Source organism: Mucilaginibacter sp. A5337, from assembly GCF_059690695.1.
Genome location: NZ_JCAWEC010000001.1, coordinates 518,821 through 749,506 on the forward strand (window position 1 = coordinate 518,821; position 230,686 = coordinate 749,506).

Here is a 230,686-nt window from a genome sequence, read left to right on the forward strand (position 1 = left end):
TCCGTTTAAACATGAAAGGTGCTTCAAAAAAATCTTTGGCGATGGTATTGGGGATCTTTGCCGTTTTGGCGAAAGTGTGCATATCCGGATTTAACAAACCTACACCGCAACCGTGGTCTGGATAGATGCCCCAGGTGCCCCAAAACATATAGATTTTGCCATCGTCATCTTTAAAAGTTTGCCCATCCAGCGTAATCACTCCGGGAATAAAATAATTGGGGATTATTGATTTGCCATCAGGCAGCAAGGGTGTCCACGGCCCTGTAGGGCTTGTTGATGACGCCCCATAAATATCAACCGGCTGGCAGTAGTACATGTAATACCTGCCGTCGTTACCGTTGATGACATCGGGAGCCCAGTAGTAATTGGAGGTAGGCCAGTTCATATCATGCATGGTCCAGTTCACAAAATCTTTGGATGTCCACACTTGCGAAGGGCCATGTCCGCCGCCGTTACCATCAGTAGTTGCGTAAATGTAATAGGTATCGCCAAATTTCCTCACGGTTGGGTCGGCAAAGTAACCGGGGATGATGGGATTGCCATTGCCCGGAGCTGTGGCCGACTGTTGCTGCGAATAGCCGGTTAGTGCTGCCATGCAGAAACACCATGAAAGAAATACTGTTAGCTGAAATTTACGCATTTTACTACTCTGCCTAATATGATTTAATTATGCGCCAGTTCATCTGTATTCCTTGCAGGCGGCTCGGCGTTAAGCAGGTGCTTTACAAAAAAGTCGCGTTTCTTTTTACGGCCGTATGGGCCGCCATCACTATGGCCCATACCGGGTACCACCAGCAAATCGAACATTTTATTGCTTTTGATCAGCGCATCCGCAAAACGGAAAGTCGATTCGGGCGGAACATTGTTATCGGCCTCGCCAACAATCAGCATCAGGTCGCCCTGCAATTTAGCGGCATTGGTAATGTTTGATTGCTGTTCATAATGCGGCCCAACGGGGTAGCCCATCCATTGTTCGTTCCACCACTGTTTATCTATCCGGTTATCATGACAGCCACAGGCAGATACCGCAGCCTTATAAAATTCAGGGTGGAACAGCAATGCACCTGCAGAGTTTTGCCCACCGGCCGATGTGCCATAAACGCCTATCCTGCTGATATCAACTTGTGGATATTTGGCCGCAAGCGCCTGCATCCATAAGATACGGTCGGCAAAACCGGCATCGGCAAGGTTATGCCAGCATACATCATGAAATGCTTTGGAGCGGTTGGCTGTTCCCATGCCGTCCATCTGTACCACAATAAAACCTAATTGGGCAATGCTTTGCATCTCGTTTACAGCCGAAAAACTTTTAGGCACAAATGAATCCTGCGGACCAGCATAAATATTTTCAATTACGGGATATCTTTTGTTAGGATCCATATTGGCAGGGCGGTAAACCACACCCCAGATATCTGTTTTACCGTCCCTCGCTTTCGCAACAAATACCTCAGGGAGTTTTACTCCGGTAGCTAAAAGACCTGTCAAATCAGTGTGCTCCAGTTCCATAATTATTTTCAGATCGGCAGTGTTTTTAATCACTATTTTGGGAGCGATGTTTACTTCCGAATAAGTATCGATATAATATTTTCTATCAGGTGAGAATGTTACGCTATGGTTACCTTTTTCCGGCGTAAGGTCGGTAAGGTTTTTACCATCAAAACCTATCCGGTAGTAGTGCATAAAGTAAGGGTCCTCACCTTCATTTTTACCGCTGCCTTTAAACCAGATCTGCCTTTTCTTAACATCAACGCTGTCAACATCGCGCACCACCCAATCACCTTTGGTTACCAGTTTTTCTTTACCGGTAAGTTCATCAACAAGGTAAATATGACGCCATCCGTCTTTTTCGGTAACCCAGACTATCTCATGTGTTTTAGCGCTGTAATAAGTGAAGATCCGTTGTTCGTAAATGAAAGTATTGGTTTTTTCGTCAATGATGTTACGGGTTTTGCCGTTGGTAATATCTACCTCAATAACCCTGAAACGCTGATGCCCGCGATCGGCCTTTTCATAGGTAAAGTAGCGGCTGTTGCCATCGCGCCAATGTAGTTGCGGTGCACCAAAAAAATCGATCTTTTCGGCATCGGTTTTTATAGCGCTTTTATCGGCGATGTTGAATATATATTGCTGGTACGAGGTAAACTCATCGCCCGGCTGATCGTACTCATGCGATTTCAGCACTGCACGCGTAGTCCCCGGTACCGAGCTTAGCAGGTAATAAACCTCTTTTGTTTTTTGGGGATCGATGCGATACCCTACCAGGTGCTTACTATCCGGCGACCAGCTAAGTTCGCCGTAAGGCTTATCTAAATTGCCATCCGTAGTTAATTTGATCTCGGTTGAACCTTTAAGCGATTTAACAATGATATTACCACCTTTTACAAAAGCCGACCATTGTTTATCCGGCGATACGGAATCGGCGGTCATACCTTCCCAGCGGTAATGGCGTACCTGCAAAGGTTTATCGTTATCATAACTTTGGTGTACGGTATCGGTAGTTTTACTGCATTGAAGCGAGGCCAGATCACACTTAAGCCAGGTATTGCTTGTTTTAAAAGTGGCCTGCTTTTTATCGGCACTTAAAAACATATCGTCAATTTTAAAGCTGCCGTCTTTTATGGTTTTGCCTGTTATTTTGCTTACCTCCGGGCTTAGCTGTCCGCTTTCAACAAACGTTTTCTTAGTCCCTTTTACGGGTTCAACAACAATGTAAGCTGTTTGGTTATTGGCAATTCTTTTACTGTACCAGAATTGATTGCCACCGGTCTGCCAGTTAGGTCGCACGTTGGTAACATACGGTACCTTTTTTAATGCAGAGTCAAGTGCATCGGCTGCTTTATAGTTTTGCAGCACTTCAGCATGGGTGGGATAATAAGGTGTAGTTTTTGTTTGTTGTGCATCCGCTGATTTGCCCGCAGCTGCTAACAAAACAGTTAACAGTAAATATTGGTGGTACCTTGCCATAAGTTATAGTGTTGCGTAAAAGTACCCAACATTGGCTAAATGATGTTTCCATAAATTAACACATCATAGCAGGCATTTAGCAAAATCGGCCCGCATCTTTGCAGATGCGGGCCGATTTGTTTCGTTATTAAAGGAGCAAGTAATCACCGTAAAACAGTAAGCACCTGTAAGTCTATCTTGTACCCAAATCTTTTTATTAAAAGAAAATGTCATTTCGATAGAGCAGAGGTGGCTATAGCGCCTGAGGGCGAAAGAGAAATCTTATACGCCCTGTATAACCGTCGTACATGGTTTAGAGCTGGATGTATTAGGATTTCTCCTCACCGCGCCCGCACATTCCCAAACTGGTTCGTTCGAAATGACATCTTCTTTTATTCGTCATAATATTTAAAAGATATGGGTAGACTATGCACTACTAAACTATCCTCTTAACGCCTCAATTTCCTGCCTTGTTTTAGGTAGATATTTACCCAATAACTGGCTGCCGGTATCGGTTATTAAAAAGTTATCCTCAATACGGATGCCGCCGAAATCGCGGTAGGTATTCAGCACATCGTAATTAATAAACTCGCTGAATTTCTTTTCGGCCTGCCAGCGGTCTATCAGCTCAGGGATAATATAGATACCCGGCTCAACAGTAAGTACATAACCGGCTTCCAGCTCACGGCCAAGCCTTAATGATTTTAAGCCAAAGACGGTTTCCTTTTTCAAAGTATCTGTATAGCCAACATATTGCTCGCCCAGGTCTTCCATATCATGGGTATCCATGCCCAGCATGTGGCCTAAGCCGCATTGAAAAAACATGGCGTGAGCGCCGGCCGCAACGGCCTCGACCGGGTCGCCTTTCATCAGGTTTACCTGTTTAAGGCCTTCTGCCAGTTTCTGGCAGGCCTGGATATGTACATCTTTGTAGCGGACGCCTGGCTTAAGCATACCGATGGCATGATCCATGGAATTTAACACCACATCATACAACTCCCTTTGGCGGGTGCTGAACTGCTTACCTACCGGGAATGTACGGGTAAGGTCGCCGCCATAGTGCATAGCATTCTCGGCGCCGATATCGCTTAGTACCATATCACCTTCTTCCAGGATATTACCGTAATAATGCGTATGCAAAGTTTGGCCATGTTTGGTGATGATAGCCGGATATCCCAAACGTGAATCATTAGCAATCGCCACTTCATGTGCTTTGGCAACCAACTCGTATTCCCTGATACCGGGGCGGGCATATTTCATTACGGCAAGTTCCATATCAACGCTGATGGATACAGCCTTTTCTATTTCGGCAACCTCCAGCGGGGTTTTGATCACTCTTTGAGCTATCACAGCTTTTACCAACTGTAATGAAACGCGACCGGCAACATCTTCCAGACTGGTGTTTAACCAATCGGCCAGCTTGATCTTATTTTCGGGGCGATAAGGCGGCAGGATATGAACCGGGCGACCACCGGTAACTGCTTTATGAATGTAATGTTTGATTTCGGCATAAGGCCTGGTTTGTGAAACGCCAACCAGCGTGGCCATTTCCCCAACCGAGGGAAGTGTTCCTGTCCAGATAATATCATCAATGGTGAGATCGTTACCGAAGATCACTTCTTCGCCGGTATCGGTATCAATAATAGCCGCCAGGCCGACTACATCAAGCCCAAAGTAATATAGAAAGCTGCTATCCTGCCTGAACAGATAAGTATTGTCTTTATAGTTCATGCTGCTCTCCTCGTTCCCTAACAAAACGATGATGCCATTACTGCCCATGCTTTGTTTTAAAACATTGCGGCGCTGTACGTAAACCTGCTGATCAAAAAATTGAAGTTTCATAATGCAAAATTAAACATGCCGGCTCTGTTGAGGAACCGGCATGTGCAAGTATAATTGAAATTTGATTATCTGATGATGTTTAACGGCTCACTATTTTTTCCATTCGCCATCAAATAAGCGCCAGATGTTTGTTGGATTGGCTTGTTGTAATGCCAATGGCAACAGCGCGTCCGGGCAGTTTTGGTAGCAAACCGGGCGTACCCAACGCTTAGCTGCATTGATACCTACCGCGGTAAAACGGCTATCGGTAGTGGCCGGGAACGGTCCGCCATGTACCATGCTGGCGCAAACCTCAACACCGGTTGGTACGCCGTTAAACAGTACCCTACCTGCAATTGAAGGCAGTAATTGAAGCAGGTTTGAATGCCCTGCAAAATCCTCATCGGTACCCATTACTGTAGTAGTAAGCTGGCCTGATACTGATTTTAATACTTTGATCAGTTCCTGTTCGTCTTTACAAGCTACCATTAATGAATAAGGGCCAAACACCTCCTCGTGCAATAAGTGATTTTCAAGGAAAGTTTCGGCGCTTACCAGTGCTATGGTTGGTTGAGCTTCGATGTCGATGGCTTCAGTAGCTGATTTCACAACGCTGGTAACACCGCTCTGCTCCAAAGCCGCATGGCTCTTTTTCTCATAAGCCGAATGAATGCCGGCATGCAGCATTTTGGCAGGTTTAACACCTTCAATACCATTACCCAATAGCTTATAGAAATTATCCAGGCCTTCGCCCTCAACAGCCAGCATTAAGCCGGGATTGGTACAAAACTGACCAACGCCTAAAGTAATGGAACCTGCATATTGCGCAGCCAGGTCGGCGGCGTTTTTGTTTAAAGTATCCGGTAAAAATATAACAGGGTTGATGCTGCCCATTTCTGAAAATACAGGGATAGGCTTTTTACGCTCTGACGAATATTGCAGCAGCGCTAAACCACCAACAGTTGAGCCTGTAAAGCCAACTGCAGCGGTATCATCTGCCTGAACCAGTGCTTTACCACTTTCAAACGAAGTACCGTGTACATGCTGGAAAACATGTTCAGGCATATTACTGCTCACTATTGCTTTTTTGATAGCCTGATAAACCATTTCAGAAGTTTCGGCATGAGCGGGGTGAGCTTTTACCACTACCGAACAACCTGCACCCAGCGCACTTGCCGTATCGCCACCTGCGGTTGAATAGGCAAACGGAAAGTTACTCGCACCAAAAACAACTACCGGTCCCAGCGGAACAAGCATCTTGCGGAGATCCGGACGGGGCAACGGTGTTCTGTTTGGCAAGGCAGTATCAATACTCGCTTCAACCCAGCTTCCTTCGCGCAGCATGCCTGCAAACATGCGCAGCTGGCCGGTTGTACGGGCGCGCTCGCCGGTTAAACGGGGTAATGGAAGGTTAGTTTCTTCAGCTGCTTTTTGAAGCAGGGCATCGCCTATTGCTTCTATTTCATCAGCAATAGCTTCTAAAAACAGGGCCTTTTGTTCGGCACTTGTTTTTTGATAAGCCTCAAACGCGCTTTGCGATTGCTGCATGATGATATTTATTTCTTCGGTGCTTTCTTCTTTGAAGTTGTTAGCCATGGCAGATATTTTATTAAAAAATGAACGGCTTACGCCATTAATATGCGAGAGCAAATATATTTAACCTTTTATGATGTGTACTGAAGATTCCTAACCAGTTATAGCAGGATTTTATCTTATTTCTAAAGCGCAACTTCAAAACAGATTAAAAAACGGTCAAGCGATTAAGTACTCAACACATAGGCAAACGTCTTGTTTACATCAATTTATAAAACCTTACCCCATGCGGCGGGATGTTACAAGACACAGCAGCAATATTTTTGGCGATATCTTTTTGCTGCCAGAGATCCCGCACTATTTTAACCTTGCCTATATGGATATTCTTAAAATCAAGCGTATACTTCGAATATTTTTCACCAAGATTGAAAATACCTATAGCTTTGCTGCCATCTGCCAGTTGCTTAACCCAAACCTGGATCTGTTTATTATTAATTACCCGCAAGGCCTGCTTGCCAGCCACATCCTGATCAATAGCTATAACCTCACGGTTTTTTAACAGGTTAAGGGTAAAATCATCAAGCTTATCCATATCGCAGCCAATAAGCAGCGGTGCCGATAACAGGCTCCATAAGCTCATGTGGGTATACTGCTCATAAGGCGTCAAATTGGTTTGGTGCAGGTTTTCGCCCCAGCCTACCCTGCCTAAAATGAGCATATCAGGATCGTTCCATCCTCCGGGCCCGGCATAGGCCGCATTATTGGTTTGACTGAAGCCAATCCCATACAAACTTTCCCAGGTATCGGTAATATCCTCAGTAGTGCGCCACAGGTTGCCGTTCATTTGCGCACCCCATTTCCAAACTTCTTTTATGCCGTACTGGCAAATGCTGTAAACGATGTCACGCTGTTGTTTCGCCAGTTCATCGCGCATTACCATGTACGGTTTTTGCTGTGCGAACAATGTGGTATCACCAGCCGTTTGATCCGAATAACTGCACAGGTCGTATTTTAAATAATCAACACCCCAGTTAAAATAAGTGGCGGCATCCTGTCCCTCGTGCCCTAACGAACCCAGGTATCCTCCACAGGTTTTAGCTCCCGGCGATGAATAAATACCAAATTTTAAGCCTTGCTGATGCAGATGAGCTCCCAACGCTTTCATATCCGGAAACTTTTCATTAGGCGCTATTTCTCCGTTTGGTTGTCTTGCCGGTGCCTGCCAGCCATCATCCACATTGATGTAGTTCCAGCCATATTCGGTGAGCCCTTTATCTACCATAGCCCTGGCCGAAAGCCTTACCTTTTCATCGCTTACGTTTAGTCCCCAGCAGTTCCAACTGTTCCAGCCCATGGGCGGGGTAAGCGCCAACAGTTTGCCCGATTTAATGGTCAATACGCGTTCGCTTCTTCCTAAATTATTGCTTACCGAAACAGATACTTTGTAATCTCCCGCTTCAGGTGCTACACCGGTTATAATACCTGTTTTATTATCAAGCACTAAGCCCTGCGGAAGATTTTTAACTGTATAGTTTAAGGGCTTTTGTCCGCTTGCCGCAATTTTATAAAGTACCGGAGAACCGGGATGCACGCCTAAAACCGAAGCCCCATTAATCATTGGTTTTAACGATGCTTTAGGAGTAAGCAAATAAGGTGCTATCTCAGCAAAAGTTTTGGTCTTGCCTGATGCCGCTTCGGTAAATTCATAAAACAGTTTAATGCCCTCACGATGCGGAAAAATAAGCGTATAAGTTTCCTTGCCCAGGGGCTGCAGGTTCGCGCTTACTGTTTTTTCGGCAATTGTTTTTTCAGTTACCTCGTCTGTGATCCGGTAGTGAAACTTCCCTGTTATATTGGTTTTAAAGCTATTGCTAACCGTTAATTTACGTATCGATTGCGCGTTGGGCAAAAAGCTGATATCGGTTTGAGTAAAGACAATGCCATCAAATTTCTCCAGCATATCAATATAAGGGCTTGCCATAAAAATACCACCAGATCCGCCACCGTCATACACTTTTATGGCGATGATATTTTCCGCGTCCCATTTAATTGCCGGATCATCTGCCGCTACGCAATAATTACGCACAGCAGGCCACTTGCTTACATATCCACCCTTATCTTCGGGGAACGCCCCGGTTTTACCGATCAGTTTGCCATTAAAATAAGTTTCATCCACATCATTAACATGCGCGAGGAATATCCGCAAACTATCGGCCCAAACCGCCTGCTTTTTTAACGATGATGGGATTGTCACATGAATCCGGTACCAGGCAAAGCCATGATAATCGGGATAGCCCTGCTCCTGCCAAACATCACCAACTTTGATGTTTTTCCATTGAGTATCGTTGAAACCGACTTCTTTCCAGGCTGTATCATTTCCGGTGGAGAACTTTGCAGTGCTCAGCTTGATAAAATTTCCGTTTTGAGCGGAAACTGCTATGGCAATAGTTAAAAGCCATAGCAGTGATAAGATCTTTTTCATGAATTGAGATAATAGAACGTTCCCGGCCTATAAACTTTCAATCGGGAGTTCGGCAACTTTATGTTTTTTGCTGCCACCTATCAAGTAATAAACCGGGATGCCTGTCAGGGTTATGATTAGGCCCGGGTATGTATAAGCGGGTTTGTATTTGATGAGCAACAGGCAAAAAGCGATACCCATAATGATATAAACTATTGGCAATACCGGGTAGCCAAAAGCTTTGTAAGGCCGCTCGGCGTTGGGCATTTTTTTGCGGAGGATAAAAATCCCGATGATGGTAAGCACGTAAAAAACTACAACAACAAAAGAGATCATATCCAGCAGATCTCCGTATTTACCACTCAGGCTCCACAGGCAGGCAAAAACACATTGTAACCACAAACCAAAGCCCGGTACCGAGTTTTTATTTAACATTCCTACTTTTTTAAAGAAAAGCCCGTCCTTAGCCATGGAGTAGTAAACCCTCGCGCCCGACATGATCAGGCCGTTGTTACAGCCAAAGGTTGATACCATGATCAGCAATGCAATGATCACCGTACCCGAACTGCCAAAGATGTGTTGCGAAGCCACCACACCTACCCTGTCCTTATCCGCGCTGGCAATATCATGCAGGGAAAGCACTCCCGTATACATCACATTGGTTAAAATATAAATCACGGTTACGATCAGCGTACCCAAAGCCAGGCTTAAACCAATATTTCTTTTCGGATTTTTGATCTCTCCTGCAATAAAGGTTACGTTGTTCCATGAATCGCTGCTGAATATGGAACCAACCATGGCCGATGCTATTGCCCCAAGGGCAGCAATGGTGGTGTATGAAGCAATGGAACCATTAGCGCTGAGGCTATGCATGCTCCAGGCATTTTTCCAGTTTTCATTCCATACCGAAGCTTTTAAAGCAAACAAGCCAAACACAATTAAACCCAACAAGCTCAGTAGCTTGGCCATGGTAAAAATGGTTTGCACAATTTTGCCGCTGTTAACACCGCGGGTGTTGATATAAGTTAAAAAAACGATCACCAAAATTGAAAGCAGCTGAGCCGGGGATACCGTTACGAAGCCCAGATCTATAGCAACAAGGCTTTCACTTAATTGCGGGATGAGGTATGCAGTGAACTTGGCAAAAGCCACGCCCACCGCGGCTATGGTAGCCGTTTGGATCACTGTAAAGAAACTCCATCCGTACAAAAAGCCAACCAAAGGACTATAAGCTTCCTTCAGGTATACATATTGCCCGCCCGCCCTCGGGAACATGGCACTCAGTTCGCCGTAACTCAGGGCGGCGGTAAGGGTCATAAAACCGGTGATGAGCCAAACAAATAGCAGCCAGCCTGCACTACCCACATTGCGGGTAATATCGGCGCTCACAATAAAAATACCGGAGCCTATCATACTGCCCGCCACCAGCATGGTGGCATCCATTAATCGCAACGAAGGCTTAAAAGAAGTGCTGTTCTCCATAATTTTTTTTAGCTAAAAGCTGAAAGCATAAAGCTTGCCATTAATGCTGTTTTATTAACTATTTGTCTCCGAAGTCGTAGAACTTCCAGCTTGTTGTAAAATCTTTAGTTAAAGCCTGGTTAGTCAGTGTGGCACGAAGCATCTCAACCGGGATCAGGTTTTCTTTAATGGCAGCATCGTGAAACTGCTTATAGGTCATTTTTCCGCTATCAACCAGTTCTTTCCTCAATTCTGTTAGTTGTAAACCACCCAGCAGATAAGCTACCTGGTAAAGCGGACTGTAGCCACCTTCAAACGAACGCCTTACTTCTCCTTCTGCATTGGCTCGTTCATGGCCCACACGGTCAACCAAAAAGTCGATACATTGCTGTGGTGTCCAGTTGCCTAAATGATAATTGAGCGAGAATATGATCCTGGCGCAACGGTGCATGCGCCAAAACAGCATACCTACCCGCTCTTCAGGAGTTTTGGCAAAGCCTTTATCGTACAACAGCAGTTCCCAGTATAAAGCCCAGCCTTCAATGGCAAACGGTGTCCCGAAATCCTGGCGATAAGCTTTGTAGCGACTGTTCATAAAATATTGCAGGTTATGACCGGGGATCAGCTCATGCTGCACAGTGCCCCTCGAAAAGTAAGGGTTGTTGCCGCGCATGCTCATCAGCCTGTCGTCATACTGCATGGTATTGGTTGGGTACGAGATACTGATCTCCTTGCCACCGGTAAAAAACGGGTTAACCAACTGCCTTTGCGGCGACATCATCACCATTCCCCAGGTTTCTTCGGCAAGCGGCGGTATCGTGATCAGGTCGCGCTCTTTGATAAAGCTAAGGGCATCATTGTATAGTTTAACAATTAGTTCGGGTTGATGACCTACCGGCACATAACTGTTTTTTACTTTTTCGAGGGCCTTTTTCCAATCGCTGCCAAAACCCATTTCCTGCGATGCTTTCAGCATTTCCTTATCGCACCAGGCAAACTCCTTATTGGCAAGCTTGATAAGCTCTTCGGGCGTGTAAGGGATCATCTCGGCCTGTAATTGGCTTATCAACTCTTCCCTGCCAATAGGCACACCTTTGATTCCGCTGCTATCGCTTTTTTGACTGGTATTCAGCTTTCCTTTGCTTATGGCCAGCTCGCTGTACCTTTCCAACGCATTATCAACGGCTTTATAAGGTTCAGGCACCCACCAGGTAAACGAAGGGTCGTATTTATTATAGAAACCAAAAAAGTCCTTTAAACGGCCTTTTAAACCCAATAAAGCAGCTTTGGTTACTTTAGCCACCGGCATATCCACCGATGGAAGTTTGTGATACGCTGTTGTATCGGCTTTAAGTTCTTTCAGGATCTTGTTCAAATCGCCTGCAATCTTTTCACCATCCACAAATGTTCCGCGACGACGTTTTTGTTCAAGCGCGTATATCTCATCGGCAAATGAAATATATTTGGCGGCCTGGCTGTACAGGCCTTCTTCCTTCTTCAGGTCTTTCAGATCAAAGTTAATACGCTTTTTCAGCAAGATATAATCAACCTTGCCGTATATGCTCAGGGCATTAAAGTCTGTTTGCTCCAGTTGCTTCAGGTAATCATTATCAACCTCAATTAACCTTTTACGCTGTTCGGGCGAGTTAAGCACATCCTGTTTGTACTGATCTTCGCCGCGCTCGTTAACGTTATAGGGCGAATAAAAGTCGCGGATGGCATTCATATCCTGCCCGTACCTGATGATGGTACCGGCTACTTCGCTGCTTTGCTCATACAAATTGCCGGCCGGAGCAGTTTGCGCATTTGCAGTAAGGGCACCAAAAGTAAGGGCATAAAGGGCCAAACCTTTTATGGTTGTTTTAGTATTAATAAGCACGATATATTGGGTTTGAGGTAAAAAGATTAAAGCCGTTGTATTAGCTGGCAGCCCTGTTCAGGCTGATAAGATTGTTGTTATATGAGTCGAGATAGCCCCGTGGCGAATTACCAATTACGCATTTGAACACCCGGTTAAAGTTGGTAATGCTTTTAAAACCGCACTTGTAAGCTACCGTATTAATACTTTCAAACTTATGAGCGATAAGCTTTTTACAGGCCTCATTGATCCTGATCTCGTTCAGAAATGAAATAAAAGTATGACCGGTATGCTTTTTGAAATATCTGCAAAACGACTCGGGAGTCATATAAGCAACTTTAGCCACATCCTCAAGTGTAATGGGTTCGCTATAGTGCTGCATAATATAGTTATAAATATTACCAATCCTGATCCCTTCATTTTCGGTAATGCCCGGCAGGTTGCCGTAAGTTGATAAAGGGTCAAGTTTACCCTTGATATTGGTAAGCCCTTTAAGCAAATGAAAAAACTGGATCAACTGATCAGGCCCTGATGCTTTTTGCAAAGCGATCATGATCTGCGATACTTTATCAACAACAGAATGCGGCAATTTAAAGCCTTGCTGGTGCTGCTGCATAAATATGAGGCTTGGCTTTAACTCGGGCAAATTAAACAACGGAGCCAGTGCGCCCTCAGGATTAAAAAATATGGTAAGCGCTTCGATTTGTTTGTTGGCATTAGGAGCAAAATATTCGGGGTTGCTTTTAAACACATGCGGCAGGTTTGCGCCGATTAAAAACAAATCGCCTGCAGAGTAATCATGCATGTTATTTCCTGCAATCAAAGTCCCCTCTCCCTGCTGGATCCAGGTGAGCTGAATTTCCTTATGACGGTGCAGGTAGGGGTAATGGTAAGGCAAACAGACCTTTTCTGCTATCACACTTTTATCGTGCGGAACCGGGATAGTAAATTGTAAAACTTTCATCTGCTACTTGATTATCACTTGTTGAATTTACAATTACTTAACTTAATTTGCTAACAAATGAAGTTAAAAGGATAAAATACGGGCAATATTTGATAATTTATGGTTGATACAGGTACCAAAATTGACCGAAAAACCCATCTTTATCCAATAAATAGAAAGTAAATTAAATGTTATATAAACAATTAAAATCAAAATTATAGTCACCACAGCTAATATTTGGCCGAATAAAATATTTTTAATTGTATACAATACAACTATTGTACATTTTACACTAACTATGCATTTTACGCAGAAAACCCGTTTTTTAACCTGTTTTTTATGATACAGGTAATAAAACGTGCTCCTGTTAGCGCAAAAAACCGCTCATCAGGGGTGAATGAGCGGTTCCGTTTTCCGGCAAGCCGGAAGGGTAATCAATTGTTTAAATTAAGATCTTTCAGGAGCAAATTCTTTAATATCAATAGAGGTTGGTTTGCCCGAAATAATTTCGTTTGCCAGCAAACCAGTTGCCGCGCCAAGGCTCAAGCCCATCATACCATGTCCGGTTGCTACAGTAAGGTTGCTATATTGTTTACTCCTGCCAATATAAGGCAATCCATCTGCAGATGAAGGCCGGAAACCGAACCAGATATCTTTTTGTTCAGGAACAGCAGGTTTTAAACCCGGGAAGTATTTCGGCACTGATTCTACAATGCCTTTTACACGGTTCATGTTGATACGGTCGTTGATCTTGTCAAGCTCCATAGTACCGCCGTAACGCAAGCCGCCATTCATTGGGGTAATAGCAACACGGGCTTCGGCTAATAAAGCCGGAATGTGCATGGTTTCGCTGTTATCCTTTACATTAAATGAATAGCCTTTACCCGGCATCAACAGGATCTTTAAACCCAACAGCCTGCCAATAGCCGGCGACCATGAGCCGCCAGCGATAATATATTCATCGGCTGTAAACTCTTCATTGCCTGCCAATACCTTACTCACTTTACCATCTTTGGTTTCAATTTTAGTTACCTCTTTATTGGTAAGCAACTTTACACCAGCGGCTTTCAGATGTTTGATCAATGCGGCCATCAGTTTATTGGGCGAAAGGTGCGCATCACAGCGGTAATGTACCGCACCCAACACATCAAGCTCAAGCTTTGGCTGCAGCTTTTTGCAATCATCAACACTAAGCACGGCCATATCCAAACCTAATTCCCTGCCCTTTTCGGCCATGTGCGCTTCTTCCTCGCCAGCCTTTTCGGTTTTATAAAACATCAGGATGCCTTTTTCAACCAGGTCGAAATCAAAACCAGGTTCCTTGCTCAAATCTTCATAAAGCTTTTTGCTGAGCAGGGAAAGCTCCGTTAACGGAACCGCCGATTTTTCAACATGCACAGCATTGGCTTTCTTTAAAAACTTCAATCCCCAGGAAATCAGTTCGGGATTTAAGGACGGCTTTACATAGAACGGGCTTTTGCTGTTGAACATCCATTTGATACCCTGCGAAACCATACCCGGCGTTGCCAGCGGGATAAAATGGCTTGGCACTATCATACCGGCGTTTCCGTATGAGCAGCTATCGGTCATATCGCCTTTATCAAGCACAGTAACCTCATGTCCCGCCTTTTGTAAATAATAAGCCGAACTAAGCCCTACTATCCCACCTCCTATTATCAGCAGCTTTGCCATTTTTTATTTTAAGCTAAAAGCCTAAGGCTGAACGCCGAAAGCTTGTTAATAATTCTTTTTTAAACGTCCCATCAGGGTCTCTCAAAGAGGACCCTGATGTATACGCCATACAGATTCGCTGTTCTGAATACTTGTTAGATGTTTAGAAAGCGGTGACCCTCAGGGTCCTCTGCGAGAGACCCTGAGGGAACATGAAAGTCCTGAGTCGTAAGTTAAAAGTTGCTTTTCAGACTTACGACTCAAGACTTAAGACTATTCCAGTTATATCACCTGAAAGCCGTGAGCATAAGGATCGTCATCATCTATCTTGATGGTGTTGTATCCGTAAACTTTAGCCCAGCCTTCTACACTTGGTATAATGGCGTCGATATCATTGATCTTCACCACATCCTCAACCTTGCCAATAAACTTACTGCCGATGATACTTTCATGTATAAAAGGCTCACCTACTTTCAGTTTACCTTTGGCAAACCATTGCGCCATACGGGCTGAGGTACCGGTTCCGCAAGGAGATCTGTCGATAGCTTTATCGCCATAAAATACTGCATTACGGGCAGTTGCATCTGCCGATAAGGTTGCTCCTGCCCAAAGGATATGCGTACAGGTATTGATAGTAGGATCCTGCGGATGTACAAACTGGTATTTTTCGTTAATGCGCTTACGCAGCACCTGGCTCCAGGCTATCAGCTGACCGGCTGTATAATGTTCGATACCTTTAAAATTAGGCTGAGGATCAACAATGGCATAGTAGTTACCACCATACGAAACGTCGATAGTAAGCGTGCCAAGGTCAGGACATTCCACTTCTAAATCAGTCGCGGCAAGATATGCGGCCACGTTCCTGAGTTTTACTGAAGTTACCTTTTTGCCCTCCTGCTTGTACTCGATCAATACCAGACCTGCAGGAGCTTCCATCCGCACAATACCCGGAGTTTTAGGCTGGATCAGTCCTTCCTCAATAGCTATAGTGATGGTGCCGATAGTTCCGTGACCGCACATTGGTAAACAACCGCTGGTTTCAATGAACAAAACAGCAACATCGTTTTCCGGGTCGTGAGGCGGATACAGGATACTTCCCGACATCATATCATGTCCGCGGGGCTCAAACATCAGGCCTGTCCTGATCCAGTCGTACTCCTTTAAAAAGTGTTGACGTTTCTGGCTCATGTTGTCGCCTTTTAGTGTGGGACCGCCGCCGGCCACCAGCCTTACGGGATTACCGCAAGTATGAGCATCAACACAAAAGAAAGTTTTACTTGCCATATGATATTATAACGCTACCTCTGTCAATTTACCCCAGCTTCCAACAGGCAATTCGGGCCTTGCAGCAAGTGCGTCGTTGATGATTTTTTGAACTTTTTCGCGCTCTGCACCAATTAACGGCAAGCGCGGCGCACGTACATTTTCGGTACCAATACCGGTTGCAACCTCGGCCAGTTTAATGTATTGTACCAGTTTAGGATGGATATCCAGCTCAAGCACCGGTAAAAACCAACGGTAAATAGCCAGGGCCTCATCATACCTTTTAGCTTTTATCAAACGGTAAATGGCAACGGTTTCTTTAGGGAAGGCATCAACCAAACCGGCAACCCAGCCGTCAGCACCCATCACAAGGCTTTCCATAGCCAGCGGATCAACACCGGTAAAAATCTTGAACCTTTCGCCAAAGCGGTTGATCATACGTGTAACGTTTGATATATCGCGGGTTGATTCTTTTACCGCCTGGATATTATCATAAGCAGCAAGTTCAGCGAACATATCTAAGGTAACTTCAACCTTATAATCAACAGGGTTGTTGTAGATCATGATTGGCAGTTCGGTACTTTTTGCAATAGTTGTAAGGTAAGCAACTGTTTCACGGGCTTCGCTGTTGTAACGCATAGGTGGTAACAACATCAAACCATCAGCACCTTTATCAAATGCTTTTTGAGCATAAGCAACAGCTGCCTTGGTAGTTTGCTCAGCAATGTTCAGTATAACAGGAACTTTTCCATTAACAAACTCAACAGTGTGGGCAAGCAAAGCAAATTTTTCGTCGTCGCTTAAAACGCTTGCTTCGCCTAATGAGCCTCCTAATATAAAACCGTCAACACCAGCTTCGAGCTGGGCGTTCAGGTTTATATCAAAAGCGTCAAAATCAAGTTCGTCATTATCTGTAAATTTAGTAGTTACTGCAGGGAGTACGCCTTTCCAATCAAAAGTTATCATTGTATATTATTTTTCACAAAGTTAAAATAGTACTTATTATCGTTTATTTAACAATTTAGCAGACACTAACCATATTTTAACCAATAACGTCAAATACATGCCTATTGCCTGCTAAATAATGCCTATTGAGCATCCCACCAAACCCTGTCGGTAAGCTTGGCGTTTTGCTGCGGCTGAGGGTTTGAGGTCATTTCTGACTGTGGGTACAGTACCCTGCGCGGAATATCCGACAAGGCATTTTTTACTTTGGTTAAAGCCGGATAACCTGTACGCCTCCAATCAGTGTAGTTCTCCATCGACAGGAAGTTGGCCACAACTTTTTCTTCAATAATGAGTTGCATAGCATTAGCACTGGTCAATGTTCCTCTTGAAGCCAGGTACGTAGCCACGTCTGCATCAGCAATACCCAATTTTGACATGTGCGATTTAACGGCCAGCAAATAAACCGGCTGCGCCGCCGTTGCCCCCGATATTACAAATGTAGCTTCGGCCTTTAAAAATAGCGCTTCCGAATAAGTAACAATATAGTTATTTGAGCTTGTACTTGCATAGAAAGAGCCCCCTAATGAGTACGATTCCAAACTACCAATATCGTCCGAGCCGATTATCCTTCCGGTATATAGGCCGGTTTCAATTGCAGGCGCCACCATTTTGGATACGCGTGGATCTTTCCTGGCTGCAAAACCATCAACAAACGTTGAAGCTAATACCAGCGTTGAACCCGGCAGAAAGTTTTGCTGCCATGGGTTTTCGGCACCGGCACCGCCAGCAAAAGGCATCTTCATATCATCATCATTACTTGCCATGCCGTTTTCAAGAGCGGTAAGGGCAAGTTGTGCCTGGGCCGCGGCAGTATGTCCCGGGGCTTTGGTGAGGTGCATGTAATAGCGCGCTTTCAATGTATATGCTGCCTTTTTCCATTTACTCATATCGCCGGCGTAGTAAAAATCATCGCCAGATGGTACCGTGGTGCTGTTTTTGGCAATGTCGGCAATGGCATTTTCAAGCAGGGTTTGGATTTGCGCATACACAGATTCCTGGCTGTCGTAAGTTGGTGTAACGTTGGCTATACCCTGAAAACCTTTTGAAAACGGAACATCGCCCCAAACATCAGTAGCTGCGCCAAGTGTATAAGCCAGTAAAATCTTCGATATGGCTGCGTAATTTGCGTTTCCATCTGCCTCTGCTTTTTTATTTAGCAGAACAAGGTTGTTCATTACCTGCGTATAAAAGTTATACCAGTCGGTATCCATATCCTGATGGTACATGAGGTAAGTACCAAAATTCGGTGGTACCTGGTTTAAAGCAATTACCTGCAGGTATTGTTGTAATACTATCGGAAGGTTACCGCCAGCGGTGATATTTTGTGATATGGCAGCTTCTACAGGGGCCAGGATCAGTGATTCTTTAACATCTGTCGGCCTGTTGGGATCGTGGTTTACATCAATGTATTTTTTACAGCCCGTAAAGCTTACCAACGCGCATGTTATTAACGTGATATATTTATTTTTCATGACAATTTCTCTTATTAGTGATTTAAAATTATAGGGTAACTCTCAGGCTAAAATCAACTGATTTTGAAGTTGGGGTTGAGAATGAATAAATACCCTGCGAACCGTTTGATGAGCCAAACGAGCTAACCTCCGGGTCGCCGCCGGTAAAGTGCGGTGCATGGATCCAGAGGTTGCGGCCGGTTACACTAAATGTTGCCGATTTGAAAGGACTTTTGCTTAACCATGATGGTTTTAACGTATAGCCCAAACTAACATTACGCAGTTTAACATAGCTGCCATCCTGGATAACAGATTCCAACACGCCGTTTGCGCGCTGATAATAAGCCTGGCCATTGACGGCTATGGTATTTGGCTGACCTGTAGTGGCATTTACACCATCGACTACTCTTAAACCACGGTTTTCGGTAACTTTTGGCGTGCCGTAGAAATAGCCGTAGCCGTCAACATTGTTCTGGATGTCGCCGCCGCGTTTGATATCAAAGAAGAAACTGAAGTTGAATTGTTTATATCTGAAGTTGTTGCTGATACCGCCAAGCCAGTTGGGATTAATATTGCCAACTATACCCTGGGTATCATCGGCATATGGTAAACCAGAATCATCAATCAATAATTTACCGGCCGCGTTACGGGCGTAACGGGTTCCGTATATCACCCCATATGGCTGCCCTTTAACAATGTTGGTAAAACCATTAGGTATAATCTCTTGATCGCCAAAAATAGACAGCACCTTATTTCTGTTACGTGTAAAATTCAAAGTAAGGTCCCAGTTAAAATCGCGGCTTTTTATTGGGTTTACATTTAACAATACTTCAATACCCCTGTTACGCATCACCGCCGAGTTTACGCTTGTTGCAGAATAACCTGTTGACGGGGGGAGTGCTACGCTGGGTATGATACCACCATTTGTTTTTTTACTGTAGAATGAAGCCTCAAGACTAATCCTGTTATTAAAGAAACCAGCTTCAAAACCGGCTTCAAACTCGTTAATACGCTCATTTTTAAGATTAGGATTCCCAAGCACATCGCTGATTAAAAAACCGGCCTGCTGGTTATATGGGAAAGCAAGGTTCCGAATGGTAGCTTTATTATATGGGGTTAGCAAGCTATACGCATCAATCCCCCCGTCATTACCTACCGTACCGTATGAAACCCTTATCTTACCCAGGTTCATGACCTTTGAAAATTCGGGGCTAAAAAATTCCGAGAATATAAAGCTGCCTGCAGCAGAACCATAAGGGTAAAAATTGTGCGCTGTTGAAAGCACTGAGTTGCCATCATATCTTCCGGTTAATGATAATAACAGAAAACGCTTATATTCAACGTTGGATTGGAAGTAAAAGCCAACTTTTCTTTTCAGTTTCGATCCTTCGTCATAGCTCACGGTTGAAGCGGATGACATGTTATATAAGCCAGGTACAGTTAACCCAACGCCATTGGCATATGTATATTCGCCATAGGTTGAGATGAGGTTATTACCCAACACAACATCTACATTAAAATCGCCAAACTGCTTATTAGCGCTGATCAATAAATCATTATTGTACTGGCGATAAGTGAGGTTTTGGTCAACCAGCCTACCATTAGGGTTCGACACCGACTGGGTTGATTCATGGTACCTGTCCATTTCCGCATAAACATCGGCACCAAACCTTTCGGTAATGGTTAACCATGGCAGGGGTTTATAATCGGCAGTAAAAGTTGGTAAAAACCTGTTAACGCCCGAATGGTTTTTGATGTTATCCAACACCCAATACGGGTTATTGCGCGAGAAACGATATAAACGCTGCGTACCATCTGCATTTAAATAGGGCTGCAGATTGTATGATACCGGTGCCGTAAAAATTGTCCAAACCGGGCTTTCCAGGGCATAGCCTTCAGGCAGCCTGTCATTTTGCGAGTTGGAATAATTCAGTTGAAACGTTGTATTCAGGTTTTTGAGTATCTGAGCGCTATACTTGGCAAAAAATGTATTACGTAAAAATTTAGTTGTTGGTACGGTTCCCTGCTGGTTGAAATTAGAATATGAAACCAAGTAAGTAGAACTGTTACTACCGCCGCCAATGTTTACAGTGTTATTGTAAGTATGCCCGGTTTTAAAAAACAGATCAGACTGGTTATAAACTTTTGCAGGTTGGCCGTTTATCTTCAGGGTGTCCATTTCGGCTCCCCATGATGTACTTGTTTTTTTAGTTACACCATCATAATAAATACCATTTGTACCTTGCGAGTACTTGTTTTGGATTTGCGGTAACAACGGGTTTTCAAAAGAAAAATCAGAAGAAAAAGTTATCAGCGGCTTTTGATTTAAAGCGCCATTTTTTGTGGTTATAATAACTACACCATTGGCACCCTTTGAACCATATAAAGCTGTTGCTGCCGCTCCTTTCAAAACGTTCATACTGGCAATAATAGATGGATCAATGTCGGCTAACCTGTTCGTACCGGGCCCTGAGTTAAGGTTCCCGGTTTCAGCGTTATCAACAGGAACGCCATCAATAACCATCAGAGGCCCGTTTTCGCCATAAAATGAAGTTGCCCCCCTGATTACTATCCTTGCCGAACTCCCCGGCGTACCCGATGAGCTTGTAACCTGCACACCTGCTACCTTGCCGGCGAGAGCATTTACCAGGTTGGGTTCTTTTGACTGCGCAATCGATTCGGCTTTTACCTCCTGAGAACTATAGGTTAAGATCCTTTTGTCGCGTTTTATGCCCAATGCGGTTACTACAACCTCGTTCAGCACTTTGTTATCCTCGGCAAGAGCCACGTTAATTTGTGCCTGACCGGTTAATTTAACTTCCTGCGTGGTAAAACCAATAGCGGTTACAATAAGTGTACCCTGCCCGGTATAGTTAAGGCTAAACATACCGCTGCCATTGGTAACAGAACCCGCGCTTGTACCTTTTATTTTAACGGAAGCGCCAATTATAGGCCCGCCTTTCTCGTCGGTTACCTTTCCTTTTAATGTTACTGTTTGCGCGTATGTGCTGTAACAAAACACAAACACACTCAGTAAAGGCAAAATGAACCTCTTTAGTAATTGTTTAAACTTCATAAATTAAATTTTGGGGTTAAAAACTATATATTACATGCTGTATTCCAGACACGTAAAACTATCGGCGAGCCGCCCCCTGTTTTTTTATGAAATTTGCCAATACTGCCCGTATCTTAACATTACTGTTACAATAGCATTAATTTGATATTATATTTATATAAAAACCCATTAAAACGTTAATATATTGATAATTAATACCGGGCCTTACTAAGAAACTTACTATAAATAATCTGTGTATTAAAAAACCAGATAAAATCCTGCTATCAACTGCAAAATATCATTCAAAATAATTGTGCAAAGCACACTAATTTAGTTAAAAGTTATTATTACCGTTACACAAACATATCATGTTAATAAAAAAGTGGTTTAAATTGAACTTATGCCTCGCAGCCTGCTTAGCAGGGGCACAAACTATCCAGGCACAATCCTACGTACCCGAGTTGAACGATACCCGGGTAAAGATAAAGCCGGTGGTACCGGTTAAAGCTTATTCATTTAATTTAAAGGATGTTCAATTACTGGAGAGCCCTTTTAAAAAAGCAATGGATGCCGATGTTACCTATTTATTATCTATAGAACCCAACAGGTTGCTTTCGGCCTTCCGCTCGCACTCGGGCCTTACACCTAAAGGCAAAATGTACGAAGGCTGGGAATCATCAGGTTTGGCCGGCCACACGCTGGGGCATTACCTGTCGGCTATTTCCATGCACTACGCATCAACCCGCGATCCTGAATTTTTAAAGCGCGTAAATTATATAGTTAAAGAGCTTGATGAATGCCAGGTAGCCCGTAAAACCGGGTATGTGGGCGCTATTCCTAAAGAAGACACCATTTGGGCCGAGGTTGCCAAAGGCGAGATCCGTTCACGCGGCTTCGATTTAAATGGTGGCTGGTCGCCATGGTATACCGTGCATAAGATCATGGCAGGCTTGCTTGATGCTTATTTATATTGCAACAATGCTGAAGCCTTGAAAGTATGCAAAGGAATGGCCGATTGGACTGGCGAAACCATCAAAAACCTTGATGACGAAAAGCTTCAAAAAATGCTGCTATGCGAATATGGCGGCATGGCCGAAACGCTTGCTAACTTATATTCAATTACTGCTGATAAAAAATACCTGGAGCTATCATATAAATTCTACGATAAAAAGATCCTCGATCCTTTATCTCAAAAACAGGATATACTGCCGGGCAAGCATTCAAACACCCAGATCCCTAAGATAATAGCCAGCGCACGCAGGTATGAGCTTACCGGCGATAAAAAAGACAAAGCCATAGCCGATTTCTTTTGGGAAACCATTGTTAACCATCACTCATACGCTACAGGAGGCAACAGCAATTATGAATACCTGAGCGATGCTGACAAGCTGAACGATAAACTTACTGAAAACACAACCGAAACCTGCAACACATACAACATGTTGAAACTAACCCGGCATTTGTTTACAGTAGCACCTTCGGCAATGCTGATGGATTATTATGAGACGGCCTTGTATAACCACATCCTGGCCTCGCAAAATCACACTGACGGGATGATGTGCTACTTTGTACCATTGCGTATGGGCGGCACCAAGCATTACAGTACCCCGTTTGATGATTTTACCTGCTGCGTTGGTTCGGGCATGGAAAACCATGTTAAATACAACGAAAGCATTTATTTTAAAGGCGCCGATGGCAGTTTATACGTAAACCTGTTTATCCCATCGGTGCTTAACTGGTCGGCAAAAGGCCTGTCTGTAAAACAGCAAAGCAGTTTCCCTAATGATGATCATATCTCGTTTACGGTAAACACTAAGAAGCCGCTTATGATGGCTATCCACATCCGTAAACCAAGGTGGACCAGCAATGCAACCATCAGCATTAACGGTAAAGCGCAAACCGCTACTACTGATGACCAGGGTTATATTGTTTTAAACCGTAAATGGAGCAATAACGATAAAATTGAGTTCACTACCCCTGAAAAGCTTTATACCGAAGCCATGCCGGATAATGCCAACAGGCGTGCGGTATTTTACGGTCCAGTATTACTTGCCGGTGATTTGGGCAATACAGAGCCCGATCCGCTGAAAGGTGTACCGGTTTTTGTAACCAGCGAAACAGATCCTAACCAATGGCTGCAAATGGTTGATAAAAAACAGCTAAGCTTCCGTACAGTGAATGTTTCAAAACCGGAGGAAGTTACGCTGATCCCGTTCAATCAAACTCAAAATCAATACTATTCGGTTTACTGGGACGTATTTACACCTCAAGCTTGGGTTGTACAGCAAAAAGCCTATGACGAGCAAAGGAAAAAACAACAGGAACTGGAAGCCCGCACCATGGACATTTTACGTGTAGGCGAAATGCAACCCGAGCGCGATCACAACTTCACAAGTGAAAACGCCACCACCGGCGAAGATCACCAAAAGAAATGGCGGTCGACAGAGAACGGGGGCTTTCTACAATATGAAATGAAGGTTGACGCCAATGCGCAAAATACCCTCATCAATAGCTACTGGGGCATGGATAATCGCGGCAGAAAATTTGATGTCCTGATTGATGGTGTAAAACTGGCTACCGAAGACCTTAACCAATACAAGGAAAGCCGTTTTTACGATATCAGCTACACCCTGCCTATCGAACTAACAAAAGGCAAGCAAAAGGTTACTGTAAAGCTGTTGCCGCAAAAAGAGAACAGTGCAGGGCCGATTTATGGTACCCGCATGGTAAAAAACTAATTTGAAATTAAACGAACTTGAATATCATGATCAATAAACAAAAAGTTGCCGGCGCGCTTGCCCTGTCATTAGCGGCGCTTACAGGCCCGTTGTTGGCACAGCAAAAAGATTATCCTATCCAGCCGGTCGCCTTCACCAGCGTGCATGTAAATGACAACTTCTGGCAGCCAAAAATGGAAGTAAACGCTACCGTAACCATCCCGTATGTATTGGCACAATGCAAAGCCAATGGCCGTATAGACAACTTTTTACGTGCAGCAAAAAAACTGGATGGTGACAAGTTAAGTGAGTTTCCGTTTGATGATACCGATGTTTACAAGGCCATTGAGGGCGCCTCTTATTCCATGCAGAATAAGAAAAATCCTGAGCTTGATAAATCAATAGACAGCCTTATCTCTATTATTGGCGCCGCTCAGGAGCCGGATGGCTACCTGTATACCTTCAGAACGGTTAATGCTAAAAAACCACATGAATGGATTGGCGATAAACGCTGGGTGAATGAGGAAATATTAAGCCATGAGTTGTACAACGCCGGCCACCTTTATGAGGCTGCCGTTGCACATTACCAGGCTACAGGCAAGCGCACGCTGCTAAACATCGCCATAAAAAATGCCGACTTATTGGTTAAAACCTTCGGGCCAGGGAAAATCGAGGAATATCCTGGCCATCAGATAGTGGAGATCGGCCTTTCAAAAATGTACCGTGTTACCGGCAACAAGCAATATCTTGACCTGGCTAAATTCTTTTTAGATGTTCGCGGCCCAAAAGGCGATGCCTACAACCAGGCGGATAAAAAAGTAGTTGATCAGCACGAAGCCGAAGGCCATGCGGTAAGGGCTGCTTATATGTACACCGGTATGGCCGATATTGCCGCGCTGACAGGTAATACCCAATACCTGGCAGCTATTGATGATATCTGGAGCGATGTGGTAACTAAAAAACTGTACATAACCGGCGGTATCGGCGCAACAGGTGCCGGCGAAGCTTTTGGCGATGCTTACCAACTGCCTAACATGTCGGCCTATGCCGAAACCTGTGCGGCCATTGGTAACGTTTACTGGAACAACAGGATGTTTTTGCTGCATGGCGATTCAAAATATATCGACGTACTGGAACGTACGCTGTATAACGGTCTGTTATCAGGGGTATCGCTGAGCGGTAACAGGTTCTTTTACCCCAACCCGCTGGCTTCTATGTTCCAGCATCAGCGCAGCGCCTGGATCAGCTGCGCCTGTTGTATCAGCAACATGACCCGCTTTCTGCCTTCATTACCGGGCTATGTTTATGCCAAAAACAAAAACGACCTGTATATTAACCTGTTCATGAGTAACTCGAGTAATATCAAACTTACCGAGGGTAATGTAAACATTGTACAGCAAACAGATTATCCCTGGAAAGGCAGGGTTGATATCACCGTTAATCCTGATAAAACCGGCGAATTTACGTTAAGGGTGCGCATCCCGGGTTGGGCAAAACAACAACCTGTGCCGGGCGACCTATATACCTTTATGGATAAAAAGTCCTTTCCGCTTACATTGATGATTAACGGGCAGGCAAAATCATTTGAAACTGAAAAAGGTTATGCGGTATTAAAACGCACCTGGAAAAAAGGCGATAAAGTGTCACTTTTATTACCAATGGAAACTGAAAAGGTATTGGCCAACCCACAGGTTAAAGACGACCGCGGCAGGTTTGCCTTTGAGCGCGGCCCTATTGTTTATTGCCTGGAAGGTCCGGATAACAAGGACAGCCTGGTTCAAAACATCCTAATCAATAAAAACGCTATTGCTGATGCCAATTACCATGCCGACCTGCTTAATGGCGTTGATGTGATCAGTACTGAAGGAAAAAGCGCCAAACGTCAGCTTAAAACCGACAGTATTTTACAAACCGATCAAATGGTAAAGGCTATCCCCTACTATGCCTGGGCCAACCGCGGGCCAAGCGAAATGACGGTTTGGATCCCATACGAAGCTTCGGCAGTACGCCCTAAACCGGCGCCAACCATCGCCAGCACCAGCAAAGTAAGTGCTTCATTAAAAAATGTAAGAATGTTTGCTGCCATAAAAGATCAGTATGAGCCTGCCGACTCAAAAGATACCAATTACCCATACCTGCACTGGTGGCCGGCTAAAAACACCAACGAATTTGTGCAGTATGATTTTGATGCCGAACACACTGTAAGTGAGTCAAAAGTTTATTGGTATGATGATGGCCCCTGGGGTGGCTGCCGGATCCCGGTATCATACAAAATCCTTTATAAAAAAGACGGTCAATGGGTTCCGGTAAAAAACACCACACCGTATACCGTAAGTAAAGATAGTTTTAACGTGGTTACATTTGAACCTGTTGCTACAACAGCTTTACGCATGGAAATTCAGTTGCCTGTCGACAATTCAACCGGAATTCATGAATGGGCGGTTAAATAAGTTGGAAGTATTAAGTCTTAAGCAGGAAGTCAGCGTTCATTTTTTCAATCAATACTTAGAACTTCCGACTAAAGGCTAAATAGTCAATTTACAGAAGAGGAAGTATTATCATTTGCGTGTAAACTTATAATCCCTACATTTGAGGCCTTAAAAAATAAAAAGATGATCAATTTCGAAAAAGTTAAAGAAGTAATCGCAGCAGCAGAAGCTGATGCGGCAAGCTTTTATGAAAAAGGCAACAAAGCAGCCGGCACAAGGTTGCGTAATGCTATGCAACAATTAAAAGTAATTGCTACGGATATCCGTAAAGAAGTTACTGAAAAGAAAAACGCTGCTAAGTAACAGTTAAAATCTTTTAATAAAGCGGGGCCGGTTTTCCGGGCACCCGCTTTTTTTATTTATAACAAAAATCCCGGCTACTTTTGTAACCGGGAAATCGTTAAATCTGTCAACCTATTTCGGGTCGACTCATACAAATGCAAAGAAGCTTACTTCCCTAAAACATCCAGAATAGGATGATCAATTGCATTTAACGTATTTTCTGATGTCTTCAGCAATTCAAGTACAGTAATTTCATTATTACCTGTCTTTAGCCATTCAGCCGGCACATACAGGGTTTGCTGCGGACCATAATACCAGTACCGGCCTAAGTTATGCCCGTTGATCCAAACGATGCCTTTACCCCATTTGCTCATATCCAAATAGGTATCAGCTAACTTATCAAGCTTAAAGATTGCTTTTTTCAGTTGAGGCACATTATTGGCTACAACCTTTTTAGCCGCCGGATTCGCTTTTACCTTGTTGATATCATCAAAAGGGAGCGAATACATTTTCCAGTTTTTAATCTCGGTGCCGGCAAACAGCACGCTCTCTGTAATCCCTTTTTTGTTTTTAAGCAGGTAAGGGCCAAAATTGATACGGCCAAGGTTTTCAACCACAATATCCAGTGTTACTTTTCCTTTAGGTAAAGTGATCATCAGACTATCCTGGTATTTGCGCCTGTCTACAATGCCCACACGTTTGCCGTTTACATAAACGATACCGTAATCGCGCAGGTCTTTCAATTTAAGCAGGCCCGATTTGCCACCGTTAATAGTTGTACGGTACAAGGCAAAACCATAAGCCTGGTTCATATCTTCAAAGGCAAGCGGTGTACTGTTGATCATCGCGGCCGGCAACACATCAAACAAACTGGTTGATTTGGTGAACTTGATTGCAGGAAGGCTCATGGCAGGCTTAGCAGCCGGAACCTCGGGCAGGGTTACACCCGCCGGCAGGTGCTTGCTGATCACCGCCCTAAACTTCATGAATTTATCTGTAGCATTACCGGCCTCATCAAGCGGTGCGTCGTAATCATAACTGCTGATCTGTGGTTCGTAAGGATTTTGATCGTTATAGTTTGAGCCGTTCATGAAACCGCGGGTTGTACCGCCATGAAACATATACATGTTGATAGAAATACCCGCTGCCAGCACCGAATCAAGTTTCGGAACGTATTTATCTGCAGGGATGGTATGATGTGCAGTTCCCCACCAATCAAACCAGGCCGGGTACCATTCGGCAATAAAGTAAGGGCCTTTGCCGTCATGGTTTTCACCAATAAGCCTTTTAACCTTGGCTACATCGTCAACACCGTTTATAGCGGGCAGCAAACCTGGTAAATGACCATCTTTAATGGCAGGTTCCGGATCGCAGGTATAAAGCTGGCAATCAAAACCGGCATCAATAAACATTTTGCGGTTAAGGGCCAGGTAATCTTTATCATTACCATATGAGCCATATTCGTTCTCAATCTGTACCATCAAAATGTTACCGCCATGGTTCACCAATAGTGGAGATAGTTGTTTACCTACTTCGGTAAGGTATTTTTTATACGCCTCCAGGTATTTAGGCTCCTTGCTGCGCACAACTAAGCCCCGCTCATTTTGGAGCCAGTAAGGGTAGCCGCCAAACTCCCACTCGGCACATACATAAGGGCTGGGGCGTAATATTACCCAAAGACCTTCCTCTTTAGCAATCTTCACAAATTCGGCTATGTCATGATTACCAGTAAAATCATAGTGCCCTCTTTGGGGCTCATGCACGTTCCAGAAAACGTAGGTACCAATGGTGTTTAAACCCATTGCTTTAGCCATTTTCATGCGCTGGCGCCAGGCTTCGCGCGGGACACGGGTATAGTGCATTTCGCCGGAGATGATCTGCAGGGGCTTGCCATCGAGCAGAAAGGCAGTATCACCAAGGGCAAAAGTATGACTGGTACTTTGTGCTTGCAGCTTTGCAGATGCAAACAGGATAACAAAAAGGAACAATAGTTTTATAAGCTTCATAAAATTGAAAAAATGCAGGATTTATTTTGTAAATATTTCGGGGTGACTATTTTACAGTTAATATTACGGTTGATGATTTAAGACTGCCGGCACTAAATTGCACCTGCACCTTACCCGGCTTACCGGTAGTTTGCACATAAGCTAATAAGCGGCCGTGTAACGTCTTATGTTGATTAGCCTGATAGTCTTCATGACTGCTGGTGCTACCACTTTCCAGGCCCAATAATTTAGCCGGACCAGTTACGGATACAGTTACCGCGTCGGTTGCATTAAACACAGGATTGCCATCCTTATCGGTAATGTAAACCTCAATCTGGCTTAACCCTTTTACATTGCCTTTAAATGAGGTATTGTCAGCTAAGGTTTTAAGCTGCCAGGCATCTCCTGCCGTTTTGATACTGTTGGAACAAACTTCAATGCCGTTGTTATAACCTTTAACAACAAGTTCACCTGCCTCATAATCAACCTGCCATGACGGAACTTGTCCCCTTGCGGTGTTGCGTGATTGTTTACCGAGCGATTTGCCATTCAGCAATAATTCGGCTTCCTGGCAATTGGTAAAGCAATCAACTTTTATTTTGCTGCCCGGCTGCCAGTTCCAAACCGGTTCGGCAGTGCGATGGCTCCAGATGCCCCTGTCTTCAGTGCTGGTTATAGCACGTGCGCCAACATAAACCATTGGTTTATCCGACCATAAGCTTTGCCTGTAGAAGTACTCCGGCTTTTTAAACCCGGCCAAATCAACCAAACCGGCACCGTTGCTGCGTTGCGGCCATTTGCCGGCCTCGCCCAGGTAATCGATACCCGTCCATAAGTATTGGGCCGGGATGTATTCGTTACTGTCAACAGCATTCCAGGCTTGTTGTGCCATGCCGTTCTCGCTGCCGTAAATAATACGATTAGGATATTTTTTGTGATCTTCAGGGTAGCGATATTCCTGGTAATTATAACCAACAACGTCAAGCGCTTCGGGGTAACCAACCTCATTTGACATTACTACACCCGCCAACGCGGCTGTTACCGGACGGGTAGTGTCAACAGCTTTTACAGCTTTAACCAGTTGTTTGGCAATTGGTGTTAATTCGCTTGCCGGTGGATGATCGGGCAGATAACCTTTACCATAGATCTGCGGGTTGCGGCCGGTGTTTAACACCTCATGCGTGTAAGGGTCATTAGGATAATCTATCTCATTACCGATACTCCACATAATGATTGAAGGATGATTTCGTGAGCGTAATACCATATCTGCGATATCCCGATCTGCCCATTCCTTAAAATATTCGTGGTAGCCATTTTTTGAGGGAGTACCTACATTCCAGCCGGCTACCCATTTGTTTTTGCCTACCTCCCACTCATCAAAAGCTTCGTCCATTACCAGGAAGCCCATTTTGTCGCATAAGTCGTACAAATAATCGGCATGCGGGTTATGGCTTAACCTAAGCGAGTTTACGCCTGCATCTTTCAATATTTTTAACCTGCGTACCCAAACTTCCTCAGGCACGGCTACGCCCAGCGCCCCGGCATCGTCATGGATACAAACGCCTTTAAGCTTGGTGCTTTTTTCATTTAAAAAGAAGCCTTTATCCTTATCAAAACGGATACTGCGGATCCCTACAGATTGCGTTACCTCGTCAAATGCTTTACCATTGCGGTTAAGCGATACCTGAAGTTTATAAAGGTTTGCTTTTTCGGTATCCCATAACTGAGGCGATGAAAGCCGTTGTTCAAACTCAACCTCATGAACACCTGGTTTTACTTTTACTTGTTTTTGCAGAGCGATAGCTAACTTACCTTGTGCATCAAGCAGGTTTGCCTTAACCAATACATTAGCATCCGCAGCGTTATTGTTAGTTACACTCACCTTAACTTTTACAGTAGCTTTGCCGGCCGAAACATCAGGCGTAGTAAATGCTACATCCCACGGTGCAATATGTACGAGGTCTTTAACAACCACGTACACATTACGGTAGATGCCCGAACCGGTGTACCAGCGTGAATCGGCAAATTCGCTGTGATCTACCTTTACAGCGATAGTGTTTTTACCATTTAAGTTTAAATACTTGCTCAGCTCATATTGGAACGGGATAAAACCATTCGGGCGCTTGCCTAACGAATGCCCGTTGATCCATACCTCACTGTTTTTGTATACCCCATCAAAATAAATATATACCTGCTTCCCTTTCCAGGCGGCATTACCATTGAATGTCTTTTTATACCAGCCTATTCCACCGGGTAAATAACCGGTAGCGCTTGCCCACTCATTACTAAAAGGCCCTTCAATGCTCCAGTCATGCGGAAGATCGACAGTTTTCCATTGCTTTTCAGCAGCAATCCCGCTGATTCCCTTGCTAATATCTCCTTTGTGGAAACCCCAGGCCGAATTAAACAAAACCGGTTTGCCGTTACCCTGCGCTCTTACCAGGCCGGGCAGTAATAACATGCCGATTAAAAGAAACAGATAGTGGTTATTTTTCATTTATGATAGAAATAAAATGCTACTTAATGACACCCGTTAAGGTGACGATGGAGCGAGCCGGGATAACATTTTTATCACCGGTTATTTTACCCGGTTTAAGCTCATTTGTCTGTGATGTCAGATATGAGGTTGTAAACTGAACTTTAGCACTATTAGCGTTAAGCACTGTTGCTACATCAGTAGTACCGGGATTGATCACAACTACAATTACGTTTTTCCCATTTTTAAAGGCCGAAACCAATAACGATTTGTCTCCGGCAGATGATGCAACCGTGGCATCAACCCTTACAGCACCCGGAGTAACAAACCTGCTGTAGTTACCCATAGCCCAAAGCATTTTGCTGGTATAAAAATTACCATCGGTTTTATTTTTATCGATATAGATGAGGCCATCTTTATAATCATAGGCAGAAATGGACGTCCACCATTGCCAGGCCGATGCATTGGCTACTGTAAGATCGGTATGGATCACTGATGCCAAATACAGCCCTGCGTCGATACCCAAATCACGCTTGTTGCCGTCCATCTCACCTGCATTATCGCCCAAAATGCAGTATTCAGATTGCCAGAAATTAAGTCCGTTAACAGTTGCCACACTATCTGCGAGTACAGTACGGGCTTTTACTGATGACGCCATTGGCGAAGTAGTAAAATAGCTGTGTGCCGAAATGGTTTTAGCTACCGATGGCAAATCGCCTATATAATTAACAGACCCCGGTTTAAAAAAATCAGCGATCTGATTACCCTTACCCGCTTTATCGCCTTTAGTAAATAAATAGTTGATGCTTCCAGCTTCACCAACCAAAATCTTTGAGCTAATCTTATTATTTGTAAATTCTTTATTGATAGCTTTTATCACACCCGCTATCTCGGTGTTATTATATGGCGCTCCCTCCTGTCCGCCATCACTCCAATCCCATTGCGGTTCATTTATGGGGCTTATATAATCAAATTTAACTTTGCTTACCTGCTCAACGCCTTTCACCACTTTAGCTAAGAAGGTTGCATAGGCATCATATTTATCAGGAGCGATATTTACCTTACCGCCATTGGCATAAGCTTTACCATTAACGGTAAACTGCACCGGCGGACTATTATTAAAACCTAAAAACTGTTTAACCCCGCGTTGTTTGGCGGCCTTCAAAAACCAAACCTGCCCTGCCTGGTTTTGCCAATTATAGCTGCCATCACTATTTAAAAATGATTCGGCACGACGCCATTCGTCTTTAATCCCACTCTCGTTCCCTTGCTGTGTACTGCCTGCACCAATATTAAACCTCCACAACGATAAACCTATCCCCTTTGGCGAGCCATCGGCGTTATTATCCCGGCTAAAAAGCAGGTCGGCAATTTTATTACGTTTATCATCCGGCCAGTTACCCACAAACTGGCATGACCACGCATCCGATGCACCAAAATTGCTGATGGTTTGATACGTTTTTGAAAGGTTTATATCAATGGTAACCTCTTTGGTCTGGCCGCTTGCCAAAGGGATATTAAGCCCTAAAACCGAAGCTGCCAGCAGTACTTTTTTTATGGTAGTTTTTATTATCATCGTATTTAAATCAACAAATAAAACAGCACTAAATAGTGCTGTTTTATTGCAATATTATTGTTGCACTATTTGCCATTGCTGGTTAGTAGCGCCGCTATAAGGCCACTGAATGATGCCTGCACCATTTGTGGTTGAAGCTCCGTTAACATCAAGCGCAAGGCTGCTGTTACGGTTAATTACTTTATAAATACCATCGCTGGTAGCGGTAAGCTGCCATTGCTGGTTGTTGCCTCCGTTCCACGGCCATTGTATAATGCCCGCGCCGTTGGCTGTTGAGCTCATGTTAACATCAAGGGCCTGCGTACTGTTACGGTTAGTTATCTTGTAGTAACCACCGCCATTGGCAGCAATAACCCATTGCTGGTTATTCCCTCCATTTTGAGGCCATTGTATGATGCCCGCACCATTGGTTGTTGAGCCACCGTTAACATCAAGCGCCTGGCCGCTGTTAACATTTAAAAACCTGTAATATGCGCCTGTATAAAATGTATCGGTACCACCGGCACCTACGCCCCATGCATACTTAATGCGGCTTAAGCCCGATGCATTTGTGGTTGATACTGTAAGACTTGTACCTGTACCGCTTAGTTGTTGAATAGCATAGCTATCGCCTGTACGTACGCCCGGCCAGTAAACCGCACCCATACCAAAGGCACGCGCCTGATTGGTTAAACCCTGCAGGTAGGCTATCTCCTGATCGCCGCCTATGGCACCGGTATAGTTTTTCCCGCCGGTCATCGGGATACCAAACTCGGTAAGCACCGCACGGCTGCTATAAGCGCCGATATTGCCTTTTAAGCGATTTTCCCATTGCAGCGCTGTTGTCAATGTGCCGTTGCTGAAAAAGGTGTAATCATGTATCGACAATAAACAGCCCGAAAAACGGCTGTCGGCACCAACTCCGGTAATATCCTGCGAATAAGATGTACCACTGATCAGGATCCTCCCTTGCGGAACAGAAGGATAATTACTTAACCACTGGGCACAAATGGTTGTCCAGTCGGTTAATGAATAGCCGTGTGGCTCGTTAAATATTTCAAAGTACACATGTGCATTACTGCCGTATTTGGTAACAATAGTTTGCCACATCGACCAAAACTCGGTAGTGTTATCTATCTTCCCGTCTTCAGATGATTTGGCTTCCCAGTAACCTAATATCACGTTCATCCCTTTGCTCAGGGCTTTATCAATAACACCTGTATATGAGTTCCACCAGGTTTGTGATACGGTTGAGTAGTTTATAGGTAATCTCACCGTATTGGCACCTGTATTGGTTTGGATGCCGGTTAATACGGCATCGGCTTTGGCAGATACCGTGGCATAACTATCGGCAGATGTTAAGCCGCTTAATACCAGTATCCCGTCACTGAAATTATCACCATCGGCAGCCCAGTTAACGCCTTTCAGCGCACTTGCCGGTGTTGAATCTGTAGTTACTGTTTTATCTCCTGTTTTTACTTCATCCGGAGCTGATGTTTTTTTTACTGATACGATATCCTTTTTACACCCGGCCACCAAACAACACATCGCTATTAATGCAATACTTAAGTTCTTCATAATTTGCTATAGGTTATAATTGGGAGAAAAAAAGGGGGAAGAAAGAAACTCTTCCCCCGGAATATTTGGTTATTAGTAACCAGGGTTCTGTTGTAACTGGCCACCAGATGCCTGAATTTCGGCCCTTGGTATTGGTAACCAGTAGTGCTTAGTAGCAAAGCTGCGGCCATCCAAGGCCACTTTTGGTGTATAAGCAAAGCTGCCATCTGCATTTTTAGTGATGATCACGCCACCTGCCGGTTTGTTTTCAGTAACGTCGGCAATTTTCCAGCGGCGCACATCGTAAAAACGGTGCTCTTCAAATGCAAGTTCTACACGGCGTTCGTAACGTACGGCATCACGCATCTGCGATTGCGACATACCAACAGCCAGAGCCGGCATATTAACACTTGGACGGGCCCTTACCAAATTAATAGCAGTACGAGCAGATAAGGTTGAACCTGAAGGGATCACATCCGGCCCGTAAGCTTCGTTAGCCGCCTCAGCAAAATTTAACAGGATCTCGGCGTAGCGGAAATAGATCCAGGGCTGGAAGCCCGCGTTGCCCCATGGGTTTTGCAACGGATACGCGTCGTTCATGTATTTTTTCAGATAGTAACCTGTTTTGGTAGTATTCCAGTTATCAGGTCCATCCTTGCTATCCTTACCACCCGGAATATAAGAATCAACTGTTTGACCACGGTAAAGAGAGCCATTGTATAACACAGTGGCAGCAAACCTTGGATCGCGGTGATCATACGGATGTGTCGGATCATAACCAGACGTTGGATCGGTAATAGCTTTACCGTTATCCATTTCATAATCATCAACCAAATTTTGCAGCGGAGTGTTACCGGCCCATCCACCGTAACCGTTAGGCCCGTTAGCTATTTCAAGGTGGGTGTGGTTAGCATTTTTGGTGTATAAACGCTCAAAAATGGTTTCGTTGGTTTCATTAATTAAAAACAGGTTATTGTAACCGCCTGTGTAGATACCATATTTGTTAAGACTGATAACGGCCTGGGCGGCAGTAACAGCATCGGCCCAGGTACCTGCAGCATATAACGGGCTTGCAGCATATAATTTTAGCCTTGATTTTAAAGCTAACGCTGCGCCTTTAGTAGCGCGCCCTAAAAGCCAGCTACCATCATTATTCAGCGGCAGTTTTGCAGCGGCGTCATCAAGCTGAGCAGTTGCATAATCGATGCTTTCTTTTATAGATGCGCGCTTGAACAGTGATGGGTCCTGCAAATTATCGGTAAGCTGGGTAACCTTATCGCCTACTAAAACAACGCCGCCATAGTTACGGATCAAATCCTGGTAACGGAAAGCTCTGATAAATTTCAACTCACCTTCAATAAGTGTTTTATGTCCGGCGCTCATTGTTATTTTTGGCAATATGCTCAAAGCATAGTTACATTCCCTGATACTGCGGTAGCTGCGGGCCCAAAGTACACCTGCACCACCTAAGTTTTCGGGAGCAAGCTGACCTCTTTGAATAAGCCAGGTAGCATCATCATTATTATAGATCGATTCGTCGGTTAAAGAGCTCCACATGCTGTATTCAAAGCCACGGCCAAAACCTGGGTTTGATCCGTCGCCTTCCTTGTCCTGAAGTTTAGCACCGATGTAACGGTTAGTTACATAGGCCTCAAACACGGCTGTATCTGATTCAATGGCCGATGTAGCAATCCTATCTGTTGGTTGCACATCTAAAAGGCTCTTTTTACAAGCCGTAAAGCCCATCATACCGCATATCATTAAATATAGCGGGGTTTTATATTGTAGTTTCATTGTCGTCTCTGATTAAAATTTCACGTTAACACCTAAGTTCAAAATTCTCTGCTGCGGATAGAATTGTCCGCTGCCACTGGTTCCTTCCGGATCGTAATCCTTCACTTTGGTAATGGTGAACAGGTTGAACGCACTTGCATAAACCCTTAAACCGCCAATTTTAAGTTTTGACAGGAACGGTGCGTTGAAATTGTAGCCTAACTGCACATTCTTTAACCTCAGGAACGAGGCATCATTAAGCCAGAAGGTATTGTTATATAAACCACCGCTGATGGCGTTTGATGCACGGTCGGTTACACGCGGATAGGTTCCGTTGGTGTTTGTAGCGCTAAACCTGTTATCGGCCCAGCTGCTGTAAAAGTTACCTACGCTACCTGCCTCAGGCAAAACATATTGGCTAACCTGTGCCTGGCCTGCAAGCAGAACAGATAGATCAAACCCTTTATATGCAGCGTTTAGGGTAAAGCCATAAGTAATTTGCGGGATGTTACCGTATTTGGTACGGGTTTGGTCATCTGCAGTGATCTTACCATCGTTGTTATAGTCAAGGTATTTCAGGTCACCTACTTTAGCTCCGGTTACGTGAGGATAAGCATCAAGCTCGGCCTGGGTACGGAAGATACCGATGGCATCATAAAGTAGTGAAGTACCCAACGGGCGACCGGTTTGGCGCTGATAACTTAAAGTACCGCTGGCTTCGTCAATAAAAATGATCTTACTTTTAGCATAAGTGATATTGCCGCTTACACCCCAGGTAAATTCATGGCCGGTATGGTTATAACCCAATGTGGCTTCAAAACCATTACTGTTTACTTTACCGATGTTTTCAGACGGCACCAGCGGATCCGAACCGTAAGGGTTTACGATACCTGATGTACCTGGCAATGACGCGTTTCTGGCAGCAAGGATATCAGATCTTTTTTGCTGGAAGTAGATAGCCTCAATTGTAAAATTATGTAAAAATGTGGCGTTGATACCGATATCCAGTTTTTTTGCAACTTCCCATGTAATGTTAGGATTGGCAAGTTTTACCAGGTTTACGTTTGGCTGAATTGTATTTGAGCCGCTGCCCGGTGCACTGGCTACAAAGCCATTGTTAACCAGCACGTAGTTATCAAAGTACTGGAAACCGTTCACGTTATCATTACCCAGCGAACCGTAAGAGGCCCTCAGTTTCAAATCGTCGATAAAGGTAACGCTGCTTTTGAAAAAGTCTTCCTTAGAGATTCTCCAGCCCACTGAAGCTGACGGGAAGTAGCCCCATTGTTTTCCTGATGGGAATATCGAGCTACCGTCTGCACGTAACTGGCCTTCAAATAAATACTTTTCGTCATAAGCATAAGCTAAACGGCTAATCACACTACGACGGTTATAGTTTGAGCTGTAACCCGAGTTAAGGTAATCGGTAGCAGCACTACCACCCTGTGATAACTCAGGCAATTGTGATGAAAGATAATTGTAACGCGTAGCATCAAAATACTCAAGGTGGTTTTTGCTTTGCTCATAACCTACAAAGGCATTGATATCGTGCAAACCAAACTTCCTCACATAATTCAACTTAATGTTAGAGGTGATAAGCGATTGATTGTTTTGCGATTCGAACAATGTCGGCTTGCTGTTATTACCACCAACAACTACCGGAGTATATACTTTTGTAGTTGAGTTGTAACTGTAAAGGTTATATGGTTTGCTGAAGTTTTTATCAAAGGCATTAGACTTATCTACTGAAAAGAAACCATCTAATGAAAGGCCTTCGATACCCGGAATAGAGTAACTACCTCTTAAAATACCGTTGAAAACCTGTGTTGGGTTATTGTTGGTACCGCCAATATCGGTTACCTGTACAGCAGGGTTATTGTTTTCGATACCTGTTGTTGGTAATCCGTTAGGGTAATATGCTGCAACAATAGGTTTAGCCCTGTACACAGAACGGAAAAGATCACCGGCACCTGTTACCGGGAACTGCCTGTCTTCCTGACGGCCAGACAATGATAAACCTACTTTTAAGCGCTTGGTAACATTTGCATCAATGTTTGAACGGAAGTTATACTGATGATATTTAGTAACACCACTTTTGTAAATACCATCCTGGTAAAGAGTACCCAACGAAACAAAGTATTTTACATCTTCAGAACCACCGCTAACTGATAGACTATGCTGATTTTGCAGGGCAGTACCTTTAAGGGTTTGTTTTTCCCAATCAGTATTTGGGTAGTTTAACGGGTCCGATCCATCTTTGAATTTCTGGATCTGATCAGCAGTGTATGCCTGGTTCGGGCCACCGTTAGGATTTGAATCCAGGTTGATCTCGTTCATGATTTGGGCATAAGTTGCTGCATCGGCCATTTTTGGCAGGCGGGTTGGTGAAGCAAAGCCCTGGTTAAAGCTGTAGTTAATAGTTGGCTTACCTGTTTTACCACGTTTGGTGGTGATCAGGATAACACCGTTTGCTGCACGGTTACCGTAAATAGCTGCCGATGCATCCTTTAATACCGACATGCTTTCGATATCGTTAGGGTCGAGCCTTTCCAAACCACCTATCTGGCCTGGGATACCATCAACTACGATAAGCACGTTGTTGCTGCCGGTGGTAGCCAAACCACGTACGGTAATGTTTGAGCCGTCATAACCAGGCTCGCCACTGCGGTTGTTAACAATAACGCCCGAAAAACGACCGGCGATTGAGTTAGATAAGTTGGGCTGAGGGCTTTTTACCAGCTCGGCGCCCTTTACCTGCGAAATGGAGCCTGTTAAGGTTGCCTTTTTCTGCGTACCGTAACCTACAACTACTACCTCGTTCAATGATTTTGAATCGGCAGTTAATTGTACGTTGATGGTGGTTTGTCCGTTAAGAGCCACTTCTTGTGAGGTGTAGCCGATGTAGCTAAATACAAGCGTACCTGAAGACGCATTTGGAACGTTAAGGCTAAACTTACCGTTAATATCGGTAACAACGCCTGTTGATGTTCCTTTTAAAGACACGCTTACACCTGGTAACGTTTCACCTTTTTCGTCGGTTACTTTACCGCTAATCCTGGCGTCGGGCAGGCGTTGCTCATTAACAGTACCCGCAAAAGCCATTACAGGCATTTGGACTGTAGCGAAACAAGCAACGGCCATGCTGGCCGCAACTACGAAAAAGCGGGGTGATCTTTTCCGATGGGGAGAATCCTTTTCGAGTAAATTTGGTTTCATATGGTTTTAAAAAATTGGTTTTTTAATCGGTAAAAACCTTGCAAAGCGAGGTGCATAAAACCCGAAAACAGATTGGCTTTTGATTAATTACCGCCTCCTTTTTCCAGGTAACTTTCATGCACAGTACAAAAGTTTGGTTTAAACCTTGGTTATTGGTAGGGCTAAATTGCGTTTTAAAGCAAAAATGAGTGAGGGGTAAATTCTGATTAAGACAGGGGGTAAATCATAAAAAAGCGCTTAAAAACAGCATTTTGAGCACTTTTTAAACAGGGGGTAAATCAATACTGTCAGGGGGACAAAAATAAATTGCGGTATTTACTGCTCCGGGTATTGCTGCGCTCGTCCTACCCTCCTGGCTTCATAAAGAGGGCACCCGAAAAACTTATAAATTTCCTACCTATTAGCAGACAAAGAGAAGTCGGCCCGACGAGACGTGGACCAGGTAAATAAAAATAATCAGCGTAAACGCTATCAATTCTCCTTAATCACATCGCGGTTCACGTTGTAATTGTTGTGAAATGGCTTACGATATTTCTTAATGTAATCAGACGGGTTTATCCCAAACAGCTTATTGAATTGTTCCCTGAAATATTTGAGATCATTTAAGCCCACCTTGTAGGCAGTTTCATAAACTGTGCTATCGGTTGTTAACAAGATCTCGGCAGCCTTACGCAGGCGGATAAAACGGATAAAACTATTTGCCGATTGCCCTGAGATTGATTTGATACGCTTGTACAAGTTAGAATGGCTCATACCAATTTCGGCAGCAAGTGTTTTAATGCTGAAATCGGGATCAGTTAAGTGCTGCTCAACTATCAGGAGGCATTTTTCCAGGAATTCCTTGTACTCCTGCGAAATCTTCAGGTCGTTTGACTTATTAAGTGTTATCTCGTTATAAAAATACTTTTGCAGGTTGTTCCTGCTCTTCAGGATACCGTTTACACGGGCTACCAGGATCTCCTTTTCAAAAGGCTTGCTGATATAGTCATCAGCCCCTCCCTCAATCCCTTTCAGCTTTATCTCAGGCGAAGAACTGGCGGTAAGCAATATCACTGGTATGTGGTTCAGTACAGGGTCTTCCTTAATACGGCTGCATACCTCAATACCGCTTAAGCCCTGCATCATTACGTCACTTATCACAATATCGGGCACAAGATGATAAACAAGGTCAAGGCCATCTGTACCGTTATCGGCCTCAAAAATCTCAAATTCGCCGGTAAAGATCTGTTTAAGGTAAGTACGGATCTGCTGGTTATCGTCAATCAGCAGCATGGTTTTAGTATCGGAGCTTAATGCTTCAGAACTTTTAGCTGCTGTAGTATTTTCAACCTCAACAGCAGCTAATTCGCCCTTATTCTCCATCAGCTCATCCAGGAATACCGAAGTTTCGGCAACATCTTCAAAAACAAATTGCTGTCCAAAATGCTCCCTCCCTTTTAACAGCGATACATGAAATACCGTCCCCTGCCCCTGCTCGCTTGTATAACTGATGCTGCCTTTGTGGTTTTCGATAAATGCTTTAACCAGGTAAAGCCCAATACCGAAGCCGCCTGCCAGGGGCACCGAATTTTGCAACTGGTAAAACTTGCCGAATAATTGATCGCCGGTACCCTCGGCTATGCCGCAACCGCTATCTTTTATTTCGATTGTGATCTTATCGTTAAAATCGGTTATCGTACAGCTTACTATGCCAAATTCCGGCGTAAACTTCAACGCGTTGGAGATGAGGTTAAACAACGCAATTTCCATTTTCTCCCTGTCGGCGTAAATCTCTATGGTATCTTTTTCGCTAATAAAATCAAACTGGATATGTTTGGTGCGTGCCTGGTGATTAAAACACAAAAACACCTCATGGCAAAGCGAAACGATATTAAGCTTTACTATTTTAAGCTTATCAGTATCGCTTTCAGCCTTTCTGAAAAGCAGCAACTGATCAACCAAACTCAGCAGGCGGCGTGCGTTACGGTAAATAATATGCAAATTGCCGGCATCATCGGTATCTTCATTTTTTCCGAACAGCATATCCTTTACCGGGTTGATGATCAGTGTTAGCGGTGTACGGAACTCATGCGAGATATTGGTAAAAAACGAAAGTTTACGCTCATTAAGCTCTTTATCTTTTTCGGCCGAAAGCTGCGCCACCTTAACTTCATATTTAAGCCTGGTTTGGCGTGCCCTGTATAGCATGTAGTAATAGGTAACAAGGCCCGCGGCAGCTATGTAAATTAAATAAGCCCACCATGTTTTATACCAGGGCGGCAGGATCTTAACCTGTAATATAGTATAATTATCAAACCATAAACCGTCCTGGTTGGATGCTTTTACCCTGAAAGTATAATCGCCGGGTTCAAGATAACGGTAGGTAGCCAATCGCTGGTTACCAACATAGTTCCAGGTTTTATCAAGCCCGTCAAGTTTATAAGCAAAGCCGCCCTTATCCGGGTAAGTATAGTTCAACGAAGCATACTGGATAGAAAATACCGACTGATCGGGCTGCAATGTAATTTGCCGTGCTTCACTAATGGCCTCGGGTAATACTGTATGATTTTTATCAAGCTCGCCAACTTCAACCTGTTTACCAAAAATCTGCAGGCCTGTTATAATAACTTTGGGCTTATAACTGCTTTGGTTTACTTTTCCGGGATCAAAAAAATTCAGTCCTTCAGTCCCACCAAAATACATCAAACTATTTGCCGCGTCAAACAAAACAGAGCCCGCATTAAATTGTCCCGCCTGCAGCCCGTCAGACTGATCATAGTTCAAAATTTTACCCGTTGCCGGATTAAGGTTTGAAAGCCCCTTGTTGGTACTCAGCCACAATGTGCCATCGGCTACTTCCTTAAAAGCAGAAACTGTATTGTTGGCAAGGCCGTTGGTTTCATTGAACTTTTTAAACGTACCATTTTTAAGATCATACGCTATCAAGCCATCCCCTTCTGTAGCTATCCAAAGCCGCCGGTGTTTATCGGCATTGAGATAAAATATTACCTGGCCCGGCAGGTTATTCTTTTCGTCGGCCGGTTTAAAATACCTGCTGAATTTCTTTTGCTTTGCATCATAAAAATCCAGACCGCCGCCATAAGTACCAATCCAAAGATTGCCTTTATCATCTTCAGTAATTGCACGTACATCATAAGCTGTAATGCCGCTGTTTGCAGGTGTGTAATTGCTGAACGTTTTGGTTACCGGATCAAACAAGCTTAAACCGCCACCATTTGTGCCAACCCAAAGGTTTTTATGGCTGTCCTGGTAAATTACACGTACATCATTTCCTCCAAGACTTTTACTATCTGCTGCATTGTGGGCAAATGATGTAAACGAGTCTGATTTTTTGTTATAAAGCAGCAATCCCTTAGCGTAAGTACCAAACCAGGTATTGCCGTCACGATCGGTATACCCGTACAGGATGGCGTTATCAGTAATACTACCCGGCCTGCCATCGGCCTTATATTGTTTGATGAGCGTACCATTCCGGCTGGTTTTAAAAAGCCCTTCACCATCGGTTCCGAGCCATAAAAAGCCTTCCTTATCCTGGCTCATGCCGTAAAACCTTACCGGGCTCTCGCCACTGGTTTCATACTTTTTTTTAGTGATCAGCGAAAATTTCTCTTTAATACTGCTGATCATGTAAATGCCATCACCATAGGTACCTACCCAAACGTTTTTATCCTTATCAGTAAACAGGGTTTGTACCGAACGCTGGGTGAGATAAAAACCGTCATCGCCGGTTACAGGCTGTAAAAAGTAATTGGCGGTGTTGTAGTTTGGATCTGAACCTATGTTGAGCTTAAAAAGCCCTCCATCCTGCAGGCCAACAAGTAATTGCCTGTCATTATCTTCACTCAGTGATATATACCTTTTACTTTTAACACCAGGTTGATTGGCTTGTAACAAGGTAAATTTATTGGCCTGCCGGTTATAATAAACGAGGCCGCTGCCGGTAGCAATCCAAATGTTATGGAAATGATCTTCAAAAATATCGTTGATCCTGGTAGCAGGCAAATTAGGGATTTGCGGTGCCCAGCCTTCACTTTTATTGATCAGTCCGCCGTTATGCCTGAATATGTTAATGCCCCCCTCCTGCGTACCTAACCACAACAGGCCTTTTGAATCTTCAAACAAACAAATTACACGGTTACTTGCCAAACGGGGCAGATTGATTTGGGTATAGTTGTTGAAACTGGCAGTTTTAATATCAAAATATGAGAAGCCCAGGTTGTAAGATGTGATCCACAGGTTACCGTCACGGCTTTGGATGATATTACCGATGTCACTTTTTACCGACTTGTTTAGCTTGAGTTTATAGTGTATAAACTTTTCGGTGCGGGTATCCAGCTTGCTTAAGCCATTGCGCGATGATACCCAGATATTACCACGCACATCGCATAAAACCTTTTGTACATAATTACTGGCCAATGCGGTAGAATCGCCCGCGCGCGATTTAAAAACTTTAAAGGTTGTACCATCAAAACGATTAAGTCCATCGTTGGTGGCAAACCACATAAATCCCTTGTCATCCTGGGTAATACTATTAACAATACCAAAAGAAAGACCATTTTTTAACGAATAGTTGAGGATCTTGTTTTTGATTGGCGACTGGGCACGGGCCGAGGAAAAGATCAAAAAAAGAACAAAACAGACAAAGGATCCCTTTTTCATTAACACGTTGCAGGCTGTGAATTACACAAATAATTGGAAGATTAAAGCTACCTAATTAATTGTCGAAAGTACAACAATATTACAAAAAATGTAAAATACCCGTTACAGAAAAAACTCATTCAGCCTGATTATTAGAAAATTGCAACCCGGATTATAGCTAAAGCTATGGCAAAACAGGCATAATTAATTGCCGGTAATGCGCCATCACTTCATCAAAACAGATAGCCAGCCAGGCGGTATAATTGCCAGGGTTACTTTTCAATTCGGCGGCCAATTGTGGCATGGTTATGTATTTAAATGCAGATACTTCATACGGATCGGGAACGGGTAATTCATCAGTAATACCAAAGAACACATGGTCAAACTCATTTTCAATAATATCATCCTGAATTGCCGCACAGTAGATAAAAGAAAAAGCAAAGTTAAGTTCGGCGGCCATGCCCATTTCTTCCTGTAACCTGCGATTTGCTGCGTCGATATTGGTTTCGCCGGGCCTTGGGTGACTGCAGCAGGTGTTTGTCCATTTACCGCCCGAGTGGTATTTACCATCGGCACGTTGTTGCAATAACAGCTCGCCTTTTTTGTTAAATATAAAAACGGAAAATGCACGATGCAGTTTACCCTGCAAATGCGCCTCCATTTTTTCCATAGTACCTGTTTCCTGATCATCGCGATCAACCAAAATCACAGTTTCTTCTATTTTCACTCGCTATTAATTGATGTTACCTTACTTACGAGAAACGCTCGTCTCTGGCTTTTTGTTATTTTATTTTTGTTATGCGGGATAAGGCAGTGTTAATCGATGATCCGCGTTTCAGATTCTTTAAAATCGGGCAGCGGCCGTCCGGCAATTTCAAGTAATGTTCTTTCTATCATCCGGCACATGGCGTTTAAAGCCAAGTCATTATCTTCTGTTCCGAAAGGCTCCTCAATTTCATCGGCAATGGCTTCAAACGCAACAAAGGTATAAGCAATAAATACCACAATAAATGGTGTGAGCCAGCCCAGGCTGTCAACCAAACCAAAAGGCAGCATAAAACAATACAAATAAACTGTTCGGTGCAATAATACCCGGTAACTGTACGGAATAGGCGTTGAGGCTATCCTTTCGCAACCACCAACAATGTCTGATAGTTTATTAAAGTTTTCCTCAAATGCAACTTGTATGATGGAATCAATTTTACCCTGCTGCTTAGCTGTATGCACCCAACCACTCATTTCGCTCAAAAGCATGATGGGTTTATATTTAGCTGCTCCTATCCGCGATGCTAATTCAGCCGGTAACCTCTGCTCAAGATCGGCACGGGCATCGGTGCCGCGTAGCTGGTGTTTAAGACTATAAGTTAAGGTAATGAGCATTTGAACAAAATCTTTCGGTTCCTGATCATCAGGTTGATAACCTGCAGCAAAAAAAGACTGTCGCGCAAGTGAACGGGTATCATTCAGCAATGCTCCCCACAATTTCCGGCCTTCCCAAAAACGGTCATAGCTGGCATTGTTCCGGAAGCCTAAAAACAAGGCAAGCGCTAAACCAAATAAAGTAAATGGTGCTGGATTTAAAGGCACCTTGAACGAAAACAGGGAGCCATGAAGGTATACTATAATTACCGATAACACTAACAACAAACCCAGGCGGGGCAATAGTCGCGGCAGTACGGAGCCGTGCCAGATAAACAGCATCCTGAACCAATGCTCTTTCTTCCTGATAATCATGCCGCAAATTTCAACTTTATTTTCCATAAAAAAACGGATTTCCTGCTGAGGAAACCCGTTTTTCAAATTATTTAATAAAATAATGTTTTGCTTAGTTTACATCAAACCAAAGCTTTGTGGTAAGCGCATCGGCTCCCTGTGCTGCCACCGCCGACTGATAATTAGTTTTGTTTAACGATTGCTCTGTACCCGGATAAATAAACCTTACAGGTATTTTACCATTCAGGGTACCGGCAACTGCGGGTTGCAGTTGCGGATAATCAAGCCTGCGCCATTCTGTCCAACCTTCTAATCCCTGACCAAACAGGGCTAACCATTTTTGCTCGCCAATTGATTTTTTGTAGTTAGATGCGTCGTATTTAACAGCCGGCTGTGCTATATAAGTTGCAATATCTGCCGAAGCGATGCTGTATTGGGCCAACGCAGCAGTAACGGCCTGTCCGTATAATGAAGCAGCATCTTCGGTAGTAAAACCACGTGCAGCAGCCTCTGCCCTGTCAAACAAGCTTTCGGCATAGCTTAATATCACAGCCGGGGCATGCGGAGCCCTGAAATAAGTGCCCGGTTTTGAAGTTTTGGTAAAACCGTAGTTGCTGGCATCGCCCACCAACAAACCGTTTGGCAAACCAACATAGGTTTGAGGTGTGGCATCCTGTGTTTTGGCTGCATATATAGATAAACGTGGATCGTTAAGTGCAAACAGCTTATCAACTATAGTTTTGCTGATACGGTAGTCATCGCGCGTATCAAACAGATTGCTCACCGGGTTTTGATTGGGCGAATCTAAATAAACCAGCTGCGCGGTTTCAGCGTTCGAGCTGATATACGAGCCGCCTTCGGCCTGGATATCAGCCAGTACCTGCTTGGCCTTGGCCGGTTCCCTGTCCGCAATACGTAAGGCAATGCGAAGCCTTAATGAGTTCGCAAACTTTTTCCATGACGCAATATTGTTGCTATAGATCACATCGCCCGCTATGGCTTTGCCCGACGGATCAAGCGCTGTTTGAGCGGCTTTCAAATCATCTAACAGCGCAAAATAAACATCTTTTTGGGAGTCATAAGCCGGGGTAAGGTATTGATCGATATTGGTTGCTTGTTTATAAGGGATATTACCATAAGCTTCGGTCAATAAACTAAATGTCCATGAGCGCAGTACTAAGGCAACCCCTTTATAGTTGGCATTACCCTGGGCATCGGCAAGTTTGATGATCTGGTTAAGGTTTACAATACTTTTTGAATAGCCTGTACCCCAGAGTTCCTCAAACGCGCTACTGGCATAAATATACCTGTCGGGGTCGGTATATTGAATTTTAGACCAGTATTGCACGAACAGCAAACTGGCATCCATGTTATTGGCTACGCCCCAGTAGGTATCTGAAGTTGCTTTGGTAGCTGCAGTCAACAAATAATCGGGTTGCGCCGTTTGCGAGCCGTTAGGGTTTTGGTTGATCTTTAACAGATCTTTTTTGCACGATGTTACCGATAATAAAACCGCTGCGGATAATATGCTGATATATTTAATTTTCATGATGTTTTAGAATTTAAGGTTTACGTTAAAACCGATGTTGCGTACAGTAGGCAGGGTAAGGTCTTCCAGGCCCTGGCCATTGCCTGCGTTAAAGGCTGTTTCCGGATCAATGTTCGGCGCGTTTTTATGAATGATCCACAGGTTACGGCCAACTACCGAGAATGTGGCGCCCTGGAAACCTATTTTATTCACCCATTTAGCAGGTAAAGAATAACCCAGTTTCACTTCGCGAAGCTTGATGTATGAGGCATCGTATACAAATGCTTCGTCGATATTGGTGAAGCCTTTATAGTATGATTGTGCGGGGATGATGGTGGTGTTTGGCGAACCATCGGCCTTAACGCCTTTAAATATCATACCATCATTATAAACTGTTACTCCTGCAGGAGCCGCGCCGGTAACTTGTACCGCTGCTGCCGAAGTGTTGTTGCCCGGATAGTAATAGCTTAAACCACCGTTAGCTGCACCACGGCCCGGTAAAGTTGAGGCCAATACGCCGGTATAAGTACCGGTACGGTTGGTGTTTGAATAAATTGACCCGCCGAAACGCGCATCAACCAAAAAGCTCAGGTTAATGCCTTTGTAGGTAAAGCTATTGTTGATGCTTCCCAGCCAATTTGGAGTGAATTTACCCAAATAACGTTTGGTAGTGTTGAATACCGGTGTGCCGTTAGCATCAATAATGATCTGACCTGAAGCATCGCGTGTATAAGCAGTACCGTAAAGCGCACCATAAGGCTGGCCGACAGCTGCTAAGACCTGTACTGTACGATCTGTTCCGAGAACTACGTTTTGCAGACGGCCGTCAGCATCAAGCGATGCCACCTTACCCCGGTTTAACGAATAGTTGGTAGTTATATCCCAGGTAAAGCTATTCGATTTAATTGGTGTGATACCCAACTGAACTTCAACACCCTTATTGTTGATGCGGCCCCCGTTTATCACCTTATAGCCGTAACCCGTTGATGAACTTACCTGTACCGTAAGAATCTGATTAACACTATTAGTGTTATAACCGCTTACGTCTAAGTGTACCCTATCATGGAAAAAGCCCAATTCAAAACCGGCCTCCGCTGACCTCGTGGTTTCAGGTTTAAGACGATAATTCAGATAAGTAGACCCCGAACTTTGCTGCGGATTTGAGCCAAAAAGGTTTGAAGATGTGAAAACATTAATCAACTGGTAAGGATCAGCAGGTTTGCCCACTTTAGACCAACCACCTCTTATCTTCGCATAAGTAAGTACATCGCTTTTAATGTCCAATGCTTCTGACAGCACTAAACTTCCGTTAATTGAAGGGTAAAAATATGACAGCGCATCTGCCGGCAAAGTTGATGACCAATCATTACGGGTTGTGAAGTTAACGAACGCGTAATTCCGGAAACCAAGCTGGGCCGAGCCAAAATAACTGTAGGTTTTTGATTTATAATACTCATTGGTTGAAACCAACGGATCGCGGGAATTGCTCAAGGTATATAAACCTGCAACTGCAAGTTTAGGTGCCAGCTGATCATTACGCTCATTTGTTCTAACCGCTATGTTGCCGCCACCAAATACATCAAGCGAAAAATCGTTATTCAGCTTTTTGGTGTATTGTAACCTGGCTTCGGTGTTGTTTTCGTTTACACTGTAAGCATCCTCTTCGTATGAGCCAAACGGCGTCCCGTTGGTGCCGTAAGCCACTTTAATCTTACGACGATCATTATAATAATCTGTACCGGTACGGAAGTTGGCCGATAAGCCGTCGATGATCTTATAATTCAATTCGATGCTACCTATCAGGTGGTTTTTATGCTGACCAACCGTGTTTTCATAAGCCAGCCAGTATGGGTTGCTATAGTAACTGTTGTTCCAGTTAAAGGTATTACCGTTAGCATCTTTATAATTTTTAAGCCTGTTGATATCAACCTGGCGGCCAAACCATGTAAATTGCAGCATGGTACTGGTTGCGCGTTTGCCATATGCACCGGGCAGGTTATCAGCATCATCTTTACTATAATCAACAATGGTATTTACTGTCAATTTGTTATTGATACGATAGCTTGAGTTTAAAGCAAAAGAGTTACGCCCTTGTGAAGTATTAGGTACAATACCGGTTTGGTGCAGGTTATTATATGACAACCTGAAATCGCTTTTATCGCTGCTGCTTGCTATCGCGATGCCGTTATTAAGCGTTACGCCGGTTTTAAAAAAGTCTCTTACGTTATTGGGATGCGCCACGAAAGGCACAGCCTGGCCATTTGAATAAAACTGCGGGATCAGCGAACCATCCAAAGCAGGGCCCCAGCTTTCGTCAACACCATCGTTAACGCCGCCACCTTTACCATCTACATAGCTGAATTTACCATTTGAGCCCTGACCGTATTGGTTTTGATAATCGGGCAACACCTGCACATTTGAAAAACTGGTATTAGAGTTTATGGTAACACCTAATCCTTTTGCGCCTTTGCCGGTTTTAGTACGAATGAGGATAACGCCCGCCGCCGCACGTGAACCATAAAGCGCTGCCGCGTTGGGTCCTTTCAATACGCTTACCGATTCAATGTCTTCAGAATTCAGATCTGAAATGGCATTGGAGAAATCCCTTGAACCATTGGTGCCCAAAAACTGGCTGTTATCAACAATAACCCCATCAACTACAAATAAAGGTTGGTTTTCCCGTGAGATAGACGTTTCTCCACGGATGATGATACGGGATGAGCCCATATCGCCCTGGCTGTTGGTTACCTGCACACCGGCAATTTTACCAGTCAGCGCATTTACAAAGTTGGTTTCTTTAGCTTCAGAAATATCTTTCGATTTTAAACCCTGCACCGCGTAGCCCAGCGATTTTTTATCCTTTGAGATATTGAGGGCCGTTATCACTACCTCATTCAGCGAATTTGGTGCTTCAACCAAAACCACATTTAAGGTAGATGTATTTTGCGTAACAGGGATTTCCTGGGTTGTAAAGCCGATGTAACTAACCCTGAGCACATCGTTAACATTGGCATTGATGATAAACTTACCATCAACATTAGTTTGTGCACCCGTAGTTTTACCCTTAACAGATACGCTGACACCTGGCAACGGCAACCCATCTGACTTGGCGGTTACCACTCCGCTTATTTTAACGGATTGCCCCGCAACCGTTTGGACGAGAATAAAAGGCAATATAATTGCCAGTAATAGTTTGTAAATTTTTAACATGATAATTAATAATTGAGATTAATTTTTGACGCCTTACGGTACAAAAAGCATGGCTATCGCCTTAGCAGGCATAATTTGCCCGCGTTATGAATCTTTTGTAACCGTAAAGAATTGATTAGGGGATGGTAATTATTAAGCTAAGGCAAACTGCAGCAAGCCTGCACTTAAACACACCATGCATGCTGTAAAGAATTAACAGCAACAACGCATGCCTTGCATACTTGAGATGAAGAATTTGCAGGTTGACCGGCTTACCGAAAAGAAATGTTTCTTGTGTAAGGAAGTAGTTTTTGTTTTCATAAAAACGGGTATTAAATAAGTACAGATAGATTTTTCTTGATTGATAGCAGAAACAGGTTGCTATCAGTATTCTCAGTTGACAGATGCTGTTTTTTCGTTCACCAATGCGTCGACGGCTTTTAGCATTGATGCAAACTCCTGTTTATCATATAAACGGGTAAGGTAAACGATCTTTCCATCGCGGTCGATAACCACATTGCGGGTAACGCCGCTTTTTTTGTTGGCAAACCGCCCGAATATGTCAGCCCCCGGATCAAGCGCCAGCGGATAGCTGATATTCATAACCTGATGAAAACCTTTCACTTTTTCAAGCGGCTCGTCACGGTCAACGCCTATTAATACGAGGCCTTTATCTTTATAAGCCTGCCAGATCTCTTTTTCAAGATGAGGCATTTCTTCGCGGCAAACACTGCACCAGCTTGCAGTAAACTGTAGGATAACTACTTTGCCACGTAGCTGCTTCAATGAGGTTTTAGTACCATCGGTAAGCACAAGCTCAAAATCGGCCGGAGCGATATCGCCTGTTTTCACGATGTAACCGCGATCAGTATTCGGGTCGGCAGCTGCGTTTGTTTGCGCAGCAGCAAAAAGTGTTGTTATTGAAAGCAGGCAGGTAATAAGTAAATGTTTAATCTTCATTGCTACACACATTAAATTGTGATATCAACTCAATAATATTTTTTAGCAGGAAAAGTGAAAGGAGAAAAAGAATTGTGCTTATAGCCTGAACTATGCAAGGCAATAGCTTATTACATTATCTTTTCCGCCCCTATTTGGGCAGACAGGAATTAGCACCTTTATAACAGTGGGCTTACAGGTTGCTAAGACATCACAGGGCCTTTCCCTCAGTCTTTCTTGATAATAAAATATTCAAAGAACCGATTTGATGATGCAAATATATATAAATTCTACTAAAACCATAGACTTTATATAATTATTGCAATAAAATGAATTAAGCCTTCAAATTGTGCAGGCTTACCAACAGAAGTTTGTTCACTGATCAAACCAGCTGAAACCTTTTTAAACTACTTCCGTAAAAATAAAAAGTCCCTAACGCTCGCCGCCGGGACTTTTAACCTAAACTTATTTGTAGATCATTACATCTACATTGCAATAACTTAAAACAGGGTAGTATAGTTTTCCATTGTTTACAACTTACAGTTAAAAAAACACCCCGCATTTATTTAAACAGGCTCGCAAAGCTATTTTCGGTGGTTATTTTTTCAATTAAATTTTCCAGCGATTGGTAGATGTTCATGTTTAAAAATGGACCGGCACTGATCCTTTTAACACCTGCACTTTGTAAGGCTTTAAAATCCGGAAGCCCGGGCATACACATTACACTAACCGGGAGGCGTGATAAGGCTGTTATTTTTTCAATATCAGTTATTTGAGTAATACAGGGGAAAAACAAACCATGCACACCTGTATCCTGGTAAAGTTTAGTCCGGCTTAAAGCATCTTCCAGTGCATTAGGTAAACCGAGCAGGAAGGAATCGGCCCTCACATTTATAAATACCTGTACATCTGCCTTAGCCAGCAGCCCGGTGATCTGTTTAAGTTTAATCGCTAACTCATTTGCGTCAACAATACTTCGCTGGCCATCCCTTACTATCGAATCCTCTATATTGATACCGACAACGCCGATATTATATAATTTTATGATGTTATTGCAGATTGCCTCCGGTGTGTCACCATAACCTCCCTCCAGATCGACAGTTAACATCGCTGATGATGTTGCTATTATCCGTTTAATAATAAAAAGATAATCCTCAAAACTCATCTCCTCGCCATCTGCAAAGCCTAAAGAGCTGGCAACAGCCGCGCTTGAGGTACCAATTGCCTCAAAATTCAACTTATCATAAATCTGCGCGCTTTGCGCGTTCCATACATTGCCAATCTGCAAAGGTTCGGTTTTATGATGCAGGGCTAAAAATTCATTAAATCTATTTTTCATGATCTTGTTTTATTTTATGCTCAAAATTAGCCCGGGCGATATTCTAAAAATTGTATAAAACGGAACAGATTAAGGCGAAACAAGGAAGATTGTATCATAAATCAAATTGATGCCATACTGTTGCGTTACCTTTAAATTGAAATTTAGCCGATAATATTTATACAAAAGGGGGGTTAACACATTTTCGGCCTAAAAAACACTTAAATATCTGATTATAAATATTTTAAGTTAAAATTAACACTAAATTATGTTAACCCTGTTAACCCCCATTTTATTAATAAAGTTAATTAAACAGAAATTATATATCGCTTAAGTATCTAAAAACAAAAAGAAGCTGATCATTATGATACAGCCTCTTTTTGTTTAAGATGGAGAAAATCATGCTACAAGATTAGCTTCGGCTCCGAAAGCATGATCGATGATAATTTTCCAGCTACCATCAGGTTGCTGTTTCATCAACTCGATACCCTTTGCGGCCACTTGCGTTTTGCCATTGTCTGTAACGCTCCACTCCGACCGGCCCACGGCTACATCGCCCGATTGCAGGCAGTATACGGTTTTAATTTCCATTACCCCCGGAACCGCGCAGATGCTTTTAACGGCTTCTTCAAACTGGGCCCTTCCGGATACTTCTTTTCCGGGTTCTGGGAAAATAATGCCGTTGGCATCATACACATTCATAACTACATTTACATCTTTGGTGTTAAAAGCTGCCGCAAGTACTGCGTGCACTTCCTGTGGTGTTTTTGCTGATTTCATTTTATTGTTTTTTTATTATCAGCAAAGCTATGCGGCTTGAACAGGCAAAAATTGTATAAAACGGAAGTGCATTAACTACCGGCCAATACCTGGTTTATAGGCGATGCCTGAGCAGCAAATGAGTTAGGGGTAAAACCTGTAAAAAGTTTAAATTCCTTTATAAAATGCGCCTGGTCAAAATACCCTGCGCTGTAGGCTACGTTGGTGAGTTTTTCTTCGTTAGCGCTAACCAGGCCAAGGCTATGCTGAAAGCGGTTTATTTTATAAAACAACTTTGGCGGCAAACCGGTATACTGCGAAAAAAGGGTATTTAAATGCCGGGCGGAGATATTATGACGGCTTGAAATCGACAGGATATTATCGTCGCTGTAGTTCTTTTTAAGATTGCTTACAATATCTCCGATGAATTTGATCTTGGAATGTTTTTTTTCAGATGCCGATAAACGGCTCCACAAATAATCTTCAATCAGGGCGACTTTCGCATTCAGATCGGCGGTTTCCAGCAGCTTTAAATAAAGTGTTTTTAATTTAGGGCCGAATACCTGTGTGGCATCAACAATTTCGTTATTAAATTCTGAAACGTTTTCATCAAAAAAATAAGCTGCCGAGTGCGGGTAGAAACGAAAACCCAGCATAATATTTCGCCCTACCGATTGTATGGCTAATGGTTTGGTGATCTGTCCCCAAAGCTCCACAGGAGGAGTGGTGAAAAATGTGTCACCTTTCTTTGATTTCCAGTTTCCGGCACCAAGGTTAAAGATCACTTCCATGGTACCGCTCGGAAACACGATATCATCATAGCTCCTGTCCGAATCGGATTCGTACATGTAGAAGCACTTGATATAAGGCTGCAGCCTCGGTTCCGGAAGCATCTCTTTGAAAACCATTATTACAAATATAGGATACTATCGTGGCTCCTGAATTGTAAAAAACGGAACAAAAAATAAGTTATCGGCTTGTGAACTGCTACGGAACGGTTTTAAAATAGATAATGGTTTATGACTATGGATAAATTCATTGCCGTTGACTTTAGTCGACGGAATAATGATTATAAAACAAACGGCTTCAGCCAAAATACCGCGCGGACATTGGGGCTAAAGCCGTTTGTTAGTTTCTTTAACCGTTGACTAAAGTCAACGGCAATGAATAGAAGTTTAATTTAAAAATAGTCTCTAAGCAGATCGTGCGATAGTTTAAAGCAACTTACCGCTATCCCATAACAGGGTTTATTTTTTTACGTGTACCGGTTTTATACCTTCATGTGTTGGCTCCACCTGTTTAATCAACCCATTACTATCAAATTCCATTTTATCAATACATACTTCACGGTTATATCCTGCAGCATCGCCCATAGTAATTCCTTTGGGATAATTGAAGCGGTGGTAAACAATATACCACTCATCCGTGCCCGGAATCTGGATCACCGAATTATGGCCGGTGCCGTAAATACCTTTAGCTGCATCTTTAGCAATAACCGTGTTTTGTTGAGGAATCTCAATTGGCCCCAAAGGAGATTTAGAAGTACCATAATGCACGCTATAATTAGGGCTACGGGTATCATTTTCCGACCACATGAAGTAGTAGGTGCCATTACGGTAAAACACGTAGGTACCCTCATTATAGTGGGCATACGGGGTTAGGATTTTAGTGGTGCCCGGTTTTAACGAAACCATGTCATCATTTAATTCCGCCACGGCCATATAGCCATTGCCCCAGTACAGATAGTTCTTACCCGTTTGCGGATCGGCAAAAACATCTGCATCGATCTGCTGTCCGCCTTTAACACCTTCAGGTAATTGTGCCACCAAAGGCTTACCCGAATCGGTAAATGGCCCCGCAGGATCATTTGCGGTTGCAACCCCTATTTTTTGAGCAGCAGCGAAATAGTAAAAATACTTATACTCTCCGCCAATCTTTTTTTCGATGATGCAAGGCGCCCAGGCATTCTTTTTTGCCCAGCTCACATCCTGCGGCAAATCAAGGATCTTGCCCTCATCCTTCCAGTTAACCATATCATCAGAAGAAAAAGCCTTAAAATACTTGCCCGACCAGCCGTCAAAACCATCACTGGTTGGATAGATATAAAACTTGCCTGTTTTTTCGGCATACAAGATCTCCGGATCGGCATAATATCCTGCTATAGCCGGGTTATGGGTTTCCTGGGCAGTAACCTCAAAAACCTGCGCTTTTTTATCAGTTATAGTTACCGAATATTTAACCGGGCCTTTTGTAAAATCCTGAGGTTTTACAGGGCTGACAGTAACACCTGGAAACAAGGTAAACTGCGGATCAAATGATTTTAAACGCGTACCCGGTTTTACAGGCAGGTAAACTTTATGGCCTGCTGTATCCAAAACAATATTGATAGTTTTAATCTGCTTGTTAACCGGTGAAAGTACTACGTCTTCCGGTGTTTCCCATTTGGCTGTTAACGCAGCCGCTTCTTTTGAAGTTATTGGCATCACGGTACCATGGCGCGGATGAAAGTTCATGGACACCTCGTCATCAATCAGTTTAAAATTTTCGAGGTCGGTTGTCCTGGTAAACTGGTATTTACCTTGCGTATACATATCGTACATCAAAATATACCCGCTGCCATCGTTTAATTTAAAGGTACCTGCCCCCTCTACCGGGTCTTTGGTTTGCTGTACGTATTTATCCCGTAATACATATCCGGAAGTTAGTTTATCCGATACGGCTATTTTTATCCCCGCACCCGATCCTTCCGTTTTAAAGAACAGGTAATATTTATTGTTCTTATAAACAATATCGCCATCGATACAAGCTCCCCCATCGGGCTTAAAGAAAAGTTGTTTAGGTTCTGTTTCCAGCCCCGTAAAATCCTTATTGGCATAAGCATAATAGATCTTGTCGGCCTCTTCGCCAAAGCGCATCGACCAGTAGATCATATATTTTTTTTCCTGCGGATCGTAAATAGTTTGTGGTGCCCAAACCCTGTTTACACCGGCAAATTTTTCATAAAGTTTGGTAATATCAATTGTTTTCGAGGTCCAGTGTACCAGGTCGGTTGATTTTAACAATACCATCGAATAATCCGGCCCCCAACCATATTTTTCGGTATTCATATCAGTTGCTACCATGTAGAAAGTTTTACCATCGGCAGCGCGCATAATATGAGGGTCACGTACGCCACCGGTAGCACTGATATCCGCCGAGTTTAAAACAGGGCGATTGTTGTTCAGCGCACGGAAATGATACCCATCATTACTCAAAGCAAAACGAATTTCTTCACCACCTTTACTGCCTGTAAAATAAGTAAAGAGGTAGGCACTGAACTGATTGTTTTGTACAGATTTTTTGTTCGTTTGTCTTTGCTTCTTTACCGCCTTATCATTACTTGATTGCGCAATGGATACGGAATAAAAACCGATCAAAATGCCCAGTAAAACTATTCTTCTCATGTATATATTTGTTATTGGTTCAAGTTGTTAATTGAATTTCTGTACTCCTTTGGTGCTCACCTTTTTGATATTGCCATCCGCGTCAAAATTTAAACTGTCCAAACACAGCTGCCTCAACACAAATGATTCCTTTTGAGGAAAAATGCGGTGATATAAAATATAACGTTGTCCCTTTTCAACAAATGTGGTATGGTGACCGGGCCCTATCACGGTACTATCGGCTGAGGTATTTAATATAACCCGGTGCTCATCTTCCTGAAAAGGGCCAAGCGGACTGCTTCCCCTTGCATAACCTACCTGGTAAGTTGCATCAATGGCTTTTCCCTCCGAAAACATGAGATAATAGGTTTGGTTACGTTTCACCATATGTGTACCTTCAAAAAAGTGAGGCGTGGTGATATCTTTGGGCGTTCCGTCAAACGAAACCATATCATCCTTTAGCTTTACAGCCATACAGTGCCCGTTGATCCATTTATAGCCGGATCCCCAATAAAGATATACGCTGCCATCGGTATCAATAAAGCAATCCGGATCAATATTATGCACGTTGGGGTAATCGGTAGATTTAACCATGGGCGTATTGTCGCTTTTTAAGTTTTTCCAGGGACCAAGCGGTGTATTGCTCACGCCTCCCCAAACCTCGCCCCCTACGGCTACATACATGTAAAACTTATTGTCTTTGCCCTTTACTACCGATGGCGCCCAAACCATTTCGTTAAGAGCCGTTGGACTGGTACAGGCTTGTTTGGTAGGCCAGTTGATGTGATGCCTGGTAAACTTGATGAAGTCGGTAGTTTCCAGCACAGCCAGTTCCTTATCGCCCCAGGGATCAATTGTGGCATAAATGAAAAAATGGCCCTTATCTTTTACAATAGTTGGATCAGCAAAATATCCACCGGTTATTGGATTAGGGATCATTTGCTTTTGCGCACGCGAAGCCGTACCAGCCAAAACAAGGATAAAAAGGAGAAACAGGCGCTTGGTCATATTGGTAAAATAAAAACATTTCAATATTAAGTGTTATTTTAACAATTAACTAATTTTTCATGATTTTATCTCAATTATTTTCCTTGTTTTTCTCTCAGAGGCTGTTTAAAAACGATTGTTTTTAGATGTAGAGACGCATCACATGCGTCTCCTGCGTGCAATTTCCGACGGAATTAGAAGATTTGAATCGCCTGTCCACCGGGAGACGCATGTGATGCGTCTCTACAAAAAACTTCTTTTACTGGTCGAAGTTTAGCGATAGCGTAACTTCGTCCTGAAATGTGTTAAGCTTTCAGCTTAACTGCACTTCAACTTACTTTTCTATCGCGCAAGCAGGATGCTTGCCGTGTTTTAGGACGAAGTTACGCTATCGCTAAACTTCGACCAGAGAAAGAGCCTGAGGAGACACAAGAAATATTTTTACGTAGAGACGCATAATTGCGTCTCCCAAAGGACAAGCCGCTTTGCAAGAGATTTAACTGACTTAACCGGCATACGGGAGACGCAATTATGCGTCTCTACATTCAAAATCCTCAAACTTAAACAGCATTCAAGCTTATATCTTCAGAAATATCTTATTGCGATATAAAAAATACAACAAGGCAAGCTGCACAAATACGATGGATATAGCCGCCCACACAGGTTGCCAGCTTTGAGCGAGATGACTGATAATTCCTCCGAAGAAAAAATTGGCGGTATGCTGAAAATCAACCATCCCTTCAGATGCCAGGTAGATCAGGATAGAGTTTACCCCAATAAGCACAAAGGGAAAAGCCCATTTTTTGTACCCGGCAACATCTATCACCAGGTAAAATACCGAAAGGAAAACCAAACTCCATCCGCCTACAAACAAGACAAATGAACTTGTCCATAAACGTTTATTTATTGGGAAAGTAAGGTTCCAAAGCATCCCCAAGCCGATAAATAAAATGCCGGCTGCTAATAAGCAAACGCCCTTTTTCCACATTGGCCATTTTGCGGATTCAAGCTTCAGGAACTGGCCTGTAAAAATCCCAAGCATGGCTGTACCGATAGCCGGAATGGTGGATAATATGCCTTCCGGGTCATGTACTTTATCGTGCAGGCGACCAGGAAGCAATAAACGATCAATATAGGATTCCAGGCTACCGTTCATGGTTAAAACCCCTGCCCCGTAACCGGGCACCGGGATCAGTTCCATGGCTGCCCAATAGCCCAGTAGTAAAACGCCAAACCATAAAAGTTGGCCGCGCGTGTTAAAATTCAGGTAAATAATGCCTGCAAAAAACCAGGCCAAACCGATACGCCCAAGCACACTCGCAAACCGGGTATTTTCCAAACCATTAAACTTAAACAAACCGTTAACAACCACCCCTAAAAACAGCAGGATAATGGTACGCCTGATCATGGAACGATAGATTTCGCCTTTGGCGGCAGATGGTAACAAATATGGATAAGCCACCCCGTACTTAGCTGCTTTACCGCCCATTGAATAAGGCATAGAAACCCCTGCAATAAACAAAAACAAGGGAAAGATCATATCATAAAAAGTAATACCATTCCATTCGGTATGGTGCAGTTGCCCCGACATCCATACCATAATCGGCCAGCCGGTGGCTTTGGCAAGGGCATGCACTACCCCTTCCCCACTCATAATCCAAAACATATCAAATCCACGAAGGGCATCCAACGATAACAACCTCGCAGGCTTCGCTACAATATTTCCAGTTTTAGTTGTTGATGTATCCATTACTTAAGATCGTTACCCATGTTTGTTCTGTATTTTTTATATAACTGTTGTGCAATAGCTGTGCTGCTGCCGACAGGAGCAACAGGATACGTTTTGGATGTATTAACCCATTGCCATTCCCAGTTACTTATTGATTTATCAAATAGCTTAAAATCAGGCTCCTTACCTGTTTCCATTGATCCTTTCAGTAACTCAAAGAATTTTTGCCAGCGTACCTTGTAAAAATCATTGAGCAAACCACTCCATTGCCTGCATGAGTATTCATGCAGCGGACTATCCGCATCTCCCCAAAGTGTTATCAGGTTGCGGGCATTTTTTTCGTAAAGTGCTTTTTCACCGGATGTTGTTCCCCAATTACGGGCATCGGCTATCCAGGGGCCAAGCATAAAATCTTTGCGGGTAGCCAGCAGCTTATCCATATCGGCTATCAGGCTAAGGTATTCGGTAGTATACCTGCCAAAAGCTTTATCATCTTTATCATGGTAAGCTTTTATCCATTTTAACTGGAGCGGCCGGCCATAGTTAGCCAGCACCTGTCGGGTTACATCAACCAGGTCATAATTAAAACCACTACTTTGTTTACATGCAGGTATGGCAGCAATCATTTTGTCCCAGGCAGGCAGCAGGTCTTTCCGGTTATAGTTTAAGCGGGTACGGGTCCATATTGCCGCCGAATCAAGCGTGGGCCTTCCGGTGATGATCGACTCAGCCCCATCACGGATATCCTTACCGTTGAAAACAGTGGTCCTGAGCGTTTGCCAGGCATCCTGCGCGTCCTGGCTTTTCACCCCATAACGGTTAAATAAGTATCCCGGAAGCCATTGATCAAGATCAATAGGTTTCTTTTGCCAGGTATTTTGCGTCATTAACTCATAAAGCACAGGGGTTTGCTCAATAGCCTCCATGGTTAAGCCAATGCCCACCATACGACCCGATTTTGGATCGTTAAGAGCCCCGGCAGGCTGTGCTGCTACCGCCTCTATCCTGCCAAATAAACTGTTATTACCTCCGTAGTTATGCAGCATATTCCAGATCCAGGGCTTACCGTAAAACGCCTCAGTTCGCTTCCATATCGGTTCATAGTCGGTATTGAGGTCAAGTACTATCATGTGGTCATCAGGCACTGCATTCAGTAATGCCTTGATCTGTTCGTTTTGCCAAAATTTACGGTCGCTGAAAAACAGCCAGCCCTGCATTACCCAAACAGCTTTCGGATCTGCCCCTTTCATACCGTCATAAACCCTGGCGCTTAGCTCCGACAAAAATTTCGGATCATTTGAAGGCGGCTCATTCTCATTAAAAGTATCGGCAGAATACAAATGATCGGTACCATAAACTTTAGTTTGTTCCTGTATAAATTTCTTGCCGATCTCTGCAAACAACGGATCTTCCGAATCAAGGATATAAGTATCGGCAAAGCCGTTATTCCAGTTGGTTTGTTTCAGTTTGGCATTCGGGAAATGTGTTTTAAACGACGCCGGCACGTGCCCTGTAAATGCAGGAAGCACCGGTTTTATTCCCAGCTCACGCTCGCGCCGCAATATTTTAACCTGTAAATCCTTATGACCGGTTATCCAGCTTGTGGGCAGTGGCCCATCCCATTTATCTATGTTCCCCATATAAAACCAGCCAAAATAGGCGGGGCCGGTAAAAAAGTCCTGCATATCTTTATTACTAAAGCCCATGCTTTTATAAACTTTATCCCATATGTACTCCTGCCCGGTTATGGCCAGTGGCATATTGATTCCGTGAAGGGCCATCCAGTCAATTTCTTTTTCCCATCGTTTCCAGTCCCACCAGCTCATACTATAGCTATAGGTGCAATAGTTAAGGTAGTACCGGTATTGGTAAGGGGTAGTTTTATGGATCTTTTTGGCCGGTACAGGCAAATGCACAGGAAGGTTCAGATTTGTACCATTCCATGTGATCTGGCAATGCGCATATTCGGTGAGGTAATAATATAAGGCTGATGCCACCGCGACACCGTTATTGCCCCGTAATATGATCTTTCCTTTATTTCCTTCCACTTCAAAAACGTCTCTGGCTTCACTTTCAGCGAGCGGCTGAACAATAAAATTTTGAGCATAACCGGGCACCACCCGTTTAATTAAAGCATAAGAAGATGGTACATGCAACTGTGCCTGAGTACTGATTATTCCGCCGAATATACTGCACAGCAGCATGCAAATGAAAACCTTTGATTTACCTGTCATTTACTTTGAATATTTTATAAGATCACTGAGTTTTTAGAACATCGACCGATGATTTTTGATTTTTTTTATCGCGAACTCACATGATGTACAATATCAGGGCAATAAAAGCAAAAAAAGGCATATTTCATTGCAAATACTTCAAATAATCAAAAAGGAAAAATCGCTTTAAAACTGATGTTTCGCCCAATGTTATAAATTCCAAGGTGCCCGTTTGGTGACGACTGGTAGTATTCAAAATATTTTAAACGGTTGAGGTTGGATTGATAGGCTTTATCAAACAAATTATCTACCTGCAAAAAAAGCTCACAAATGGTTTTGTCCGATTTATTTTTTACAGACGCACCCGCTCCGATATTAAACATGGCATAGCCGGGAGTTGCTGTCTCCGTATTATCCAAAGCATAAAAGCGGTTTTGTGTAGTGTAGGCATCCATTTCAGCCTTAAAGTAAATCTTCGAAAAAGCGCCATAGGCTTTCTGCAGGTTCGCCTTAAACTCTGACCGGATATGTAATGGAGGGATAAATGGCAGATATTTAGCTGCACCGTTAGATTCATCAATGAGTTGTTTGTTTCCGTTGATCCCTGTTACATAAGCCAGACTATTATTAAAAGCGAGCCATTTAACATTTTGCGGATGTACATTCACTGTAAACTCTGCACCATACAAACGGGCACTGCTTTGCTGATACTGATAGGTGCTGTTACCCGGCACAATTACTACGGGGTTGCCATTGGCGTCGGTTAGTTTAGCCTGGTAAATGTAATTGTTGATATGGTTATTGAACAGCTCGGCAATCAGGTCAACATCCTTCAGGTAAGCAATGAAACCCAGGTCCTCCTGCAAGCTAAACTCGGGGTTAAAGCTGCGGTTGCCTAAATATACAATGTGCGCACCGGGGTCAAGCCCGTTGGAGCCAATTTCGGTAATATTGGGGGCACGGTATCCCCGCGCTATGTTAGCCTTGAACAGTAAGCGTTCGCTGATATTGTAGGTTATCCCCAAACTCCCCGAAACACCCTGATAAACATGCCTGAAGGCCGGAAATTGCAAATGCGCACCTGATGTATCCGGTAGTTTCACATGCTGCTCAAACCCGTTTTTAGGGTTCGGCCCAACATAAAAATCATTCCAACGGATGTGCCGGTTATCATACCTCAGGCCGCCCGAGATATCAACTTTTCCAATAGTCTTTTTGGCGAACAGGAAAGTCCCGGCGTCAAACAGGTTATAATCCGGGATTGGAAAATCTGTTGCCGCCTTACTGCGGTTGGTCTGATACATACCATTTACGCCGAGGGTACTTTCTATACCTGCTATGGTTGGCAAATTATATTTCAGATCGTAATTAAGGGTGTTAAGCACCACATACAATCCCGGCTGATCCGCCAATGTAGGGTGGTTATATTCCCTGCGGATGCTTTGCTGCAAGCCGAGCGAAGCATTGATGCTACTGCCTTCGCCCAGTTTAAACTCATTGTGCGAATAGATCCGGTAATGCTGAATGCGCTGATGCAACGGGGTTATACCGTACGATCTTAACTCATCATCACTTACAATTGGCCGGTGCCTGATATTATCAGTGCTACTTTCCGCTATCTGTTTGGTAAACTGCCTTGTAAGCGAATCCCTGCTCCCATCAGGAATTTCCTGCCGGTTGTCATAAACAGTTGCCGCAATTTGCGAGTACCCCCAGTTTCTATCAACCCTGGCCATGCCCGATAGGTTGTATTCGCGGAAACCGGTGTTGTATACATAGCCGTCAATGCTGTTGTGGTAGTCATGTGCAGCTTTCGCCGTTGCCCTGAAGGCATACCGCCAATCGTTTTTTTTGTATGATAAGCCCAGGGAGGTACCTATCATGCCGTTATTGGTATGGTAATCGATAATATAATCTCCCCGTAAAACACTGTTTTCGCCGACCGGCAGGTATGGGATCATGTTGATCACTCCCGCCAGCGCATCCGAGCCATAGGTTAAACTTGCCGGTCCTTTTACCACTTCGGCGCGACCAATGCCGTATTGATCTATCTCAATACCATGTTCATCGCCCCATTGCTGCCCTTCCTGGCGCACGCCATCATATAACGTTAAAACCCGGTTGTAGCCTAATCCCCTGATAAACGGTTTAGAGATATTAGGCCCGGTAGTAACCGCGTTAACACCCGGTACTCCCTTTACAATGGCATCAATAATGTTGTTGTTGACATTCTGATCCATTTCCTTCCGGGTCATCACCGCAATGGGTATTGGATTACTGCGCAGCTCGGTTTTACGCGATACCCCGGTCACCGTTACCTCATTCAATTTGGAGCTGCTTTCTTTAAGATTCCCGTTCAATAAAGTTGCCTCATCGGGTTTCACACTCACATTGTAACGCTCGGTAACATACCCAATATTTGAAAATACTATAATATACGTACCTGCCGGCACATTTTTTAAATGGTAGTATCCCTTATCATTTGTAGTGCCTCCAATTGAGGTACCTGTAAGGACAACGGTAGCAAAAGAGAGCGGTTCACTGCCGGCTGTCAACTTCCCCTTAAGGGAACCTTGTTGTGCCGAAATAGTTATTGAGATCAGTAAAAAGTATAGTAAAGGTAATAATTTCATTTTATTCGTTTTAACGCATTATAAATAATACACAAAGCAAATAAAAAAAATTAGTCTTACCTAATTTTAATATTAAAGTTTATAAAATTCTTATCAATGTCATTCCAAATAACACCGAAACTATAAATTGATAACTATCTGCTAATTAAACAATCTTTTTATGCTGGGCTATAGATGGCTGCTGAGGAGAAAAAGCCAGCATAAAATCTTCTGCCCGCTTAACCATATGTTCTGAGCCGATAAAAATGGCCGAACGCTGGTGAAGTTCATTAACCTCCAAATCGAGGATCCGCTCATAACCTGTAGACGCTAAACCGCCTGCCTGTTCAACAATAAAGGCCATTGGGTTACATTCATAAACCAATCTTAGTTTGCCGTTTGGATACTGCGCAGTAGTTGGATACAGGAATATGCCGCCCTTAATCAGGTTACGATGGATATCGGCGATCATCGATCCGGTATAACGCGAGGTATAAGGCCGGTTAGTAGCCTCGTCCTCAACCTGGCAATATTTGATATATTTTTTTACGCCTAAAGGAAAGTGCGTATAGTAACCTTCATTGATCGAATATAAATTACCCTCCTTAGGCATTTTAATATTGGGGAGCGACAGGCAAAACTCCCCTATTGATGGATCAAGTGTAAAACCGTTAACTCCCTTGCCAGTTGTATAAACCAACATCGTCGATGAACCATAAATTACATAACCCGCTGCAACCTGCTCTGTGCCTTTCTGTAGCACATCTTCCAGGGTAGCTTTTCCTTCGGCAGATTTACGGCGATAGATAGAAAATATGGTACCCACACTTACATTCACATCAATATTTGATGAACCATCCAGCGGGTCAATAGCTACAATATATTTAGCATGCTTAGAGATTTCTGATTCTATAAGGATGGGTTCATCATTCTCTTCAGAAGCCACAACACAGCACTCACCTCCACTGCGTAAGGCCGAAATAAATTGCTCATTAGCGTAAACATCCATCTTTTTCTGCCGCTCGCCATGAGAGTTCACAGAGTCGGTTTCGCCGATAATATCAATAAGCCCTGCTTTGCTGATCTCACGGTTTACAATTTTCGCGGCAATGCCTATATCCCGCAAAAGCCTTGACAGTTCGCCTTTAGCAAAAGGGAAATCCGCTTGTTTCTCTATAATAAATTGTCCTAACGTTTTTACTACTTTCATGCGCGTGTGTATTTGTTGGTTAACAGAAATATTAAAAAAATCCCCGTATCTGGCCGGGTGGTTTATAATTACAATGTAGCGATCTGGTCAATCATGGATCAGGGCGTTAGTAGCTATTCAGGCGGCTAAAACTTTGCCCTATTCTCTCATAATCACCTTTTTTGCTAAGTTACCGGCCTTTTGTTACCGAACTGTCATGCCCCGTCTCCCCGCATTTTGGTGATCATTTACCATCATTGCTATCCATAAAAGCCAATTACAGGCAGATCATATCACAATAACTCACCAACAGATACCTTTTGATAATATCGTACAATAACTTGATAACGGTTGGATGAAAACGGGAGATGGCATTATCCATCTTTGTTTTATATCAAAACCAATTAAAAAGGCCTGTTATTATCATTTATAAGTATATGCCGCAAATTGAACATCCTTATCGCGACATCACTATCCGGTTTCCGGGCCAGGTAATTGTTGGCAAAAACTCGCTTTTGAAATTAACTGACGAGGTTATTAATAGCAGGTATAAATCTGCTTTGATCATTACCATCAGTCCACTGTTAAGTAAGCTCGAACTACTTTTAACTCAGCTTAAAGAAGCCGGCGTTGCAGTTTATGTTGATACCTCTATAATAAAGGAGCCTTCGTTTGGAGACTTTGAAGATCTGCTTGCATCTGTAAAGCATACTGAAGCCGACGTGATCGTAGGCATTGGCGGTGGCAGCGTACTTGATATAGCCAAACTCATAGCTGCGCAGATAGACAACGACCAAACCCTGGCAGATATAACAGGAATTGGCCTGCTTAAAAATCGTACTAAAAAACTGATCTGCGTGCCTACAACAGCAGGTACAGGCAGCGAAGCATCGCCCAATGCCATATTGATAGACGATGCCGATAATCAGAAAAAGGGGATCATAAGCCCATACCTGGTTCCGGATGTAGTGATCATTGATCCGGCATTGATGATTAGTCTCCCGCCGGAAGTTACTGCTGCTACCGGTCTTGACGCGTTAACCCATTGCCTTGAGGCTTATACCAACTTATATGCGCATCCACTTATCGATATGTATGCGCTTGAGGGGATCAGGCTTATCGCCGCAAATTTGGTTAAAGCAGTAAATGATGGTACTGATGAGGACGCCCGCACACAATTGGCCATTGGCAGTTTAATGGGTGGATTTTGTTTAGGTCCGGTTAATACAGCCGGCGTGCATGCGCTCTCCTACCCATTGGGCAGCCTGTATCATATTGCACATGGCTTGTCAAATGCGTTATTACTTCCTTTTGTAATGGAATATAACATTCCGGCGGCTCCGGAACGATATGCCGCCGTTGCCCGTGCATTGGGTTGTAATAGCAGTATCAATGATTTTGAAACGGCGCAGGCCGGAGTTGAAAAGATCAGGCAGCTGATCAATGAATGCAGAATCCCGGCAAGTTTAAAAGAGATAAACATAGATAAAAATACCATACCGCAAATGGCCGCCGATGCCATGAAAATTACGCGCTTGCTTAAAAACAATCCGCGACCAATAAACATAGATGACGCTGTTAACATTTACGAGGCTGCTTATTAAAACATACTAATGAAACAAAAAAAGAAATATAATGGCCTGGTGGTGCCATCAATTACACCACTTACCGACAATTACAAACTTGACCATGAAGCTGTTGAAAAAATATTCGATAATATTTTCAATTACGGCGGTGTACCTTTTATCCTGGGCACCACCGGCGAATCTGCTTCATTACCAAACGATGTTAAGCTTGACTTTGTTAAACTGGCAACATCAGTGAGGCAGCCGGGCAGGTTGCTTTACGCAGGCATTTCATCAAACTGCCTGGCCGATTCTATTGAGCTGGCCAAACGTTGTGCAGATGAAGGTATTGATGTTGCAGTTGCCCATTTGCCTGCCTATTTCACTTTAACCGAATACGAAATTAAAACATACTTTGAAACCCTGGCCAATGAAGTACCTATCCCGCTGATAGTTTACAATATCCCGGCCACTACCAATGTATCTATAAACCTGAACCTTCTCGATGAATTAAGTTATCATGATAATATTGTGGGTACTAAAGATTCTGAACGAAACCATGACCGTTTAAAGGATTCACTCAGGCTATGGGCTGGCAGGGCCGATTTCAGTCATTTTTTGGGCTGGGGAGCACAATCAGCCCACGCGCTGTTTACAGGAAGCGACGGACTGGTGCCAAGCACCGGAAACCTGTTCCCGGATATTTATTATAAAATGATTGTCGCGGCCGATAACAACGACGAAGCTGCTGCCCTGCAATTGCAGAGACACTCCAATTTAGCTGGAGATATTTACCAGGGCAAACGCCTGCTGGGCGAATCGTTGGCAGCATTAAAATCCTTAATGCAAAGCGCCGGATTATGTCGTTCGTACATGATGCCCCCGCTGTTGAAAGTTAGCGATACTGAGGCAGCCGATCTGCAAAAGAAACTGCAAAGTATGCTCAATGTTGAAAACCTTAGCCTGCCGATATACCAATGACAGCCGAAAAACCGATCATAGCAATAACAATGGGCGACCCGGCCAGTATTGGCCCTGAAATAGCCGTTAAAGCTCTGCTTACTGAAAGATTGTATGATATCTGCCGTCCGGTGATCATTGGCGATACCGGCGTATTTTTTGATATTGTAAAAAGACTGGGCTTAGATGCACGCATCAACTCGATAAAAGATATCCGCAAGGCAAACTTTGAGTTTAGCAAACCAGATGTTTACGATCTGCAAAATGTAGATATGGAACAACTCAGGTTTGGCGAGATCTCGGCAATGGCGGGCAATGCTTCTTTTGAAGCCGTTAAAAAAGCTATTGAACTGGCAATTGACGGCGAGGTTGATGCTACCGTAACCGGCCCTATCAACAAAAAATCAATTAATGAAGCCGGGCACCACTTTGCCGGGCACACCGAAATCTACGCACATTATACCGGAACAAAAAAATACGCCATGCTGCTGGTTGAGCATAACATGAAGGTGATCCACGTATCCACCCATGTTTCCTTAAGGCGGGCATGTGATCTGGTTAAAAAAGACCGCATCATTGAAGTAATTGAATTGCTGCAGGACGGCCTCATCTCTCTGGGCGAGAAAAACCTAAAGATTGGCGTAGCCGGGCTTAACCCACATGCCGGTGACTCAGGTTTGTTTGGTACCGAAGATGATTTGGAGATTCTGCCTGCTGTACAGGAAGCTTTAAAGTTAGGCTATGATGTTGAGGGCCCTGTGCCTGCCGACACCTTGTTTTCTAAGGCATCAACCGGGTATTATGGCGGCGTAGTTGCTATGTACCACGACCAGGGGCACATCCCCTTTAAGCTTAGCGGCTTTAAATGGAATGCCGAAAAACAGCAAATGGACAGTGTAAAAGGTGTTAACATCACTATGGGGCTGCCTATCATCCGTACATCGGTTGATCATGGAACAGCTTTTGAAATTGCAGGTAAAGGCGTTGCCAGCAGCGATGCAATGATACTGGCTATTGAGTCGGCGGTGCAGTTGAGCAAAAACAGGATAAAAGCATAAGCTATGATTGCTGTAATTGCAGATGATTTAACAGGAGCTGCTGAACTGGCGGGTATAGGCCTCAACCATGGGTTAAGAACCGAAGTGAGTACTACTGTTGATGAACACTGCGACGCAGATTTGCTCATTATCGCCACCGACACGCGTTCCCTTTCCGTAATTCAGGCAAAGGAAACTGTGTATAAACTTACTGTTCAGTTGCAACAGCTAAAACCCCGGTTTATTTTCAAAAAGATAGATTCTGTTTTACGCGGACACATTATTGAGGAATTGCAAAGCCAGTTAACCGCTTCGGGTTTAAAAAGGGCATTTATTGTTCCAGGCAACCCCCATCACTCTAAAAAGCTTATAGGTGATACGTTTCACTATAATGGCGCCCCTATCCATCTTAGTAATTTCGTTAATGATCCAACCTTCCCTGCCTTAAGCTCAAATATTATTGAATTGTTGAGGGCTGATGGAAGTATCTCATTGATAAAAAAAGCGGACAGGCTACCGTCGACAGGAATTATTATAGGAGCGGCCGAAAATGAGGATGATCTTAAATATTGGATCGGCAAAACAGATAGCGAAACTCTTTTAGCGGGCTCGGCAAATCTGTTTACCACGCTGCTTGAATCATTAACAACTCCGCAAAAGGTTAAAACCCTCGACCCGGAAACTACGGGCAGGCGGTTGTTTGTATTTGGCAGCACATTTTACCAGGGCAAGCTAAACCTTAACGATGGAAGGCACAACAACATCCCGGTGCATTATGTGCCCGCGGCAACCATCTGCGCCGAAACCAGCGGCGATAATGTGCATGCTCTTTTTGCCAGCCATGTCGCATCCAGCATTATAGCGGGAAACAATGCCATCATCGCCATAAACCCCGATTTTATTAAGGACATTAAAGTAGACCCAATATTACTGAGCCACAAAATGGCGGATATTGTAAAACAGGTTATTGACCACACCTCCCTTCACGAATTGCTGATTGAGGGCGGGGCAACCGCCTGGGCCATACTTGAGCGTTTAAACATCAAAAAACTATATCCCTCAAAACTAATAGCTCCCGGAGTTATTCATATGCGCATAGCGGGCAATAACCAATTATGTTTAACTTTAAAACCCGGCAGCTACCCCTGGCCAGCCCAAGTTTGGGAAACCAATAACTATACCTGCATATGAAACATGAAACCCTGCACCTGGCAGATTATATCATCATAGCACTGGCACTGGCCATTTCGTTAACTATTGGTCTCAGGTTTTCAAAAGGACAAAACTCCACTAAAAAATATTTTGTATCACGCGGTTCTATCCCCGCATGGGCTATAGGCATGTCATTAATGGCAACGCTTATCAGCAGTGTAACCTTCCTGGCCTATCCCGGCGAAGGTTTTGCCTCCAACTGGATCCTGCTGGTGCAGGGGTTGATGGTACCGATAGTTTTACTCCTGATGGTATGGTTTATTGTGCCGCTTTATCGCGAAGTTATCGGGGTAAGCACCTACGAATACTTTGAAAAACGCTTTGGTCTGTTTGCCCGGTTTTATAGCTCTATCAGTTTTGTATTAACCCATTTTTCAAAAATGGGCACGGTGTTTTTCCTGCTGGCGCTGGCGCTCTCTAACATGACCAACACCAATACTTTTTTGATCATCTGGATAATTGGCGTGGTGATCATCGTCATCACCCTCATTGGCGGTATTGAAGCTGTGATCTGGGCCGATGTGGTACAGGGCTTTTTGCTGATTGCTGGCGGGATTGCTTCGTTCATCATCTTGATCTGTTCTATCAAAGGCGGCTTCCCTGAACTTTGGCATATTGCCAGCGTGAACCATAAAAACAATTTCGGGCCCTACTCCTGGAATTTCAAAAAGCTCACTTTTATTGTTATGGCTATTAACGGTGTTTTTTATGCCATCCAGAAATACGGTACCGATCAAACCATGGTACAGCGTTACCTCACCGCCAAAACAGATAAGGCTGCCATCAGGGCATCGATATTGGGTGTAGCCCTTACGGTACCGCTTTGGGCATTGTTCATGTTTATTGGCACCGCTTTGTTTGCTTTCTACCAGCAAAACCCATTGCCTGCAGGTATTAAAGCAGATGCGGTATTTCCGTACTTTATTATGAGCAAACTGCCCACAGGAGTTGTAGGGTTGATACTGGCGGCACTGATCTCAGCAGCCATCTCCAGCTTGGGTGCCGACCTCAATTGCCTTTCGGCCATTGGCGTGGAGGACTATTACAAAAAATTCAGGCCAAACAGGTCTGATAAGGAGTATTTGAAAGCCGGGAGATGGATAGTGGTATTGGCGGGACTTGGGGCGATGGGCATAGCTACTTTATACCTGCTGGCTGGTGATGAGGGTGCATTGGGCATTGTTTTTACTTTGTACGCTATTTTCTCCGGCGGTATAGCGGGCATCTTTTTGCTGGGCTTGTTCAGCAGTAGGGCTAACCGGCAGGGTTTGAATATCGGCATCATAGCCTGTATTCTTTTTACGGGTTATGCCTTTTTAACTTCAGCCAAAATTGGCCTGGGTGCTGATAAACATATTCTGCTTGATCTGGGTAAATACAATTTCAATCAGCATAAATACATGTTAGGTGTGTACAGCCATTTAGTGGTGATCACAGTGGGCTTCACGGCCAGCCTGTTTTTCCCCAAACCTGAATTGAATAAAAACCTCCTTTTCAGCGGTTGGCTTGAGGCCAAACGCGCAGGAAAGCTTACCAAATAATCTACAGCAATGAAAAAGTTACTGGCATCAGGCCTTGGTTTGTTCCTGTTTATATCCTCGCAGGCACAGGTAAAGCTGGCATCCATTTTTACCGATAACATGGTGCTGCAGCAGCAAAGCGAAGCCCCCATCTGGGGTTGGGATAAAGCAGGCTCAACGGTTACCATCAACACTTCATGGAACAAAAAGGCTTACAAAGCCAAGGTAAATGAAAACGGCAAGTGGCTCGTTAAGGTAAGCACCCCGGTTTACGGCGGACCTTATATCGTAACCATCAGCGATGGCAATACCATCAAGCTAAACAATGTGCTTATTGGCGAAGTGTGGCTTTGCACCGGTCAATCAAACATGGAGATCCCGATGAAGGGCTATAAAAGCCAGCCGATAATAGGTTCTGTTGATGCAATACTAAAATCAGCCAATAGCAATATCCATATTTATACCGTGCCACACTCATCAGTAACCGAGGTTCAGGAAAACAGCAAACCATCCGAGTGGCATGTGGCCTCGCCTGAGTTTGTTTCCAACTTTAGTGCTACCGGCTATTACTTTGGCAGGTTGTTGAACGAAATGTTGCATGTGCCTATCGGCCTCATTAGTGATTGTTATGCCGGATCAAACGCCGAGGCCTGGATGGATGCTGATGGCCTCAAAGATTTTCCGGAGATTAAAATTCCGGCTAAAACCGATTCTATAAAAGCGGTATCCCGCACACCCACTACCCTGTTCAATGGCATGCTGAACCCGGTGATTGGTTACGGCATCAAAGGCTGTATCTGGTACCAGGGCGAATCAAATTATGACCGGCCCAATCAATACGAAAAACTTTTCCCGGCCCTGGTAAAACGCTGGCGCGGACTTTGGCAGCAGGGCGATTTTCCGTTTTACTATACGCAGATTGCCCCTTATGATTATGCCCAGTTACCACCATACAATACAGGCGGCAAATACAATTCGGCCTACCTGCGAGATGCTCAGCGTAAATCGTTAAAGGTTATACCCAACAGCGGCATGGCTGTATTGCTCGATGTTGGGGAACAAGCATTTATCCACCCTCCAAGGAAAGAACCTGTAGGTACCCGCCTGGCTTACCTTGCTTTGGCGCAAACTTATGGCATTAAAGGGTTCGACTATGCAAGTCCGCTGTATAAAGAAATGACTATTGACGGAGACCGGGCTACCATCAGGTTTGAACATGCCGAAAACGGGCTTACTTCCTTCAACAAACCCATCCAAAACTTTGAGGTTGCCGGTAAAGACAAACTGTTTTACCCGGCGCAGGCCATGATATCGGGCAGTGTAATTATTGTATCTTCATCTTTGGTAAAAGAGCCTGTGGCCGTGCGTTACGCCTTTAAGGATTTTGTGGTGGGCGATCTGTTTGGCACCAATGGGCTCCCCGTTTCCTCATTCAGAACCGACGATTGGTAATTATGAAAAAACTCCTGCTGCTCTGCTTCCTGTACTGCAATATCGCGTTAGCCCAAAACAAAGGCATTGAACAATACAATGAAGTGTGGATTGGCCAGAGTCAAAACTCAGGCCAATCCATGCCCTGCGGCGGCGGAGATATTGGGTTGAATGTTTGGATTGAAAAGGGTGAACTGCTTTTTTACATAGCCCGGAGCGGCACTTTTGATGAAAATAATGCCATGCTCAAACCCGGCCGGGTAAGGGTTAAACTCTCCCCTAATCCTTTTGAGGGCAATGATTTTAAACAGGAACTAAAACTTCAAAACGGCTCGGTACTCATCAGCGGAAAAAACGGCGATTTGAAAGCCGAAGTAAAGCTTTGGGTTGATGTTTACCGCCCGGTGATCCACGTTAACATCAACAGTAATAAAGCCATTAAAGCCGAAGCCATTTTTGAAAGTTGGCGCTACCGCGACAGGGATGTAAAAGGCCTCGAAAAAAATGAAGGCTCATGGAAATTTGCCCCGCGCAATGATGTAAAAACGATGAAGGATAATATCGCATTTAAAGGCAACGCCATCCAGTTTTATCACCACAACCTCGACTCTACCATATTTGATGTTACCGTAAAGCAGCAAGGCATGGATGCGGTGAAGGATCAGATGTACAACCCGCTTAAAAACCTAACCTTCGGCGGGCTGATGCAGGGTAAAAACCTGAAACCAGCAGGTACTACAAAAGGCCAATATCTTAATACAGATTTTGAAGGCTGGAGGCTGGAGAGCATCAAACCGGCTACCAAGCAGGATATAGAGATCACCCTCAATACACAACAAACTCCATCTGTTGATGAATGGCAGCAAGGTCTTGACAAAGTTGTTAAAGAAGCTGACAGCAACACCGAAACCTCATGGCAAAAAACAGCTGACTGGTGGAAACAATATTGGGACAGGAGTTTTATCTACATTAACACCGATAAGCCTAATAATGACACAACGGCCTGGCAAACCGGTAAAAACTACCAGCTTTTCAGGTATATGCTGGGCTGTAATGCCTACGGGCAAGCACCCACTAAATTTAACGGAGGTTTGTTCACCTATGATCCTGTTTTCGTAAATCAGCAATATGCCTTTACACCCGATTTCCGTAATTGGGGCGGCGGCTTGATGACTGCCCAAAACCAGCGGTTGGTTTACTTCCCAATGCTCAAAAGCGGCGATATTGACATGATGAAACCGGAGTTCGATTTCTATCTCCGTTCCCTGAAAAACGCGGAGCTGCGCAGTAAGGTTTACTGGGGACATAACGGCGCCTGTTTTACCGAGCAGGTGGAGAATTTCGGTCTGCCAAATAGTGCCGAGTATACCTGGAAACGCCCTGCTGATTTTGACAAGGGACTGGAATATAATGCCTGGCTGGAATACACCTGGGATACCGTTTTCGAGTTTTGCCTCATGATGCTGGAAACGGAGCGGTACAAAGGCGATGACATCCATCAATACATTCCCTTTATTGAAAGCTGTCTTACTTTTTTTGACGAGCATTACCAATACCTTTCCCGCAAGCGAAGCGCTAAAGCACTTGACGGTAACGGGCACCTTGTTTTGTATCCCGGCTCATCTGCCGAGACATTCAAAATGGCTTATAACTCCAACTCAACTATAGCTGCCCTGCAAACCATCACCAAACGAATGCTCGCCTTGCCGGATAGCTATTTAAAGGGCGACGAGCGCTTGAAATTGACCGGCTTACTGAAACGCATCCCCCCATTAACTTTTGCAGAAATTGATGGTCACAAAACCCTTACTCCTGCCAAATCATGGGAGCGGGTGAATAACGAAGAGAACACCCAGTTTTACCCGGTATTTCCATGGGGCATATTTGGCTTGGGCAAACCGGGCTTAGATACCGCTTTAAACACATGGAAACTGGATACCCTCGTAGCCAAATTTAGGAGCGGCATTGGCTGGAAACAGGATAACATTTTTGCCGCCCGTTTAGGTCTTACCAGTGAAGCGGCCAAACTAACCACCTTCAAACTCAAAAACTCCGGCAGGCGCTTCCCTGCTTTCTGGGGACCCGGTTTCGACTGGACGCCCGATCATAACTGGGGCGGCTCGGGCATGATCGGTTTGCAGGAAATGCTGATGCAGGTTGATGATAAAAAGATCTTGCTGTTCCCCGCCTGGCCTAAGGATTGGGATGTTCATTTTAAACTTCATGCACCTTATAACACTACCGTTGAGGCTACGTCGAAAGATGGAAAAGTAGTTGATATGAAAGTTTTTCCGGAGGAGAGGAAGAAAGATATTGTGGTGATGTTGGGGCAATAAAACACTCTTTCAATTGTAACAAATCGGGTATCCCAATTTTTTGATTCCGAAGAAAAATTAGAAAAAGTCCCGGCGTTCTTTTTTGTAAAAAGAGCACTGTTCTATTTTTTGAGAGTGAAAACGCGGAACACCTTAAGAATGAAACACGTTGATTATCAAATATATAATATTTTACGCGAAGCACTATTAAATACCTGACTATCAACAATTAAACCTTTTCAGGGTAAATATCCCCTATTTCAACGGTGAGCTAAACACCTTTTTTATTTCGCCCTTTTTTAAGCTTTTTTGGACTTTTTTGAAATTGATCGCATGGGTTATAAATGGTACTGACAACATAATGCCACCAAAATTGTGGGTGTAAATGCCGATCTTCCGTGCCACCCGGCTTCAGCCGGGTGGCCGCCCTCCTTACTACGCTGCGCTGTTATTGGTGACGTGTCCGTTACTGGTCGAAGTTTAGCGATAGCGTAACTTCGTCCTAAAATGTGTTAAGCTTTCAGCTTAAGTGTATAAAAGTAATAGTACAATCGGTTGAATTTATTTAGCCAATAATTCCGAGTACGGAAGCAGAATGCTTCCATTGTTTTAGGACGAAGTTACGCTATCGCTAAACTTCGACCAGCGTAGGGTTAAGATTCTATCCCCGGCGGCCAGAGGCCGCCATGATAATAGCCACTCGGCTGGAGCCGAGCGGCGGCGGAGCTTTTTAATTCCGACCTTTAGCCTTTCACCTTAAAAATCACCTATCCAATGGCATCCAGGTCTCCATATCCACATGCCCACGGTTTCCCCAGGCGTAATAAGGGATCAGCCTGATCTCAACAGCATTTGGTTTTGGTGCCGATACTTCTTTATAAAGTCGGTTACTCCAATTGTTTTCATCGCGCAGATCAGCTTTACCTGTAAGGCTCATGATGTCACTGTTATCTATTTTGATCATTTCGGGTTTGAGTTCACTGCCAGCCGACAGGGCAATATTGAAGATCTTTTGTCCCTTAGCCAAATCGGTCGATTCAAGACAATACACCACCGGACCACGTTTAACCGCTACCTGGTTGCGTGTTTCCTCAACCAGCGGGTTAGCTTCCATCAGGGCAACCGGCATAGGCAGGTCAAGATCAATAGTCATTCCCCTTTCCCAAACGGCATTCAATTGGGTGTAGGCTCCGGGAGTAGTATCTAACTGGGGCACCGGCTGACCAGCAAGTTTAATACTCGCTCCCTTGCACCAGCCCGGGATCCTTAAAAACACGGAGAATGCTTTATTACCCGGCACTTCATCAAACCTGATATGGATCTTTCCATCCCATGGGTAATTGGTAGTTTGGGTTAGTTTTATTGGTGTTCCATCTTTCAAATTAGCAGTTATGGTATTGCTGCCATACAGGTTAAACCACAATCCTTTATCCGATACGCTATACGCATAATCGCTCACCTCGGCAATGGTACGCACCACATTTGGCGGACAGCAGTTGGATAATTTAATGTACCCAACCCTATCCTTTGACCAGCGCTGTTTAAAAGGCAAACTATCCGAATAAGCCAGCGGATTGGTATACAAAAAATCGCGACCACTCAAACTGATGCCCGAAAGCACACTATTGTAAAGCGCCAATTCCATCACATCGGCATATTTGGCGTCGCCGGTTATTTGCAGCATACGCCAGTTCCATAAAACGTTGCCAATATTGGCGCAGGTTTCATTGTGGGCTGTAAAGCTCGGTAATTGATAATCGCGCCCGTATGCCTGGTGTACCTTTTGTACTTCGTTAGGGTTATAAGAAGTGCCGTCCGGCGAAACGCCGTCATACAACGATCCGCAGCCGCCGGTGATATACATTTTTCGATTCACCACATCGTTCCACATTAAATTTAAAGTGTGTATCAGGGTTGTATCACCCGTTTCGGCATACACATCGGCAGCACCGGCGAAAAGGTAATTGGCCCTCACTGCGTGACCCATAGCCTGGGTTTGCTGGCGGAAAGGCACCCTGTCCTGGTTATCATCGGTACCATCTTTCATGAGGCCACGAATATCGATCAGGTTTTTAGCCAGTTCGAGGTATTTGGGATCGCGGGTGGTGCGGTACATCTCTACCACGCCCATATAATGCGATGGGCAAATGGCATTGCGCGCCAGTTCGGGCGAAGCTGTTTTATAAAACTTATAGAGATAGTCGGTAGCCTTGATAGCTACTTTCAGCAAAGTTGTTTTGCCTGTTACGCGGTAATGCACACAGGCGGCGGTCATGAGGTGACCGAGGTTATAAGTTTCAAAGTTGAGACGGTCGTTAAATGCCTTTTCCTTGCCGCTGTTTTTACGTTCCTCGATAATGGTTGGCGTGTGGATATAGCCATCAGCCCGTTGCGCTTTGGCGATAACGGCTATGGTTTTATCCATCAAAGCATCCAATTTAGGATCGTGCGTAGCGGCGTACATGCTGGCTACGGCTTCAAACAGCTTATAAAAATCGCCATCATGGAAAGGTGGCCCTTCGTGCGAACCGGTATCCAGTCCGGCAGCTATTTCAAAATTGCGGTAAGCGTGACTGATCTTTGGGTCGGTATAAACACGCCACAGGTTCGGGATCATAGTATCACGGCAAACTTTGAACCTGTCGGCCCAAAAGCCACCTGTCCATTGTACCGCGCCCATATCTGGGCTGCTGAGTTTGGCGTAGTTACTTTTGCTGGTGTTGACCAGGGCTCTGTTTTGGGCGTTAAGTCTGCCGCCGACAATTACCAGTACTGTGATGATAATATATTTATACGATGTTTTCATTTTACTATTTTTGAGAGGAGGTGAAGGCCTCAGGGTCCTCTGCGAGAGACCCTGAGGGACACGAAGATATTTATATGATGTTTTCATTTTAGCATTTTGGAAAGATGCAAAGACCTTAGGGCACTCTGCGACTTTAAGTTAACCCTCAAAATTGTTTTATCGTTTAATCAGCAAGGCGTCTTGTTTTGCCCCTCTGGGGCAAAGGATCTTTCTATAATTTTTATGCTACAAACCTTCTGCACCTCTGGTGCACCTGTCTTAAGCATATCTCAATTAATACCTGTTTATTTATAAAAATCCCCCAGAGGGGGTAAAGGTTTGTAGAAATATCCCACCCCTTATCCGAACCCCAGAGGGGTTCAACTCACGCTGATTACTCAATTAGCAATGACCATTTAACTATTAATTTATGGATTGACCTAAACTCACAGACAGCCCCTGAGGGAATCCGAATAATGAGATATTTATATGTTGTTTTCATACTATTAAGGGATATAAGTGAGCAGGCTAACCGGGCTCAGTAAACCGGCCGGCAAAAGCTGGCGGCTCTCCAAACGGTAAGGCGCGTTTGTCCATGTAATTCGTTTTGTTTCGGGCAGGGCATGATCGCCCATCAGGCGGTTAGCCCAGGTATTGGTTACTTTAATCATCAGTTTGTTTTCGCCGGGTTTAATGGCTTTGCTGATATCTACCCGGTATGGATATGTCCAGGCTGTGCCACAGTTAATACCGTTCAGATACACTTCGGCCAGGTTGGCAACCTTACCCAAATCAAGATATAACTTGCTCCCTGTTTTTCCGGTAAACTGAAATGTGTGGTTATAAACCGCTGCGCCGGAATAGTACTTCACGCTGTCATTATTATTAAGCGACCAGTCCTCAGGTTTATCAAACGTAACCGGTTTTACAGGGCCTCCTGATTTAGGATCAAACTGCACCTGCCAGTTTGTAAAAGTCTGTACTGTTTTAAAATGTGCCGCTTTATCCAACTCAGGCTTTGCTCCCGGATTACCGTTTCTGAAAACGATAAAAGCCGAACCGTTGGCAGCAAGATTAATAATCAGGTTTGTACGTGCCGATTTACTGCTGCTCCGCAAACGTGTTATTTCCCCCGTTAAAGGATCCCACAACTCGGGAACACGACCGGATATCCTTAGTGATAGATTAACGGTCCGGTTTAAAGCTTGTTGGTTGGAGATGAAATAGAGATCAAGATTATCAGCGCTGCGATGTGTCCACGCGAGGTCTTTTGCGAGTTGATTAACCGAATCCGTAGCGATCAAATCGCGGGAAATACCCAGTTCATCAAAGGTGTCTTTTTGGTAAGGGCCGATAAGCAGTTTACCTGTCAAAGCAGCCTTCATTCGCTGATCGCCCAATAAAACTGTAGCGCCCTCATTCACCAATTGCTGAAGTTTTTTAACAACCTCTGCCGATAACTGCCATGGCTGTGGAGACATTTGGCTCACGCCCGGCACAACCAGCATAGCATAGCTGGCACCTCCGGGTAAAACTATCCTGCCATTTTTCACGGTGGCTAAACGCAGCAACGCGTCTTTATTAAAAGAATCGTAGGCATAACCGCGCAGCGGATCGATCCAGTTTTCAGGCAAGGCTATATTGGCCGAGTGGCTTGCATCTTCAACCGAATTAATGACCGGCACATCTTTATTGGCCAAACGTTCAGCTTCCTGCTTTACCCGTTCGGCACCGAAGATCCCCGGCAGGGTGCTTACTAATCTATCAGGTAGAATGGCACGGCGCGGGGTTTCCTCGCCGGTAAAAACAGCAATATCGGCAACGGGATGTCCCTGTTGCAGCATAGCCTGGCAACGACTGATATAATCAAACCAGGCTTTACCCGGCTGCCACCAGGTTTGATCGCGCTGGAAAAACAGGCCGATGCCGTCCAGCGTCATTCCGGGTTTACGGTCGAGCCAGGGGTTGTGTACATTTACGTGGAAAACATAACGATTAATGCCGAGGGCAAAATTGCGGTCGGCGGTGGTTTTGAGCATACCGGGGTGTTCATCCCATAATAACCTTAATTCGGTAAAAGCCTCGGCCTGGATAACATTTTTGCCGTAAATGTGCCCACCCGATATGGCATCCAGCATATCATTGGGCTTATCATGTGTTGGGCTCCTGAACCAAAACTCCCCCATCGGGATATCGGCCTTTTGGTAATGCAGCATGCCGTCGCTCATCATGGTTGGGGCGACGCTTTCGGCAGTAAATGTGCAGCCTTTTTCGTGCGCCAGCTTAGCCATGGTACCGTAAAAGTTATCTACCAGTAATTCGGCTATGGTTTGCCGCACGTCGGCCAAAACCTTTTCGGATTTTTCGGCGCTGTCCATCGGCACACCGGCCATCAGCGGAAGATATGGCAACAGATCGTACCCGCGTCGCTTTCTAAACTCAGCAGCAAAAACCGGCGACCAGTTTTGGCTCCCACACTCCCAGCTATCCACGTGAAAGATCTTTAAAACCCGTTTAGCCAGATCCGGCCCAACCTGTTTTACAGCTTCGCCAAACCAGTTCTCAAACTGTATTTTGGCAGCCTCGGGGTTAAACTTATCACACTCCAAACCGATGCCACCACCGCCTGTAGCGTTGGTATGCCCGGTGGAAGTATGACCAATGCGGATGATAGTCCAATTGCCAGCGGGTACTTGCCAGTTCAATTTACTATCAGCTCCTAATTTATCAGTAAGGTTGATGACCTTACTTCTATCTATACAGAGGTTTTTAGATAATTGGGCATTTGTGGTTTGCTTGCTTAAACGCCATACCTCTCCGTTTTTACTTTCATACTGATGTATATGCGGCTCGCTCAATAACTCAATCCCCGATAATTTTAAAGTAGGCTTCCATTTGGCAAAATCAAGATCTTCGGCTCCCGGCTCTGATCCCGTTTTATCGTAAGTAAACCTGAAATATCTGGCCGTAGTTGATTCAATGGCATTGGTAATTTCCGCATCACCATCTTGCCAGCCGTGACGTGGTGGCTCCAACCTGCTCAGCGAGCGAAAGTTTTTACCATCATCGCTCGCTTCAAGCAGCAGGCGCTGCGACTGGTAATTGCTTGCCGAAGTATGGATCATAAGCGAGCGGCAGGTAAATGGCTTTTTAAATTCCAGTTGCAGCCAGCAGGGCTCATTACTGGTAAAGCTTTTAGTATTACCTTTTCCGGCAAGGTATTGAACATCGGTATTCGACAGACTGGTAGTTACCTTCGGATGCTCGTCGTAACTGCTCTGCCCCTCGCCGGGCAACGACGGATAGGCCAATATTTCGATGTCTTTATAATAGTTTTTATAATGCTTAGGAACAGGCAAGGTATCGTTATAGGCTTTCCCCCCTTCAACCTCAAGTTTTGACCATACCACTTTCTGCATAGAAAGTTCAGGCGTTATCCAGGGCCCACCAGCCAGGGCAAGACCATCGCTGTCGTGCATAGCCAGTTTTACACCTATCCTATCCGCTTCCTGCATCGTAAATTTCACCATTGCCCACCATTCGGGGCTTAACTGGTTAATTGACGGCGTAATAAAAGGCGGATTAGCTGGTCCTTTAATAGGCATTAAATAAGCGCCCGCAATCCCGGCCTGTTTCATCGCCTGCAGATCGGCCGTAATGGCCTCCCGGCTTACTGCACCCTGCATCCAATACCAGAACACCCATGGCTTTGCCGATTCGGGCGGATGCAGAAAAGCCTGCTCCAAATCCTTTTTTGGGATCGAGAGTTTGTGCTGCTGGGCTAATCCCGGTAAAAACAGGCAGCAAAGGCAAATTATAAAAACGTACTTTCTCATGGCTTTCCGTTAAATTTTATCTGATATGCCGCGTTGCCTGCACTCTCAGGTTTACCCTCATAAGGTTTCAGGTAAAAACTGTATTGATACTTTTTGGCAGGAATGCGGTATTGCTCTAACGGTTCCGCCACTTCCGACCAGCTATCATTACCGCCTACGCCCATTTGTAGCAGGTCGATATTCAGGGTTATAAAACCTGCATCCTTCAGCTTATTGGTATGTTTTGCCTTTTGGATATTATCTTCAGTATAAGGCCAGGCGCTCATGCTGAGCAGGCTATCGGCAGTTACCAACAAGCCGCCGGTTTTATGGTGCAGCAGCATCCAGCGTACATCGGTACGGTTACCGTTTTCCTGCGGTACCACATAGAGCTCCATAAACTGGCTGATGGTTTGCGAATAGATCCCTGCCTCCGAGCCCGTACGCCTGTCGATATAGTTTTCGTAAGGCCCCCGGCCATAGTAGCTGATATTGCTGTCGGCCTGTGCTATCCCCATCTGCATCCCAATTTTGGGCAGGTTTGGCAAACCGGGTTTAACATCAAGGGAATAAGAAACCTTCAGCAGCCCATCACCGCGAATGGTGTAATCTATGTCAACCGTTGCGCTATCATTAAGCATCGAATAAACGCTTGTGATTACTACCGAACCATCTCCGGCTTTTTGACTTGAGATCTTTTTCAGAACAGGCACTGCCTTGATCCATGCTGCCAGTTTCTTTTCCATCTTCCATCCTCTGTGATCGTTATCGGTAACCGGGCGGGTAAAATGCGGCAATAAAGGGCCAAATATTTGTTGCTGCCCTTTGCTGATATAGGAATTTAAAGCCCCATTATCTTTACTGATGCCAATCTCAAAATCTTTCCCATTGATATGATATGCCTTATCATCTTCAGATAATTTTGCTTCAGGATAATGCTTATCACCAGCGTTTGCAACTGATGTTTCAGGCTTGGTTAGCTGAAACTGATTGCTTGCTATTTCATAACCTTTAGCTGCCCAGAGCTTATCTTCGGCAAGGGTAAAATGGATATCGGCCAGGTATTCATGATTACGCTTTAAATTGTGCAGGTATTGCTTGATGCTGATGATGGTATCATGCCCGGCTGCAAGATTGATGCGGGGAATTTGTTTTTTCAGGATAACATTGCCGTCTTCCCTAACCTGCAGGGTAACCTCATAATCGGCCAGTGAAGCTACGCTATGCCAGTTTTTGATGTGAATATTGGCTTTACCGGCATCAACCAACTCACAAACCGCGGGCTGAAAAACGTGCTTACATTCATAAATGGCGGGCTTTGGTCGCCCGTCGGATGCTACGATTCCCTTGATGGTGAAATTATCAAAATAGCGTTCGCCATAATCACCACCGTAGGCGTAGTAAGCCTTGCCTGTCGAATCATGTTTCAATAATCCCTGGTCTTTAAACTCCCAGATAGCCCCGCCGATAATCCGTTTGGTTGAGCGCCACTGATCCCAAAACTCTTTCAGGTTGCCGTTGGAGTTACCCATCGCATGCGAATACTCCACAAAAAATATCGGGCGGCTATCGCCATTTTGCTGATTGGCCAGCAAAGGCGCAGTATAAATACCGGGATACATCCGGCTCACGATATCCACATAAGGCTGATCGATAGGATTTTGCAACCTGTGCGAATGATCATTAGTTTTTGGATAACGCGGATCGGTCGGATCGATATAGCCTTCAGCCTGCGGTGTGCCCTGGGCGGGCTCATAATGAACCGGCCGGGTAATATCAAAATCATGGATCCAACCGGCCATTGCCGCATGGTTTGGCCCGCGACCGGCCTCGTTGCCTAAACTCCAGATGATCACACTTGGATGGTTTTTATCACGCATCACCATGCGGGTAGCCCTGTCGAGATAAGCGCCGGTCCACATGGGGTCGTTGCTTAATTTTGAGCCGAGGCCGTGAGTTTCGAGATTTGCTTCGTCAATCACCAGTATACCATACTCATCGCACAGATCATATAGGTATGGATCCATTGGGTAATGACTGGTGCGGATGCAGTTAAAATTAAAACTTTTAATGGTGCGCACATCGTTCAGGATATCCTCGCGGGACAACGCCTTGCCTTTTACCGGATCGTGATCGGGACGGTTTACACCGTACAGGTAAGTCACTTTTCCGTTGATGAGCAGCTTGCTATCTTCCTTGCCAAATTCAATGCTCCTGATGCCAACCTTGCAGCTTTTCACCTCCAATGTTTGACCGGTGCTGTCAACTAATGATAAAGTAAGCGTATACAGGTTAGGCTTTTCATCGCTCCATTTATCCGGGTTTTTAAGCGTGGTTTCCAGCAGACCAAATTTTACATTATCCAACCTTGGGTAGATCTCGTTGATGATGCTTTCAACACTTCGTTCCATAGGCTTTTGCAGCACTTCTTTATTGTTCCTGTCGAAAAGCCTTGCCTCAATTTTATACCCGGGCACAGCTTTGCCCGTGAGGTTTTCTATCCTCGGACGGATACTGAAAACTGCATCTTTATATTGTTTATCCAGTTTGGCCTGCCATTGAAAATCGGCTATCCGCAGTTTAGGCTCAGCCATCAACATTACCTCCCGGTGGATGCCGCTCATCCGCCATTGATCCTGGTCTTCCAGAAAATAGCCATCGCTCCAGCGGATCACCTGTACCGATACCACGTTTTCACCCGCTTGCAGGTATGGGGTAATGTTGAACTCCGAAGGCAAAAAGCTATCCTCGCCATAACCTAAAAACTTACCATTGAGCCAAACCTTAAAGCCGGAACTTACACCACCAAAATGCAGAGTAATGTTCATGTCCTTCCAGTTTGTAGGTAAGGTAAATGTGCGCTGATAGCTGCCAACGCCATTATAATCCTGTGGGACGTGCGGCGGGTTAACAGGGCGAAACGGATAAACGGCACTTTTATAAATGGGCTTATCATAACCCTGCATCTCTATGCTTGAGGGCACGATGATCTTTTTCCAGCCGCTTACCTTGTTTTTATAAAAATCCTTTGGTGCATCGGCCGGTTTGGCGGCATAACTAAAATCCCAGTAACCATTCAGGGATAACATCCTGCCCGATTTTTCCCGGTTGCCTGCCAGCGCATCTTTAATGTTGCTGTACGAATACCCGGTGGCGCGTGCGGGGTCGCGGTTGATCCCATCAACCAAAGGGTTTTCCCATGGCTCTGCATCATAAACCGTAGGTACATTGGGGATAGGCGCAGGTGTTTTATCAACCAGCTGCGCATAAAGCCCGGTTGATGAAAATGCCGTTAAAAGCAGGATAGATAATAGCTTCTTCATCATTTCTTCACGCTGTAGTTTATGGTGTACTGTTTTTGTTTTTGGATGGTAAGTTCGTAGGTTCCGTTTCCTTTAGCGGTTATTTCACCCTCCTTACAAACCGGTTTGGAGGTACTGGTAAACCGCAGCAGGCCGGTTCCGGTACTGCTGCTTGCTTTGATCTGTTTGGTACTGCATGACACTTTGATATCGCCATTGGCAGTTGGTACGCTGCCTTCCATCCATTGCAAGCCGCCCAATTGGGGCTCGATCACATATTGCTGATAACCCGGCGCTGTTGGTTTTACGCCGAGATAATATTTACCCAACAGGTATATCGGACTGGCTCCCCAGGCATGGCACAGGCTTTTTCCAAACGGCCGCCCGTACATGGCGTAATGATCGGCACCTGTTTTGGTTGGGTTATATTCCTCCCAAAATGAAGTTGCTCCCAAATTGAGCATCCCGCCCCAGTAATCCTTCATTTCTTTGAGCACATAGCTTTGTTCGCCCATAGCGCAAAGGGCTTCCAGCTCGTAAAAGCGCATGTAGGGGGTGGTTATCTTTTGGATCTTATCGTTCAGCAGCACATATTTTTTTACTTCCTGCTGTTGGCTTGCATTTAGGTAATTGAAAAATATCGAGAACATATTGGTGTAGCGGGTCACATTGTCGCTTTGCTTCCCATCAACCAGGCTGTGCACAAAGGCGTGTTTGTCTTTGTTCCAATACAGGTCGAATATCTTTGATTTCAATCCGGTTGATAGCTGCTCATACTGTGTTTTGCCTGTGTCATCCTGCATAATACCGGCGCAAAGAGCCATGGTTTCCAGGCTGCGGCATAATAGCAATTGCTCAAAGCTTACTTCGCCTTTTTTGCTGAGTTTGTCGGCCCAATCGATGAATACCCAGTCGCCGGGCAGGCCTTCCATGAGGCCGTTTTTGTCCCGGCGCTGCAGGCAGTAGCTCATCAGGCTTTGCATGCGCGGGTACATTTGTTTGATGAAACTTTTATCGCTGGTATACTGATAGTAATCGTAAATGCCCATGAACCAGTAAAAGGTATAATCCATAATGGTATTGATGTGGCTGGTTACCGGATCTTTACCGCGCAGGGCATACAGCGTGCGGGTCACCGTGGGCGAATCAAAATACAGGTAATAATTCATCAGGTAACTCTGGTAAGCATCGCCCGACCAGATCCACCTGTCCCTCTTGATGCCATCGATAAAAAACTCGCGGGTGTTGAGGTGCAGGGTATAGGCGGATACATCCCAGATTTTATTGACCTGCTCATCCGAACATCTGAAACTCCCCCGCTGCTCAACCGGCGAATATTCATATAGCATGGAAACATCATCGGCACTTACATCATCATCATCAAACAATACATTGATGTAGCGGAAAGCACGCGAACCTTCCATAGTATAATCAGCTTTTTGAGGCTGATCTATGGAGATACTATCCAGCAGTTCGCAGGTTGCGGTGGCTAAAGCTTCTTCTTTGGATTCGCCATAACAAAGTTTAACATTGCCTTTACCTTTTAAGCCGATCAATTTTGCATAGCCAAAGGTTTCTTTACCAAAATCAACCAAAATGGAATGTTCTTTTCGTTCGGTTTTTGCGGGTTTGTGCTCTTCCGTGAGCAAACGGAACGCAGACGGGATTTTATCTGCCGAATTAAAATTCCAGTTGCCTGCGTTTACGTATTTGGTGGCCGACACATCGGAGGTTTTACCCGATTCATCAATCCATTCCTTATCCTCATAAGTTACCAGCCATGAGGTATCTGACACCAGTTGCTGCCCCTTCACAAATATGGCGGGAGCAGCAGCCTGGTTATAGACTTTGAGACTAAGCCTGTGCCTGCCAGCCGGCACATGGATATTTTTAGGGTAACCTGCTAAGGCCTTCCCGTCAAGCTTTACATTGTATTGGCCCTCAACGGCCAGTTCAACTGTTTCGGGATTGGTAAGCGTAAAATCCTTATGAAAATCAACCAGTACATAATGACTGTCCAGTTTCCAGAATGGCGGGAAGAAAGCCCCGCGCTCGGTGCGCCGATTTTGCATCCGGTTGCTAAGCCATACCTCATAATCGCCGGGATACCAGATCCAGGTGGCCTTTTGCGCTTTGGCGACATCGGCAAAAAACATCAGGCCGAGCAGCATAATCAATATGTAATGCTTGTGGAGTTTTATATGGGTAGATATTTTATACATTTTTAATGTCCGTTGAAAATGAGGTATAAAGCGATCATGACTATCGAGAGCAGCAACCAGGCTATTTTTACACGTCGGGTAGGTTTAGCGGTATTATGTATTTCCGATAGGGTTGCCTGGTAAACCGTAGGCGCGTTGGCAAACAGCGAGATCAGAACAGCCGAAACTGCCAGGAAAACAAATATGAAAAACGACAGCATCAGGTAATGCGGCCAAAAGCTGTACTTAGCGGATGGCAGCACCCATAAATACACCACGCCCGTACCCAAACTAAAGGCCGAGCCAGCTGATAAGATGACATTTACCGCTTTGCGGGTGGTGCGTTTCCAGTAAACCGTAAGCAGGAAAACCACAGCCAGCGGCGGCGCGATGAAGCCCAATACCGATTGAAATACATCAAACAGGTTAAGGCCTTTAATGCTGTCGATAGCCAGCGCCATGCCTATCGCAAACAGGCAGCCGGCAATTACGGTATAACGCCCAACCCTGATGAGGTCTTTATTAGTGGCCTTGGGGTTGATCTTTTCGGCATAGATATCCATGGTAAATACTGTGCTCAGCGAGTTGAGCGATGAGCCTATGGTGCCTACCAAAACTGCGATCAGCACTACGATAACCAGCCCGTTCATGCCGGGCGGGAAAAGGTTGGTGACCATAGTCATATAAGCCAATGCAGGATCGCTCAGATGCGGATAGAGGATAAAACACAGAATACCGGTGAGTATAAACAAAGGCAGCGACAATATTTTGAGCCAGCCAATAAAGTTAACGCCAAGCTGCCCCTGCTCCAGGTTTTTAGCCCCGAGCACCGATTGTACCATGGCCTGATCTGTACAGAAAAAAGCCACAGCCGATACCGGGTAACCTAACAAAATGGCATACCATGGATATTTAACATCACTTGCAGGATGAATGAGGTTCCAGTAATTTGCGGGCGTCTGATGAAATACCGCTGATAACCCGCCTGCTTTGTTTACGCCTAAAACAGTCAGTGTTAGTGACACGCCAATAAGCAGCAGCATTTGGAATACATTTACTTTGGCTATAGCTTTTAAACCGCCTGTAAAGGCAAAAAGCCCGGCGAATGATACCAGTACAATAACCGATTGCCACATTGGGATGCCCAGGATCTGCCTTACCAGAAATCCACCGGCAAACAGGCCAAGCGATAGCCACGAGATGAGCATTTTGATGAGCGCATACCATGCCAGGATATTACGGGTAGAATCACCGTAGCGGTTGCCCATAAACTCGGGCATGGTTGATACCTTGGCCGCGATGTATTTCGGCGCAAAAACCAACGCCAGCAGCATCAGGAACACAAAGGCATACCAATCGAAATTAACAGCCACGACGCCTGTGCTATAACCGATGCTTGCAAAAGCCAGCAGCATGGACGGCCCCACATTAGTTCCCCACATGTTAAAACCGATGCTTGCCCAGCCCAATGATTTATTGGCGAGGAAAAGCGTTTCGTCCGTTTTGTTTTTATTACCGAAACTGGCGCGATAACCGATCACCATTAAAACAACCAGGTACACGGCCACTACCGAATAATCCAGCAGTGTAAGTCGTGATACGATATTGCTCATGCCCAATATCATGCGCTTAACTCATTTACGGTTAAATTAAATTCGGTGAGGATGTCGTCAACCTTTACGGGTTTACCGCTTTGTAATGAACGATCCATAGCTTGCAGCAAGGCGATAGTGCCGATACCTTCTTTGATCTCCGGATAGGCTGTATAGCCCTTAGTGATGCTATCCGTAAAGTATTCGAGATAATTTTGATACTCACCGGCGTGGTGGCTTTTGCCCTCAAACCTGAAGTAATGTTTAAGCTTATGTTCCCAGGTAATGATGCGCTCTTCGCCGGTATTATCGGTGATGGCATAGCGCAGGTCCATATAATCACCCTGGCTGCAGCCTTCGGTTCCGCGTAAAATGCAGCTCATTTCACTGTCGCGGGTAACGGGCTGCACCGGGCCTGTATAACAGCCACTCACACGTGCAATGCGGCCATCCTTCGCTTTAAAAATAAAATGCATGGTATCCGGGTTCTTCAAGCCACCTTTAGCTCCGTTAGAACTTAGCATGCCGTAGCCCATCACCTCTTCAATATCGGGCAGGTACCAGCGGATAAAATCAACCGGGTGGCTTAAGCCCCCGTACAACCACTTAAAAGCCTGCTGTAACGACCAGGGCTTCTCTAAAAACCAACGGTGGTCTGCATGATAATAGGCCTCTACGGTGATCAAATCTCCTATCAAACCGGCCTCATAGTCTTTTCGCTGTTTCTTCATCGGCTCAAAGAAGCGGGAGCTTTGGCCTACAAATACTTTTTTGCCGCTTTGCTCAACCAATTCGAGCATCTCGGCAGCTTTGCTCAAATCGTCGATAAAAGGCTTGGTACAAACTACGTGTTTGCCGTGCAATAAAGCCTGTTTAATGTGTTCGGCATGGAGGTGATCGGGGGTGTAAATGGCTATGATATCTATTTCAGCATCATTGAGCAGGTCCTCATAATTGGTTGTATAACTATGAAAGTTGAACTCCTCGGCGCGGTGTTTGCACAATTCGATATTCCTGTCGCACACCATTTTCAATTCAAGCTTATCGCTTTTCAATACCGCCGACATGGTGCTGCGCCCTTCGCCTAATCCTAATATTCCTATTTTCATTTTTATAATGATCGTTTAGTGTCGCTGTTGTCTGTTACTTGTTTAAAAAATACCCATACCTCGCCCTTTCGGGTGCCGGGCACCCCTTCCTGGTATTTTTTCATCAACCTGTTCCAATCGTTTATCCGCGGATTATTTTCGATGGTTTTAGGATTGAGGTCGTCAAGCTTTTTCCCTTTCGGGATACTGATCACCAGCATCAGCCGGCGCCCGTTCCTGAACACCAGTAACTGCTGAAAGCCGGCATTACAAAAACCTTTAGAAACCTCGGGCCAGTTTTTAAACTGGCCGGCGTGATAATCGATATATTCCTGCTGCAGGCGCTCGTTGGCAACCAGGTTTGCAGTTAGTATGATGTTATCCCATTGCTTAGCAATACCATTTCCGCCGCAACGCAGAGCCCGGTTAAAATCATAAAAGGGGCTGCTATAAACCGTAACCTGGCATGAGGGATATGCTGCGCGAGCACTTTTTTGGATGGATGCTGCGTTTAAATGCTTACCATAAACAATGAGATGGTTATCCCAACGGTAAACAGCCGAAGCCGGTAGCCCCTGCTTACGGGCGATATTCAATAACGCGGTATAATTGAGCGAATTACCTTGCAGGCCCGTCACTTCAACAATAGCATAGGGGTTTGTAGCTGCTTTTACATAAAATGCAGGCAACAATAAAACCACCGTGAGCCAAACTATATATGTTTTTAATATTTTCATTCTGTTTTATGATTGATGGGTAGGTTATCCGGGGTTACCTTGCGATATTGAAATAGATAGCTATAAGGCCGTTCTATACCTGCTGATAGCTTTACACCATTATCAACCTGCGGACCGTTATTTTCCCAAACATTGCCGGGCCCGTTGGCGTTTTTCAGGAACTTATCGGCCGGGCACCAGTTGTTTTTAATGGTGATGTATGACGACCCCTCGTCGGTATACAGATAAAACCAATGCTGCGGATCATGCGCGTAGGGTGCTTTATAAATACTATCGACATAGTTATTACTGATCACCGAGCCAGGCTGTGCCGACAGTGTATAGATGCCGGCCACATCATACATATTGCGGGCGTAGTGATGAATTTTGTTGGCCGTGATGCGGTTATCGCCCATGGCGTTGGTGGTCTTTGTCCAGCCCCAGCCCATGCTGATGCCGGTGTAATTCACGTCGCAAACCTCGTTATGCGTTATGCTGATGCCTTTAACGTAACCTGCGCCAATACCAACGCATCCCCAATCTTCGTTGGTGGCATCGGTGATCAGATTATTGGCGATGGTATCATTGGTGCAGATCTCCCGTTTATCAGTAGGGTTATAAGGCAGGTGAACTTCCTGTGCTTCGTCAGAATATACACCGTCGAGAATTGCTGTACCGCCGATATCTTTGAATAGGCTACCTTTAACCACATTATCATGCGTGCCCCGCTGAAAATCCAGCCCGGTTGAGGCCATGTGTTCAAAACCACAGCCATCAAATGCGATGTGCGACGCATAAGCTACTTCAACCGCAGCTTTCGGTCTGCCCACCCATGCCTGGTTTTCCAGTCCTTTTTTATCCGGCGTGCCGGGAATTTTCAACTTGTAAGCATCCAGCATGTACATCCCGGCCTGGTGCGGAACCAAACCCGCTTTTGACGGACGAAGCCAGCTGCTATGCTCAAAACTGATATTTTTAAAACTGACGTAGCTAACCGGGAGGTCAATAGTGCCCTCCATTTTTACCAGTGTTTCCAGTTGAGGGACGGTAACAATGGCTGTTAGCAGATCCTCTCCTTTGTGCGGGATATAATAGATTTTATTAGCGATGCGCTCATGAAACCACTCGCCAGGATGATTTAAAAAACTGATCGCATTGCTGAGATAGAACGCTGAATTACCTGTTTTTTTGGAGATCCAGGGCGCCGGCCAGGGATGCTCGGACTGGATGCGACTTTCGGGCTGATAAAAAGATAAGCGGGTGCTATCCCCCATTACCTTAACAGCTTTAACCCGTAAAATAGCTATCGCCCACCATTGGTGAATAAACATTTCCATACCCTTAAGGTGGGAGGTATCAATAGAGGCCGACCATGGGATTACACATGTTTCGGTTTTGTGATCCCAGGACAGGATACGGTTCATGAGTGGAGCATCGGTATCGCGGGCACGAACTGCCTTTTCATTATTCACCCACAGCTGCCTGAATTGTAAGGGCTCATCGCCAATTATTGGCGCATCTGCTTCCCAAACTTTGCCTTTAGCCTCCGCAGGCAAACCGGGAATCACTGAAGTTGCTTTATGCCATCCTGTTACGGTAACACCGCCGCTTAAAATAGCTTTGCCTATGCCTTCACCTTCAATAAGGGTCGGGCTCTCGGCTGTACCTGAATCTTCGGGGCGGATAAATAATGGCTCTGCTAACTGGTAAACTCCCGCTAATACTTTGATATGGATGCCGCCTTTTATCGATGCATCATTTAACCGCCTCAGTTCACGGGCTTTTCTGATTGCCATGGCTACAGTTGCCAGCGGTTGCTGCTGAGTGCCGATATTTTTATCAGAGCCCTTTGGCGATACCCAAATTTCGGCCGCAAAAACGCCGCCTGTCAAAATAACATTTAACAGGAATATCAAAACAACTATGCGGCGGATGTTCATTTACGTTTTATTAGTTAGCCTGAAAAATTGATTTTACGTATGTGGTATTAGCGCTGAAATTCCACTTTACATTGCGTGGGTCTTTGGCATCGCGCGAGCGTTCAATGACCAGCCAACCCGTCCAGCCCATTTTATCCAAAGTGGCCTTTACCTGCTTCATGTTTATTTTGGGGTCATTTTGCAGCCAAACACCGTCATCATTGGTACAGTGGATCTGCACGATATAATTTTTGCCCAAGGTTTTAAGTTCGCCATCCAAATCCCGCCCGTTCCTGATGGCGTTTTCAAAATTGAAATAGCTTTTAATGGCCGGTGAGCCTATATCCTTCAATAACTGCAACTCGCCTTTGGCATCCAATGCGGTTTCAATGCCTATTACCACCCCGGCCTTTTCAGCAATTTTACCAACCTCCTTTAAGCGGGAAACAATAGCGGGCCGCAATTCAGGGTATTTTATCAGGTCGCCTTTTACGCCCATCGGCAAAAAGCCAACTTTAACACCCATTTGCTTCATGGTGTTGATACAATCGGTAACCGCCTTAACCGCTGTCGGCCGTTCGGCAAAAGATTGGGCGAAGAATCCGGTCATGCCCATGGATGGAATTTCGAGGTTCAGCTCTTTCGCCTTGTTCAGGAATACATTCCTTATCGAATCATTGGCCAGCTGGTTATCAAAAGTCTCCCGGTCGCCAAGGCCGCCCATATCTACTTCAACGCCGTCTGCACCGATTTCTTTAGCCAGTTGAAATGCACCTAACTTTTGCCGTTTGAGGATCATCAGATCAACAACCGCTACTTTATAGCGCTGCTTTGATGCGGTTTGGGCAACCGACGATGCGCCAAAAGCACACATCATCAACCCCATCCATAACCCCGAGATCAACCTGTATTTCATAACTTATTTTTTGTTGCCTGCGCAAATACTTTCTCTAACTGATCAAAACCTTTTATGGCATTGGCCGGGAGCTTTTCGCCCTTGTCACCAAACACATACATAGCAGGTTCTTTTTCGATAGTGACCTTTTGGTCATCAAAATTGCCGCTGCTGTCTTTAATTTTATTTAGATCTAACCGAAAATTCTTCGCCACGAAAGCGTACAATGCCGCCCGTTTTGAAGGGCCGAAATCGTGACCTTCATTGGGCAAATGCACATTCTCTACCTTATCCGTGGCACCGTAATAACCATACATTTTTTGGAGATAAGGAAAATCATGTTCGGGCATATTGGCTGTCCAGTCCTGCCCGTCGGAAATGAGCAGCTGAGGACGAGGTGCAGCCATAGCAGCTAATTCTACATTATCTGTTCCGTTGCCGCATTGATGGATAGGCATCCCGCTTTCGCAAGGGCATCCCCCATAAAAATAAGATGACACCGACACCACCGGGGCACTGAGTTTGATCCTGTCGTCCATGGCAGTCATCAAAACGGTATGGCTTCCACCGCCCGAGCCACCGCTGATGCCCACCCGTTCAGGGTCGGTTTCTTTAAGCGAAAGCACATAATCCAGGATCCGGATAGCACCAAGCGCCTGGATAGTTTGTGCCAGGCTACGGCGATGATCTTCATCCTTAAATTGCAACAAGGACTCGCCCCAGGCAAAAAGGTCATAGCTATAAGCCATTGCCCCCATCCGTGCCAGCGAGGCACAACGGATCTGGCAATCGGTACGGTACCGCTGGTGTTCCCAATGCCCGTCGGGACTTAAGATCACCGGGATCTTCCCTTTAATTTTGGACGGCTTATATAGTGAACCGTTAATGTACAAACCAGGCAGAATTTCAATGGCGATATTCTCAACCGTGTAACCGTCATAAGTCCGTTTAGGGGTGATGATTGGTTTTGAAGCCGGTTTGGCAGGCAGCGGCGATAGCTCCAAAGCTTTGTAAAGCTCGGGTTTCAGTATTGCCTTTCGTTGCTCCCAGGTATCACGGTCGTGGTATTGGGCGGCTATCCGGTCAAGCTCCTTCCAGCCATCGCTTACCGACCAGCGGAAGTATTCATATTCTTTGAGTTTGTACCTGCCGGGGGCTTCTTTGTTCACCTTCAGATCGAGCGGGGTAAGGATGTTGGCCAGTGTGCTATCTACATTTGGCCTGAACCGCCATTGTGCGTAGTTGACCCATTTACCCTCAACCTGCGCAGCGGTGTACTTGATCTTTACGTGGTATTTGTCCTGCACCTCATCAAGTACCTCCTTCAGCGTTTTCCTGTACATGGCATCCGTAGTTTGCTGCGCATGGGCGGCAAAACTCATCGCTGTGAGACAGGTTATCAGTATACAGATCAGTTTTTTCATCACTTTATTTTTTTGTAGAGACGCATCACATGCGTCTCCCGTGAGCAAGTTCATTGTAAAGCCGCCTGTCCTAAGGGAGACGCATGTGATGCGTCTCTACATTTAAACAAAAAGAAAGCGTCATTGCGAGGTACCTCGCAATGACGGTTGGATATAAGTTTAATTACAAATCCTTAGTTTCCCCCGTAGCCACCGGAGGCGTATAACCCTCCACCTTGGGCCAAACACCATCCTTTATTTCTTTTAACTCTAACTTTGAAGGATCAATAACCACATGCTTTATTTTTTGCCTGCGCCAGGTATACACCACATGCACCAAACCATCTGCTGATTGAATAACCGATGGATAAGAATACTGGCTGATAGGCGAATCCTCCAAAATCAAAGCCGCATACCAAGTAATACCATCTTTAGAAACAGCTACGTTCAATGGTGTACGCGCGCCCTTGGCTAAATTTCCCGGAGGCAAAACATGGTTATAAACCAGCAACTGGCGACCATCTTTTAAAGTCACCGCATCGGTACCAGAGTTATTATTGGGCAATGAAGTTTTCTCCAAAGCAGACCATGTTTGCCCTCCATCCTTCGACCATGTGCTTAATATCGCCCTATTCTGGCTGCGGCAAAGCGCCTGCAGCCTGCCATCTTTATAAGTTAAAATACTTGGCTGTATCGCTTTCATGTCCTTACCATCGCTGATGGGGCCTATCATTATCCAGTTTTTGCCAAAATCCTTGGTGGCCTCAAAATGCACCTGCCAGGCTTTGCCTTCGGTACTCACCGGACTCAACAACGTACCATTTTTCAATAACACCGGCTTGTTTTTGATAGGTCCTAAAAACCCCTCAGGCAAGGCCTTTTGCTCCGACCAGCTAATGCCGCCGTCTTTAGATGTTTTTACAAAACCCTTCCATTTCGCCGGACTCGGGCCTATTTTATAATAAAGCTGCAATTCTCCTTTAGGCACCTGGTATAGTACCGGGTTCCAGCAGGCATAGCGCAACGTATCATTCTGGATGCCGTTGGCAACGTTAACCCCTTCTGTCCATTTACCACCAACAAAACGGCTTACCCAGATACATACATCGGGGTTGCGCTCTTTGGTACCGCCAAACCATGAGGCTACAAGGCCGGTTGGTGTTTCAGCGATGGTTGCTGCATGACACTCGGGGTACGGCGCTTTATCATATATAAATTCGTCTTTCACAATGCCTTTACGCCATGGATTTTGGGCAAATACATTAGCTGTAAATAAGCAAGCCGCAGCACAGGTAAACAAGATCTTTTTTAACATCGTAGTATTATTTTTGAGTAGCAACCTTGTCCTTTGCAGCTTTATCAGCAGCCTTTTTTGCGATGATGGCTTTGGTATAATCGCCGTAGAGCTTGTGCCAGTTGCGGCCGTTGCTGTTGAGGTATTGCTCGTTCCTGGTTTTGTAGATTTCGAAAATGGCCGATACCTGCTTGATATTTTTAAAATCGATAGCCTGTTCTCGAGCCAGTTTCAGGTTAGCGAGGATTGCTTCTTCTTCAACTGGGGTAAGATTAGGGATGATAGATTTATAACCGGCCAGTGTAAAGGCCACTTTGCCGATGGTATATTTATCCAATACGGTTTCAACCTGTTCTTCAGTCAGATCATTACGTAAACCGGTCATCAGGTTTTCATGTACCGATTTTGGCAGTGATGAGTTGATGATGATCTGCCTGTCCATGGTGCTCAATGCCTTCCCGGTAGCAGGATCGATACCTGCCGGAACTGATTCGTATGAATGGTTGTTGTTCCAATCGCGGATGGCTTTGAGATGGGTTGCTATCACATTTTTTACGCGGGTAGCTTTTGCGGTATCAGTAAGGGATAATGAGGTTACCCAATCAATAGCTTTTTTATCCACTTCCGCATCGGCTTTGGCCTGCGCCTCCGGAGATGGAGCCGATTTAGTTACCTGTTGTTCCTGGGCTTTTAACGTGCCCGACAGCGATAGTAAGGCTATCAGCATTGCACCCGCCATGTTTATTTTTTTCATATCAATGTTGCTTTAATATTTTACTTCAAAATCATAATCACCCGAACCAATGCTGAGCACCGCCTTCCCATTGTCCATTTTCACCGGTTTAATATCTTTTATGGCTGATATTTTCTTCCCGCCCTCAGTCACATCATTCATATTCTTTGCGGGCACATAAACCAGGGCTGCACTGTTTGGCGGTACAGTAACATGCCAGTTAAAACTGCCCTTAGTATTAGTGTAACTGCTTTTTACAATGCCATAGGCTGTTTGGTACGAAGCGTTGACACTATCCAGCCCTTTGATAATCGCAGGTTGCATAACCGTTTCCTTAAAGCCTGCATTAACCGTTTTTATCCCGGCTATGTCCTGGTAAAACCAGGCAATCAGATCGCCCAATAGCATGATGTGGTTGCGGGAATTCATGGCAGGGTTGGCGGTATCGCCGTTCCATAATTCCCAGATGGTGGTAGCGCCCCGGTTAGCCATATAACCCCAGCTTGGGTAAGTTGTATTGGAAGCTATTTTCCAGGCCAGATCGGGGCAGCCAAATTCGGTAAGGCCGCGCATCAACCATTGGGTACCGATTACGCCAGTACTGATATGGTCATGGGCTTCGTTGATCTTAGCCACGATATTTTTAAATACAGTTTGTTTGTGGGCAGTTGGGGTGATCCCGAAATAAAATGGCAGCAGATTGGCCGTAACTGTATTGTTACTGTATCTTGATGTGGTTTTATCAAAATACCTATCATTAAATGCTTTACCAATATTCTGCCTTGTCGTAGCGAAAAATTGCGCATCAGCAGGTTTGTGCAACATGATAGCGAACTTTTGCATCAAGCCGGATAAATGATAGTAATAGGCTGTCGCGATCAGTTGCCCGTCGGTATTCAATGAAGAGTCTTTAGCGTGGATCAGTTCCGGTGATTCGGGGGGCACACACCAGTCGCCATATTTATCTTTGGTGACGATGTTGTTTTTCATGTATTTGACACGCATGTAATCCATCCATTTTTTCATGGAAGCATAATGCTTTTCGATGGGTGCTTTATCTGCAAACTGACGGTAAAGCATATCGGCCACCAGGATATAAGTGCCGGGCCAGGTCATGTTATCGCTGTAGTAATTCCAATAAGCGGGGGCAACATCGGGGATAGAGCCGTCGGCTTTTTGCGATTGCGCGATATCATCCAGCCATTTGGCGTAGAAATTACCGTTGGCAAACACAAAACTTTCACCCAGCGAGCCTACTGCCCTATCGCCAAGCCAGGGCATCCGCTCGTTTCGTTGAGGGCAGTCGACCGGCATGCCTTTGTAGTTGCTCAAAATCCCCCAATAAGCATTATGATAGATCTTGTTGACGATATCGTTAGATGTTTCAAAATGGCCAATGGTTGGCAAAGCATCATAAACCACCTGTCCCTCAAAATCTGCTAATTCGGGCTTACCGGGGTAACCACTGATCTCCACATATCTGAATCCATGATACACAAATACCGGATGCCATACTTCTTCCGCCCCGCCTTTAAGCGTATACACATCGGTTACTTTGGCATCGCGAAGGTTGGCCACATAAAGTTCATTATTGGGCTGTAAGGTTTCGGCATAACGAAGGGTCACCTTATCACCCCGGCTACCTTTCACCCGCATCTGCACCCAGCCAGCTATATTTTGCCCCAGATCCAATATCCATACGTTGGGCTTTAGTTGTTTTATGCTGACAGGTTTGATAGTATCCATCACCCTGATAGGTTCATTCATCTGCGCATCGAGCTTGCCTCCGGGGGCTTGTACCAGTTCGGCCTTAGACCATAGGCTGTCATTAAAACCTGGACTGTTCCATCCCGAAAACTCTTTGGTTGCGTCATATTCCTCGCCATCATATTCGTTATTGGTGCGGATAGAGCCATCGGCTGTAAAATGCCAGTTGTTATCACTTAGGATGGTTTGCTTTGTCCCATCGGTATATTCAACCTCCAGTTGCAGCAGCATTTTGGGGAAACCAAATTCCTTGATCTTTTTGGGTTTGTACTTTGGCCGCATAGTAAAATACCTGCCGTTGCCCAGCACCGTTCCGATGGCGTTACCTCCTTGCTTGAGGTAACCGGTAACATCAAAAGTGTTGTATTTAACTGATTGGGTATAATCGGTAGGCGGACCGGCCAAAACCTGGTCGCCAATAGGTTGGCCATTTACATATAACTCGTAGTGCCCAAGGCCAACGATGTAGACCGTAGCTTTTTTTATACCCGGCTTTAAATCAAATTGATGACGATAGTAACGTGCCGAAAGCCGGGAAAATTTAGAAACGCTATCCCAGGCAAATCCACGATCGCAACCTATCCATTTAGCTTTCCAATCTGTGGGATTTAAAGGACCGATAGTCCATGTTGCGGGTTTACTCCAGGTTGTTGCACCGTGGTTAGTCCACACCCTAACTTTCCAGTAACATGCTGCACGGCTGCCCAGTGGCTTACCCGCGTAGTTGATCATAATGGATTCAGCAGAACTTACTTTGTGCGAATCCCACAGGTCACCCTGCCCTGCTGTTAACTTTTCGGGAGACGAGGCTACAAGGATTTGATAGGCTACCTGGTTTGTATTCCGGGCATCGCTGGTGATTTGCCAGCTTAACCGGGGCTTTATGGTGCCGATGCCTGAAGGATTGCTCAGCATTTCGCATTTCAGGTTTTGTAAACCGATGCGGGCATCTGCATAGCAGTTGGCAGTCCTTAAAATTAAGCACGCCAACAAAATGAGATATGTGAACAGCCTCTTCATCCTTTATTTACCCGAAAAATCGAAATACAGGTTTAGCGACAGCGCATCTTCTATATTCCTGTCGTAATTAAAATATTGGTTCTTTTGCCCGCCGGGCCCCAGTTTTTCAGGCTTTTGCGATTTGGTGCCTATCGGGGTTATACCATGCATAAACGAGATATCGCCCGAAGGAAAGAGCGGAGCGGTATTGTATACGTTTTTAGGATTAGCCGGGGTAAACAGGCGCATAAACACATCCCGGCTATTACAAACAATGGTTACCGGCTGCCCGGTGGTTTGCAGCTTCATCCAATACAGATTGGAGTAATAGCCCTTAAACTCGGGATAAACGACCTTACCCTGCCCGGTTATTGTATTGTTGTAAGTTTTGTCCCACACACCCAGCGAAGTACCCTTCATCCGGTTTTTCCATACCCGGTAAGGACCATCGCCCATATAAGTAACGCCTTTGATCTCTTTTTCAGGGAAGGAAAAATTAACCCCCATCAGGGTGGCTTCTTCGCCAATAGGCCAGTATTTAACATCAAGCTGTACCCAACCCGATGGATAGACCGTCCACTTCAATAAAGGCTCGGATTTTTTGGGTGGGAATACCGCTTCCACAACCAGGTTATTGCCCTCATAACGGTAAGTAAGCTTTTGAAAGCCTGTTTGATCCTGCCCTTCTATTAATATTGGCCCGTTGTTAAAAGGAATATTCCCTTTTGCATTCTTAACACTAACCAAGATGCCTGAATTACGGTTAAAAGCAAGCTCAATGCCGTTACCTGTTTTAACATTGTACAATGAATCGGTTTCGGTAATTACAGCTTTGCTTCCTCCTGTTTTGGCGATGATCCGGTTAGTGATTTGATCGTGATTGCTTACCGGGAAGCTCCAGGTAAACAGCTCATGCTTATTCACATCAAATGCCGACACATACAATACATCGAAATTTTGCCAGTCTTTTGGTAGCTGCAACTGCAGGTTTCCATACTGTCCCGGCGCAACATCCGGCGAAGCAATGGTACCGGTTTTAGTTTTTGAACCGGCACCATTGAGCGTAGCCAGTTTATAGCTGAAAGTGCACTGTTTGAGATTAGTGTATGAGAACCTGTTCTCTAAACGCAGTGTACCGTTAAACGCCGGCGTGATTTCGCGGGGTTCAAGATATACCGGGCTCCAAATTTCTTTGATGGCGTAGTAGCTGCCTTCTTTTTCGTGATAAGGGCCGACAATGCCGTCGGGGCCGTGATCGCCATCACTGTCCAGTTCTCCGTTTTTATCGGTACGAACTACTGCTTCATCAGCAAAATCCCAGATAAAACCACCCGCCGAGATCGGAGTATGCCACATCTGTTTCCAGAAATCATCCAGTCCGGCACCGCCGCCGCCATCATATAAGCCATGCAAAAACTCGGTAGGGAAAAATATATCGTGGCCGTTGATACCAGTATTGGTGCCGTAATCATAATTGATATAATGCTGCGTATTTGTTCCGCGGAAGATGCCCCATGGGTGGATGAGCGGGCGTTTTTGAATGTCGAGCTCATCAAACCAATGATCGAGGTTAAAATTAAAACCACCCTCGTTACCATTATCCCAGATCACAATGGAGGGATGATTGATATCTTTTTCGATGAGTTCCTTAGTTAATTTTGAACCTACCACATCATCATAAGCATGATGCCAGCCGGTGAGTTCGTCCAATACAAAAAGGCCTAAGGAATCACATACGTCCAGGAAATGATCATCGGGCGGGTAATGCGACATACGCACCGCGTTCATGTTCATATCCTTCATCAGTTGCACATCTTCAATACTGATCTTTTTGCTAAGCGCCCTGCCTGTGGTTGGCCAAAACGAATGACGGTTTACGCCTTTAAATTTGATTTTTGCGTTGTTTACATAAATGCCGTCATGCTCCCTCAACTCAACCGTACGGAATCCGATGCGTTGTTTTACGGTATGAACAGGTTTGCCATTTTCATTCAGCGTAAACACCACATTATACAGATTAGGGAACTCCGGCGACCATAATTTGGGCGAAGTAATATGCGTACTGATATTAGCAACGCTATCCCCGGCATTAATCTTCACAGAAAACGCGGTGCCAAATTTTTGCCCGGCCAGCGTATAAACCTGCCCTGTTATGGTGCCGCTTTTTACAGATGCCAACTTTAGTTGGGCCTTTAAACTACCATTGGCCTTGGCATCAACCGCATAATAACTGATATGAGATTTAGGCGATGCCTCCAAAAATACCGGTCTGAAAATCCCGCCGAAGACCCAGAAATCCCCTTTGCGTTCGGCTGCGTTTACGGATGCATTGGCAGAGTGTTTGGATACTGTTACCTCCAACAGGTTCACTTTTCCGTAGTTGAGTAAAGCGCTAACATCATACTTAAAACGGTAAAATGAACCCTGGTGAATTGGCCCGGCCGATTTGCCGTTCAGCTTCACCTCGGTATCGGTCATGGAGCCATCAAAAACAATGTTGATAGCCTCGCCCTTCCATGACGCTGGCACCTTAAACTCATATTTATAAAGTCCTTGTTCCTTGCCTCTTAAGCTATCTTTTGCAAGGCCGTAATTGTATTTACCAAAGCCCTGAAACTCCCAGTTTGATGGCACCGGGATGGTTGTCCATTTGCCTGAATTATTGCCCGCAGTACAGAAGAATTGCCAGTTTACAGTATGGTCGCTCCCTGTACCCGACAGGAACAGCTTTTGTGTTTCCTGGGCACGGCTTACCGACCAGTTGATAACAAACAGCAAAACAATCCATATTTTAAAACAGGCAGATCTCATTAGTATATTCAGTTAGCAGTTAAGATAAATTTCAGAGGGTTATCCGTGCGGAAGGGCGCAGCGGGCAAGCCATCCTTGTTATAAAAATTGGGCTGTGCGGTTTCCGACCAGGCAAAGCGCGCGGCTACAGGTTTGGTGACCGATGCGGCAGATACTTCAACGGTATTGCCTTTGATAGTGGCATCGGCTGTAACAAAGTTTCCATCAGTACCGGCAATGGTGAAATCAGTAAGCGGTTTACCGTCATGGCTTGCCAATCCGGCACCTACGTGATCAAACTCAAGGATGATCTTATTGCCGCTTATTTTCATGCTTTTATACACCGGGCCCGAAAAAACTACCGGTTGCTTGTAGGTATTTGCCAGGGCCTGTAGTTCTAAACGCCGGCCTATCTCCCATTTAAATGGCGGATGGATATTTTTAAGATCATCGTTCAGATCAGTAGTGATGATCATGCCCGTATGCGGGATTTGCAAGGCGGCAGCTTGCGCCTCGCGCAATTCAGGTTCGGTAAATGGCGTATAGGTTACGGGGCCTTTTCCCTGGGTATAGTAATAGGGTGCTATCTGCACATAATAAAATGGCAGCGTTTTATCGCCCCAAAGCTTACGCCAGTTGTTGATCAGCGCTTCCATTTTGTAGGTGTAAGTGATGGTTTCACCTAAAAAGCAGGCACTTTCGCCCTGGTACCATAAAAAACCTTTCAACGCAAACGGAGCCACCGGTTCAATCATTTTGGCATAAAACTTACCGGGATCCCCATCTATCTTAACGTTGTTCGCCTTAAAGTATAGGATTGCATCAAAGCCCTCCTGTGATACCCAGGGCTCAATCCGGCTTCCGCTTACTGCCGATGAAATAATACCTACGGGCACTTTCAGGTCATGCTGCAGATTTTTAGCAAAGAAATACCCCGCTGCCGAAAATGCCCGCAAAGCCGAATCTTCAGCTACACTCCATCCCGAATGCGTTGAATCGGGCTTTAACAGATTTTTCTGAGAAGCCAGAAAAATCCTGATCTGCGGGTTGTGCGCGCGGTCCAGTTCATCAACAGGCGAATTGGCGGTGCTGGTATCCGGCTTTTTCACCTTACTATTTTTGCGCATTTCGTATTGCATGTTTGATTGACCCGAACAGAGCCATATCTCACCCACCAGTATATTTTGCAGTTGAATAGTGTTTTTACCTGATATGGTCAGTGTTGCGGGTTTAGCGGAGGCCGGCATCGCGTCAAGCTTTACCATCCATTTGCCCGCTGCATCAGTTATAGTTGTTTTGGTTTGTTTAGCAAACTTCACCGTCACCTTTTCGCCCGGCGAGGCTGTGCCCCAAACAGGTACGGGTGCATTACGCTGCAGCACCATATTGTTGCCCAATACTTTGGGCAAAACCACCTGCGCGCCGGCAATCCCGGAACTCAGCAGGCAGATCGTCAACCAACAATATTTTATAAGGCGCAGCATTATTAGTAGTTACTTGTTTTAAATGATTTGATATAAAAGACGGCTTGCTTTACAGCTTCCCCGGCGTTTGGACGGTCGAAATCCTGATCGGTAGGAGTATCAGCATCCGGGAACCTCCTGATATCCCCGGTACGGAACACGACCCGGTTTATGCTCAACACCGGGGCAAAAAACAGCCCGGTAAGCACATCCTTGCCGTTTACTATCACGGTGTAAAAGCGGGTATCGGTATTCAGCTTGATCACTATATGATATTGTGTACCGGCCTCATATTTCATAAAGTTTTTGTTGCGGTACCCGGCCTTGGTCCTGAATTGCCCTGCCGAATCAAGCGTCAGCCTGATAGCGGCAGTACCTTTTTCGTCCTGAAATTCGATATCCAGCATACCGGTGTTGTTTTGTCCGGCCGTGATAGTAAAATCGGTCATCAATTTTTTGGAAACCGGTACAACCCGCTCGGCTTTGGCAAAATCAAATGGGTCGCTGTCTTTTAGGGTTAACGCGCGTTCTCCATCAGGCGACTTGTTGATAGCCGCGGGAGCCCATTGCGGGCTGTAGGTATTCCATTTCTCCAGTTCTTTACCGGCAGGTAGCTGATTAAAAACCTCGTTAGCATGCGCATCCGCTTTTTCGGTGACCGGTACCGGGATCGATGACACCCAGATATCCTCCTTGTTCATGCTGTAGGTTACCCAAAGTTTTCCATCGGGCGGGATACCGTTCCCTTCTTCGATACCGCGCGTATATTGCGGACCGTATGATTTATAAGCACCGCCGTAACGCATGGTGGTGATCTCGCCGTTAACCAGCAACAAATTGGTGTAATCCAATCCGTCTTTACTCACAGACAAAGCCAGCGGCCAGCGAAACTCCGAAGGGTTGTAAACGGTAGCATATTTACCGTCGGATGTGCGCTGCCCCCAGATTTTGGCGTTGGCAGTCACAAAACGCGGTGCACGGGCCGCATTTGCAGGCCATGTTTTGCCGTTATCAGTACTGATTGCGGTAAGCGCGTATTTCCACAAGCCAACCACGCGGCCATCTGGCAGGTGATAAAAGTTGAAGGCTTTATAATCCTTATGCAGCGGGATCAAGGGATCTTTCCTGTCGGTTTCCTCAACCCACTGCATCATCATCAGCGGGTTAGCCATCAGCTCATCGCAAGCCTGTACAAAACCTTTGTCCTTACTGGTTTTGTAAAAAGGATATGAGGTATTCTTTTCGTTCCATTTTGGGTTGTAATGAATAAAATAGACCGGCCCGAATTTGCCGTTCGGTAAAACCTCACGTACCACGCGACCAATGCCTAAGCCATCATTCGGATCATCATGACCATCTAAACAAATTCCATAAAAACCAAGCACCAGCAAACGTTTTGATTTAGAAGTATAAAAACCCATCCGCTGGTGCATCACCGAATACAGGTCTTTTGCGACACCGGGGTGCCCCTCTTTAGTAGTACCATCGGGTATTTTATATTGGGGAAAAACCACTGTTGGTTTCGACCATGCTTCACCATCTTTCGAGGTCATAAGCAGGGTTTGTCCCGGCGGCACGCTTTCGCCTACCTTATCGCTCAGGTATTCTACATAAAATGTATTGTTCCAATAAGCCAGCATGGGCGCATGGTTGTAGGTAAAACCAAAGCCATCGGCCAGTTCCGGGTGTTCACGGTTGGCCCGGAAAATCTGCTTGCTGTGCACACCAATTACCGGGGTTAACTGCCCGTGATGATAATCGACGTTCGCAACCGTATTGCCGCTGTAATGCACGGTATCCTGTGCATTGGCGCTACAGGCCATCGAAATAAAAAACAATATGATGATGAACTTATTCATGTTTAACTCCTTTGCTTTGCCCGGCTGCCTGCAAAAGCTGCGCAAGCTGTTTTTTGGTGACTTTAAATATGGTGCCATGCTTATGCCCTACCGGCACGCTTACGCTATCGGCCAGGTCTGTAAAAGTTTTAAAGTCGGTTGTGCGCACAGCGCCATATCTTTTTAAGCGGTACGAGTCATAATAGATGAGCCAGTTATCGCCTGCTTTGGTCATACTGGGGCCTTCGCTGTAGGGTTCGGTAAACCTCGGCGTATAGTTACTATAAGGGCCTAAAGGATTATTACTGAACGCCACCAGGATATTGCGGTTTGGCCGGGTGTTGTCTTTCATCACCAGCGCGTAATCATTTTTGGCCCGCTTTACGATCTCTGCATCAATCACACTAAAGCCAGGATCAAGGAAAAGCTTTGATGGGCTGAAGGTTTTAAAATCTTTAGTAGTAGTGTAGTACAGGCGATGATTATTGTTCTCATATTCCTGCCCCTTCGGAAAACGAAAAGGTACAGTAGAAGCCCAAACGATAATGAAATAGTTATTATCCTCATCATAAAACAATTCCGGTGCCCAGGCATTCACTGCGGTAGGCTCGTTAGCCATTACCTCAATATGCTCTTCTGCCGACCAATGAATTAGGTCTTTTGAACTGGCATAACCGATACCTTTATCGTTTTTCCAACCGGTTGTCCACACCAGGTGATAAACCCCGTCAGGTCCCTGGGCTATGGATGGATCGCGCATGATTTTAGCGTCGCCGACTTCCGGTTTAATGAAAATATGATCAATAGCATTCCAGTGATAAGCATCGTAACTGTACAAGAAGCGCAACCCTTCATTGGCGGGCTCATGAAACGAGGTAAAAAGGTACACGCTTTTACTGGCCCTGCATGAAAACATCAACGCAATAGCTAATAATAGGGTGATATGTTTAATAGTCCTGTTCACTTATATCGCATCAATAATGAGCACCCAGTCGTTACCGTTTGATACCTTGCCGGGTGGTTTAAATTTGATTGTTTTAGCTTTTGCGAAGGTCCCGATAGCGGTAGTTTGCCCGTTGCGCGGGTTATACCATGATGCTTTTAATTTGGTGCCTTCCAGTTTATCGGCATTGATATTGATCTGCACACCAGTATAGGTATATACAAACGCGTAGTTTTTGCCTCGGGTGGCGATCAACCTCTTGTATTTTTCGCCATTGTTACCTGCTATCAAAGATTGATCGGGTACGCGATCCAGATACGGGCGCGACAGCATTAGTCTTTTCAAATAAATCATCTGCTTAGCACCGGGATCATTAACCGAATTGTACCAGTAGCCTTTTGAGCCATAAGCGCTGCCTTTATCTGTTGGCTTGTGCATCTGCATTACGTCGTTATCGCCATAAGTATATCCGCAGGCCCCGGCAAAAACCGACCAGTATCCATATCGCCTTACGTCGGCGGCAGTCCAGCGGGGTAATTTGATATTATGTAATCCGTAAGGAATTTTTTCGTACGATGGTTCGGCATCAAGCGTTGGTTTTGCGGGCGATAGGTTATAATCCGTTTCTACATAACGCCAGTTGTCTTCGCCATACTTCAGGTCTTTCTTTGAGGTATCCTGCGCGTAATTGCGATGGCCGGACTGAAAGCAATTAAAATCTAACCAGCTTTCATTATGAAACCATTTTGATGATTGTGTACGGCCGCGTGGATGATAGGTAATCAGGTGTGTTCCATCCACGTCGTGCAGCGTGTTACCAATAGCATTCCAGGTTTGTAATGAATCTGAACCTGCAATGTCACCGCCATTCATCCAGATCACATTTGGACGGTCACGATATCTTTTCGCTAAAAATTCGGCGTATGCTTTCGCTTTTTCAGCACCGATATGGCTTTCTTTTACAACCGATCCCCAAACAGGTACCAGTGCCACGTACAAACCTTTTTCAGCAGCTTTGGCAATGATCCAGTCGATATGATCCCAATAATCATATTCGTTGCCTTTGCCAAAGGTATTGCCGGGAGTTGTTTTTGGTTGAGCGATATTTTTGTTGCTCAGGGCAGAATCGCCATAAGCGTTGGTCTCTTTAATGCTATGCACCACCATCACCTGGATCACATTAAAACCCTGCTTGCTCCGGACGTCGAGATATTGCTCAGCTTCTTCCCTTTTCAATTTGGAGAACAGCAGCCAACCGGTATCACCAAGCCAAAAAAATGGCTTATCGCCGGCCATAAAATAGCGGTGGTTGGTGGATATGCTTAAATGGGGCATTACATCCTCGCTTTTGAATGAAAAAAGCAATAATGCAATAGCAATTAGTATGGTAGATTTTTTAAGCATAAAATAGTAACAATTAAAAATCAATTGTCATTTCGACGAACAACTAGGAATGTGCGGCTGCGTGAGGAGAAATCTTATACGTCCTGCCTTACACCATCCATTACAAATTTGCGTGGCGTATAAGATTTCTCTTTCGCCCCCTGCACTCTGCCCCCTCTGCTCTATCGAAATGACATTTTCTTATATATCTCGCAAGTTCAAGCGTCCTTCGCTTGAACTATACCCAAAGTAAGCGTCCACGCTTTACATTCCACATATTTTACAGGAGCGTGGACGCTTGACCGTGCGCAGCATCAATTACGGCTTAACCACAAAATGGCAACGCCGTTCCCTTGTGCTTTAATTTCCGTATTAGCAGTCCCCTTTATCGTTTCTTCACCGGGTAAAAGCTCACCGGTTTTCGGGTCGATCCATTGTGCTTTGTAGCTGATACCAGTTGATAGATCAAGGTGGATCCCACCGCCGTTGCTGTAAACTATGTATCCTTTTGATGAAGCCAAACCCCATTGATCTTTAGGCGAACCGGGCAAATCAACCGGTTTCATGCCGCTTGCATCAGTCAGGAAAGCTTTATTGGTTGTGGCAGGCAGCACAGGTAATGATCCCCCGGCTATGAATACCGCCCAGCCAAAATGGTCGTAATCATCGGCAGAAAACAACACCGCTTTATCCGGGTATTTGGTGCGATATTCGTGTACCGCACGGTAAACCTGTTCAAACGATGCCGCCTTTGGTTTAAAGATTCGGGCTTGCTGACGTGGTGCCAGGCTTTGACCGCCGATGGGTTCATAAGCCGTTCCGTTGGCCTGGTAGTACCAATAACGGATATCGATGACGTTAATAACCGAAGCCGTTACAGGATCAGCAAGAATAGCATCCTGCACATCCTTGGTGGCACTCAAACCTATGATCTGTTTCTTTTTATGGGTGGTTTCCCACTGTTTAATAGTTTCAACCCAAAACTTCATAAAGTGCAGCGGACCGGTAAATTCTGCCCCTATCTGCTGGATCACCCCGGTATTACCGGCGAAGTTGTCCATACATTTATTGATGTAGGCAATATGCAGCTTGCGCCTTGCCGGGTCGGTTTCGTCATAAAACTGCTCGGCCATAAACTGGCGTTTGTCGCCTGCATAAGGTACAGGCTCGGGGAAACCCGTGCCGTTGATATTGTTTGCCGTGCGCCACGGAAAATCGGTGTAATGCGCACCTGCTTCAATAATGTTATGTTGAAAATAGTTTTGGTGGACCAGCACCAAACCTTTCTGATCGGCCAGATCGGCAAACTGTTTCAGGCGGTTCCAGTACCAGGTATTGTATTTGGTCAAATCATATTTGCTTAAACCATCGTAAGCCAGCTCTTTACCGCTGCGGGCGAATGGCAGCTCATAAAATGGGGCCCAAACATCGCCATCCATCCTGCGGATGCGCTCGTGATCGTCGCGGCGGCGATCATACCATAAACCGTAATTATGCTCAAATACCACTATATTATCTTTTCGCATCCAATCGGTAACTGAATTTAAATCGTCAGTTAAACCGGTACCTATTTGGCCGGGTACCCAGCGGGAGATGGCCGGTTTGGCTTCCTTTTCGGTATAATCGGGATGTACGGTGCCGCTCCACCACGGGGTTTCAAAATGCCTGCCTGTTAATACCACATTGCCACGGGTTAACCAGCCGTTGGTAACGGACATCTTTGGAGCTAATGCCGCAGTTGCAGTATTTTTATATCCTATTTCGTCAATAGTTTTAGCGTTTGCAGATGATACGCTGATCGAATTTCTTTTTGGCGATTGATCTATCCAGTTGCTGATAGTTACTGCAGGTTTACGTGCAGCGGCCATCAACTCGGCAGCTTGTTCAACAGTTGGGCTGCTCGATGGCTCGGTAGCCGGATAAAGGATATCGGCCTGCTTAGTTACATCTTTATTTAAACGGCTAGCCAGCTGCGCATAGTAAAAACTTCTTGGGCTTATGGTACTGTTTGGTATACTCCAATAACCATCACCGGCAAATTGCGCCCATGTACCGAAGGCCCAGTTTTGAGCGGTTGGCGGTTGATAGCAATCAACACGGGCTGCGGTACAATTCCAGAACAGGCTGTTGGCTGCGCTCCATCCGGCACCCTGTCCGTCCTGTCCGCGGTTCATATAGCTTAGTGGCTGACCATCAATATTGGCGATATCAAATAAAACACCTGAGGCCCAGCTATCAATACCGCCACTAAAACCCAGCGAACCTACCGACATACATTGCACAAAAGCATTTGGCCCCGGTGCGCAATAGCCGGTTGCAAAATCATGAAAACCCTGCTCAGAATATAAACGCTGAAAAAGATTTTGTCCGCCCATAGTCAAGAATGTATTACGGCGCTGTCCCCCTATTTCCGAAACCGGCGCAAGTGATTTACAATCCTCCACTGTAACGCGGTTACCGGTAGTACCAACAAATACTGCCGAGCCAGCAAAATGCTCAAAAGTTACCTGGCGTACCCAGGCGTCACTCACATTTTCCATGGTGATTGCCATCCAACGGTGTGCTTCGTCCTTGGCGTTAGCGTTGTTATATGCAGATTGGAGTTTTAAGTTTTCGATACCTACCTGCGCAATTCTGCCGGGCCATTGGTAGGCTGCGATTAAACCACCTCCATAAGTCGTATCTAAAGCCGTTGTTAACGGCGCATCAAGGGTTATCTTATTACCATCTACCGATGTCACCTTGCGATCCCAGTAAATATCACGTTCGCCTGGTTTCCAGGCTAAGGCGGTTAGGTCGCCGCCAAAATGATCGGTTTTGATGGTACCGATCCATGCCTGTGTGCTTGGGCGGTGAATTAAAACCAGATCGCTGGTTTTAATATTTGCGCCATCTGCAATATGCAGCGTATTGGCATTTACCGGTACATAAGCATCGGTAATTTTAATTTCTTTGGATGTTTGCCTGTCATTTTTTCCGGTTACATGTATAAAAGTTTCCCTATCCGTTCCGGCAGCGAATAATACGGTACCGTTAGGGCCCATCCCCCTTCCGCGTAAAACCACGCCGGATGCGTTTATTTTGAGGCTTCCATTAACCTGGTAAGTGCCTTTATTCAGCAATACCGCTCCGCGAAAACCGTCTTTATCAGCGGGTAATCCGGCTACATAATCTAAAGCGGCCTGGATCCTCAGTGTAGCGTCACCTGCTTTTACAGGCACTACAACTTTTACAGGCACAAAAGGGATCGGCTTTTCAGAAGCCATATATCCGCAATACGAATAATCAGGAATACGGTCGCCATTTGGGGCGGCCACATAATTTAATTTGCCGTTTTTATCAGCAGCAACAGGCGGCTGTGGTTTAGGGGCTTTTTTCTTATCCTGCGCAAATAAGGGGGTATGCAAAAGCATCCCCCCAGTCATTAAACCAACCCAAATATAAATCCTTGTAAACCTCAATCCCCGCATTATAGTGTCTTTATTATTTTAACGAAGCCAATTTCTTTTCGCCTTTAGCGGCTACTGTATTTAAATATACTTCGATATTGGTATAACCGCCGCCATTTTTTGCAGGCAGGGCCGAGTCTTTGCCATCTTTAGGGTTCAGGCCGTGAGCCAGCTCCCAAGAGTCAGGTAAACCGTCGTTATCCGAATCTTTGTAAGGCGTACCTTTATATTCAGGATAGCCACCAACCTGCCATGGAGCAGTGATGATACCCAGTTTGTATGAGTCTTTAGGTAATTTACGCACTTTAAACTGGTAAGCAGTATCGGTTTCCATGTCTTTGTACGTGATTTTACCGGTACGTACCTGCTCTGTAATGCGTACATCAACCGGGTCGCGTTTTGGCAAGGTTGCGCCGGCATTTGCCACAACAAATTTAAAGGCATCTTTTGCCGATAAGATCGTCATCGAAGGCATCGGGAACGGAACATCTGATTTCATATAATCCTTGTACTGGCCGGCATCAGGTAATTCTTTACCACCCGGACCTTCAACCTGGATACCACCGTTCCATGCATCTTTGGTTACCTCAGGATAGCCCTCCATGATGTTACCTGAGGCGTAAACACGACCGAATACTTTTTCTTTAAGCTTGCTCCTGCCCGATTCCGGTTTCAGGATGCGGTGACCAACCGGTTCATCTTTTGGTGTAACCGGACCTGGTTTAAAATAGTTATTGATCACATTGTAATTGGTAGTATAATCGCCGCCATCCATTGAACGGTGGTGCCAGTTAAATACTACGTTATTTACAAAGTTGTATACACCGTTCCAACCAACTGATGGGTTACGGCCTGTATTATCTGCCCAAAGGTTACGCATCAATGAGCTGTTTTCGCCGCCGGTAGTTGAACCGAAAGCGTGGTTCCAGTAATCCAATGATTCGGAATAGATACAATTCTGGATAGTGATATTTACAGTACCCAATTTCTCTTCTTTCGATCCATCTCCCGGATCAAACATGTGGCGGTACATCGAAAAGTTTTCGTCCAGGCCCCAGCTTGCGGAAACGTGGTCGGCAATGATATTACCAACAGGGTTACCACCCAATGCGTCATCACGGCGACCAACATTGGTTTCGCCACGGCGGAAACGCATATAGCGGATCACAACGTCATGTGTATTTACCCAAAATGATTCGCCTGCAATACAAACACCATCGCCCGGAGCAGTTTGCCCTTCAATGGTGATATATGGAGCCCTAACAATAATTGGCGTTTTGATACGGATGATACCGGCAACGTTAAATACAACGATACGGGCACCGCCTTTTTCACAGGCCTCACGCAGGGTACCGGGGCCATTATCAGCCAAACTGGTAACTACATATACCTTACCGCCACGACCGCCAAAGGTAAATTTGCCACCGCCTTCGGCACCAGGAAATGCCGGGATCTTAGCCTGCGGCAGATCGGTTGGGCGGGCAGCCCATGGTACGTATACTTTGCCACGGCGCTGATCGGCCTGGATAATAGGCAGTGCAACCGCCCATGCTGAATCTGAACGACGGGTAGCCTCTTTCATCAAAGCTTCACTCTCTGCTTTAACCTTCTCCGGCACTTCAGGGTATTGGGCAAAAGCCGGTTTAGCTAAACCCAATGCCGCTGCTACTAAAAATAAAGCTGTGTGTTTTTTCATATTCTATATTGGTAATATTCTTTCTGTTGATTGGTTAGCAGGCACCCATCGTTCAATTAATTTGTTATTGAAGCGGATCAAACGGCCCACCCCAAGTGTTGTTTTGTTGTAAATTAATATTGTTCAATAATGCCGCAGAAGGGATGCCGAAAAAGTAATCACCTGCCTGCACCGCAATGTTGTATGAATCCAATGTTTTGGTTTTAACAGTAAACGATGAAGTATACAACGCATCCAATGACGCGGCTGCCGAAGCATCACGTGTGCCGGTGATATAATCCTTAGCGCTTGCATTATTGTTAAGGGTAACTGTAAGACCTGTTCTTTTTGAGCCATTTAATGTACTTTCCAACAATTTACGGCGGCGAAGGTCCCAGTAGCGTTTACCTTCAAAAGCAAACTCAATTTTACGTTCGTTCATGATAGCAGTGATCATCTGGTCAGGGCTCATGCCTGCATTTAAACCATACTGGTTATCAGCACCGGCTTCAATGCCGGCACGTTTCCTTATTGCCGCAATATTGGTATAGCCTGTAGTTACATTACCCAATGCAGCAGCACATTCGGCCTGATTTAATAAAACTTCGGCATAACGGATCTCCATCCAATCGGTACCTACATATTGCGCATTAGATACGCTGATATTAGGATCGATAGCTTTGCGCAGATAAAACCCGGAATTGGTTGCTGATGCAGGTTCGGTAGTTTTAACACCTGAACCATCTGCCTTGTTGTAATAAAAGTAAGTCCACAGGCGATATGAAGTATTACCGTTTATGGGCCAGTTACAACCATTGTATGCAATAGTTTTGTTAAACCTCGGATCGCGGTTGTCAAAAAACTTCGAATCGTCATAAGTATATTTGGTTGATGTGCCAGGTGCTTTACCGTCAAGCATCGGGTATGATTTTACAATATCCCAGGTAGGCTGGTTTGAACCGCCTTTGGTACCCAAATAAGCCGGGCGGGTTGCATTATCATACGTGTTGTTATTTTGGTTTTGATCGGTTGATGAAGTATTATAACCAGTAACCAAAATAGCCTCCGGGTTGCTGCTGCTTTCGGTAAACCACATATTATCGTAAGATGGGTTTAAGCCGTAGTTGTTGGCTGTCAAGATCTGCATTGCCTTATCATTGGCATCGGCAGCTGTTTGCCAGCGGGCGGCATCATTGCTGGGATTAAACTGGGGACTTGCATAGGTTAACAATACCCTACCTTTAAACGCTGCTGCAGCGGCCGATGAAATGCGGCCATAATCGCTTCCACTCCATTTGGCAGGCAGATATTTGATGCAGCTATCCAAATCGCTCACAATTTGTTTAAAGCACTCTGAAGTTTTGTTACGGGGCAGTAAAGCTGCGTTTTTAGCATCCTGTCCAATGGCGTCCAACGGCTTTAATACCAGCGGAACGCCGCCATATAACCTTACCAGATCAAAATACCTGAAAGCCCTCCAAAAATAAGCCTGAGCCTTATACCTGTTTTTGGTTGATGCCGGTAAAGTGCTGGCATCAAGGTCTTGCAGTGTTTGGTTGATATTACGGATGCGGCCGTAGTTATTGCTGATGTTTACTGAGGTACCGATATCACCGACGGTTTCGGTGGTAACTGTACCTTTTACGTACGCGTTATCGCTGTAAAATTCGTCGCACTTATCGCCGCCGCCGCCAATGGCGCCGCCGGTGTCGCCAAACCAGCCGGGCTGATTAGCTGTATAAAGATAATTAATGTTTAATATGGCTACTGTTGAGTCATTAAACACCTGACCGGGGGTACTATGGGTAAGATCCTCTTTATCAAGCACCTTTTTACAGTTTGTAAACAGGGCTGATACGATCAAAGCTGCAAATATGGTTTTAAATAATTTCATGTCTTTCAAAGTTTAGAAGCCTAAGTTTAAACCAAAAGATACTGTACGTAAGTTGGGATACACCCCAAATGGCGATGAAATATCACGGTAATGATCAGGGAACGGGTTTACAAAGTTGATAGGGTTTGTAGCCACCACGTATGCCCTTATGCTTGACATACCAAGCCTTTTGGTTAAACCGGCAGGCAGGGTATAGCTTAAATTAGCACTTGAGATGTTCCAGGTAAACGGGCTGACAAACCAGAAATCACTTGTAACACTTACGTCATCTGAGTAATACGGATCGGGATATCTAGCATTTGTATTGGTTGGCGTCCAGTGGTCGGCCCAAAATACAGGCCGGTTTTGGTTTGCGGTAGCTTGTTTAATAGCGGCACTTTCTATTGATTGCGTACCACCCCAACTCATGCCCATAACCACGTTTAAACTCAACGTTTTATATGCGCCACCGAAGTTTAAACCAAGATTGTAATGGTTTGAAGCTTTATGACCTAAATAGAACTGATCGCCGAGATCGTTTTGCTTGATGATACCGTCGCCGTTTTTATCAACATAGTTGATCATGCCTGGGGCAGGTGTATATCCAAAGATCTTAACGTTTTGTGCGCCACCGGCAGCGGCAGCCCGTTGTGCTATAATAGCATCAGCATCGGCCTGTGTACGGATAATACCAAGCGATTTGTAACCCAGTGTGCCCGGGTCGCCTGATTTACCTGTCAAATCCTGAATAGTGCCAACCTGGGCTGCAGCTATATCATATTTGATGTATTTATTATCGCTCCATGAAAAGAACGGGCTGAAACTATAGCTAAAATTTGATCCTATCTTATCTTTCCAGCTTGCAGAGATCTCGTAACCGAAAGTATTGATGATACCATAGTTTTCGGCAGATGGTGCTGCGCCGATAGTTACCGGAACAGAAGTATTTAACGATGCAAGCATGTCATAACGGTGCTCCCAGAAGTAATCCGCAGAAATTGATAAGCGGTTGCCCATGAAAGCAGCATCCAAACCATAGTTTGTTTTTAAGTCGTGGTCCCAGGTTAGGTTAGCATTCGGAATGGCGATGTTTAACAACGCACCCAATCCCCTGTCGCCATTGCCGCCAAAAACTGCACCGCCTTTGTTGCCGGTACCAAACTGGTAATTAACAGCATATAAGAACGAAGGCGTATTATCCGAGCCTAACAAACCTACCGAACCCCTGAATTTCAACAAATCAACAAAGCTTATTGATTTAAAAAAGTTCTCTTTTGAAATTACCCAACCTGCCGAAGCCGAAGGAAAATATCCCCATTGATGGCCCGGTGCAAAGTTGGTATTGGCATCAGCCCTCATAGCCAATTCAACCAGGTATTTATCAGCATAAGCATAATTTACCCTGCCGGCTACAGCTTTACGACCGTATTCTTTTACCATCGTAGCCTGATTTGATGATTGATCGCCAATGGTGAATGTTTGGTTGTCTTTTCCGCCTACAATTACACCATCGGCTTCCGCTGCTACGCCTTCGCTGTATGATTCATATTGCTCATACAAAGCCAGTGCAGTAATTTCATGCGCCCCAAAACGCTTATGGTAAGTAAGATTGGCGTTGAACTGGTAGTTATCGGCCATTGTAGGGGTAAGGCGAACCCTATCACCATTTTTTATAGCTTTTACACCTACCACAGTTCCTCCCGGAATATGGTTATTGTCGCCTTCGCCCGAATATTGGTTATAGTAAAATGTTGAGCCATATTGCTTGTTAAAAGCATTATTAAGATTGCGGTTATAGCTTACATTAGCAGTTAACCCACTAATGCCCGGAATTTCGTAACTCAAATTGGCTAAACCATTAAATACAGTATTATTGTTACTTGTGTAGTTATTGGAATTTTGAACAGCAAAGAAGTTAAGGTTATCGTTATTGCTGGTGCCTAAATATACCGGGTGCCCATCGATAAAATATTTTTGCCATGGTGGTGCCTGGTTAAGCGACAGAAAGTCGTTGTCCGGGCTTTCGGTGGTGCTTGAAAGCTTGTACCAGTAAATTTTGCTTTTGGCAAGGTCTTCGCTCAATGACAATGACAATTTTAAACCTTTTGCCACCTTGGCATCAACACTGGCCCTAAACCCGAAGCGGTTGGTGTTTACCCCTTTAAAGTTGGAGTTTTGGTTTACGTAGTTTGCGCCTGCAAAATAAGTAACCTTATCATTACCGCCACTTATGCTAAGCGCATTCCTGCTGGTTACTGCCGGTTTAAATGCCTGCTCCAGGAAATTTTGATTATTGTTTTTAAAGTACTCAAGTTCATCAGGCGTATAATATTTTAAGTCTTTGTTGCTTAAATCGCCGTTAATGTAACCTTCGGGAGTAATAGTGTGGTTATATCGTGTTTGCTCAATATCATTCAAATAGGTAGCCATCTGAACGCCCGACATCATTTTAGGCAATTGAATTGCATCGGCAACACCAACGGATGAACTGAAGCTCACCTTTGGACCACCTGCCTGGCCGCGTTTTGTTGTAACAACGATAACGCCGTTTGCACCCAAAATACCATAAATGGCAGCGGCAGCATCCTTCAGAATGGAAATATTCTCTACCTCGCTTTGGTCGAGCAGGTTGAAGTCAGCTTCGGTACGTTGTACACCGTCAATAATGTATAACGGTGTTGTACTACCGCCATTCTTTGCCAGGAAAACGGGGTTACGGATGGTGATTGTTCCGCTTTGTCCCGGCCTTGCAATACCACCGGTAACACTTACTGCAGCATTAGTACCGCGAAGTGCAGCGGCAAGGTTAGTGGTAGGGATATCCTGGATGGTTTTCATATCCACCGCGGCAACCGCACCTGTTAAGTGAACTTTTTTCTGGGTACCATAACCTACTACCACAACCTCATCGAGGGCATTTTGTGATGGTAGCATTTTAAAGTCGGCGTTCATTTCGCCAATCTTCAATGTTTTTTCCTGGTAGTTGTATCCAAGAAATTTAGCACCAACTACAATGGATTGCAGGTTAGTAGCTTTAATAGAGTATTTACCATCGGCATTGGTAATAGTACCTGTGTTGCTGCCTTTTACCTGTATGGCAACTCCCGGCAAAGGAGCACCTTTTTCGTCCACAACGGAACCCGTTATGTTACGATCCTGGGCTTTTAGCGCACTGCCCAAACACAGCAACACCGAAAGTAAGAGGAAAAGTTTTCTCATAAACTTGATAATTTAATTTTCATGATCAGGTTAATTAATTGGTATAATTGGTTTGCCCGGCTAAAGCTTATATCATGATACCGGGAATATTAGGTTAGTTCAAATTATTGCTTTGTGGCCTGCCGCTCCTTGATCCGTTTCTGCCATTCTTCTCCCTCCTTTTTCATATCGTAGCCTTGCGCAGACAGATAATTATTAATGCGGCCTTTAAATTTGCCAAACCAGGCATGTTTTTTCTCTGATGATTCGGCGTCTATCGCGTTCTCCCTTGCCTCCAGCAGCCAGCCTTTTATTTTGTCTTTTTGTTCGTCGGTAAGGTCGGGGATCTCGTCCTGATAGGCGGTGTAGGTGATTGGATAGATGCGGTAGGTCATGCCGTCTTTTATCTTATCAATTTCATCGGCACTTAATTCTTTGTTCAGCTTTTTGATATATAATGTGTGTAATTCTTTAACCTGCTTTACCACGTCGCTATCCACAAGGGCAATTTTGGCATTGGCCCCCGCCTTGTCATCGGCCATTTGCGTTTTGATATCGTTTACTTTTGTTTTACGCGTATCGTAAACAGTGTTCAGATCGTTGTACTGGGCAACCACAATATCACGTACTTTCTTAAATTTTACAGAGTCGGTAATGCCTGCTCCAGTAACAATTTTGTTCGAGCGTTCGGTGATCACCTTTATATAGTTGTTATCGGCTGTGGTTTGCGCAAAAGCGGCATTCCCTGCTACTGATAATAACAATATGGCTATGTATTTAAAGTGCTTCATGAGTGTTTTAATTGGTTAAATTCTTTATACAGCTTATACAAAAGCCCTCAAAAAGTTTATAGTATCCTGCCATTTTTTTAAGCAATTAATTGTTTATATCACAATTAATTAAGTATTAAAATCTTGTCAGTTCTAAAAGCCTGCTAAAAAGTATAATTAATTTTATTGGTTTATATTTCCTGGTATCCTACAGCCTGATTTACAAGTTGCTTTAACAAATATCACGTGTTAGCCTTTGCGTTTCCTGTTTGTATTTATCTATTTATTATACAATCTTACCATAACGCATTTTTCGTGCAAAGCTAAATTTTTGTCAAAAGAAAATTACATTGCTGCAAATTGGGTTTGATTAAAAATTGCTACTTTTAAAAATATAAACCAACGCGGCGCATACTTCATTGTGGGCCGACCTGCTAACCTTTATTGATTTTTACAAAATGAAGCCCCATTTTCTCAAGGTTGCGGTAAAACCGCAAAATTCATTCAGTATACGGCATGATATTTTGCCCACCTTCCGCGGCATCTGGCATTACCATCCTGAGCTTGAATTACACTACGTAATAAAGGGCGAAGGGGTTAGGTTTATTGGTGATAATATCAGCAATTTTTCGCCGGGCGAAATTACATTGCTTGGAGAAGCGCTTCCGCACTGCTGGCGGTGCAAGGACGAATACTTTTTACCCGATTCTGGATTGAATGTTGAAGTGATCGTGATCCACTTTTTACCTGATTGTCTTGGCCGTTACTTGTTAAATTTACCCGAAGCTTTCATGTTGCCCAAGCTTTTTGAAAAAGCTAAAAGTGGCATGGTCATCAAAGGAGAAGCAAAGACCGAGCTGGCCAAACTGATGCGGCAAGCAGCTGAAGCTACCAATCTCGACAGGATCATTATCCTGCTTTCGATATTGAAAGTGTTAGCCGAAAATGAGGACTTTGAGCCGATAACTTTATCGCACAGCGACTTTCACCAGTCAAATGAATCGGATACCATCCGCCTTAATAAAGTATGTTCCTATACATTGGCCAACTATAAACAGGAGATCAGCCTGGAAAAGATAGCGGCCATCGGCAACCTGAGTGTTACCTCTTTTTGCAGGTATTTTAAGCTGATGACCAAGAAAACATATTTTGATTTTTTAACCGAGATCAGGATCAGTCATGCCTGCCGGTTTTTGATAGAGGATAAACTACCTACCGAGGTTTTGTGCTTCGAATGCGGTTACAATAATATTTCAAATTTTTATCGCCACTTTAAAAGGGTAACCGGCATGACCCCGCTTGAGTATAAACGCCGTTATATCAAAGGGCAAAAACAGGCAATTTCTGCTTGATTTTGTTAAGTCTTAAGTTATAAGAAGTTGTTTAGATTTGACGATTTTTAAATGTAGAGACGCATCACATGCGTCTCCCGCATGCAAATCTTAGACTTAATTACTTATAAAGCGGCTTGTCCCATTGGAGACGCATGTGATGCGTCTCTACATAAAATCTTCTCAAACAAAATTCAAACAGCTTCTAAGTAAAAAAGCATGACTTCTTACTTTAGACTTTCGACTTAAGACTAATTAAATACCTATCTCGCTTTGAAGTGTGGTATAGTTCGTGTACAGATCTTCTATTTTATTACGAATAGCCGGCGAAAAATAGCCAACATCCCGGCGGGTGGTGGTAGTGATTTTCAAACCGCGTTTGGTAAGATAATATTTAGCAATAACCGGGTAAACATTATGCATCACATCCATGTTTTCGGTTAAGAACTCCTGTACCATTACCACCTCATGCTGACGCGACGCATCAGCATAATGATCACATAACCAAACAATAAGTTCCGGGAAAAAATTACCCTGAATACATGACAATCCTGCCGAACCCGTTTTCAGTGATTCAACCGCGTGAACCATGTAAGCATCATACAAACCAAAAGCCGGATTAATTTTACTCGCCTCCAGTTTCTGTTTTACCACATTCAGGTTAAGGCATGTATCTTTATGATATATTACCCTGCCGGTCGCTACAAAATGCTGAAGCTGTTCGGCCGATAATAGCCTTTTGTAAGGCACCGGGCATTCGTAAAAACCTAAAGGGATATTTTCAGTTTGATCAAAAAGGTCAAATACGCGATCATTAAGTGCAATGTCCGGTTCATTGGCATCGGCCAGTAAACTTGTAATGGCTATTACCGCCGAAGTGCCTGTATCATACACCCTTTTTATAAAATCGGCTTGCTTTTCAATCGGCCCGCCAAAGGTACCGGTAGCTACAACAGGGACAGCGCCGTCAACAGTTTCAACAACGTGTTTAATTATGGCCAGGCGCTCTTCTCCACTCAGTTCAAACATTTCGCTCGAGAGGCAATTGGCAAACACTCCTGCGGCACCTGCATGCAGGTACATCTCGGTTAAACGGGTTAGCGCTACATAATCAACTGCACCGTTATCTTTAAAAGGCGTTAACATTACCGGGATAAAACCCTTTTTTGATTGTTCCATTGATGATTAAATTAAACTGTTAACTCCCTTGTTTTGGTTAAAAAGATTCCTGTTAAAAATATGGCGAGGGTACCCGCAACAATGATCATATTGGTATTTAACGTACTGCGAAGAGCTGCATATTGCTCCGGGATGAGGGCCGGAAAAGTAAGCCAAAGGATCACCAAAACACCTATGATGCTGGCGATAATAGCCTCGTGGTTACGGGTTTGCCTGCTGATGATACCCAGCAAAAATAAGCCGAGCATACCGGCAGCAAAGATGCCCGAAAGCTGCCACCATAAATCGAGGATGCTTTTTACGCCTATCATGGCTATCCCGGCTGCCATACCTGCGAACCCGAAAAGCACAGTGCCGATATGCAATGCATTCAGCGTGTTTTTTTCGTTGAGTTTTGGTTTAAAATATCTTTTGTAGATATCGATAGTAAAAACGGTAGCCGATGAATTCATGCCCGAACTAATGGTGCTCATGGCTGCCGATAAAATGGCTGCTACGATAATACCAACCAGACCCGCAGGGATTTTGGTAACCATAAAATGCGGCATGATCTTATCACCGTAATCGGCAGGTGTAAGTTTACCCATGAATGCTGCAACCTCATTTGCCGAAGCCGTTGCAGGCAAACGTTCAATAGCTACCTGATGTTTAAGGCTTAATATCAGATCGGGGTGCTCGCTGTAGTAAGCATATAAGCATGAGCCTATTACAAAAAACAGGAAAGATGCCGGCACATAAATACCAACGCAAAGCCATACCGATTTGGCAGCCTGTTTGGTAGATGTAGCCGCATGATAACGCTGAATATAGTTCTGATCCATCCCAAAGTTGTTGAGATTGATGAAGAACCCGTAGAACAGGATCACCCAAAATGTTGGTTCGGTTAAGTTAAGTGAGAAACTGCCCAGGCTAAATTTATGATCGGCTTTGCCAATTTCTACGATCTTATCAAAGCCTCCAGGGATGTTATTTACCACCAAATAAATGATGAGCAAGGCTCCTAAAGTTTTGATAATGGCCTGTACCACCTCTGTCCAGATCACGGCTTTAATTCCGCCGGATACGGTATACAGGATAATGGAGATGCCCATTACGATCATGATCATCTTCATAGAGAGACCGGTAAGTGCCTGCAGACTCAACGCGATGCCGAAAAACACGGAACCCATACGGGCAATCTGCGTAAGCAAAAAACAAATAACCGCATAAACCCTTGCCCAGGGACCAAAGCGTTTTTCAAAGTGCGTATAAGCGGATATGTTGCCGGTATTACGATAAAATGGTATAAAATATTTAACCGCTATCCAGGCTGCAAATGGCATGGATAAGCTAAATACAAAAGCGTTCCAGTTGCCGCCGTAGGCTTTACCCGGAACGCCCAAAAAGGTGTTACTGCTTAAAAAAGTGGCATAAATGGATAAACCGATGGCCCAGCCCGGTATTAAACCAGATGCAACGGTGAACTGCTCGGCATTTTTATTTTTACGCGAAAAATAAAAACCAACCAGCACCATCGCTATAAGGTAAATACCTATAATGGTAAAATCTAACACGGGCAACACTCTCATGCTTTAATCGGGTGGTACAGTAAATTTAGTATTATGGTTTAAAATTGCATAACAAATGTAATGTACCGGGGTTAGCCTTTACTGTAATATTTTCGCCGGCTATTGTAGGATATTATCACAGAGCTAAGTGGCGGCGGGGTTAATTAAACAAGAGATTTTAAAAACTCCCCTCTTGAGAAGGGGCGCGGAGGAACGAGCGGTAGCAGGGGTGTGTTTCTGCGATCGACAAGCAAAACGCAGAAACACACCCCTCCGCCCCTCTCAAGAGGGGAATCGCGCAATCCCGTGCTTTTTTTCGTAAGTTAATGGCTCATCAACGCGCGCTTTCTATAATCAAGCTACCCGCCTGTAACCCATCGGCAGTAGCACTAACAGTAATTTCCCCGGCAACAGCTTTGGATTGGATAATAGCCAACCCCAAACCGTTAAACAAATGGTGCTGATCGGATACAAAAGGATCAAGATCCGTTTGCGAACCATTGTCTACAGCTTTCAGCACACCATGCCCGGTTACTTTAAACTTTACGAGTTGGTTAGCATCGGGCACCGGCACATTGTTTTTATCCAGAACAGATACGGTGATATACGACAGGTCTTTACCATCAGCTTTAATTTTACGCCGATCGGCCTTGAGCTGTATTTTGTAAGGTTCGCCGGCTGTAACTACCTGTGTGGTCATAACCACTTTGCCATTACGACGGGACACCGCTTTTAACACTCCCGGTTCATATTTAACACGCCACATGACATGCAGATCATCGCCGTTCTTTTTCTTAACCCCTATCGATTTACCGTTTAAAAAAGCTTCTACCTCATCGGCATTATTGTAATAGGCCCAAACATCAATCATCTGACCGGGTTTCCAGTTCCAGTGCGGTAAAAGGTGCAAAACGGGTTTGTTTGTCCACTCACTTTGGTACATGTAATAAACATCCTTGGGGAACCCGGCCAAATCAACAATGCCAAAGTATGAGCTTCGGGCCGGCCACAGGTACGGGGTAGGTTCACCAATGTAATCGAAGCCTGTCCAAACAAAAAGTCCGGAGAGGAAATCATGCTTTTTGATGATCTTCCAGGTTTCCTCGTGCGTTGAGCCCCAATAGGCCGATACGTTATCGTAGGCCGATACCGTAAAATCGGCATTGCCATCCTTCAAAGGCGTTTTACCATCCTTCGGCCAGCGCCTGATGCTGTCTGACGGCATATCATAATGTCCCCTTGTTGCCAATGCCGACATATTTTCGGTGCCGATAAACTTTTGACCGGGGTAGTTTTTCTGAAAATCGGCGTATACTTCCTGGTGATAATTTAAGCCCACCAGATCAAGCGCGCCCGATTGGTAAATGAAGTTCTTTTTAGGGTCGGCATCGCTCAGGGCCGATGTAACTGGCCGTGTGTTGTCCAGTTGCTTTACAATTCTTACCAATTCGCGACCAATGCTTACACCTGTACTATCAAACTGTTCCCTGATCTCGTTGCCAATGCTCCAGGCAAAAACGGATGGATGGTTCCGGTCGCGTAAAACCTGGTCTTGCAGGTCCTTTACGTGCCATTCGCCCCAGTCCTCGTGATAATCATGTTTGCTTTTTTTCTTCTTCCACATATCAAAAGCTTCATCCATCACCAGGAAACCCATTTTATCGCACAGATCAAGCAGTCCGGGTGCCGGCGGATTGTGTGATGTACGGATGGCATTGCAGCCCATATCTTTTAAGATCTGCAATTGGCGCTCAATAGCACGTGTATTAACAGCCGTGCCCAAAGCTCCCTGATCATTGTGCAGACATACGCCGAGAATTTTCATCGGTTTGCCATTCAGACTGAATCCTTTATCTGCGTCAAAATTGAAATAACGGATACCTGTGTTGGTGGTATAATCATCTATAACTTTATTACCAGCGATTAACTGCAGCTTTACTTTGTACAGGTAAGGATGGTTTATTGACCATAGCTTAGGGTTCATAACCCTAAGGTTCTGCTGAATTACAGTATCAATTACTGAAGATGTAATTGTACCCACAACCTTACCCTTGTCATCCAAAACTGAAGCTTTGAGCCTGAGTTTTGAGCCAACCAAACCCGGTAATACCGTACGAATATTGAGCTCCGCTTTTTGACGATCAACCTGCGGCGTGGTTATAAATGACGACCATTGCGGCAGATGGATTTTATTGGCAATGGTTAACCAAACATTGCGGTAAATGCCCGACCCGGTGTACCAACGTGAATTAGGCTGATCGCTGTTATCAACCCTCACGGCCATAACATTTTGTTGTGTACCGAATTTGAGGTAAGGTGTTAAATCATACCCGAACGAAATATAGCCGTTGGGCCTTTTGCCTAAATAATGTCCGTTGATCCAAACTTCGCTGTTGTGAAAAACGCCGTCAAAATCAATCAAAATAGTTTTAGTTTTTGACGATGCAGGGATTATAAAACTTTTACGATACCAGCCGATACCGGCAGGCAGCCCACCCTCAGCCTGTGTGGTGAGATTTTTACTGTCGAATTTCCCTTCGATACTCCAATCATGCGGAAGATCAAGTTTTCGCCAACGATTGTCATCAAATTTCACCTGGCTCGCAGCCGCATCATCGCCTAAAAAAAACTTCCAGCCGGTGTTAAAACTTTCTGTTTTGCGCACGTTTTGAGCAGATGCAAATCCAGCCGTAAAAAGCACTAAACACAGCGTATATAAATAACGGAACCTCATTTTGATTTGCTTTTCTTGACAGGCGGCGCAACAAAGTTAAGCTCGCTTTTACCCAGATCTTTTGAAGTAGCCACAGCTATGCCACGCTGATCGGCTTTGTTTACGGCGCAATAAAAGTGATAAACTATGCCTTTATACTTCACCACGCATGATTTGTGGGCGAACATATTATCGTAAGGCTCAGATGATTGGATGAGCTTCTCTCCTGTCCAATCCGTCCAGTGTACTAAGTCATAAGAACAGGCAAAACGGTTAAACACACCAGAATCGCCGGTTTTCCAAAAGGCCCCGAAATAGAACATGACGTACACGTTTCCTATCTGCTGAATGTATGGATCGCCTGTAATGCCGTCGCCATGATTCAATACAGGGTCTTTGCCGAAACGTTTCCAATGCAGCATATCGTCAGATACGGCCATACCAATCCGCTCGGCACCGCGCTTTTTGTTAACACTATCGCCATTGGCGTTGTAATACATGATGAAAGGGTGACCGGTCAGCTTCTTTTTATCCCAGATAATCGTTTGCTTGTATTGCGTATGGTTATCCCACCAGCTTACATCTTTGTCGATGCTTGACAGTACAGGATGATCTAATCCCTGCCATTCATGCGCGGTACCCGGATCCTGATCGGTAGAAGCTACGCTTATCGACAGCAAACCTTTCTCATAGCCCTTGCTTTGTCCACCGAAATATGACAGCCAATACTTGCCATCATATTGCTGTAATTTGTACGAGCCTTCCCATTTATAATCCTGCAAGCCAACATAACCGGCCTTTTGGTTATTATCCCAGCGTGTGGTATCATCAGAAAATGAGAGGATACGGCCGCGGGTTTTCCAGTGCAACAGGTCTTTACTATCGGCCAGCCAGGTTTCATAACCACGACCGTTAAAAATAATATAGCTCATACACCAGCTATCCCCCTGGCGAAAAACCATAGGACAATCGGCCTTCTGGCTATTATCTTTGGGCGATATCACCAAGCCATATTTATGAGGGGTTTTTACCTGTTCATAAATGTTTTTCATCACCTTTTCGGGTACCTCTTGGGCGCGTACCTTCAGCATTAAAAAAACGCAAAAGAGGGTTATGGACGATTTGAAGATGCTTTTCATTTTTGTTTTAATATTATTTGGCGATGAATGTATAGTTACCCGATCCTACTTTTATTTCGGCCTTTCCATCGTGATAACCGATGAACTTAAGATCACGACGCGTTTTGATATTTTGCCCATCTACAGTAATTGTGGCATTACTATTTACAGGCAAATAGATACTTGCCGTAGTATTAGCAGGGATATCCACTTCCAATTTAAAGTGCCCATTATCCTTTTTCCAACTGCTTAAAATATTGCCATACGGCGATTTGTAGTTAGCTTTTGCCCAGGTAACATCACCCACCGTTTCGGGCCTGATCTCTATTTTATTAAAGGCAATGGCATCATCTGCAGGGCGGATGCCAGCCAAACCGCTGTAAAACCACTCCATCAAATGCCCTAACATAAAATGGTTATTGGATACCGATGTAAGTGCCGCCCATGATTCGGTTAAGGCCGTGGCGCCATGGGCAAGCTGGTAACCATAGCCGGGCACATCGGCACGGCTGTTCATATCATAGATCACATCCGAGCGGCCTTCATCATCCAGCACACGAAGCAGGTAACGGTAACCAATATCACCGGCGGTAAGGGCATTACCATGGTCGCGGATGTCTTTTACAATATTGTTCACTAGCGCCGCTTTGTATTGCGGCTCAACCAATCCGGCATAAACAGACATGGCATTAGCGGCCTGGCTGCCGGTACCGTATTGTTTGGTTTCGGCATTAAAAAACTTTTGATTGTAAGCCTGTTTAACTTTGGCAGCGAGCTTTTTGTATGATGCGGCATCATCGCTTTTGCCGAGCAGGGTTGCTATTTTTCCTGCTATATCAAGGTCATAATAGTAAAGCGAAGTAGCCGTAATACCCTGCGGTGTTAATTGCGAAACACCCGGTGGATTTGGGCCGAGGTCATACCAATCGCCCAGGCCCTGGTACAATAAATGGTTTTGAGATTTTTTATCGAGGTAGGCCAAATATCGTTTGATCATCTCATAGTTTTGAGCAAGCACCTCTTTATCGCCATACCATTGGTATACATACCAGGGCAGGATCACTGCATTGCTTCCCCATTCGGGCGAATCGCGGAAAGGCTCATCAAACTTTACATATTCGGGCGAGATCTCTGGGATCAGCCCGTCTTCGGTTTGGGAGATGCGCATATCATTGATGCATTTACGCGCCAGGCCCACGATATCATAATTATAATGCAGAGAACTGCCAACCAGGTGTGCTTCTTCCAGCCAGCCAAGCTTTTCGCGGTGAGGGCAATCGGTAAACACGCTGGCCATATTGCTTTTCATGGCCCAGTCTATTAGTTTAAAAGTTCTATTGAACAGCTCGTTGGAGCAAGCGAAACTCCCAACTGTTGCTGCTGAGTTACGTGTGTGCAAACCTTTAATATCAACAATTACCGGCAGTTTCTGAGTATTACTCTCGTTTGCAGAAACCGCGCCCTGTACCTGCAAATACCTGAAACCGTAATAAGTAAACAAGGGGTGCCAGGTTTCAACACCGTTACCCTTCAACACGTAACTGTAATAATGAGGACTGCCGGATGCTTTCTGATTAGCGCTGCCATCCTCATTCACCAATTCGGCGGGAATAATCCGCACGGTATCTCCTTTTTTGCCCTGAACGCTAATTTGCGGGATTCCTGAAAAATTTTGGCCGAGATCATACACCCATGCCCCATTATTGAGCTGTTTTTTGCTTTTTGGAGCAAGCTCCTGCATGATCTTTAAAGGCTCGGCCATTTGCGCGTTAAGCTGTGGTACATCATCTACTTTAATCACGCTGCGCCAGTTTGAATCATCAAAACTGTTGGTATTCCAACCCGGTTGCTCAAGGTTGGCATTATAATCCTCGCCCCCATAAATGCTACTGAATGTAACCGGCGAAGAAGCTGTTTTCCATGAACCATCACTTACCACATTGTCCACCCGGCCGTTATCATACTCCAACAATAAACGACAGATCATTTTAGGATAACCAAAAGCGCCGGTAAGCTTGCGGTAACGCCTGTCGCGTGGGATATAGTAGAATCCATTGCCCAGCATTACGCCAATGGTATTTTTACCGGCGATCAGTTGACTCGTCACATCAAAAGACACATATAAGGCCTGTTGATCATATTTTGTCCATCCCGGATCAAGGAAATGATCGCCTACTTTTTTACCATTCAAACTCAATTCAAAATGACCTAATCCGCATAAATAAAGTGTGGCTTTCTTCAGCTTACCTTCCACATTAAATGCCTTACGCATCAAAGGCAAAACATCATTAGCAGCACCCAGCTTTTTAGGCCCCTTGCCATGGTAAAACGGCGCAATGGCCGATGAATCGGGCAATTTATCGTAGGCTATCCAGTCAGCACCGTGCCAGTCGTTTTTTGTTAACAAGCCCATTTGCCAGCTGGCAATACTGCTCCATGCAGATGCTTTGCCATGATTGTCCCAAACCATTACCTTCCAATAATACGTTTCGGCGGCTTGCATCGCCTTGCCATTGCAAGCTATTTGTAATGATCTGTTTGAGGGTACCTTTCCCGAATCCCAGATATCGGCATTGTTATTTGTGAGCTTAGCTGCGTCATCGGCAACCAAAACCCGGTAAGCCGTTTGCATTGTATTACGGGCATCGCTTTGCATTTGCCAGCTCAGCTTCGGCTTAGCCGATTCAATACCTAACGGGTTTGTTTTGTACTCGCATTGCAGATTAAGCACCTTCAGCTTTTGAGCAAAAGCGCCGAAAGGCAGCAGTAGAAATAACAGGCAGATTTTTCTTTTCATTTTAATATTTTATTGCATTTCAATGCCCGAAACAGCCAAACCATCAGCTTTAATGCCCGTGATCACCAGTTTATAATTACCCGCGTTGATACTCGTGCCCGTATTGGTTGCAACCGTACCCGATTTATTTTTGGCAACCGGTTTAAAACTCAATTCTTCCTCCTTCATCACCGTACCATCGGCAGCCAGTAGCTGCATTTTTGCTGTAAAAGTTTGATTGCTTTGGTTATAATATTTGATGCGCAGGGCATACAGATCGGCAACACCCGGTGTTAACGCGAATGCCACACTACCGACCGCACCGCTGCTAAATTTAACTACTTTTTTGCCGTTCAAGGTATCGCCGCTTGCGCCACTTCCTTTTAATTCGGCAGTCTCGGCTTTATAGCTCACGGTTTTACGAAGATCAGTTGCGGGTTGCAGCGAAGTAACGGGCAGTACCACCACGGTGTACATGAACTTCCCTTTATTTTCGCCTACAGCGACTACATCCGCTTTCTTGAAGCGCTTTCTGTAAACAGGTAATTGACGCCCGCCATCAGCATCGGTTTTTACAAATAAGCCGGTATTTTCATAACCCGAGAGCCAGGCTGGCCTTTGCGATGCCGATACATCCGTAGCTACATAAACATCGGCATCAGCATTTAAAGTAAATGAGCCTGTTTGTACTTGGGCTGAATTGCTCGTACTTATCCAATCGGCACCATAAAATACCGGCGGAAGATCGTTAAAAGTTACCCCGGCATCGGTGTATTGTTTTTGGCCGATATCCAACCAGCTTTTTATTGCCCATTTGTCATTGCTCTGCAGTTGGCCGATTATTCCCGAAGCCGCCAATTGCGGCTTGATTGTTTTGTTTAAAGTACTGATTGCTATCGCAGATATGATAGCTTCACCTGCTGCAGCATTTGAAAAAGAAATCGTTAGCATCCCACCGGTAACATGCGCGGTAATACTTTTTTTAAGCGCTTTTGCATATCCTGCTTCTTTCCAAATATCAAGATCGTGGATCATGGTTTTACTATTCACGGCTATATCAAACAAACGCCAGCCAGTGCAATCCATTCCACCGCCGGTACCATACCAGGGTTCGGTAAAATATAGTTCGATACGGTAATCACCATCGAGTACCGGGAAATTGAATTTTAATTTATCTAAGCCATACCTGAATGTTTGGAACAGTTCTCCATCAGCAGTTCCGCTAATCCTGTCAAAAGTGCGTTGCTGGCTGGCGAAAAAGGATGGCATACCGGGGCAATCATCCGTCCACGATGTGGAGCCGGGTTGTTGTTTATTATCCTGATGCCTGTCGGCCATCCAGATGCTGCCGTAGGTATCGGTATAATCCGGGCCGCCGCAATTGAGCCTGTATAAATAATTGTAACCAGCTTGTGGTTGCAGTATAGTGGAATTTTCTTTTGATAAATGAGGGGCAGATGGCAAGTGATTCAGCATGATCTCATCGTGAGTTACCTGCTTACCATTAACATATCCCACTGCGTATAATACATTGTATTTAATATCCGCGCCATCCCATTGAAAATGCGTGCCGATACCCTGTCGTTTTCTCCGGCCTAATGACTCATGGTCGATATCATTAAATAACTCCACCTCATCACAATTGGAATAAACAATGATGCTATCCTTTTTACCCGGAGTAAGCCAGCGATTTGGCCAGGTGTGCGATACGATGTAAACCACCGGCTCTTTACGTTTTGGCGCATAGTTGGCCCTGTACATGTAAAAAGCATCGGTAGGTTGGCCCCATGGCGTAAACAACCCTTTGTAATTGACGGGGCCTACCCTGTCGAGCTCGCGCTGCCCCTCGCCGCCTTGTGTCCTGCCGGGGTTTTCATGCGAGTACAGCAGCCATTGAAAATGCCCCGCAACCTTGTCTTTTACAGATTCGGCCATGCGGATTTTGGTTTCCATAAGCTGCGTCATCCGGTCTTCACTTAGCGGACCGTTTGCATTAAAAGGGCCTTCGGTATGTAAGCCGAGACTTCGCCACGCGCCGTACTCGCCCACCAATATTTGTTTTTTCAGGTCATCGCCATAAGTAAGCGGGTTGCCCCCGTAGGTGCCTGTCCAGTTTTGGGGCACATCCCAATCGGCACCTTCGCCGCCATTACAGGTTGTTATTTTGCGTTGCGATGAAGCCGTAGGGTCAAGCTTGCGGATGATCTCGCTGCATTCACGGGCAAAATCGGCAGGCAGTTTGCTTTCATTCTGTAAACCCCATAATATAACCGACGGGCTGTTGCGCCGCTCCTTTACCCAATCAACCAGTAAAGCCTTATAACTGGCCCTGAACTCCGGCGAATCGTACCAGATATGAGCCGAATATTGCGGCCACCATAAAATGCCCAGCTTATCCCAATACTGCTGATAAGCCAGGTTATGCGGCTGATGTGCATCCCTGAACGCATTAAAACCGGCAGCTTTTACCTGCATCACCCGTGCTTTAATTTCCTGGTCGCTAAAAGCATGGCTTTTCCCCATCAGGTGTTCATACTCGGCAATGCCATTGATAAAAACAGGCTTTCCGTTGAGATAAAAACGATTGTCGTTATTGTTCCTGCCAATGGGCCAGCTGATCCAACGGATACCATACGGCGTTTGCGTTCTGTCGATCAGTTTTCCAGCGGCCCAAACTTCTGTTAATACATAATACAGGTAAGGTTTTTCTAACGACCATAGCTGCACGTTTCTAACATCGGCAAATTGTTGACTTATTACGTTAGTCTCCCCCGCACTTAGTGTTTTATTTGTTTTTGCTTGGGCGATGGTTTTGCCGTTAACATCAATCAAGCTATTGGTGATGGTTATTTTAGATGGCTTGCCGCTGTAGTTTTTAACTTCAGTTTCGAGATTAAGGGTAGCCGATTTTTCGCGAACGGTAGTATCATTCCAGATGTGGACGCCAAAAGGTTCAATCCTGATGGCATTGGTAACTATCAAATGAACCGGCCTGAAGATCCCCATGGGTTGCGAACCCTCCGAAAAACCCGGATCATCCGAACAAGCGCCACAAACCCAGGGCAGATCTTTGATGAACGAAGGATGATCTGCTTTGACACATAACAGGTTTTTCTTACCTGCTTTGATAGCATCCGTTATATCAATGGTAAAAGATGTGCGTCCACCGGCATGATAGCCAACCTGTTTGCCATTGAGCCAAACCGTGGCATAAGAACCAACTCCTTCGAACCAAAGGAAATATCGTTTATCGTTTTGCTTGTTTTCAAGCGGGAATATTTTGCGGTACCAAGCCGTACCGTGCCTGTTTCCATGTTTCAGGCGGCGATAGCCTTCGTAGGTGTCCCAATTATGAGGTACGTTTAGCGTTTGCCATTTAGTGTCATTAAATCTCGCTTGTTCAAAACCGGTATTTGCCTTTGGGTTATTATCATCGGCAATACTTTTCCAATTGGTGTTTAATGAGATTTCACTACGCTGTGCAAAAAGGTAACTACTGGAAAAAAAGAGCAAAAGCAGTAGTGAAGTTATCAGTTTAAAAAAAGGGAAACACACCCCTCTACTCCTCTCACGAACTACTGTACATACACATCTTTTCAAGAAAAATAAAATGTCATTTCGATAGAGCTGGGGCGGGCTGAGAGGAGGCGCGAAAGAAAAATCTTCTGCATCTCGCTGTACAACCATACCTGTAAAAGCAGGGCGTAGAAGATTTCTCCTCACCTCCGACACATAAATCCCACCCTGGTTCGTTCGAAATGACATTTTTTTTTAATGATAAAATTTAAGAGTTGTGTAGTACACACAGCAGCTCTCAAGAAGGGAATCACACAGTCCCAAAAAACTTTGTTCTTTTCCCACTATCTCGCTGCGATATTCCTGCGTTTCGCCCATCTTTTACAATTGTTTCAGATCAGCGTCAAAGCGATAGCTTTTACCTTTTTGAGTTTCGAGATTGATCGTTTTTCCTGCATAATTTAACCGACAGGTTTTGCCCAATTTGGAAAATACCTGTAAGCTTGTTAGCCAGCCATCTTGCCATTCAAAATCCAGTACGAAACCGCCTCTTGCGCAAATGCCTTTTATGCTTCCCCGAGGCAACGCTGTTGGTAAGGCTGGCAGTAATTCAATATCATCGCCCTGGCTTTGGAGCAGCATTTCGGCCAAACCGGCCGCACCACCAAAGTTGCCATCGATCTGGAACGGCGGATGTGCATCAAATAAATTATGGTAAACCCCACCCTTTTCCTTGCCGGAACTTACATCGGCAGGTGAAAGCAGTTTGCTTAACATGAGATAAGCATGATCGCCCTGGTGCATCCGCGCCCAGATATTTACCTTCCAGGCAATGCTCCAGCCGGTACCCTCGTCGCCCCGGTATTTCATGGATTGTTCGGCAGCTTTCAGCAGTTCAGGAGTTTTGAAGGTGATATCCGTTCCTGGATAAACGCCCCACATGTGCGAAACATGGCGGTGGGTATCCGTAGTATCGTCTTTATCTTCCAGCCACTCTTGTAACTGACCGTATTTTCCTATTTTATTTGGTGCTATCTGGCTGTATTTGAGTTTCAGCGTATCGGCAAAAGCCCGATCAATATTCAGTACTTTGGCGGCTTCAATACAGTTTTTAAACAGATCGCGGATGATCTGGTGATCCATTGTTGGCCCTGCAACCAAACCGCCATGTTCGGGCGAGTTGGATGGCGTGCTGATCAGATAGCCGGTTTTAGGATCTTTTACTAAAAAATGTACAAAAAATTCGGCAGCACCCTTCATTTCGGGATATGCCCGTTTTTGCAGAAAATCCTTATCGCCGCTATACAAATAGTGTTCCCACAACTGATGGCAAAGCCAGGCTGCCCCGCTTACCCAAATGCCGTGATTGGAAGCATTAACAGGCGCAGTGCCGCGCCATAGGTCTGTGTTATGGTGTAGCACCCAACCCGGCGCGCCGTAATGCTCAACAGCGGTTTCATGCCCGGTTTTGGCGAGGTCATCGACTATGCTAAAAAACGGCTCGCTGCAAGCTGATAAGTTAAGCAGCTCGGCAGGCCAGTAATTCATTTCGAGATTGATATTGGTGGTGAACTTGCTGCCCCATGGCGGTGTAAGCAGGTTATTCCACAAACCCTGCAAGTTTGCAGGCCCGTTGCCCGGTCTTGACGACGAAATCAGCAAATACCTGCCGTATTGCATATACAGGCTGATAAACGAAGGATCGGGCGAGTGGCCAAATTTCAGGATCCGTTCATCTGTAGGCAGATCAGCATTTTCACCCTTGCCTAAATCGATAGAAAACGTATTGAAATACTTTTGATAGTCTTTGATATGGGCAGCCTTGACAGCTGCATAACTCTTATGCGCTATAGCTGCAATTTGAGTTTTGCAGATGGCCTCCGGGTTGCCCGATACATCATGATAGTTTTTAAAATTGGTTGCTGCCGTAAGATAAAAAGTTGCTTCATTAGCTCCCGCAACCGAAATATTTTTCGACGTAACCATAACCTTACCACCTATGGCCTGTACATGCAGATAACTCACGCCACGTAAAACACCGTCCTTTACTTTTAATGACAGCGCCAGCGTGTGATCATCAACTTCACGGATGACATAGTTTTTATGCAGACTGCTCAATAAGGCTTTCACCGTAATTTTGCCCGGCTTATCAGCGGTGAGATGTACTGCCATCACCTGATCGGGAGCACTGCTGAAATATTCGCGGGTGTAGTTAACGCCATCTGCCTGATAGCTTACATGAGCAGTAGCATTTGTAAGGTCAAGGTCTCGTTTATAATCTGTTATTTCCTGCTTAGGAAATTGAAGGTACAAATCGGCAAAAGGCTGGTAATCGGCATTGTAGCGGGGATATGCAGGTGGGTTATCATCCTGTATAAAATATTTCCATTGACCGGCAAGACTAATCGCATCGCTTTCACGTCCTTCAGGATAAACTGATAAAGTTTTGGCGTTACTTGTAAAGCCACCCTTATCGTAAAAGTTGATTACCTGCATTGCAAGTTTATTATCTCCAACAAATAATTTATTAGCAGGGATGACGTATTTTCTATAACCATTACCCGAAGTAGTGCCAATGTAATCTCCGTTAAACCAGGTTCGGTCTATGTCACGTATCCTGCCTAAGCTAATTACTAAATTTTTCCCCTTCCACCCGGCAGGAATATTAAAATGCTTAATGAACCAAACTGCACCATCTATACCCTCAAATCCGGGTTGAGCTTCCCAACCCTGTTCTGTAGGTAGTGTGACGGTTTTCCAGCTATCATCACGCATCATCTCATCCTGTGGACCATACATAGCAAACATCATACTAACCCACTTTGCCGAATCAGCAGCATAGCCCAACTCATTGCTTTTCATCCCCATAAAATGCTGCTGGGCCATTGCTTCCGCTTCGGCTTGTTTACCTTCGGAAAGCAGCTTGCGGATAGGCTCCAGATATTTCACGGCTCCTTTACGGTTATAGTCGCGGGGGCCGCCTGTCCATAGGGTTTGTTCGTTGTATTGGATATGGTCTTCGGCAACACCACCGTAGATCACGCCCCCTATACGGCCGTTACCAATAGGTAAAGCATCAGTCCATTTTTGGGCGGGTTGTTTATACCAAAGCTTTAGTGGTTGCGATTGGGCAAAGGCCTGCAGAACCCCAAACACGAATATCGCAATAAATAAACTCTTCCTGCTTTTCATTAGTCTCAATTAAAAAGCCAGCGTAAATCTTTGATATTACCTTCATTACTCAGGCCCGCATCGTAAACCGGCACATTGGCATCTGCATCAACAATACCCAAAACCAAGGCGGCTCCTTTACCTAAGGTAAGGGTATTTGACCCGGCTTTAAAGGTGTACGTATGAATATTTACAGGCGGCAGGCCATCAATTTGAATAGCATTGGCAATCTTAATATCGGCCTGGCCGTAGTCGTTGGCACTGGCATCTGTTTCCAGTTGCGGCTCGGGCAAGTATTGCGGCAGCTTGCTATTGAAAAAACCGACCAGCACTTTTACCGGCTTATCATTTTTAAAACTGATCGTAGTTCCGTTCTTTTGCTGATCTGCTTTGGATAGCTTGATCCCTTTTAAACCTGCCAATTCTTTGGCGGTATTTTTTATCGGGGCGATTGTATCGGCGTAAACCGCTTCGCCCGCATTTAGCTGATAACTGCTACTATTTTCAAATTTTACAGGTGCATCCTTCAAAACTGCCACCTCTTTTTGTTTTTGCTGCGTTTGCGGCGATTTCAGCGAATCGATATTCCGTTTAAAATTGTCCAGTTCCTTTTGGTAAACAGGCAAAAGCTCGACCCAGGTTTTCATTTTGGCATCATTACCACCAACCGGGATTTTGCGCTGTTTAGTCTGCATGCTGTTGGCATACAGGTAAGTATTTTCGGTTAGTTTTACCAGTTGTTTATAATACTCCAAACTGGTTTGCAACTCGGGCAAAGCCTTTTCCAGGTCGGCAACGTTATCCGAATATTTATAACGCAGTACCCATAAAGCGGCCTTTGCCTTATAGGCATAACTATTGGCCATAGCGTTATAGCAATACATATCATTTTTCAAACGGGCAAACTCGGCATTGTCTTTTTTTATCCCCGCCGACGCTTTGTCGATAGCTTCAACAGCTCTTTTGCCTTGAAGTATCACACTGTCAATAACCTTAACCGGAGTTTCGCCGGTGTGCGGTTGGTGCTTCCATTCCTTTTCGGCGTACACACTCATCATTTCGCCAACAGGCCCTTCCGAATTATACAACAAAGAGAACAGACCGTATTTTTCGGGATTAACCAATTGGCTCATCAACATCCCCAGGGTCATGGTTTGGCGGTTACCATCAGTGATGCCGAAACGGCGCAATAGTTCGGGCGAAATATTCCCCGACTCTTCGTAAGCTTTTAAAATTGCCTCGCCGTTAGCCTGATCACATCCATATTTATCGGCCAGTTGCTTTGCCCAATAGCTTATTTCACCAGCCCTGTCCCGTTTGTTATCCCAGGCGTAACGGGCCCATGCTTTGTACCAGATCCAATCCCTGTCCAACTGTAACAAGCGCTTTCTGCCTGTGTTGTCAGCGGTGTAAGGCCAATCCCAATATGATGCCTGCGGGTATAAATGCAATGCATTTGCCCCATAAATAGTATGCATAGCCTGCACGCATTTCTGGATAAAATCCGCCGAACCATAGCGGAAAGGCTCCAGGTTGGCCATTATATGCACATTTTCTATTTGTACGGTACCAATACTGCTCAGCGTGCGGTGCAGGTCGGCCCAGGGGCCATGCGGTTCATAAGTGGTTAAGGCCTCGCCATTATATTTTGCCTCGGTATATAGATTTGAATAAAGCGGTTTGGCATATTTCATTACATTGGGCGCGTCGGTATCATGTGCACGAAGCACGATCGGCGGTTCATCTTTACGCCCCAAGGCCTTCAAACCATCCTTTACTCCGGGAATTATCGTTTGGGTAAACCAGTCGACATCATCCTGCCCAACACCCTCCATGGCTTCTCCCAACGTAACCAGCAGACCTACATTAGGGTATTTCTGCACAAAGGCAGCGATAGATTTACGGGTATAATCGGCAATAATGGGTACGATGTGCCGGTTCCTGTCCTGCGTTTTCAGGTTATTTTTTTCGGCGAAGGGTTTGGATACGATGATGTTGTAAAATCCCTGGATAAGCCAGATGCCACGTTTATCAGCTTCATCGGCCAAAAAGCTGTAAATCTCTTCGTTTTTCTTAAAGATGGCATCATCAACCTCAACGGCATAAGGATATTCCTTTACCCGCACCAGCGAGGCGAAGGGGTGCCCATTCCATAAATACAAAGAGTTCATGCGGTTATGAGCCAACGAATCCAGGTAACGGATCCATAAAGCCTTGTCATAAAACCACGGGAAGTTTTGCGGTGTGTAAGGGTACTCATAAGTACCGCGACCAGGAAGTAAGGCAGGCTTTTGCACACCGATACAGGTACCCCGCAAAACCATTTCGGGCTGGTCGTGCAGGTTAATATTTACCGGGAGTTTTTTATTGATGTCGATCCTATCTGCCAATTCAAGACAGCCATAAAGTGCGCCGGAATTATCGGCACCTGCTATCAGCAGTTTATTTTTGAGGCCGTTATCACAGATGATAAAACCCTCTTTTCCCGGGCGATTATTTGCAGCGCCAACCAGTTTCTTAACCGGGGCATCCGCGAGCAAACCAACAACTATGGCATTACCTGAAGGCATTACGCCTTTATAAGATTGTTCGGTAACGGAATATCCGACGTGTTGCAGGGCCAGCGTTAACTTTTGTACACCGTAACTTATCCTCGCGTGATGCTGAGGCAAGGTAACAATGGTAATTTTTTTTGATTGGTTTTGAGCTTGTACGTTTGAATAAAAACAAAAGATGAGCGTAAATAACAGCAACAGGAAACGATTAGATATCTTCATTTTCATTCGTATTAAACAGGCTTACCAAAGCCCGTTTCGTTGATTTGAATGAAGGCTTCAGCATCTTAAATGATACCTTTGGTTGTGAACTTAATTGGTTGTATAGTATTCAAAAATATCAGTACGCTGCTGCAATTTCATCTGATATTTTCTCTATCTACTATACGATATTATCATCATTAAAGCCACCAAGCCAATAAAAGAGAGAAAATGAGTCAGGATTAAGCCGGAAGTTTTACCAGTACATGTTTTAGCTGAGTGCTTCGGGAAATCACCTTACCATCGGCATAAATGATGAACCCTTTGCCTTTGTGATATTTTGTGCCGGTTTTATCCCAAACCACACTGATAGTATGCCCATGATAAAGTACATTATCCAGTGCAAACCATTTCCATTGGTTGTGAGGGATAAGTGGGAAGATTTCCAGTACATTATCTTCACGAGGTTTTAAACCCACAAGATCGTTAATGACCAGATCACAAAAACCCGAATGATTGTAGTAGCTACTCCTTGGGTTATCGCCTTTAAGCCAGTAGCCAGTTTTTTCATCTTGGTATTCACCTAAATAAGGTTGCCCCCTTTTGATGTGCGAAAGGGCGTATTTATGCAGTTCATTATAAAAAACACCCGATGTCATGGTGCCTTTATTTTGATAAGCAGTAAGCAGGTTGGCCAGTCCCTTTAAAGTTTGGGTGGTAGCAAAAGGCCATACCGCGCCGTCCCACTCGCAACCATGCCCGGTACCATGGGTGCGGAACAAGGGGTGCCTGCGCTCGGCTGTGGTAATGCCCCATGGCGCGTTGAAACCTTTAGTGTCGGTTAGCTGATCCCATTGTTTGGCGTATGCCGGCTTATCATCGGGCAGGCTGAAATACCAGGGGATAAATCCTAACTCCTCGCGTGCACCGGCAAAATGCCCGTCGGGTTTACGCACTTCAAAAAAGCAAGCGCTATCGCTCCAAAGGCTATCCTGCACCAGTTTTTTCAGGTCGATAGCTTTTTGCGTGTATTTTGTTTTTAGCGAATCATTGCCGGTTAAAGCTGCTATTTTTGATAGTGCAACCGCATTACTGTACATATAGCTGTTAATGGTAGGCCGGATGTTTTTGACCTTACGCCCCCCGCTGATACTTTCCTCCATCGCATCGCGCACATCAAACTGCCAGAATAATTTGGAAGGCAGTTGCTTTTCCGATTCCCATACATGATAGTCGGTGTTGAGCAAGGGCAGCGCCTGTTCAACAAACTTTTCATTAAGGTTTACGAGGTAATAATTATACACCGCGTCATCAATCCAACTGCTGAAAGCATGCAGGTGCGGCTTCTTCTGTTTAGGGTCAACATAAAGCCAAAAATTGATATACTGGTTGATGTATTGCGGGTCATGCAGCCAGCGCCCCTCATATACCTGGTGACCGAGGGCACTGCTTGAACTGTTATATACACCGGTGAAACTAACCGGGGTTATAAATTCGGTAAAAATGAAGCCATCGGGTGTTAGTTTCAGGTGTTTCCTGAAGGTCCACCAACGGTAATAATAGATCTTTTGAATGGCCGAATCCGGGCACTCAAACAAAGGGACATTTTTGGCAAGCCATTCATAGGCATGGTCATTAGTGATGTAATTTTTAACCGTTTCGGTATCGGCTTTATTAAAGCTTTCAACATAAGTTTTCAGCTTTTCAAAACCCAATATATGCTTTTGCTGGGCGAAAACACTGCCTGCTACACAAAAAAACAAACTGATCAAAAATGCCCTTTTTATCATCATTCAAAATATTTTGTAGAAACGTATAATTGCGTCTCCCGGAGGACAAGCCGATTTCACAAGCGTCTCAGCTACCGTAAATTGCAAGCGTGAGACGCAATTATGCGTCTCTACACTCATTAAACAGCCTCCTATACCTCCACAATTGCTTTTATAACTCCATTGGCCGGGTTAAGCCAGCTTTCAAACTGATCTTTTACTTCGTCAAAAGTTACCCGGTGGGTGATATACGTTTGCGGGTTTACCAGTCCGCTTTTCATGGAGCGGATCACATGCTCAAAATCCTCACGGGTAGCATTGCGACTGCTCATTAAGGTAGATTCGCGTTTATGAAATTCGGGGTGACTTACAATGATCTCATCCCGCTGCAAGCCAACCAGCACATACCTGCCGCCATGCGCCAAATACAGGAACGCCCCGTTGATGGCTTTTTGATTGCCGGTAGCATCGATAATCACAGTTGGCATGTCGCTATTGGTGATCTCTTTCAAGCGTTCAGTTACGTCTTCATTTTTTACGTTGATGGTGTGATCAACCTTCAGGTTTTCGCGGCAAAAATTAAGGCGTTGCTCGTTTACGTCGGCAGCTATAACTTTTGCTCCGGCAATGCAGGCAAATTCCATAATGCCTAAACCGATAGGTCCCGCGCCGATGACCAGCACAAATTCGTCCGGCTTTACGTCGGCTCGCCGCACGCCATGGGCACCGATAGCCAGGGGCTCAACCAATGCCAGCTCATCAAAACTTAGTCCCTCACCATGAACCAGTAAGTGTGACGGAACCTGCAGGTATTCGGCCATGCCGCCATCCGTATGCACGCCGCAAACCTGGATATTTACACAGCAATTTGGTTTTCCGGAGCGACAGGCGATACAATGCCCGCAATTGAAATACGGGATAAAGGTAACGGCTTCACCCTTTTGAAAACCTTCGGCATCGCCGGCTTCAACCAGTTCGGCTGCAAGCTCATGGCCTAAAATTCTTGGATAGCTAAAAAAGGGCTGGGTACCTTCAAAGGCATGCAGATCGGTACCGCAAATGCCTATGCGTTTTATTTTGAGCAGCGAATAACCCGGTTTTAATTGAGGAATATCGGCAGTGCCGTATTCCAATTGACCGGGTGTGGTACAGGTTAGTATTTTCATTAGTTTTTCGTCATGTTTTCCCCGTTTCCGTGTCCTCACGGAAACATGTTGTCTTTTTACAATTCCCCATTAATGTTCATTCTTTTCATTCTACCTGTCTACGGGTGTTCGTGGGGACACGAACACGGGGAATGTATGATTAAAGCGAAACCCCTCTTTTCCACGGAATAAAATCATCCTGTCCGTGGCGTACCGCGTGGACTTCAATCTCTCCGCTTGCAACTTTTACCACATAGTCCAGGATGCGTTCGCCAGCCTGTTCAATGGTTTCATCGCCTTCCACAATAGTGCCTGTATTGATATCGATAATATCGTTCATGCGGTTGTATAACGCGGTATTGGTAGCAATTTTTACAACGGGGGCTATCGGGTTACCGGTAGGTGTACCTAAACCGGTGGTAAACAATACAATATTGGCACCCGAACCTACTTCGGCCGTGGTTGATTCCACATCGTTACCAGGTGTACACAACAGGTTGAGACCTGGTTGTGTTACCTTTTCAGGATAATCCAACACATCGGCCACCGGCGATGTACCACCTTTTTTGGCAGCACCTGCAGATTTGATAGCATCGGTGATCAAACCATCTTTAATATTACCCGGCGAGGGGTTCATGTAAAAACCGGAACCTGCTTCTTCAGCGCGTTGGCTGTAAGTGCGTACCAGGTCGGCAAAGCGATCTGCTTTAGATTTGTCTACACAACGGTCTATCAGGTTTTGCTCCACACCGCAAAGCTCCGGGAACTCGGCCAAAATAACCGAACCACCCATAGCAACGAGCAGATCTGAAGTGTAACCGATAGCCGGATTTGCAGAGATGCCCGAGAAGCCATCAGAGCCGCCACATTCCAACCCAATAGTCAATTTGCTTAAAGGGGCCGGTTTACGGGTGTATTGGTTAGCTTGCATTAAACCTGCCAGCGTTTGCCTGATGCCCTGCTCCATCAAATCGGCTTCTTTACCTGTTTTTTGCTGATCTAAAATATACAAAGGTTTGTTAAACTGGGGCGAGCGTTTGTTGATCTCCTCCTGTAAAGTTTTAACTTCGGCGTTCTGACAACCTAAACTTAAAACTGTTGCCCCCGCAACGTTAGGATGCGTAATATACCCGGCCAGCAAACCGCAAAGCGCAGTTGAATCCTGGCGGGTACCACCACAGCCGCCTGTATGGGTTAAAAACTTAATGCCATCAACGTTTGGAAAAAGTTTGCTGCCGGCATTTTGAGCAGTATCGCTGCCTATTTCGGTATATAAAACCTCATCTATTTGGGCACCTGCTTTTATTTTGCCAATCAGTTCCTGTGCCTTGATCTCGTATGTTTTTTTGCGGCCGTAACCCAAAGGTTTTACCAATGCTTCCTGCAATACCTCAATGTTGCGGTTTTCACAAAACACCATGGGCACAACCAGCCAGTAATTAGCAGTGCCTACGCTACCATCTTCGCGGTGATAGCCGTTGAAGGTTTTATCTTCCCATTTACTGATATCAGGCTTGTGCCAATCTGTATGGCTTTGGCCTGTTAAAAAACTGTTAGCAGCGTGCTTTACGTTGGCTGTGCTTATCAAACCACCCACCGGTATCGGGCTTTGCGCTTTGCCTACCAGTACACCATACATGATGATCTCGCCGCCCTCGGGGATATCCGCTATAACAAATTTGTGTTTGGCCGGGATCAGTTCTTTTACTATATAAGTATCACCTTTATAAGTAACCTGCTCATTGGCCTGCAAATCTGTAAGGGCTACAAGCACGTTATCGGCAGGGTGTACTTTTAATATATTCTGTTTCATCTTTCTTCCTGTTTAAATAGCGCTTATTTCCAGTTTTCCCTGTTCGTTTATAAACTTAAACTGTTCTGTTACTGCTTCAGTAAAGCCGGGTAAAGTTGTTAAATCAACATCCCAAAGGCTTTTATTTTTAAGGATAGCTACAATAGCCGCTTCTGCATCAGCTCCGTTCCATGCTTTGCCCAAAGCAGGCGCCTGGTCATCAGTTATCGAATAACTATCCGAATGTGCTGTTCCGGTATACTTGCCTTCAGCTGTTTCCGTGATTTGCATAAAGCGGATAAATGCCGCAAAACCAAGGGCCATCATCTGCGGTGCCTTATTGTTTTGTTTATAGTAGTTTAATAATAACGGAATAACCCGCATTTTAATTTTAGTAGCGTACTGTACCGAAATGCTCAACCACTCGTGCCTGATGTTTGGGTTACGGAACCTGTCGAGTACCTTATTGCCAAAGTCGCGGGCTACATCTTCATCAATTTGATAAGGGATGGATGGCATGATCTCGGTAAACATCAGTTGGGTAATGAACTTTGTAAAATGTACATCATCCATGGCTTCCTTAACCGTTTTAAAACCTGAAAGATAGGCTACCGCGCAGCTCAACGTGTGCGTACCATTAAGCAACCTTAGTTTCAGCTCCCTGAATAGTTCAATATCCGGCGTGATCACCACGCCATTATCTGACTGGGCAAAAGATAATACTTCGGCTATTTTTTCGTCGCCCTGGATAGCCCAGAGACTATAAGTTTCAGACATGATGCTGAGGTTATCGGTATAACCACGTTCGGCTTCCATGGCATCGCTTAACTGTTGATCTGGCCTGCCGGGCACAATCCTGTCCACCAGCGAATTGCAGAAGCTATTGCTGCTTTCCAGCCAGTCCATAAAGGCAGGTTCCAGTTTATTCAGATGAGCAAGTTCCAATACAATGGATTCCAGTTTTTTACCGTTATCGATGATCAGCTCGGTTGGGATGATCACCAGCCCGGTATCTGGTCTGCCGTTAAAGGCCTTGTAACGCTCATATAAAATAGCCAGCAATTTGCCGGGGAATGATGCCGGCGGATGTTTACGCACATCTTCCTTAACCAGTTGAATGCCGACTTCGGTTGTATTGGAGATCACTACCTGTAAATCCTTGCTCCGGGCTATCTCCAAAATCTCTTCCCACTCACTTGATGCGGAAAGCACGCGACTGATCGCTGAACAGATCACCTGTTCGTTAACTTCCATGCCATCTTCAATTCCTTTTGAATAAATGGTATACAAACCATCCTGCATATCAAAATCAGTAGTTGAACCTCTGTCGGTAGATTTAACAACAGCTACCCTGCCATTGAAAATGCCGGCGCGGTTAGCCTTATCAATAAAGTAATCGGGCAGGCCGCGCAATAACACGCCGGTGCCAAATTGCAGCACCTTCTCAGGCAAGTCAAATACATTAGCAGGAGGCAATTCATTTGCCGGTACAGTTGTTTTGTTGAGGTTATATCTTGATAATATCATGTTCTTTTTATTTGTAATAGGTTATTATTTTTTTGTTTGAGGAATTTGTTTTACCAGCCAGCTCACAAGGTCGTTGGCTGCTTTAAAATTATCATAATCAGGAGGCAGTTTGCGGCCATCTGTATATTCATTATAAAACCAGGGATCGCCAACGGCAAACACGGTGCCTTTACCATATTTGGCTGTAGCTACAATGACGTCCTTACCGTTAACTAATTGCGCAACCGCCGGATTTGTTAGCTGTAGGGTACTCAACTCTTTGATGTAAACTTTGCGAGCCGTTTTAAAGATGGCATTATCCTGCGGGATATTAATTGTACCCTGCTCAAAGTTGCGCCCAACCACCCGGTTAACACTATTCAGGTTAAAGCTGATCCCAAATTTCGCCATCAGTTTGTTCAGGTGCACAAACTCGGCGTTGCCCGTATCGTTATTTAAAACAACCAGTACACCACCATTTTTTACCCAGTTACTGATGGCCGTGATATGTGGCTCTTCAATATATTTAGCATCAGGATTTTCCTTCGGGATATCGGGATCAACAATAACATAAGCTGCTGCCTTTTTGAGGTTCTCTGCATCCGGCGCTTCATTTAAAGTTTTGGTGTGCAAACCGTAATTGTTAAAGATCTGCCCTAAAAATGAAAAACCGTTGTTATCCTGCTCCTCCCATTTGTAATGGAACGGGATACTTTTACCCGTAACATCATCATGATGCTCGTTATTAAAATAGCTGTCTAAAAGTACAATTTTGCCTTTGCCTAAATTCTGATTGGCTAAACGCTCCATCTCTACGCTGGCCAGCATAAATGAACCAACACCTTTGGTTTCGTTAACGACAGTTTTCACACCGGTGTAGTACTCGTAACTGCCATCGCGATATGGTTCGCCGCCAACACCTACAGCTCCTGCAGTGCCTTTAATGTTTACCTGTCCATCAGCATCAGTTTCGATGAAATTTTTGATAATGCCATCATAAGCTTTTTGCGCTACCGGCAAATATTTTTGAGGCAGATAGCCTTCCCTTACTCCCTTGGCCAGCGTATAAACAAACATACACGATGCCGATGCTTCCAGGTAATTACCTTTCTTGCCGCCCTTATCAAGTACCTGGTACCATAAACCCGAACCCGAATCCTGGCTGCCTTGTATCGCTTCAGCAAGGCGGTTTAAAATGGCCAATAGCGCGGCGCGCTTAGGATGGTTAGCAGGAAAATATGGCAATACATCAATCAATGCCATAGCATACCAGCCATCGGCACGGGCCCATAAACTTGCCGACAGACCAGTTTGAGGGCTAGCCCAGCGTTCCTTTTTGCTTTGATCCCAGGCATGGTACAGCAAACCCGTTTTGCTATCGCGTGCATGTTGCTCCATCCGGATAAACTGATCTGCTATCTGGTCAAAGTCTGCATCTTCATGGTAAACGGAAGCATATTCGGCATAAAAAGGCTCGGCCATGTACAGGCCATCCAGCCACATTTGATTAGCATATCTTTTTTTATGCCAGAAACCGCCTTCAGGCGTTTTGGGTTGTTCGTCCAATTGTTTGCGCAGTAAGGAAGCCGCTTTATAATATTTTCCGGCACCTAATACCTGGTTCAGAAATAACAGACTTCGCCCTGAAAGGATATTATCCAGCGTGTAATCTTTGGCTTTGTAGGTTCGAATGCTTCCATCTGCCCCCACATACCTGTCCATTGATTTTTGGATATAATTAAAATATTCGCTCTTGGCCGATTGCAGCCAAACGCTTTGCAAGCCCTGTAAAACAATGCCCTGATCGTACGACCAGTTAGTACCCGGCAGCGAATCCTTCCAGATATGAATAGCAGTATTAGCCATTCGCTGCGACCAGGGCAGCGTTTGCGCCTTAAGCCCCCAACCCGCAAACAGGAATACGCTCAACAATAATATTTTCTTCATACAGCTCATTTTATCAACGTTACATCCCAGTGATCATTCCCGGCAAGGATGTTATTAAAAGTATATTTCTTCACTTCGGCTTCAGTCAGCTGGTGCGACCATGGCGCACGTTTACTTATATCAACACCTTGGCTTTTGTATTCGGCAAAAAAGGCGGTCTTTTCGTTTTCGGGGTTACGCCAGTTGTCCCATCCAATGGCATAAATGTGCTTATCCATTGTGGTATTGATAAAAACTGATCTGGCATACGGTCGCCATGGCCTGCCCAGGAAAACTTTGTTAACAGAAGTATCTGCGGGTATCAGTTTACAATCCAAAAAAACAAAGCCAAACTGTTGCCGGAGCGTGGTAGCCGGAGCAGTTATAAATGAGTTTTTGAGGCTTTTGATGACACAGTTCTGGAAAACCGCTGTAGCTTCGCCGAAGATAAAATCTGTAGTTCCTTCAATGTAGCAATCCTTATAAAACTGGCGACTGTTTTCGGTACCGGCATACAGCGTATCCTGGTTGCCCAGCAAACGGCAATTGATCACGGCGCACCTGTCGCCCTCTGCATGTAAAGCTACTGCCTGCCCTACCGGGCCTGCTGCGTTTGCTATAGTTAAGTTACGGGCAGTAAAATCATTTCCCTGCACCAAAACCGTATAGGAAGTGTAAGTTGTAAACTCGCCTTTTCCGAAGGCATCCTTTCCCTGAGGGTTGGGTTTGCCCGAAAAATCGCTGTTGGTTATAATGGTTTTATTTTGATCCTCTCCAATGAGCTCGATATTACATTTCCAGGATGGGATCACCAGTTTTTCCTGGTAAACACCTGCTTTTATGTAGATGCTAACCTTCTGTTGAGACAGATCGCGAACGGCATTTACAGCCTGCTGAATAGTTTTAAAATCACCGCTGCCATCCTGAGCCACGGTAAAACGCTTTGGGTATACAACCGCCTGCGCCAGCAGTAGTGCCGGTACAAAAACGATCCATATCAACACCGCGATTTTCTTCATTATTTTAAACCGGTTAATGCATTTTCTGCAGCACCTGAACCAAACTCAACTTTGTTTTTCGCCTTTGAGGGATCTGTATTCAGCAATTTTATTTGCTGCGATTTTTTACCGCTGATCTTAAACAACAGCTGCGTATCGCCATAGGTAATATGATCGAACGTAATGTTGTTGCTGTTTTGAACATTGATAAGCGGGCTGGTTTCTTTACTTTCGAGGTGAATATTCTTTAAGAAAACACCCTGCGCCTCTATTACATCCGCGCCTTTAACAGTTTTGAAAGTGCTGTTTTCAATATGGATATCTTTAATCCCCATCTCGGGCAGTCCTCTGATCATGAGCGCTTTTTCGGCACCGTTACATACCACGTTATCAACATAGAATTTGCGGAATGAAGGCGTAGCTTCGGTCACGGGCACAACAGCCTGATCATTTACATTATCATCTTCGCCGGGCGATTTGCCGCCATAGTACATATCAAAAAGAATGGCCTCATGGGCAATATCCCTCATACTGATGTTTTTGATGAAGATATTTTCAACAACACCGCCCCTGCCCCGTGTGGTTTTAAAACGCAGACCGATATCCGTACCGATGAACGTACAGTTAGACACGAAAATATTACGCGCCCCGCCCGACATTTCACTACCGATCACAAAACCACCATGGGCACGGTAAACCACGTTATCCCTCACGATAACATTTTCGGTTGGCTTGCCACGTTTACGACCCTCCTCGTCCCTGCCCGATTTAATGCAGATGCCATCATCGCCGGCATCAAAAGTACTGCCCTCTATTAACACATTCCTGCACGACTCCACATCGATACCGTCGCCATTCTGCGCATTCCAGGGGTTTCTAACCCTTGCATTCTGTACCGTAAGGTCTTCGCATAATAAAGTATGGATATCCCAGGCAGGCGAATTTTGCAGCGCAACACCCTGCAGCAATACCTTTTTACAATTGGTAAGCACCAACATATTCGGCCGGAAAAAATCTTTGAAAGGTTCATTATCCTTGAGGGTTTTGCCATTGCCTATCACACCGGCTCCCGGAGTTTTTAGTCCGCTGACATAACTTTCAGACGGGTACCAGGACTTGCCGTTTTCGCTCACTACACCGCCCGATGCTACCAGTTTTTTCCATTCGGCTTCGGTAAGCCTTTCTTTGCTTATCGCCCGCCAAACTTCACCATGGCCATCAATGATCCCTTCGCCGGTAATGGCTATATTGGTAAGATCGGTACCTGATATTGGCGATTGGTTACGTACCGCGGCGTGCCCCTCATAATTACCTTCAACCAGTTTATACTGATTTTTATCATCAGTAAACTGCAACAATGCTGCGCGACTTACATGCAGGTTTACATTGCTTTTCATCACCAGCGGCCCCGTCAGCCATAAACCTTGCGGAATAAGTACTACCCCTCCACCTTTAGCACTGCAAGCAGCTATCGCTTTATTAATGCTTGTAGTGTTTAATGTAAGCCCATCGGCTTTGGCACCGTATTTTAAAATGTTAATAGTATCTTTTTTGAACGAGGGCTTGCTTACCTGCGGCAAATGCTGCCAGGAATACTGCCGAACCTGCGCCCGCGATGTAAAACAACCCGCCAAAAGCAAAACCGCTACTCCAAACTTTGTTTTTATTACCGACATGTTTTTATTTTAAAACAGCTATTTATCGCCTTATAATTGGTGAAGGACCCTTAAATCCTAAACAAGATTAAAGGCTGACAGCAATAAAAAAAAGGATTTGCCCAACTAAAACCGCGCAAACGTTCCCAGAAACGTTTGCGTAAATTTCTAAACAACTTAAAAGCCGCACTCGGGTTCTATTTTAAATCAGTATCAAAATGAAGTCCTCCCCACATCATTGCCTTCAAAAGCAGTCCAATACTGGCAGGTAACGATCTTTGCTCTATGAACTTACATCGTCGCGCTCTTGGCCGCGCGGGGGCCAGTTACTTTTTTAGCCAAAAAAGTAACCAAAAAGGCTTGCAGCAGAAAGGCTTCTTTGCGCTCAAGGCCTTTGCCCTGCAAACCGGGCAGAACCACGGGCTGCAATTATTTTGCCCCGCTTCGCACCCACTTTTCCTACCCTTCTGCAAAAACTTGCTATGCCCCTTCCATCACACATGCCCACCATCGTTCTGCCCACTTTCACCCGAAGCTGATCTGCTGCGAAAAAGCATTCTCTTTGAACTTGGTATAGTTAGCATCGACACCTTCTTTTGCTTACCCCCTTATTAAATTATTCGCCTTTTGATTTTGGTAATTTATCAAACTCAACAACGCCTGCACGGGCTGCCCAGGCATTATACATTGCTTCAAGCTCGGCTACTTTTTGAGGGTATTGGGCACTCAGGTCATTTAATTCGGAGCGGTCGGTGCTGATATTGTAAAGCTCCCATTTATTTTCTGGGCGTTGCGATACCAGTTTCCAGTCGCCTTGCCTTACAGCACGGTTACCTTCGTGCTCAAAAAACAATCCGTTATGTCCTTTCCAGCTTTGCCCCTTAAATACCGGAACAAGGCTTATACCTTCCGTTGGCGGAATGCTATTGCCATGATAAACTTTAGGATAAGTTGCCCCGGCAAGGTCAAGGCAGGTGGCCATCAGGTCAATAATATGAGCGGGCTTACTGACAATAGAACCCGGCTTAATAACATCCGGGTAATAAGCTATAAAAGGTGTGGCTGTGCCTCCCTCATATTCCCAGTGCTTAAATAAGCGAAAAGGGGTATCGCTTACATTAGCCCCTAATGACCCGTATGATGTAAAAGATGTTGGATCGCTTGCAGGCTTCCCGTTTGCAGCCAATACTTCGGGGGTAAAGCCCGGCCCGGTAATGGTTTCATTACTGGCACCATTATCTGACAGAAACATGATCACTGTATTTTTATCCTCACCCAGTTCCTGAAGCTTTTTCCTGATCCGGCCTATATTCTGATCCATCCGGTCAACCATCGCGGCGTATACGGCCATTTTGGTATCAAACTGTTCCTTTTCTTCCGGGCTAAGGCTATCCCATTCAGGCACGCTCTTATCCCTGGGCGAAAGTTTTTCATCTTTGCTGATGATCCCCAACTGTTTTTGGCGTTCCAGCCGTTGCTGTCTGAGCTTATCCCATCCTGCCAGGTACTTGCCTTTGTATTTGGCAATATCTTCGGGCAGGGCCTGGATTGGCCAGTGCGGACTGGTAAAGGCCATATACAAAAAGAATGGCTTATTGGTACTTTTATTACCCTCAATAAATTTAATGCCATAATCGGCATAAGCGTTGGTTGAATACCAGTTTGGCCCTGGTGTATACTCCTTATCATCTAAAGCAATGGTAAGCTTTTGGTTAGGGCGATAGGGCATAGTTGGATTAAAATAACTGCTTGCACCATCTATCAAACCAAAATAATGATCAAACCCGCGTTTAACCGGCCAGTGCGAGGGATCTGTACCCACATGCCATTTGCCAGCCATTAACGTATTATAACCACCTTGTTTAAGCGCCTCGGCTATGGTTACGCAATTTTGGTTCAGGTAGCCCTGGTAAGCGGGCACATCACGGTGGTTTACCATATCGCCGACGCCCGCCTGGTGCTGATAAAGCCCGGTGAGCAATGACGCCCGGGTTGGGCAACAGCGCGATGCATTATAAAACTGGGTCATCCGTAAACCGCCTTTGGCCATGGCGTCGAGATTTGGCGTTTGGGTTTCGGATCCGAAACAGCCAATATCTGAATAGCCCATATCGTCGGCCAGGATGATAATAATGTTTGGCCGTTTTGCTGTAGCCTTATGCTGAGCAAATACTGGACTATTTACTATAGCAAAAACAAAAATTATACTGAGTAACTTTTTCATAGGAAAGTTATAAACGTGATCTATTTAACACTAAGCGTAATATCCTCACTGTTGTTATGCGATGTTTTTATCCAAAGCAAATGAGTTGTTTTATCATAATACCAGCCAGCCGTTGTAGCTAATGCATCAGCACTGTCAGCTGCTTTCAATGCTTGATTATTTTCGGTGATCAAAGATGGTTCCTGATCATGAGGCCAGTGTATTTTTGCCAAATAGGTATGTGGTGCCGGGATAAAGTTACCCGCAGGCTTTTTGATCTGCAACTCCCATCCACCGGCAACATTTGCCATCATAATTTGAGTGATCGCCTTATCCCCCTTTTGATATTTTAAGCTGACACCATCGTCTTCATACAATTTAAATTCGGATGCCTGACCCGGAAATACATCCAGCGTGATCACATCGACCGGTTTTTCATCCATATATTTCATGGCGGGCTGCATCGGGATGATACTGCCTGCTTTTACAAAAATGGGCAAATGATCGGCCGGAGTTAATATATGTATGTACTGCTTCCCGGTATATTTTTCACCGGTCCAGTAATCAAACCAGGTTCCGCGGGGCAAGTATATCGTACGTGTTTGTGCGCCTTTTACAGCTACCGGGCAAACCATCATGTTATCGCCAAACAGGTATTGGTCGGCGATGTTATAAGTATTAGGGTCATCCTGGTATTCCAATACTAAGGCGCGCATAAGCGGCATGCCTGTTTGATATTGCGTATATGCGTTGCTATAAATGTAGGGGATCAATCTGTAACGGAGGTCGTCATATTTTTTAAAGTTGGCTAAAGCCTCGGCCCCATAGTTCCAGGGTTCTTTATAGCCTGGGTGATCCATACCAAATACCATGGCAACCGGGCTGAACATCCCAAACTGTACCCAGCGCATATATAATTCAGGATCAGCAGCATGTTCAAAACCACCCATACAATGCGCCCAATAGCCAACACCTGATAAACCGATATTTAACCCGGCTTTTATAACAGGTGCAAAATATTGCCATTCACTTGGCCAGTCACCCGCAAAAATGAAGGGATACCGCTGGATACCGGAATAACCCTCACGGGTTTGATTTAAGCCGCGAATGCCATTATATTCCTGAAATTTCAAATATGGCGCTTTAGCATACGCAATAGGGAATACATTATGCAGTTGGGTTATTTCCTTACCTGTAGGCCCAACTTTTTCACTTTCATTGGCTAATGAGCCAAATGCACTACCCTCGTCCGTTTTCAGGAATTTAGCACCGATGGAGGCAACTTTCATAACGCCATTATCCCACCACCAGTTTGCAGCCTGCTGATCAAAAAAGTTTACAAACTCACCCGGTTTGCCGTTTTCTGGGTACGTAAAACCTTTGGCCTGTGCCTGGTCAAGCAGGTTCAGGTTTTTGGCGTTATCAAACCGTGGACGGATATGCAGCCCAACCATTTTAAAGTTCATGGCATACAAGCTATCAAACATCGCTTTGGGGTCCTTAAATGTTTCGCGCCATTCAAAGGTTGTTGCTCCTTTGCCCCCGTTTTTACCAAACAGCCGCCAGGTAGAATCAAGGAAGAGAATATCAACAGGGATCCCCATTTCACGCATTTTACGGGCAAGTTCAATTACGTACCTATCCGAGGTAAGTTCCTCATGTCCCCAGGTACCGCCGCTATAAGTACCCATATGTAAGCCAAAAGCGAACCCTGGCAACAAAGGCGATTTGCCGGTAATAGTTAAGTAACTGTTTAAAATAGCCGGAAATGTTGGGCCATAAATAAAGTAGTAATCCAATTCGCCATCATTTGCTTTAAAACTGTATTCATCATCGGTTTTACTGCCCATATCCCATTCGGTAGCCGATGAATTATGCAGGTAGATGCCGTACCCCTTAGTGCTCATAAAAAATGGCACCGGGCAATAATTAGCCTCATTGATATTATAGGCGCCAAGCAAATTGTTTTTGCTTTTCCCCCTGCCTACATTGAGTTTTACCAGCTTATTGCGCTGATCGGTAAAATCCATGCGCTCACCAAAGCCAAAGAAATGCTCATCGGGCAAGAGATCTTTAGTGCACATTACCGTATCACCCATATGATGCAAGCCGCCGTTCTGCTTGCTGTTCGGTACATATTCTGATGATAACATCACGCCCTTACTATCAGCTACATTGATAATAAATGGTGATTTAAGGACCGTAATGAACAATGCAGAGGTTTGAATAATGTATGCCGACTGTCCGTCACTCACCTTATAATCAACGGCAGGCCAGTTATAATTCTCCTGCATTAAATGCTCATCGGGTGCAAATTTACGGCTCCAGCTGGCCCTTACGCGGAACATGGAAGGTGAACAAAATTCAATTTTAACATCGCCATTGGCATTGTTAAAATACAATGTATTGCCTTGTTTTTTATAGCCGGACTTATTGCTGCCGATACCCGTCTGGGCGAAGGCATTCACCACAACTAATAAAATAAAGGCCAGAAACAGAGATATCTTCTTCATTACTTACTCAGTTTATAAACTTCGCTACCGGCCAACAGGAAACAGCCCAAACCATAATCTTCAAAATCGGGTACATTGTTATAACCAACAGGTTGGCCATCTTTGGGCTCCTTACCGGTTCCCTGTACAAAGCCAAGCATACCATCCGGGTGCAGGCATTCTTTTGACATGGCGTTCCACGCTTTGATAACTATGGGCAAATAGGTTTTCTTTTTCAGGATGCCATGATTAATACCCCAGGCAATGCCATAAGTAAACAGGGCCGTACCCGACAGTTCCTTCCCGCCGAAATTGGTTGAATCTTTCAGGCTCACGTTCCAATAGCCATCCGTACGCTGCAAAGGCACCAGTGCCTCAATCATTTCTTTATACACCGATAAATACTCATTGCGATGAGGCGCATTTTTAGGCATCACTTCCAATACACGCAGCATAGCGGCCACTACCCAACCATTACCGCGCGACCAGTAGCAATCTGCGCCGTTAGGTTCCTTGTAAGGAGGAACAAAATCTTTATCACGCCACCAAAGATGGTCGGAGGTATTATACAACCCTTTGCCGCCGTGTACGGTTTTTGAGTAATTGTAGATCTCGAACATCTTTTCATAATACTTATTGTCATTGTATATTTCACCAAGCCTTGCATATACCGGCATGGCCATTTGCAGCGCATCTATCCAGTTCCAGTCATCCTTTTTCTCACTGTTCACCATCAGGTCGATACTCTGCTTAATTTTTTCAATACGCTCGGGCTTTTTATCTATGAGGTAAAGATCGATATAGGTTTGTCCGCAGCATTGGTTATCCGCATTGCGGGTATCAACAGCACCACGAGGGCTCCATTGGTGTTTTTCGCCCCAGTCAACCGCGTAGTCATAGTACTTTTTCTGCGGGTCGATCTTGTACATCGCCATCAGCCCTTCGTAATAAACAGCCCTCGTCCATAAATTACTGGTACGGGTTGTTCCCTTTACAGTAACAGAAGCTCCCGGATCAGGCCATTTCTGCATAAAATAATTGTTGGCGAGGGCCATATCGGCCAATACCTTACTTTTTACCGGTTGTTGCGCATTAACACTACCCGCCATTGCTATGATGGCACCGGCGCACAATACCGTTTTTATCCTTATAAATAATTGATTCATATTGTAGATTTTTATCAGATCGCGTTCACAAAATATATACTCATTATTATGGCATTTTTTTAAGCCCCTCCCATCTTACCTTCCATTTTCCATTTTTAGGAAAACCAGGATTGGTAATGGTCGAGCCATCCCAGCCGGCACACATCATAGCCACAGCGGCCAGTAAGCCACCATTGCCCGGCAGGTACATCCGCAATCGCCCGTCCTGGTAGTTGTGTCCGTTAGCTAAGTAAGTATTGGTTTTTATGGTCATAAATAAAGCATCAACAGCTTTTTCGGGCATATTTAAACGGGCCGCGGTCATGGCGGTCATCGGGAAATCCCAGCCCCAGGTATCCTTCCAGTCCCATACATCCCAAACCAGGTTAAAGGTTTTCTTCATTACCGCAGTGTCCAGTTGAGCATTGTAGGGCAGCATACCATAAGCCGCTAATACCGCCGGATGATCCGTTTTTAATTTAGGATTGGTATATGCATCGGGCGAGCTTTCCGCAGCCAGATAAACGCCATCTTTTTGAGGTAAGGCAGCAAGCTTTTTCAGGATGATGGCATATTTATTATCCGGCTGCAAGCCCAGGCGTTTGCGCCACAAGTGGGCGGTATTTAAAGCCCAGCGCCAGTATTGCAGCTCGTAAGTTGGGTTGTATGTTTCTTCGGGTTTATAACGTTCCTGTGCCAGGATAATACCCTTGCCTAAATTATAGCGGTCATGCTCTTTATCATAAGTTGGGAATGAGGCCATAAAATCCGCGTCGGCCAGTACAAGGTCTTTATACTTATCCAGGGTTTGCTTGTTTGGATGGGCGCGATAATCCAGTTCGGCAAAATAAATAAAGTGCGGTTGCTGCCAGATCAGGAATGCCCCTACCGATGACGGACTTTCGTTACCATCAGGGTCGGTCATTTTTTGCCAGCGGACGCCATCATATCCTTGTCTTTTAGCAATAGCCCTTGCATTGGCTTTTACATGCCCGTACCAGCCCAAACTATTTTCGAGCAGCTGCTCCCGGCCCCAAAGCGCAAAATGAATCCCGTGCCACCAGTGCATTTCCAGGTGCGGCTTACCATACCAGCTATTATAAGTTAAACCTGTTTCCTGTGGAGGCTGGTGACCAGAGCATTGTATTTTGGTAAGGTATTGCGAGAGCACCACTCTGCGTTCCAGTTCCTTTGCCCGCGGGTCGGTACAGCCGCTGAAATCAACCGCACCTCCGCTTTGCCAAAAGGCTTTCCATTGTTGTATGCTGTTGGCTTGCGTTTGAGCAAAACCAGGTAAAGGCGCCGCGGTTTTCTGCGAAGCAAACAAACAGGTAAATGTCAGTTCATCAGTTTTACCTTGAGGCGATAGCACAAACTGATGGGCTCCTGTATTCTTAACCGATGCAGCGCCATTCCAGGCAAGGCGTACAAAATATTGATTGGTATCTAAACGATGGATGATGGTAGCCTGGCCGGTACCCGAGCTAACAACAGCCGAATAATGCTTCTGCGGCTCTTTCCAATTGTCTCCATAATCGGCAAACTGATTGGTGGGGAAAGGGAAACGTAACCTCACTTTAAGCCTGCCCTGAGCTAACAACGGCGACTGTACTTTCACCGCTATCAAATCCTTACCCTGGTGCGCATAAGTTTGAACTTTTACCGGCTCGCCATCAAAAGTGAACGAGCTGGCGATAGCGCCTGTCCACAAATTAAGCTCCTGCCGGATATTTTGAATATCGGTTATTTGCGCTTCGCTCCCATCTTTATGCAACAACAGGAAACCGAGGTTGCCCAATTGCAGGCGATGTACATTTTCCCGGAACCAGTTAGCAGCATTCCGGTTACGCCCGGGCTGGTTCCATTGCACCGAATAGCTTACATCACGGCCATTGAGCCTATAGGTTTTTAATGTTTCATCAAACTTATAGCCTGCGGTATCTTTAAAGCTGTGCCAGCCCCATTCAGACTGTGTGCCCAGCGGAATGCCTTTATCATAATGCTCTGGAAAGGTTTGCAAACCCGTAGCATCAACCGTAAAAGCAAAACGACCATTGCCAACAGACAGGGAAGACAGCGTGTCGGTACCTTTATTGATTACATTGTGCCTTTGCACCAAAGCCTTACGGTCTATCTTATTTTGCGCCCTTACTACAACAGGCCAAACAACAGTAAAAAATGCAAAATATACAGGCAGTATTTTTTTCATGTTGAGGGCGTTATGATTCTATTTTAAATATAAATGGCGATGCCGTCACGTATTTACCACCCTGCGAGGTAGTGAACATGTAGGTTGGCTTTCCATTTTGAAATAAGAGCTGAGGCCTTTCAAACCGGCCGTATTTGTTCAGGTATTTTGGGGGTGGCGGTTGATCAATATGATAATATTCGGCGTTAAAATAACCTATCTCCGGTTCGCTCCATTTTTTGCCGGTCTTTGATTCCATGTACAAACCATATTGGTGATTAAAAACCCCCATATCCCGGGCCAGCATTTTAAAGCGGCCTTTATCCAACCAAACAAAAGCGTCTTCCAGTTGGGCGTTGTTTCCCCGCCCAGAAAAATCTATCACCGGGTTGCCGTCATATTTGATATAAGGCCCTTCCAGTTTGTTGGAAATGGCTAAACCGTATTTACGGTTACCTTTTACCAGCGGGTCGGTTGAGGTTTCATACTCTTTGGTGTTCCATGATTTATAAAACAGCCAGTATTGCCCGTTGGGATGTTTAATAAATGCGGGGTTGGTGGTGCAATGATCATCCCATGCCCCTTCGGGACCCGGTAAAAGCAACGGGGCATCCGGGCGTGTCCAGGGGCCATCCAAAGAATCGGAGGTTGCCAAGCCTATCCGTTTGGTATTGGTTTTACCGTTAGAATTGCCCATAAAGAACAGGCAATATTTACCATCCACCTTTTTTATGGATGGATTATGGCAGGTAGTAGCATCCCAATAACCAGGACCGCGCGGAGCAAGGATAGTTTCTAAAAACTTAAACTCACTTTCCGGCGTATCGGCCACAGCATGGCATATTTCGGATCCATTGATCCACCCGCCCATTTTTTTTGAAGCAATCCATCTTGAAAAAAACACGTGGATCCGGCCATCCGGGCCCTCAATCGGACTGTTACACCATACATAATAACCTTCCATTTCCAACGCACGGCCAACAGGCTTAAGTTTTTTGGCAAAAGCAGAAACGTGGTCCTTTGAATTACCAAAAGCCAAAGCAGGCAATAACGCTATCGCCGAAGCAATGCTTAACCGTTCAATAAAATCCCTTCTTTTCATCATTTGAGTACTTATTGAACTATTACTTTAGATATTTATTGAGCCCCAGCTGATTGAATGACCGGATGCCCTGGATAACAAATTTGGCATTTAGCTGTGCACCCGGCTTAAGGGTATGTGTAGCATCCGTGCCGAAGTAGGTTGATTTTACTTTTGCCTCGCCCTCCTGGTCGTAGTCGTCGGCAATCAGTTTGTTTAAGTCGATAAAAAAGGCTCCGGTTTGCTCGCTGATCTCGCGGGCCCACTGCCCGTAATTGTTTTCATTGTTTCGCCCTGCAGATTTGCCATCTTTCCAGGTATTACGGGGTATTGGCGAGCAGATGATCGGAGTTGCGCCCTTTACCTTAATATCCGCAACAAACTTGCGCATATACCAACCGTAGGTATGTACCACCTCTTTTATTTTCCGTATCGGGTTGTATATTTCCTGTTGCTCATCGCCAATGCCTTTAATAGTTCCGCGGGAACGGGCCGTATCATCCAGCGCACCGGCGTCGTTATGCCCAAACTGCATGATCACAAAATCGCCGGGTTTGATTTTCACCAACACTTTATCCCACAAACCCATAGTTTGGAAGGTGCGGCTGCTGGTACCGCCAAGCGCATCATTTTCAACCGCGATCTTTGTGGTATCAAAATAAGGGGCGATATAATTTCCCCATCCCCATAAACCGCCATCGCCCTTGCCTTTGCCATTTTTTACAGTTGAATCGCCTATCAGGTAAAAAGTTGGTTTATCTGCCGGTTTCATCAGCATAAAAGAAGATAACAATATAACCAGCATCAACAATAAGCCTAAACCTGCATGTGTACGCATCATTTTTTTCATAGCAACCTAAAAATTAGTTTTTGAGATATTTATTCAGAGGATTTGCAGGATCAGCTTTAATGCCGTCAACTACCGATTCGGCGTTCACTGTAGCCCCCATTTTATTAGTATGGGTATGATCTCCGGGGAAAAACTTTTTAACCGAATCAGCCCCCCATTTATCATATTTATCGGCTGTGATGCGGTTCATATCGATAAAGGTAACGCCTTCCTGCAATGCTATTTCCTGCGCCCATTTGCCGTAATCATCATTGGCACGGATAACTTTAGCATCACGAAATTCATTCCGGGGAATCATGGAAAGTACGATAGGGGTCGCCCCTTTAGCTTTGGTATCCCTGATAAATTTGCGGAAATACCAACCATAGGTATGCACGGTTTCTTTAGTGCCGTTAGGCCAGGTAAGCTCCACAGTTTCGTTACTAGTACCCTTTAATACCCCACGGTACCCTGCTTTGGTGGTATCAGGTTTACTGCCTTCATTATGACCAAATACCATCATTACGTAATCCCCCGGCTTTAAAAGCGAATCAACCTTGTTCCACCGGCCTTCCTTTATAAACGTGCGGGTGCTGCGACCGGCCATGGCATGGTTTTCAATATTGATCTTTGAGAGGTCAAAATAGTAGGGGATAATGCTTCCCCAGCCCCATGTTTCCATATCGCTGTTATGCGTAGTTGAGTCGCCTATCAAATAAATGGTTGGCTTTTGCTGATTTATAAAAGCCAGGCCTGCAAAGGCTATTATTAATAAAGCTAAAACCGGTTTTAATGCTTTCATATTATTTTTTGATGTTTTTGGGCTTCAGTTCATCCGGCGCGCCATTAGTATATGACACAAACACCTCCTTTGAAGCCGTTTTAAAAAGATCTTCAATAGCCTCCATCGCTATCACGTCAGCAGGTTTAAACTGCGGTGAGGACATATATTTTAAAATGCTGTAATATAATTGCTTCGCCGCCGGCCTGTCATCGCCGGTTGTTGGCGAAAGATCGGCGCTGCTTACCATCAGGCTCCCCTTACCTACCCTCGCTTCAAATAATAATGCTAAACGGCGGTTCATGAACCAGGTATCAATAGGCTGGATAATAGGCCTGAATGTTGCCGGAAAATCTTCCAGGTGCATTACCTGCGCGTTCGACAGGATATCCCACCATTGTATCTCACTGTATGATGATGTAGGAAAATCATTAAATGCGGGATGTTTAGGATCGCACACAAAACCCAGCGTATGCGGTGGACGCATTTTAAACCAGGAAGTATTCCAGAAAACCGGCGTGAACGACTGTATAATTTCCTTTCCCTTAACTACTTTACCCGACGCATTCAGAAATACTTTGCCGCCATTATTAAGTACCTCTTTGGCCTTATCATCCAGCACTGTGGTATAGTACACGTCGGTTTTTACCGCAGACAAGGTAGCCGGGTATACCCAAAAATCCCAGTCGTTTATGTATTGTGTATTGGGCACTGCAATTTCCAGGTTCAGTTTTTCGGGTGATTTTATTTTTGACAGTGGCACACTGATAGCACCTGCCTTCTGGCAGTTACCCATCACATAGCTTCTTTTGTCCAAAACACCCTGACTGATCACCTTATGCCGTGCATCGGTTAATTTCCAGCTCAATGCAGCGGTTATGGGTTTGCTGTAGTTAAACAGCTCAACCTGAGCTTTGAGAGTTTCATTATTTTGATATACAAACTTTTCGGTACGGATAAGCGGCACGGTAGCATTACAAAACCGGGTAAATTGTTTTGCTGTGATGTACCCCTTGCTATCCCAAAAGGCATTCAGTACCCCAACCAGGGCCGTTCCCTGACCCGGATAATCATTTAGTGAAAGCAACTGGAATCCCGAATATCCGGGCGTACGCATGGCTTTTTCAATTTCATGTTTATAACATAAAGCCTGTAATTTCCCGGAAGCCATCAGGAATTTTTCGGCTTCATCGGCCATGCCGTGATCTTTAAGGTCCTCTTGAAAAAGTTCAAAGTTTTTGGCCTTATAGATCCCGGTATATTTTTCAATTTCCTTAAAATCGGGGAAGGCGCAATACTGCCCCATTTCGTGTGCTACAAAGGGCACATTAAACTGTGCTATCTGTTTGCTGTAATCTGAGTAGCTCTCAGGCCGTTGGTTCCAGGCCAGGCCTCTTGCTCCTGCACGGGCCATATATTCATTATTAGGGATCACCGGCCAGCTGCCACCTACTGCCGCCCCTGTGTATAGCCTGCGCGGGTCTTTAGCTTTCCAATAGTCAACAAATTTGGTGAGGTATTCAACTTGTTTGCCGCTGGGCTCATTGCCATAAGCCATCATGCAAAATGAAGGATGATTGCCATACCATTTAACCATACGGTTGGTTTCGTCATAAATATATTGGTCTATTGGTCGCCCCAAGCCCAAACCGCTTCCATGGTTTGCCCATGAAGGCCCTTCTACATGAAGGTAGAAACCGGCTTTATCAGCTGCATCGAAAGCAGCCTCGGGTGGGCACCAGGAGTGAAACCGCATGTGGTTAAGCCCGTGTTCCCTGCAAATTTTAAAGATCCTGTCCCACTCCGCTTCTGTAGTGGGTGGATAACCTGTAAGCGGGAACTCGCAGTTGTTCACCGTACCCCGCAGAAAAACGGGCTTGCCGTTTATGGTAAATGTCTTTCCATCAGCCTTAAACTCATGCATACCGAAGCTCAGTTTCCTGGTATCTGTCGTTCCATCGGCAGTGCGTAGCGTAGCAGTAAGCTGATATAGAACCGGCATGAACTCATCCCATGTTTGCATTTTGGCCCCCATCGGCAAATCGATGCTGAACTCGGCCACAGTATCTTTGATATTAACAGTTTTGCTAACAGCCGGTATAAGCTGTGAAATTGTGGTATTAAATGCTTTGGCCGAAAGCGTGATATTGCCGGTAACAGATTCCCGCTCAGTTTTTATGCGCACTTTGATATGAGCTGTCTTCTGCTTCAGATCAGGATAAACCTGGATATCATCAAGCCAGGTCTGGCCGCCTGCTCTTAGCTCCATTTTGCCGATCACGCCATTCCAGTTACCCTGTGTATGATCGGTAATACTATGAGAATCGGGCCCTACATTGATGGCTTTAACGCGGTTATCAATACACAATGTAATTTGATGTTTTCCGGGTGATAGTTTATCTCCCAGATCAAACTGATGCGGGGTCACCAGGCTGTTTTGCATCCCTATTTCAGTATCATCAACCCATAGCCTGGTTTCGGTATGGGCCCGCTCCAGGAAAAGTACCAGGTGTTTATTTTTCCAATCCGCCGGAATAATTACTTCCTTTTTATACCATGCCGCTCCTGTATAGTGCTTGGGCGGTGTAAGCCAGAAAGGTATTTTGAGGTTGCCGGCCACCCGGTACTTTGCCAAACGCGGGTTGTAAAACCACGAGCTATCGTAAATACTGCCTGTCCATTTTGTTTTAAGGGTTATATCATCCCCCTTTAAGTTTTGGGTCATAGAGCCCGGTAAATGAATAGTATCCGTCAGCGATTTTGAGAACCATTTTTCTGCTATCCCTTGATCAGCCGGATCCATCTGAAACTGCCATTGCCCTGCCAGTGAAATAACGTTGCTACTCTTTTGCACCGGGGGAACTGACCAGGCACAAAAAAGCATTCCCAAACCCGCAATTATGCTAAGCAGGAACCTTTTTAAAGTCTTGTATTTATTATTGACCAGCACCGGCATCAGTTAAATTAAGTTTAGTATTATCCTGGGTAACGATCTGTGATTTTTTCCACTCCCAGGCCTGTGCAAACTGCACATCGCCCGCGGTGCCCGACTCAATATTGACCCCATCAAAATGAAAATTTTGCATGGTTGATTCTTTGAGACCTATGGCATTGACGGCTTTTTTTGCGCCAGTTACTTTAATATTTGAAATGTAAACATCTTTAAAATGCGGGAGCCCTTTTTCGGCAGGCTCCACTTTATGCAGGATCTTTTTCCAATGATCGGGCAGCGTAGCCTCATTATAGCCGTCGGGTAATTTGGAATAGCTATAAGTTGGGTTCCAGTTCATGGTGATTTGAAAAGCTGTACCCACACCATTCATAGTTATATTGCTGAAGTGGATATCCTCCACAGTGCCGCCCCTCGTTATGGCTGATTTAATGTTCAGTCCATTACTGGTTCCGTTACCTATGAGGTCGGTAGCAAGCACGTGCCTGATCCCTCCCGATGTTTCACTGCCGCAAGTAAGCAAGCCCGCGCCAGCCCTTGAGATACATTTCCGGATCACCACATACTCGGTTGGCCTGTTTACCCTCAACCCATCCCAATCGCGACCGGCTTTAAGGCAAAAATCATCATCATTGCAATCAATATCGCAGTTTTGCACCAGGATCCAGCTGGACGAATCTATATCTATACCATCTGTTGAGGGCCCATGGCCGTCAACGTTGTTGCGGATGGTAATACCATCAACAGTAACATAACCGGAGTAAAGCAGTTGCACTGTCCAAAACCCGGCCTGTTGCAGCGTAATATTTTTGATGGTAACGTCCTGGGAGTTGGAAACCAGCAGTGTACGGGGACGTTTGGCGTCATAATCAACTATCCAGCGTAACCCTTTAGGATCATATTCCGAACGCATTTTCCGGTAAATATCCCAAAATGGCTTACCCTGCGCATTTACCAATCCTTTTCCGGTAATTGCCACGTTGGTTTGCCCGGCTATGTTGATCAACGCGGCAGGCCATTTCATTTCAATACCGGCAACACGGGTATCAATTTCGGGGTAATCTTTTATATCCTGGCTGCCCAATAACTCCACGCCCTGATCAATATTCAGGCAAACGTTTTTCTTCAAAAAAATGGAACCCGTTAAATATTTACCGGGTTTAAATGTAACTATGCCACCACCTTTTGCCGAGCATTGGTCGATAGTTTTTTGTATGGCGGTTGTGTTTATGGTGTTGCCATCATTAGCCGCACCATTATCATTTACATACCACACCGTTGTTTTTTGAGGAGATTGCCTGGCACCGACCTTTTTGGCCCAATCCAGGTTAGTTTGCCCGTTTACAGCATTGGCGGTAATAACTATCAGGAAAACAGAATAACGTAATAATTTCATAGGTGGCGTTAAGTTAATAGTACTAAGTCTTAAGTAAAAAGTTAAGTTCATACTTTTCCGACTTGGAACTTAAGGCTTTCGACTAATGACTAACATAACAGTGTTTTATTCTTTAAAAGGCCTACCCCTCCCGAAGCACAGAGGGGCAAGCCTTTTTTATGATGACCTGAATAATTCTTTCATCATTCCCCAGGAATCAATACCCGGGATTTTGTGTATATAATCCCGGTGCAGCATCAAGTTGTGTTTGCGGCACAGGGTAAATAACGTAATTAGCTATAACCGGTTTGATGGCTTTCTGGGCATCTTCCTTGGCAATCCAGCTATTCATAATGGTTAGCAGGTTACCGCTCCTTTGCAGGTCGAACCAGCGTGAGCCCTCATCTGCAAACTCCCTGCGGCGTTCATCAAACAATTGGGCAAGCGTTACCCCCGATACAGATGGCAACCCAGCCCTTGTACGTACCTGGTTAACAATAGCATCAACATCGGACTGTGAGCCTCCTGTTGCGCCGTTCAAGATACACTCCGCTTTAAGCATCAAAACATCGGTATACCTGATGGCGATGAAGTTAATTCCCCAGTCAAAACGGCTGGCAGTTGGGATTTTAGTTATATCGAGCCACTTTTTAAAGAACGGGCGATTTTCTGTACTGCCCGCGTTGGTGTAACCTGCGGTATATACGTTAAATGCCTTCCGCACATCGGCTGCGTCATAACTGTTTGCCAAATCGTTTGATACGGGGATAATTTCCAGGCTTCCGTTTGATTTGGTATCCTTAATAGATAAAAAATAAGCGCTTGGTGCAAGCGTCCACGGGTATGAAGCTCCGTAAAGATCACTCGTACCGCTGATGCCGCTGGTATACATTACATCAAAAACAGCCTCTTTATTAACAGCAGGACTTTGGTTGGTATATGAAAAAATGTTGCTGTAAGTAGGCTCAAAAGCAAATTTGCCGCTGCTGATAATATCCTGTAGTAATGGCAAAGCCAAATTCCATTCGTTTGATCCGGTTCCGGGACCTTCTATGCCATAATTTGGCGCCGACTTAGCCATATAAACCTGTGCCAGCAAGGCTTCTGCCGCATATTTGGTGGCACGGCCTACATCTACCCCGGTATAAGTGGTGGGTAAATTAGCTATGGCCGATTGCAGATCGGCTATGATCAGTTTGTAAACATCGGCTACCGAACTACGGCCTATTGCATTGGCCTCCGGTGCAGTAACCGGGTGGTCAATAACAGGAAGCTTACCGTAATACCTCACCAGGTCGAAATAATAAAATGCCCGCAAAAATTTGGCTTCGGCCTGTAACCTTGTTGCTAATGACGCGGAACCTATGTAACTGCCATTTTTAGCAACCTGGTCAAGCAGGGTATTAGCCCTGAAAATGCCATTAAAGTCTGTGCCCCAGGTTTCGGTAACATATGCATTTGCTGCTAACGAGGGCGAGAAATCGTTCACCGGGTCCCAGTCACGCACGGTAACCGAAACGCCATAAATATTATCCGAACGGATCTCGGACATATTAGCCAATCGTACCGGGTAATTGTGCAAATCGGCATAAATAGCGTTTGTAGCCTGCAAAAAATCACTCGGCGACCTGTAAAAAGTTGCTGTTGTTGAGCTGGATATAGGCACCTGGTTTAAATCCTTATTACAGGAGGCCATTAAAAAAACAGCTGATATGGTTGATAGAAAAAATATCTTTTTCATTTTGATAATGTTGAAGTAATTAAAAAGTAACATTTAGCCCGAAAATCAATGATTTAGCTAATGGCAAGCCTCCGTAATCACCTGCCTCGGGGTAGTTACTGTCAGAGCTGATGGCTGTATTTTGCGCCTCGGGGTTTAAGCCTCCATAATATTTATCATGCCCAAAAAAGTTTTCGGCAGTAACATAAAGGCGTGCTGCTCCTAAAACTTTGGTTTTAAATATATTTTTAAGATCGTAACCCAATGTAATATTTCTAACCCTCACATAATCTGAAGAATACAACCAGTCGGTATTGGCTACGAAACCAAATGTAGAGTAGGCTTTGCTAACCCGGCCGGCCCCCTGGTTTTCAGGAGATCTCCAGCGGTTGTCATAGAATGCAGGGGCATTATCCGTAAAGCCCTGGCCAGTACGGGTGATGGCCCTGCCCAATAAAGAGTAAATTGATCCGCCGTTCTGGCCCTGAACTAAAACAGTAAGGTCGAAACCTTTCCAGCGTACTGTATTGGTGATACCCCAGGTATAAGTAGGGTTTGGATGACCAACTATTTGCTTGTCTGCCTCGGTTATTACACCATCGCCGTTCAGGTCCTGATATTTCGGATCACCAACGGTTTCACCTGTGCCATAGGTTGCCACATGGTTATCAATGTCTGCCTGTGTTAGGAAACCAATTTGTTTAACAACATAAATACTGTTTAAAGGCTGTCCTACCCGCAAAATGGCATCAGAAACATCAAATGAGTTTGGAATAATAATCTGTTTCTGGTTACCATAAAGGCTTACAATTTTGTTTTTATAATGACTGATATTAATTGATGTGCTCCATTGAACCTTACCAACTAAATTACGGCTGGTTAACTCTAGTTCCTGACCCACGTTACGTACCGAACCGGCATTACGCAGCTGGCTGCTAAAGCCAGTAGACTGAAGGATGGGTACATTCAGCAATAAGTCGGTATTCAATTTATTGTAGTAATCAAATGAGCCGGTTAAACGGTTGCTGAAAAACCCGAAGTCGAGACCTACATCATAAGTTTGTGATTTTTCCCATTTGATATCCGGATTCGGCAAGTTGCTTGGGGCCTGCCCTATAGCTAACGCCTGCGGCGAACCCAAAACATATCCGTATGAACCTATTTGTGAAATACTTCCGTAATCGGCAATACTGTTGTTACCATTTACGCCATAACTAAAGCGCAGTTTCAGATCGCTCATTACAGGCAGCCTTTTCATAAAGTCCTCCTGGATGATGCGCCAGCCTACCGATGCTGAAGGGAAAACGCCATATTTGGTATTGCCGCCAAATCTCGACGAGCCGTCCTCGCGCAAGCTTGCAGATAAAAGATACTTGTTCTTATATGCATACTGCGCGCGGCTAAAGTATGATACCAACACACTTTTAGTTCCGGTTGTGTTGCCGGTTACGTTGGCAGCAGCATTTAGGGTTTGAATAACACTACTGGTATAGCCGCCAACGGATGACAGCGTAGATTGATCTAAGCGATCTGTGTTGTATGACTGGCCTAATAATATACTCAGGCTATGGTTTGCGTGAATGGTGGTATTATAGGTAAGCGTATTTTCATTAACAAATGTTTGTCGTTTAAAAGTACTGTACGAACCTGAAGTATTAGCGGTAAGATTGGCGTTTGTAGATGCATTAAACGTTCGGGAAGCCAAAGTACCTGCAATTGTGTACGGCGTGTAACTGTTAGATGCATTATCAACATTATCAAGGTTAAGTGAACTTCTTAATGTTAAGCCTTTTATAATTTCGTATTCGGCAAATATGCTGCCCAGTGTACGGTATTTTTTGGTTTGCCCAACCTTGTTCTCCAATTTAGCTATAGGGCTGTTTGCCGAGTTACCCCAGGTGTATTGCCCGTTTTTAAACGCATTAGGGTATAAACCAACCGTATCTTCCTGTATGGGGCTATAGCTTAGCGCCTGGTGAAAAATATTATCTTTCCCCTCCACACCCGGATCCTGCGAAATTGAATAAGTAGGCGCTATGTTTAAACCTAATTTCAGGTTTTTGGCGATGCGCGCTTCCACATTGGCCCTGGCCGAGTAGGCTTTATAACCCAACCCTTTCACAAAACCATCCTGATTGGCATAGTTGCCCGAAATAAAATAATTTACAAATTCATTGCCCCCGCTTGCGCTTAAAGCCTGGTTTTGCATAGCTCCTTTTTGCTCAATGGCTTTCTGCCAATCTACATATTCTAAGCCCGGATGACCTGGCGTAGCCCATCTCGGATCAAGCATATAGGCCGAGCTAAAGGCACCGCCATTCAGCGCCTGGCGTTTTGCATTATCATCGCCGGCAGTTGCTCCCTGCGCGCCAAATTTGAGTACATAAGCAGCGTTGATCATTTCGGTAGCCCTGTCAATCCATTGGTCGCCATTGAGCATGGGCAGATATTTGGCTGCCGCGTTGTAACCGTAGTAAGCACTATAGCTAATTTTGGCCTTACCCGATTTTCCTTTTTTGGTGGTGATCAACACAACGCCATTTGAAGCTCTTGAACCGTAAATAGCCGCCGCCGCTGCATCCTTTAAAACCTGAATATCTTCAATGTCATTTGGGTTGATATTATCAAGCGGGTTTCCTGTGCTGAAACTACCACCGCTGCCTATTGCTGATACAGACAAAGGAAAGCCATCTATTACATACAACGGCTCATTACCGGCACTTATAGAGCCGCTTCCCCGTACATTAACGCTAAATGCTTTACCCGGTACACCCGTTGTTTGTTTAACGGTTACACCTGCCATCTGCCCAACAAGCGCCTGATCAACGCGCGTTACAGCCCGTTCGTTCAGGTTATCGGCTTTGAAAGTAGCCTGAGAACCGGTAACATTAGCGCGTTTTTGAGCACCATAACCGATAACCACTACTTCGTTCAGTTGCGATTCGGCTTCAGTTAAGGTAACATTGATGGTGTTACCGGAGCCTACGGTAACTTCTTTGGCGTCAAAACCAATCGATTTAAATATTAACACCTGCCCTGCGGCTGCTTTAATGCTATATTTTCCGTCGAGGTTAGAGGTGGTACCCGATTTTGTGCCTTTTATTTGCACAGAAGCAGCCGAAACCGGTTGGTGCTTGCTATCTGTAATGGTACCCGTAATGCTAAGCTGCTGTGCAAAAACACTGCTTGCCCCTGCCACATTAAAGAGCAGCAACAGCAATAGCATTTTACAAGAATGAATAAAAATTCTTTTCATAAAATCAAATTAAGGGGTTTACTGTTTGGTACAGTTTGGGTTATAATTGTATATACGAACTTATAAGTTAATTTCAACAACACCATCCTGTAGCATCCTGCTCAAATGCCTTAAAAACACAAAAAAAGGTGGCCAACATGACCACCTTTCTGAATTAAAACCCTTATATAATTACTTAACAAACAACGGCTTAACCGGCTCAAGTGTTACCGGACCAATCAGGCCGGAAGGCTTCGGATCCCAGTTTATAGCGGTAAAAAGCCCATCAGGCCCTTTAGAGCCGGGACTATGCGATTGGAAATTAGTGTTATAGAAGATCCGGTAAGGAATATGCTTCTTATCCATATCAATGATCCGGTTAACCATGAGGTTAGCAACCCTCACTTGCAACTGATTAACCGTCCTTAACTGTGCTGAAGGTATAGTAACTACATATTGCGGACCGAGCAGTGTAGCCAGCTTTTTACCATTGAGATAAACCTCTGCGTTTTCGTTAACCTTTCCCAGATCAAGCTTCCAGGCAGCAGCATTTTGAGCCGGCTTTTTGAAGGTGATGGTATAACTGCCCGTTCCGGAAAAAGCTTTGAGCTCTTCACCACCTAATTCTGTCCATGATTTAAGCTCTGCGGTTTTTATTGGCTGCGGCAATGTTGGGCCGCCTTCGGTAAAGCGGAGTGTCCATGTACCGTTAATTGGCACCTTGTTACCTGCAGCCTGATAATAAGTATATGCTGCTATTTGAGTTTTCACAGGCAGGGTTTGTAAAATGCAGCTTTGCCCCGGCGATAATTGCAGATACACGCCCGTTTTGCCATCGGCCGGCTTACGGCTTTTTGCCAGTCCGTAGTTTTTTGTCATAGGATCAAATACTACAACTGATGCCGCATTAGCGGATAGATCTACCCAGCCATCAACCTGGTTGCCTCCATTATTTGTTATAAAATAGCTGTTTCCATTTTTGTATGTGCGGCGTACAAATTGTAAACCATTATCGGTCATTTGCTCTCTGTTGATGCCCGCTTCGTCCAGTAATGAGGAAATATCATCGGCAATCAAAAAACGGCCTTTGCCAATTGTGGCAACTTTAACATCATTATTTCCAGCAGTAAAATTCAATCCGGCAACCAGGCTTTTAAACGTTTTTTCACGCTCCTGTAACCCTGTGTATCCGGGCACACCCGATGGAAGATTTTTATAAACCACTATTGTTGCCCCCGCCTTTGCCAGATCCACCATTTTATTAAGGGTTTCGAGCGGAATATATTTATTATCGGGCAAAAGGATTGTTTTGTAATTAAGCCCTCCGGTGAGCACGTAGTTGCCTGAACTTTGCAGGCCCATTATCTGCTTATCTGATATAAAATCAAATGTATAACCCTTTTTAAGCATTTCTTCGGCAGATGATTCAAAGCCTGTGCCCTTGAAATCAGGTTTCATGGCATCATAATGTTTGAGCAAGCCCCTGTCACCCGGTTCAGAGAAACTGTCAAATAATGGGTAATAAACCAACACATCATTATCGGGCTTTCCCTGCTGTAAAAACGACTGACAATTAGTTATATATTGGTTTAAGGTCGAAAAATCATTCCAAAACGGGTTGGTTTGATTAAAATGAACCGCCGCATAAAATAACCAGCCCGGCCATTGCGCATTTTGAGGCGAATAACTGATACCGTGATAAAAAATATGATTTACACCGCCTACAAAATATTTATCAATAGCCTGTTTAACATCTGCCAGGGACGATAAAAAATGATCATTAAGCCATGTTGCCGACTCGGATGATGCAAGAGGCTTACCCATTACGTGCGCCGCCGAGGTAGCAAATTTAAATCGCAGCACATCATCCCCTTCCGTTTCGGGAATATCAATAGCGGCATACAGATCCAATATATTTGATGGCGAACCATGTGATTGATTGCGGATCAATGCACCTTTTGTTTTGGCCCAGTCATGCCATGGTTTGGTAAAATCATCCAGCAACAGGTCGGATATGGTTTCGCGGTAGTCGCACAGGATGCGGCTATTGTTTTCCTTACTATCATTACCAAATAAAGCAGGCAGATGATCGCGCAGATCGTAATGGCGGCGCTTAATAAATTCATCAAAAAACAGCGGGGTAAAGTTTGATTGTCCGCGGGCATCATCCACCTCGTACGAATCATTAAAGTATGCCCTGATCCCGCTTAAATCCTGCGCTTTAAATGCTTCATCAAACTTAGCAAGGTAATGCCCCAGGGCCGGTTTTGAAAAATGGTCAATAACATAACCTTCTCCACCGGGAGCGGCACGCTCAACCATTTTACCATGCCAGCCCTGGAAAAGCCCGTATAGCTTCCATTCGCCGGCAGGTGCTATCCAGCTAAGGTTGCCGGCTGCATCAACTTTGTTTGTAAGGTTCAGCGTCTGCCCCTTGCCGTCATAAGCCATTAAAACAGTTAAAGGGATCCGTTTCTCAAACCGTACCTGGTCAAGAGCCATCAGCTGCAGGTTTTTATTGCTGCTAATAGGTTCAACCAGGTCTGTGATCTTTGGGGCCTGTCCATCGGCCCTCACCAGCGGCTGCTGTACAAATACCACAGGTTCGCCCAGTTTTTCACCACCTTTAACGTCGTAATTTTTCCAAAACAGCTCTTTACTGGCATCTTCATTGGTAACCCATGGGCCGCCGAAAGGCCAGCCGGTAGCATTAGCCAAATCAATCCCCATATTTAAGCGTTTAGCCTCCTGTAGCGTATACTTCAACATATCAACCCATTGCGGCGACAGGTATTGTATAAACTGGTTTTCGGCCCCCTTTACGCCATAAATCGGCGTAATTTCCAACCCACCTAAACCAGCGTTATGGTAGCTTTCCATATTCCAGGTAAGGTCTTTTTTATTTACCGCGCTGCCCTCCCACCACCAGCGGGCCCAGGGTTTGGTTTGTTCGGTTGCCGCAGGCCAGCCAATCTGGGCAGATGCTGTTTGGGCACCTGTTAACAGGACAAGTACAATAGCTATTTTAAAATTATGTTTGATCAATGACATCCTGTTTGGGGTATTAATGTTTGGCAATTTCTACAGCGTAAACGCCCTCATGACCTTCAAAATTAGCCCTGAAGATAATCCATTTTTCATCGGGCGAGAAATGCACATTGGGTTCCAGGTGATAATTATGATGTTTCATATTTACCAGTTTTTCTGATTTAAAACGGTCGCCGTTTGGCTTAAATAAATAGATCCACATGCCATCAGGAGCTTTAGCTACCTGCCCGGAATTGCCTCCGTCACCGGCAAATGTTTGCTCATCTTTAGTTACATTAAAGTGGATCGACCATTCGTTCCTGTCCATTTGATAAACACGATCTTCTTTTCCTGTTTTCATATTGATACCCGCCAAAAAGAAGGTTTGCCCCTTTGGTTTCTGCAAATCAAACCATTCGGTATTGCCCAGCGGCGAAAAAAACTCATGGCCGGCTATTTCATTTACCATGGTACGCTTATGCAACAGCTTGTTTTCGCCGGTTTTTATATTGATATTCCAGATCCGGTCGACTTTTTCCCAGGGGCCTTCATGGCAATAGGAAAGGTTATCAGGATCTGTGGGCGAAAAAAGCAGGTGATTTGTCCACTCGTTTTCCTGGTGTATTTGTTTTAGTGTTTTATGCTGAACATCAAGCACATATAAGGTATGTTGGATATGCGCGTCATAGATCCGGTTGAAGAAATCATGTTTTTCGGGGTATTTTGCCAGTATTTCACGTTCCTGTTCGCCGGTAGCCTTAACACAGGCCATGTACGTTCCATCGGCATTTACAGTACCAACCCTTCCCTTAAAATCCGGAGCAAAAGCGTAAATAAATCTCATTTTGTAGGTGTTAACATTTACAGCGAATATGCTGTCGCCGCTTTGATAAAATGCTTCGCGGGTTTTGGCGCAAACCATTTCGCCGGATACTTTTGTTCTGTTTGTTAGCTGGTCTATTTTCTGCGTTTTTAAATTAACCGTAAATAGCTGTTCCCCCTTATCCGTTTTGCCGTAAAATACCATCACATCACCTTCGTTCTTTATTTGAGGAACAAAGGGCGTATTATTGAAATAAAAGCTGCCGTTATCACTCTCGCGGTTCACCAAACGGACCACTTTATGACCTGTTTCACTATCGATCCACTGTGCAGGCATCGGTTTGGCACCTCCTGTTTCCATTACTTCCTGGGCTTTTACAGTAGTTAAGCCAAGCTGTAAAACAGCAAGCATCAATCCTACGAATCTTTTGTTCATTATCATTTTGTTAAGATTTTTATACCGTATATAAAAAGTCAATTTCCATCAGGTTTTATGGTGCTGTTTTTAGGGCTGGCCGGTAGGCTGAATGTTTCTACCGGATCAGGATGGGCAGGGTAAAAAGGCGGCGCATCAATAATATACTGTTCAATGGCCAGATGATTGTTTTTGATCCCTTCTATAACACATTTTGCAAGCTCATAGGCGCCATAACTGTTGAAATGGGTATTGTCGGCCAGATCCTTTGGCTGATTTGGGAACGAGTTTGCAGGATACCACACAAAGGCTTTTTTGGATCCCTCATTACCCAATGCCTCGTAAAACCTGGCGGACATGACATTAAGGTCTATCAGGGGAACATTCAGTTCTGCAGCAACTTTTCTTGCAGCGGCGGGATAGTCGCCGAGAGTATTCACTACTTTATTGCTATCATTGAAAGCACGGCGGCTTGTAGAAGTTACAATTACGGGAATGGCTTTTTTCTCGCGTGTTTTATTAACAAACAGCTTAAAACGTTCGGTATATGATTTATAGGCGCCATCCTCCGGGCCTTTTTCTTTCTGATCGTTATGGCCAAACTCAATAAACAGGTAATCACCCGGCTTAATTACACTCAGCACTTTATCTAAACGGTGACTATTTAAAAAACTGCCGAGACTCAGCCCTGATTCGGCATGATCGGCTATAGCCACACCCGGCTTGAAAAACCGGGTGATCATTTGCCCCCACGAACACCAGGGTTCATCATCCTGATCAACCACAGTTGAATTTCCGGCCAGGTAAACGGTTATCTGGTCATCCACTTTTTCTATCTCCAGGGCATCAACACAGGGTTTGGGACCGTTGAATTCAAGACTAAGCTTGTCGTCCCAATCGTATTTACCCAACTCGCGGGGTTTGAGCGCTACTTTACCGCCGGTGCTTATTTCGGGCTTACGAATATTGACGATGAAACTTAACTTTTTAACCGAGTTATTGGTCTTTACTTTTTCCAGCATCAGCCTCCGCGATTCGGCACGTATAGTAATATCGCCGTCGCCTTTGATATCGCCAACCGTTAAGGTAACCTTATAATTACCCTCGGGCACATTTACCGAAAAATAAAAAGGCTTATCACCGGTTATATACGCATCTGTAAGTTTCTTTCCATCCTGACGCGTTACGGCCCTTACTTCCGAGCCAAAATCAAATCCATAACCTTTAGCATCATTAAAAATATCATCAGGACTTACTTTCTGATAACCGGGTGCCGCCTCTCCGCCGCCAAAGTCAAATTTAAAGCTGGTTTTAACCGCCTGTGCAAAAAGCGGCACAGGTACGATAAACCGTAACAAAACACAAATAGCGCACAGCAATATCTTGTAAGGCAGCTTAATCATTATGGATATAATTTATCTGGTTATTTTGTCGGCTTATATGAGCCAAGGTTTATAATAGATAAAGTTATATCAAGCTGATACGAACGGCGTCCTGCACCATCCTGATTGAAGCCTGTCTTCTTGTAACAAATTCATCACTTTCAGGTATTTTTGGTAGTTGTTAGGCCTCCCTTGCCTTCTTCATTAAAAAGGGGACCTAATTTAATTATCTTTAAGTTTTTGCCAGCAGCCAATTCAATGTTATGAAGTCTTCACGATTTTTAGAATACATCTATATTGATTATTATTCATCTACCCCTAAATACATTCAGTTGGCCAACTCGATCATCAAAAGTGTACGCGAAGGAAAGTTGGTCATTAACGAAACGCTGCCATCTATTAACGAGTTAAACTGCAACTTTGAAATATCACGTGATACTGCAGAAAAAGCCTATAAACACCTCAAATCAATCGGTCTGCTTGGCTCTGTGCCCGGTAAAGGTTATTATATTAAAAACACCGAGGCCGGGCAGCAGTTCAAAGTGTTTTTAATATTCAATAAACTAAGCACCCATAAGAAACTGGTTTATGATGCTATAGTTGATGGTCTTGGCCATGAAGCGGCAATCGATTTTTATATATACAATAACGACTTTGAGTTTTTCAAGAAGCTACTTCAAAACAACAGTAATGATTATACCCATTATGTGATACTGCCCCACTTTATGCACGGCGGCGAAAACGTTCACGATATCATTAATACCCTGCCCAAAGAGAAATTGATCATACTTGATAAATTAGTGCCGGGAATAAAAGGCGATTTTGCTGCTGTGTATGAAAACTTTGAAAAAGACATTTATCTGGCCCTGGAAGAAGCCTTACCGCAGCTGAGAAATTATCATACCCTAAAGATCATATTTCCTGAATACACCTATTTCCCGGGCGAAATACTGAAAGGCTTTTTCAGTTTCTGTATTCAATATGCTTTTACTTACAAAGTAGTTCATGATATACAAGGTGAACCGATAAATGAAGGAGATGTATTCATTAACCTGATGGAAAACGACCTTGTGGTTTTGATTGAAAGGATCCTGGCTACAGAGCTAAAAATAGGTAAAGATGTTGGCGTGATCTCGTACAATGAAACCCCGCTGAAAAAAATCATCCTGAATGGCTTAACCACCATATCAACAGATTTTGAACGGATGGGAAAAATGACTGCGGAGATCATTAAAAATGGCTCCACTGGGCGTTATGAGGTGCCATTTTACCTAACGCTCAGGGCTTCATTATAGTGATTTTCTGATAATGATTTTGAAGGCGTTTTTAATAACAGCCGCTTTATTTTGCAACATCAATTCGGCCGTTTTCCTGCCCATCTCTTCAAAATCACTGGTAATAACGGTAATATCCAATAATTCTTTAAACACGGTTTCATTGAAAGATATAATCCCTATATCTTTCCCTAATTCATAACCGCTTGCCCTGGCACCTTTGATCAAATCGGCCAGATCATTTTCGGTAAGTGCAATATAAACAGTTCCTTTTTTAAGATCCTCTGCTTTAAAAGCATCTATTACCTCGAATTTCTTGTTGTTTTCGTCGCAAAACTGCATGATCCCATCCTTAATTTCAGGCGGATGATGACGATCCAAGGGATATATGATGATTAATTTTTCATATTTGGAAATCAGGTCGGCAACCACATTTAACGCGCCATAGATATCGTTACGAAAATCCTGGAATACAGCTGATTGCTTGGGTAGTTTGGGCAAATCTTTATCCAGCAATATCAACTGATCAATTGGGATCTTTTTTAAGATGTTTAGATATTCCTGCTCGTTACTATAGTCAAAAAAATGCGGCATTACCACATAGTAATGGTAATTTCCCAAATTAGCATCTATGCTTTCCTCAAGCAAAGCGGGATTGTAATGATGAATATGAAGATCGACCCTGGCCTTATCGCCTAAAGTACGTACGATGGTATCATAAACGGTTTTCTTATAAGAGCTTAACTTATTGAACAGCAAAAGCACTTTTATCCTCACATCCGGCTTACCAAGTACAAAATAGCCTTTGCCCGAAACCGACTGGATATAGCCATTGTTCTTAAGAATCATGTAAGCTTTTTCAATGGTATCCCTTGCTACACCGTGTTGTTTGCTGTAGCTGTTAATTGACAGCAGCTTTTCATTTTTCCGGTAAATACCTTTGTCAATATTCTTACTTATAGTTCCGACAATTTGCTGTACCAGGGATTTCGCCCCGTAATTAGCTCTTTGCTTTGTTTGCATTATGCTTTATTTATTATTGGTTTACAATTGTCGTTTAAACAATCCTTTAAATTTGTCAAAGCCGGTTACAAGCAATGAAAATATAAAATATGTTATTAAACTAAAATATTGGGATTAAGAAAGGGTGCCGGTATTTTTCTTTGTTAGCTGCTCAGGGCCTCATTTCTGTAAATTTATATATAATAAGGGCATTTAGAAGTGTTATGAGGATGGTAAAATTCAAATATCTTTATTGTCTAAATTTTAATGCTGGGATAATAAAAAAGAGTTGACTTTGGTGTATCACTTGCCGATACATTATGTAACCTATTGTGATTATCAATAGGTTACATGAGATACTGTGAAAGCAGTTGGAATGGGTGATATTTTAAAGGTTATTATAGGTGAATATCAGCTAAAAACTGTCAAATACTGCATGTCATTTATCGTCTTTCGATGTGTTTTTTACTAATCGAAAAAGAAGTATTACAACTCCTAAAATGATCATTATGACAGGGAAGGATAGTCCGGATTGTTCCATGATTATAAAATTATTTAATGTAAGCACCAACGATGTGAAGCGTCTTTGAATCCTCGCTACAACCTAAAACCGATTCTTCTTGCGGCCCAACGCTGGTTTCAAATTTATAGTCAACCGAACCATACTGTAAAACAAAAGTGATTTTCTCTGAGCCCGATGTGTTTTTTAAAATAGTACATCCTTTTTCGTCCTGACTGATACTTCCTTTAGATGCAGGGGTACATGAGCAAATAAAAATTGATAATGGAATTAATAAAATGAGTTTTTTCATTGTAATAGGTTTTAAAAACTATCCCAATATATAAAGATTTACCTACATATATATAGGTGATTAAAAAATATTCAATGTGTTTCTTGCACGTAGATGTCAAGAGCAAATTCAAAGTCAGAAATTGAATTATTTGTAATTAATAAGGTAAAGGAGATGCGAATAAAAGCAAACTTATCTCAAGCCGAATTAGCGATTAAACTTGACTTATCGGTGGGTTTTTTAGGACATATAGAGAGCCCTAAAAAACCTGCGAAATACAATCTTAATCATATTAATAAACTGGCTAAGATATTTAATTGCTCGCCTCGAGATTTCCTTCCTGAGAATGGGTTATAAACATTTCTGTGTGCTATGACTCGATTGTTTGATGAAAAATCTGGAGTTTATTAACATATAAAATACACATATTTTGTATGTTGTGAATACAACCGAAAATGACACTTCATTCCTTTAAACGTTTTTAGAATGCCATTAATTACACGTCTTGTAAATAATTCTCTTGGCTGGACAATGCCGTCTGGCACCGATTGTAAAGACATAAACCCGATGGCTCCATTATTTGAGGTTACTCATGGTTTTGGTTTTGAAGAATGGCTATTTGATAGCTCACAAAAGGTTTACTTGAATGAAACGGGCTACTATTTAGGCTATTTAGAGGGTTTAAACAATACAAAAAGTATTACACCAGAGTCAGCAGATCGTATATATTTATACACTGAGATATTTAAAAATGGATGTGAAATTTGCACGATTCAAACCAAAAGGATAGTTGGCTACCTGGATCATTGTAGTTTGATTACCGCTGAAGACATTCAATCTGTTGGCAAAGACTATGATGTTTTTCATGAGAAAATGAGACTTGAGCTGAAAAACTCACTAAACAATGATCCAAGGAAAGAAAAGGCATTACTCAGATTCGACTCTGAATTTGAAGCTAAAAATTTATTTAACATCAAATTCAGATCGGCAAATAGATTCTCCATTCCTCCTACCGGAAAAAATTGGGATTATTTAAAAGCGAATAGAGGCATCATCAATAAACTCAATAACGGCTTTATAATAGAAAGAATAGATGAACTTTTATTGGATACATATATATCAGTAAATGGCGGACATATAGATATATGCCTACAAAGATTTTTTAATATTTCAACAAATTAACCGTTGTTTATAATATAAATTAAAGTCAGCTTTTAAACTATTAGCTTTTGACTAACATCCATGAATTTAACTACAAGTTTATCAAGTTAATAATTCGCATGAGACATTTAATGACTTACTTCATGAGTTTTACCAAATCATTATATATAACGTTTCATTTCAAAGTCGGTAAGGCTATGGGGGTTTTGTAAAAATCTACAAACCCTTTGATTGGCGTTAACTTTAAGTCAGATGATAAAGATAAACTCTCTGTCTGATCTGGATATATTACCAAACAGTCTATGTTTTTTTCTTGCGATATTTCAAGTTCCTTATATACTTGTTCAAGTCTTGCATATCCGCTTATTTGTCTAATATCATTGATGTCGTAATGCCGCTGATATATCTGTTTATATTTAGCATCAATAACCATCTTATTTTTTGAGTCGTTCAAAAGAAAGTCAAGTTCATTCCACCTTGCAGTAAAATGATATTTTACATTGCTATAAAATTTATCTTTTAACTTAGAAAGAACATACAATTCAAATAACTTACTCATGTCAATCCAAAACGGCGGTGTTGAAACGGTATCGTTGTTACTAAGTGTATTAATATTATAACCAAATCGCCTTAGTATGAACTTCGATAGCTGAAGTACAGGTTGGTATTCTTTATAGAATACATTAGTATTAGCTTGCTTAACATCGCTTAACGATACGTCCTCAGATACACTTGTAAACGCAGGCATTATGTAACTATACAATTCGTTTATATAAGTTGACGCGTTGGGGATGCGAGAGACCGATAGATATCGTTGAATGAATACTAAGGTTCTTTTAATTAATCTGTTTTCAAGCCCGTTTATACCGAATTCATCAAAAGCACAATAAGCATTTGATGTTTTATTTTTGAGCAAATTCTGTTTAATAGTTTGCCCTACCAAAACCTTTCCCTTTATTTTACCGGTAAGATTCTCTGTAGTTTTATAATAGGACTTTTTTAAACCTTTACGCACTATCTCTTTTACTAACCCTAAAAAATGAATAATTAGTAAAGGAGTTAATAGATCTTGTTGCTGATTAATTTGTATTAATGGTTCATCTACTTTTATTTCGTACAAATCTGAAACATGGGTAGCGATATCAGGGTGCTTTAGCGCATTTATTAACATCTGCAAATAATCTGTTTGCTGATATTGATCGATAGCCGCCCCATCATTACCTGTAACAACTTTATTTAATTTAGGCTCAACATATATTGCTTGATTGGGAGAAATCCAATCGACACCTATGAAATATGAAAGTTGTATGAGATGTTCAAGTCCATCTTCAACAATCTCTACGCACCGGCATTGCTCATCTTTTTGTTTTTTAGAAAAATAATATTCGTATCTCGGCTTTCCGGAAATATCAATATTTGCTATCTTTCCGGAAAAATGTTCCCTGAAAATTAATAAATTACACATTCAAAGAGGCAATTTTATCTTTGGTTGAAATTTCTGTTGTACCTGTCAACAATATACCATCTTTCAAATATTCGTATAAAAGGGGTTTTATTTCATACTGTAATTTCAACTTTAATAATTCTTCAGTTTCAGCTAAAAAATAACTGTGTCCCAATTTAACTGCATCGGCTTCAAAATCTGCAGCAAGATATTTGTCGGTGAAAAGCTGACTAACATCGGAATAAAGCTGTATGGCCTTGGCTCTTAAGGCATCGTTTTTAATCACATCGCTAATCACTTTGTTAGAAGGCAATACATCTATAAAAGCAAATCTTCGACGTATTGCATAATCAATATGACTCACACTTCTATCTGCTGTGTTCATAGTACCGATAATATATAAGTTTGGTGGCAGAATTAAATCTCTTTTGCCATCTATATCATATATACTTTGCACATTTTCCCCTCTGTATTCCAAAGCATAGATTAACTCTCCCAAAACAGAGGGTAAATTCGCTCGGTTAATTTCGTCTATTATCAATACGAAGTTTAGCAGTTTAGGAACTAATGTACTTGCTACAAATGGCTTCTGAGTTTTTAAAAACTCTCTAAACATAGCTAATACTTTAATATAATAGCTGGAATGTTGTATAGCAAGACCTGATATGTCAGCAACTTGCTTTACTTCCTTTCTTGTGCTTATGTCACGCAGGTACATTTTTATGATATCTTGGTATTTCATTCTTAAACCTTTCTTATGGGGCCAGTTATCGCCCGTATATCGAAAGGCATCTTCTTCAACCTCAAATATGAACGCAGTGTTGTTGATTGGAATTTTAGAATTACTTTCTAACTGAATTTGCAAACTATCGGCATACGCTTGCATCATCTCATTAGTCCATCGCTCTTTTGAAACAACTACATGATCTTTTTGGTTATCAATCCAATTCTTGTAAGCACGAGAGGCAAAATCACCCAAAATTTTGTTTTTGGCTACGTATTCTATTTCGCCTTCATTAGCTTCAACTACAATTCCTCTTACAAAATCTTCGTAACTATAGGCAGGATGGAATTGTACAAGTTCAAGATTTGCTTTAGATTTTGCTTCAAGTATATATATCGCAGAAGCCAAAATGTATGGCCCTACATTAGAATTATACTTAGTTGGATCGGGATTTATATACTCGTTATTATTAACACATTCTATTATTCTGTCTAAACTCAAAGGATAGGTAGCTCCAGTGCTCAAAAGGGTTACCCTAACACTACTATTTACTTCTTTTACCTGAAATTCGTACTTCTCCTTTACTGTTTTTAAGATAGTTCCCTCTTTAAGGTTTGTCTTAATGTCCTCTTCGCTTATTTTTAAATGGAAATTTTCTGCAACCAGCCTTTGTCCAATCTCTTTAGCTAACCGAGTTTTTCCTGTTCCAGGTGGGCCTTGTAAGATAACCTGATGTTTGTATTTTAACAATTGTATATATTGATCCATTGCTTGCTCTTGTTTATACTTTTTAAATAATTCCTTGGCTGATTCGATGATTTCTGCTTTATGAATTTGACATATTCCATCCTGTGTTTTGTATTGAAAGTAATCTTCTTGGCGCAAAATGATCCAATCTGCTTTGGCGTATAAAACGTTAGGATCAAAGTCGATATGGTATTCATCAAAATCTGCTTCCAATGACGAATCTGTAGTTACGGGCTTCACGTCTTCAAGTAATTTGGTGATAGCTTTTATTGTAAACCCTTTAGCTATGATAACAAAATCACCTCTTTTAGGGTGACCATCATTTGTATGGCTAAGTGCTATGTTTTTTTCTTTAATCAAATCGAAAAAATCAGGCGCACCTTTGCCCCAGATTGTACCTAATTTCCAAACATTCATTTTTCTGTATAAATTCTAATAAGTTTTAAGTTCGAGGTTAAAAAAGATAAAAAATTGGGCTTTAAGCTATATGCGAAGCTCCGTTGAACCCTTCTATGATTTTTATTATCTTGATGGCATCAACATCTTCAAAAATACCTAATACACCATTTTGGTTAATGTCGGTGAAAGGCCTATCAAACAGCATATTCTTATCAATTGTTCCATTTTGGGTTAGGTAATTGATAAGCGTATCTATAAAATTTATTTGCTCGGCGGTAATACCCGGCCTATTAATAAATTCGGCAAATAACGCTTTGGCAACTTTTGCATCAAGGCCAATTATTGAACGGATAAATTGAGTAAAATCCTTTCCGCTTAGAACCTCTTCCAGATGCCCGGCAGTATCAGGATCTTCGGTAAAAAGAAGTTCTTTTAATTGATCCAACTCGGCTGAAGATATAGGTTCGTTGTTTTTGATCTTACTGATGGCTATATAATGGGCGTGTTTACGGATAAAAGAAGCAACCCGTTGATTATATGTTTCCAGGCCAATAATGGGAGTAATGATATCTACATCTATGATTTCACCTGTAAGTTCATCTTCAAAATTAGTATATATTTTAGCCTGGCTCTCTGTTTCAATAAATTTCATAATTGCCCGTAATTCAACACGGAGAATTTCGACACCTTGAATAGTTAAATTACTCCAATAAGTATCATTTACAAGGCTTTGCAATAGTTCTTTCTTCGCTGCAACTTGGGGTATACTTGTTTGTTTTAGCAGTGCAGTCGCTGCCTTTTTTACTACTCCTATAATGTCTGCCAACTGTTTATCGTCTGTCAAATAAGCATTCATTAAACGATAAATAACAGCGTCGAATTTACGTGCATCAAAATCGGTATCGGCACTCATAATCAATGGGGCCAGATAACGTTGCAACTCACGAACTTTACTGTCGGTTAAGTTATTCCAATAATTTCTATCGGCAAATTGCTCTATCAACCTTAAATGCGGCCGGTTTACAAAACTATCCCTATTCAGGCTCAAAATATCTCCCTGTAACTCATTCAAAAGTACTTCTCTAAATTGCCTTAACTCATCATCTTCAATAAGAGGCTCAAGCGTTACTGCCAGCTTTATTTTTAACAGAAAAATACGCTGGGTTAGGGATACTGTGGCGCTCGGTTCGATACCTGCAGGATTGTCTCCAAAAAATTCGATATTGCCGCAATAGTCAAAAATGTAAAACTTTTTTTTGTCGTTGCCATCACCAAAAACATTTGGGCACAAACGGGTACCACGGCCAACCATTTGCCAATATTTAGCACTTGATTTTACGGACTTGAAAAACACCAGATTTAATATTTCGGGAACATCGATACCGGTATCCAGCATATCAACCGACACTACTATCTGTGGCAGTTTATCTGCCTGCTTAAATAAATCAATGGTATGTTCCGGTTTATCTGACGAGTGGGTAACTACCTGCAAAAAGTGCCCTTTTAACATGGGGTACATATTATTAAAGCAAACTTCAATAAACTTTGCATGATTTTGGTTTTTGGCAAATATGATACTTTTACCAACGGTATCGCCATTGTTAACCTTTAGGCCGTTATCCATTAAAAGCTGCAATACCTTGTTAACAGTATTTTCGTTAAACAACCATTCGTTTAAAGCAGCCGAATCGATTTCTTCGGGTATGTTTTCGCTGCCTTCGGCAAATGTATCTTCATAGCGCTGCTTATCTTCGTCTGATAGCTCGGCATATTTAATGCCTTGCCGGGGGAATTTTAACGGGACTATTAAAGCTGATGGTGGGCGCAAATATTCGTCGGCCACCGCACGATTAAGTTCATAAGAAAAAGTAGGTACACCTGTTTCGCAATGGAACAACTCATAAGTATCTTTTTGTGTTTCGGCCTTTGGTGTGGCAGTTAAGCCCAAACGTATTGCATCAAAGTAGTTGAAAATAGCCTTGTATTTTTGATATATGGAACGGTGTACCTCGTCAAATATCACTAAGTCAAAATACCCGGTAGTAAACAATCGTTTATCGCCTTCAAATTCGTTATCAATTTGATTGATCATGGTTTGGTAGGTGGAAAACACCATACGTACCTGATCGGATGTTTTATCTTTAGTGAGGTTCACCGAGGTTAGCTGCGGCAGATAATCATTAAAACTGTTTTTTGCCTGAGATACCAGCGGCGTCCTATCAGCTAAAAAAAGGATACGCTTTACTTTATTGGTTTTAGTTAACACATCAACCAAGGCAGCGGCGGTACGTGTTTTACCGCTGCCGGTAGCCATAATAAACAATATATCCCGCTTGTGGGCATCTAATGCTTCTTTTGCACGTTGAATAGCTTCTATTTGATAATAGCGGCCAGCTATTTCCGCATTAACTGCTTGTGCACTCAACGGCCTTTCTATCAAACGGCGGTTTATCAGTGTTTCAAAATCCTCTTTACTGTAAAAGCCATAAACTTGCCTGTATGGGTATCGGGTATCATCCCATATATAATGTTCAAAGCCATTGCTTACAAAAATAATGGGGCGCTTGCCAAACTCTTTTTCCAAAGCATCGGCATAGCGTTTAGCTTGGCCCAAACCTTTGTCTTTTCCATCGGCAGTTGTTTTTTTCGCTTCTACTACGGCCAGTGCCTTGCCGTCTGCGCCAAAAAGCACATAGTCGGCTTTATCGCTGCCGCTTTGGCTGTGTTTTAAATTATATTCGGCTACTGTATTCGCGTCACCTACAATCCACCCGGCTTCTTTTAATATAATATCTATATAAAGCTCGCGGGTAAGTTTCTCTGATGGCGAATGGTATTTAATCCCTTGTTCCGTTTCGGTAATGGCAACAGCCACTGGTGCTTCGGCAAGTGATTTTACTTCGGGAGTAACGCTTTCCTGTATCTTTGAAGCTATGAATGGCTGGCGATAGACCGTATCACCGTAATGACTTGCCAGCCACTGTGCAAAAGCATGTAAATTGAGCAGGCATGTATAGGCATCTTTGGTAGTGACTTTCCTTTTGCGATCTGCGTGAACTGCCAAATTACCTGTACGCCGAATGGCGTTTACATCAGAATACAGGCTTTGACCAACCAGGCGTATAAAGCCAGGCTTGTTCATTAAAATATTAAGGGAACTATCCTCATCGGTGTGGATAGTTTCGAGATTGCGATCATTATCAAACATCCAGACCACCATTTCTTCCAGCGCTTTACGGCAAAAAATGGCACAGGCTTCTTCGTCCTGTTGTAAAAAAATCTCGGCTTTACGGGCAGCAGGGTAAAACGCATCGAAATCATTGCTCAAAAAATAGAAATTACCCTGTTGCAGCATATATGATAATAAGGCCCGATATTTATTTCATACTAAATTATAAAAATTAATTTAAACCGCCATTAAATGCCTTTTGTAATAATGCCTGGAACAGATTTTCTGATTCCTGGATTTGCGCTTTTACCTTTTCTTTTTGTTGTTCGATGTTTTGGATTTGAGCAGCGAATTGGTTTTGTAAATTGATTGGGGGTATATTAAGTTTGATTTTTTTAAAAAAGTTTGCACCCACCCTTTTTTGACCAGCACTCCCGGACATATTAATTTCCGCATGTTTCCTGAATGTGGGAAGGGCAAAAAGATGATATAAAAATTCAGATAAAATCTTATCATTAGGCCTGAATACGTGAAACTCAGTGGAGCCGAAACCAACGCCGTTCTCCAAATTTCTTGCTATTGCCCCCTTTCCGTTCTCCATACAAGGTGTAATTTTTGCAAATAAAACATCATTCTCGCGGAAATAGGTAAAGCCTTTTTTTACCTCCTCGTATTTTTTAATTGAACTATGATCAAATTCGCCAGTTTCACCCACTGCAGACATTGGAACAAATGTTACAAAATTTGAGTCCTGAAGATTTGCTTCGGATTTAGCAGGGTTGATAGTAACTAAATCGCCAAGGGGCATCCCTTTTTTATTCATCACCGGATCACCAAACATATCAATAAACAGGCTTTGGGTAAGGTCATCGTAATATTGCAGCAGTTGTTTGTTTTTTTTGCGTAGGGTATCGGCCTTGTCTAAAATTTCGGCAATGCGTTTTTGGGTAGGTAAAGGAGGTACTGGTATTTTTAACTCTTGCAAATATCGTTCAAGCTTTAAATTAATAATACCAGTTGTCTTATTTTGGTAATTTAAAGTCTTACCTGTTAAATGATTATTAAACAAAAACCAAAAAACATATTTAGAATGAGCGGTCGATGATGGCCTTAAAATGCTTGTAAAGTTATTGCATAAAAAAACACCCATTTTATTGTCGAAATAGACGACCCTACCCACTGGTTGAGTTGGACTCCCGCCGGATTTCTCAATAATGGTATCACCAATTTGCAACGCTTTTTGCTCGACTTTTTTTTGACTAATAGATCTGGTAACAACATTTGCATAGTTGATTGCGCCGTCGTTTTGAAAATTTGTAGTCCTTAGCACTTTAACGTTGCCAACATCGTCACCCCATTCTCCTGAAATTGCCTTCGGTATTATTTCAGAAAGTTGTTTAATATCCCATCTCATACTTTTTCATGGAGTTTCGTCAATAAATCTTGCAATTCAGTCATTAAAACTGTACGCTCACCATCTAATTCAGCAATTCGCTTAATTATCACCTCCGGCTTATCATAAACTTTTTCTTCATGCTCAACCTCTTTATACCGGTTAATACTTAAATCATAACCAGTAGCTTGGATCTCGGCCAGCGATACAAAAAAGCTTTGATCGGTGTGGGCACGGGATTCTTCGGCTGCTCGATTGTTCCAACGGGACACTATATCGGGGATGTCATTTTCGGCTGTTTCGGTACGCTTATCGTCCAGGCTTAAGCCGTCGGCTTTCATGTCGTAAAACCAAACCTTATCTGTTCCGCCTGCGCCCGTTTTAGTGAAAAGCAAAACAGCGGTACTTACCCCCGCATAGGGTTTAAACACCCCGCTCGGCATTGATACCACACCGGTAAGCTGGTTATTATCCAATATCTCCTTACGGATTTGTTTATGTGCGTTTGATGAACCAAACAAAACGCCATCGGGTACTATCACAGCAGCCCGTCCACCTAATTTTAATCCGCGGAGTATCAGGGCCAAAAACAGCAATTCTGTTTTGGTGGTTTTTACCACATTGCTCAGGCTACTATCTACAGCATCATGGTCTAAGGATCCTTTAAAGGGCGGGTTTGCCAATATTAAAGTTGCCTTATTTTTAAAACCGCTGTTGGCCTCGCTCAACGCATCAACATCAAATAGTTGTGGGCTTTCAATGCCGTGTAACAGCAGGTTCATAGCACCGATGCGAATCATCGTGGCATCAAACTCCATCCCTAAAAACATATCGCTTTCGTAATGCCTGCGTGTTTCGGCATTATTCAGGATGTTAGGGTTCTTTTCAATAATATATTCAGCCGCCTTTACTAAAAAGCCCGATGTTCCGGCTGAAGGATCGCAGATAATATCTTCGGGCGTAGGGTTGGTCATTTCCACCATCATGCGGATAATATGGCGCGGTGTACGGAATTGACCATTGGTGCCTGCGCTGGCTATTTTGCTTAGCAAGTATTCATAAACATCGCCCTTGGTATCACGGTCATTCATATCAACAGCCGATAGCAGATCAACTACCAACTGCAACAAACGGGGGGTAGGAATCATAAACGTGGCCCCTTTCATATATTTATTAAAGGCCGAATCTTTTGATGCGCCTTTATTTTTCATAAAGTCGAACACGCCATCAATTTTCCTGAACTGCTCAAACATGGTTTCTGCATCCATATCTTTAAATACACTCCACCGCAGTTGCTGCTCCTCTGGTTGATAGATAGGGTCGGTTACTGTGTCACCTAAAAATCTTGCTTTATATTCTTTTGCTATCTGCAATTCGTCTAATCGACGAATAAAAAGCAGGTAAGTAATCTGTTCAATTACTGTTAGAGGGTTTGATATACCACCTGACCAAAAGGTAGTCCAGATTTTATCTATTTGTGATTTTAAGGAAGACGTTAGCATGTTAATAATATATTGGGGCGCAAATTTAGCCTTTAATATCACAGTATTGTTCAATAGCTGTTTGCAATCTCACTTTTATTTTTTCTTTTAGATGTTGTGGCGACATAACCTCCACACGATCACCAAATGATAGTAACAAACTTTCTAATTCAAAATTTTGCATCACTTCAATTGAAATTAAAATTTCACTATCCATGCGAATACTTTTTTGAGAGCCATGTAAAGGCTTTGATAATACATAAGGCAATGTAAGCTCGTTAAACTTTAAAACAACTTTCTCAGCAATTCCAGCATCAGGTTTCGTGACGCCAATTATATCTTCAAAATATTCGTTAAAGTCATATTCATCATTCTCATGATAAGTGAGATTGTGTTCTTCTATTGAAATTATTCTGTCTAAAGCCAAGTTTGTCAATTTGTGTATATCTTCATTATGGCCGAATAAGAACCACCTGTTATTGAATTGCTTTAAATAATACGGATGTATGACGTAATGTTTTGGCGTTTCACTTTTATAAGGTCTATAGGTAATACTCAACACTTTTTTATATAGTACAGCATGAAAAAGTTCACTTATATATTCCACCCCCTTTAAATATTCATTACTATCGAAACTAATTATCGGCGTTACCTGGTTATTTAATGTAAAAGCCTGCTCAAGCTTTGGAGTAAATTCGTTAATCCAACCAAATTGCGGCATACCTTTAAAGCGAGATATAATATCCATTGCTGAACGCAACTGCTCGACCTCTGCGGCATTTAACGGCTGATTATTAATGGAAAAGTTTTTATCTGCATAACGATAGAATTTCTTTTTTCCGAAAGTTATTTTCTCGATTTCCGCAGACCACCCCTCAGCACTTTCCATATATTTGATATCCTCAAATAATTGTCTTTTTTGAATGCCTTTGGAGTTTGGGTCAATCTCAAGCAACTGTTTATTACATTCTGCTATCAGGTCTTCAATAAAATATCGCTTACCCGGATTACTGAAACACCGATCCAAAATTTTGTAACGTATCAAAGCATTTTTATTTACTGCCATAAGGTATTAAGGTTAAAAATTTACAATGATAAAAATACAATTTGTTATGCAGATACACTGCACAAGTACCTCCCACCTTTGGTACTATAGAAACAAATCAATAAACGATAATGAAAGGTGAAAGGAGGTATAATCATGGCAAGGAATGCACCTGCAGGCGACGGACATAGAATCGGAGCGGTAAAAGATCGTGTACAAGTATTTAATCCTCATAATGAGAAGTGGACTAAAATCGATACGAACACTGGCAAATTTATCGACCAAAAAGCAGACGGTAAACCGTTTAAAGGCGTAACCAAAAAATAAGAGCCTAACAATACAAGCAGTTAATGAGAAAAACTGCTTGTATTAAAATATATTTCTCGGAGGGTTAATGTGTTCCTGCCCTGATCTAACAAGGAGAGATTACACTTACATATCATGAAAAGTCCTATAGGTACTACTGCAAGTACAGGTCACACATGTCCTGAAAGTGGCGTATGGAGAGTTATTGGTAACCCATCAACTACAGCTCCTATCGCTAAAGGAAACACTATGCCGCCTTATGCTGGCAAAGCTGTAACCTGGAGATTAGAAGCTTACGCTTAATCAGGCAAAATAACAGGGAGATTGGTAATCTCTCTGTTATTTTTCATATAATTATTCCCTTCCTTTTATCATTTCTCAGCTTACCGTCAATCGCCCAAATCAAAATTCCTAAATTTGTTATATTTTATATTTTCCAAATATTTGATATATTAAAAAATTGGTTATAATTGCATGCAACTTAAACCAATTTCCTTTAGAGATGTCGAGTTTAAAAACCAAGTCTGATGAGAACATTGATGCCTCAAACAAGCTCATTAAATCTAAATTATTCCCGTCAAGTGTTCATTGCGCTTATTATGCAAGTGTACAGTTGATGTTACATATTTTAAGATCTCATTTTGGAAAAACAGAGTTACAAATAAGACATGATGGTATAAAAGGATCAAAAAATTTTGGAGGTTATCATAAGTGGCTCCAAGATTTAATTTTCACAGAATTTACAAATTTAAATAGTATAGATGCCGCTAAATTTAATTCAAACATTCGTACCCTTAACGCTGTTCGAGTTAAAGCGGACTATGAGAATCAAATAATAATCGACACAGAAGCTTTAAAAGCCTACGACAAATCCGTGGCAACAAATAAGCTTTTGCAAAAAAACTTTCAAATATGAACTCAAAGAAATATATAGTTTCAAAAATCGATGAGTTGGTTAAAAATTTCCCTCATGTGAAATTAAGATACCAATTAGATGATTTGAGTGAAACACACTTCATTGAAGTATTACCTAAAGATTTTTTTGAGCAATACAATGAGCTTTTTGTTAACGAACAGAATAATATCGTTCTCGATTTTATCAAAAAATTCCCTCAAGAAGGATTAGCATTTATTTCCGAAGATGATCTTTTTACAGTTGATGCCCCGGATTATGTTAAGTGTGGGAGTTTATATGAAGATGCTGTTCCAAATTTATCTTGGAATCATGAAAATCTGGATCAGTTAATGACTGACTATAGCGCAGACGTTCCTCATTCTATAATCTTTGATCAAGAACTTAAAGAAGTCAAGCAAAGTGCAATAGATTGTGAATTCAGCTTCAATGAGAACTTGGATTACGGGATATTTGAGACAATAACCAACAATTTATCATCGACAATAACAACTGGCATCACTTGTGATAATGATATTATCGATGATTACACTTATTACTTAGCAGCGTAGCAATGGCGTCTTTATTCAAATTAACAGAGATCTTTTTATTGGAAAGTAACTTTAAAAGAGCGATAAATATTGATTTTAAAGACCCTTCTTTTAAAAACAACGCAAACATCTCTGTTGAGCATCAAATTCTTGAAAATGAAACTTTAAACATCACTGTTACATTAGACTTTACAGCAGGAAAAAAAGGGAAAAAAGAGGTTACTGCAAAAATAAAGATGATAGGTTCGTTTATATGTGAAGCTGATGCGATTATCCCAGTTGAACAATTTGCAAAAGCGAATGGCCCTGCAATAATGTTTCCGTTTCTGCGGGAGCATCTTGCTTCGATAACATTAAAAGCTGGCATAAACCCAATTTTGTTACCGTCAGTGAACTTCATTAGGCTTTCAGAAGAGAATAAAGCTAAAAATAAACTGCCAAGTGCATAAATAAATCACTATGGGTCAGGTACCAAATCTACTGCCCCGATTCACGTTTGAAGCTTTCAATAAAACCATAGTTATAGAGTGAATTATTTAACCGGGAAGCAGTAAAATTGGTTCTAAAAACAGGTTATATAATTTATTTGAAATAGCAAAAATATCGATCAAAAAGTAGGTTACTTAATACTTTATTAAGTAACCTTACCTTCAAAACTGCTAAAAAACACGGTTTTAGTAAGAAACCAGTCAGGATTACCATAAAAAACCCAAGGCAAACGTGAAAAGTATTTCCAGTGTAGCGAAACGCCTGAATAGCAACTGTAAAAATATTACATCCTTGATGTTGATTTAGAAATCAAAACTTCTTTGTTATAAACTTGTAAAGCCTAAATTGTTATCAAAAACTCTCCTAAAGTTATAACAATCGATTTTAATGCGATTTAACACATTCTTTATTTTACACATAACAAGAGCTTCAGTTATTCTTTTAACTCTATTAAACTGAAGCTTCTTATGTGTTATATTCAGATTTACTTTGGTAATTTATTTGAATACTCCGCCCACCATTTAGGTGATGTTTTTTTGATAATTTCTTTTTCGAGTAACTCAAGTCCTGTGAAACTCACTCTTCCGATTATTTTCTTATAATTTGCGCCCCATTCATTCTTTTTAACGAGAGCCTGCCCTACAACATACGTATTGGAAAAATCGTCATCTGATGACGTATAGTAGGCCTTATCGTTAAATGGTATATTATCTGGGAACTGACCATTGCTACCATGTGTTATCATCATACCTACGAACGAATCAATATCATGTTCACCCCAAAAGATTATTGGATGGTAAGCGGTTTCACGAGTTCGGTACTTATCTTCTGCTATAAAAATATCGCCTCTTTGCATTTGATTTATTTGGAAACCAAAACTAACTACGTTTTCGTTATCAAAAAAATTTATTAGGCTCGATTACTATATATTATCAATCAAGTAAGGGAATTAAGGGCTTCGTATGAACAAAAAGAGCTATTTGCAATTTTTTCAACAACTCATCAATATATGGTGACACTTCTTTGGATTCTGTCGTTTCAACCAAAACCCGATATTTGTTCAATAAATTAGTTGCTTGATTAGGGTATTTAAACAATTGGCTTTTTCTTGCGCCTTCAACCATTTCTCTCAAAGCATTAAAACCGCCTAAAGCCTCCATCCCTAAAAGCATGACTTGCTTATCAAAAGCACCTTTGTCTTTAAAAATAGCCATATCTATGGTTTTCTTAGGCCTTACTTTGCCAATAGCATTAATCCGTTTAAACCACTCCTTAGCTAAGTCTTTATAGTAAATCACTATATCTTCGGCAACAACCTCACTTAATCCGATTGTTTCACTCAAAGCTTGGTGATTCATAAATCTGTACTCAATTCGCATATAATTGCTATGCTTAGGAATTACTGTATTTAATTTCGATTTTCCAACCAACGCTTCTCGAGTTTTATCATATATCAAAAGGCATTTTCTTGTATTCATATAATACAACCCATTCGCCATAGGAATTCGCTTTTTTAAGTATTTGTCGGTACCTAAAAACTGATAATATAACCCCACTGGAAGATTCGTTACTATATTTTCCGCTAAATCGAGCCTACAAACCTTTGCCTTAAAAATTGGCAAATCAGTTTCTTCGGCCAGTTTTGAAAATGCGTTGATCAAATCTGATTCTTGTAAAGTTTTCTGGTTAGTACCCAAATAATACTTCGCTAAACTTCCTTCTAAGTATACACCTCTTATGGTTTGTGTTACCCTGAAATTATCGTATTGACCATAGTTAGTTATTCTTGTATTTGAGTACTTCTCTTGCTTATTTGTAAGGGCCTCAAAATTCTGAAACCAGTCTTTAGGGATCATTGTATCAGCCATAAATAATTTAATAGTATCTATCATGATTATAAAAATTCTTATATTAATATGATTAATATTAAAAGCTTAAGGAATTATCTTAAAATTTAAAACGGGTGTGGGTGACCACACCCATTAATTAATTATTTAACTTTCAATTTTATGGTTGCATTTCTGTTTGTAACCAAAGGCTCGGTAATCATTGTGCTATAAAGCACATCTTCATCGTGTTTTAACCCAGCGTAAACATAAATTTCAAATTCCGACTGACCAGTAAGTTTAAAAAGTATGCAATCTGCTATATCCAAACTGGTTTGCACAATGCCAATTTCTGGGTGAGATTCAAAATGAATCTTAAATTCGAAAGCGACTAACGTTTTATCACTACTATAGCCCATAAAATATTTTTTTGTGCTACTGAATGGGCATGGTTGCATGTCGTAATAGAACTCCAATGTTTTTTGAGGAAATAAGTTAGTTAGTAGTACCTTTTCTCCACTTATGCTTTCTAATGACATTTTCGGTGCTGAACTAAACTCATCCGATTCTATTCGTAATGTAGCTGCTGCTGATATTAAAAGAGGTATCATGACGTTCAAATTAAATTGTTAATATCCTCGCTAAGTGAACCATCCAAGAGCATTGTTAATAATTGAGCAGTAAGATTTACATTACCTTCCGATACAAAAAATTCGATAGTCATATCATCTGAGATGCGGAATAGTATGCAATCAGATGTACCCGAAGTATTTACTACCCCAAATGGGTACAAAAAAGAAGCTGTTTCCAAAAGCAGTATCTGCTTATCATCCTTTTCGCCATAAATTATAGGACAGGGCAGGTAATCATCTGCCATACCAATTGGTTCAAGCTTTTTGAACTCAACATTTTTTTGCCATACCAATAACCTATTTAATATTGGGCTATTACCTTGTTTGGCAATCTTAAAAAGTGAGTAAGTATCTTTTTGGTTTGTTGCTACCAATTTTACAACGTAGCGTGCATTGAGGAGGCTCATATAACACCTCCTTTTAAAGGGTTATTAGCTACGTAACTTATTGCTTGTTGTTCAATATCATCTGTTGGAGATGCAGGATTTCCTAATAACCATTCATCAATCTTGGCCTTATCAAAAAAAAGCAATTTACCGTTAGGGCGGCTATAAGGTATTACACGCTGCTGCACTAACTTGTATAACCAAGATTCAGAAATTCCGGTATATGCAGATAGTTCTTTGAGATTGAAAAAGTTTTTCTTATCAAATAGTAAGGTTGAGTTTACTATGGCATTTATCTTATTCATGTGAATTAATTTTATTGTTAATGTTGATCAACAAACAAAAGTATCTCACATAAATTTTTAAATTAGTTAGTGATTATTAGTACTAATATTAGTACTAATGATTTAATCTCGTAATGATCTTGATTAGACTTTCACTGTTCTTAATTTTCTCTGTTCGGTTTATATTTTGATAGGTCACGCTTAACTGCGTTGGCTTGAAATTTTGGTTCTTTTGATTGACGAAAAATTTTGCCATAAGAGCATATATATCACTGTTGCTGACTTTTATTCGCTCTTCATCAGAAAGCTTGTGGCCTTGAAATAAAACGACCAAATTAGCCTCACTACTTAACCATCTTATTTTTTCGGCGGGCGGCCCTGGTGGAAAGCCAAATATTCCCAAAAACGCTTCCAAAGTACATTCAATATAATATCCCTTTAATCCTTCATAAGCCTCAGTAAGTTTGTCTTTACTATAATTAGCGATAAATGTCCTGACAGTTTTTGAATCAAATGGTAATTCTTTTTTTGGAACAAGCAGCCGATTATAGCCGGGATAGTTTTCAACAACAACATTCTCCAAAATCTCAAATACATGCAGGAAGCGGTAAATAAGGGCTTTTAAATACTCTTCGCCAGAAAGAAACATCCAATTATAAGGCGCTTCTATTATACTTTTAATTTGGCTTCTTTTTTGTAAAAAATCATTTATCAGAAAAGCCGGAAAACTGGTATTTATGAAAGAATAGTGTTTTTTAAAAATATCATTAAGTAAATCGAAGTACATGGCGTTGCCCTTAACTTGCTGTTGTTGTATTTCAAGCTTTAGCTGAACGCTTATCTTTCCATTTTCATACAATTTCTCAATAGGGTTAGTGGGGAGTTTTTCGTATTGTTCAGCCCAATTTTGAGTCCTTAAATTTTTGTCTTCAAAATTTCCTGTGCTTAAAAAATTATTCAAACTTTTTAAGCTAGGAAAAGCTTGCTTAATGAAAATTTTGAATAAAAATTCGGCTCCTAAAAATGATGCATCCACCAATTGAATTGGGGATGCATCGTCGATATTCTCAAAATACTTATTTATGGCTGTCATATTCCTATATCCGGCAGTAATTCTACAGTATTATTTTTCTTTACGTCGATAATTTTAGCATAAATCTGTGTAGTTTTCAAATCCCGGTGACCTAATAAGCTTGAAACGGTATAAATATCACCGCCTGAAGTAAGCAGTAAGGTCGCATAAGTGTGCCGGGCACAGTGGAAGGTTATCTTCTTGTTGATACCGGCATCTGTAACCCACTGCGCTAACCTAAAGTTATGCCATGCACTATACTTTAGCCCCTTGAATACCCTGTCATCATCTTTACCCCTTTTGCCTAATAACTTATACGCAGCATCCGTAATAGGGTGGTACTCCACACCTTGTGTTTTCTTTTGAGTGAAATGTATTTTATGCCGTCCCTCAGCTTCCGAATAAATTACCTCCCGCCAAACAAGCTTATTTATATCACTCCATCTCAAACCAGTTAAACAACTGAACAAAAACGCATCTTTCAGTATAGGTATTGCACAAAGTGTATCATTAAGCTTACGCAATTCTTCAGCAAGCAGATACTCCCGTCTGCCTTCAGGCACCTTTATACCCTTTACTCCCTTAGCAGGGTTATTGGTTATAATTTTTTCATCAAACGCTTGGTTTAGGGCTGCCTTTACTTTATTGAGATATGAAGAGGCTGAACAACTGGATAAATCCTGATTCCCTTTTGTTACCTTGCCACTTAATAAATACTTTTTGAATCTGTTAAGGAACTCCTCATTCACTTGGGCAAATGTTACATCTTGCCCTTTAGTAAATCCTATTAAATGTTTATAAGTACTATCCCAGTTTCCGAAATTACCACCCGAACCTTTACGGTCGTTTGTTAACTGCTTAAAGTATTTGATAAAGCTGGCCTGGCTCTTAAAACCAGTAACAACATTATAATTCCCCTCCTGCATTTCGATAACCCGCTTAGCTAATATAGTATCAGCTAAATTCTTTGTACGCTTGTTGTGCTCTCTTTCGGTGCTTGTGACCGGCTTTTCATAAAGAAAAAGTTTCAAATTTTCATAATGACTTTTGCCATTACTGTATATATCCAATGATAATCTTAATCTGCCTTTAGTTAATTTCTGTGTTCTTAAACTTATTCCCATCTTGTTGATAATTATTAGATTACAAATTTATGTACACCTAAAAATTATAATTAAATCACACAGGTAAAACCTTTGTCAATAAAAATCTTTATTTTCTTTAAAGGACACAGAAAGATACAAACAGATAAATGCATGTTGCTTTTTAGTAATACTGTTTTTTTACTAAAATCGGCCACTCAGAAAACACTAAGAAACTATAAATGCTTAAGAGGTAGGATGAGTTACTAAGGATAATTGGCTCCCTATAAAAGGATAATAAAAGATTAAATAACTCATTATCAGATACTTAACTATTTTCCGATACAAAACTTACTAAATATATTATCCAGCAAATCATCGGTTGTAACAACACCTGTAATCTCCCCTAAATAATGTAACCCCTGCTTAATATCCATTGATAGAAAATCGGATGTAATGCTGCCATCAATACCGCCCAGCACTCTTACAAGTGCGTCTTCGGTTTTTTGCAGGGCTTCAAGGTGACGAATATTGGTTACCAGCGTTTCATCACCGCTAAGCTGATCTTTTACTGCCGATGAGTAGATTTTATGTTTAAGCTCATCAATATGGCGCTTTTCTTTGGCCGAAATAATGATTGCCCTATCGGTATGCGGAAGCGCCGACAATTGTTCTGGATTAAGAAGGTCCGCTTTATTGGCTACTACCAGCATGGTAACTCCAGGTTTTTGCAGGCTTTCTATGTCTTTATTCAGCTCTTCAATGGTAATTTCTGCCGCATCAAAAACATAAACCAACAGGGCCGACTGGCTGATCTTTTCCATAGTACGTTGTACCCCTATCTGTTCAATTGCATCAGTGGCTTCACGGATCCCGGCGGTATCTATCAGTCTGAAATTGATACCCTGGATATTTAATACTTCTTCAATAGTATCCCTTGTAGTGCCTGGGATATGGCTCACTATGGCACGCTCCTCATTTAGTAACGCGTTTAGCAAGGTAGATTTACCAGCATTCGGCCTACCGGCGATAACGGTATTGACGCCATTTTTAATGGCATTACCCAATTCAAACGACTGGATCAGCCTGCCCACTATTTTAGCGATCTCATGAATCAGTTGTTTCAGTTGGTCGCGGTTGGCAAATTCTACATCTTCTTCAGCAAAATCAAGCTCAAGCTCAATGAGTGATGCAAAGTTTACCAACTGCTCACGCAAGGCTTGTAGCTGTGTACTAAAACCACCCCGAAGTTGTTGTAAGGCCACCTGTTGAGATGCTTTAGAATTAGAAGCGATCAGGTCGGCAACGGCTTCGGCCTGGCTCAAATCAAGCTGTCCGTTCAGGAATGCCCTTAGGGTAAACTCGCCGGGTTTGGCGGAGCGTGCACCTTTTTTGATGAACAGTTTGATGATACTTTCGATAATATAACCCGAAGCATGACACGAAATCTCTACCACATTTTCGCGGGTGTATGACCGCGGACCAACAAACAGCGATACCAGCACCTCGTCCAAAATCAACTCGCCATCGGCAATGCTTCCAAAATGGATAGTATGCGATGCCTGTTTGCTCAGGTCTTTGCCTTTAAAAACGCTATTGGCAATGGTTATGGCATCCGGGCCCGAAAGGCGGATCACAGCTATGGCGCCCAACCCGTTTGGTGTGGCAAGGGCAACTATGGTATCGGTATTATCTGTCATTTTTAGTTGATAGTTGATGGTTCATAGATCATAGCCCGAAGCTCGCCTAATTTACCAAAGTGCAAAGGTCGTTATTTCGTGGTGATTTTTCTCACCGACTCCTTCTAATCCATCTCCATATGACTTGAACATGAAAAACGCAGGCATACCATGAACTATGATCCATGAACCATTAACTAAAATCTTTACCTTCGCAACCAATTATGGTAACTTTTTTTGAAGCTTCGCTCGAAACTATTTCAGTACATCATGTTGGTAATCAGTCGCAGGAAGAGATGTATGCCCTGTCTGAACAACCGCTTGAATTGAAAGATGAGATCATTCCTAACCTGCTTATGCAGTATTTTCTGAAACCTTTTGAAAAAGCGAATGAGGTTTACCACCTGATACACAGTAGCGGCGATCTGGAATTGAACGAGCTGCATCACTTTGCTACGCAGGTATTTGATGACAATACTAAATTTCATGAGGCATCTGAGAAAATAGCGAAGCATTTGTATAAGGTTACCAATCACCCTAACATCAAAGGCGGCGAGCTTTACGTGGTTTACTTCAATAAAGTACAAATTGAAGGCAACCCGCTGGATGCAATCGGTATATTCAAATCAGAAAATAAGGAAACTTATTTAAAAGTTTATCCGGATAAAGGTGGTTTCCAGGTTGATTATGAGCAGGACGCCATCAACATCAACAAACTGGATAAAGGAGTACTGATCTTCAACATTGAGAAAGAGAACGGCTATAAGGTAGTTGTGGTTGATAAAACCAACACAGGACAGGAAGCAGCCCGGTTCTGGAAAGATGACTTTCTGCAGCTCAAAATTCGTAACGATAGCTTTAACCAAACTAATAACACGCTTGGCATTTACAAAAACTTTATCACCGAAAAAATCGATGAAGAATTTGAGATGAGCAAAGCCGATAAGATCGACCTGCTCAACCGCTCCATGAAATATTTTAAGGAGAAGGAAACTTTTGATATGGAAGAGTTCTCGAACGAGGTAATTGGCAATGAGCAGGCCATCGAGTCGTTCAAAAACTTTAAAAACCAATATGAGGAAGAGTTTGACAGCCCTATTGCCGATAATTTTATCATTTCAGAAAATGCGGTAAAAAAACAGGCCCGTGTTTATAAAAGCGTGTTAAAGCTCGATAAAAACTTCCACATCTATATCCACGGCGATAAGGAGTTGATTGAGAAAGGCTTTGATGATGGCCGGGCAATGAATTACTATAAGGTTTATTTTAAGGAGGAAGCATAATCGCAAAAAATAACAGATAGTGGATAAACCTTTGTTTTTCGTGACAGTCATACCTGCATAACGAAAAATAAACTTGATCACATGTCTGCCTTAAAAAACTCAATTATATGCTTGTCAATTCTACTGCTCCTCTCTGGATGCAGTGTAAAACACTACACCATCGGGATGAGTGAAAGTGAGTTTAAAAATTCAGAAAAGTACAACCTGGAATTAGTTGAAGAAACATCACAACACGCCGTATACAGACGAGTAGCTGCGGCAGATGCACAAATGAAACCAGTATCATACCATTACTATTATTTTAATAGCGGAACATTAGTACGCACAGAACTTGTTGAAACGCCTAAACCAGGCATAGTGTTATTGAGCAAATAAATTAAAACTGCACGCCCCAACGTTCTTCAATCCCCAATCCAAATAAGGCAAAATCATATTTAACAGGATCGTTCGGGTCAAAGTCGCGGAGTCTTTCGGTTAATTCAACGGCAGTTTGCCAGTCGGTTTGTTTGCGGTTGATCAAGTTGAGCTTGCGCGATACCCTGTCCACATGCAAATCAAGCGGACAGATCAGGTCGGCTGGTTTAATACGGTTCCAGATGCCGAAGTCAACACCATTATCGTCTTTACGTACCATCCAGCGTAAAAACATATTCAAGCGCTTACAAGTTGATTTTTGCGAAGGCGATGAAACATGCTTTTTAGTTCGATGAGGAAAATCAGGTAAAGAAAAAAAATAAGACCGAAAATAGTTTAAAGCAATTTCAACTGCCTGCATCTTTTGCTCCCCCTTTAGGGGGCTGGGGGGCACAAAAGCATCCTCCAACGATTCGAACTTTTCATAATGCTGCCTGAAGAAAGCAATGAAATATAAAGTATCCACATCATTAAAGGTGCGGTGTTTAAACTTCAGCAGCTTTTTAAGATCGGGTTCTTCATGGTTAATGATGAAATCATAAGGAGCGCCATCCATTAAGGCGATGAGTTCCTTACATTTCCTGATGATGGTAACCCGTTGTCCCCAGGCTAATGTGGCCGCCCAGAAGCCCATGATCTCAATATCCTGCTTCCTGCTAAATATGTGCGGGATGGTAACCGGATCATTCTCAATAAACTCAGGGCGATTGTATTGGGCAACTTTAGCGTCGAGGAAAGCTTTGAGAGCTTCGCTCCCTATCCCCCTAAAGGGAGAATTGTTCTTATCAGATTCTATATCCATGTGCCGAAAAGTTCACATTTAATATATTTCACGTGAACCGTTGTTTATCATACCTATTGCTTCCATAAAAGTAAGGGCAATAGGTTCGCAGTCGATTGAATAATCATTAAAAATTCCCACCGTATTTCTCTTAAAGCCAATAACGTGGCTCATTATTAAAAAATCACAAAAGCCTATAATATTCTTATTCTTGCTTTCGACAAATTCTTCTATAATCCTATCGAGTGACCAAAAAGAAAACATATACTCCTGCCATTCATACCCGTAAAATCCGTTTACAACAGCATAAAGCGCTTTAAAATCATCAGGAAAGCTAAAACTTAGAATAGTTTCAGCTTTCTCGAAATCAGCGGCAGTTGCTGGTGGGTTTATTTTTACCTCACATTCATCCCAAAACGCAATAGCTTCCTTTATCCAATCCTCCATAAGAAAATTTTGATTAAAGGCTTCTTTTTAGCTCAGCGCTTGTTTAATATCTTCCAGCAAGTCCTCAATATCCTCAACACCTACACTCAAACGCAACAGGTTGTCAACTACACCGGCTTTTTCACGTTCAGCTTTAGGGATTGAACCATGGGTCATGCTTACCGGGTGATTGATCAGTGATTCAACACCGCCTAATGATTCGGCTAATGAAAATACTTTGAATGACGAAGCAATGCGAAAAGTTTCCTGCAGATCGGCACCTTTAAGCACGATACTGATCATGCCGCCAAAATCGCGCATTTGTTTTTTGGCGATGTCATGATTAGGATGGTCGGTAAAGCCCGGCCAGTAGATTTTTTCAACTTTGGGATGATCTTTCAAAAACTCCGCTACCTGCCTGCCGTTCTCGCAATGCGCTTTCATACGCAGGTGCAGGGTTTTGATACCACGCAGCACCAGAAAGCTATCCATTGGCCCCGGTGTAGCACCGCAGGCATTGTAAATGAACCAGAGCTTTTTGTAAAGTTCCTCATCGTTCAGCATTAAGGCTCCCATTACCACATCGCTGTGGCCACCGATGTATTTGGTTACGGAGTGCATCACGATATCTGCACCCAGGTCAATCGGGTTTTGCAGGTAAGGCGATGCAAAAGTGTTATCCACCACAAAAAGTAAATTCTTTTCTTTGGTGATCTTACCTATGGCTTCCACATCAACAATGCGCATGGTAGGGTTGGTAGGCGTTTCTATCCAAACCAGTTTGGTTTTGTCATTCACATGGGCACGTACAAGTTCCGGATCAGACAGATCCAGAAAATGAAACTTAACGCCATAGTTAGCAAAGATCTTGGTAAAGATCCGGTATGAACCACCATACAGGTCATTCCCGGTAATCACTTCATCGCCCGGAGCAAGCAGTTTCATCACCGCGTCGGTAGCCCCCATACCGCTCGAAAAAGCCAAACCGAACTTAGCATTTTCCAAGGCTGCCAAACAGTCTTCCAAAGCCTTACGGGTTGGATTAGTGCCACGCGAGTACTCATAACCTTTATTATCCCCCGGCGATTTTTGCCAGTAGGTTGAAGTCTGGTATATCGGCGTCATGATAGCGCCGGTTGTTGGATCGGGCTCCTGCCCTGCGTGTATTGCTTTAGTTGCGAATTTCATAAGCCCCCCAGCCCCCTAAAGGGGGTGTTTGGAATGCGTTTCATACCCTACCATGAAACCTGTTTTACATCGTATATCCTTTAGGGACGGATATTAAAGTTAGCTCGCCATAGACAACCTCCCCCTTTAGGGGGCCGGGGGGCGACTAATACGCTCTTGCAAACAACACCCTCTGCGTTGAAGGGTTCCCTGTCAAAATACACTTACCTTCTTCCTGTTTGTTATTCAAAGGTATGCAACGGATTGTCGCCTTAGTTTCCTCTTTTATTTTTTGTTCTGTTTCGGATGTGCCATCCCAGTGAGCACTCAGGAAACCCGGTTGCTCATCTAACAGGCGTTTAAACTCATCCCAGGTATCAACCTCAGTGGTATTTTCAGCACGGAAATCGAACGCTTTTTTGTAGATGTTATTTTGGATCTCTTCAAGCAGGCTTTCTATTTTACCGGCAAGACCTTCCTGTGTGGTAGTTTCTTTGGTTTTAGTATCACGACGGGCCAGCTCAACGGTACCGTTCTGCATATCGCGGCTGCCTATGGCTACGCGCAACGGTACACCTTTCAGTTCGTATTCAGCAAATTTAGCTCCCGGGCGATGGGTATCGCGGTTATCAAATTTCACAGAGATACCTTTAGCCTTAAGTTCTTTTTTCAACGAATCAACGTACGCGCTGATATTGTCGAGCTCTTCCTGGTGCTTGTAAATTGGTACGACAACCACCTGTATTGGCGCAAGTTTTGGAGGTAACACTAAACCTGCATCATCGCTATGGGCCATAATGAGTGCTCCAATCAAACGGGTTGAAACACCCCATGAAGTGGCCCAAACGTGCTCAATTTTATTTTCCTTATTGGTGAACTTTACGTCGAAAGCCTTGGCAAAATTTTGACCTAAAAAGTGCGATGTACCGGCTTGCAAAGCTTTACCATCCTGCATCAGCGCCTCAATACAATAGGTGTCCAAAGCACCTGCAAAACGCTCGTTAGCCGTTTTACGGCCTTTTACTACTGGTAGCGCCATCCAGTTTTCGGCAAAGTCGGCATATACGTTCAGCATCTGCTCGGTTTCGGCAATCGCCTCATCAGCTGTAGCGTGGGCAGTATGGCCTTCCTGCCATAAAAATTCGCTGGTACGTAAAAACAAACGGGTGCGCATTTCCCAGCGCATTACGTTTGCCCACTGGTTAACGAGGATAGGCAGGTCGCGGTATGATTGGATCCAGCCTTTATAGGTGTTCCAGATTATGGTTTCTGATGTTGGGCGGATGATCAGCTCTTCTTCAAGTTTTGCTTCTTCATCCACAATAATATTGCCTTCACCATCATTTTTGAGGCGGTAGTGAGTTACGACAGCGCATTCTTTTGCAAAACCGTCAACATGGCTGGCTTCTTTACTAAAAAAAGACTTGGGTATTAAAAGCGGAAAATACGCATTACTGTGGCCGGTATCCTTAAACATCTCGTCAAGTACAGCCTGGATCTTTTCCCATATCGAATAACCGTAGGGTTTAATGATCATACAGCCCCTAACCGGCGAATACTCGGCCATGTCAGATTTAATTACTAAGTCGTTAAACCATTGCGAATAATCTTCGTCTTTACTAATAACACCTTTGCTCATATTGATTGGATAGAATTTGGACTTCTGTAATTGTTGTATATTGCTGCCAAATTTATAAATTTAAAACTTATTTGACCTTGCACTTTTTACTTACCTGTATATGAAACGGAACATCGCGATAGGAATGTTTATTATCGGTGCCATGGCGCTGAGTTCCTGCTCTACAACCAAGCTTGCATCAAACCAAAGTAACGACGATGTTTATTTTTCTGACGCGCGAGCGGGTAGCGAACCTGTTTATGCACAGCAGCCGGCCTACAACCAAACTCCGGTTGCCCAGGATGGCTACAGCGATGACGACGATGATTACTTTTATTATGATGATTACGCTTCGCGGATAAACCGTTTCAGTTATTTCTCTCCTTTTGGCTATTATGATGATTTTTACTCAGCATATAACAACTATCCTTATTATAATTATGGATTGGGCTACGGTGGTTTAGGCTACTATGACGGTTATTACAACGGCTGGGGGCCAGGCTATGGCGGCTACTACGGCGGTTGGGGCCTGGGCTTAGGTTATGGTTATGGTGGTTATTACGGCGGATGGGGCTTAGGCTACGGATATGGCGGCTGGGGGCACGGTGGATATTATGGTGGCGGGTATGGAGGCGGATATGGCGGGTATTATGCCGGCGGATATGCTTCATCAGGCACGCCGCGACCTTATCGTGGCAATGGCAATCCGTTCGCAGGCAGCAATCGTCCGGTTAGCAGCGCTGTTTCGGGTATAGGTTATATTCCGGGAGGCCGCAACAGGCCTATCGGCAGCCGCACAAATACTTACAGTACCTATAGCACCGGCAGCAGCAATAATGGGAGCAACAGTTACAATAACAACGGTACCCGTTATGCCCGTCCTGCACGTACAGACGCGGCACCATCAAGGGGCGATGCACAGCCTGTTTACAGGCAACCACAGGTCGAACGTACATCGCAGCAACCATCTTATACACCATCATCAAGCTCAAGCAGCGGCGGCAGTTCACGCAGCACCGGCAGCAGCAGCGGAGGTGGCGGCGGCAGACCATCAAGACCATAAACCTAAATCTTATATTTTATTTACCTGAATTTTATGAAAATCAAGTATTTACTAAGCGTAATTGCTATAGTAGCAATTACTAAAGATAGCTTTGCTCAATACTCACAGGATGCCATCAGGTTTTCAACCTTTCAAACCGGGTCAACATCACGTATCAAAGCTATCGGCAACGCAGGCACGGCCATAGGCGGCGACCTTAGCTCAGTAAGTGGTAACCCTGCAGGTTTGGGATTTTTTACCCATTCGGAAGTTAGCCTTACACCCGAGTACAATGGTTCAAAAATAAACTCAAGCTTTTTTGGGCAGCCAGGCAGCGCAAACCGCAATGATGTAAACATGAGTAATGCGGCGGTAGTGTTATATCAGCAGCTAAATACTACGCACAAGGATAAAAGCAAAGGCTGGCTAAGTATTAACTACGGAGCGGGTTACAGCCGCACCAACAATTTTTATGAAAATGTTGCTTATGGCGGCACAAACCAAACAAGTTCTATTTCTGATTACTACGCGGGTATCGCAAAACGCGAGGTATCTCAATATGGCAGTGTTAACCCTAACGGACTTGATGGCTGGGCTTATGACCATATCCTGATCGATAACTTTGGACCTGCATCTAACCCAGATTCATATTCAAGCACAGTGAATGTTCCGGTAAGACAGCTGGCTGGTATTACCCGCACCGGTGGGCAGTCGGAGTTTAACCTATCATTTGGTGCCAATTACAGCAATAAGCTTTATGTAGGTCTGGGCTTGGCTATTACCGATATCAGGTATAATTCACATGCCCGCTTTACCGAAAATGGCAATGCTGTTATAACTAACGGCGGCAACCCTGTAGATTTTGCATCCACTTTTGCGCAGGATCAAAGTACCAAAGGCTCGGGCTTCAACGCCAAATTGGGTATTATTTACAAACCGGTACAAGCTGTACGCTTAGGTTTCGTATTTACTTCACCCACGTTTTATAACATTGACGATTCGTATTCCGAAGGACTTGCCACACAATATACCGGCGGAAAAAGCTATAGCAACGTATCCGATCCATATCAGCTGAGCTATAACCTGCGTACTCCGCTTAAACTGGCTGGTGGCGCAGCAGTCTTTATAGGCAAATACGGTTTTATCAGCGGCGATGTTGAATATATTGATTACACTACCACCCATTTAAGCAGCAATGACAGCTACACTGCCGACGGCGACAACAGCGACATCAAATCACTTTACCGCTCAACAGTAAACCTGCATGTAGGTGCCGAGGTAAATGTAAACAGTCTGGTTTATCTTCGGGGAGGTTACAGTCAGCAGGGCAACCCAATGAAAGATTTGGGTAGTGATATCAAAACTGTTAGCGGCGGTATAGGCGTCCACTTTGGTGCTTATTTTATTGACGCTACCTATGCAAGGGTAACCGGCAACCAAACCATCTTCCCTTATGATGTTGGTGCAACCAGTCCATTTGCTGATTTGAAGAAAACTAACAACAACGCTTTCCTTACTTTAGGATACCGCTTTTAACCGTTGATTTCTTTGATTGATTACGCTGATTGCGTTGATCTGTTCAGCCTCTCTTTCAAGATGAAAGAGAGGCTGTTTTCTTATCAAAAAATCACATCCTAAATCATTCACAAAACATCATCAGCGAAATCAACGCAATCAATCAAAACAAATCAACGGTCAAAATAACTAACTTGCCCTTCATAATTTAAATTGACCATGAACAAAAACCTACTAAAAAGTACAGGCATGTTTATGCTGCTGACCGGTATCTGCTTTAACGCAGTTGCCCAGCAATCGGCCGAAACAAAAGCCTGGGTAGCCAAATCAAACGAGTACACTAAAATCATCATTGATCTGGACAAAAAATACTCGCCCGAGTATGGCTCATCACAAGGCCTGGCAGAATATGATAGTGACATCGCAGTACCTACGTTGCAAACTATATTGGCCGAACGTAAGGATGAAGAAGCTGTTGTTGCCAAACTTACCGAAGCCCTTAAAACTGAAAAAAACACTTTTATCCAGCAGGATATCAATATCATTATAACCCATCTTAAATTAGGCTTTCGCCAGCAGGACTTTGAGCTGAGCCGCCAGGTGCCATTTTTAAATGCTTCATCAACTATTTACAGCGGACTGGAAACATTGCTTGATGACCAAACTCCTGAAGCCCGCCGCCAGGCGGCCGTAATGCGCATTCGTAAATATGCAGGATTGGAGAAAGGATATAAACCTTTGGCAACCATTTACAGGGAGCGTGTACAGCACCAGATGGCAGGCAAAAACATGATTTATCCGTCGAAACAACGCATGGAGACCGATTTGTCGCGCAATGCAAGTATCGTAAGCGGCATTGCCGAGCTTTGCACCAAATACAAGGTGACCGGCTGGGAGCAACCTTATGCTGCCCTCAAAAAACAGCTGGAAGATTATGATCAATGGGTAAAAACAAACGTGCTGGTAAAAGCCCGTACAGATTTCAGGCTCCCGCCCGAAGAGTATGCTATGAACCTGGAAGCCTACGGCATTGATATCCCACCGGCTAAGGTAGCTGAAATGGCACATGCGCTGTTCAACCAGATCCAAGATGAAATGAAACCCATTGCTGAGCAGATAGCTAAAAAACGTAACCTGCCATCAAGCGATTACCGCGCAGTGATCCGCGAGCTCAAAAAAGAGCAGATCCATGGTGATTCTATCATACCATTGTATGAGCAGCATTTAAAAGATATTGAAGGCATTATCCGCGAGCACCAATTGGTAACACTGCCCAATCGCCCGGCTATTATCCGTTTAGCTTCAGCTGCCGAAACTGCGCAGAGTCCTGCCCCACATATGGTTCCGCCGCCTTTTTTAAATAATACAGGCCAGCGCGGTGTATTTGTGCTACCGTTGAACATGCCTGCATCACCTGGCGAAAAAGCTACCGATAAATATGACGACTTCACTTTCGACGCCGCATCATGGACTATCATAGCCCACGAAGCAAGGCCAGGGCACGAACTACAGTTTGACAAAATGGTGGAAGAAGGTGTTTCCCAAGCCCGTGCATCATATGCCTTTAACTCAACCAACGTAGAAGGCTGGGGTTTATACTCTGAATACATTACCCGCCCTTACATGCCCTTGGAAGGTCAGCTCGTATCATTAGATTACCGTTTGCTGCGAGCTGCCCGCGCCTTCCTTGATCCTGAATTACAGGCCGGTAAAATCACCCAGCAGCAGGCGCTTGATGTACTGATGAATGATGTGGTACAATCGCGCGCTTTTGCCCGCCAGGAAGTTGAGCGTTATACCATTAATGCCCCAGGCCAGGCTAACAGCTATTTTTACGGATTTACCAAGATGATAGCCCTGCGCAAGGATACAGAAGCCGCATTAGGCAGTAAGTTCAACGCTTTGCATTTCCACGATTTCATCCTGTCGCAAGGTATCCTGCCACCGGCATTGATCCGCGAAGCTGTGATGAATGATTTTGTACCGAAGGAGAAAACTTTGTAAGACATATCTTCAAACGAGAAAGCCGGATAATTTGATTATCCGGCTTTCTCGTTTTTAACCTTATATCCAAAAAGCCCCCAATGGCGCAAGTGTTGTGTGGGTGGCTGGAGGGACGCTCACTTGTGCCGTGCAATCTGTAACAAGAGAGGCTCATCGCCCCAAACACAAGACTTGCGCCAGTCGGAGTTATATTAATAAGCGCTACGTTACTTCTTCGCCTGCTTTAATAGCCATTGCGCTACATCATTCACCGCCTTATCATTCTCATAGCCCGCAGGCAGCCTGCCGTTTACATATTCGTTGTAAAGCCACGGATCTCCAACGGCAATTACTGTTCCCTTACCATATTTGGCTGATGCAATAATGGTTGCACCTTCTTTGTTTTTAAGTACAGGTAAAGCAGTCCCGGTTAAGCCTATTGAACAGGCATCCTTCATAAAAACTTTGGTCGCTGTTTTTAGTACGGGGTTATTTTTTACATAGATGGCACCATCTTCAAAATGAGCATCATCAATTACGTGGTTTTGCAGATCATTATTAAAATGCATCCCGAATTTGGCAGCAAGATTGTTGAAATGCGGCAGCTCCACGTTAACACTGTCATTAGCCATCATCAGCAGTACACCGCCTTTTTTAACCCAGGCGGCAATCTGCTCAATATCCTCTTCCTGGATATAATTAGGGTTCGGGCTTTCCTTTTTGGTATCCGGATCAACTATGATATAAACAGATGATCCTTTCAGATTATCCAAAGTTGGTGCTGTCCCAAGCGTATCCAACTTAGCACCGCGACTTGTAAAAGCCTCGCCAAAGATCTTGAAACCGTTGTTATCTGTTTCATCCCAAAGGTAATGGAAGCGCTCCGGTTGTCCGTTTACGCCTTTATGTACTTCGTGATTGAAATAATAATCGAGGATTACGGTTTGGGCGTTTGCAGCAAAGCCAACAAGGGCGAACAGGGCGATAAGTGATGATCTTAGTTTCATAGTAGGTTTATTATTTGGTTAGCTTCTGGTCAATGTTATCACCACAGACTTAACTTTTCTATCTATTTTCCCGGTGTTCAGTTTTTTTAGGTGTAAACACTTGCACTTATTTTCAAAAAAAGAAACCCTGATAATCAACAAGTTAACTTTAGCAAAAATCACTCCCTTAGCAGAAATGAACGCATACACATTAATAATCAATAAGTTAACTTTTCGCAAGCTCAAAAACTGAACACCTTGTTTTTTGAAAAACTGAACACTTCTATCTGGGTTCAGTTTTGCAGCTTGTTCATGTTCCCTCAGGGTCTCTCGCAGAGGACCCTGAGGTTCACTGCGTTCTAAAAATACTCAGAACAGCGAATCAGCTTGGCGTATACATCAGGGTCCTCTGCGAGAGACCCTGATGGGACGTTACACATATGCATTGATAGTCAATAAGTTAACTTTTCGCAAACTCAAAAACTGAACACCTTGTTTTTTGAAAAATTGAACACTTGTGTTTGGGTTCAGTTTTGCACCTTGTGCTCAGTGTTATCACCGCAGGCTTAATAAAATCATGTCATTGCGAGCGATAGCGCGGCAATCGCATACTATACAGAGCGGCTATGCTTCCGTGCGATTGCTTCGTCGTTGCTCCTCGCAATGACATAACTAACGATATTTTATTCCTACACTCCTCCAAAAATCGAGAACCCGCCATCTACGCAGATCATCGAACCGGTTACAAATACGGAGGCATCGCTCAGCAACCATACCAATGCGCCTTTCAGCTCATCAGCATGCCCAAAGCGTTTAAATGGCGTTTGTTTGATCACCAGTTCGCCCCTTTGAGTGTAACCACCTTCAGGCTTGGTGAGCAGGTAACGGTTTTGCTCCGTAAGGAAAAAGCCAGGAGCCAATGCATTCATGCGGATACTATCGCCGTAGCGGTTAGCCAGCTCAACGGCAAACCATTGGTTATAGCAATCAACAGCAGCTTTGCCCATGTTATAACCTAACACTTTGGTTATGGCCCGTTTGCTGTTCATCGACGAAATATTAACAATGCTGCCTTTACCCGTTTTGGCAATAGCCTCGCCGAAAACCTGCGTAGGGATCAGTGTACCCCAAAGGTTCAAGTCCATCACTTTTTTCATCCCGTCGATACTCATTTTAAAAATGTCCTCGTCGGGCTGCAAAACGCCTTCGGGCATATTACCTCCGGCACCGTTCACCAGGCCATCTATCCTGCCAAAAGCAGCCAGTAATTTATCCTTGGCTGCTACCAGTTCGGCCTCGTTCATTACATCGGCAACCAGCGCTATGGCTTTACCGCCCGCGGCGTTTATTGCATTGGCGCGCTCTTCGGCCACTTGAGCATTACGGCCAAGGATGCCTACCGCACCGCCGGCTTCAACAATACCGTCAATAAATGCTTTTCCTAATATGCCTGTTCCGCCGGTTACTACAATTACTTTACCGGCTAATGAAAATTGATTATCCACTTATTTATGTTTTCTGTTGATGTATGATTATTTCAGATCAGTTATGGCTATCGCGTCCATATCGGTATAGTCGAGGTTTTCACCAGCCATACCCCAAATAAAGCTATAGTTTGACGTACCACTGCCCGAATGGATACTCCATGGCGGCGACACCACGGCATCATAATTATCCATGGTAATATGCCTTGTCTCCTGCCCCTCGCCCATATAATGGAAGATCTTTTGCCCCTGCGGCACATCGAAATAGAAATAAGCTTCCATACGCCTGTCGTGCACGTGCGCCGGCATGGTATTCCAAACACTACCTTCATGCAGTATGGTTAAACCCATCACCAGTTGGCAGCTCCGTACACCTTCCAGGTGGATATATTTATTGATGGTGCGTTTGTTTGCAGTAGCCACCGAACCCAGCTCAACTTTAACCGCATCGGCATGGGTAAGCAGGGTTGTTGGGTATACCGCATGCGCAGGTGATGATAGCAGGTAAAACACGGCAGGTACTGATGGATCAGCACTTTCAAAAGTCACGCTTTTAGTTCCTTTTCCAATATAGAGGCAGTCGAGCTTGTTCACTTCAAAAACTTGTTCATCGGCTTTTACCACGCCGGCTCCGGCCACGCTAATGATCCCGATCTCGCGGCGTTCTAAAAAATAATCGGCACGCAGATTTGGATAGTTTGGCAATTCGAGTATTTTATTTACCGGGTTGGCCATTCCAACAATCATCCTGTCGTAATGGGTATAGGTGCAATTGATCTCATCGGGCTGTACCTGTTTATCAATCAAAAATCGTTCGCGTATGGTGGTGGTATCGTAGCTTTTAAAATCCGAAGGGTGGACACTGTGTATTGTTTTCAAAGCAAATGTTATTTTATAATATACTGGTTAATAATTACAATTCTACAACCTTAAAAACGATTTCAAAAACCATTTAATCCTTATTTTCACTTCAACGTTATAGTTTATCTGCCGTACCTTAGCACTAATAAAAATCAAACTATAACGTTAAAGTAAATATTTAACGGTTAGTATATTGTTTTATTTATTTAAGCTTGTATAATTGAATACCTTAACCGCAGCAGTTGGCTGTGTTACCAATTCAATAACCCGATAAATAACTAAAACCATGAAACATTTAACAACTTATAAAAATATCATGTTGGTAATTCTTTTTTCGCTTACGGCTGCCGGTGCTTCGGCTCAACAGCAGGAGATCACTGCTAAAAGTGCTAAAGCCTGGGTTAAAGACCGTGTTTGGGCCAATGGTTTAAAACTAAAGTTAAACTCATCAACAAATAATGTTGAGTTTGCTAAACAATATGCTGCCAATAAAGCTGCCTGGGATAAAGCGTTTGAGTTTCTTCGCGAACGCAACCTTGAACAGATTGAACCGGGCAAATATCCCTTAGATGGCGATAATGTTTATGCCATGATAACCGAAGGCCCGTCAAAAGAGCCTGAACATGCCCTATGGGAATCGCATCAAAACTATATCGACCTGCAATATGTAATTAAAGGCAAAGAAAAGATTGGCGTAGCCCCTATTGAAAGCCTGATGATTACCAAACCTTACGATCCGGAAAAAGATTTTGCCAATTACAGCGGAGATGGTAAATACTTTACCGCCACGCCCGACGAGTTTTTCCTGTTTTTCCCAAGCGATGGTCACCGCCCTAACATGAAGGTTGATGGTTACGATAAAGTGAAGAAACTGGTTATTAAGATAAAGGAGATTAAGTAATACTCTTTTTATGTCATTGCGAGGAGCAGCAAGGGAAGATGAGCGTTGGAACGACGCGGCAATCTCGTAGCCAATGCATAATGGCTTTACATGTCTCATAAAATAGCTACGAGATTGCCACCCTATCACGTTATAATGACGTAATTGTAAGTCACTGATTAATAAGTGTATTTATTAATCAACATTATTGATATGGGCGTTACCTGCGGCCCGTGCTATCCGCTCATACTGCACAGGCATTAGCCACAAGGCCGGTATCCGCTCCTATCACTAACGCGGCCCCCGCACAACATCCCTAAAATATATTTTATACGTCATCACGATTTCCCCCAGGGATTCCTTGGCTGCTACTCGTATGACATCTTTTTTTGATATCTACCTACACCTGCACCGTCTTCACCAGCTTACGTACATCAAATCCCTGCCCTGCAGCCTGCACCACTAATTGATTATAAATCTGTTCATCCAACGTTGAACGGCGGCTCAAAATCCATAAATAGTTGCGGTTGGGGTGCCCCACCATAGCATAGCTGTAATCATCGGCCAGGGCTATGATCCAATATTTACCTTTAAACGGCCACTGAAACTGAACTTCCAATTTTGCATTGCTTGTTCTGTCGGCAACCACAGCGCGCCCTTCGGCAATTTTTATCTTATTTTCTTTGATACAACGATTTTTAGCTATGATGCTGCCGTCTTTGGCTAAACCATAGGCCGCAGAGGTAAAAGTGCATCCCGATTCAAACCATTGCGGGAAAGCCGCAATCTCAAACCAGGAGCCGACATATTTTTTCAAATCTACATAAGGAACAGTTTCTAGCGGCTTGCAGCGCGCAGCTTGTAAGGCCAAAGCTGTTAAACCTAATGCTACAGAGGTTGCAATGATCTCTTTCTTCATAAACCAATAACGCCCGTTACACCCAAAAAGTTTAAAACAAAAGCACATTACCGGCAACCAAACGCCATATCAATATTTAATTACCTTTGCGCCAAAGCATTATTTTATAACATGCCCGGTAAAACGAAGATCAGTATTTTAGGCTGCGGCTGGTACGGCAGCGCATTAGGTAAAGCATTAGTTGCCGATGGTATGCAGGTAAAGGGATCAACAACTTCTGCGGCTAAACTTAGCGACCTGGCCACGATGGGTATTGAGCCTTATATTGTAAACTTTTCGCCGGGAGAAGAAATATATAACGCTGATTTTTTTGATTGCGATGCTTTGTGGATAGCTATTCCTCCCAAAAGCCGTAGCGGTGAAGGGGCTGTTTTTATAGAGAAGGTTAAAGGCATTATCAATGTCATAAAACAGTTTGCTATACAAAATGTGGTATTCATCAGTTCCACAGGGGTTTATGCCGATAGCAATCAACATGTGAATGAAGAAACCGATCCTCAACCCAATACCGAAGCAGTCCGGGTATTATTCGAAGCAGAAAACCTTTTCCGTACCGAAAATAGCTTTAAAACAACCATTATCCGCTTTGCGGGATTGATCGGCCCCGATCGTAACCCGGGCAGGTTTTTCGCGGGCAAAAAGGCCATCCCCAATGGAGATGCGCCTGTGAACCTGATCCATTTGGATGACTGTATCGGCATCAGTAAAGCCATATTGGCTAAAAAAGCCTTCGGTTATCTATTTAATGGATGTTCACCTACGCATCCACTTAAGTCTGATTTTTATACACAGGCGGCCCTTGATTCGGGTTTTGAAAAACCGGAGTTTATTAAAGAGTTGAAGGAATGGAAGATTGTAGAGAGTGTGAATGTTGGGCTGATATTGGGTTATCAATACCAGGTTTTGTTGCAATAACGCAGGTTCAGGTATCTAAGCTTACGTACAATACAGCTTTTAAAATCCTCTCTCGAGAGCTATCGTGTGGACACATCTTTTTAATCTTATCATTGATAGAAAAAAATGTCATTTCGACGAGCCAAGAGTGGGGTTTGTGCGCCAGAGGTGAGGAGAAATCTTCTACGCCCTGCTTTTACAGTGTAGTTTTAGAGCCTGATGTAGAAGATTTCTCTTTCGCCCCATCACTTAATCCGCCGCTGCTCTATCGAAATGACAATTCTTTAAAGACGTGTCCACACAATAGGGCGCGGAGGAACGAGTGGTAGCAGGGGTGTGTTTCTGCTACAAGCCTTATCAAAGCAGAAACACACCTCTCCGCCCCTCTCAAGAGGGGAATCGCTCAAGTCCACACTTTTTTCATCTTAAGTTAACGGCCATAGTGTGGACGCTTGAACTTGCAATGTTTTTTTAATACACCGGCGCTTTCGCCTGATCCCCCATCAAAAACACCAGCTTCCCGCCGTTCATAATATCCTTGTGGGTAATATATTCTTTGGTATAAGGCTTACCATTCAGGCTGATACTTTGCACATATTTATTTTTTCCGGATAAGTTCTTGGCCTCAATCACAAAGCTTTTGCCGCCCGGCAAAGCAATGCTCACTTTATCCAGCAGGGGCGCGCCAAAAACATACCGCCCATCGGCAGGGTTAACCGGATAAAAGCCCATCGCCGTAAAAATATACCAGGCCGACATTTGGCCGCAATCATCATTGCCCGAAAGACCATCGGGTTTGTTCACATAAAACTGATCGGCTATCTGCCTTACCAGTTCCTGTGTTTTAGCCGGGTTACCGGCAAGTGTATACAAATAAACTACATGATGGTTGGGTTCATTGCCATGCGCGTACTGCCCTATCAACCCGGTAACATCAAGTGTTGAACCTTTGCCAAACACTTTCGAATCCATAGTAAACAATGAATCCAACTTGCCTGAAAACGCCTTCTTGCCACCCATCAATTTAATTAAACCCGGAATATCGTGCTGTACCTGCCACGTATATTGCCAGGCATTTCCTTCTGTATAATCGCCGCCTACAGCCAGCTGACCGCTGTCCAGGTTGGCAAAGGGTCTCACCCATTCGCCGTTTGATTTGCGGCCGCGCATGAGCCGGGTGCTTTTATCAAACAAGTTATTGTAAAACTGAGATCGTTTAATGAAATATTTATAATCACCTGGTTTGTTCAGCGCCTTGGCCAATTGAGCGGCACACCAATCGTCATAAGCCGCTTCCAAAGTGCGGGAAACGGCCTCGCGTGCTACGGTGTCTGATGGCAGATAGCCGTAATGCATGTACAGGCTCCAGTCGTACTTAGGGTTTTTATTTTGTGTGAGCGTATTCTTAATGGCCGCAAAAGCTTTTTGCTTGTCAAATCCTTTGATGCCTTTCAGGGCCGCATCCACAATTACGGGTACCGCGTGGTTACCGATCATGGCAAAGCTTTCCTTGCCCCACAGCGTCCAGATGGGGAGCATGCCGGCAACATCGTTATGCTGTAACATGCTCTCTACCATTTGTCCGTCCCTTTCAGGACAAATGATAGTGTATAGCGGATGGGCTGCCCGATAAGTATCCCATAAAGAAAACGTGGAGTAAAACACTTTATCAGCCGAGCGGTGCACCAGGCTATCAGCTCCACGGTATTGGCCGTCAACATCGGCAATATTATTTGGTTGGATCAGGGCGTGGTACAGGCTGGTATAAAAAGCTATCTTCTCCTTTTCTGTCCCTTGGGCTTTAAGTTTGCCGAGGTTGCTTTCCCAGGTTCGGGCAGCTTCGGCTTTTACCTGTTCAAAGGTTTTATGCTGTGTTTCGGCCAGCAGGTTTTTACGGGCTCCGGCAATGCTTACGCCCGAAATGCCGACTTTTGCTTCAACACCTTCACCGGATTTCAGGTCGAAATCCAGCACCAGGCGGCGTTTATTATCCCCATCAATAAAATGGTGACCGGTAAACGGTCGGTTAAATATAGCGGTGAAGTATACCTTTTTATCAACCCACTGACTTGTGAAAGCATAGCCGCTGATGGTTGTTTTGCTGTTGATGGTGATCTCCCCGTCAGATACATGTTCGGCCAGTTGTTCGGCGCTCTCCACCAGACCGCTTTGCATATCAACAAGCAGGTGGGCTTTACCTGCATTAGTAAAAGTATATCGGTGTAAACCGGTATGTGCCGAGGCCGTGAGTTGGGCCTTGATATTATTATCACTCAAAAACACCTCATAATAACCCGGTGAGGCTTTTTCCTGCTGATGAGAAAATTTGCTTTGAAACTTTTGAGGCTCTTTACCCTGAAATGGGAAGAACAACACATCGCCCAGGTCAACGCCGCCGGTACCGCTCAGATGGGTATGCGCAAAGCCGGTGATCACCGTATCTTCATAACGATAGCCCGAGCAATAATTCCAGCCGAAATTGCCGGTTTCGGGGCTGAGCTGTACCATGCCAAAGGGAACTGTAGCCCCCGGAAAAGTGTGGCCCGTTGCAGATGTGCCAATGAATGTGTTTATATATTTATTATACGATTGAGCATTAGCCTCTACACCCAAAATCGACACAAATAAAATGGCAATCAGCTTTCTCATGATCTGTTACTCTTTATATTCCAACGTTTTTTTAAGCACTACATCTTCGGCTGAACGCGCTATCATTACATCAAATGTACCGGGTTCGGTAACCAGCTTCATTTGGTTGTTCCAGATGGCAAGATCTTCAGGTTTTACCATAAATTTTACCGTTTGGATTTCGCCGGGTTTAAGACTGACTTTGTCAAAACCTTTGAGCGCCATCACCGGAGTGGTTACCGAATTGACTTTGTTACCGAGATACATCTGTACCACTTCCTTACCCGCCATATTACCGCTATTGGTAACATCTACCGAAACAGTTACCGCCTCGTTTTTACCGAAAGATATTGCCGAAAGCTGCATATTACTGTATTTAAACGTAGTATAACTTAAACCATAACCAAAAGGGAACAGCACATCGGGCGAAGAAAAAACATAGTCCTGCCCCGGTTTTTCGGGTGAGCCAGGATTATGGTAAAAACCTTTATTGGATGCTACATGATTATAAAAAACCGGGATATGCCCGGTCGACTGCGGGATAGACACCGTAAGCCTGCCCGATGGATTCACCTTCCCAAACAGGATATTGGCAATGGCGTTACCTCCCCTTTCTCCGGGGTACCATGCCTCCACAATAGCCGGGATATTTTCCTTTTCCCAACTGATGCTTTGCGGTCTGCCATGCACCAGCACCAGGATTACAGGCTTACCAGTTTTATAAACAGCCTGTAACAACTCCCGCTGTACGCCATCGGGATTAATGTCTGTAACATCATAACCCTCGCCGCAGGTAAATGGATCTTTAGGTTCGCTTTCGGGCGCGTGGCCATTCCAGCCTACACCAGAGAATACTACGCTGGTTGTGCCTAAAACTACCACCACAGCATCACTGTTCCTTGCTATTGCAACAGCTTCAGAAAAGCCGCTTTTGTCCGAACCGGAAAGCGCGCAACCTTTAGCGTAATTGATCTTCACTTTATTGCCAACCAATTGTTTAATGCCGTTAAGCACAGTTGTACCCGAACGACTATCGCGGGTTGAACTGTAATCGCCATATTGAACCTGGTTAGCATTAGGACCTATTACAGCGAGGGATTTCAGGTTGTTCATATTGAGCGGCAAAAGCTGTTTCTCGTTTTTGAGCAGAATGATGGATTCTTCGGCTATTTGTTGTGAAAGGGCGATATGCTCCGGGGTGTGCGCCCGTTTTTTTAGCACCGAAGTATCGGGCAGTGCTTTTTCAAACAAACCTGCTTTAAATTTTATGGTAAGGATGCGGGCAACGGCGCTATCAATTTGAGCTTCCTTTACTTTACCTGTTTTTACGAGACCGATGAGTTTATCGTACACATCCGGACTTGGCGCTTCGAGGTCAACCCCGGCGCTCAGACCGATGGGAGCTGCTCCTTCAGCATCCTTGGCAATATGGTGAAAAGTGTATAAATGTTTAAGGCCTTCATAATCGGAAAATACGTAGCCATCAAAACCCCATTCCTGCCTTAAAATGGTTTGCAATAGGAAATGATTGGCATGTGCGGGCACGCCGTCAATTTCATTGTAAGCAGGCATTACCGCATAAATATTTGCCTTTTGCACGGCATCCTTAAAAGGCGGCAAAAACATCGACCTTAACTCACGTTCACCTACCGATGCCGGGGCCAGGTTAATACCCGCTACCGGAATACTGTAAGCTGCAAAATGTTTGGCGGTGCACATTACTTTATCTTTACCTATGTCGTTTTTTGTTTGCGAAGGATCACCTTGCATACCGATCACAAATGAAGTACCCATCTTGCTCACGAGGAAGGGATCTTCAGCATAACACTCTTCATTCCGGCCATAACGCGGATCGCGGATGAGATCAAACAGCGGTGAAAGCGCCTGGTCAACTCCTGATGAGGATGCTTCATAAGCTATAACCGATCCCATTTTTTCGATCAGCGCCGGGTTCCAGGTGCTCCCCTGTGCTATCGCCTGCGGAAAAATGGTTGCACCTGCTGCCAGTTGCCCGTGCAGGCATTCGCCTATTTGTATGGGTGGGATCCCTAAGCGCGTTTTTTCTTTAGCATACTTTTTTGCGGCGATGGATAGCGTTGCAATATCGTTGATATTGGTAAAAGGGCTTTCACACACGCCATAAGCAACTGGGTTTTGCATGGAGCCCTTTAAGGAGTTCATGCTCATCTGGCCTACCTTTTCTTCCTGCGTCATGCGGCTTAGCAGGTCTTTTACCCGCTCAGCTATGGGTGCTTTAGGATCTTTATAAACCTGCGCGCCGGCCGTTTTTATTACAAAAGCAAACGCGATGAGTAAGCATAATTTCTTTTGCATAGGTGTAAAGATTTTCATTTTTCAATGTAGAGACGCATCACATGCGTCTACCCCATGCAAATCACAAGGGCAAACACAGTTTCTCGTCCTAAAGGAGACGCATGTGATGCGTCTCTACAAATTCCTTGCTTAATGCATCAAATAAAACTTAGGATAAAGCTTTTCCCCTCCCGCAATCTTCAATTCTATCAGGGTTTGGTTTTCGTTGGCTTTATCAGCAATGTAATGGCCCCTCAAAGCATATACGCCCTTTTTCAAGTGTAACAATGCTTTTTGCGGTTCAACATATGTATTCATCCCCATTTTTATCACCGGCACCTCATCCAAAAACAAAGCCGGACTAACCTCAAAACCTGTAGTTAGTTCATAATCCGCTTCCTTATCTATCTTAATAAAGCCTTTAATTTTCACCCAATTAATTAAGCCTTCGTTAACAGGTTTCACAGGAACTATCAGGTTTGTTTCACCCATTTCTGCCGGCTTTTCATCTTGCAGTTTGGCTATATCACGTTCCCCGGTTTTAAAAACCTCATAGGCCATGCCGGGTTTCAGCTTAGCTACTTTTTCGTGTGCAGGCTTGATACTCACACGCTTAATATTGGCTGTTTGGCGAATGTGCTGATCATTCAATGTCCAGGTGGTAAATGTTCTTAAGCCGATACTATCTTTTAAAGGTACATTGATATTTACCGGAAAAGGCACAGCCAGGCTATTATTATCCGGCATTTTGCCGTTTAGCGAGTAACGAACTGTAGCACCTTTCAATGGATAATTCAAAGTTAGTTTAAACCTGCTTTTATTGGTAATAACGTTATCAACCCCATCAATATCGGGCAGGCGGGCATTGAAATTCCATAGCTTAAATAAACCATACTGGTTTTTCATTTTCCAGCCGAAGCGTTCAATGTCCTTTTCACTTTTGGGGCTCCAGGTGAGTTCGGCTACGGCAAGGGCACGGGGATAAACCATGTATTGCAGGTGCTGCGCGTTAGGCACCTTTTCGTTCCAGATATTGCCTTGCGCACCTAAAATATATTCGGCCTCGGCATTGGTCAGTTCTTTTGATTGCGGTTCGTAGTTGTAAACCATTTGCCAGGTAACCGGCGGGTTCCAGCCTATGGGTTCCAGGTCTTCATTGGCTTGCGGGGCATCGAAATACATGTATGGTAAAGGTGTCATTACCACGTGGTGATGCATTTTGGCGGCTGCTATTCCACCGGCCTCTCCTTGCCAGCTCATTACCGTGGCCGATTCCGCAAGACCGCCCTGCAAGATCTCGTCCCAGCCTACCAGTCGCTTATTTTTCGAAAGCAGAAATTTTTCTATTCGTTTAATAAAATAACTCTGAACTTCTTTTTCACTTTTCAAGTGCTCACGTTTCATGAGGGCGACTGCGGTCGGGCTTTTCAGCCAGTCTACCATCTCCGCCTCATCACCACCAATATGAATGTATTGGTTCGGGAACAAGGCAATCACTTCAGTCAGCACATCCTCCATAAATTTGAAAGTGTACTCACTTGGGTCGAGCATTCGTACCCGATGTTTGGCTCCCGTCGAGTCCTGGCAGCCCAGCTGAGGATATGCAAAAATAGCAGCCTCGCTATGGCCCGGCATCTCAATTTCGGGCAGGATGGTTACAAACCTGTCCTGCGCGTATTTGATCACATCCCTTATCTCATCCTTGGTATAAAAACCATCGCGGCCATCATCAATCAGGTTGTCCAGCTTACGGAACTCACCCCGCTTGGCGTAATAACTGATCTTTGAACCCACTTCAGTTAGCCGGGGATATTTATCAATCTGGATACGCCAGCCTTCATCATCGGTTAAATGCCAGTGAAACGTATTAAGCTTATAATGTGCCATTACATCAATATACTTTTTCACCTCATCAACAGTAAAAAAATGACGGCTTACATCCAAACTTAACCCACGCCATCCAAAACGCGGCTGATCGGCAACAGTACATGCACTTATTTTCAACACCGGACTTTTATCGGCAGGCAACAATTGAATCAATGTTTGTACCCCGTAAAACACACCTGCTCCGTTACCGCTGATACTTACCGATGCCGGGGTGACATGCATGGTATAGGCACTCTCCGCGTTCGACCAAACATTATTTAACCTGATAGCCGTATTAGCCGGGATCTTATCAAAAACCTTCACCGTAGTTTGCAGCCCATAATTTTGATTAAGATAATCCTGCAGGTATTTACCTATCGGCTCGGTCTCTTTATTAACCCCAATCACAGCGTTCTTACTCAGGATAAAACTACCCTTGCCGCCTTTCAAGCTTACCGGCTGCGGGATAATATGAAACTGCGCCTTTACTGTTATTACTGATAAAAGCAGCGAGACGGATAGAATAATATATTTTGACGATAGTATTTTCTTCATTTCAGGAGATAATGAACAAGGCTATACCTTGATAGTGATATTCTTTTTATATAGGATCCAAACCGGGATAAAAATGATCAGCACAGTTAAGATAGCACCCACCAGCGATGCATTCTCGGGTGACAGATACGGCACAAACGCATTATTGTAAGTAAACGACCATAAATTGGTTTTACCCACAGGAATAGCGGCTATTACAGCCGGGATAATATCGGCCAAAACATAAGCGGCAATAGCATTGCGGCCAAAAGCTAAAAATGGCGGCAGTAAGGCTTTATTCCCTTTGATATCAATAAACCAATAGGAAAGCGTCAGGATATTAATAGCTAATCCTGCAGTAAGCAATACGAATGAGCTTGTCCACAGTTGTTTGTTGATAGGAAAGAATATATTCCAGATCAAGGCCAGCACGATCAATACAACACCCACGCCCATCATTTTAAACAGATCGGTACTGGTTTTAAATTTGCCGGTTTTAAGCCAGGTGCCGGTGAATACCCCTAATAAACAAGTTGCAACAGAGGGAATTGTGCCGAGTAAACCTTCCGGATCCCAGGTTTTGGATGAACCCCAGAGGTGGTTTTCGGTAAATACCGATCTGTCGATCCAGGCTCCTAAATTGGTAGCCGGTTCCAGATTAGGCGTTCCGAATCCAGGGACGGGTACCAGCGTCATCAATAAATAGTAGCCAACAAGACAGCTTACGGCAATAACTACCTGTGTACGTATACCGGTTTTAACATACAGCAAGGCAGTTATGCCAAATACGAGCCCGATGCGCTGCAACACACCGGGAAAACGCAGATGCGCGAATTGAAAATCGTTGATCAATGGTAGACAGACGCCGAGCGCTATGATAATCAGCGTGCGTCTTAAAATAAATAGCAGTAATTTGTTATGGTTTGCAGTATCCGCCTTTTTACTTTCCATTGCGTATACAATGGATACACCTACCATAAACAGGAAGAAAGGAAATACCAGGTCGGTTGGGGTACAGCCGTTCCATTTGGAGTGTTCAAGCGGCCAGTAAATATGCCCCCAATCTCCGGGATCATTTACCAGGATCATGGCAGCTACAGTAAATCCCCTGAAAAAATCAAGCGAAAGCAGCCTCAGGCAGTTGGCCTTTACGTTACCTATATCTTTAAATGTCCCCTGCTGATTGACTACCGTTGTTGCCATGTGTAATAATGCCCTTAGCTACTTTTTATGCGTTTTTAAGATATATTTAAACTGGTAAGTGCCCGAGCCAACATCCATCTGCATATCGCCGCCAACTGGTTTGATGTTGGCAATATCTTTATTGGTGTTGATATCAATATTACCTTCAGTAACCGGACCATCAACAGCCGGCAGGGTGATCGTAGCAGTGGTGTTCGGCGGGACAATAACATCAAGCGTAAAAATACCATTGTCAATGCTCCAGGCCGATTTTACTTTGCCATAAAGGGTTTCCAACTCGGCATTGGCATTGGTGAGTTTACCACCGGGATGCGGAAAGATATTGATTTTATGAAAACCCGGAGCAGCCTCATCGGTATTGATGCCTGCAATAACACGGTACATCCAATCGCCTATAGCTCCATAAGCGTAATGGTTAAAGGAGTTCATCTCCGGGTCTTCAAAGGTGCCGTTGGGTTTTATGCCATCCCAGCGCTCCCATATAGTAGTAGCCCCGTTTTTTACGGGATAAAGCCATGAGGGGTATGACTCCTTCATCAACAGGTCATAGGCGATATCGGTGTGACCGAAACGACTTAACACGTGGCAGATGTAGGGTGTGCCTAAAAAGCCTGTTGTAATGTGTTCGTCATAATCCTCAATATTGTTTACCAGCCTTTTGGCTGCTGATTCGCGCAGGTTTTCGGGCAGCAGATCAAAATTCAGTGCAAGTACGTAAGATGTTTGCGTGCCGGAGATCATGCGCCCGTTAGGCGTAACATATTCTGCCAGGAAAGCCTTTTTGATATCGGCCAGCAAATCGGTGTATTTTTTAATATCATCCTGCTTACCCAATATGGTAGCAGCATTGATAACCAGTTGGGTAGAGTAAGCATAAAATGCCTGGGCTATCAGATTTTTATCGGTAAGGGCGGCACCGTCGGCATAGTCGGTACCTGCGTAAAACAGCCAGTCGCCAAAGTGGTTACCGGTGTCCCAAAGGCCGTTGCGGGTGTGGCGGGTAATATATCCCACCCAGGATATCATGCTTGGATATTGATTTTCCAAAACCTGCTTATCGCCATAGGCCAGGTAAATATTCCAGGGAGCAATGGTAGCCACGTCGCTCCAACCCGAAGCCGCAGCCGAAGCACTGTCCAGCATATCAGGAATCACATAAGGTACAGCCCCGTTTTTATGCTGATCGGCCGAAAGATCTTTCAGCCATTTAGTAAAAAAACCGGCTACGTCCATATTAAAGGTGGCCGTACGGCAAAAGGCCTGTGCATCGCCCGTCCAGCCCATACGTTCATCACGCTGCGGGCAATCGGTAGGCACATCAATAAAATTACCTTTTTGCCCCCATTGGATATTATGCTGTAACTGGTTAATAAGCGGGTTGGAGGTTGAAAACATCCCCGTTTGCGCCATATCTGAGTAAACAGCATTGGCTACCACATTTGTCGAATCCAGTTGACCGTCGTAGCCTTCTACCTTTAGGTACCTGAAACCCTGAAAGGTAAAATGCGGCTCGAAAGTCTCAACGCTGTCCCCCTTGAAAATATAAGTATTTTCCTGTTTTGCAGTACGCAGGTTTTTGGTGTAGAAATTTCCTTTCTGATCCAAAACCTCGGCATGAAAAAGCTTTATAGTATCGCCTGCTTTGGCTTTCAGTTTAAATTGTACCCAGCCAACCAGGTTTTGACCAAAATCAACCACATGTTCACCTGCAGGAGTAGTAAATACTTTCAGCGGCTTAAACATTTCGTGCTTGCGCACAGGAGGGCCAACCGAGGCCACTAAATTATCTTTAATGGTATCAATGGTTCGCACCGAATCCCAGGTTAGGTCTTTGTAAGCAATGGTAGACCAGCCTTTCTTTTCCTTGCGGGCATCGTAAACCTCGCCGTCAAAAAAAGACGATGAGCGGATTGGGCCGTAAGCCACCTTCCAGGTTTTGTCGGAATTAATCAGTATTCGCTTACCGTTTGTATATACAACCTCCAATTGGAACAGTAAACCAAGCTTGGTACCATAAACATTTTTTCGGCGATTATAGGTATAGCCACGGTACCAGCCATCGCCAAGGGTTACGCCAACTGCGTTATCACCCTTCAGCAAATCGGCAGTAACATCGTATACCTGGTATTGCAGGCGTTTATTGTAACTTGTCCATCCTGGGCCAAAATAATCTGTACTGATACGTTTACCATTGAATTGTGCTTCGTATAAACCATGTGCAGTAATGTACAGATGTGCAGCGCGCACTTTATGATCAAGCTTAAACGTTTTCCTGAACATAGGGCTCGGGCCACCGGTAGTATCTGACAGGTAATTATCCTCTATCCATTTAGCGCTCCAGTCAGTTGGTTTAAGCAAACCCATTTTCCATGAATTAACCATGCTCCAGGAAGTAACCTGCTGCCTGTTATTCCAGATACGTACCTGCCAGTAAACTTTTTGCCGTGAGGCAAGTGCAGGGCCGCCATAGTAAACGTGCAACGATTCGCCGGATGCAACTTTGCCCGATGTCCAGAGCAGTTCTTTGCCTTTTAACAGTGACACAGCATTGCTGCCTACCCGCACCTCATAAGCAACTTGCTGAACGTTTCGGTCGCGGGTAATTAGTTTCCAGCCAAGACGCGGATTGGCCACATCTATAGAGATTGGGTTTATTTTATACTCGCAAATCAGATTATCAACCCTGAAAGGCGGCGGAACAGGTGGCGCTTTTTGAGCGTGTACAATTATTGGCAGATACGAAAAAAGCAATATAATGATGCGTGTGCATACCTTTTTACACATACCTTTTTTAGGGTTTAATAGTTTATGCTATTAAATATACTTTAACAGCGATATTGTTTTGATATGCACCTGTAATTTTTATTGAGGCATCTCAAAAAATGATGCGTTCATTGCAATATATACCTATAAACGTAATATGCCCCGATAAAAGTTTTAACCGGGACATATAACATTATCAATGCTCAAGGTTGCCCTCGTCAACCGGATATTGGAAAAGCAAACGGATATTGCTGTAGGCAGCCGAATTAATTTGCCATGAAGCATTTTTATAGGCACGTTCGCTGATAGCATGTGCTTTCATTACCTCAGTGGCCTTGCCGGTACGAAGCAAATCAAACCAGCGATGGTTTTCAAAAGCGAGTTCAACCTGGCGTTCGTGCGCTATAGCAGCCCGAAACTCATCCTGGCTGGAAACATTTAAATCAGGATTGGCATTCCCCATTGATTTAGGCTCAAGACCGGCGCGCTCCCTAACCAGGTTAAGGTATTTGAACGCATCGCCGCCGCCTGCAAAGCCTTGCTCATTTAAACATTCGGCCAGCATCAGGTAAACATCAGCATAGCGATAAACCGGGAAATTGTTACCGGTGATGCCTTTAACAGCACCAATACTTTGATACTTTTTAATGAATGGCAAATCGATGCCGTATTCGTCTGATGTAAAATCAGTTAATGAGGCGTCCCTCCTTTTGTCACCCTCTTCATAAGCATTTACCAGATCTTGTGTGGGGATATTCCAACCGTTTTGAGCGCCATTAGCTATTTCGTAACCGGTAATATCAGTATCATAATAATCCCAGGGGATGAAAGTATCAACAAAATCGCTGCCAAGCCCGTTAGGCCCCTCAATATACTGGATCTCAAATATCGATTCGGGGCCGTTTTCTTTATGAATATCAAAGTTATCGGCATAATCAGCATTCAGGCTGTAAGCACCTGACGAAATAATTGCTCGAAGCAGCGGTATAGCCAGGTCAAATTTCTTTTGGGTCATATACACTTCGGCCAGCATAGTTTCGGCGGTACCCTTAGTCACACGCCCTTTATCGGTAGTAGCCGAATACTTTACCGGTAATTTAGCAATTGCCGCCTGGGCATCGGCAATAATTTGGGTATAAATTTTAGCAACCGGACTTTTAGTGGCAACTTTAAATGCATCGCCTACAGATTGTGCTTCCGTAAGTACTAAAGGAGCATCACCAAACATGCGCACAATATTAAAATAATTAAAGGCGCGTAAAAACGATGCCTGCCCGGCTATAGTATCTGAAATACCGGCATCAAGCTTAGCCGCAGGTAAACGCTCAAGAATAACATTACAGCGGCCAATATCTATATAACTGGAATTAAAAAAAGACTCTACCAAACCGTTGTTATTCAACTCCCGGAACTCATCTATTTCCTCGTTATCTGTACGAGAACGATCATAAGGGTCATACTCGTACGACGTATTATCAGACCGCATTTCGGCCATAGCCCAAAATGCGCCATTATATAAGCCCTGAAGCGGGGCATACGCACCATTAGTAGCCTGAACAAACTGGGCTTTAGTTTTAAAAAAGTTGATACCATTTTGAGTATCGGTAGGCTGAAGACTCAGATAATCCTTTTTACAGCTGCTTAAAACAGTCACGCAAAGGAAAATTAAAAGGTATATATATTTTTTCATGCTTTTCAGTTGTTAAAGTTTGAACTTATCAATTGATACTTTAAAAGCCTCGATACTTTAAAATGTTACGTTACAACCCAATGTATAAACAGCCGAAACCGGGTATCCCGTAAAGTTTACATTTGGTGAAAGCGAACGGTTACCATCCTGCCCTTCAATGCCTACTTCAGGGCTTCCGCCTCTGTATCCTGTTATCAGGATAGCGTTTTGAGCACTAAAATAAACCCTGAAATTTTTGCTGAACTTTGTTTTAAAGTTGTATCCAAGATCGATGTTTTTAACCATCAGGTATGAGTTACTTTCAACCCAGTATGAAGGGTAATAATCACGCGCAAGGTTAGTGTTTGATACAGTTGTTGGCAATATGCCCGCCCCCGGTTGCTGAGGCGACCGCCAGCGTTGTATTACCGATTGTTCAACATTAAATACCCCATCAAGGTTAGTGGTAAACTGTTTGTACATATCAAATACGTGCCCGCCAACTGAGCCTGCCGAAATGATATTCATATCAAAGCCTTTATAAGATAAGTGATTGTTAAAACCGAAGGTAAACTTTGGCCACGGGTTACCGATAGGCACCTGATCATGCCCGTCAATGATGCCATCATTATTAACATCCTTGTACCTGATATTACCAACTTGTTCGCCATCAAAATGCGGATATTTATCAAGTTCGGCCTGATTTTGGAATATTCCTTCAAATATGTAACCATAAAATTGCCCCAATGGTAACCCCGCCTGCGTTATGCTGGTAGGGTTATCATTAATTGGTGCATCATATATGTAGGGTGTAGGGCCCAAGCTAATTACTTTGTTACGGTTGAACGAAATGTTCATATCGGTACTCCATTTAAAATCCCTGCTAACTATGTTTTTTGTAGTTAAGGTAAATTCCCAGCCCCTGTTACGCACATTACCAACGTTTGTCAAAGCACCGGTGTAACCCGAAACTACGGGTACCGGAATATATTGAAGTAATCTTTCAGTAAAACGGTTATAATACTCTGCAATTAAATAAACACGGCCTTTTAACAGGGAAATATCAACACCCAAATCAAGCTGTTTAGTAGTTTCCCAACCCAGTTCCTGGTTGCCCAAATCTGTTAAAGATTTACCCGGAGCAAGCGCCCCGCCAAACGTATAATTGGTATCGCCAACCTGCGATACCCACATATAACTTGCTACGTTATTATTACCGGCATGGCCGTAACTGCCCGAAAACTTAACCTGGTCGATAAAAGACGTTTTAGGAAAGAACGGCTCATCCGAAATACGCCATCCGCCCGAAACCGACGGAAATGTCCCCCACCTGTGCCCGGGTGCAAATCTTGATGAACCATCACGCCTGATTGAGGCACTTAAAAGGTACTTGTCTTTAT

The 230,686-nt window shown here is 43.9% G+C and carries 144 protein-coding genes and 1 riboswitch (2 of these 145 running past the window's edge); of the genes, 27 read left to right on the forward strand and 117 right to left on the reverse strand.

Annotation, left to right across the window (positions count from 1 at the left end):
- From AC59JO_RS02325 to AC59JO_RS02385, 13 genes are all read right to left on the reverse strand, one after another.
- Nucleotides 1-595, reverse strand: partial view of a family 43 glycosylhydrolase gene (locus AC59JO_RS02325; RefSeq protein ID WP_497303113.1) — the 5' portion only. Its footprint begins 2,960 nt before the window's first position; the window shows 595 of its 3,555 coding nt (coding positions 1-595); the start codon lies at nt 593-595; the stop codon falls past the left edge of the window.
- A 68-nt stretch (nt 596-663) separates the two neighbouring features.
- Complete coding sequence (locus tag AC59JO_RS02330) at nt 664-2,964, reverse strand: S9 family peptidase (protein ID WP_497303115.1); 2,301 nt, start codon at nt 2,962-2,964, stop codon at nt 664-666.
- 420 nt (nt 2,965-3,384) lie between these two features.
- Nucleotides 3,385-4,785, reverse strand: a complete 1,401-nt coding sequence (locus AC59JO_RS02335; protein ID WP_497303117.1) for an aminopeptidase P family protein — start codon at nt 4,783-4,785, stop codon at nt 3,385-3,387.
- A 90-nt stretch (nt 4,786-4,875) separates the two neighbouring features.
- Nucleotides 4,876-6,360, reverse strand: a complete 1,485-nt coding sequence (locus AC59JO_RS02340) for an aldehyde dehydrogenase (NADP(+)) (RefSeq protein ID WP_497303119.1) — start codon at nt 6,358-6,360, stop codon at nt 4,876-4,878.
- 196 nt (nt 6,361-6,556) lie between these two features.
- Nucleotides 6,557-8,779, reverse strand: a complete 2,223-nt coding sequence (locus tag AC59JO_RS02345) for a putative Ig domain-containing protein (protein WP_497303121.1) — start codon at nt 8,777-8,779, stop codon at nt 6,557-6,559.
- A 27-nt stretch (nt 8,780-8,806) separates the two neighbouring features.
- Nucleotides 8,807-10,240, reverse strand: coding sequence for an APC family permease (locus AC59JO_RS02350; protein ID WP_497303123.1), 1,434 nt, complete (start codon nt 10,238-10,240; stop codon nt 8,807-8,809).
- Nucleotides 10,241-10,298: 58 nt separating this feature from the next.
- Nucleotides 10,299-12,098, reverse strand: a complete 1,800-nt coding sequence (locus tag AC59JO_RS02355) for a DUF885 family protein (RefSeq protein ID WP_413669023.1) — start codon at nt 12,096-12,098, stop codon at nt 10,299-10,301.
- Between the two features lie 40 nt (nt 12,099-12,138).
- Nucleotides 12,139-13,041: an AraC family transcriptional regulator gene (locus AC59JO_RS02360; protein ID WP_121230305.1), complete on the reverse strand. Its 903-nt coding sequence runs from the start codon at nt 13,039-13,041 to the stop codon at nt 12,139-12,141.
- Nucleotides 13,042-13,467: 426 nt separating this feature from the next.
- Nucleotides 13,468-14,712 carry an NAD(P)/FAD-dependent oxidoreductase gene (locus tag AC59JO_RS02365; protein WP_413669024.1) on the reverse strand — a complete coding sequence of 415 codons (1,245 nt, stop codon included), beginning with the start codon at nt 14,710-14,712 and terminating at the stop codon, nt 13,468-13,470.
- A 261-nt stretch (nt 14,713-14,973) separates the two neighbouring features.
- The gene (locus tag AC59JO_RS02370) at nt 14,974-15,975 is read right to left on the reverse strand and encodes a 4-hydroxyproline epimerase (RefSeq protein ID WP_413669025.1); all 1,002 of its coding nucleotides are present in this window, start codon (nt 15,973-15,975) and stop codon (nt 14,974-14,976) included.
- Nucleotides 15,976-15,981: 6 nt separating this feature from the next.
- Nucleotides 15,982-16,920, reverse strand: a complete 939-nt coding sequence (locus tag AC59JO_RS02375; RefSeq protein ID WP_413669026.1) for a dihydrodipicolinate synthase family protein — start codon at nt 16,918-16,920, stop codon at nt 15,982-15,984.
- A 122-nt stretch (nt 16,921-17,042) separates the two neighbouring features.
- Nucleotides 17,043-18,434, reverse strand: a complete 1,392-nt coding sequence (locus AC59JO_RS02380) for a SusD/RagB family nutrient-binding outer membrane lipoprotein (RefSeq protein ID WP_497303127.1) — start codon at nt 18,432-18,434, stop codon at nt 17,043-17,045.
- 28 nt (nt 18,435-18,462) lie between these two features.
- Nucleotides 18,463-21,489, reverse strand: coding sequence for a SusC/RagA family TonB-linked outer membrane protein (locus AC59JO_RS02385; protein WP_413669028.1), 3,027 nt, complete (start codon nt 21,487-21,489; stop codon nt 18,463-18,465).
- Nucleotides 21,490-21,836: 347 nt separating this feature from the next.
- On the opposite strand from AC59JO_RS02385, the gene AC59JO_RS02390 reads away from it, so the two are divergent.
- The 3 genes from AC59JO_RS02390 to AC59JO_RS02400 all read left to right on the forward strand — a co-directional run bounded on the left by AC59JO_RS02390 (nt 21,837) and on the right by AC59JO_RS02400 (nt 26,977).
- Nucleotides 21,837-24,206, forward strand: coding sequence for a beta-L-arabinofuranosidase domain-containing protein (locus tag AC59JO_RS02390; RefSeq protein ID WP_497303129.1), 2,370 nt, complete (start codon nt 21,837-21,839; stop codon nt 24,204-24,206).
- A 26-nt stretch (nt 24,207-24,232) separates the two neighbouring features.
- Nucleotides 24,233-26,635, forward strand: a complete 2,403-nt coding sequence (locus AC59JO_RS02395) for a glycoside hydrolase family 127 protein (protein WP_497303131.1) — start codon at nt 24,233-24,235, stop codon at nt 26,633-26,635.
- A 162-nt stretch (nt 26,636-26,797) separates the two neighbouring features.
- Nucleotides 26,798-26,977, forward strand: a complete 180-nt coding sequence (locus tag AC59JO_RS02400) for a BF3379 family histone-like protein (RefSeq protein ID WP_413669031.1) — start codon at nt 26,798-26,800, stop codon at nt 26,975-26,977.
- A gap of 146 nt (nt 26,978-27,123) precedes the next feature.
- On the opposite strand, the gene AC59JO_RS02405 is transcribed toward AC59JO_RS02400, so the two are convergent.
- The 21 genes from AC59JO_RS02405 to fbp form a co-directional block, all read right to left on the reverse strand.
- Nucleotides 27,124-28,962: a glycoside hydrolase family 35 protein gene (locus tag AC59JO_RS02405; RefSeq protein WP_497303134.1), complete on the reverse strand. Its 1,839-nt coding sequence runs from the start codon at nt 28,960-28,962 to the stop codon at nt 27,124-27,126.
- Between the two features lie 46 nt (nt 28,963-29,008).
- Nucleotides 29,009-31,438 carry a glycoside hydrolase family 2 TIM barrel-domain containing protein gene (locus tag AC59JO_RS02410; RefSeq protein ID WP_497303136.1) on the reverse strand — a complete coding sequence of 810 codons (2,430 nt, stop codon included), beginning with the start codon at nt 31,436-31,438 and terminating at the stop codon, nt 29,009-29,011.
- A gap of 19 nt (nt 31,439-31,457) precedes the next feature.
- Nucleotides 31,458-32,993 (reverse strand): glycoside hydrolase, encoded by a 1,536-nt coding sequence (locus AC59JO_RS02415; RefSeq protein WP_497303138.1) that lies wholly within the window; start codon nt 32,991-32,993, stop codon nt 31,458-31,460.
- A 54-nt stretch (nt 32,994-33,047) separates the two neighbouring features.
- On the reverse strand, nt 33,048-34,550 hold the full coding sequence (locus tag AC59JO_RS02420) for an RICIN domain-containing protein (protein WP_497303140.1): 1,503 nt from the start codon (nt 34,548-34,550) through the stop codon (nt 33,048-33,050).
- Between the two features lie 72 nt (nt 34,551-34,622).
- On the reverse strand, nt 34,623-36,323 hold the full coding sequence (locus AC59JO_RS02425; RefSeq protein ID WP_497303142.1) for a RagB/SusD family nutrient uptake outer membrane protein: 1,701 nt from the start codon (nt 36,321-36,323) through the stop codon (nt 34,623-34,625).
- A gap of 12 nt (nt 36,324-36,335) precedes the next feature.
- A complete protein-coding gene (locus AC59JO_RS02430; RefSeq protein WP_497303144.1) occupies nt 36,336-39,518 on the reverse strand; it encodes a SusC/RagA family TonB-linked outer membrane protein in 3,183 nt (1,060 codons plus the stop codon).
- 471 nt (nt 39,519-39,989) lie between these two features.
- Complete coding sequence (locus AC59JO_RS02435; RefSeq protein WP_497303146.1) at nt 39,990-44,177, reverse strand: hybrid sensor histidine kinase/response regulator transcription factor; 4,188 nt, start codon at nt 44,175-44,177, stop codon at nt 39,990-39,992.
- A 163-nt stretch (nt 44,178-44,340) separates the two neighbouring features.
- Nucleotides 44,341-44,883 carry an isopentenyl-diphosphate Delta-isomerase gene (gene idi / locus AC59JO_RS02440; RefSeq protein ID WP_497303148.1) on the reverse strand — a complete coding sequence of 181 codons (543 nt, stop codon included), beginning with the start codon at nt 44,881-44,883 and terminating at the stop codon, nt 44,341-44,343.
- A gap of 89 nt (nt 44,884-44,972) precedes the next feature.
- Entirely contained in the window at nt 44,973-45,917 is a 945-nt protein-coding gene (locus tag AC59JO_RS02445) for a bestrophin family protein (RefSeq protein WP_413669040.1), read from the reverse strand.
- Nucleotides 45,918-45,981: 64 nt separating this feature from the next.
- Nucleotides 45,982-47,418 carry a SusD/RagB family nutrient-binding outer membrane lipoprotein gene (locus AC59JO_RS02450; protein WP_497303150.1) on the reverse strand — a complete coding sequence of 479 codons (1,437 nt, stop codon included), beginning with the start codon at nt 47,416-47,418 and terminating at the stop codon, nt 45,982-45,984.
- Between the two features lie 6 nt (nt 47,419-47,424).
- Nucleotides 47,425-50,607 (reverse strand): SusC/RagA family TonB-linked outer membrane protein, encoded by a 3,183-nt coding sequence (locus AC59JO_RS02455; RefSeq protein ID WP_497303152.1) that lies wholly within the window; start codon nt 50,605-50,607, stop codon nt 47,425-47,427.
- A gap of 372 nt (nt 50,608-50,979) precedes the next feature.
- Nucleotides 50,980-51,546: a TlpA disulfide reductase family protein gene (locus AC59JO_RS02460; protein ID WP_413669043.1), complete on the reverse strand. Its 567-nt coding sequence runs from the start codon at nt 51,544-51,546 to the stop codon at nt 50,980-50,982.
- Between the two features lie 112 nt (nt 51,547-51,658).
- Nucleotides 51,659-51,772, reverse strand: a riboswitch (SAM riboswitch).
- A 315-nt stretch (nt 51,773-52,087) separates the two neighbouring features.
- On the reverse strand, nt 52,088-52,864 hold the full coding sequence (locus AC59JO_RS02465; protein ID WP_413669044.1) for an isocitrate lyase/PEP mutase family protein: 777 nt from the start codon (nt 52,862-52,864) through the stop codon (nt 52,088-52,090).
- 378 nt (nt 52,865-53,242) lie between these two features.
- Entirely contained in the window at nt 53,243-53,623 is a 381-nt protein-coding gene (locus tag AC59JO_RS02470) for a YybH family protein (protein WP_413669045.1), read from the reverse strand.
- Nucleotides 53,624-53,694: 71 nt separating this feature from the next.
- On the reverse strand, nt 53,695-54,510 hold the full coding sequence (locus AC59JO_RS02475; protein WP_497303155.1) for a DUF6597 domain-containing transcriptional factor: 816 nt from the start codon (nt 54,508-54,510) through the stop codon (nt 53,695-53,697).
- A gap of 339 nt (nt 54,511-54,849) precedes the next feature.
- Nucleotides 54,850-57,045, reverse strand: a complete 2,196-nt coding sequence (locus tag AC59JO_RS02480; protein WP_497303157.1) for a glycoside hydrolase family 43 protein — start codon at nt 57,043-57,045, stop codon at nt 54,850-54,852.
- 27 nt (nt 57,046-57,072) lie between these two features.
- Entirely contained in the window at nt 57,073-58,032 is a 960-nt protein-coding gene (locus AC59JO_RS02485) for a family 43 glycosylhydrolase (protein ID WP_413669048.1), read from the reverse strand.
- Nucleotides 58,033-58,588: 556 nt separating this feature from the next.
- Nucleotides 58,589-59,761, reverse strand: coding sequence for an acyltransferase family protein (locus AC59JO_RS02490; RefSeq protein ID WP_497303160.1), 1,173 nt, complete (start codon nt 59,759-59,761; stop codon nt 58,589-58,591).
- Nucleotides 59,761-61,974 (reverse strand): alpha-N-acetylglucosaminidase, encoded by a 2,214-nt coding sequence (locus tag AC59JO_RS02495; RefSeq protein ID WP_497303162.1) that lies wholly within the window; start codon nt 61,972-61,974, stop codon nt 59,761-59,763. The genes AC59JO_RS02490 and AC59JO_RS02495 overlap by 1 nt, the downstream gene beginning before the upstream one ends.
- A 146-nt stretch (nt 61,975-62,120) precedes the next feature.
- The gene (locus AC59JO_RS02500) at nt 62,121-64,586 is read right to left on the reverse strand and encodes a TonB-dependent receptor (protein WP_497303164.1); all 2,466 of its coding nucleotides are present in this window, start codon (nt 64,584-64,586) and stop codon (nt 62,121-62,123) included.
- A gap of 145 nt (nt 64,587-64,731) precedes the next feature.
- Nucleotides 64,732-65,775, reverse strand: a complete 1,044-nt coding sequence (gene fbp / locus AC59JO_RS02505) for a class 1 fructose-bisphosphatase (protein ID WP_413669052.1) — start codon at nt 65,773-65,775, stop codon at nt 64,732-64,734.
- A 416-nt stretch (nt 65,776-66,191) separates the two neighbouring features.
- On the opposite strand from fbp, the gene AC59JO_RS02510 reads away from it, so the two are divergent.
- The 7 genes from AC59JO_RS02510 to AC59JO_RS02540 are packed head-to-tail and all read left to right on the forward strand — an operon-like array spanning nt 66,192 to nt 75,815.
- The gene (locus tag AC59JO_RS02510) at nt 66,192-67,358 is read left to right on the forward strand and encodes an iron-containing alcohol dehydrogenase (RefSeq protein ID WP_497303166.1); all 1,167 of its coding nucleotides are present in this window, start codon (nt 66,192-66,194) and stop codon (nt 67,356-67,358) included.
- Nucleotides 67,359-67,367: 9 nt separating this feature from the next.
- On the forward strand, nt 67,368-68,300 hold the full coding sequence (locus tag AC59JO_RS02515; RefSeq protein WP_497303168.1) for a dihydrodipicolinate synthase family protein: 933 nt from the start codon (nt 67,368-67,370) through the stop codon (nt 68,298-68,300).
- Nucleotides 68,297-69,337, forward strand: a complete 1,041-nt coding sequence (pdxA, locus tag AC59JO_RS02520; RefSeq protein WP_413669055.1) for a 4-hydroxythreonine-4-phosphate dehydrogenase PdxA — start codon at nt 68,297-68,299, stop codon at nt 69,335-69,337. The genes AC59JO_RS02515 and pdxA overlap by 4 nt, the downstream gene beginning before the upstream one ends.
- 3 nt (nt 69,338-69,340) lie before the next feature.
- Nucleotides 69,341-70,507 carry a four-carbon acid sugar kinase family protein gene (locus tag AC59JO_RS02525; RefSeq protein ID WP_413669056.1) on the forward strand — a complete coding sequence of 389 codons (1,167 nt, stop codon included), beginning with the start codon at nt 69,341-69,343 and terminating at the stop codon, nt 70,505-70,507.
- Nucleotides 70,504-72,069: a sodium:solute symporter family protein gene (locus tag AC59JO_RS02530; protein WP_413669057.1), complete on the forward strand. Its 1,566-nt coding sequence runs from the start codon at nt 70,504-70,506 to the stop codon at nt 72,067-72,069. The genes AC59JO_RS02525 and AC59JO_RS02530 overlap by 4 nt, the downstream gene beginning before the upstream one ends.
- 9 nt (nt 72,070-72,078) lie before the next feature.
- Nucleotides 72,079-73,500 carry a sialate O-acetylesterase gene (locus AC59JO_RS02535; protein WP_497303171.1) on the forward strand — a complete coding sequence of 474 codons (1,422 nt, stop codon included), beginning with the start codon at nt 72,079-72,081 and terminating at the stop codon, nt 73,498-73,500.
- A gap of 2 nt (nt 73,501-73,502) precedes the next feature.
- On the forward strand, nt 73,503-75,815 hold the full coding sequence (locus tag AC59JO_RS02540; protein WP_497303173.1) for a DUF5703 domain-containing protein: 2,313 nt from the start codon (nt 73,503-73,505) through the stop codon (nt 75,813-75,815).
- Nucleotides 75,816-76,557: 742 nt separating this feature from the next.
- Here the strand turns inward: AC59JO_RS02540 and AC59JO_RS02545 are convergent.
- The 23 genes from AC59JO_RS02545 to AC59JO_RS02655 all read right to left on the reverse strand — a co-directional run bounded on the left by AC59JO_RS02545 (nt 76,558) and on the right by AC59JO_RS02655 (nt 119,706).
- On the reverse strand, nt 76,558-78,600 hold the full coding sequence (locus tag AC59JO_RS02545; protein WP_497303175.1) for an aceric acid hydrolase: 2,043 nt from the start codon (nt 78,598-78,600) through the stop codon (nt 76,558-76,560).
- Between the two features lie 485 nt (nt 78,601-79,085).
- Nucleotides 79,086-82,415: a glycosyl hydrolase gene (locus tag AC59JO_RS02550; RefSeq protein WP_497303177.1), complete on the reverse strand. Its 3,330-nt coding sequence runs from the start codon at nt 82,413-82,415 to the stop codon at nt 79,086-79,088.
- Nucleotides 82,412-85,717 (reverse strand): glycoside hydrolase family 2 TIM barrel-domain containing protein, encoded by a 3,306-nt coding sequence (locus AC59JO_RS02555; RefSeq protein ID WP_497303179.1) that lies wholly within the window; start codon nt 85,715-85,717, stop codon nt 82,412-82,414. Before AC59JO_RS02555 ends, AC59JO_RS02550 begins: the two co-directional genes overlap by 4 nt.
- The gene (locus AC59JO_RS02560) at nt 85,717-87,918 is read right to left on the reverse strand and encodes an alpha-L-rhamnosidase-related protein (RefSeq protein WP_497303181.1); all 2,202 of its coding nucleotides are present in this window, start codon (nt 87,916-87,918) and stop codon (nt 85,717-85,719) included. The genes AC59JO_RS02555 and AC59JO_RS02560 overlap by 1 nt, the downstream gene beginning before the upstream one ends.
- A gap of 2 nt (nt 87,919-87,920) precedes the next feature.
- A complete protein-coding gene (locus tag AC59JO_RS02565) occupies nt 87,921-89,510 on the reverse strand; it encodes a sodium:solute symporter family transporter (protein WP_497303183.1) in 1,590 nt (529 codons plus the stop codon).
- Between the two features lie 8 nt (nt 89,511-89,518).
- Nucleotides 89,519-90,598, reverse strand: coding sequence for a Gfo/Idh/MocA family protein (locus tag AC59JO_RS02570; protein ID WP_497303185.1), 1,080 nt, complete (start codon nt 90,596-90,598; stop codon nt 89,519-89,521).
- A gap of 2 nt (nt 90,599-90,600) precedes the next feature.
- Nucleotides 90,601-91,314, reverse strand: coding sequence for an L-rhamnose mutarotase (locus AC59JO_RS02575; protein WP_497303187.1), 714 nt, complete (start codon nt 91,312-91,314; stop codon nt 90,601-90,603).
- Nucleotides 91,311-93,233, reverse strand: coding sequence for a hypothetical protein (locus AC59JO_RS02580; protein ID WP_497303189.1), 1,923 nt, complete (start codon nt 93,231-93,233; stop codon nt 91,311-91,313). Before AC59JO_RS02580 ends, AC59JO_RS02575 begins: the two co-directional genes overlap by 4 nt.
- Before the next feature lie 10 nt (nt 93,234-93,243).
- Nucleotides 93,244-94,128 (reverse strand): sugar phosphate isomerase/epimerase family protein, encoded by an 885-nt coding sequence (locus AC59JO_RS02585; RefSeq protein ID WP_413669068.1) that lies wholly within the window; start codon nt 94,126-94,128, stop codon nt 93,244-93,246.
- Nucleotides 94,125-95,531, reverse strand: coding sequence for an alpha/beta hydrolase family protein (locus AC59JO_RS02590; protein ID WP_497303191.1), 1,407 nt, complete (start codon nt 95,529-95,531; stop codon nt 94,125-94,127). The genes AC59JO_RS02585 and AC59JO_RS02590 overlap by 4 nt, the downstream gene beginning before the upstream one ends.
- Nucleotides 95,532-95,694: 163 nt before the next feature.
- Nucleotides 95,695-96,825, reverse strand: coding sequence for a sialidase family protein (locus tag AC59JO_RS02595; RefSeq protein WP_497303193.1), 1,131 nt, complete (start codon nt 96,823-96,825; stop codon nt 95,695-95,697).
- Nucleotides 96,826-96,832: 7 nt separating this feature from the next.
- Entirely contained in the window at nt 96,833-97,558 is a 726-nt protein-coding gene (locus AC59JO_RS02600; RefSeq protein ID WP_497303195.1) for a DUF3826 domain-containing protein, read from the reverse strand.
- A 12-nt stretch (nt 97,559-97,570) separates the two neighbouring features.
- On the reverse strand, nt 97,571-100,324 hold the full coding sequence (locus AC59JO_RS02605; RefSeq protein ID WP_497303197.1) for an alpha-L-rhamnosidase: 2,754 nt from the start codon (nt 100,322-100,324) through the stop codon (nt 97,571-97,573).
- A 3-nt stretch (nt 100,325-100,327) separates the two neighbouring features.
- Nucleotides 100,328-103,114 (reverse strand): glycoside hydrolase family 2 protein, encoded by a 2,787-nt coding sequence (locus AC59JO_RS02610; RefSeq protein ID WP_497303199.1) that lies wholly within the window; start codon nt 103,112-103,114, stop codon nt 100,328-100,330.
- Between the two features lie 8 nt (nt 103,115-103,122).
- Nucleotides 103,123-104,550 carry a sialate O-acetylesterase gene (locus AC59JO_RS02615; protein ID WP_497303201.1) on the reverse strand — a complete coding sequence of 476 codons (1,428 nt, stop codon included), beginning with the start codon at nt 104,548-104,550 and terminating at the stop codon, nt 103,123-103,125.
- Between the two features lie 29 nt (nt 104,551-104,579).
- Nucleotides 104,580-106,415 carry a six-hairpin glycosidase gene (locus tag AC59JO_RS02620; RefSeq protein WP_413669075.1) on the reverse strand — a complete coding sequence of 612 codons (1,836 nt, stop codon included), beginning with the start codon at nt 106,413-106,415 and terminating at the stop codon, nt 104,580-104,582.
- On the reverse strand, nt 106,408-107,358 hold the full coding sequence (locus tag AC59JO_RS02625) for a glycoside hydrolase family 43 protein (protein WP_497303204.1): 951 nt from the start codon (nt 107,356-107,358) through the stop codon (nt 106,408-106,410). Before AC59JO_RS02625 ends, AC59JO_RS02620 begins: the two co-directional genes overlap by 8 nt.
- Nucleotides 107,359-108,741 (reverse strand): glycoside hydrolase family 140 protein, encoded by a 1,383-nt coding sequence (locus AC59JO_RS02630; RefSeq protein ID WP_497303206.1) that lies wholly within the window; start codon nt 108,739-108,741, stop codon nt 107,359-107,361.
- Between the two features lie 293 nt (nt 108,742-109,034).
- The gene (locus AC59JO_RS02635; RefSeq protein WP_497303208.1) at nt 109,035-112,133 is read right to left on the reverse strand and encodes a DUF6298 domain-containing protein; all 3,099 of its coding nucleotides are present in this window, start codon (nt 112,131-112,133) and stop codon (nt 109,035-109,037) included.
- Nucleotides 112,134-112,203: 70 nt separating this feature from the next.
- Entirely contained in the window at nt 112,204-113,865 is a 1,662-nt protein-coding gene (locus tag AC59JO_RS02640) for a polysaccharide lyase (RefSeq protein ID WP_413669079.1), read from the reverse strand.
- A 64-nt stretch (nt 113,866-113,929) separates the two neighbouring features.
- Entirely contained in the window at nt 113,930-115,738 is a 1,809-nt protein-coding gene (locus AC59JO_RS02645; protein ID WP_413669080.1) for a RagB/SusD family nutrient uptake outer membrane protein, read from the reverse strand.
- Between the two features lie 12 nt (nt 115,739-115,750).
- Nucleotides 115,751-118,936, reverse strand: coding sequence for a SusC/RagA family TonB-linked outer membrane protein (locus tag AC59JO_RS02650; protein ID WP_413669081.1), 3,186 nt, complete (start codon nt 118,934-118,936; stop codon nt 115,751-115,753).
- 104 nt (nt 118,937-119,040) lie between these two features.
- The gene (locus AC59JO_RS02655) at nt 119,041-119,706 is read right to left on the reverse strand and encodes a DUF3826 domain-containing protein (protein WP_497303211.1); all 666 of its coding nucleotides are present in this window, start codon (nt 119,704-119,706) and stop codon (nt 119,041-119,043) included.
- Nucleotides 119,707-120,143: 437 nt separating this feature from the next.
- Here AC59JO_RS02655 and AC59JO_RS02660 point away from each other — a divergent pair, with 437 nt between their 5' ends.
- Nucleotides 120,144-121,037 carry an AraC family transcriptional regulator gene (locus AC59JO_RS02660; RefSeq protein ID WP_091211041.1) on the forward strand — a complete coding sequence of 298 codons (894 nt, stop codon included), beginning with the start codon at nt 120,144-120,146 and terminating at the stop codon, nt 121,035-121,037.
- A gap of 234 nt (nt 121,038-121,271) precedes the next feature.
- Here AC59JO_RS02660 and AC59JO_RS02665 read toward each other — a convergent pair whose 3' ends face one another.
- The 15 genes from AC59JO_RS02665 to AC59JO_RS02735 all read right to left on the reverse strand — a co-directional run bounded on the left by AC59JO_RS02665 (nt 121,272) and on the right by AC59JO_RS02735 (nt 150,604).
- Nucleotides 121,272-122,195, reverse strand: coding sequence for a dihydrodipicolinate synthase family protein (locus AC59JO_RS02665; protein WP_497303214.1), 924 nt, complete (start codon nt 122,193-122,195; stop codon nt 121,272-121,274).
- An 11-nt stretch (nt 122,196-122,206) separates the two neighbouring features.
- A complete protein-coding gene (locus AC59JO_RS02670; protein WP_413669084.1) occupies nt 122,207-123,763 on the reverse strand; it encodes a sodium:solute symporter family protein in 1,557 nt (518 codons plus the stop codon).
- A 313-nt stretch (nt 123,764-124,076) separates the two neighbouring features.
- Nucleotides 124,077-126,476 carry a beta-galactosidase GalB gene (galB, locus tag AC59JO_RS02675; RefSeq protein WP_497303216.1) on the reverse strand — a complete coding sequence of 800 codons (2,400 nt, stop codon included), beginning with the start codon at nt 126,474-126,476 and terminating at the stop codon, nt 124,077-124,079.
- Nucleotides 126,473-127,594, reverse strand: a complete 1,122-nt coding sequence (locus AC59JO_RS02680) for a glycoside hydrolase family protein (protein ID WP_413669086.1) — start codon at nt 127,592-127,594, stop codon at nt 126,473-126,475. The genes galB and AC59JO_RS02680 overlap by 4 nt, the downstream gene beginning before the upstream one ends.
- 13 nt (nt 127,595-127,607) lie before the next feature.
- A complete protein-coding gene (locus AC59JO_RS02685) occupies nt 127,608-130,370 on the reverse strand; it encodes an alpha-L-rhamnosidase (protein ID WP_497303218.1) in 2,763 nt (920 codons plus the stop codon).
- 9 nt (nt 130,371-130,379) lie between these two features.
- Nucleotides 130,380-133,862: a malectin domain-containing carbohydrate-binding protein gene (locus AC59JO_RS02690; protein WP_497303220.1), complete on the reverse strand. Its 3,483-nt coding sequence runs from the start codon at nt 133,860-133,862 to the stop codon at nt 130,380-130,382.
- Between the two features lie 384 nt (nt 133,863-134,246).
- Nucleotides 134,247-137,057: a glycoside hydrolase family 95 protein gene (locus tag AC59JO_RS02695; protein ID WP_497303222.1), complete on the reverse strand. Its 2,811-nt coding sequence runs from the start codon at nt 137,055-137,057 to the stop codon at nt 134,247-134,249.
- A gap of 5 nt (nt 137,058-137,062) precedes the next feature.
- Nucleotides 137,063-139,813, reverse strand: coding sequence for an alpha-d-galacturonidase (locus AC59JO_RS02700; RefSeq protein WP_497303224.1), 2,751 nt, complete (start codon nt 139,811-139,813; stop codon nt 137,063-137,065).
- A gap of 221 nt (nt 139,814-140,034) precedes the next feature.
- Entirely contained in the window at nt 140,035-141,585 is a 1,551-nt protein-coding gene (locus tag AC59JO_RS02705) for an MGH1-like glycoside hydrolase domain-containing protein (protein WP_497303226.1), read from the reverse strand.
- A 128-nt stretch (nt 141,586-141,713) separates the two neighbouring features.
- Complete coding sequence (locus AC59JO_RS02710; RefSeq protein WP_497303228.1) at nt 141,714-142,727, reverse strand: zinc-binding alcohol dehydrogenase family protein; 1,014 nt, start codon at nt 142,725-142,727, stop codon at nt 141,714-141,716.
- A 139-nt stretch (nt 142,728-142,866) separates the two neighbouring features.
- Entirely contained in the window at nt 142,867-144,519 is a 1,653-nt protein-coding gene (locus AC59JO_RS02715; protein ID WP_497303230.1) for a UxaA family hydrolase, read from the reverse strand.
- 12 nt (nt 144,520-144,531) lie between these two features.
- Nucleotides 144,532-146,025 (reverse strand): tagaturonate reductase, encoded by a 1,494-nt coding sequence (locus AC59JO_RS02720; protein WP_497303232.1) that lies wholly within the window; start codon nt 146,023-146,025, stop codon nt 144,532-144,534.
- 24 nt (nt 146,026-146,049) lie between these two features.
- Entirely contained in the window at nt 146,050-147,951 is a 1,902-nt protein-coding gene (locus AC59JO_RS02725) for a glycoside hydrolase family 88 protein (RefSeq protein WP_497303234.1), read from the reverse strand.
- A 5-nt stretch (nt 147,952-147,956) separates the two neighbouring features.
- Complete coding sequence (locus AC59JO_RS02730; protein WP_497303236.1) at nt 147,957-148,949, reverse strand: pectinesterase family protein; 993 nt, start codon at nt 148,947-148,949, stop codon at nt 147,957-147,959.
- A complete protein-coding gene (locus AC59JO_RS02735) occupies nt 148,949-150,604 on the reverse strand; it encodes a glycoside hydrolase family 28 protein (protein ID WP_497303238.1) in 1,656 nt (551 codons plus the stop codon). The genes AC59JO_RS02730 and AC59JO_RS02735 overlap by 1 nt, the downstream gene beginning before the upstream one ends.
- 264 nt (nt 150,605-150,868) lie before the next feature.
- Between AC59JO_RS02735 and AC59JO_RS02740 the strand changes: the two genes are divergently transcribed.
- Entirely contained in the window at nt 150,869-151,198 is a 330-nt protein-coding gene (locus tag AC59JO_RS02740; RefSeq protein WP_413669098.1) for a hypothetical protein, read from the forward strand.
- Nucleotide 151,199: 1 nt separating this feature from the next.
- Here the strand turns inward: AC59JO_RS02740 and AC59JO_RS02745 are convergent, their stop codons facing one another.
- The 14 genes from AC59JO_RS02745 to AC59JO_RS02810 form a co-directional block, all read right to left on the reverse strand.
- Nucleotides 151,200-152,807, reverse strand: coding sequence for an arylsulfatase (locus tag AC59JO_RS02745; RefSeq protein WP_497303240.1), 1,608 nt, complete (start codon nt 152,805-152,807; stop codon nt 151,200-151,202).
- A 20-nt stretch (nt 152,808-152,827) separates the two neighbouring features.
- Entirely contained in the window at nt 152,828-155,299 is a 2,472-nt protein-coding gene (locus tag AC59JO_RS02750; RefSeq protein WP_497303242.1) for a glycoside hydrolase family 31 protein, read from the reverse strand.
- The gene (locus AC59JO_RS02755) at nt 155,299-156,444 is read right to left on the reverse strand and encodes a glycoside hydrolase family 88/105 protein (RefSeq protein ID WP_497303244.1); all 1,146 of its coding nucleotides are present in this window, start codon (nt 156,442-156,444) and stop codon (nt 155,299-155,301) included. The genes AC59JO_RS02750 and AC59JO_RS02755 overlap by 1 nt, the downstream gene beginning before the upstream one ends.
- Before the next feature lie 46 nt (nt 156,445-156,490).
- Complete coding sequence (locus AC59JO_RS02760) at nt 156,491-158,632, reverse strand: hypothetical protein (protein WP_497303246.1); 2,142 nt, start codon at nt 158,630-158,632, stop codon at nt 156,491-156,493.
- 10 nt (nt 158,633-158,642) lie between these two features.
- Nucleotides 158,643-159,716: a glycoside hydrolase family protein gene (locus AC59JO_RS02765; RefSeq protein ID WP_497303248.1), complete on the reverse strand. Its 1,074-nt coding sequence runs from the start codon at nt 159,714-159,716 to the stop codon at nt 158,643-158,645.
- Nucleotides 159,717-159,735: 19 nt separating this feature from the next.
- Nucleotides 159,736-160,542, reverse strand: a complete 807-nt coding sequence (locus AC59JO_RS02770) for a rhamnogalacturonan acetylesterase (RefSeq protein ID WP_497303250.1) — start codon at nt 160,540-160,542, stop codon at nt 159,736-159,738.
- 13 nt (nt 160,543-160,555) lie between these two features.
- On the reverse strand, nt 160,556-161,323 hold the full coding sequence (locus tag AC59JO_RS02775; protein ID WP_497303252.1) for a rhamnogalacturonan acetylesterase: 768 nt from the start codon (nt 161,321-161,323) through the stop codon (nt 160,556-160,558).
- 1 nt (nt 161,324) lies between these two features.
- Nucleotides 161,325-164,258 (reverse strand): exo-beta-1,4-galactosidase, encoded by a 2,934-nt coding sequence (locus AC59JO_RS02780; RefSeq protein ID WP_497303254.1) that lies wholly within the window; start codon nt 164,256-164,258, stop codon nt 161,325-161,327.
- Complete coding sequence (locus AC59JO_RS02785) at nt 164,239-165,648, reverse strand: glycoside hydrolase family 28 protein (protein ID WP_497303256.1); 1,410 nt, start codon at nt 165,646-165,648, stop codon at nt 164,239-164,241. Before AC59JO_RS02785 ends, AC59JO_RS02780 begins: the two co-directional genes overlap by 20 nt.
- Before the next feature lie 196 nt (nt 165,649-165,844).
- A complete protein-coding gene (locus AC59JO_RS02790) occupies nt 165,845-167,368 on the reverse strand; it encodes a RagB/SusD family nutrient uptake outer membrane protein (protein ID WP_497303258.1) in 1,524 nt (507 codons plus the stop codon).
- A gap of 19 nt (nt 167,369-167,387) precedes the next feature.
- Nucleotides 167,388-170,603, reverse strand: coding sequence for a SusC/RagA family TonB-linked outer membrane protein (locus AC59JO_RS02795; protein ID WP_497303260.1), 3,216 nt, complete (start codon nt 170,601-170,603; stop codon nt 167,388-167,390).
- Nucleotides 170,604-170,774: 171 nt separating this feature from the next.
- The gene (locus tag AC59JO_RS02800; RefSeq protein ID WP_497303262.1) at nt 170,775-173,633 is read right to left on the reverse strand and encodes a glycosyl hydrolase; all 2,859 of its coding nucleotides are present in this window, start codon (nt 173,631-173,633) and stop codon (nt 170,775-170,777) included.
- A 13-nt stretch (nt 173,634-173,646) separates the two neighbouring features.
- A complete protein-coding gene (locus tag AC59JO_RS02805) occupies nt 173,647-174,867 on the reverse strand; it encodes an oligogalacturonate lyase family protein (RefSeq protein ID WP_497303264.1) in 1,221 nt (406 codons plus the stop codon).
- A gap of 38 nt (nt 174,868-174,905) precedes the next feature.
- Nucleotides 174,906-176,249, reverse strand: coding sequence for a rhamnogalacturonan acetylesterase (locus AC59JO_RS02810; RefSeq protein ID WP_497303266.1), 1,344 nt, complete (start codon nt 176,247-176,249; stop codon nt 174,906-174,908).
- A gap of 242 nt (nt 176,250-176,491) precedes the next feature.
- Between AC59JO_RS02810 and AC59JO_RS02815 the strand changes: the two genes are divergently transcribed.
- Nucleotides 176,492-177,523, forward strand: coding sequence for a GntR family transcriptional regulator (locus AC59JO_RS02815; protein WP_091211124.1), 1,032 nt, complete (start codon nt 176,492-176,494; stop codon nt 177,521-177,523).
- Here the strand turns inward: AC59JO_RS02815 and AC59JO_RS02820 are convergent.
- A complete protein-coding gene (locus AC59JO_RS02820; protein WP_413669113.1) occupies nt 177,518-178,525 on the reverse strand; it encodes a GntR family transcriptional regulator in 1,008 nt (335 codons plus the stop codon). The genes AC59JO_RS02815 and AC59JO_RS02820 overlap by 6 nt on opposite strands.
- A 530-nt stretch (nt 178,526-179,055) precedes the next feature.
- Nucleotides 179,056-179,316, reverse strand: a complete 261-nt coding sequence (locus AC59JO_RS02825; RefSeq protein WP_497303269.1) for a hypothetical protein — start codon at nt 179,314-179,316, stop codon at nt 179,056-179,058.
- Nucleotides 179,317-179,469: 153 nt separating this feature from the next.
- Between AC59JO_RS02825 and AC59JO_RS02830 the strand changes: the two genes are divergently transcribed.
- Nucleotides 179,470-179,652 carry a helix-turn-helix domain-containing protein gene (locus AC59JO_RS02830; protein WP_497303860.1) on the forward strand — a complete coding sequence of 61 codons (183 nt, stop codon included), beginning with the start codon at nt 179,470-179,472 and terminating at the stop codon, nt 179,650-179,652.
- A 129-nt stretch (nt 179,653-179,781) separates the two neighbouring features.
- On the forward strand, nt 179,782-180,477 hold the full coding sequence (locus AC59JO_RS02835) for a hypothetical protein (protein WP_497303271.1): 696 nt from the start codon (nt 179,782-179,784) through the stop codon (nt 180,475-180,477).
- 154 nt (nt 180,478-180,631) lie between these two features.
- On the opposite strand, the gene AC59JO_RS02840 is transcribed toward AC59JO_RS02835, so the two are convergent.
- From AC59JO_RS02840 to AC59JO_RS02865, 6 genes are all read right to left on the reverse strand, one after another.
- Complete coding sequence (locus AC59JO_RS02840; protein ID WP_497303273.1) at nt 180,632-181,921, reverse strand: 5-methylcytosine restriction system specificity protein McrC; 1,290 nt, start codon at nt 181,919-181,921, stop codon at nt 180,632-180,634.
- The gene (locus AC59JO_RS02845) at nt 181,914-183,788 is read right to left on the reverse strand and encodes an AAA family ATPase (RefSeq protein WP_497303275.1); all 1,875 of its coding nucleotides are present in this window, start codon (nt 183,786-183,788) and stop codon (nt 181,914-181,916) included. Before AC59JO_RS02845 ends, AC59JO_RS02840 begins: the two co-directional genes overlap by 8 nt.
- Nucleotides 183,789-183,849: 61 nt before the next feature.
- Nucleotides 183,850-187,125: a DEAD/DEAH box helicase family protein gene (locus tag AC59JO_RS02850; RefSeq protein WP_497303277.1), complete on the reverse strand. Its 3,276-nt coding sequence runs from the start codon at nt 187,123-187,125 to the stop codon at nt 183,850-183,852.
- Between the two features lie 46 nt (nt 187,126-187,171).
- Complete coding sequence (locus tag AC59JO_RS02855; RefSeq protein WP_497303279.1) at nt 187,172-188,353, reverse strand: restriction endonuclease subunit S; 1,182 nt, start codon at nt 188,351-188,353, stop codon at nt 187,172-187,174.
- Nucleotides 188,350-189,834, reverse strand: a complete 1,485-nt coding sequence (locus tag AC59JO_RS02860; protein ID WP_497303281.1) for a type I restriction-modification system subunit M — start codon at nt 189,832-189,834, stop codon at nt 188,350-188,352. The genes AC59JO_RS02855 and AC59JO_RS02860 overlap by 4 nt, the downstream gene beginning before the upstream one ends.
- A 25-nt stretch (nt 189,835-189,859) precedes the next feature.
- Complete coding sequence (locus AC59JO_RS02865; RefSeq protein ID WP_497303283.1) at nt 189,860-190,879, reverse strand: helix-turn-helix transcriptional regulator; 1,020 nt, start codon at nt 190,877-190,879, stop codon at nt 189,860-189,862.
- A 135-nt stretch (nt 190,880-191,014) separates the two neighbouring features.
- Between AC59JO_RS02865 and AC59JO_RS02870 the strand changes: the two genes are divergently transcribed.
- The 5 genes from AC59JO_RS02870 to AC59JO_RS02890 all read left to right on the forward strand — a co-directional run bounded on the left by AC59JO_RS02870 (nt 191,015) and on the right by AC59JO_RS02890 (nt 193,056).
- On the forward strand, nt 191,015-191,185 hold the full coding sequence (locus AC59JO_RS02870) for a hypothetical protein (RefSeq protein ID WP_497303285.1): 171 nt from the start codon (nt 191,015-191,017) through the stop codon (nt 191,183-191,185).
- 114 nt (nt 191,186-191,299) lie between these two features.
- Complete coding sequence (locus AC59JO_RS02875) at nt 191,300-191,467, forward strand: hypothetical protein (RefSeq protein ID WP_497303287.1); 168 nt, start codon at nt 191,300-191,302, stop codon at nt 191,465-191,467.
- A 199-nt stretch (nt 191,468-191,666) separates the two neighbouring features.
- Nucleotides 191,667-192,080, forward strand: a complete 414-nt coding sequence (locus AC59JO_RS02880) for a hypothetical protein (RefSeq protein WP_497303289.1) — start codon at nt 191,667-191,669, stop codon at nt 192,078-192,080.
- The gene (locus AC59JO_RS02885; RefSeq protein WP_497303291.1) at nt 192,077-192,628 is read left to right on the forward strand and encodes a hypothetical protein; all 552 of its coding nucleotides are present in this window, start codon (nt 192,077-192,079) and stop codon (nt 192,626-192,628) included. The genes AC59JO_RS02880 and AC59JO_RS02885 overlap by 4 nt, the downstream gene beginning before the upstream one ends.
- Nucleotides 192,629-192,630: 2 nt before the next feature.
- Complete coding sequence (locus tag AC59JO_RS02890) at nt 192,631-193,056, forward strand: protein-export chaperone SecB (RefSeq protein ID WP_497303293.1); 426 nt, start codon at nt 192,631-192,633, stop codon at nt 193,054-193,056.
- Between the two features lie 524 nt (nt 193,057-193,580).
- Here AC59JO_RS02890 and AC59JO_RS02895 read toward each other — a convergent pair.
- The 8 genes from AC59JO_RS02895 to mnmE form a co-directional block, all read right to left on the reverse strand.
- Nucleotides 193,581-193,952, reverse strand: a complete 372-nt coding sequence (locus tag AC59JO_RS02895) for a hypothetical protein (RefSeq protein ID WP_497303295.1) — start codon at nt 193,950-193,952, stop codon at nt 193,581-193,583.
- 76 nt (nt 193,953-194,028) lie between these two features.
- The gene (locus tag AC59JO_RS02900) at nt 194,029-194,988 is read right to left on the reverse strand and encodes a phage/plasmid replication domain-containing protein (protein WP_497303297.1); all 960 of its coding nucleotides are present in this window, start codon (nt 194,986-194,988) and stop codon (nt 194,029-194,031) included.
- Between the two features lie 98 nt (nt 194,989-195,086).
- Nucleotides 195,087-195,533, reverse strand: a complete 447-nt coding sequence (locus AC59JO_RS02905; RefSeq protein WP_497303299.1) for a hypothetical protein — start codon at nt 195,531-195,533, stop codon at nt 195,087-195,089.
- Nucleotides 195,534-195,538: 5 nt separating this feature from the next.
- The gene (locus AC59JO_RS02910) at nt 195,539-195,961 is read right to left on the reverse strand and encodes a hypothetical protein (RefSeq protein ID WP_497303301.1); all 423 of its coding nucleotides are present in this window, start codon (nt 195,959-195,961) and stop codon (nt 195,539-195,541) included.
- Nucleotides 195,958-196,245: a helix-turn-helix transcriptional regulator gene (locus AC59JO_RS02915; RefSeq protein ID WP_497303303.1), complete on the reverse strand. Its 288-nt coding sequence runs from the start codon at nt 196,243-196,245 to the stop codon at nt 195,958-195,960. The genes AC59JO_RS02910 and AC59JO_RS02915 overlap by 4 nt, the downstream gene beginning before the upstream one ends.
- A 94-nt stretch (nt 196,246-196,339) precedes the next feature.
- Complete coding sequence (locus tag AC59JO_RS02920) at nt 196,340-197,317, reverse strand: hypothetical protein (RefSeq protein WP_497303305.1); 978 nt, start codon at nt 197,315-197,317, stop codon at nt 196,340-196,342.
- The gene (locus AC59JO_RS02925) at nt 197,314-198,420 is read right to left on the reverse strand and encodes a site-specific integrase (RefSeq protein ID WP_497303307.1); all 1,107 of its coding nucleotides are present in this window, start codon (nt 198,418-198,420) and stop codon (nt 197,314-197,316) included. Before AC59JO_RS02925 ends, AC59JO_RS02920 begins: the two co-directional genes overlap by 4 nt.
- 290 nt (nt 198,421-198,710) lie before the next feature.
- Nucleotides 198,711-200,078 carry a tRNA uridine-5-carboxymethylaminomethyl(34) synthesis GTPase MnmE gene (gene mnmE / locus AC59JO_RS02930; RefSeq protein ID WP_497303309.1) on the reverse strand — a complete coding sequence of 456 codons (1,368 nt, stop codon included), beginning with the start codon at nt 200,076-200,078 and terminating at the stop codon, nt 198,711-198,713.
- 203 nt (nt 200,079-200,281) lie between these two features.
- On the opposite strand from mnmE, the gene AC59JO_RS02935 reads away from it, so the two are divergent.
- Together AC59JO_RS02935 and AC59JO_RS02940 are read left to right on the forward strand one after the other, a co-directional pair.
- On the forward strand, nt 200,282-201,340 hold the full coding sequence (locus AC59JO_RS02935) for a nucleoid-associated protein (protein WP_497303311.1): 1,059 nt from the start codon (nt 200,282-200,284) through the stop codon (nt 201,338-201,340).
- A gap of 165 nt (nt 201,341-201,505) precedes the next feature.
- The gene (locus tag AC59JO_RS02940; RefSeq protein WP_413669116.1) at nt 201,506-201,715 is read left to right on the forward strand and encodes a hypothetical protein; all 210 of its coding nucleotides are present in this window, start codon (nt 201,506-201,508) and stop codon (nt 201,713-201,715) included.
- Nucleotide 201,716: 1 nt separating this feature from the next.
- Here AC59JO_RS02940 and AC59JO_RS02945 read toward each other — a convergent pair whose 3' ends face one another.
- The 4 genes from AC59JO_RS02945 to proS all read right to left on the reverse strand — a co-directional run bounded on the left by AC59JO_RS02945 (nt 201,717) and on the right by proS (nt 205,767).
- Complete coding sequence (locus AC59JO_RS02945; protein WP_413669117.1) at nt 201,717-202,556, reverse strand: TIGR02757 family protein; 840 nt, start codon at nt 202,554-202,556, stop codon at nt 201,717-201,719.
- An 18-nt stretch (nt 202,557-202,574) separates the two neighbouring features.
- On the reverse strand, nt 202,575-202,982 hold the full coding sequence (locus AC59JO_RS02950) for an SMI1/KNR4 family protein (protein ID WP_497303314.1): 408 nt from the start codon (nt 202,980-202,982) through the stop codon (nt 202,575-202,577).
- A gap of 27 nt (nt 202,983-203,009) precedes the next feature.
- Entirely contained in the window at nt 203,010-204,149 is a 1,140-nt protein-coding gene (locus tag AC59JO_RS02955; protein ID WP_497303316.1) for a cystathionine gamma-synthase, read from the reverse strand.
- 145 nt (nt 204,150-204,294) lie between these two features.
- Entirely contained in the window at nt 204,295-205,767 is a 1,473-nt protein-coding gene (gene proS / locus AC59JO_RS02960) for a proline--tRNA ligase (protein WP_413669120.1), read from the reverse strand.
- Nucleotides 205,768-205,867: 100 nt separating this feature from the next.
- On the opposite strand from proS, the gene AC59JO_RS02965 reads away from it, so the two are divergent.
- The 3 genes from AC59JO_RS02965 to AC59JO_RS02975 all read left to right on the forward strand — a co-directional run bounded on the left by AC59JO_RS02965 (nt 205,868) and on the right by AC59JO_RS02975 (nt 210,307).
- Nucleotides 205,868-206,809, forward strand: coding sequence for a hypothetical protein (locus AC59JO_RS02965; RefSeq protein WP_413669121.1), 942 nt, complete (start codon nt 205,868-205,870; stop codon nt 206,807-206,809).
- A gap of 33 nt (nt 206,810-206,842) precedes the next feature.
- On the forward strand, nt 206,843-208,324 hold the full coding sequence (locus AC59JO_RS02970; protein WP_497303319.1) for an OmpP1/FadL family transporter: 1,482 nt from the start codon (nt 206,843-206,845) through the stop codon (nt 208,322-208,324).
- A gap of 198 nt (nt 208,325-208,522) precedes the next feature.
- Nucleotides 208,523-210,307 carry a DUF885 domain-containing protein gene (locus AC59JO_RS02975; protein ID WP_497303321.1) on the forward strand — a complete coding sequence of 595 codons (1,785 nt, stop codon included), beginning with the start codon at nt 208,523-208,525 and terminating at the stop codon, nt 210,305-210,307.
- Nucleotides 210,308-210,513: 206 nt separating this feature from the next.
- Here AC59JO_RS02975 and AC59JO_RS02980 read toward each other — a convergent pair whose 3' ends face one another.
- From AC59JO_RS02980 to kduI, 3 genes are all read right to left on the reverse strand, one after another.
- Entirely contained in the window at nt 210,514-211,293 is a 780-nt protein-coding gene (locus AC59JO_RS02980) for a DUF4350 domain-containing protein (protein WP_497303323.1), read from the reverse strand.
- A 668-nt stretch (nt 211,294-211,961) separates the two neighbouring features.
- Nucleotides 211,962-212,777 carry an SDR family oxidoreductase gene (locus AC59JO_RS02985; protein ID WP_497303325.1) on the reverse strand — a complete coding sequence of 272 codons (816 nt, stop codon included), beginning with the start codon at nt 212,775-212,777 and terminating at the stop codon, nt 211,962-211,964.
- A gap of 27 nt (nt 212,778-212,804) precedes the next feature.
- A complete protein-coding gene (gene kduI / locus AC59JO_RS02990) occupies nt 212,805-213,635 on the reverse strand; it encodes a 5-dehydro-4-deoxy-D-glucuronate isomerase (RefSeq protein WP_497303326.1) in 831 nt (276 codons plus the stop codon).
- Between the two features lie 268 nt (nt 213,636-213,903).
- On the opposite strand from kduI, the gene AC59JO_RS02995 reads away from it, so the two are divergent.
- Nucleotides 213,904-214,518 carry a NanQ anomerase/TabA/YiaL family protein gene (locus AC59JO_RS02995; RefSeq protein ID WP_497303328.1) on the forward strand — a complete coding sequence of 205 codons (615 nt, stop codon included), beginning with the start codon at nt 213,904-213,906 and terminating at the stop codon, nt 214,516-214,518.
- A 379-nt stretch (nt 214,519-214,897) separates the two neighbouring features.
- On the opposite strand, the gene AC59JO_RS03000 is transcribed toward AC59JO_RS02995, so the two are convergent.
- Nucleotides 214,898-215,416, reverse strand: coding sequence for a lipocalin family protein (locus tag AC59JO_RS03000; protein WP_497303330.1), 519 nt, complete (start codon nt 215,414-215,416; stop codon nt 214,898-214,900).
- 111 nt (nt 215,417-215,527) lie between these two features.
- Here AC59JO_RS03000 and AC59JO_RS03005 point away from each other — a divergent pair, with 111 nt between their 5' ends.
- Nucleotides 215,528-216,331 carry an SDR family oxidoreductase gene (locus AC59JO_RS03005; protein WP_497303332.1) on the forward strand — a complete coding sequence of 268 codons (804 nt, stop codon included), beginning with the start codon at nt 215,528-215,530 and terminating at the stop codon, nt 216,329-216,331.
- Between the two features lie 450 nt (nt 216,332-216,781).
- Here the strand turns inward: AC59JO_RS03005 and AC59JO_RS03010 are convergent, their stop codons facing one another.
- The 7 genes from AC59JO_RS03010 to AC59JO_RS03040 form a co-directional block, all read right to left on the reverse strand.
- Nucleotides 216,782-218,959 carry a GH92 family glycosyl hydrolase gene (locus AC59JO_RS03010; RefSeq protein WP_497303334.1) on the reverse strand — a complete coding sequence of 726 codons (2,178 nt, stop codon included), beginning with the start codon at nt 218,957-218,959 and terminating at the stop codon, nt 216,782-216,784.
- A 6-nt stretch (nt 218,960-218,965) separates the two neighbouring features.
- Nucleotides 218,966-221,272, reverse strand: coding sequence for a glycoside hydrolase family 3 N-terminal domain-containing protein (locus AC59JO_RS03015; RefSeq protein ID WP_497303336.1), 2,307 nt, complete (start codon nt 221,270-221,272; stop codon nt 218,966-218,968).
- A 129-nt stretch (nt 221,273-221,401) separates the two neighbouring features.
- Nucleotides 221,402-223,672 carry a beta-N-acetylhexosaminidase gene (locus AC59JO_RS03020; RefSeq protein WP_497303338.1) on the reverse strand — a complete coding sequence of 757 codons (2,271 nt, stop codon included), beginning with the start codon at nt 223,670-223,672 and terminating at the stop codon, nt 221,402-221,404.
- Between the two features lie 21 nt (nt 223,673-223,693).
- Nucleotides 223,694-224,854: an acyltransferase family protein gene (locus AC59JO_RS03025; RefSeq protein WP_497303340.1), complete on the reverse strand. Its 1,161-nt coding sequence runs from the start codon at nt 224,852-224,854 to the stop codon at nt 223,694-223,696.
- 18 nt (nt 224,855-224,872) lie between these two features.
- A complete protein-coding gene (locus AC59JO_RS03030) occupies nt 224,873-227,638 on the reverse strand; it encodes a family 78 glycoside hydrolase catalytic domain (protein ID WP_497303342.1) in 2,766 nt (921 codons plus the stop codon).
- Nucleotides 227,639-227,813: 175 nt separating this feature from the next.
- Nucleotides 227,814-229,307 (reverse strand): RagB/SusD family nutrient uptake outer membrane protein, encoded by a 1,494-nt coding sequence (locus AC59JO_RS03035; RefSeq protein ID WP_497303344.1) that lies wholly within the window; start codon nt 229,305-229,307, stop codon nt 227,814-227,816.
- Between the two features lie 57 nt (nt 229,308-229,364).
- Nucleotides 229,365-230,686 carry the final stretch of a TonB-dependent receptor gene (locus tag AC59JO_RS03040; RefSeq protein ID WP_413669136.1) on the reverse strand. The gene runs 1,999 nt beyond the window's last position, so only the last 1,322 of its 3,321 coding nucleotides appear in the window; its start codon lies beyond the right edge, outside the window; it ends in the stop codon at nt 229,365-229,367.

Excerpts from the sequence above, each read along its gene's own strand:
- AC59JO_RS02330 (WP_497303115.1), bottom strand. The coding sequence starts at position 2,964 with ATGGCAAGGTACCACCAATATTTACTGTTAACTGTTTTGTTAGCAGCT.
- AC59JO_RS02335 (WP_497303117.1), bottom strand. The coding sequence starts at position 4,785 with ATGAAACTTCAATTTTTTGATCAGCAGGTTTACGTACAGCGCCGCAAT.
- AC59JO_RS02340 (WP_497303119.1), bottom strand. The coding sequence starts at position 6,360 with ATGGCTAACAACTTCAAAGAAGAAAGCACCGAAGAAATAAATATCATC.
- AC59JO_RS02345 (WP_497303121.1), bottom strand. The coding sequence starts at position 8,779 with ATGAAAAAGATCTTATCACTGCTATGGCTTTTAACTATTGCCATAGCA.
- AC59JO_RS02350 (WP_497303123.1), bottom strand. The coding sequence starts at position 10,240 with ATGGAGAACAGCACTTCTTTTAAGCCTTCGTTGCGATTAATGGATGCC.
- AC59JO_RS02360 (WP_121230305.1), bottom strand. The coding sequence starts at position 13,041 with ATGAAAGTTTTACAATTTACTATCCCGGTTCCGCACGATAAAAGTGTG.
- AC59JO_RS02365 (WP_413669024.1), bottom strand. The coding sequence starts at position 14,712 with ATGGCAAAGCTGCTGATAATAGGAGGTGGGATAGTAGGGCTTAGTTCG.
- AC59JO_RS02370 (WP_413669025.1), bottom strand. The coding sequence starts at position 15,975 with ATGGCAAGTAAAACTTTCTTTTGTGTTGATGCTCATACTTGCGGTAAT.
- AC59JO_RS02375 (WP_413669026.1), bottom strand. The coding sequence starts at position 16,920 with ATGATAACTTTTGATTGGAAAGGCGTACTCCCTGCAGTAACTACTAAA.
- AC59JO_RS02380 (WP_497303127.1), bottom strand. The coding sequence starts at position 18,434 with ATGAAAAATAAATATATCACGTTAATAACATGCGCGTTGGTAAGCTTT.
- AC59JO_RS02385 (WP_413669028.1), bottom strand. The coding sequence starts at position 21,489 with ATGAAGTTTAAACAATTACTAAAGAGGTTCATTTTGCCTTTACTGAGT.
- AC59JO_RS02390 (WP_497303129.1), top strand. The coding sequence starts at position 21,837 with ATGTTAATAAAAAAGTGGTTTAAATTGAACTTATGCCTCGCAGCCTGC.
- AC59JO_RS02395 (WP_497303131.1), top strand. The coding sequence starts at position 24,233 with ATGATCAATAAACAAAAAGTTGCCGGCGCGCTTGCCCTGTCATTAGCG.
- AC59JO_RS02400 (WP_413669031.1), top strand. The coding sequence starts at position 26,798 with ATGATCAATTTCGAAAAAGTTAAAGAAGTAATCGCAGCAGCAGAAGCT.
- AC59JO_RS02405 (WP_497303134.1), bottom strand. The coding sequence starts at position 28,962 with ATGAAGCTTATAAAACTATTGTTCCTTTTTGTTATCCTGTTTGCATCT.
- AC59JO_RS02410 (WP_497303136.1), bottom strand. The coding sequence starts at position 31,438 with ATGAAAAATAACCACTATCTGTTTCTTTTAATCGGCATGTTATTACTG.
- AC59JO_RS02415 (WP_497303138.1), bottom strand. The coding sequence starts at position 32,993 with ATGATAATAAAAACTACCATAAAAAAAGTACTGCTGGCAGCTTCGGTT.
- AC59JO_RS02420 (WP_497303140.1), bottom strand. The coding sequence starts at position 34,550 with ATGAAGAACTTAAGTATTGCATTAATAGCGATGTGTTGTTTGGTGGCC.
- AC59JO_RS02425 (WP_497303142.1), bottom strand. The coding sequence starts at position 36,323 with ATGAAACTACAATATAAAACCCCGCTATATTTAATGATATGCGGTATG.
- AC59JO_RS02430 (WP_497303144.1), bottom strand. The coding sequence starts at position 39,518 with ATGAAACCAAATTTACTCGAAAAGGATTCTCCCCATCGGAAAAGATCA.
- AC59JO_RS02435 (WP_497303146.1), bottom strand. The coding sequence starts at position 44,177 with ATGAAAAAGGGATCCTTTGTCTGTTTTGTTCTTTTTTTGATCTTTTCC.
- AC59JO_RS02445 (WP_413669040.1), bottom strand. The coding sequence starts at position 45,917 with ATGGAAAATAAAGTTGAAATTTGCGGCATGATTATCAGGAAGAAAGAG.
- AC59JO_RS02450 (WP_497303150.1), bottom strand. The coding sequence starts at position 47,418 with ATGAAAATTAAATATATCAGCATATTATCCGCAGCGGTTTTATTATCG.
- AC59JO_RS02455 (WP_497303152.1), bottom strand. The coding sequence starts at position 50,607 with ATGTTAAAAATTTACAAACTATTACTGGCAATTATATTGCCTTTTATT.
- AC59JO_RS02460 (WP_413669043.1), bottom strand. The coding sequence starts at position 51,546 with ATGAAGATTAAACATTTACTTATTACCTGCCTGCTTTCAATAACAACA.
- AC59JO_RS02465 (WP_413669044.1), bottom strand. The coding sequence starts at position 52,864 with ATGAAAAATAGATTTAATGAATTTTTAGCCCTGCATCATAAAACCGAA.
- AC59JO_RS02470 (WP_413669045.1), bottom strand. The coding sequence starts at position 53,623 with ATGAAATCAGCAAAAACACCACAGGAAGTGCACGCAGTACTTGCGGCA.
- AC59JO_RS02475 (WP_497303155.1), bottom strand. The coding sequence starts at position 54,510 with ATGGTTTTCAAAGAGATGCTTCCGGAACCGAGGCTGCAGCCTTATATC.
- AC59JO_RS02480 (WP_497303157.1), bottom strand. The coding sequence starts at position 57,045 with ATGAGAAGAATAGTTTTACTGGGCATTTTGATCGGTTTTTATTCCGTA.
- AC59JO_RS02485 (WP_413669048.1), bottom strand. The coding sequence starts at position 58,032 with ATGACCAAGCGCCTGTTTCTCCTTTTTATCCTTGTTTTGGCTGGTACG.
- AC59JO_RS02490 (WP_497303160.1), bottom strand. The coding sequence starts at position 59,761 with ATGGATACATCAACAACTAAAACTGGAAATATTGTAGCGAAGCCTGCG.
- AC59JO_RS02495 (WP_497303162.1), bottom strand. The coding sequence starts at position 61,974 with ATGACAGGTAAATCAAAGGTTTTCATTTGCATGCTGCTGTGCAGTATA.
- AC59JO_RS02500 (WP_497303164.1), bottom strand. The coding sequence starts at position 64,586 with ATGAAATTATTACCTTTACTATACTTTTTACTGATCTCAATAACTATT.
- fbp (WP_413669052.1), bottom strand. The coding sequence starts at position 65,775 with ATGAAAGTAGTAAAAACGTTAGGACAATTTATTATAGAGAAACAAGCG.
- AC59JO_RS02510 (WP_497303166.1), top strand. The coding sequence starts at position 66,192 with ATGCCGCAAATTGAACATCCTTATCGCGACATCACTATCCGGTTTCCG.
- AC59JO_RS02515 (WP_497303168.1), top strand. The coding sequence starts at position 67,368 with ATGAAACAAAAAAAGAAATATAATGGCCTGGTGGTGCCATCAATTACA.
- pdxA (WP_413669055.1), top strand. The coding sequence starts at position 68,297 with ATGACAGCCGAAAAACCGATCATAGCAATAACAATGGGCGACCCGGCC.
- AC59JO_RS02525 (WP_413669056.1), top strand. The coding sequence starts at position 69,341 with ATGATTGCTGTAATTGCAGATGATTTAACAGGAGCTGCTGAACTGGCG.
- AC59JO_RS02530 (WP_413669057.1), top strand. The coding sequence starts at position 70,504 with ATGAAACATGAAACCCTGCACCTGGCAGATTATATCATCATAGCACTG.
- AC59JO_RS02535 (WP_497303171.1), top strand. The coding sequence starts at position 72,079 with ATGAAAAAGTTACTGGCATCAGGCCTTGGTTTGTTCCTGTTTATATCC.
- AC59JO_RS02540 (WP_497303173.1), top strand. The coding sequence starts at position 73,503 with ATGAAAAAACTCCTGCTGCTCTGCTTCCTGTACTGCAATATCGCGTTA.
- AC59JO_RS02545 (WP_497303175.1), bottom strand. The coding sequence starts at position 78,600 with ATGAAAACATCGTATAAATATATTATCATCACAGTACTGGTAATTGTC.
- AC59JO_RS02550 (WP_497303177.1), bottom strand. The coding sequence starts at position 82,415 with ATGAGAAAGTACGTTTTTATAATTTGCCTTTGCTGCCTGTTTTTACCG.
- AC59JO_RS02555 (WP_497303179.1), bottom strand. The coding sequence starts at position 85,717 with ATGAAGAAGCTATTATCTATCCTGCTTTTAACGGCATTTTCATCAACC.
- AC59JO_RS02560 (WP_497303181.1), bottom strand. The coding sequence starts at position 87,918 with ATGTATAAAATATCTACCCATATAAAACTCCACAAGCATTACATATTG.
- AC59JO_RS02565 (WP_497303183.1), bottom strand. The coding sequence starts at position 89,510 with ATGAGCAATATCGTATCACGACTTACACTGCTGGATTATTCGGTAGTG.
- AC59JO_RS02570 (WP_497303185.1), bottom strand. The coding sequence starts at position 90,598 with ATGAAAATAGGAATATTAGGATTAGGCGAAGGGCGCAGCACCATGTCG.
- AC59JO_RS02575 (WP_497303187.1), bottom strand. The coding sequence starts at position 91,314 with ATGAAAATATTAAAAACATATATAGTTTGGCTCACGGTGGTTTTATTG.
- AC59JO_RS02580 (WP_497303189.1), bottom strand. The coding sequence starts at position 93,233 with ATGAACATCCGCCGCATAGTTGTTTTGATATTCCTGTTAAATGTTATT.
- AC59JO_RS02585 (WP_413669068.1), bottom strand. The coding sequence starts at position 94,128 with ATGAAATACAGGTTGATCTCGGGGTTATGGATGGGGTTGATGATGTGT.
- AC59JO_RS02590 (WP_497303191.1), bottom strand. The coding sequence starts at position 95,531 with ATGAAAAAACTGATCTGTATACTGATAACCTGTCTCACAGCGATGAGT.
- AC59JO_RS02595 (WP_497303193.1), bottom strand. The coding sequence starts at position 96,825 with ATGTTAAAAAAGATCTTGTTTACCTGTGCTGCGGCTTGCTTATTTACA.
- AC59JO_RS02600 (WP_497303195.1), bottom strand. The coding sequence starts at position 97,558 with ATGAAAAAAATAAACATGGCGGGTGCAATGCTGATAGCCTTACTATCG.
- AC59JO_RS02605 (WP_497303197.1), bottom strand. The coding sequence starts at position 100,324 with ATGAAGAGGCTGTTCACATATCTCATTTTGTTGGCGTGCTTAATTTTA.
- AC59JO_RS02610 (WP_497303199.1), bottom strand. The coding sequence starts at position 103,114 with ATGAGATCTGCCTGTTTTAAAATATGGATTGTTTTGCTGTTTGTTATC.
- AC59JO_RS02620 (WP_413669075.1), bottom strand. The coding sequence starts at position 106,415 with ATGAATAAGTTCATCATCATATTGTTTTTTATTTCGATGGCCTGTAGC.
- AC59JO_RS02630 (WP_497303206.1), bottom strand. The coding sequence starts at position 108,741 with ATGCTTAAAAAATCTACCATACTAATTGCTATTGCATTATTGCTTTTT.
- AC59JO_RS02635 (WP_497303208.1), bottom strand. The coding sequence starts at position 112,133 with ATGCTTTTGCATACCCCCTTATTTGCGCAGGATAAGAAAAAAGCCCCT.
- AC59JO_RS02640 (WP_413669079.1), bottom strand. The coding sequence starts at position 113,865 with ATGAAAAAACACACAGCTTTATTTTTAGTAGCAGCGGCATTGGGTTTA.
- AC59JO_RS02645 (WP_413669080.1), bottom strand. The coding sequence starts at position 115,738 with ATGAAATTATTTAAAACCATATTTGCAGCTTTGATCGTATCAGCCCTG.
- AC59JO_RS02650 (WP_413669081.1), bottom strand. The coding sequence starts at position 118,936 with ATGAGAAAACTTTTCCTCTTACTTTCGGTGTTGCTGTGTTTGGGCAGT.
- AC59JO_RS02655 (WP_497303211.1), bottom strand. The coding sequence starts at position 119,706 with ATGAAGCACTTTAAATACATAGCCATATTGTTATTATCAGTAGCAGGG.
- AC59JO_RS02660 (WP_091211041.1), top strand. The coding sequence starts at position 120,144 with ATGAAGCCCCATTTTCTCAAGGTTGCGGTAAAACCGCAAAATTCATTC.
- AC59JO_RS02665 (WP_497303214.1), bottom strand. The coding sequence starts at position 122,195 with ATGGAACAATCAAAAAAGGGTTTTATCCCGGTAATGTTAACGCCTTTT.
- AC59JO_RS02670 (WP_413669084.1), bottom strand. The coding sequence starts at position 123,763 with ATGAGAGTGTTGCCCGTGTTAGATTTTACCATTATAGGTATTTACCTT.
- galB (WP_497303216.1), bottom strand. The coding sequence starts at position 126,476 with ATGAGGTTCCGTTATTTATATACGCTGTGTTTAGTGCTTTTTACGGCT.
- AC59JO_RS02680 (WP_413669086.1), bottom strand. The coding sequence starts at position 127,594 with ATGAAAAGCATCTTCAAATCGTCCATAACCCTCTTTTGCGTTTTTTTA.
- AC59JO_RS02685 (WP_497303218.1), bottom strand. The coding sequence starts at position 130,370 with ATGAAAAGAAAAATCTGCCTGTTATTTCTACTGCTGCCTTTCGGCGCT.
- AC59JO_RS02695 (WP_497303222.1), bottom strand. The coding sequence starts at position 137,057 with ATGAAAAGCAGGAAGAGTTTATTTATTGCGATATTCGTGTTTGGGGTT.
- AC59JO_RS02700 (WP_497303224.1), bottom strand. The coding sequence starts at position 139,813 with ATGAAGATATCTAATCGTTTCCTGTTGCTGTTATTTACGCTCATCTTT.
- AC59JO_RS02705 (WP_497303226.1), bottom strand. The coding sequence starts at position 141,585 with ATGATGATAAAAAGGGCATTTTTGATCAGTTTGTTTTTTTGTGTAGCA.
- AC59JO_RS02710 (WP_497303228.1), bottom strand. The coding sequence starts at position 142,727 with ATGAAAATACTAACCTGTACCACACCCGGTCAATTGGAATACGGCACT.
- AC59JO_RS02715 (WP_497303230.1), bottom strand. The coding sequence starts at position 144,519 with ATGAAACAGAATATATTAAAAGTACACCCTGCCGATAACGTGCTTGTA.
- AC59JO_RS02720 (WP_497303232.1), bottom strand. The coding sequence starts at position 146,025 with ATGATATTATCAAGATATAACCTCAACAAAACAACTGTACCGGCAAAT.
- AC59JO_RS02725 (WP_497303234.1), bottom strand. The coding sequence starts at position 147,951 with ATGAAGAAAATATTATTGTTGAGCGTATTCCTGTTTGCGGGTTGGGGG.
- AC59JO_RS02730 (WP_497303236.1), bottom strand. The coding sequence starts at position 148,949 with ATGAAGAAAATCGCGGTGTTGATATGGATCGTTTTTGTACCGGCACTA.
- AC59JO_RS02735 (WP_497303238.1), bottom strand. The coding sequence starts at position 150,604 with ATGTCGGTAATAAAAACAAAGTTTGGAGTAGCGGTTTTGCTTTTGGCG.
- AC59JO_RS02740 (WP_413669098.1), top strand. The coding sequence starts at position 150,869 with ATGAACTTACATCGTCGCGCTCTTGGCCGCGCGGGGGCCAGTTACTTT.
- AC59JO_RS02745 (WP_497303240.1), bottom strand. The coding sequence starts at position 152,807 with ATGAAAAAGTTACTCAGTATAATTTTTGTTTTTGCTATAGTAAATAGT.
- AC59JO_RS02750 (WP_497303242.1), bottom strand. The coding sequence starts at position 155,299 with ATGAAGAAGATATCTCTGTTTCTGGCCTTTATTTTATTAGTTGTGGTG.
- AC59JO_RS02755 (WP_497303244.1), bottom strand. The coding sequence starts at position 156,444 with ATGAATCAATTATTTATAAGGATAAAAACGGTATTGTGCGCCGGTGCC.
- AC59JO_RS02760 (WP_497303246.1), bottom strand. The coding sequence starts at position 158,632 with ATGAAAAAAATACTGCCTGTATATTTTGCATTTTTTACTGTTGTTTGG.
- AC59JO_RS02765 (WP_497303248.1), bottom strand. The coding sequence starts at position 159,716 with ATGATGAAAAGAAGGGATTTTATTGAACGGTTAAGCATTGCTTCGGCG.
- AC59JO_RS02770 (WP_497303250.1), bottom strand. The coding sequence starts at position 160,542 with ATGAAAAAAATGATGCGTACACATGCAGGTTTAGGCTTATTGTTGATG.
- AC59JO_RS02775 (WP_497303252.1), bottom strand. The coding sequence starts at position 161,323 with ATGAAAGCATTAAAACCGGTTTTAGCTTTATTAATAATAGCCTTTGCA.
- AC59JO_RS02780 (WP_497303254.1), bottom strand. The coding sequence starts at position 164,258 with ATGCCGGTGCTGGTCAATAATAAATACAAGACTTTAAAAAGGTTCCTG.
- AC59JO_RS02785 (WP_497303256.1), bottom strand. The coding sequence starts at position 165,648 with ATGAAATTATTACGTTATTCTGTTTTCCTGATAGTTATTACCGCCAAT.
- AC59JO_RS02790 (WP_497303258.1), bottom strand. The coding sequence starts at position 167,368 with ATGAAAAAGATATTTTTTCTATCAACCATATCAGCTGTTTTTTTAATG.
- AC59JO_RS02795 (WP_497303260.1), bottom strand. The coding sequence starts at position 170,603 with ATGAAAAGAATTTTTATTCATTCTTGTAAAATGCTATTGCTGTTGCTG.
- AC59JO_RS02800 (WP_497303262.1), bottom strand. The coding sequence starts at position 173,633 with ATGTCATTGATCAAACATAATTTTAAAATAGCTATTGTACTTGTCCTG.
- AC59JO_RS02805 (WP_497303264.1), bottom strand. The coding sequence starts at position 174,867 with ATGAACAAAAGATTCGTAGGATTGATGCTTGCTGTTTTACAGCTTGGC.
- AC59JO_RS02810 (WP_497303266.1), bottom strand. The coding sequence starts at position 176,249 with ATGATTAAGCTGCCTTACAAGATATTGCTGTGCGCTATTTGTGTTTTG.
- AC59JO_RS02815 (WP_091211124.1), top strand. The coding sequence starts at position 176,492 with ATGAAGTCTTCACGATTTTTAGAATACATCTATATTGATTATTATTCA.
- AC59JO_RS02820 (WP_413669113.1), bottom strand. The coding sequence starts at position 178,525 with ATGCAAACAAAGCAAAGAGCTAATTACGGGGCGAAATCCCTGGTACAG.
- AC59JO_RS02825 (WP_497303269.1), bottom strand. The coding sequence starts at position 179,316 with ATGAAAAAACTCATTTTATTAATTCCATTATCAATTTTTATTTGCTCA.
- AC59JO_RS02830 (WP_497303860.1), top strand. The coding sequence starts at position 179,470 with ATGCGAATAAAAGCAAACTTATCTCAAGCCGAATTAGCGATTAAACTT.
- AC59JO_RS02835 (WP_497303271.1), top strand. The coding sequence starts at position 179,782 with ATGCCATTAATTACACGTCTTGTAAATAATTCTCTTGGCTGGACAATG.
- AC59JO_RS02840 (WP_497303273.1), bottom strand. The coding sequence starts at position 181,921 with ATGTGTAATTTATTAATTTTCAGGGAACATTTTTCCGGAAAGATAGCA.
- AC59JO_RS02845 (WP_497303275.1), bottom strand. The coding sequence starts at position 183,788 with ATGAATGTTTGGAAATTAGGTACAATCTGGGGCAAAGGTGCGCCTGAT.
- AC59JO_RS02850 (WP_497303277.1), bottom strand. The coding sequence starts at position 187,125 with ATGCTGCAACAGGGTAATTTCTATTTTTTGAGCAATGATTTCGATGCG.
- AC59JO_RS02855 (WP_497303279.1), bottom strand. The coding sequence starts at position 188,353 with ATGAGATGGGATATTAAACAACTTTCTGAAATAATACCGAAGGCAATT.
- AC59JO_RS02860 (WP_497303281.1), bottom strand. The coding sequence starts at position 189,834 with ATGCTAACGTCTTCCTTAAAATCACAAATAGATAAAATCTGGACTACC.
- AC59JO_RS02865 (WP_497303283.1), bottom strand. The coding sequence starts at position 190,879 with ATGGCAGTAAATAAAAATGCTTTGATACGTTACAAAATTTTGGATCGG.
- AC59JO_RS02870 (WP_497303285.1), top strand. The coding sequence starts at position 191,015 with ATGGCAAGGAATGCACCTGCAGGCGACGGACATAGAATCGGAGCGGTA.
- AC59JO_RS02875 (WP_497303287.1), top strand. The coding sequence starts at position 191,300 with ATGAAAAGTCCTATAGGTACTACTGCAAGTACAGGTCACACATGTCCT.
- AC59JO_RS02880 (WP_497303289.1), top strand. The coding sequence starts at position 191,667 with ATGTCGAGTTTAAAAACCAAGTCTGATGAGAACATTGATGCCTCAAAC.
- AC59JO_RS02885 (WP_497303291.1), top strand. The coding sequence starts at position 192,077 with ATGAACTCAAAGAAATATATAGTTTCAAAAATCGATGAGTTGGTTAAA.
- AC59JO_RS02890 (WP_497303293.1), top strand. The coding sequence starts at position 192,631 with ATGGCGTCTTTATTCAAATTAACAGAGATCTTTTTATTGGAAAGTAAC.
- AC59JO_RS02895 (WP_497303295.1), bottom strand. The coding sequence starts at position 193,952 with ATGCAAAGAGGCGATATTTTTATAGCAGAAGATAAGTACCGAACTCGT.
- AC59JO_RS02900 (WP_497303297.1), bottom strand. The coding sequence starts at position 194,988 with ATGATAGATACTATTAAATTATTTATGGCTGATACAATGATCCCTAAA.
- AC59JO_RS02905 (WP_497303299.1), bottom strand. The coding sequence starts at position 195,533 with ATGATACCTCTTTTAATATCAGCAGCAGCTACATTACGAATAGAATCG.
- AC59JO_RS02910 (WP_497303301.1), bottom strand. The coding sequence starts at position 195,961 with ATGAGCCTCCTCAATGCACGCTACGTTGTAAAATTGGTAGCAACAAAC.
- AC59JO_RS02915 (WP_497303303.1), bottom strand. The coding sequence starts at position 196,245 with ATGAATAAGATAAATGCCATAGTAAACTCAACCTTACTATTTGATAAG.
- AC59JO_RS02920 (WP_497303305.1), bottom strand. The coding sequence starts at position 197,317 with ATGACAGCCATAAATAAGTATTTTGAGAATATCGACGATGCATCCCCA.
- AC59JO_RS02925 (WP_497303307.1), bottom strand. The coding sequence starts at position 198,420 with ATGGGAATAAGTTTAAGAACACAGAAATTAACTAAAGGCAGATTAAGA.
- mnmE (WP_497303309.1), bottom strand. The coding sequence starts at position 200,078 with ATGACAGATAATACCGATACCATAGTTGCCCTTGCCACACCAAACGGG.
- AC59JO_RS02935 (WP_497303311.1), top strand. The coding sequence starts at position 200,282 with ATGGTAACTTTTTTTGAAGCTTCGCTCGAAACTATTTCAGTACATCAT.
- AC59JO_RS02940 (WP_413669116.1), top strand. The coding sequence starts at position 201,506 with ATGAGTGAAAGTGAGTTTAAAAATTCAGAAAAGTACAACCTGGAATTA.
- AC59JO_RS02945 (WP_413669117.1), bottom strand. The coding sequence starts at position 202,556 with ATGGATATAGAATCTGATAAGAACAATTCTCCCTTTAGGGGGATAGGG.
- AC59JO_RS02950 (WP_497303314.1), bottom strand. The coding sequence starts at position 202,982 with ATGGAGGATTGGATAAAGGAAGCTATTGCGTTTTGGGATGAATGTGAG.
- AC59JO_RS02955 (WP_497303316.1), bottom strand. The coding sequence starts at position 204,149 with ATGAAATTCGCAACTAAAGCAATACACGCAGGGCAGGAGCCCGATCCA.
- proS (WP_413669120.1), bottom strand. The coding sequence starts at position 205,767 with ATGAGCAAAGGTGTTATTAGTAAAGACGAAGATTATTCGCAATGGTTT.
- AC59JO_RS02965 (WP_413669121.1), top strand. The coding sequence starts at position 205,868 with ATGAAACGGAACATCGCGATAGGAATGTTTATTATCGGTGCCATGGCG.
- AC59JO_RS02970 (WP_497303319.1), top strand. The coding sequence starts at position 206,843 with ATGAAAATCAAGTATTTACTAAGCGTAATTGCTATAGTAGCAATTACT.
- AC59JO_RS02975 (WP_497303321.1), top strand. The coding sequence starts at position 208,523 with ATGAACAAAAACCTACTAAAAAGTACAGGCATGTTTATGCTGCTGACC.
- AC59JO_RS02980 (WP_497303323.1), bottom strand. The coding sequence starts at position 211,293 with ATGAAACTAAGATCATCACTTATCGCCCTGTTCGCCCTTGTTGGCTTT.
- AC59JO_RS02995 (WP_497303328.1), top strand. The coding sequence starts at position 213,904 with ATGAAACATTTAACAACTTATAAAAATATCATGTTGGTAATTCTTTTT.
- AC59JO_RS03000 (WP_497303330.1), bottom strand. The coding sequence starts at position 215,416 with ATGAAGAAAGAGATCATTGCAACCTCTGTAGCATTAGGTTTAACAGCT.
- AC59JO_RS03005 (WP_497303332.1), top strand. The coding sequence starts at position 215,528 with ATGCCCGGTAAAACGAAGATCAGTATTTTAGGCTGCGGCTGGTACGGC.
- AC59JO_RS03010 (WP_497303334.1), bottom strand. The coding sequence starts at position 218,959 with ATGAGAAAGCTGATTGCCATTTTATTTGTGTCGATTTTGGGTGTAGAG.
- AC59JO_RS03015 (WP_497303336.1), bottom strand. The coding sequence starts at position 221,272 with ATGCAAAAGAAATTATGCTTACTCATCGCGTTTGCTTTTGTAATAAAA.
- AC59JO_RS03020 (WP_497303338.1), bottom strand. The coding sequence starts at position 223,672 with ATGAAGAAAATACTATCGTCAAAATATATTATTCTATCCGTCTCGCTG.
- AC59JO_RS03025 (WP_497303340.1), bottom strand. The coding sequence starts at position 224,854 with ATGGCAACAACGGTAGTCAATCAGCAGGGGACATTTAAAGATATAGGT.
- AC59JO_RS03030 (WP_497303342.1), bottom strand. The coding sequence starts at position 227,638 with ATGTGTAAAAAGGTATGCACACGCATCATTATATTGCTTTTTTCGTAT.
- AC59JO_RS03035 (WP_497303344.1), bottom strand. The coding sequence starts at position 229,307 with ATGAAAAAATATATATACCTTTTAATTTTCCTTTGCGTGACTGTTTTA.